Source organism: Tepidibacter aestuarii, assembly GCF_934924865.1.
Lineage (GTDB): Bacteria > Bacillota > Clostridia > Peptostreptococcales > Peptostreptococcaceae > Tepidibacter_A > Tepidibacter_A aestuarii.
Genome location: NZ_OW235315.1, coordinates 1268770 through 1499455, shown reverse-complemented (window position 1 = coordinate 1499455; position 230686 = coordinate 1268770). Strand labels below are relative to the sequence as shown.

Here is a 230686-nt window from a genome sequence, read left to right as displayed (position 1 = left end):
ATTCCCTTAAAATATTATTCATATTTTCTGGAATATTATATTCAATGTCCTCAGGCTCTCTTATATTTTGAACTAATTCTTTAAATTGAAGATTTCTTTTTATAGATTTCATATTAGATTCTTTTAAATATTCATCAATATATAATGCTTTGAATTTAGGAATGTTTATATCTTCTTTTCCTAAATCCTTTAAATCTAAATATTCAACTAATCTTCCTAAATTATTTAATTCATCAGTATTAAGAGGTAAAAATGAATCATTTTTCAATTTATAATATTTTTTCTTTTCCTTAATCAAATTAAATATATTATTTAATTCTGACTTAGTTATTCCTTCTATTTTAAATTTAAATTCCAATAAATTATTTTCAGTTTTTAACTTCACGCCTCCTGAAAATGAAGAAGCTTCATTTATTTTTATAGTTTTAAAACTTTCCGAATAATATATTTGAGCAATATCTTTTATTAAATAAATCTTATTATATATAAAATCAAATATCTTATCATCATCATCTAAATATATATATTTATTGCTTACTTTGAATTCTAAATCTTCAAAATGAGAAAGTATTTCAGTTTCTTTTTCTATATCCCTTAAAATTATCCTATCATCTTTTCGATTATCTTCATTTTCAATTTTAAAAGGATCTATTGTAATATCTCCATATACAAACTTTATATTGGCACTAATGCCTTCTTCTATTTTATTTAAATATATATTTGATTTTAACCCAGGATTGTATATACTATCCTCTACCCTCTCATTAACTTCAACATTTCCTATATTTTTAATTGTTGGATAAACATGTGAAATAAATCTTTCATTATATTTTTTAGGAATCTTAATAACATTTTTATTTTTAGTACCTAACATATCATAAAATGGCTTTATATTTTTCCTTTGATATTCTGATATTTTATGAATTTTATCATTAAAAAAAATATATTCTCTATCCTTTACAAGAGGTATTATATTATTTCCTGTGTTTATTTCTAATTTTAAATCACTCTTTTCTTTCGTTAATAAAAAGTTTATATCTAAGTCTTGGTTAACTATTTTCATATTATTATATTTTACATCATTAATATTAGCATTAAATGGTATTTGATTAACTATTTCAAAAAAATTTTTAATTATACTTTGAGGAAGATATACTTTTTTTCCTTTAAAAAGGCTTGTATTATTAAAAGAAAATGATATTTCATCTAATGCTTTTTCTGTATCATAAATTTCCCTTAATAAATCTATAATAAGATTATCCTCCTCTTTAAAATAGTGTATATTAGGATCAAAAGTAAAATTTTTACCAAAATTCAGTGTTTCTTCATTTATAATAGATTCTATAAATTGTTTTATATTTTTGACCACATATAATCTTTTATCTCCTACTTTTAAACTCAAATAAGTATCATTTAAAAATCCATGCTTTCCATGTATAAATTCATAATCTACTTCAAGATTTACTAAAACCTTGTTGTAAACCTCTTTATAAGTAAAAAAATCTAATACATCCTGTGTTATATATTCTTCTTTTAGGTCTATAAATTGATTTTTATTATTCATTTCATAAATTTTTAATAATGTAGCTACTATGTGTTTACAATAACCATCATATTGGTAATATGCCATACATTCACAAGTAGCATAATCAAGATATCCATTTTTATTAAATTTAATTTCAACATCATATTTATATTTACCTACAACGATAGCGTTAAATCCATAAGCTTTTTTGTTAAAATTTATTGTATTAACTTTGCCTTCATTATAATATTTTTTCCCTTTATTTACTGTAGACTCATTTGAAGAAATATTATAAATATCATTTAATGTTAAATGTAGCATATTTCACCTCTATTTCATTAAACTTTCTAAGTTTACTTTTTGATATATATAAATATTCAATATTTTATTATATCATAATACTAAGTTTTTATTATTTTAAGATGCCAAATAAGCTCAGAAATGGGTTCAATTAGTTCTTTCACTCTAGGACTATCCTTAACCTCTTTTATCTTTTCTATGAAACACCAAAAAAGGAGATAGAACCTCAGTGAGTCTATCTCCTTTCATCTATTAATTTACGCTTTACCATCCCATTACTAACTTCTACTTCTTCAATCTCTCCACAGTACCTTAAAGACAGTTTTCCTTCTTTAAAAATACGACCTATATTTGATGAGTATAAAGCTTTTTCAACATCTCTTTTATTTACTAGCTTATTTTCATTTAATGATTTTGAATATATTTCTAATGTATCCTTTTCTGTTATAAAAGCCTTGTAATCAAGAAGCCCTTCTATAGTGAACATAGCTTCATCTAATTGTTCTATACTTATAGCTAAGTCACTAATATTTATTTTATCCTCTATTCTTCCCGTTACATAACCCATTCTTGGAAGAACATCACTACATTTACAAGGTCCATTTATAAACCTTGCATAATCTCCAGTTCTATACCTTATAAGTGGCATACCTTCTCGTGTAAGAGTTGTAAATACAACCTCTCCATCTTCTCCTAATGGCATAACTTTACCAGATACGGGATCTATAATTTCAAAATAAAAATCAGCTTCTCTCATGTGATAGCCACAAAGATGTTCACATTCAACACCTCCGCCAAATCCCATCTCAGTCATTCCATAATGAGTAAATACTTTACAGTTAAAAGCTTTACTTGTAGCTTCTTTAATATTATTTGGAACATGATCTGCACTTAGTAGTATACTCTTTAAGCTTATCTTATCGTACTCTTTATTATCCATCTTAACTTTAGCAAGGTTTAAAACTTGTATTGGAATTCCTACAATACAGTCAATTTTTTTATTTTTCATTAATTCTAGTACCTTAAATGAATCATTCACAGGCCCTAAGACTATTCCCTTACAGCCTAATCTTTCAAGTGCCTTTTTAAGTAAATCACCTATACTACCATAACTTTGTCCAGGCATTAAAATCAAGACACAATCACCTTTTGAAACAAGATACTGCATTCCATTATAGAAAAAATCTATAGTTTTTTCTAAATCATTTTCAGTAAAAAAAACTCGTTTTTGCTTACCTGTAGTACCTGAGGTTTTTAAAGTAACTATTCTAGAAATCATATGTTGAGGTACGCATAAAAAATCTTGTGACCTAATCCTTAGATCTTCAGGTAAAGTAAATGGAATTTTTGAAAAATCATTAAAATTATTTATTTCATTTAGATTTATATTCTTTAGCAGATTCTTATAAAACAAACTATTTTTCTTTGCATAATCCATGGCCCTTCTTACCCTATCAAGCTGATATTTTCTCAAATCCTCTAATGTCATATTTTTATCAGCGTCTTCACCCAAAATACATTTTTCTATCCATTTTTCATATACAGTATTTTTCATTGTCTACGCTCCACAATTTTCTTTAGGTTTACTCCTTTTAATTTAAATTTCTCATCAACACTTAATACATTGATACATCCGTAATCCTGCTTTATATTAAAGATATACTTTATATCTATATCTAAAACATATGTAATTAAGGTTCTAAAAAATCCAGCATGGCCTACTATAGCAACATTCCCAGTTGTTTTAGATATTATATCTTTTACAGTCGATAATGCTCTTGTTTGACACTCTTTAAAAGATTCACCATCAGGAACAATAAAATCAGCTATATTATCTATTCTTTTTTCAAACATTTCAGGATATATAGTTTTTACATTTTTAAATGTTAATCCATCCCAAGTACCCATATTAATTTCTCTAAGCTCTCTCATATAATGTATTTTTGTATTTTCAAACAATATATTTGCACTCTGCTTTGCTCTTAATAAATCACTACAAAACACATGATTAATAGGAATATCTGAAAAAATATTTTTAAGTCTTTTCATTGTTTCAATTCCTTCATCTGAAAGTGAACAATCAGTATGACCTACATATCTTTTTTCTCCAGTAAACTTTGTTTGACCATGTCTTATAAAGTATATTAGCCTTTGGTTTGAAGCTTTTCTATTTGGCATCCTATAATCTCCTCAATCATATTTTTTATTTTTTTTGCAGTGTCAAACCTTCTGTTTATACTATCAACAGCATCTTTACAGTCTTTATATTTATCAATTGAATAACTATGTCTTTCGTCTATATCAACCAATTGAGTTTCTTTTATTAATTTGTCACAAATATGTATAATTTCTCTCTCTCCTATTTTTGTTATATTAGATATATCCATATGAGACTCTATTACTTCATAAAGGCAAGGATAACCTAATTTACCTATAGTAATAGCTCCTTGTTTAGCATGTTCTTTTTCACCTTTTTTAATATCATGTAATAGAGCACCTGTATATGTAAGATTTATATTTATATTGCACCCATTTTCATTAAGTTTTAAACCTATTATCCTCGCAAGTTGAGCTACACATTCCATATGAAGCTTAGTTCTTTCATCGACATTACAAATTCTCATAATTTCTTTACATTCAAGCTCATCAGGATATGGAAAGTATGAGATATAGTCTAATATAGCTTTATAATCTTCTTTATTATCCATATCAAGCAGAATACCTCTATCTGCAACCTGAACAGTTTTACTGTTCTCTTTGTAAAAAGATAATATATTTTTTAACCCTCCTGATCCATTGTAGTCTAGTATTTTTTTAGAAATAGAAGTTGAAATAAGAGGGGGGTGTCCTTTTATCTTAGAAAAGGTAGGGTGAATAACAATATAGTTTCCTTGTTCATATTCATTAATAATAGTTTTTAATGTACATTCCTTTATACAAGGAATATCTACCGGAAGTACAAAAAAAGCGTCTATATCATCTGATAATTGCGCTACCCCTGTTTTTACTGATTCTAGCATCCCCTTATCAAAGTTTTTATTATGTACTACCTTAGCATCAACCATATGTTGTATCAAATCATGTTTATGACCTGATACAACATATATATTGTCAATATCAGATTTTTTAAAAGTATTTATCACTCTATTTATCGCAGTTTGTCCGTGCAGGTCCATAACAGGCTTAAATTCTCCCATACGTGAAGAATATCCCGCTGATAATATTATGGCTGCATATTTTTTCATTTCATCAAGTCTCCTCTAACTTTTATAAGTTCTGCTGCGATGCTTACAGCAATTTCTTCAGGAGTTTCTGCATTTATTGAAAGTCCTATTGGATTATATACCCTATTAAAATCATCTCTAGAAAATCCATCTAATTCTAAAGCTTTATATGTATTTTTTCTTTTTCTCTTGCTTCCTATCATTCCAATGTAAGTAGCATCTGTTCTTAATGATTGTCTTAAAATGGTAAGATCATGTAAATGTCCTCTTGTAACTATTACTATATAACTATCCTTATTAATATCTAAATCATCAAAGCATGTATCAAAATCATTTATTACTTTTATTTCATCTGCCATTGGAAATCTTTCTTTATTAGCAAACTCTATACGATCATCAATAACGACTGTCTTAAAGTCAATTTTTGATGTTATATCTGCAAGCTTTTGAGAAACATGTCCTGCTCCAAATATATAAACTATTCCAGAATTACATATTGGCTCTATTATTCCTGTGCCGTCTTCTTCTTTTAAAACCTTAATATCTCTTGTCTTATTATTTTTTATTAACTCTTTCAATTCTTCCTTATTGTTATGCTCTGATATAATGTTATCCTCACCAACCAAATATCTATAAATGTTATTTGATTTATCGTTGAATCTTTTTACTAAAAAGCCTTTTTCTCCTTTATCAACATAATTAATAATTTCTTTGTATATATCTAGATTAATAGAATTGTTAGCATCTATATATTCAACTAAAACGCTAACATCTCCACCACAAACCATATCAATTCCATCTTTATCTTCACCGCTTAGCTTATAGTCCTTTTGAATAGCTTTTCTTGTTTTTAAAACTTCTCCTCCATCTTTTATAACAAGTGCTTCTAAGTATCCACCTCCGACAGTACCAATTATTGAATTATCATTTTTTACTATCATTCTAGCACCAGCAGTTCTTGGAGCAGATCCTTTACTATTATAAAGAGTTGCGAGTGCAAAGCTTTCCCCCTTGTTCAATAATTCATATCCCTCATTATATAATTCCTTCATTTATTAATCCCCCCTATAAAGACTCTTACCATCTTTATTTGTTAAATTGTATGCACAAAACGGTATTAGATTTCCCTCTTTTGACACCACATGTATACAACAATCCCTAAGTCTTTGAATATCAAGGTTCCATGCATCTTGAAAAGCCATTGCTGATATTGAAAAGAAATTTTCTTTGATTTTTCTAGCTAGTTCATCAAATGATTTATATTTTCCCTTGTTGTTTGATTTAGTTTTATTTATAGTCCAGTTTCTTTTAACAAAATCCTTAGCCTTTCTTGATCCTTCTTCTCCTTTTTCTTCTTTGCATCCACATCCGCTTCCACTTACAGGTATTAATTTATTATCTACTTCAATGTAGTTTGAATGAAAAGAACAAAATGCATTTTCACATCCCGGAGGATTGAAATCTTTAATATTTATTAACCCATCACTTTGTTTGCATAATTTGTTCATAACCTCTGGTAGAGTAATTCTGTCTTTATCCTTTGGTGTATTTGGAATTCTTCCAAAATAACTTACAGGCTGAAAGTGAACTCCTCTTACAGCTGGAATATTTTCTATTCCATATTTAACAATTTCATAAAGATTGTAATCATTAACAACTGGAACTACAGTACATACAAGTATAACTCCTATACCCATCTTTTTAAGATTTTCAACTGCAGCCATTTTATAGCTTAAAAGTTTTTTTCCTCTTAATGTTGAATAAATCTTATCGTCCATACCATCAAATTGTAAAAATACAGAATTTAAACCTGCTTCTTTAAGTTTTTTTACATATTCTAAATCCTTAAGCTTTAATCCATTAGTATTAAGCTGTATAAAGCTAAAGCCCATATCATGTCCTAACTTTATAATTTCGTCAAGATCATCCCTTAAGGTTGGCTCTCCACCTGATAATTGTATATTACAATTTCCTGATGCCTTCATAACCCTTTGATAGTAATATTTTATAGTTTCTATATCTGGCTCACTATTCTTTCCTGAGTTGGCAAAACAGAATTTACAATTTAAATTACACTTTTGTGTAACCTCAATAAGTGCAGTACAAGTATGTTGTCTATGATTACCACAAAGTCCACAGTCATGTGGGCATCCATTAGATGTTTCGGTAAAAGGACTTTCGGGATATGCAGCACTCTTAGGCCTTTTCCAAGAATTATAGCTTGGTGATTCTCTCCAAATTATAGTTTCAAATTTCCCATGTTCTTTACATTTTTTGTTAATATATATATCCTTGTTTTTCTTTATTTTGTATGCCTTTAATGTTTTAAAACATATAGGACATACACTTTTAGTAACCCCTATAATCTCTCCCATTTTTAATCTCCTATATATCCGTATTCTCTAAGTATACTCTTTACTTTTTTATAGGACTGTGTCATTAAATTCCCGCATTTTACAGGATACTTATTGTTATATGTTATCTCTTCAAGATTATCCGTTTGTATTATATCTTTACAATCACAGCTTCCATATTCATTTTCAAACCACTCTATATATTCAATAATCATCTTACTTAAATTTTCATCTTTTACATCAGTTGAATCTGCCTTGCCTGCATAAAAACCAAAAACACAAGCTCCTCCCGATATTACTCCACAAGTTTTTCCACTTCCACCTATTCCACCGCAAAATCCTGTCATAGATTTTACAAGTTCCTTATTTTCACATCCTCTTTTTTTAAGCTCCATCATAATAAGTATCTGGCTACAGCAAAATCCTTGAGAAGCTAGTTTGAACATATCAAATGCATCTTCCATTTTTTTAATCCCCCTTTTTTGCAATCATAAAAAAATATCCTGGTTTGCACAAAGATAATTTAGTTTTAAAATCTGAACAGTTTTCACATGTAGTAACGTTCCAAAATTTATCCATAGAATCATATTTAAATATTATATCTACCATTAGTTGCTTTAAAAGTGATGTCCAATCTTCTAAAGTTATTACTTCAAATCCTCTCTTTTCAATTTCTATTAAAAGCTTTCCAATATCAAGTAGCCCTCTTAGACAGGTTTGAACATTACTATTTTTTAATTCATCAATATAATCAGGTTCTTTTGCAAATACATCAGAAATAATTACAAATCCCCCGGGCTTTAAAACTCTGTATATTTCTTGTAGCGTATCTTCATATTTTTGCATAAGAGAAAGAGTGCATTCAGTAAATACAACATCAAAAGATTTATTATTATATGGTATACTTTCTCCAATTCCTTTTATAATAGGTAAATTCTTAACTTCTCTTCCGCGGTCAATAAGCTTCTGAGATGGGTCTATTCCATAGGCATCTATTTTGAACTCACTTTTAAGAAAATCTACCGTAGCTCCCATTCCGCATCCAACATCTAATACCTTTTGACCTTTTGAAATATCACATAATAATACTGCTCTATTAGTTAATAAAAAACCTCCAGGTCTTAGAGTATTTCCTGTAACACATCTTATATCATCACTTTCATACACATTATTCTTTTTCATTTATCCTCTAGTCCTTTTTCAACCTCAAGCATTTTGCCAATTGCTAAATCTTCAGTAACTAATACATTTTTACAGATGGGACATTTTAATAATTCAACTTCAAAATTACCAGATAGATAAATTGCTTTAACACTACCTTCCTCAACAGGACAATTGCACTTTTGACAAACCCACTCTTCATCATAGTTTTCTTTGTTTACATCCATAACTACTCCCCCTGTACATCCATTCTATGAGTATATGCTTTTATAATTTTATAATCATCACAAATCTTTTCATATTCAACCCAATATGTTACATTCACAATTCTTCTAAAGGCTAGATAATGGTTAGTTTTTGGATTGAAAAATATATCTTTATTTTCTTGTGCCATGCCTATTACCTTTTTAATGTCGCTTTCTAGTATTAATCTATCCTCCATAATATCTTTAACATTTTGATCTATTATAAGATTTATATCGCCGTGCTCTTCCTGTAAATCTAATTTTTCCCCCCACATATTTAGTATAGACATTTTAAGTTTCAATCTATTATCACGTCTTTGAGAAAGTGTTGGCCCCTTTTTACTTGATAATTCGTCTATGTTTTCTCCAAATATAAGGTCTAAAATATGAAGAGTATTCTTTCCTCTTGATACAAAAAGATCTCTACACATAGCACAATATGCAATATAATCTCCTTCATGCTCCTCAATACGTTTATCTGTTGCATAGTTGCTAAATTCTTTATTTGCAAAATATGAAAGCCCACCATAACCACAGCATTGTGTATTTTTTTTCGTATACTTTGGCTCAATAACTCCATAGCCAAGCTTTAATAAGATTTCTCTTACACTTTCATGAATATTGGGATAATCTCTTGCTGTACATGAATCATGCATAACTAAATTTTTTATTTTATGATTTTTTATCTCATCATTTACTCCCTTTTCATTGAAAACTTCCCATAGTGTAACTAATTCTATATGTGGAAGATATTTTTTTAATATGTAATAGCACGTTGAGCATGCAACTATAATAGTTGGCTTACCCATTGATTCCCATGATCTTGAAATATTTTTCATTGATTCTTCAAATAAATCTTCTCTTCCTGCCCATTCTCCAGGAGCTCCACAGCAACCAAGGTAAAGTCCTATGCCACCATCAAGGTTTTGTATTAAATAATCATATGATTTTTGTACATATTTTGGATATGATCCACAAAGCTGGCATCCTGGGAAAAATAAAAACTTACTTTCATTCATATTTGGTTGGTGCCTTAAAAGAGTAAAATAATCACTATTGTTAAATTCCATATCCTTTAGGGCAAAGTCATGAGCTGATAATGGCATCTTTTCTTTTTGAACCATGCTTTTTCTTGTTTCTCTTATTATCTCGCTCATATCAATATTGCTTGGACACTCAGTTTTACATAATCCACATAGCATACAAGAATTTATAGTCTTATTAGCGTAACGGTCTCCAAGTATAACTCTTTCATTTTGATTAATCTTTCTTATATATGCCTTTGGGTCTATTTTTTCATATTGAAGGTGTGAGCATGCCTTGTAACATTTATGACACTCACACGATATGCATCTTTTTGCTTCTAAAATAGCATCATCCTTTGTATTGATTTCTACTTGCTTATAATCATTAATATTTTTTGTATCAACCTTTAATTTTGTCTTATATGGGACTTCATTATCTCTAAGGGCCACAAGAGATTTTTTATTAATATATCTATCAATAGAAATAGCTGCTCTTCTTCCTGTTGAAACAGATAAAATTATAGATTCATTTCCTGTTACAATTCTTCCTCCACAAAATACTCCTTCAGTTTGAGTTTGAAAGGTTGTATTATCTACATCTAGTTTTTCATCCCAATCTCCTGTTCCTATATATATAGCCTTATAATCAGATTTTAATTTATCTATGTCAACGTTTGATATAATCATTCCTTTTTTTATTTGTACTCCTGATTTTTGTATATTATCAATTTCCTCTTTAAGAATACTACTTGGTATTATATCTTCATCTTTTTCTCTTAATCTTCCGCCTAATGTATTATCTTTTTCAAATATAGTTACTGAATAACCCTTGCTTCTAAGGTCTATTGCACATGTTAAACCACTAATTCCGCCACCTACAATTGCAACATTTTTATAATTATCACGAATTGGTAGCTTCTTTATTTTTGCATTTGCTCCATACTCTACAACAGCTTTTTCAAGGTCACTTATTAAAACTGATCCCCCTTTATTATTCCTAACACAAGAGTCATAGCATGGATGATCACAGACTCTAGCTATTATTTTAGCCATAGGCATCCTTTTTTGAAGAATCTTATATGCACTCTTAAAATCACCTTTTTGTATTTGCTCAATAAAACCCTTTACATCAACATGAATAGGACACGAGGCTATACATGGTGCTAAATTATCGTTTATACAGAGGTTCTCTGTTGCAAGCAGCTTTTCAAGATCCATAAGCTTATCCCCTTTTAAATATTTTTGAAAAGAACCTAAAGTAACATTACTTTAGGTTCTTAAAAAATCCTTATTTACTAAGTCCAGCCTTTACCTTCTCAGGAAGTGCAGGTAGCTTAGTTATTCTAACTCCACATGCATTGTATATTGCATTTATAATTGCAGCATGAGGTGCTGAAAGTGGCATTTCTCCTGCTCCAGATGCTCCATATGGACCGTATGGTCTCTCTGTTTCCATATAAATAAGCTCTATGTTATCTGTTACATCTTTTATATTAGGAATTCCGCACTTTGTAAGAGTTGTATGTTTCTTTAAATCCTCAAAATCTTCACTAAGCGCAAGACCGATTCCTTGTGCAAGACCTCCATAAATCTGTCCATCTACGACAAGCTTATTAACTATAGTACCTACATCCGAAATAATTGTAAGTTTTTCAACATTAACTTTTCCTGTTTGTATATCTACTTCAACCTCTGCTAATAAAAGGCCATACATATAACATGGGAATGGATTTCCTTGTCCTGTCTCAACATCACATGCAGTACAAGCTGCAGTCCATTTACCATCATGCTTTACAGATATGTTTTCTTCAATCATTTCTGAGTAAGTTCTATAAGTTCCATCATCCTTTTTCATTGCCTTTAATAAGTTCTCACATGCAACCTTAGTAGCATTTCCAGTAAGAACATTAGAACGGCTTCCTCCTGCTGGTCCACTGTTAGGAGTAAGGTTCATATCATTCATAACAAGCTTTATGTCATCAGGCTTTATTCCTATTGGCTTTAATGATTCATGGGCAATAGCAAGTGTTCCCATATCTGCTCCTTGACCATGATCCTCCCATGAGTTTCCGATTGTAACTCCATTAGGAATAAGCTCTGCCCAAGCTTCTGAGCTATCAGCTCCATCAAGTCCAGAACCGTAAATAAGAAGAGATACTCCTGTTCCATACTTTTTATCTTCTGACTTTAAATTTTTTTCTTTTGCTTTTTCTTTTGCTTCATTGTAGATAGGTCTCATTTTTTCTATCATTTCAGGGAAGCATATAATATCCGGCTTACAACCTGATGGAGTTGTACTTCCTTCTCTATATACATTCTTGTATCTAAATTCTAATGGGTCCATTCCAATTTTTTCTGCAAGTTCATCTATTAAAACCTCAGATGAGAATAATGATTGTGGTGATCCATATCCTCTAAAAGCTGAACCCCATGCATGATTTGTACAAACTGTTCTTCCTTCTCCTCGTATATTATCTATATTGTATCCAGCTCCTATAAACTGTGATCCTCTCATAGTAAGAAGATCTCCAAATTCTGAATATGGCCCATGGTCTACACTCCAGTCACTCTCAAGTGCTTTAATATTTCCATCTTTATCAGCACCCATCTTAACATTGATGAAGAAAGGAGATCTCTTTCCTGTATAAGTTATCTGTTGATACATGCTAAATTCAAGGTATACTGGTTTGTTAGTTGCCATGGCTGCAACTGCTAATAATGCTTCAATAGTCGGACTAAATTTATATCCAAATGTTCCTCCAGTAGGATTTTGAACAATAGCTATTTTATCAGGAGAAAGACCAATACCATCTGCTATCATAAGAGCATGAAAATGAAGGGCTACACTCTTTGAATGTATATTTAGCTTTCCATCGTCCCCAAAGAAAGCAAATCCTACATCAGGCTCTATTGGAAGATGTGGTTGTCTTCCTACATAAAAATCATCTTCAACTACATATTCACATTCTTCAAATACCTTATCAGTATCCTCACCCTTCACTACATTTGTTGTATAGTATATATTAGGTGTTCCTGGATGTATTTCAATAGCATCCTCTGTCATAGCTTCTGGAGCACTCATATAAGCCGGAAGTTCTTCAAGCTCAACCTTAACTTTTCTGCACGCCTCCTCAGCATGAGTTGGAGTATCTGCTAACACCATAGCTATAGCATCTCCAAATTGAAATACCTTTTCATCACAAAGTATAGGTCTATCAAGTCCATCTCCAAGATTAGATGGAAAAGCTAATCCATTTATTCTATTATTACCTTTAACATCTTTGTATGTAAGCACTTTGTATACACCTGGCATTTTTTCAGCTTCACCAGTATCTATCGAAATTATATTTGCATGTGACACCTGAGCTTGAACAAGTTTAATATGAAGAGTATCATCAGGAAGCGTAACTCCAAGGTCTGCTCCAAAATCCCAAGTTCCAGTAACCTTTGCACAAGCTGAAGGTCTTACGTAATCTGTTCCTAAAATACTAACTCCTTCTGGAAGTTTATACCATACATCTTCTTTTGTTATCTCACCTCTTATAAGTTTTGAAGCAGTTATTACAGCATCAACTAATGGCTTATATCCTGTACATCTACATACATTTCTAGTTTTTTGGAACCAATCTCTAACTTCTTCTCTTGTAGGATTATTATTTTCATCTAATAAAGCCTTTGCTGAAACTATGAATCCAGGTGTACAGAATCCACACTGAGCTGCTCCATGTATCATCCATCCAAGCTGAACTGGATGAAGATTATCTGGTGATCCTATACCTTCAATAGTTATAATTTCAGATTCATTTTCAACTCTTTTCATTCTAACAATACATGCTTTAGCAACCTTGCCATTTAGAATAACATTACAGGCTCCACATTCACCTTTTCCACAGCCTACTTTTGTACCTGTAAGTAATAACTGCTTTCTAAGTACATCAGCTAAAGTAGTATTTGGACTTACAACTATTGTTTTTAAAACCCCATTAATTTTTAAATTTTTCTTTAACACTAGTAACCCCCCTATAGATTTATTTACCATTTCCCAAAGCTGCAGTTTGGAAAATTACATACATCACAATTACAACATAGTCCACTATGACCCAGTCTTCTAATAGACTTTTTATCTATTTTTTCTCCTGCCATCACTCTAGGTAAAATAAGATCAAATATAGTCCTCTTACTGTACATAACGCAACCTGGAAGCCCCATAATAGGAATATCATTTATATATGCCATTAGAAACATAGCCCCTGGTAGAGTTGGCGCCCCATATGTAATTATATTTCCTCCAGCATTTTTTATTCCTGTTGGAGTAACATCATCTGGATCAACAGACATTCCTCCCGTTGCAAGTATCATATCAACCTTAAGTTTAAGAAGCTCATCTATTGCATCCTTAATCATATCTACGCTATCTGATACTAATATTTGCTTTTCAACACATCCTCCAAGTTCTTCAAGCTTGTCTATAATAACAGGTCCAAATTTGTCCTTTATTCTACCTGTATATATCTCACTTCCAGTTGTAATAACACCTACCTTCATAGGCTTCAATGGTAAAATTTCAACTACTGGACCTTCTTTTTTACATATTTCTTCTATCTGTACAACCTTGGTTTCTTCAGTAACAAGAGGAATAATTCTTGTACCTCCAACTACCATTTCGCTTTCTACTACAATATCAGTATGCAGAGTTGCAAACATTGTATCTTCTATGTCATTGATTTTATCAAGAGCTTTAACATTAATCTTTAATAAACCCTTTTGCTTTGCCTTTAAGCTAACCTTTCCTTCTTTTGGTAATGTAAGATCTATCCTATTACTTATAGCTGCTTTTGCCATTCTCATCGCAGCATCATTTTCATGTAAAAAACCCTCTTTAAGATCCCACACATAAATATTTCTCTTTCCAATATCTAAAAGCTTATCCACATCCTCACCTTGTATAACATGTCCCTTTTTAAATGCAACCCCTTTAAACTTGCCAGGGATGATCTGTGTAATATCATGGCATAACACCATACCTATAGCTTCACGAACAGGAACAACCTTCATAATTTCATCTCCCTAAGTACAATAAATATTATATTTTGAAACGCTAGTTAAACATTACATTATATGCTTTAGAAGCTATTTTAATTACAATTTAAGGAAATTCGTCTAGTCGCTTCGCACTGACTCATATCGCCAACGATGCCTACGGGCTTCGTTCTCAAAATTCACATGAGTTCATGACTCCAACAAGTCTAACGACTCTGTTGCTTAAAATAGTTGCAGGTGTAGATATTCAAACAATGGTATTCACATATTCAAAACTATATAATTTCCTATAGAATAAAAAATAGCTGTATCTAGAAATTATAATTTCTAGATACAGCTATTTTTTATATAGTTTATTTATTAAAGTTATATGATTTAAATTTATCCATATGAGAGTATAGTGAAGTAAATACCGCTTTATACATTCCTTGTTTATAAAATTCTAATACTAATGACTCTACGAAATACGTATTTCCACTATGTTGTATAACAATATTGTATATATCTTGCTCAAATTGATTATGATTTACTTCTTCATTTTTAGATATTAACACTTCATAATTGTTCATTAAATCCTTCAAATCATCATACTGCTTTCTTGTTATTTCATATTCAAATAAAACTCTATCTAACCCTGTATTTCTAAATAATAAATCTTGTCTAAATTCTATAAAATCAAACTTTCTCATTATGTCTATATCTATACCGCACATATTAATCCTCCCATTTAAATAATTTTATATAATTAACATATTCTTGGTAGTAATTCACCTGATGGCATACTTAATAATCTTGTTCCACCAATATCCGTTTTTAACGAAACAATTTTTTTATTATCTTCTAAAACTTCTCCAATTATCTGAGCATCTTTACCCATAGGATTATTTCTCATAACTTCTACCACTCTTTGAGCATCTTCTTTAGATACTATTAAAACAACTTTTCCTTCATTTGCAATGTATAAAGGATCAAGTCCTAATATTTCACACATGCTTCTAACTTCATCTTTTACAGGTATATCTTCTTCATTTATTGAAATGCTTCTTTTACTATGACTTGCAAATTCATTTAATGTAGTTGCTAATCCACCTCTTGTAGGATCTCTCAATACTTTTACATTATTGCTTGTGTCTAGTATTTCTTCAATAAGTTTATTTAAAAGATTACAATCACTTTTTACAGATACATCGAACTCTAAATTTTTTCTCTTAGACATTATGCATACACCATGATCTCCTAAACTTCCACTTATTATGATTTTGTCACCTGGTTTTGCATTTTCTCCGCTTAAGTATATGTCTTTATCAATTACTCCTATACCTGTTGTATTTATATAAATTTTATCTGCACTTCCTTTTTCAACAACCTTTGTATCGCCTGCGACAATCTTAACATTAGCATTTTTGGCTGTAATAGCAATTGACTCAACAATTTTTTCTAGATTCTCAATTTCAAATCCCTCTTCTATTATAAATCCAACTGTTATATATAATGGTTTAGCTCCACTCATAGCTAAGTCATTGACAGTTCCGCAAACAGACAGTTTTCCTATATCTCCTCCATTAAAAAATATAGGATTTATTACAAATGAATCAGTTGTAACAGCTATTTTACCTTCTAGTTTTGGTAAAATAGATGAATCATTCTTTTGAAGTAGAATATCATTATCAAAATATTTATAGAAAATATCTTCTATTAAATTATGTGTAAGTTTCCCTCCACTTCCATGTCCTAATGTAATAATACTCATATTTTCACTCCTTCATACTATCCTATATTTTTATATTTGTAATAAGCTGCACAAGTTCCTTCTTCAGAAACCATGCATGCTCCTATAGGATTAAGTGGATTACATACCTTTGAAAACAATTTACACTGTAGCGGATTCTTTTTCCCTTTTAGTATGTCTCCACATATACATCCTTTAATAGGTTTATCATTAAGTAGATTTATACCCAGTTTTACTTCAGCATTAAATGAATCATATTTTTGCTTTAATTTTAACCCTGTACCACTTATATTTCCAAGTCCACGCCAAACAGCATCTGACTCTTCAAATATCTCATATATACTAGATATAGCTTTTTCGCTTCCTTCATATTTTACAAATCTAGAATACACATTTTTAACTTCATTCGTATTATTTTTAATCATTTCTGTAAGAGTATACAGTCCAATCGCAATATCTCCTGATTCAAAACCTGCTATTACAGCAGGAACTCCAAATTCATTTGCAAGAAACTCATATGGTTTTGCTCCTATAATAGTGCTTACATGACCAGGGCATAAGAACCCATCTATTTTTATATCTTCATCTAAGACTAACTGCTTCATAGTTGCCGGCATAGTTTTTATTGATTGTAGTATTGAATAATTTTTTATATTTTCTTCATAAGCTATTTTTATACTCAATGCAATTGCGGGTGCAGTCGTTTCAAATCCTACTGCTAAAAAAATAACCTCTTTATCAGGATTTTCTTTTGCAATTTTTAAAGAATCTAGTGGAGAATACACCATTCTTATATCTCTTCCCAATGCTTTCTCATTTTGAAGAGAACTGTTATTTCCTGGTATTTTCAGCATATCTCCAAAAGTAGTAATTATGACATCATCTCTTTTAGTTAGTTCAATTGCTGTGTCTATATATGCCTGCGATGTGACACATACAGGGCATCCAGGACCTGAAATAAGTTTTATATTTGAAGGTATTAAATCTCTTATTCCGCTTTTAAAAATAGACATGGTATGAGTTCCACAAACTTCCATTATTGTTATTTCTCTTTCTATATCTGATCCTATTTTTTTAATCATATTTTTAACTAAAGATGGATTCCTAAACTCTTTTACATATCTCATTTATACATTCACCTCCACCCTAGTAATTTTCTGATAATATTTTAAATATCTCTAAAGTTTTTTCAGCTTCTTCTTTGTCTACCTTTTGCATTGCGCACCCTGCATGAAGTAACACATAATCTCCAATTTTTAAATCATCTACTAAATTTATATTTACAGCCTTCTTTACTCCACCAAAATTAACTAATGCTTCATTTTCTTTAATCTCAATAACCTCAGCTGGAACTGCTACACACATAAATTAATCCTCCCTTATTTTGTCTTATGGTTAGCAATTACTAATTGCCCTATTGATATTCCACCATCATTGCAAGGTATCTCACCATGAGTATAGACTTCAAAACCATTGTTTAGAAGTTCACTATATATACCTTTTAAAATTATTTCATTTTGGAATACTCCTCCACTTAATGCTACTGAATTTATACCTGATTTTTCTCGTATAATCTTGCACATGTCTACAGAAAAAGATATTACAGTATTATGAAATCTCTTTGATATAATGCTCGTACATATATTATTATGAATATCACTTAATATATTTTTTATTATATTATCTGTATTAACAATATAAGTATCATTTATATAATCAATATCATAGTTGTAAGTTCCTTTTTCTTCTTTATCTGCAATTGACTCTAAATTAATTGCTGCTTCTCCTTCATACGTAATTTGTCTCTTTAATCCAGTAAGGGCTGATACAGCATCAAATAATCTTCCCATACTCGATGTTTCTGGAGAGTTTAAATCATTTTTAATCATAGTAATTATATTTCTTATATTATTATTAGGTACATTTTTGAGTATATATTCATCCATATTTCCTTCATGTGTTTTATATAAAAAACTTACAGCCATTCGCCAAGGCTCTTTAACAGCTTTATCTCCTCCTGGCATTTTTACATAATTTAAATGACCAACTCTTTTAAAGTTTTTATAATCACATATAAGGAATTCTCCTCCCCATACTTTACCATCAGTTCCAATGCCCATACCATCAAAAGCTAGTCCTATAACTTCTTTATCAATATTATTATCTATCATACAACTTGCTATATGAGCATGATGATGCTGAACTGGAACTTTTTTACCTTCTTGATTTTTTGCAAATTCTACTGATAAAAAATCTGGGTGCATACCATACGATATAATTTCAGGTTTAATACTATAAATATCCTTAAAGTGATTAATATTTCGTTCAAAATTCTCATACGTTTCTAAATTATCCATATCACCTATATGCTGACTAATAAATGCGAATTCTCCTTTTGATATACAGAAAGTATTTTTTAAATGTGATCCACATGCTAAGGTTTCTTTTATATTATCAACATTAATAGGAACTGGTGCATATCCTCTTGAACGTCTTATAAGAGTTTCTTTATTTAACACAACCTTTGTAACCGAATCATCTACAGGTATATTTATTTCTCTGTTATGTAATAAAAAGTAATCTACAACATCGTTTAATTTATTTATAGCATCATCATTTTTATAAACTATTGGAAGACCGCTTACATTTGCACTAGTCATAACTAATGATTTAAGTTCCTCGTCGAATAAAAGATGATGTAGTGGTGTATATGGAAGCATAACACCAAGTTTATTATTGTTAGGAGCAATATCTTCAGGCAATATATTATTTTTCTTGTCTAATAACAATATAGGTCTTTTAATTCCATTAAGAATCGATTCTTCAGTTTTATTAACATAGCAATATTCTTTTACAGTATCTATATTATGCATCATAAGCGCAAAAGGCTTTGATGGTCTTAATTTTCTATTTCGTAAAGTCTTAATAGCTTCTTCATTACTTGCATCACACGCTAAATGAAATCCACCAAGACCTTTTATAGCTATAATTTTTCCTTCTTTCAATAAGGAAATTGTCTTTTTTACAGAATCTTTAGTTTCAATTTTATTACCATTTTTATCTGTAATCCAGACTTCAGGTCCACATTTTGGACAAGCATTAGGTTGAGCATGAAATCTTCTATCCATAGGATTTTGATACTCATTCTCACATTCATCACACATGTTAAAATCATTCATAGTTGTCATTGGTCTATCATAAGGTAATTTCTTTATTATCGAAAATCTCGGCCCACAATTTGTACAATTAGTAAATGGATATTTATATCTTTTATCCTTATTATTCTTTATTTCTCTTTCACAATCTTTGCAAGTTGCAACATCTGGAGATATTAATGTAATGGCATTTTCATTATCATGACTTTTTTGTATAGAAAAATCATCATAATTTTTTATACATCTATCTTCAATTATTATTTCGTTTATTTTTGAAAGTGGTGGAGCTTTATATTTTAATTCATCTAAAAATATATCTATATTTTCTTCTTTTCCTTCAATGTCTATATAAACACCCTCACTTGTGTTTTTAACCCATCCATTTAGGTTATTATTAACTGCTATGTTATAAACAAATGGTCTAAACCCTACTCCTTGAACTATGCCTTTGACCCAAACATACTTTCTAATAATCTTGTTCATCTTTTGCTCTCCTCTTGCCAATAATCTTATTATTTAAATACATTAATCCTAAACTCAATTCAAATAACACAACCAATGGTAATGAAACTGCTAACAGTGTAAATGCATCTGGAGTTGGCGTCAAAATTGCCGTTATAACTACTATAACAAGTAAAGCATACTTTCTTTTTTTAGCTAACATCTCATAATTTATAATTCCAAATTTAGAAAGCAAAAGCATAACTAGTGGTAATTCAAATATCAGTCCTATAGAAAGCGTCATCATTATTACAAAAGAAAAATACTTATTAACTGAGAGCATAGGCTGCATACTATCATTACTAAAACTCATAAGAAATCTTAATGTTGTTGGAAGTATAAATGAAAAACAAAAATATATCCCTCCAAAGAATAAACATATTATAAATGGTAAACTTAAAAACAAAAATATTTTTTCCTTTTTATACATAGCAGGTGAGATAAATAATAGTGTTTGTAAAAACATTACTGGAGATGCTAATACCATTCCTCCAAAAACAGCTACTTTTAATTTTGTTAAAAATCCTTCTATAGGTGTAATAAACACCAAATCTATATCTCCCAGCGGTAGCTTTAAGATATCAATTATAAAAGCTGATTTAACATATGCTACAGATGAAAAAATCAAAGTGAAAATAATACATATTATTATCCTCTTTCTCAATTCATCTAAATGTTCTATTATGGTCATTTCAAATTCATTAGACATTTATCTCACCCTTCTTATACTTTCTATTTGCTATTTTCTTCTTCATCTAATTCTTTCGTTATTTCTTTTGTTGCTTTTTTAAATTCTTTAATAGATGTTCCTAATGCTCTACCCATATCAGGTAATTTTTTAGGTCCGAAAACTAAAAGTGCTATGAAAAATATAACTACTAATTCAGGTAATCCAAGACTTGGCATTATAATTTCCTCCTTTTTTCTTCAATATTATCTTTTAAAAATTTAGATAACTCATCAATTCCTTTTCCTGTTGCACAAGACACTTCAAATATTTTCATATTCTCATTTAAAGACTTTATATCTTTATATAATTCATCCATTGAAAAATTAGTATGTTCTAATAAGTCTACTTTGTTAACTATAAGAACTTCTGATTTTTGAAACATTGAAGGATACTTTAATGGCTTATCATTTCCTTCTGTTATACTTAATACAGTTATCTTTATATCTTCACTTAAATCATACGATGCTGGGCATACTAGGTTTCCTACGTTTTCAATAATAAGAAAATCTAAGCCTTCAACACCTATATTATCCATGGCTTCTTTTACCATTGAAGCATCTAAGTGGCAAGCTCCACCTGTATTAACTTGAATAACATCAATACCATGGCTTTCTATCCTTTCGGCATCTTTAGCTGTATAAAGATCTCCTTCTATTACAGCCATATTGATTTCATTTTTCAAATTCTTAATAATTTGTTCTAATACTGATGTCTTACCTGCTCCAGGTGAACCTAACATGTTTATTGTAAAAATACCTTTTTTAGAAAGTATTTTTCTGTTTTCATTCGCAATATCTTCATTGCTTTGAAATATATTTTTTTTGACTAAAATTTGCTTCATTTTATTCACCTTCAATCTCATCTAATAATAGCTCATACCCAGTAATTATATTGTTGCTAAATGTATTACACTTAGGACAAACTTTATTTGTAAAGCTTACTTTAAAAGGTTCTTCACAATTATCACACTTTGCACTAGCTTCTATCTTATTTATTATAAAATCAGCTCCTTCAACCTTTGTGTCCTTTGAAAAAGCTTCAAAAGCAAACCTCAATGCACTTTCTTGTACACAAGTAAATTCTCCAATTTTTAGAACTATTTTATTTACTTTTTTAAGATTATGGTTATCTGCATTCTCTTTAATCACATCGAAAATTTCTCCCATAATTGAAACTTCATGCATTAATCTCACCTATTTCTTTATCTATCTCTTCTTTTACAACTTCAATAATTTTAGGAATTTGTTCTTTTATTGTATCCGATAAATTCAAGTCAAAAAATATTTCTTCAGGTTCTATCCCAATAATAATAACTTCTGGAGAGTGTCCCATTAAATTTGCACTTTTTAAAATATCTAATACTTGGACATCATGTAATGATGAATTTGCTTTTATATAATTTCCTAGTTCTTGGGGAGGGACTTTATAAATAGTCCCTGGCAAATGCCCTCCCTTTAAACTGTCTACTACTATAACTTTATTATTTTCTACAAATACACCTAATAAATCGAGTATACAGGTGCCTCCGTCTATTAATTCAACATTACTGTTTAAGTTTTGGTTTTGAAGTTCATTAATTATATGCACTCCTATACCATCATCTCTTAAAAGTATATTTCCAATCCCTAATACAGCTATCTTTTCCATTAAATTGCTCCGTTAGGATTTGGTGTTGATACTACAAATTTTGACTTAATATTTTTTTCTGAATCCATTACATGTATTGAACAACCTGTGCACGGGTCAAAAGAGTGAACGATTCTCAATAATTCAATTGGCTGAGTTGTATCTTGTATTGTTACACCGATTAATGCTTGCTCTAATGCTCCCATTTGATTAAAATCGTCTCTTGGCGAAACATTCCAGCAAGTAGGAGTTAGTACTTGATAATTAGTTAAGCTTTGATTATTAAAGTTTAGCCAGTGTCCTAACGCTCCTCTTGGTGCCTCTGTAAGTCCTACACCAGTTCCTGATGAAGGTAGTGATAATTGAGTATAATTACTTGATGAAGTTGATAGTGAATTAAGCCAATTAAGCATTTCTGATGCCAATTTCTTAGTTTCAAGTCCTCTAGCCATATGTCTATCCATTACGGAAATACCTCTAGTATATTCTCCATTCATGAACATTCTTGCAAGAGGTCCAACTTCAAATACTTCCCCATTGTATCTAGGAGATTTTAGCCATGAGTATGCCCCACTTTTACCATAACTTGGTTCTGTTTTTCCACTTGATGGATGTCTATTTCCAGAATCATTAGTGTACCAAGAATATTTTGCGTACTCTTTTATCTTTGAGATATCAATAGAACTATATACACCATTCTTGTATATTCCAGATTTGAATAACGTGTTTCCGTTAGTATCTATATCAAATACACCATATGTAAGTAAATTCCCACAACCTTTTCCTATGTTATAGTAATCACTATATCTATCCGCTAATAAATTTAAGTCATTCATGTATTCATTATCTATAAATGATTTTACTTCATTTAAATAAGTTTTAAATTTAGCTATATTAGTGCTTGTAAGTTTTTGAGTTACCCCACCTGGAGCTATTGACATAACATGAGGAATTTTTCCTGAGAATATAGCTGTCATTTCATGAGCTTTTCTTCTTATTTCTAGTGCCTTTATGTAGTTATTTATTAAAGCGCTATTTTCAGAATCAGTTAATCTATAATCAACATCATAGCCAGGAGTCCAAGGGCTTTGTTGAGGTCCTTTAGCATAGTCAAGTAATGTTAAATGATAAAATTGTAATATATGATCAGATAAATAATTCCCGCCTAGAATAAGGTTTCTCATTAACATTGCATTAACAGAAGGCTTATATCCAAAAGAGTCTTCTACTGCTTTTACTGAAGCTACACTATGACTTACAGGGCAAAGTCCGCATATTCTTTGTGTTATATGTATAGCATCTCTTGGGTCTCTTCCAACTAATATTTTTTCAAACCCTCTAAACATATTTCCTGTACTATGTGCATTTATTACTTTATTATTGCTATCTACTTCAACTTCAATTTTTAAGTGTCCTTCAAGCCTAGTTACAGGATCTAACTTTATTTTAGTTGCCATTGCTTGCATCTCTCCTTCCAAATTTACTAAATTTTATAACTAATTATCTAATCTAGTTAGTTATATTTATTCTAATCATCATATCCACCTGATCTTCCAAACTTATAAAATGCTCCACTTGCAAAATTTTCACCTGCACAACCTATACACATATGACCTGCTGCAATACACCAATTTACTTTATTATTCCATTTTCTACCAGGGCAATTATTATCCGTATCAGGCCCTTTACACCCTAAGTCTTCATAACAACCCGTCACTCCAAGAGTTTTCACTTCATCGTATTCTTTAAAAGGACATTTTTCATGTATTTCATATCCAAAAAATGCTCTTGGCCTACCCCTAGAATCTAAATTCGGCATACCATATAACAGAAGATCTATTATAGTTTTAGTTAGTGTATGTGGATGAACAGGACAACCCGGAAGATTAATTATCCTATTTTTTGTTTGTCCATATAATATATCTCTATCTAATCTCTTAATACCAGTAGGGTTTGGTCCTACCTTAGCCACTCCTCCGAAAGAAGCACATGTTCCCGCAGCTATAACATACTTAGCTTTAGGTCCTAATTCTTTAACTGCATCAAGCATTGTCCATGGTTGACCATTTTTTTCGGTTAAAACACAATGAATACCATTGTTAGCTGTAGGAACAGCCCCTTCAACAACTAATATGAATTGTCCATTATATTGTGAAACAGTCTGGTCTATAGCAGATATAGCTAAATCACCTGCTGCAGTCATTAAATTATGATGATACTTCATGCTTATTTTGTTAATTAATAAATCGTCTATTGTAGTTTCTTGTATTGTGTTCAGTAGTGATATAGAACAACCTGAACAACCTGATCCCTGAAGCCAAATAACTGGTGGTGCTGATTCTGCGGCAAAAACTACATCTTCTAATTTTTCTAATTCAACTTTAGTTAGCCCTATAGCTGCAGCTGATGCTGTACACCATTTTAGGAAATCTCTTCTTGATATTCTCATTTTTTGTCCCCCTTTATAAAAAATATAGTTAAGTTTTCCTATATTTCATTATAATTAAAGAATCAGTATAAAAAATGAAATTTATGTGTTGTTTGTGTTAAAGTTTTGTTAATACTTAAATTTAATGCTTACTTTATAATTTATTCAAATTTGTAAATTGGCTGTTCTCCAAAATCTTGTGATGCACAGGAAATACAAGGCTGTCCTGATTCAACGCACCAATTCACTTTATTATTCCACTTTCTAATTGGACAATTATTATTTGTTCTGGGTCCTTGGCATCCTAATCCTTTATAACATCCGGTCTCTCCTAATTGAGATGATTGACCTGTTCCTCTTCTTGGACATAATCCATGTATTTTTTCTCTATAATATGCTTCAGGTCTTCCTTCTCTATCTAAATTGGGCATACCATAAAGCAATAAATCTACTATTGTTTTCGTAAGTGTATATGGATGTGCAGGACAACCTGGAAGGTTTATTATTTTATTTTTAGTTAATCCATTTAAAATTTCTTTATCTAATCTCTTAATACCAGTAGGATTTGGTCCCACTTTTGGAACTCCCCCAAAAGAAGCACATGTCCCAGCAGCTATAACATACTTAGCTTTAGATCCTAATTCTTTAACTGCATCAAGCATGGTCCATGGCTGTCCATCTTTTTCAGTTAAAACACAATATGTACCATTATTAGCTGTAGGAACTGCGCCCTCAACAACTAATATAAATTTTCCATCATACTGTGAAACAGTCTGGTCTATAGCAGATATAGCTAGATCTCCTGCTGCAGTCATTAAATTATGATGATACTTCATGCTTATTTTGTTAATTAACAAATCGTCTATTGTAGTTTCTTGTATTGTGTTCAGTAGTGATATAGAACAACCTGAACAACCTGATCCCTGAAGCCAAATAACTGGTGGTGCTGATTCTGCGGCAAAAACTACATCTTCTAATTTTTCTAATTCAACTTTAGTTAGCCCTATAGCTGCAGCTGATGCTGTACACCATTTTAGGAAATCTCTTCTTGATATTCTCATTTTTTGTCCCCCTTTATAAAAAATATAGTTAAGTTTTCCTATATTTCATTATAATTAAAGAATCAGTATAAAAAATGAAATTTATGTGTTGTTTGTGTTAAAGTTTTGTTAATACTTAAATTTAATGCTTACTTTATAATTTATTCAAATTTGTAAATTGGCTGTTCTCCAAAATCTTGTGATGCACAGGAAATACAAGGCTGTCCTGATTCAACGCACCAATTCACTTTATTATTCCACTTTCTAATTGGACAATTATTATTTGTTCTGGGTCCTTGGCATCCTAATCCTTTATAACATCCGGTCTCTCCTAATTGAGATGATTGACCTGTTCCTCTTCTTGGACATAATCCATGTATTTTTTCTCTATAATATGCTTCAGGTCTTCCTTCTCTATCTAAATTGGGCATACCATAAAGCAATAAATCTACTATTGTTTTCGTAAGTGTATATGGATGTGCAGGACAACCTGGAAGGTTTATTATTTTATTTTTAGTTAATCCATTTAAAATTTCTTTATCTAATCTCTTAATACCAGTAGGATTTGGTCCCACTTTTGGAACTCCCCCAAAAGAAGCACATGTCCCAGCAGCTATAACATACTTAGCTTTAGATCCTAATTCTTTAACTGCATCAAGCATGGTCCATGGCTGTCCATCTTTTTCAGTTAAAACACAATATGTACCATTATTAGCTGTAGGAACTGCGCCCTCAACAACTAATATAAATTTTCCATCATACTGTGAAACAGTTTGATCTATAGCAGATATAGCTAGATCTCCTGCTGCAGTCATTAAATTATGATGATACTTCATGCTTATTTTGTTAATTAACAAATCATCTATTGTAGTTTCTTGTATTGTGTTCAGTAATGATATAGAACAACCTGAACAACCTGATCCTTGAAGCCAAACAACTGGTGGGGCTGATTCTGCAGCAAAAACTACATCTTCTAATTTTTCTAACTCTATCTTAGTTAGTCCTATTGCTGCAGCTGATGCTGTACACCATTTTAAGAAGTCCCTTCTTGATATTCTCATTTCACCTCTCCCTTCGATATTAAATATCATTCTAAACATTTTTTTGCTACTTTTGACTTTATTCATCAAATAACATTCTACATCAATAGATATTGATAGTCAATATCTATTGATCTTTTCCATATTTTTCATCTTTCTCCTATATAAATACGATTAATTTAAAATATTTAAGTACTATACTTGCATAAATTAATCCATTTTATTATATAAAATTTACTTGTTTTTAATTGTAAATAATTTCCTGTAATTAATATATTCATAAAGTTAATACTATTTTTGAGTCAATTTTAGGAGGTGTATTTATGAACCAAGGAAATACTCATATAGGTTGTGATGTAACAGAATGTAAACATCATGCTCAAGCTATTAATAACTGTACTCTTGATCATATTGAGGTTAAGAAGCATACGCCAAATGCTACTTCTGTAGAGTCAACAGATTGTGCAAGTTTTGAAATGGAATAGTATTAATAAAAATAAGAAATGCCTAGAATCATGATTCTAGGCATTTCTTATTTTTATTCTATTGACTCACAACTTCCTCAGCAAAAACAAGTGCATTATTTATATTTCTTCCAGGTAAGGTTATATACTTACCTTGATAATAAAGGCTAGATGAAGCTCCTCCATCCATACACATAGCTCCCTTAAGATTCATTTCTTTGCATATCTGAGCTAATTCCTTTAAATTTGCATTTGAAACAGTTCCCATAACAAATTTATTATCATAAGTATATCCTATAAAACTTCTTTGAGCACGAGACGTATTTATCTTACTTTCCCAAAATCCCTCTTGTGATCCATTTGCGGTTATTTCACCATCTATTATAAGGCTTGGTCCCGCTCCTATAGCACATGTAACATCTTCCCATTTAACATTACCTTCTACAGTCTGATCTATATTTTGTGACTCAAAATCACATTTATAAGATACTTTATCTCCTATTTTAAATCTATCTACTAAATATTTTACTTCTTCATTAAACAATATTATAAATCCATTTTGAGATACCCATAGATTATCTTGATTCTCAACTATGTACTTAACTACTCCATCTTCAATCATAACTGCCTTTGCACCTTTTGGAGAAATAGAGTCATTATATTCTTGTGTATATATAACTATTGCATCTTTTTCACTTCTTGGATGATTAAGTCCCCAAGCATAAAATTGTTTTTCACTATTTATATATCCATCTATATTTATATTAAGGTTATCTATAATCATCTTGTTATCACTAGTAAACCCTATAACAGAACCATAATTTCCTATATGAACTACTTTACCATCTTCTATAAGCGTTCCATAAGGGAGATTCGATCCATCATATGCACTAAAGTATGTTCCATTTATTCCTCCTATAATTCTATTAGTAGCAGTTTTTTTAATATCTGACATATTCTTTAAAGAATCAGCAGAAGCTATTTTCCCATGAGCCCTTCCTACCTTAGGCTTTATAGTTTGATTATTCACATCGATAAGTACAACCTTTGCAGTCTTATTTACACTTTTAAAATATTGATTATAGCTTACATATGGTGAGAATGCACATACCTGACTAACTGTAAAACATACTATAATAAATGCTAGTAAAAATATTTTTTTCATTCTTCCTCTCTCCTCCATTAGATTTTTTGTCATGTTTTCTTGTTATATTATATCAATTAACGATATTTTGAATCCATCTAAAATTTAAGAACCATACTTACAAAATAAAGGGTATTAAAATGTTAGCGAATGATTTAAATATTTTTGTATAAAACTAGCATTACAGCGTTTGAATATCCGTTAAGAAAGTTCGTTGTCTGACCGATAGAGAGTTTAGAACTTTCAGGATATTCAATAAGATGTAATTCTTAGTTTTATTAAAAATATTTAATACATTCGCGGTATTTTGATACCCTTTGTTTTGGGCTTAAGCAACGGTCCGCTTAAGCATTATATAATTGTGGTAATTATTTAGATTCCTTTATATCCTCCATAACCATCTGAGGACTAACTTTTCCATTGTATTCATTAATTTCCGGACTAAATACTACATCAACAGTGTTTTGATTATTTAAAGCTTCATATTTTTCAGCAAGTGAAAACCCTATTCCACTTAAGAATGTATTTCCCTTTTTTCCACTAAGCTTTAAATGGACATTATTCTTTCCACAACCCTTAGTCCAACTAGGATTTACCTGTATATCTTTAATCATAAATAGAGGTTTTGCATTAGCCATACCATATGGCTCAAGCTTTGATATCTCATTTATAAGTTCTACACTCAATTGTTCTGCATCAAGTTCTGTCATTACATTAAGCTTTGGAACAAATATATTTGAATCTATATCCTTTATTTTTTTAGCTCTTCTATCAAGCTTTTCTCTTAACTCATCTAGCTTATCTTCTTCTAGCGAGAATCCACATGCCATTTCGTGGCCTCCAAATCCCAAGAATAAATCTGAAACATTGACAAGTTCATCATATATATTAATACCCTTTATACTTCTTCCACTTCCCTTAAGATACCCTTCTTCACTTTTCGTTACTACTAAAGTCGGCTTATAGAATAAATCCTTTATTCTACCCGCAACAATTCCTATGACTCCTTCTGATACTCCATCTGCTCTTACTACTAAAAAGTCATGATTCATATAATTAGTTTCTACTAATAACCTACAGAATTCTTCTCCTTTTTCTTGAATAGCCTGTCTTTCAGAATTTAAATTGTGAAGTATGGCTGCTACTTTTTTTGCTTCATCTTCGTTTTTTTCCAAGAGAAGTTTTACTCCAAGCTTTGCATCTTCAATTCTTCCCGCAGCATTAAAACACGGTCCCAGCACATATCCTATTCTCCCAGCACTTATCTCTTTATCGTCAAGTCCAACTTCTTTTCTTAAAGAAGCTATACCTAATCTTTTATTTGAATTTATATTTTTTAAACCGTACTTAACTAAGGTTCTATTTTCATCTACTAATGGAACAAGGTCTGCTATTGTTCCAAGCGCTACAAGGTCAAGTGGAGCCGATAATGTACTCCTAGGTAAATCTAATTCTCTTTGAAGAGCCTGAGCTAACTTAAAGGCTACTCCACATCCACAAAGTTCTTTAAATGGATACTCATCATCATCTTGCTTTACATTTATTATTATACACTCTGGAAGCTTTTCAGGCGGATTATGGTGGTCTGTAACTATAATATCTAGACCTATTTCTTTAGCATAGTTGACTTCATCAAATGAACTAATTCCATTGTCTACAGTTATAATTAGGTCTGCTTCCATATCTTCTTTAATACTTTTTATAGCATCTTTATTAAGACCGTATCCTTCTGAGAATCTATTCGGTATATAATAATCTATATTGTAAGTTATATTTGAAAAAAACTCTACCAACAATGCAGATGATGTAACCCCATCTACATCGTAATCTCCAAATATAACTATTTTATTGCCGCTTTGTATATGACATTTTATCTTGTCTACAGCTTCCTTCATATTTTTTATAAGGAATGGGTCGTATGTTTTTTTGGGCTTATCACTTAAAAATTCTTCTATCTCTTTTTTATCTGTTATACCTTTATAGTGAAGTATACTTTCAACTACAGATAGCCCTTGTATTTTTTCTCCTTTTACATCCCAAATCTTGTTCATTACTGCCTCCTTAATATATCTAATCTTCAATAAGTTCAAATCTATATTTTTGATTCATAGGATTTACTTTTCCTTCAGGAACCTCTTCAAGAAACATTTCAAGCGGTCTTACAAAAAGCCCATAGTCCCCATATAAGGCTTTATATAGTACCATGTCTTCTTGTGTTTCAGAGTGCTTTACTGTATCTATTACTAGATATAATTTGTTCTTAAAATGTCTATATAGTCTTCCTTTTTTTAATTCTCTTTTCATTTTAAATTTCTCCCCAATTTCTAGCTAATATTTTTGAATTTCAAATAATTCTTCTAATCTGTCACTCATATATTTATATGAGTCACTCACTCCTTGATTATAAAACTCTGAGGCAAGTTCCTTAATAAAAAAATCCAAAATCATAGAAGATGCTAAATCCCCTAAATTCTCATCTCTTTCATCTTGAAAATATTTTTTTATTGACGAAATCATTTTTGCTTTTTTCTCTTTGCTTAAATTTATTTTATCCATACTTTCTCCTTTGTTTATAACATTAAATTTTTTATTTTTTAAATAAAATAACCTCTTTATACAAGTATATTATATCATTTACACTCAACTTTGTATAAAGAGGTTTAGTCAAATTCTAATCATGATTATCGTTAGAATTCCAATAATCATGGTTAAAGCTTAGATAATCACGATTGTTTGAAATTTAAATATTTTTTTTACTCAAAACCATGTTCAACATGCAAATTCTATGTTATAATTCAATTGCATTATTTTTATTGGATCTTTTAGATCTTTTAAATTCCTCTATTAAGCTGCAACTTAATGGAGGGTTTTTTTTGTATCTAATAACTATTTATACATACCTAAATCTAGAGGTAAATTTCCTTTATTTTTTATAAATGTTATTACAATATCTACCATAACTGCTAAATCTTCTGCATTAAAATAGTATTCTATATTGCTATCAAACAACACATTTGCAGAAGGATTAAATTCCTCATCACCTTCCCATACTACAAATGTAAAAAACACATTCTTTAAAAATTCGAACTTATAGGCTAGATCCCCCATATTTCTCTTTTCACATTCTATATTTTCAAAATCCTGCTCAAACCTTTTTAAGTTATTTCCATATATCTTTGCAAGTCTCGATATTGTTCTATTGTAAAAGTTTTTATAGTATACATGTCCTCCATTAATATCCTTGAACGTTATATCTTTTCCTGTTTGAGATATTCCTTTACCATTCACAAGATATCTTAGTATCATTATCTTTATAATATATGAACTTACTTCCTCACCATTTTCATTGTATGTATCACCACTTGGATATTTTACCTTATAAGTTTTATTTATAAGCTTTAGTGTAAATATATTATTATCTTCATCGTAATCATTTCCTGTAAGCTTAGCCATAATCTGTGGGTCTGTTTTTTGAAATATCCCCTTTATATACTCATATGGTACTCTTCCTTGTCTATCATCCATAGTCTGATAGCCTCCTTTTACAATGATAATTTAGTTAATTTTACCATATTATGTATATAAATAATATTCATTATTCCATAATCTCTATTTTGTCAGGAATAATTAAATCTGCATCTGTCTTTCTTATAACTTCTTCAACAGTTACATCAGGTGAAATTTCCTTAAGTACAAGACCTTCTTTTGTTACCTGCATAACTGCAAGCTCTGTTATTATCAAATCTACTACTCCTTGTGCAGATAATGGCAGCTTGCATTTTTTTAATATTTTAGATTCACCTTCTTTTGTTGTATGAACAGTAGTTGCTATAACCTTCTTTGCTCCAACTAAAAGGTCCATTGCCCCTCCCATACCAGGACTATATTTACCATTTTCATTTTCAAGTGCCCAGTTAGCTATATTTCCATACTGGTCTACTTCCAAAGCTCCTAATATAGTTATATCTACATGTCCACCTCTAATTATAGCAAATGATGTATCTAAATTAAATAAAGAACAACCAGTTAATGGAGTTATTGGCATTCCTGCTGCATTACAAAATGTATGATCTTCTTCTCCAAGCTTTGCAACTTCTCCAAAGTTTAGTATTCCATTTTCAGATTGTAAAGTCACATTTACTCCTTCTGGTATATAATTACTCGATAAAACAGGAATTCCAAATCCCAAGTTCACAACCATTCCATCGTTAAACTCTTTAGCAGCTCTCTTAGCTATTCTTTTTTTTGGATTCATAATTTTCCCTCCTTATTTATATATTCCAACACGTTTACACATATCTCTAGTTCTATCACGGTATGTATTTAAGTCATATCCCAAACAAATAGCATCTACAAATATTCCCTGTGTTCCTATTTCTGTAGGTTTTAATTCTCCTACTTCAACTATTTCTTCTACTTCTGCTATAGTTATATTTCCTGCCATGGCCATAATAGGATTTGCATTAGGAGTTCCTTTATAAACGATATTCCCCATTTTATCAGCCTTAAATCCTTTTATTATAGTTACATCTGAACCAAGTGGAGTTTCTAAAAGATATTCCTTATTATCTAGAGTCAACTTTTGTTTTCCTTCTTCCATTAATGTACCTACTCCTGTTGGTGTTAATACGCCTCCAAGACCTGCTCCTTTACATCTTATTTTTTCTATTAGTGTTCCCTGAGGAAAAAACTCAACATCAGTTTCACCGCTTTGATACTGTTTAACCACAGTTGGATTTGTTCCTATATGAGAACCTATAAATTTTTTTACCAGTTTCTTATTGAATAAAAGCCCTATATCACTGTCCACAAAAGAGTTAACAGTAGATATAACTGTCAAACCACCTATATCTTGATTTATAATTTCATCAACAGCTCTTAAAGGTGTATTGCAACCTAAAAAACCACCAAGCATAATGCTACAGCCCGGTTTTACATATTTTGAAATAGCTTCTCTTATATCCATTATCTTAGACATAAAACATCCCCCTTGACTTAAACTCTTTATTCATAATAAAGGTACAGTATATTATATTTAATGAATCTTTTCTTTATTACTCAATAAAAAAACAGTCTGAAAATATTAATCTTCAGACTGTTTTTTTATCATATATTTTTTTCCTTGTACTCTAAATTATCATTTATAATATTTCTTATGTTTTCTGTAAGAGATTTCGTATCCTTGTCCATGCCTTCCTCAATTTCTATTGCCTTAGAAATCATAACATCAACCTCAGCTGGGCTTATTATAAAGCTTCCTTTTTTCATAATATTATTAGACCCACTTATTGTAATAGGAACTATTCTAACTTTTGATTTAGTAGCAAGCTTTAATGCCCCAGGTTTAAATTCTCCTAATTTACCATCCTCACTTCTAGTTCCCTCTGGAAATATTACCATAGAGTATCCTTGCCTCAAATTATTAATACCTTGTTTAATCGCCTTTATAGATTCTCTATTATTAGATCTATTTAAGAATATACAATTCATATACTCCATCCACTTACTTATGAAAGGAAATTTTCTTAATTCTTCCTTTGCTACAAATGCCTTAGGTTTTTTTATAAAACCTAGCAGTATTGGAATATCAAAACTTCCCTGATGATTGCTAACAAATAATACAGCTTCATCTTTAGGTATATTCTCTTCTCCTATAATATTTACATTAGCTCCACTCAACTCGACTAGAGTTTTAGCCCAATTAGAGGCCTTTTCATACACTATTTGATCTTTTTGAGCTATATCTCCTTGCTCATCTAACTTCTTTACCTTTTTTACATCTGGTATTAGCGATATTAAACTATACCAAAAATAAATAAACCATCTTATAGTTCTAAACATACAATCACTCCATTTTCCTCAACCTAATTATGTACTTACTATATTTTAACATATTAAATCCAGCTTGTGATTGCTTAATATCCCTATAAAGTAAAACTCAATTTTTAGCTTTCAGATAGGCCAGATATTTTATCAAATACATCTTTTAAATTTTTACATTCTCCAACTAAGGTCTTATTTTTAAATAAAGATATATTAAAATCTAGATTCTCTATATATTTAGCCGCATTTATCTTTTCATATTTTAATGATCTTAATTTTTTTATTTCTTCTTTTAAAAAATCACAGTCATTGTATTGAATTTCTTTGCAGCTAGATACATTACCATTTGAATTTATATACCATCCACAATCTTCTGATAGAATTCCAAACTTTGATTTATTTGGATTTATATGCAGTATGAATTCTTTTAAATTTTTCTTATCATTTTCAAATGATAATGTATATTCTCTTGATTCTCCAAATAATTTTATAGTATATTTATTGTTTTTAGCTATTATACTTCTATCATATTCACTATCTATATAGAACTTATTTTTTTGAAATATCATAGAAAAATCATAAAAAATATTATCTATAAATAGTTTTTGCTTTGAATTAAAATCATAACCAAGCTGTTCATTTGCTGATACTAGTTGAACTATATTATTTAAGTCATTTATAGGTATTTCATAATTTATACTTTTATCGATATATTTGTAGTTATCAATATTCATAACTTCCTCCTTGTTTATTAATATCTACACTATATCCTTTAAATGTAAAATTTATACATACTTTTTCAATCATATTTTGTTAATGTTTTTTAATATATCATAATTTATAAAAATATCAGTTTTTCGTCCACATACACTAGGAGATATTATATTTGAAACCTCAGCTAGGTCTTTTATCTTTCCTTTATTGCTATATACAAGTATATTGTCCTTATTAGTTTCATAAGCGCTATAATTTTTTGAAACTTCTAACCAAAAATACTCTTTTTTTAAATCTTTTACTTCATATCCTATTTCTTGTAGCTCATGTATTAGCTTCGATTTATAAGGCTCAATATTTTCATTATTATCTATTTGCTCGAATTTATTTCTATCAATAACACATTTGCACAACTTGGACAGTACCAAATCTTCACTTCTTCTAAGTTCACTAAATAAATATAATAAAGTATAATCATCTGTTGATATATATTCTTCTAATGTATATTCCCTGTCTGTAAGTATAGGTATTATACCATTTGGAATCATATATTCATTTAGCTTACCAAATTTAAATAATTCTTTCATTCTAAAAAATATCTTTTTTATTACTCCTTCCATTTCACATTTAAAGCTATGGTTATATATTCCCTTATGCATTTGATATCTGGATAAAAGATAAGATTCTATATCTGGCAAATATTTTTCATATATACATAAAAAGTATTTATTCTCATTCTTTTTTATAGTCATAGATTTTATTATCCTAGATATATCAATTTTCCCATAGCTAACACCTGTATGAACAGAGTCTCTCATTATGTAGTCCATTCTATCAGCATCTATTTGGCTACTTACTAAAGATGACAGTATAAAGTTTAAATCTATTTTTTCATCTGAATAATTTTGTTTATATGCTGATTTATCTATAAGGCGTGCTACATCTTCTGGAAAATCTTCATCAAAATTTTCTACTAGTACTTTGTTCAAAGTAGTACTTTTGTCTGTTATTATTCTGATTGTCCACATCTCATGATTCATACTTTTATTTGAATATATCTCCTCAAATGTGTGTGAAAAAGGGCCATGGCCTATATCGTGAAGTAATGCAGCTGCTAATGCTACTTCCTTATCTCTACTATCAATGCTCATATTTATATTTTCAAACTCTTTTTCAAAATGTTCTATAATCCTTCTCATAATATGAAATGTTCCTAAGCAATGAGAAAACCTCGTATGTTCTGCACATGGAAATAATAAATTGACTATAGCAAGTTGACGAATTCTTCTAAGTCTTTGAAATTCAGGTGTATCTATTATTTTTAAAAAATTATCACTAAGAAATATATCTCCATGAATACAATCTCTAATAACCTTACCTTCTAAATTAGAATTCATTAAATCACCTCTTCACTTAAATATATTCTAAATAATTTATTAAAATTCTTATTAATAAAATTCATTAATTTATCATCATCTACCAGTATATCCACTTATTTTATTTACTGGTATTGAGGAAATCACTAAATTTATAAGATGGAGATTTAAATCATTTAAATGGATAAGAAATATGGTAAATGATAATGAATTAATATTAGAATAAAAAATACTTAGCATAAATATAATTTTATGCTAAGTATTTTTTCATTCTAAGAAAAGCTTCATCAGAAGAATTAGTCTTTATAAGCTTCCCTTCACTTAAGAATATAAAGTTATCACCGATTTCCTTACCTTCCCAAGGATCATGAGTAACATATATAGCTGGTATATTAAATTGCTTTAAAACACTTTTAAAATACGGTATTAGAGTTTGCTTTGAATATATATCTAAAGAACTCGTAGGCTCATCTAGAATCATAAGCTCAGGCTTTATAGCTAAGGCTCTAAGTAGTGAGGCCCTGCTTCTATAACCTCCGCTTAACTCTCTAGGCTTTAAATCAAGATATTTTCCCATTCCTAAAAATTCTACAGCTTCTTTTATCTCATCAGGTATTTCGGACTTTTTCTTTAAACCATACATAATGTTATCTCTTATGCTCATATGAGAAAATAAATAAGGTTGTTGTGGAACATAACCTATATTTCTTTTTTCTGGAGGAAGATCTGTTATATCCCTTCCTTTTAATAGTATTCTTCCGCTATCTACTTTTATTATTCCAGATATACTCTTCAATAAAGTAGACTTTCCAGTTCCATTAAGTCCGACTATAACATTAATTCCACTCTCTAGCCTTATGTTTATGTCATTTAGTACTATCTTATTATTATAGATTTTTTTTAGTCTCTTTATTTCAAGCATTTTCCGTATTTCTCCCTTCAATAAACTTCATTAAAAATATCAATATGAATGAAAATACCAATGAAAATATACTCGCAGTTATAGCCAACTCTATCTCACCTTCTTCAATTTTTGTAAAAACATAAGAAGATATAACTTGAGTTTTTCTAGGCATATTTCCTGCAAATATCATCAAAACAGCAAATTCACTTATTGTTCTTGAAAATGATAATAAAAACGCAGAAATCAAAGATTTTTTTATGTGAGGAATAACAATCTTAAAATATGCTTCCTGAGGTGAATCACCTAAGGTTCTAGCTACATTTATAATATTTTCATCTATAAGATCTATAGATGAAGATAAAGTTCTAGCTGCAAATGGATAAGATATAAACACCATACCTATAATCAAAGCACTAAAAGAAAAAGCAAGTCCTGTATTACTTATAAATCCCATTGTATTTCTTCCAAATGCCAAAAGCAGTGCAAGTCCAGCTACAGTGTGAGGCAGTACAACAGGAAGCTCATTTATTACATTTATGAATTTATAAGAAAGTGTATCTTTAAAAAATAAATGATAGTACCCAAATCCCAAAGCAAAAACTATTGATATAATAGATGCTATGGTACCTGCTATTAAGGTATTTCTTACGCTATACAAAAAGTATTGATCATTTAAAATTTCTGACACTCCATTAACATCTGTATTAATAATCAACATAAATATTGGGGAAAATATTAAAAAAAGTATGAATGGTATAAAAAATATTTTTATATAATCTCTTTTCATCTACTTTATAAATTCCAATCCGTACTTTTCAAACATATCGTAATTATTTTCTAGATATACTAAGAAAGCTTTAGCTAACTCTTCATTTTCTTCACTTAAAAGTGCTACGCCAAATACTATATCCCCAGAATATGAATTATCAATTTCATCAACTATAGATAAATCATTCATAACAGCAGTACTTTTATATAATAAAGTTGCATCTACTTGATTTTCTCTTATAAGCATCGCTGAGTTTGCAACATTAGATGGTCTGGCTTTAATATTTTCTTGTTCATTTAACTTATCTAACATTCCTAAATTATTAAGTGCTGTTTCAGAATACACCCCAACCGGAGCATTTTTATCCGTTATAGCTAAAGTAACATCTTCCTTAATTATATCTTGTATTGATTTAACCTTGTCCTTTGCATCCTCTGATACAACTAATACTAATTTTTCTTTAAAAATATTTTTTCCCATTTTTAATCTTTTGTCTTCTTTATCGATCTTATCTATATATTTATAATTAGCTGAGAAGAATATATCACAAGGTTGTCCTGTATGTATTTGAGAATAAAGACTTCCTGATGCTCCATAGCTTACATTTATTACTACACCTTTTTCTTTTTGATACTTCTCAATAAGTTCTCCCATGGGTTTTTTAAGACCTGCATTAACCATAATATCTAATTTTTTTTCAGTACTAGATTCACCACAACCTATTACCGAAAATCCAAGTAATAAAACTAACATAAAAGAGAAAAGCTTTTTAAAATTCATTTTTTTAATCCCCCTTAGATTATGATTTCTACTTCCTCACCCTTTTTAATTATAGTTTGGTCCTTATCTATTTTTATAAATCCATCTATATTTAGCATAACACTTATGGCAGATGACTTAACATTAATTACTTTAACCTCATTTCCCTCTATCTTAGCTGGCGCATAAAACTCCCTATTATATTTATTTATACAATCTTCTTTCATTATATATTTTAATTTAAATTCTTTATTACAAGTTCCATAAATCTGGTCTATAATTTTGCTTAAAATAAGTTTAAATGAGACAGCTGACGATAGAGGATTTCCTGGAAGACCTACTATATACTTATTATCAGATGTTTTAGCTACAAGAGTTGGTTTTCCTGGTTTTATAGCCACACCATGAAATAACACATCTGCATGTTTTTCAACTATCTCAGGTGTATAGTCCTTAGCTCCAACAGAGCTTGCCCCTGATAATATAACTATATCATTATACCTTAAGGCATCTTGAACATATCTTTCAAATTCTATTTTATCATCTTTTGCTATTCCATAATGCTTTGAGTTGCATCTAAGCGTTTTACATTGTGCATCTAAATAATATCCATTTATATCCCTTATTTGCGGTATAGTACACTCATCATAAGGAGATACTATCTCATCTCCCGTAGATATTATCCCTATGTTTATCTTATTTTTAACTTTTATATCTGTTATTCCAACCCCTGCTAATACCGCTATATGATATGGTTTTATAATTTGACCTTTTTTAACTAATATATCACCTTGCTTTAAGTCTTCATCTTCAAAGGTTATATTATCCCATGCATTTAAAGTTGTATTTATTCTTATATGATTTTCTTCTACATCACAATCTTCTACCATAACAACGGTATTAGCTCCATTTGGAAGCATAGCGCCTGTTGTTATATATGAACATTGGCCTGATTTAATTGTAAATTTAGGTTCTTTACCCATAGTCACGTTCCCAATTATCTCTAAGCTTTCAAGTTTAGAGATATCCTCACTCTTTACAGCATATCCATCAAACATAGATTTTTTAAATCCAGGAAGATTTTTATCTGAATAAATATTTTCCGATGCAATCCTATCTATAGATTCTTCTAAATTTACATACTCACTACTTCCTTCTTTCACACAAGCTAATCTATTGTGTGCTTCTTCTAAGGTAATTAAATTCCACATGGTATCATCCCCTAAGTTTGTATTCTTATTATTTTATCTATTTTTATGTTTAAAATTTCCACCCTTTTTAACCAGAATACTCACCGTTCCATACAATACTTCTATACTTATCAGGATCTGTATCTCCTTCTGTACTGAATAAAAGTATTTTTGAGCTTTCATCTAATTTAAGTTGCTTTTTTAAATCCTTCATATCATCTCTTGTCATTATTGCATGTACAAGACCTGCTGACACTGCTCCTGATTCTCCAGAAATTACTCTTTCATCGTCTCTAATTGGATTTCCTAAAATTCTCATTCCATTGGCAGCAACCCAATCAGGACAAGATACAAACATCGAAGTGTACGATTTTAAAACTTCCCATCCTATAGTGTTAGGTTCCCCACAAGCAAGACCTGCCATAATTGTTTGCATATCTCCACCTACAAACCTTGGCTTTCCATCCCCTGCTAAAGCAGATTTGTATAAGCAATCAGCTAAATCTGATTCTACAACAACTGTAATCGGACAATCTTCTTTATATACTGATGCAAAGTATCCTTGAACTGCGCCTGCTAAAGATCCAACTCCTGCCTGAACAAATACATGTGTTGGTCTTTCAACTCCGTATTCTTTAAGCTGCTCAGAAGCTTCGAGTGCCATAGTTCCATACCCTTGCATAATCCAAGTAGGGATTTCTTCATATCCCTCCCAAGCTGTATCTTGAACTACTACCCATCCATTTTTCTGAGCATCCTCAGATGCAAGACGAACAGCATCATCATAGTTCATATCAGTTATACTAGCATCTGATCCTTCTTTTCTTATATTTTCAAGTCTAGTTAAAGAAGACCCCTTTGGCATATATACTACTGATTTTTGCTTAAGTTGATTTGCAGTCCAAGCTACTCCTCTACCATGGTTGCCATCAGTAGCTGTTACATAAGTTATTTCTCCTAATTCTTTTCTTGTTTCTTCATCTGTTAACTTTTCAAAACTAAGCTCTGATATATTCTTGTCTAGTTTACCTGCAAGATATTTCCCCATTGCAAAAGATCCACCAAGTACTTTAAATGCATTAAGATCAAATCTGTAAGATTCATCCTTTACATATACTCCACCTAAATTTAAAGTTTTAGCTAAATTATCTAACTTAACTAAAGGTGTTCTTGTATATTGAGGAAAACTTTCGTGAAAGTTTTTAGCCTTTCTTATTTCTTCATCACATAAAAAATCAAGCGATCTTTTACGATCTAACATACCGTTTTTAGCATATTTTATTTTTTGATCCATCCCCAATTACCCCCTATGTTAATTTTATATTTTTTATAAAATCTCTTAAAAACAAAATACTTATAATTATTAATTTTATATTGATAGAATAATATTTACAAGTTATTACGGGATATATTAATTAATATTTTTACTAATTAGGTAAAAGATTTGAATTTATTTTTCTACTAGGAATTTCTAGATTGCATTATCATTAGTCCAATAATATATAGTTGAAATTAAAAACTCATTTATGAAAGAACAGATTTTATTTTTTTCATACTATATATAATGTATGTTATTTAGGTTAAAGAGTATATAATTTCCTAAATGGGCGAGAAGGCATTTTTTTAAATCTACTAGTTTTAGAAGTAGAAAATGGTGTTGTCATTACTGAATCAGAAAATGAAATTTGCGTAATTCCTCTTAGATTTATCGCTACAGTATTTTTAGCAAAATATCTAGCGAAAGAGTTTTTATAAAAAAAGCCATGGCACTTATGCCACAGCTTTAATCTTTGCCTTCAAAATCAATTCAAAGGTATATTAGTATTAAACTATTTCTTAAAAATCATCTTTAAAGCTTTTTTAGATCCTCTTTTAATATCTTTCTCTAATTTTCGTTCTTTATAACTTGTAAATAAACTATCTATATCGTATCCTTTTGGATATAATTGCTCAGCTTTTAAATTAGGTCTTATTCTTTTAACATTAACTTCTATAAATTCTCCATCATATAAAACTTGTACATTGTTAAATTTATCAACCTCTTTATAGATTATTCCAAAGTCATCTTTATCTAATAGCTTAACTCTATCCCCTACATCATAAATAGATATTTCACTTAATGTATCTTTTGTATCTGTTTCTTTAGAAGAAGATTTCTTACTTTTTTTGACTATATCTAAATTATAGTTTTTATCATTTATATACTCTTTAGCTCTTTTTAACACTTTATCCTTTATTCCCATCTTCTTAGATATAAAAAGTGCATTACTATCTTCAGATGTTCCTATAGTAAGCCTATATATTGGTTCTAGAGTATTTTTATCAAACATCATACCTGCATTTTCAAATTCAGGATGAAGTGATGCGAATTTTTTAATTTCACCATAATGAGTAGATGCTATTGTTATACATCCCGTTTTATAGAATTCTTCAAGAATAGCAATAGCAAGGCCAGATCCTTCATTAGGTTCTGTTCCACTTCCAATCTCATCACATAAAATCAAAGTAGATTTATTTGACAAATCCATTATTTGTGCAATATTTTTTATATGTGAGGAGAATGTACTAAGGGCATTTTCTATGCTCTGATTATCACCTATATCGACAAATATATTTTCAAAGACACTCATATGAGTATCTTCACTTGCACATATATCAAAACCACACTGAACCATTAATGTCAAAAGTCCTACTGTTTTTAATGTAATAGTTTTTCCTCCTGCATTAGGTCCTGTTATTATTAAGCTTCTACAATTTTTCCCTACTTCAAAATCAAGAGGTACAACATCTCCTTTTAAAAGAGGATGTTTTCCATTAATTATTTTTATATAACCTATATCATTTATTTTGGGTGTAACCCCATTTATATTTTGACTGTATTTAGTTTTTGCAAATACCATGTCATATTCAGCTATTATCTCAATATTTAATTTTATTTGTGTTATTTTTCCAAATATTAGTTCTGTTAAATAAGATAATATTTTATATTCTTCTACAGATTCTTCTGATTTTAAGCTAATAAGTTCCAAACTAAGTTTAGATACACTATTTGGTTCTACAAAAACTGTATTTCCTTTTGAAGATGTATCTAATACTATTCCGCTAATCTCATTTTTATATGATGATTTTACAGGTATAACATACCTATCATCTCTTTTACTTATTATAAATTCTTGAATATACTTTTTATTTGTTGATGATGTTAAGAATTTGTTTAATCTTTCTTTTATTTTACTTTCTGTTAATACTATATTTCTTCTTATTTTTTTAAGTTCCTTACTAGCTTGTGAGTCTACTTTATTTCCTTTTATGCAGTATTTTATTTCACTTTCTATATTTTCACACTCTGTTATATTTGAGGCGTATGAACTTAGTGTTGGTGAATAAAATTCTTTATCTATCATAAAACTTTTTATTTTTTTACAACCTCTACAAAAATCTTCCATGCGTATCAGTTCATCTGGGTATATAACCATTCCTTTTTCAATCTTATCTATAATTGAATTAACATTAGATAAACCTTCTAAAGGAATATGATTACTAGATTGTATTATACTCCTAGCTTCTTCATTTTCATTTAACCTTCTTTTTACTACATCAATATTTCCACTAGGATATAACTTATCTACAAGGTCTTTTCCAAGTGAAGTTGCACAATAAGTTTTTATTATTTCTTTTAACTCGTTTAGTTGTAATTTTTCAAATGTATCTTTATTCATTTATATTTCTCCTTTATTTATTAGTCTTTTATACTAATTGACTTAATAAATAAGGAATTATTATTTGTAGTTAAACTCCTTATTTATTAAGTTTAACTACCAGCTCATTATAATTATATTTTTTCATAAAACATGTCTCCTTTAATATTTTTATTCTTCAATATATTATTTCATATATATTGCTTTTATTCAATATACCTAATTACAACTCCATCCATTTTAAATATTTAATATATCCATTTTGTATGCCATGGATTTTCACTTATGAAATCACAACTTGATTATATCATTATTTCAATTTAATTCTAATTATGTGAGTTTTAGAGAATGGATAGTGGTCTTTTTTTGGTAGGATTATGTAAGTAAGTATTGATTTTATATTAATTATAAGCATAGTGTTAAACGACAATGCTTTAAAGTAGATGTGCACTGTCGCTTATTGTAATCTTCTATAATACTAATTGTTAATCAATCACTAAAACCGTATGATATTTATTATAAGTTTCCTCTAAATAATAATTAAGCATCGTTATAGCTTCACTTTCATTTAACTCACTCAATTCATTAAGTATATTAATATACTTATATTGATCATCTAAATAACAAAATGATAGTATTAAATCGTATCTATCTTCTATTACAACTCCATACTTTGCAAGAATATCTGATTCAGGATACTCGTCTTCTCTATATTCAGGAAATGTATGGACAGCCTCTCTTATAGCTATGTTAGAAAACACAGAATTGTTTATATCTAAATTAACTGAATCCATAATAGAATTTTCTATTAAGTCATATAGATAACAATTTTTATATACAAATGATTCTCTTTTTTTTATATCAACTTTTAAATTTAAAAATTCTTCTATATTCATATATTACCTCCACAATTTTTATTAGTAGACTTTTATTTTGACTATATACTACTTTGAATCCTTTTTTCATACATTTCATCATACTATTTTCACATGTTCAAATCAATAGTATATTTCATTGTAGCAAAGAAATATAACCGAAATATACTAATATCAAGGAGGTATTGTATATGTACAATCCATATTTTCATTTAATGAATCAAAAAAGATATATGAAACCAATGAAAAAAAATCGTACATCTAATATGCGTACTAAAAAAACTCTATACTATGATAAAGGCTTTAACTTAGGTGATCCTGCACCTGAATTCACTTTAAAGGGTATAGTGGATGGAGAACCTAAAGACGTTTCATTATCAGATTATAGAGGTAAATGGGTAGTAGTATTTTTTTATGGATCAGATTTCACATTCGTTTGACCTACTGAACTTGCAGCAGTTGCTGACTCGTATGATAAGTTTGAAAAGTTAAATACTGAAGTACTCGCTATTAGCACTGATAGTATTTATTCTCATAAAATTTTTATGCAGGAATCTCCTTCTGCTCAAAAAATAAACTACCCTTTATTATCTGATAGAACTCAAGAAGTTTCTAGAAAGTATGGAGTTTTAAACGGGAAAGAAGGATTCGCATACAGAGGAGCTTTTATAATAGATCCTGATGGAAATATTCAGGCTTATCTAGTTAATCCACAAGTTGTTGGAAGGAATATAAATGAAATTCTAAGAATAATACAAGGTCTACAATACAATTTAAAAACTGGCTTAGGGGCTCCAGCTAACTGGAAGCCAGGAGAAAAAGGAATTCCTATAGGTTGGGATTATGTAGGAAAATATTAGTTAATACAAATATTCAAAGAGCACCTGTTATTTTTTCAGGTGCTTTATTATTTAATCATCGAATTTTCATAAATTTCATTGCAAAATTCAGAAAGTCTTTTTCATTCTTTAAGTATCCTTGCTTAGATTTTCCCCTATGATTTATCGTTTCCCATCGTTCTATATTCTGAAATTTAATTAAAATATCTTGAAGTTCTTTATCACTTATATAAACTCGAAGATTTTCCAACTCGTTTTCTAATTCAGGACATTTCGTTACAATTCTATATAATAAGCATCCTCCATGAAAAAGAACTTCAGTATCTTTCTGTTCTTCCATTTTATTTACAATAACAGTCATAGAACTTCTTAACTTCTCTATATTTTTGGGTATACATCCAGTAGATTTAAAGATAGTTTGTACTTGAATAGAGTTTATAGATGCACTCGCAAGTTCTATCATCAAAGGAAAGAATTCTTCTTTTCTTAGTTTTTCTATCATCTTTATGCAAGTAATAAATTGAGATCCTTTTTTTCCTAATCCTTCTTTTGTTTTTTGTAAAAATTCTTCTATTGTAATGGGATTACCTATCATTCTATTATAAATTTTTAATGTCTTTTGATCTATTTTATCTGCTTCTTGAAATAAAACTTCCAACTCTTTTTGTAAAAACTCCTTTTCCACCTCTAATTCCCCCCATCATCCTTTTTTATCTTTAAATACCTTAAATCTATATTTTTATTTTTTATATAAAATAAATTCAGTTATATTTTACCATATAAAGGAATTAACAATCTATATGTTCAACAAAAATGAAATAACACTATATTTTAGCTGTTAATTCAATTTTTTGATAATAAATTAACTTAACAGACTTGAATCTGTTTTTTCCGACATACTTGTAAAGAATCCGGTAAGTCTGTAAGTAACCATCAATTCCATTCTTAAACAAAAAATATTTATTTAAGAAACTCTATAAAATTAACGTAAATATGTATTTATTTTCCAATTTTTATGATATGATTGATAATATATTAACTAAAGGGGTGGTTTAATGAATATATTATTTGAAAATCAAGAACATAAAAATTATAAAGAAAAGAAAAAAATGATGTATTTCATAATCGAGGACAATATAACAGGAGATTTAAGAGCTAAAAAAAGAAATTTTATGGATATGCAATCTAAATATAATCCTGATGGTTGGACTTACGAAGATATAACTGGCCCAAACGAAAAAATCATAGTCGAAACTATATATAAATCAGAAATAGATGAAAAATTAAAAAAACTTCGTCCAACACCTCTTGGATTTAAAGTAGATGAAGATATAAAAATAGGCCTTGAAGAAATTGCAAAAGAACAAAACCTTTCTCTTATACAAGTTACAAACATGGCTTTAAATGAATTTATAGAAAAACATAAGCAATTATTACAGAAATAAGATTGAACTACAGATATATAATTAAAAGTGTTTGATATTCTAAAAAGTAGTTATCTAGAATAAAAAAACACAGCTACATGATTATTAAAATTTTGATAATCATGTAGCTGTGCTAAAGTTATATAGTGATGCTCTATTACAAATTCAATTTACTTATATTTTATACAATTAATTTTTCATAAACATTTTTATATCATCTTCTACATTTGTAATTCCACCAATTCCAAAATTATCTACTAGCACGTTAGCAACATTTGGTGATAAAAATGCTGGTAATGTTGGACCTAAATGAATATTTTTAACGCCTAAGTGTAGTAATGATAATAATACTATTACTGCCTTTTGCTCATACCAAGCAATATTATAAGATATCGGTAATTCATTAACATCATCAAGTCCAAATACCTCTTTAAGTTTTAAAGCAATAACTACTAATGAATATGAATCATTACATTGTCCTGCATCTAATACTCTTGGTATTCCTCCTATATCACCTAGATCAAGCTTGTTGTATTTATATTTTGCACAACCAGCAGTTAAAATTACTGTATCTTTTGGTATAGCCTTAGCAAAATCTGTATAGTAATTTCTTGATTTTGCTCTACCATCACAACCAGCCATTACAAAGAATCTCTTTATAGCACCAGCTTTAACAGCATCAACAACTTTATCAGCAAGAGCTAGCACTTGATTATGAGCAAATCCACCAACTATTTCTCCTTTTTCTATTTCAGTTGGGGCTTTGCATTTTTTAGCCATTTTGATTATTTGTGAAAAATCTTTTTCTCCATTCTCATTTGCTTCTATATGTTTACATCCTGGTACACCTGAAGCTCCTGTTGTAAATAATCTATTCTTATATGAGTCTTTTGGAGGAACTACACAGTTTGTAGTCATTAGTATTGGTCCATTAAATTTATCAAATTCCTCTCCTTGTTTCCACCATGCATTTCCATAATTTCCTGCAAAATGAGAGTATTTTTTGAATTCTGGATAATACTGTCCTGCAAGCATTTCACTATGAGTATACACATCTACTCCTGTTCCTTTTGTTTGCTTCAATAGTAATTCTAAATCTTTTAAATCATGGCCTGAAATTAGTATACCTGGATTTTTTCTAACTCCAATATCAACTTTTGTTATTTCAGGATGTCCGTATGTTCCTGTATTTGCCTTGTCAAGTAATGCCATCCCATCAACACCATATTTTCCAGCTTCCATGGCAAGTGCTACTAAATCATCTGCTGTTAAACTGTCATCAAGTGTTGCTGCTAAAGCCTTAGCCATAAATCCATGAATTTCTTCATTATTATATTGTAAGTTCATAGCATGTTTCATATATGCTGATAAACCTTTTAATCCATAAACTATAAGCTCTCTTAAACTTCTTATATCTTCATTTTCTGTTGATAGTACTCCAACTTTTTCTGCTTTTTTATCAAAATCAGTTTTTGTGCTACCTGACCATTCAGCAGCATCAGGTATTATAACTTCCTGTGATGCCATTCCTAATAATTTCTTAAAGAATCCACCAGTAATTTTTACTTCTCCTACTTGACCGCCAGCTTTAGTAACTTTAACTTTTAATCCTTCTCTTAATCTTAAAGTTTCCCTTACTCTATCTAAAATCATATTTCTATCAAAGTTAGCATTTGTTATTGTTGTAAATAAGTTTTCCGTTATATACTTATCTACATTAGAATCAATAACTCCAACCTTTCTTCCTTCATTACTTACTATTGCTAATCCTTTAGTTACATAAACTAATAAATCTTGAGCTTTAGCTACATCTTCTGTTTTACCACACACACCTCTTACTGTACACCCTTTACATCCTGCTGCCTCTTGACATTGATAACAAAACATACCCATTATATTTCCTCCTTATTATTTCTCATTTTTTATATAAACATTTCAAGTAGTTTTCTTGTTTTGTGTTTCTATAAGTAAAGTTTACTATATTAGTCTAGTTTATTTTGTAACATAAGTTACAAATCAAGAAAAATATCAAAGTTATTTAAATAATAAGTATTTGATGGATTAATGTTAAATAATTATTATGTACTCAGGTAATATTATATTTGTACAACTTCAGAGAAATCACAGTAAAAGGTAATATTCCTTTTTTATTTAACTAAAAAAAGTATCACTTTTTAGTGACACTTTTTATTCTTGTAAAGCCTTAGCACGAACTCTATTTATATCCGTTCTGTTTATCTATTGCTTCTTCTTTAATTTCTCTTCTCATCCCAGTAAGAGCGTCTTCTCTTCTTTCATTTTTTGCTTCTAATGTTTTTTTCATTTTATCATCACTTGTTTTTTCAATCATTTCTTCAGCCATACGAAAGTTTTGTATAGTCTTATCAATATTATATTGAATCCTATCTACATTATCTCTTCTGTCATCTTTATTGTGTTTCATAGTTTTTCTCTCCTTTACTCAATTTATATTTTAAGTGTAATTTATTATATATAAACACCTTTTGTTTTATTATGTCTATAACTATATTTGTTATTCAAAAAAATAATCTGATATGAATAACTAATTGTGCCAAGTAATGTAAATAAAAAAACAAAAGATGACTATGGTTTATAGACATCTTTGCTTTATACTTTTTATTTAATTTTTTAACAATAAAAGAATTATGAATATATATCAGAAAACTCTATATTAATTTTTTCTACTTTACCTTCATCACTAGAAATTTTATCTGCTAAAATAGGTTCCTGTTTTATTTTTACATTAGCAGGTATTTCAATAATAAATTCACTTCCTTTACCATATTCACTATTTAAATATATCTTTCCTTTATGCTCTTCTACTATTGATTTTACCAATGAAAGCCCTATTCCGCTACCTTCTCTTTCCCTATTTAATAAAGGATGTACTTGTCTGAATCTCTCAAATATTGTTTCCTGTTCCTCTTTTGGAATACCTATTCCTGTATCTCTTACATAAATACGGACAACATCATTTTTATCATATATATTTACAAATATACTTCCATCTTTTTTTGTGAATTTAATAGAATTAGAAAGTAAATTAAGAATTACCCTTTCAATTTTATCAGCATCACAAATAATAATTTTTTCTTCTACATCTGTATCAAATATTATATTTATATCTTTACTCTTTATATATTCTACTACTGACATAGTTATATCTTCAACAACTTGAACGATATTATGATTTTCAAAATTCATTTTTAAAAATCCAGCATCTATTTTAGTCATATCTATTAGATTATTAATAAGTCTAAGTAATCTATATGAATTTTGCCTCATTATAGGCGAGTACTTTTTATAGTATTCACTTTGTTGATAAACATTATCATTAGGAACCTTGTCAATAAGCTGAATACTTCCTAATAAAATATTTAATGGAGTTCTGAGCTCATGTGATATATTTGAAAAAAATTCTGTTTTTAATCTCTCATATTTCAATTTTTCCATAAGAATATTTTGCTTTTCCTCTTCTCTTTCTTTCCTCTGAGAAATATCTCTTATAATTGTTAAAACTGCGCTCTTTCCTTTATAAGTTATTACATTCATTGCCATTTCAACATCAATTACTTCTCCATCACCCTTAACTAGCTTTTCTTCAAATCTCGGAGTAGTAATATTCAATTTTTCAACTCTATCAGTAAGGTCTTGAACATTTTTTTTACAATCATCTTGGATAAACTCTACAAAACTCTTATCCATTATATCTTTATAATTATCTTGTCCAAGTATTTTTACTGTAGCTTCTTTAATAAATACGATTCTGCCTTTTTGTTGAATAAATATTCCATCAGGACAGAGTTTTACAAGCTTTTTATAACTTTCTTCACTTTCTGAAAGTCTTTTAACGCCTTGTGTAATTCTACATTTTAAAAAGAGAGTATTTATTAGTAGAAAAATAATAACAACAATACTTGTTATTAAAATATAGTTCTTCACTTTTTCCTTAGTAAGATATATAGTTATATATTCCCACTTAGACTTTACACCTTCCATTTCAGCAACAGATATATTTTTTATTCCATCATTTATAAAAGTTAATAATTCCATTTCTCCTTTTTTAACTCCAACCCTTAGAGGCTGTGTATATATTGTTTGTAAAAGTTCAAAATCTTTCAACTCTGGATAGTAAAAAGATATATTTCTAATATTATTATGATAGTCCACACAAACAGCCTTTACTTCTCCTCTATCTACAGCTTCCATTACCTCATTAAGGTCTTTATATATTAATAAATTTATATCAGGATAATTTTTTTCTAGATAATTTTTAGCATAATTTTTTTCTGTAACACCAATTCCCAAGTCTTTAACATCACTAATATTAAAAGCTTCTACATCTTCTTGTACATATATTCCTGTCATAAGATCTATAATAGGACTTCCAAAGTCCATATATTCTGATCTATCATCCTTATAGAATAATCCTAAATGTATATTTTGCTCTCCATTTTTTATAAATTCTAACGATTCTGCCCAGCATGTTGAATCGTTGAATTCTACTTCAACATTATTAGCCTTCCCCCATGCCTTCCAAAAATCAATTAATATCCCCTTAGGATTGCCTTCTGAATCTAAATAACTAAAAGGCTTCCATTCACTTATAGCTGTTATTTTTATTTTTTTAGGTTTTTCAAATATTTCTTCTGTATTACTAATAGATGTAAAGCTGATCAATATTATTATAATAAGCATGCATTTTTTTAATGTATTTCTTATTTGTCTTTTCATATAAGTTTTGTTTCCTTCCAAATTTTTTAGTCATATATCAACATTATACAGCATTTCATCTATATTTTATAATACTTAACACTTGAATTAAAATATTATTTTAAATATTAAAAAATTCGTCTAGTTGCTACGCACTGACTCATTCCGCCAACGATCCCTACAGGCTCCGTTCTCAAAATTCACATGAGTTCATGACGCCAACAAGTCTAACGACTCTGTTGCTTAAAATAATTGCAAGTGTAGTTCTTCCATCAATGTTATCCACAATTTGAAAATCATATAATTTCCTCAAGTATAAAAAAACTATACTAATTAATTAGTATAGTCTTTTTTATACTTGTTTTTTATTGTTAATAATAAATTTATCTTTTAAAATGATTCAAAATATCCAGGATATAATGGGAATTTAGCTCCTAAATCACAAACCCTAATTTTAATTTTATCTAACACCTTGTAATCTTCAATATTTTCCGCTACTTCTGCAATTATATTTCCTATTTCCTCCATGTTAGTTTCCTTCATCCCTTTTATAGTCATTGCAGTAGTCCCTATTCTTATTCCACTAGTCGTTACTGAAGTTTCAGGGTCAAATGGAATCATATTTTTATTTACAGTTATTCCTACATATTCAAGTGCTTTTTCTAATTGAACTCCTGTTAAATCTTTAGGACGAAGATCTACTAACATTAAATGATTATCTGTTCCTCCTGATACGATTCTAAATCCTTTCTCTTGTAGAACCTCAGCTAGTTTTTGTGCATTTTTTACTACTTGTCTTGCATACTCCCTAAATTCTTCTGTCATGGCATGTTTAAAATTATACGTTTTTGCTGCCATTATATGAAGATGAGCTGATCCTTGTGCTCCTGGGAATGTAGCTTTATCTAACTTATTGGCAAACTTTTCTTTGCAAAGCACAAATCCACCTCTAGCTCCAGCAAGTGTTTTTGTTGTAGTACTTGTAACAAAATCAGCATGTGGCACTGGACTTGGAAGTACTTCTGCTGCAACTAATCCACCTATATGTGCCATATCCACCATAAAATATGCATCTACAGATTTAGCTATATTATATATTTTTTCGTAATCTATTTCTCTTGAGTAAGCACTTGCTCCTGCTACAATAAGCTTTGGCTTATGCTCATTTGCTAATCTTTCTATTTCATCATAATCAATTAACTCTGTCTCTCTATTTAACCCATATGGAATAAAATTAAAAAATCTACCTGAAAAATTTGCTTTATGCCCATGGGTTAAATGACCACCAGTATCTAAGCTCATTCCTAATACAGTATCTCCAGGTTTAAGTATAGATTGATAGACGCACATATTTGCATTTGAGCCAGAGTGAGGTTGGATATTTGCATGTTCTGCTTTAAATAAAGTTTTCGCTCTTTCATTTCCTAAAACCTCCATCTTGTCAATTACTCCGCATCCAGCATGATATCTTTTTCCAGGCACACCTTCTGTAGTTTTATTTGTTAATATACTTCCTTGAAGCTCTAAAATTGGTGTTGGTGCATAGCTCTCTGATGCTATCATTTCAATTCCTACTTCTTGACGTGCAAATTCTTCTTCAACAATTCTATACAGTTCAATATCTTTTTCTTTTACACTTTTTAATGTTTTCATTATGATCATCCCCCTTATTATATATATCCCTTGCACTTATTATTTCATAAAATTCAGTTGATTTATATTAACTAGATTGACCGTTTATTGAATAAAAATAAAAATCAGGCTCTTTTATAAAAAAACTCCATTTATTGAAAAATTTCAGTAACAAGATTTATCAACACATGTTTCACCTGTTGATGTGTTTATTAATAAAGAATATTAGAGCTGAAATAATCACGAAAAAAAATAATACTATTTTTTTTATAATAACCAATCAGATTAAATATATATCTTTAAAAATATAGTCAAAATCATTTATTAATATGTTACAAAATTAAATTTCAAATTATCTTTTTCAAATCAGGTAGTATATAATTTTCCAAAATACAAAAAATAAATATGATTTTAAAATTAAAAATCAATAGAAATTAATAAGTGAATAGAATTCTATATGTTTTAATAATTTTCACTAAATGGAGGAATTGCAATGAGAAATGGTGTAGTAAAATGGTTTAATCCAGAAAAAGGATATGGGTTTATTACTTTAGACGAAGGAGAAGATGTATTTGTTCATATATCTGCTGTGAAAGAAAAAGGATCTAGAAAAGATTTAGAAGAAGGACAAGATGTTTCACTAGATATAGTACAAGGAGATAAAGGGCTTCAGGCTTCAAATGTTACTAAAATATAAAAAAAGAATGAGTTGATTTTTAAACTACTTATTTTTCTTTTCTTGTATTAAAAAGAGCCATAGTGAAGTGCACCTCCAAATATTAGACTTTTGTCTAGCATTTGGGGTACATCTCATTATGGCTCTTTATCTATTTTAGGGTTGACCACCCCATCAAATCATATATAATTCAATACCCTAAAAAACCTTCAATAAACTGAGATAAAGCTATTATTATAGCAAGTATACCCCACCACCCATTTAATATATTACCATATACTAACATTATTGTTATTATCCCTATAGTTATTCTTATACCTCTATCTGTATTGCCTAAATTCCTCTTAAAATTTAATTCCAAATTCAACACCTCATTGTTTAGCATTCCCAGTTCATTCTTTTTATATTAAATAATATCTACAAGTAACAGTACGGATTTTGAAAAAGTACATTTCCATGCTATATAAAGTACATTTCCATGCTATATTTAGATATATTTGCAAGTGTAGATTATAAGCTTAGATTCTATTGGAATGCCTTTATCTTTTATCCCAAAGTAGACCTTACCATCTATATGTTCATGAGTATAATGAACACAATAACTTATTTTAGAAAAAAGAACATTTGATTTAATAGTACCTTTTCCGATTATAGGATGAGATTTCATTGTTTCGTATTCTTCATAATTTACCTTTTTTTGAAGGATATCTCGTTTCAATTGTATTAACTAAAGGCTACTATATTAAAACTTACTATAGTTTATATGAGTAAAAATATATTCTGGCAACCTGGCAATCATAGGATTGTTAATCCCTTAGACCCATAGCTTTGTGACTCTACCTTTCAATAGATGTGCCTTTTTCAAATCAAACTCCAATCATATATTTTTAAAAGCCCTATATTTTTTAAAATCCTTGTTCTTTTAACCATGCTTTTGCTTCTTGTAAAGTATTAACCATTTTAGGTTTTAAATTATTTTTAGCTTCTTCTAGGTGATCTCTTTTTTCTACATGCCCACCTACTATTAAAACTACTTTTGCTAAATTATTTTGTGCAAGCCATTCATTATGTTTTTTTATTTCTTCTTCTATTAAAGAAATTTTATAATAAATAGCATCATTACATATAGCAAAAGGTTCTCCTTTTAATAAAGGTATAACTCTTTCTTCATACAATTTATGAAAAAGCTTAAAATCATCTTTTTCCCATACACCAGAAGGCTTTTCATATACTATATTTCTTTTTGTATCTACCATTATATAACTATGTCCATTCAAAAAATCCAGATAAAATTCTTTTACATTATTTTCTTTGTTGTTCATTAATTATTCACCTTATACATTCTATAGTTTTTTTACTGTTCTATTTTATTATATTTTCTAAAATGTATAAACTATTTTTTTATGTATCATTTCATTTTCATAATACACTATATCTCCAATGACTCTATTTACAATAAGCTATAAAAGTAGAATACCTATTATATTTCTAAGACATATAGCTTCTGTATAACCTACATACAGGCCACATTTCTCTGTATCATTAAACATATTATTAATTCCTCTAATCTCTATTTATACAAGCTATTTTAATAACTGTATCTTCAAATTCCTTGATAAGAATAAATCCCTTTTCCCTCAAAAACTTTTCAACAATAAGCATAACATTTAAATTAATGGCCATAATCAAAATATATAATTGAGCCATGGAGGTTTTTATGTATACTGATAAACTCCAAATACTTATAAACTCTTTAGACTTTTCAATTGATAAACTAGAAAATCAGCTTAAATACAATTCTAATTATCTATCCATTGAACAAAAGAATTACATAAGATCTACTATCAAGGACTATAAAAATATCCAACTAGAAACAAAATCTATTTCAGCAAACAATAATTAAAAGGCAACTTTAAATATATTTTTTATTTATATAAAGGAGGAAAATTTATGAAAAAAGAACAATTAGAAAAAGTATTACAAGAAACTTTTAAAATTATTAACTTTTATACTGGGAAAGATATAACAGCTGATAATGAAGACGTTATTACATTCGAAGAAGAATGTATTGTTATATCTGATAATGGTAATAAAAAGAAGATATATATAGACATAGATTCAATTCAATGTGTAGAAATAGAAAAGACATCAAAAGAAAAAGAATTGGGAGTATTTTAATAAAAGCAAAGTTTAAAGTAATTACATACATTGAGATAACTTGAAAAAAGGTGATTTAATCAATCACCTTTTTTGATTTAAAGTTCAACTTATTATACTTAATTTGCATAAAAGATATCCAATAAAAAACAGATAGTGTTTAAAAGACTATGCTTTAGTATTTGATTTCCCTCCAGGATTAGTCATTCCATAAAGCCCAAAATTAGTTAAATTACTATAAACATGCTTTGTTGGTATAAGCCATACTTTTCCTGTTCCTCTAAATACATTCAATAATCCTTCTCCACTGGTTGCAGAACCTATTAATGATTTAGAAGATGTTTCAACTGTAAAATTAATATTTCCAGTTCTGAGTATAGCAAAGTTTCCATCTACTTTTAGTGTTTCATTATTTAATTCATGCTCTATTATTTCCTCTTTAGGCACAGGGACTTCAAGAACTACAAATCCGCTTCCACAAAGTTTAGTTTGAAAAAGTCCCTCTTGACCAAGCACTGCTGATGATACATTTTTTTGCATAGCTGCTCCAACTTCTACACTATCTTCACAAGCATAAAATACTCCATCATCAACAATAACCTCTTCATTTTCAAGCTCTATAATCACATAATGACCGAAACTAGGCTCTAAATAAATTTCTCCTGTTCCTGAATATTTTGGCTTAAATGTTGTTTCTCCTGTAACACTTCCTTTTAAGAACTTTTTACCAAGCCCCATAATTCCTCCAATTTTATTATTCATTTCTATATTACCTTTTAAGTAACTTAAAGCTCCTGCTTCTAATCTAATTTGAGTATTATTTAATGTTATTTTCACTTGTCTAAGTTTAATATTTGAATCTTTCATAAAAGATAGCATTATTGAACTTGATACATTACTTCCACCTCTTAATTCTTCAAATTCTAAAATTTCAATAGACACATTTTCATTATTCATTCTTTCTATTACTTTAATATTATTTTCATTATTATTAATATTAGCTTTCATAAACCTTCCCCCTTATTTTTAAATACTTCTACATAACATTTTATTTATTATAGCATAAAACATTAATACTATTATTTTTTCATATAATATTTATGTATAAAAACAACTCAATTGCTTTTAGTTCAAAAAATCAAAAAAGCAACTCACTTAAGAGTTACTTTTTTAATGTAAAATAAAATATCGAGTTTAAATTAGCTACTATAATTTTATGTAGTTTTAGCTGAATTATTCTATTTCATATGTTGTTATTTTTACCACTTTAATTTTTTTGATTATTACTAGGTTCTATACAATTTATATTTTTATAATTATGTCTATTTTCTTTTATCATACTCAAAGTTTCCAACAAACACTCCCCTTGTGTTTCATGGTTTTTTATATAATGATCTACCATTTGTTCTAAATACTCTAGTTCATCCTCATCTAAAGTATCAATATTATTTATTAGGTTAGAAACTCCACTAAATATTGAAAAATCTACTTCTTTATTTATATTTTTCATAAAAGTACCTCCTATATTTGTTGTATATATAAGTATTGACTTGCTCAAATTATTAATTCATTTAACTTTAAATTATATTTAGAAAATGATTAGAGTTAAAAGGAATGATCTCTGTTCAATATAGTCTTCAGTCCTCAAGAGCTATTTTGTATAATTTTTTTGAGTCAGTTCATTAGAGCCTAAATTATTTAATTTCATCCCTTCTCAATGCATATTTCTACATAAAGATATATTTTTCTTTTTTACTAAGATTAAATTAGACAATTCTTTTATTTTAATAGACAGAATATAACAACCTTACAACCTTTTCAATAGCTAATTATGTTAGATTAACTCATTTTTCTACGATATTATATTGCCATTGCTCGCTAAGAACTGTGGTAATTAATCCACCACCATTGTAGACTACCTATTCAACTTAATTATTCTTCTTTCATCCTCATAAGAACATCTAATTTCTTATCTATTCTATCTATCTTATTCTAAATTTCCAGGATCTTCTTTTCTAATATGTTTATCCTTCCAATTCTTATATATAGTTTCTTTCTAAGTTGCACAAAATATATTATATCTCGCGAAAATATTTTCCCAAGATATAGTATATTAAAGTTTCTATTCTCTATTATTTCCTGAGAAATATTTATTTTTTCTTAATTTTCTAAATATTCCTAATTATAGTCTGTTCTTATTTTTACATTGCACATCTAATACTTCAATATGATCAACTACTATTCCATTTTTTGATTTAACTTTTCCATGATAGTTGTTGTTATCTTTATTTTTCCCCTGGAAATATAGAAATTACTTATTCCTAAAATATTTTCCTTTTGTTAAACCCTTTTTAATTCTTTAATTATATTCATATATCTATATTTCTAAACACTTTATTCAATTGTATTTTTTTTACAGTTAATAACCAATATAACCTTGTAATAAAAAATTCACTCAATAGAATAATACGTGATATCTATATAACAATTCATAAATATATATTAAAATAATCTTATCGGTATATAAAAAATTTTATTTGTTGAAAGGAATGAAAGTTCATGATAGAAATCAAAGGGAAATACAATACTGCAAAGATTTTTATAGATACTATTGAACAAGAAACCATTAATCAAATAACTGACTTGCTAAATCAAGAATTTATAGATGGTAGTAGAGTAAGAATAATGCCAGATACTCATGCAGGAAAAGGATGTACAATAGGAACGACAATGACTATACAAGATAAAATTGTTCCAAATCTTGTTGGTGTAGATATTGGTTGTGGCATGATCTGTGTAGAGTTGGGAAATATTCATTTAGAGTTTTCTAAACTAGATGAATTTATTAGAACAAACATCCCTTTTGGATATGCTATTAATCAACATGCACAAACAGATTTTAAAAATAGTATATCTAATCTAATTTGCTTTAGAGATCTGCCAAAATCAGCAAAAGAATTTAACAGAGCTTTAGGAAGCCTTGGATCTGGAAATCATTTTATAGAGCTTAATGTTGATAAAAACGATGTAAAATATCTAGTGGTTCATAGTGGAAGTAGAAATTTAGGAAAACAAGTGGCAACATATTATCAAAACAAAGCATATGATTATCACAATGGATTAAATGAGAAATATGAAGATGAAAAATCTAAATTAATTAATAATTATAAAAAACAAGGTAAACGTAAAGAAATTCAAAATGCTTTAAAACAATTACAAAAAGAATATATCAAAGAAAGTGAAATTCCTAAAGATCTATGTTATTTAAAAGGAAAATTAATGAATGATTATTTACATGACATGAAAATTGTACAACAATATGCTAATCTAAACCGAGAACTAATGGCAAAAAGAATTATAGAAGAATGTTTAAATTTACAATATGAAAAATTAAGCAAGTTCCAAACTATTCATAATTACATTGACTTAGAAAATATGATTCTTAGAAAAGGAGCCATTTCAGCTAAAAAAAATGAAAAAGTAATTATTCCTATAAATATGAGAGATGGGTCTATTATTGCAACAGGAAAAGGAAATGAAGATTGGAACGAATCTGCACCTCATGGAGCTGGAAGATTAATGAGCCGAAGTAAAGCTAAACAATTGCTCAATATAAATGAATACAAAGAGTCTATGAAAGATGTGTGGACTACATCGGTTAGAGAATCTACTATAGATGAAGCACCTATGGCCTATAAGCCTATCGAAGAAATAGTAGAAAACACAAAAGACACTATAAATATTATAGATGTTATTAGACCGTTATATAATTTTAAATCTTAATCTTGCTTAAGTATATAATATAGCACAATAATAAAATAATAGAATGTATTTTTAGAAATAGAGAAATTTTTGAAATTTCACAAGAAAATATTATATTATATAGCAACAAAAATACGTCAGTTGATATGCTTATTTTAGAGATAACTATCAAGATTCAATTATGTTTTCTTTACTAAAAAGAAATTGAGATGAACAACATAAATGATAATCTATATAATAGAACACAAATCTAAACCAGTAAAGAAATTTTACACGAACTTCATCAGTATTGATTTTAAAAACAAAAACCTCAAGAATATAATTCTTGAGGTTTTATTTAATGTATCCTTGGCATTGGTGACCCCTAGGGGAATCGAACCCCTGTTACCGCCGTGAAAGGGCGGTGTCTTAACCGCTTGACCAAGGGGCCAAGATTATTTCGAACTGGTGATAAGAATCGAACCCTCTACCTCCAGCGTGACAGGCTGGCATTCTAATCAACTCAACTACCAGGTCATAATTGGTGGGCTCAACAGGGCTCGAACCTGTGACCCCCTGCTTGTAAGGCAGGTGCTCTCCCAGCTGAGCTATGAGCCCAATTATTGGCGGAGGAGGTGGGATTTGAACCCACGGCCCCTTTCGGAGTCACTGGTTTTCAAGACCAGCTCCTTAAGCCACTCGGACACCCCTCCACATTTGTTGACCCATCCTATACTAAAACTCAGAACACCCTGATTAAGAATTAGGGGCTCTACCGACTAATCTAATAGGTCTTATTTAGCTACTCACAAGTATATATATTACTAGGTTTTTCTCCATGAGTCAACATTTTTTTCATACTTTTTAATAGTTTTTATTCAGAATTTTAAAATACCTACTATTTATATTTCGTATCACTACCTTTCAATTGTATACTCATTTTATACTTACTGAAAGCTACAATTTTTTCTCATAAACCTATTCAAAATTTAATAATATTTATTTTAAACTTAAGCAAATGATTAAAGTTGTATAAACAAAGAAAGCTTATTAAAGTGCTTGTCTCAATCTGATTTATGTTAGTTTGATATTAATGTAACTGTAAATGAAACAACAATAGAATATAAAGGAATCACACATTACATATCTATATAATATAATGTAGATGTGATAAAAAAAAGTAGGAATAATCAGTGTAGTTGTGTTAATTTTTGGATCATTTTTTTGGATATATCCAATATAAAATAAAAATTATAAACATACTGTTTTAACTTTTGAAATTTTGTTAATTAGTGAAGGTTCAGAATGTGAAACAAGGGCTAATAAATATGTTTAAGTTTTGGGAAATGCTATAGATGATAATCTTAAAAAGTAAGGGAAGTAGATCGTAAACTTATAAATGAATATGAGCAATTAGAATTATTAGTTCATTAAGATAACTAAGTATAGATCATTCTATGCTTTTTTATTTTACAATTTAATACTGGATTGTTTTAATTGAATTGATAATAGGAAGCAAAGAAGCCCAAAAGATATTAAGTCAAAATATTTTAAATGCAAAATCTATTGGAAATTAAAATGTGTTCTATTTTATATTGATAGTTCATATATTTATTTTTATATTTATTTTTACATTTATAAGGAGGGTTTAAAATGGGAAAAATACTATTTTATAAAAAATACAATTTGAAAGAAACTTTAATTAAGTACGGATGTAAAACTATAAGAGAGTTAGAAGATAAATTAGCTGAAGAATTAAGAAAAAAGTACAAGATAGAAATTATAAATATATACATTAATAATAATGTCATGATTATTAAAGTTGAAGATGATATTTCTATATAAAAATGAAATTTATTGCATAAAAAAAGAGGTAGCTACCATAAAAATATCCCTGTCAAGTAGACAGTAAAAACAAACCCCTAAGCAACATGATTTCAATATTCAATCGGACTCATGCTGCTTTTTACTTATATTATCTCGTTGTTATAAAAGTATATATACTTATATTTCTGTGCTTGTATCAACCTCTCACCTCTTTCTATTTAAATTACTATTTAATATAATTACGTTTTTATTCGCTTGTTTTTTATTTCAATGAAAATCCATATAACAATAGGTATAATCACCTCAAAAGGAAAAGAATAATATCTCCATATTGCAGCCGTCCATTCCCCTAAATCCTTAATATTTTCGTGCATTAAATAGGATAAATTGAGCATAAATAATGCAATAGGAGTTACTATAAACCTATAAGTATTTTTTCTTCTACCTCTGCAATTTTATCAGTTACACTGAATTTTTCTCCATCCTCAACACCTTGTTCATAAACTTGGTTAAATCCTTTAAATTTTGTACTTGTATTCACGCTTCCCTTAAATTTCATATCGTTATATCTATCAATTACAGCTGGGTCTTTAACTAATACTAGATTCCATTGTTGATTAGATATTTTTTGCTTTTCAAATGCATTTTCTAATCCTGCTATGAATCCTAGAGCATAATCATTTTCTAATCCTTTAGTTGTATTATATTTTTTATAATATTGATACTTTAATTTTTTAACAGTATTATTTATGCAATCAATAGCATACTCTAAAACAATAGTACATACTGTTACATCTTCATCTTTTCCCATAAAAGCAACTGTATTATTTCTCCTTGTTTTAAAGTAACTATAGCATCCAAAGTTTTCTGCTATAACGTAAGCTAATCTGCCTTTCCATTTTGCTTTAGTAAAACTTACATTCGTCTTATTCTCTATTACATTTGTTTTTGTATCTTGATATTCCTTAATTTCTTTAATTGAAAGCTTATGCTTTGCCAAAAGCTCTTGCGCTTTAATTAGTGCTACTTTCGCTTCATTCTCATTCGAACTTTCACTTAAAGCAAATAATTTCTTAATTTTACTAATTATCTTATTTTCCATTTTCTCACCTCTATGCTATTCTATCATTTTATTTTTTGAGTGAGCGAGAATCTGATTTCAATCCTGTGTTTTTATAAACACAAAATAGCATTCTAAATATTCATATACTTAACATCTACTTACTTCTTAGTTCTTAGGAACCATTGTAATAATATGTATGTAAATGTTAAAATTGCTAATGTTGTTAAAATATAAGGAGGTATCCAAAAATGTCTGTGCTATTTATATTAATTGGTTTATACACAATTATAGCTACTGTTAAAAAACCTGCTTTTTTTTGGGAAAACAGGAAAGCTAAAGTTATGAGAAAAATAGTTGGAGATAAAATAGCGTCTGTATTCTACATGGCTATAGGTTGCTTTATTTCTGGTGTCGGTGTATATCTAACTTTTGCAGGGTAATTAACCCTGCATTTTTTATTGATTTCTAATTTTGCCATATCGCTTTAAAACCTTATTTAAACTCATTTTTTTCACCTACTCTTGTTTATATATTTTAAATTTTTGTCAATGATTTAGATAAGGTAATTCCTTAAAACCTTAATCTTAGAAGAAGTTACACGCCCCCATAAACTTCATGATTTCTTTCTCTCTACTTCCACCAGTTCAGATCAGTTTTGGTGGGAGTCTTAATTTCTATTTTGACTCAATAGAGCACAAGTTTAATCTAAAAAAAGCTTGAAATCAATCTATGAGTCTTTAGATTTAGATTATATATTTTCCAATTGATACTTAAATTTTTGATAACCGACTATCTTCAAAATTTAAAAGATAGAAAAAAATATCTCTGCAAAAAAACTGCTACAATTTTAGAAACTGGAAAAAGTACTTACAGTAGTTGAGAAAACGAAACTTATAGAGTAAGTATCGATTATTATAAGATTAATGTAGAAAACTTAGTTTAATTTTAAAATTAATATGCTTTTGTTAATTCTTTGTGAAATCTAAAAATAATTTAAAGGCTTTCGAGGTTTCGCGTCTAATTATGTGCTTTATGATATAAATATTTTCTGTGCAGAGAATCTTTATATCAACATCAAAAATACACTACTCACATTGTGAATAGTGTATTTTTATTTACACATGTATTTTTTAAAATTCTATCTATTATTAATCAAACATATCCAATTAAAAAAAGGATGTATTTTAGGTAATAATGAGATTGAAAATATTTCAGAAGAAAATAATTAAAATAATAAAGTAGTAACTCTAGTTCTACTTAATATAGATCATTCCTTATCATGCTTAGTTTTCTTAATAAGCACTCTCCTCGATGTCCATAGTTTTTTGTATAATAATTTTCTAAACTCTCTAATTGATTTAACTGTTCTCCATCTATATTATTAATATGCTCTATCATTTTAGATATTCCATTAAACATTATATAATCTGTTGCTATATTTCTTTCTCCCATAAAAATACCTCCTATAATCATCATAATATAGGATTATTGACTTGTTTAAGATATTAATTCATTAACTTTGAAATTATATTTAGAGAACAATTATAATTTTAAAAAACTACTTAATAAAGTGCATCATGTGAAGTTTAATGAATATATTAAAAGTGTATTTCTAATATAAACATCAGTCTAATTGGTGTTTGAATTGTTTTCTTGCAATAAAAAAGAGCCTATGGCTCTGGATAATTAATTATTTTTTATTTACCTATAAAGCCAATTAGCTTTTTAGGCTGTTCTGGATTTTTTCTTTTCATTGAAATTAACACAAAGCTAATTTGATTAACATGTTGAACTAACTGTATAGGTGATCCATCCTCTAGTTCTCCGTAAAAATATATTAAATATGGATCTTGATAACCTATATCAGTTATATGAAACTGTATTGTATTTCCATATGATACTAATCTAGCTCCCACTTCTTCATTTTTATCTATATCAGTTGTACCAAATAATTCTTTACCTCAATTTTTAATTACTCTAAGTTCTCCAAGCTATTTATTATTAAACATCTTTAAATTACTATTCATCTAATGCTTATAATTAGGATGGGCATATCACAACGCCCCATATTCTGCAGACTCTAACACGTTACATAAAAAAGACACCCTGAAAAGAGTGCATTATGAAAACATATTTATATTTATCTTTGAATATAAAAAAGAACCCTTTTATGCTCTTGTAATTTATGAGATCACTAATATAATCAAAAATACTATAAAATTAAATAAATATATCATTTTAATATCTTTATGATTCTTTATATCTTTAGTAGATATGTAATTACTTAACATATATGCAAATAATATAACTATTCTTTTTATAGTTTCTTCAGAATAATCTACGTACTTTTTTAATTTATCTATATCTAAATAATAAATTGAATATATTGCTAGAAATAAAGTATAAGGTAGCTTCATTACTACCTTATCTATCTTATTAAAACTTACTTTCTTTTTCTTTGTCATTGTATTTATCCTTACTTATATAAAATCTTAATATTAAACATAATGCTATTAGTCCTATTGAATATACCGTCATGTTTAACACCCCTTTCTGTCTTTTAACTATATTATGGAATATTCATACTTTTTATTCTCTCATTTATTGATTGTTCACTAAAATTCTAATTAGTGTTAGGCTAACTCCTTACTCCAAAAAACTTATATTCACATTTTTATCATATTTCTATTAATATAGCTTTAAATATGCTATATTTAATAAAAAAGTTTGGTGCTTAATATGATTCTGAAATTAATAGAAATTTTTGGTGGATTATCTATTATTTATTGTTCACTAGCTAAGCCTAATTTTCATTGTGAATGTCTTAGAACAAAAAAATTTGAGAGATATATTTGGCGATACATTAACAACTATTTTTAATATGGGCATTTGTATTTTCCTTTTAGTCCATGAACTTTATTTTTTAAATCAAAGATTAATTTTCTTAATTCACAATTTAAATATATTTTGAATAACTAAAAATCTTATTTTAATTACATTTCCTTTTGCTTGTTTTACGAATTAAAAACACCGTAAAATCCATTTCTGAATAATACGGTGTTTTAATTAATCATTTGATACACATGATAGATAATTTCAACTTACATACTTACAACATGTACACATCCAAATTCATCTACCCATAGACCAACCACTGTAACAGGAATGCCCCATGATTTTACTGTATATATCGATGCTACTATATCACAAAAATGTTTACAGTCACTAACAGGATTTGCAGCACAATCATAATGTCCTACTACAGCAGCTACATTAGATTTATGAGCTGTTATTGAAAGTATAACTTTATCTCTTAACTTTTGAATTTCAGCCCAATGTCCTTGAGATAATACCTTATCCATTCCAGGTTCTGTAATTAAATCTACATAATCAACACCAAAGTTTTCTTTCAACCACTTTATTATAGGAATTTGAACTCTACCATCAATACAGTTTAGAGCCGTTCCAAATCTTTTTTCATTTCACACCTTCAATCATTTCTTTACTAATAAAATATGAAGGTATGATAACATCTGTGACCAATTAATCTTTTATATGATTTAGGGGTATGCATTTCTAAATAATGTAAATAATATAATTAGAGTTAGAAATTAACGGTATAGTTATCATGTAGTCTATTGTACAAAGTTTATCTATCAATATTTATAAGAAATAAGTCTTAGTAAGCAAGGAGTGATATATGATTGAATATATCAGTATGGATTGCAATATACATGCCCATATTTATTTTATTATTTGTTATTTTACCACAGCAACGTATGATAATCAGGGCTTTAATTTCTAAACTAAAGAAAAGTAAGGGTGTAATAATTATGACAAACGAGTTAGTTAAAAAGTATTTAGGTAAGAATTGCCATATCTCTACAGGAACATTTGGTGTAAATGTAGTTGGAAAAATAATTAATATAAGTGAAAATTGGATTGAGATTGAAACTAAAAAAGGTAATGAACTTATAAATTCTGAGTTTATACAGAATATAAAATTAAAATCCAAATAAATGTTTTCTTTTTTTAATAGATTATCTTGTTTAATTTCTTTTTTCTTTTGTTCTTTATTAGTATCGTTACTTTTACCTTTTGGTAACGCTCTTTTTAGTTCATCATCCCTTTTGTCTTGGCTTTTCCATTTTCTAATTTGAGAATCTTCTAATCCTAATTTTTCTGCTATATCTTTTAAATTCACCAATCCTTTGGAATTAAGATATATTTCTTTAGCTTTATCTCTATTTGGACTTCTTACTCTTGCCATTACCACCACCTAGTGCTAATTGCTTTTATAGATTTTTATGTTTATTTTGCACAAATAAAGTGAACCCCAAATATTAGATTTATGTCTAACATTTGAGGTTCACTTCATTAATTAGCTATTAGTCTATACAATAACAGGTTCATCCTGTCCATAATATTCTTCATCATCTTGCTCTGTTTCTTTGACCGCTTTTAGTATTAATAATATATCTTCTAAATACTTAATATCATTTTTCAATGCATTTTCACTTATTTCAATAAGTCTTTTTGTTAATACTGAAGCTGGATATTTTTTTTCCATAAATATAATTGATTTCATAATCCATTTTTTATAATGTCTTCCATACCCAATAGGTCCATCTTCAGATATTTCTACTTTTTCATTTTTGATGTCTTCTCCCTCAATAACAAGTCTATATATATTCATAAATCCCACCCCTCTCTATATACATAATTCTATATATAGCTCTTCTTTCCTTTTTATACTATAATAGCTTCCTATATATTTTTTATCCAGCTATCTACCCGTTTGTACTTGTATCCTCATAACCATTTTTAGTTGCTTTTTTTAATCAAATTTATAAGTGGTATCTTTATCAATCCATTTACGATCAGCCGTGATATCCCCCTTCTAGTTTCTATAATTATACATAAAAATAGAATTTTCTTCATTTTTTTACTAAGTTAAGAAAAAAAGCTAGATGAATAATCACCTAGCCTTAACATAAAAAATATAATAATTTTCACTTTTTCAATAGCTAACTGTGTGAGATTAGCTCATTTCTCTATGATACAATAATATCATGGCTCCCCTAAGAAATGTGGAAGTTAAACGTAACTAAAACAGAAGTATCTCCAAATAACCCTATTTCCAATTTGCCTATTACCTCTTTTCTTTTTTCTCTGCACCATCTTTCACTGTATTTTGCCATACCAGCTACCTGTCACCATTGTAGACCATCTATGTATCTTAGTTTAATTATCCTTCTTTCATCCTCATTAAGATCATCTAATGCTCTGTCTATATCTTTTTACTTGCCATGGCGTACTATTTTTTGTATTAATGCTATTCTTCTGTTTTTATATCCTTCATTTAATTTTATTATTTCCTCTTCGAAGACCTTCCCGTTGTTAGCATTTTATAGTTCTTTCTATAGCTTGTATCTCTCAAGGTATCCCCCCCTATTGATAAATCTTTTCATTAATGGTATTATTCGGTTGTAAATCTTATATAAAGGAGACTTAATATAAATAACGAATTTTTAAAATTTAAGCCAGATACTGCACTTAATCTTTTTGAAAAGCTATTCCATACAGGAATTTTCTTATTAATAATCCCTAGCTTTTTTATTGGGAATTTTATTGCAATAGATAATCCTGTTATGGTCAGTATTAATTATAAAAGTCCAGTATGGTTTACTGGTACATCTGAACCTAATTTTGCATTTGGATTTATTTGTTCTTTAGTAGCTTTTTATTTCTTTTTAATGTTATGGAAAATCACTTGCCAACTTGTGTATATAATTTTTAGAGCTTTAGAAAAATATATAGAATCAAAAGATTAGATTTTTATTTAATATTTTTGCTACTAAAACATAATTCTAAAACTTTATCTCAAACTTCCCCGGTTTAACTTCTACTTATAAACCTTCAACTTCAAGTACTTCTCTAGTCACTTTATTAATTTATACTTTAGTCTTTGGAAATTTTTCTATTAATATAATTTAATTCCTTAGTTATATACAATATAATTGGTTAAATTAATAATAAAGTTTTTAAAAATACAGAGGAGGTACTTAACATGAATGATAAATTCCAAAAATCTCATAAACTAACATCAGATCAAGCAAATACAGCTGCAGCTTATAATGAAATGGATTTAAAATCTAGCGTTAACAGTAAAAAGATAAATAACACCACTGCAACTAATAAAAAATCTTTTAATGATCTAAGTGTAAAGTAATATTCATCTTAATACTCTAATAATAAGAGATATCTTACTATGATATCTCTTATCTTAGTTTTGATAAGTATATTTAACTTATATTAAATGTATTGTTATAAATCAGATAGTGCAATTAACAAAAACATAACTCCTACATAACCTACAAGATCCCCTTTCTTTCATATGTATTTTATTTTTAGTTCTATAGACTCTTTTCATGCAATTCCTAAATTTGGTATAATAATGCAGTATTTATATATTTTAAAACAAGGAGATGATATGATGCATAGATTTTTTTCTCTTAAAGGTCGTTTAAGTCGAGGTCTTTTTATCGGAAATATTTTTGCTGTTATTATATTTTTTACAGTACTAAGTACTTTATATCCGTATCATCTATTTGACTATAATCAGTTCAAACTAGTTGATAAAATAATAAACACATTTAACTTATTAAGTATAGTTTGTCTTATCATTCAGCGTTTACACGATTTAGATAAATCCTCAATATATGCATTATTATTGCTCGTTCCAATTTATAATATATTTCTAATTTTATGTATATTATTCAAGAGAGGAACTATTGGATCTAATCAATACGGAAATGATCCTCTAGATACAAAATCTCTAGCTTAGAAATTGCTTAATAGCAATTTTTTTTATTTTTAATAATCGTGTAACTATTACTATTCTTATGATACTTAATTAAATCTCATTAGCCAATTGCCTTACTCTCTTCCACACTGTTAAATGTAAATTTAAAATTATTTCATAAATCTAAACAATATGGATATACTATTAATCACAGCTAAATATAACTCAATTTAAGGAGTTGATTTTTTAATGTCAAGAAAAAAACTTGTAGTTCCTGAAGCAAGATCAGCTTTAGATCAATTTAAAATTGAAATGGGTAAAGAACTAGGTGTAACTAATTCTGATTCTATAGATTCTGACTATTTAGCTTCATATCATACTGGTCAGATCACTAGAAAATTAGTTGAAATGGCAGAAAAACAACTAATTGGTAAATAGACATTATCAAATGGGGATTGCTTATTTAGTAATCCTTATTTATTCTTGTTTTCTTTGAATAGGTATGTATTCTTTATAATATTCTTTTTCTACTTATATTCTTTCTTTGATTATAATTTTTATTTTCCATTTCATGAACTAAATTTTATTTAAACTAGTTTCTTTTTAATGTTCTATCACTTCAAGCCATGGCCTATGATTTTCCTCTTCAATCCTCTTTTGAATAATCTCAACTACTTCAAATAAAACTCCCATATCCACCACCTCTTTATACTTCATATTTTATGTAAAGCTGAGTATCATCTCTTTTATTTGCTTAATTTTGCCATACAATCACTACTTATATTCTTACCTTTGGCTAGATACTACGATTGGAGCACCTTTTAAGTATCTGTATTGCATATATAGCACCCCTATGCTCTTGCTCATTAAGTTATTAGCTATAGCAATAGATAAGTAGTCTTACCCGCTCCTACTTGACCTAGAAAAGCTATTGAGTTAGATATATTGTTTTGTAGTTGTGTACTCTGTTTGCAATACATAATAGCTGCTATCTTTGTTTTTTGAAGTTCACTGTTACCCTTATCTTGAAATGTATCAAAAGTCTTTTTTCTAAAGGCTTCGTATATCCCTGAGTTTCTTAAAATTATCTCATACGGTTTTCTTTCCCTGAATTCATAATACTCCATGGCATCAAGCTCTGGGTTATATACTAGCTCCTTATCCTTACACTTTGAGCATTTAAAAGAGTCCGTTTTCTAGCATCCACTCTTTAAGTTCCTCTTCAGATAACTGTTCAAGTCCGTATGTCTCTGGTGACTTTGGCGTGTATTCACTCTACTCTTTATCAGAGCTTGTACTCTCTGTTGTAGTACCTGTATATCTATTTGATTCATTTGGCTTTACCTCTTGATTTTTAGATTTAACCATATTAAATTGTTTCTCTTCACCTTGCTTTGATTGTCTATCTTGGTAATCCCTTATGTAATAAATTTAATATAAATTGATTATTATTTTACAATAAAACTACAAAAAAGCCCCTTAACTAATCCTAAAACAGTATTTTAGGTATAGTTGAAAATATTAAGTTAAGTAATAAACAAAAATTATATGGACAAATTTGTAACTTATGGTATAATTTAATTCGTGTGTATATAAGTACTAAAACGTTTATCTATCTTTAAAGTCGTAAAGTTTAAAAGGAGTGTTGATATGGAAATAATAAAAATAAAAAATGAAATTGAAGAAATGAGAAAAAAATTAGATACTATGACTTTAAATAATATAATATTATATCAGAATCAAGATTTAATAAAATTGAGTCAAGAGTTAGATATTTTAATAAACAAATACATATACATGACTACATCAATTTAGACCTTTTAGGTCTTTTTTTATATTAACCACACCCATCCATCGTGTAGCATTCGGTGTAATTTATTTAATACGCAATATAGTCGTTTTACGTATTAATATCTTTATTTTTCCAAATAATAAAGCCCATAATATAATTTTTCATTGTGATAGGAGTAATTTTTATGTTGATAGATTGGCTTTTGTTTTTTGTTCTCTTTTGGATATTTGGTTTATTTCTCTTTAAAAAAGATAAAAAATTGTTCTAATAATAGCTCCATTTTGAGCAATGCTAGCACATCTAGTTAATGAATTTGGCATATTTCTTGATTTTTGGGAGTTACACCTATAAAGCATGGATCTATATCTCATTTACCTGATGATATAGGTGTATATGCAGTTCTTTCAAGTTTTATGATTTATTTAATTCATTATAAGAAATTTAATCCTAATTTTCTTGTAATTTCTTTTGCATTAATCCGTACTATTTTAGAATTAACCTTACTATTCTTCATACTCTTTTTGTTATCATTTACAGATATTCGTATTTATGCATTATTAGAAGTTTTGAAAGTATATAAAAATAAATCCTCCTAATATGATTCCAAGAGGTTTTAAATTTTGTATATTATAGAAAATACAAACTCACCTATCCAATAAATATCTTTTTTAAAGAATAATATGTAAAATTTGTATACTTTTATGAAACTTTCTTTGTATTTTTACAGTCTAATTATTATATATAAAACAAGTAACCAAAATAATATAAGTGTTATTTCGAGGGGAAGGTAGAAATATGAATTTAACAAAGAAAAAGGAAGAAATTATTGAACTTAAAGAAAAGATATTTTCTATAATGCTAAATGAAGATATTTTGTGTAAAAATGAAGAATTAATAAATTTAGGTAAACAATTAGATGTTTTAATAAATGAGTATATGAATATGATTAGATAAAAAAAGACCTTTAAGATCTTTTTCAGGCTATAGTACCAGCAATAGGGGCAAGTCTATTTAAAAGTGGAAGTGCAGAATTTTATTATTATGCTATTATTTTTTCAATACTTTATCTTGCAACAATTGTATGAATATCTACATCATTGATATTGAAAGAGTTAAGAAAAAGATAGCATAAAAAATTAGAGGTAATGAGTCTTTAACAGACGCTAGATAACTAGCGTCTGTTTTATTACAATAGGCTGTTATATATAACTTGGCAACAGTGGATAGTCTTATTCTCACAGTTTCAATAATCTCTCTGAAATTAAATGCATATGTTGAATACGTTTAAAAGATATGAGTAATTTTATAGTTTTCCATTTTCTTAAATACCTTTTGTTACAGTAATCACTTTATCACCATTATTCATATCTGTACATGTATCTGAGACGTAATTTCCTTTTTTTAGTATTTATATACCAAGATCTTTCTCTAGCATCATAATCATCAGGTAACTGGGTATATGGTTCTAGATATATTCCTCCTGTTTCTTTTGCAAAATATATCATACATATTGATATTTAAATTATAATGTACAACAATAGTTTTATGTGCTATTGAATTCTCACCATAGTATATTCTTTGTTACATTCCATTGTCATCTTTCTTTTGAACTATATATTCATTTAATAACGCCTCAACTTTTTCATTATATTCTTCATAAACAATGAAATCTATTCTTTTTTATCTAACTTAAGTGAAATTTTATTCATTCCCCTTTTTTCAAACTTCCAAGATTTAATTTTATTCCATTAATATAATGCTGAATCTAGTACGACTCCTTTTTTTAAAATATAATATACTTTATAACTTTTTACTCCTACGTTTATAAACATTAATCCTAAAGACAAATCTCTTATTCCATAGGTTGAATCTTTTCCAAAAATACCCCCTATTCCTATAAATAATACTATACACCCATTTAATTTATTTCATTTATACATACACTATATGTAATTAATGTAGTATGTAATTTGATTATTATAAGTTAGTACGCATTTTAAGAATATTGTACATTAGCCTGTCTTTCTAATTAGATTAATTTCTAATATATTTTTCCATTTTATAATTAATCAGGAATTGACCTTTTCTTTCAATCTGTTGTTCTTTTATAACATGATATCCTTGTTTTTCAAAGAATGGTTTTGCTGTTATTGATGCTTGTGTTGTAATGATAGTTAGTCCAATATTTTTAGCATACATCTCTAATTCTTCAACAATTTCTTTCGCAATACCTTGTTTTTGGTAGTTTTTATGAACAAAAAGCCTATCAAGGTATCCACTAAGGCTTAAATCTCCAAATCCGACAATAGTATCATTTATAGCAAATACAATTGTATAATTCTTCAAAAACGACTTATCCCATAAATCTATATCTTTAGGAGCCCATACATTTAGTTGTTTTTCTGTATAGTCTTTAGAGTTTATTGAATGGACTGTTTCATAAAACAATTTAATTACTTCTTGGCAATCTTTTGATTCATAATTTCTAATGCTCATATTTCCTCCCTAAATAAGTTGTTCGTAATATTCTAAAACTGCGTACTTTACATTTTTTCATATAACTTTCATTTATTTCTACGTATATATTACCATAATATAACATTCATTTCATACTTATTGTTTATTTGTGCAAAAAAACAGTAGCTTTGGGTAGCTACTGTTTTAATTGTTTGTATTTATATAGCTTTCTTGTAATTAGTTCTTATAATAATTTTAAATTGAATACATTGATATTTCTATATATATTCAGTAACTAAATCAGTAAAAAGAATACCTTCTAAATGATCTATTTCATGACAAAAACATTTTGCTAAATCTCCTGTTCCTATCAATGTAATTTCCTCACCATTTTCGTTTAATGCTTGAACAGTTACCTTTGCAGGTCTTTTTAACTTTCCAAATGTATTGGGAATACTTAAACATCCTTCTATGACTTTTTGACTTCCTTCCTGACTAATTATAATTGGATTAACTAACTTTATAAGCCCCTGTCCCATATCTATTACAACCAATTTCTTTAATATACCTATTTGCGGAGCTGCTAACCCTCCCCCATTTTCTGTATTATACATAGTATCAGCCATATCATTTAGTATTTGTTTTATTCTATCATCTACTACTTCAACTACTTTGCTCTTTTTTCTTAATATTTTATCATCAAAGAGTCTAATTTGTCTTATTGCCATTTAAATTCCACCTCTACTTTGCTGTGCTCTTGATTTTCTTTTACTTTCTTCAAAATTAAAAACTTCCTCTATAGAGCAATGAAATATTTTAGAAATATCATAAGCCAACCATATTGAAGGTTCAAACTTCTCTGTTTCAATAGCATTAATTGCTTGCCTTGATACCCCTACAAGTTCTCCTAATTGTTCTTGAGTTAATTCAAGGGATTCACGCAATTCCTTTAATCGATTTTTCATAAATTATTCCTCCTGTAATGTTAACCTTACATCCAAAATATAACATCATTAAATTTCAATGTCAAGTTAACCTTACAATTATAAATTAATATAAAATTTTATATACTCATTCTCTATCTGTGTAAGAAGAAACAGTAGCTAAGGTTTATACATGTCTACACTGTTTTAGATAGACTATAGTGTATTTAAACATATAATAATTTCTTCACATGAATGGTAGCAGTACCTCAAGATGAATATTTTGTTGTATTGAAGTTAATTTTCTTTCTTTAGTTCAATAGTTTCTTTTTTGTCGTTCCATTCAATCGTTAGTATTACAATACTAGGTTCTGGTAAACTACTACCAGTACTTTCAGTACAGCCAAAGTGCAGTACCATTCTCATTTAATTCTACCCCTGTTCCACGTACCTTTCTATGTATACATAACTAACTTTGTTTTTGTAAAAAGGTAAATATGGAACATTGCAACTAATCCAAAATACATAAACCTATTATTGAATATATTGCAATTATTTATATTCTATATATAATTATTTACATACTAGTTTCTAAGCTTGCAACATATGCATAGTATACATTAGTATTCGTTTTAAAGTTCATATAAAGGAGATAACTGTATGCTAATTAGAAAAGCTCTTATTGAAGATTTAAATAATATTATGAATATTATTGCAAACGCTATAAATGATATGGAGTCAAAAGGAATATATCAGTGGGATAATACATATCCTAATGAAAAAATATTTTCTAACGATATTTTTAAAAATAATCTTTACTTATATGTTGATAAAAATATTATCCATGGCATTATAGTATTAAATGAACATCAAGAAGATGAATATGAATCATTAAAATGGAAGTATATTTCAGGTAACCATTTAATCGTTCATAGATTATGTGTTGATCCAAAGTATCAAGGCAAAGGCGTAGCTAAAGATTTAATGAAATTTGCAGAAAAATATGCAAAAGAAAATAATTATGAATCAATACGACTAGATGCCTTTTCTCAAAATGAGCGAGCTTGCAAATTATATGAAAACTTTGGATATAATAAAGTTGGAATAGTAACTTTTCGAAAAGGTGATTTCTACTGTTTCGAAAAAAGATTAATAAAATATGGCAGTTGATATATATAATTAATCTAATAACAGCATCCTTCATGTATGCTATTGAATATGATAGAGAATTAAATATTAGTTTATTATAAAAATAAAGCCTCTAATCATTTTGTAGAGGCTTATACTTTTCAGAATATAATTCATTAGTAAAAGAGGTAACTCTATGACAAGAAAATAAGAATCTTCTTCTTGGGTATCATTTCATCCTTTTCTAGAAACTCTTTTGCTTACAATATTTTGATCTATTCAATTTCAAAAGCCATATTAAATACTTCATCTTGATTTACTTTTCCTTCAAATCCAAATATAGCAATTTTTTTGTATTATCAGGTAGCCCCCTATAATATACATTACCTGTAACAGATTGTTGCGGTTCTAGGTACTCAATATCTTTTAAATTATCATCTAATTCTGATCGTTCTAAAAGTGACCCACCAGCAAAAAGGAAATAATCTCTAACATAAAGCCCTTTACTACCCTTAACCATATTATTCCTAAAAGTAAAATTAAATGTTGCTTTGTTTCCAGATACTTCATTCATCCCAAACAATTTTTTTACCTAATGCCTCTGAAATTACTCTTATAGATACATATGTCTCCCCATTATACAAAAAATTTTTTACATATATTATTTCTCCATTAATTCCTACATTTACTTTATTAATAATAACATCAATTTTAGTACTATTTGGCGTTGCATACACTATTCCTGTTACCATTACAATTAGTAAAATAGTAATAATGCCTTCGAAAAATTTTTCATATATCTATACTCATAAATATAAATCTATTCTTTATAATTAGTATTCTTTGTAACCCCCAGAATACCTCTTAATTTTCACATCCTACAATCAAAAGCATCTATGTTACTTTTTTGAGTGAAAATATCATTTAAATATTCATCGTTCTTAAATAAAAGTAAAATATCTACTACTCTTTCTGATGATAAATCGCAAGGATGTGAGGGTGAGAAACGATGTAATACACCTCAATAATTTTAAAATCATAATTTATCCTCTTTCTTTATTTTGCACTACTTATAGCGAATTTTAATATATGCAACTGCATATAATGAGCCTTGTTGGGTATATTTTAAAAGAAGAAAATTATCTTTATACATAATACTTTTAAAAAGGGGTGTTTCTTTATATGGACAATATAAAAGAAAAAATTATAGAAGCTAATTATTTCAGACATGCTTGTAAAGAATTTGATATTAATAAAAATATATCTGATGAAAATTTCAATTTTATACTTGAAACAGCTAGATTATCTCCTAGTTCTTTTGGATTTGAACCTTGGAAGTTCCTAGTTCTACAAAACTCAGATATGAGAGAAAAAATTAAACCTGTTTGCTGGGGTGCTCAAAAGCAACTACCTACTTGTAGTCATTTTGTTATTATTCTTGCTAGGAAGAATAAAGATATGATTTATAGCTCAGAATATATAGTTGATTTTATGGAAGAAGTTAAACAGCTTCCAGAAGATGTTATTAAATTAAGACGTGAATTCTATAAAAGCTTTCAAGAGAATGATTTTAAACTTACTAAAAGCAGTAGAGCTATGTTTGATTGGGCTTGTAAGCAAACATATATTCCACTTACTAACATGATGATTTCAGCAGCACAAATAGGAATTGATTCTTGCCCTATAGAAGGTTTTGATAGAGAAAAACTTGATCAAATTTTAAGTAATGAAGGAATAATCAATAAAGATGAATTTAGTGTATCTTGCATGGTTTCTTTTGGATATAGGAAGGAAGAACCAAGACCAAAAACTAGACAGACTATGGATAAAATAGTAGAGTGGATATAAAAAGTTCTATATTTATCTTTTAATGTTTTATTCTTATGTAGTTAATGTTGAAGAAACTGAGAAAAGAAAAAATGAAATAGAAAATCTTATGTATGAGTTCTTTAAATAATGAATATGATTATATCCTATCCATCTTTCTTATACTAAGTTACAAGGTTATTTATTTGTAACTTAGGTCCCCTATCTTCATGAAAATAATAAAATCTGCCATGTCAGTGTTCCAACCATGGCAGATTTTAATTAATCTTACTACTTCACTTTTTGCTAAAACCTCTTTTTCTTTAAAATCAATCCCCAGCTCTATTATATTACTTATTCGTCTATGTACTAATTCCTGTTTATAGTTTCTAACTCTTATTTTATATACCTGTAATTGGTTTCCCTATTATTTCTTCAATCTTTTGATGGAGTAATGTAGCCTCATTATCAAAAGTACTATTCATAAATACTTCTTTTAGAGCAGCACTTGAATCTTCCCACACATCATATTCTTCAACAATGCTATCGGATGAAGGCATTATAAACTCATAAAAAGAATGAATTGGTGCCGAAGTATATTCACTCTCTGAATACTGTATAAATTGTTGTTCTTTAAATCTATCAGTCATAATCTCTTTAAAACGCTCATACCTATTAGGGCTTTGTTCAAAATACTCAGCAAGGTCTAGCTCTATTTGTTCACCATAAAATTCTCCACCACGCATAATTGATCTAACTTCGACATTGTCACAATAGAAAAACATCTTCAACATATTATTATCAAATCCAAATCAACTTGTAATTTCATGAGTATAAATAAGTGCATAATCTGCATGCTAACTATCCCAATATGGAATCAAATAAGCACCGATTAAGTAAGCATCTTCAGGAAAGTTAAGTGCCAGTAAATATAATGCTTCAATACCAAACACACACAAATCATCTACCCACATATTACAAGTATCTTTGTAGCGTCTAGAATATGACACAATTTCTTTGGCTGTAGATATAACATCATCTTTAAGTTCTGGAAACTTTAAAGCATGAGAAAATAAAATCGTTTATGATGCATTCCCATTAAAGTGTATTGTATCAAAGCTCAAATAGCTTTTACCCCAGATACTAAGCTTATCTAGTCTCTCAAAGCAACCATCCGTTTTTTGTAATAGCTCAAATGGATATTCTAAATTTTTAATAAGTAACTATTCTATGAAACTTAAGCTATGGAGAAAAAAAGAAAACATTTCCATAAGCAAGGCTGCTAAATCATTAGGAATTGGAAAAATCACTTATGTAAGTTGGGAAAATGAAACTTATAGTGTAAGTAATGATTATTATTATAAGCTTATTGATTTTTTCAATGAAATATCCAAGATAGGTATATAACCACTATAAATATATACTCTTTTGTTAACTCTTTGTAAAATTTCAAAACCTCTTAAAGGTTTTTGAGTTTTTCTATCTAATTATAACTTTTAGATATAAATATTTTATGTGCAAAAAATCTTTATATCAACACCAAAATACCAACATCCAAAAATACACTGCTTACATTATAAGTAGTGTATTTTTATTTATATATGTCCTTTTTTTATTTTATCCATTATTAATACAAGCTATTTTAGTTACTACATCTTCAAATTCCTTCATAAGAGCAAATCCATTTTCTCTTAAAAACCTTTCAGCAATAAGCATAACTTTCAAATCTTTCTCTGTAATATTTTCTTCGAACTCTTTATCTATTTTATCAATTCTTATTCCCATATATACTCACCTCTGTTTTTGATTATACCAAAACATTAGTTCTTTAAACATATAAATTTTTATTATATTCTTTTGTATTGTTGTCTATAATCAAAATATGAAATGAAGCCATGGAAGTTTTTTATGTATACCAATGATCAACCTCAAGTAATATTTAAATCACTAGAATACTCGATTAGAGAATTATACATTTATCTAGGAAAATACTCAGAATACCTATCTATTGATAAGAAAAAATGTTTAAGGAACTCCAAAACTATAAAAATATACAAACAAAAAAAAGAGATTGGCACCGAATCGATACCAACCCCTTTGATTAAAAAATATCTATTTAGAAAGTTTTCCTTCTAACTCTATTTCTAAATCTCTACATTTAAACTTTAAATTAGCATTAAACAAAACACATAATATACAAAACCAAGATACTCCTAATCCAGTATACAGTAAAAAGTATGGTAATAGATGTATCATTTTATTTTTCCTCCTAAAAAATACAAAAAAAATTTTGTATTGAAATATAATATATATTGATTTTATAATTATGGCGAGAGACTTTAGGCCAAAAGTTAAATTTTATTTGTCGATTGAACGATTACGGTTGGACGAGATATTCTCTTCTTTTTTTCTGTCGATTTCAAAATCTAGATTTTTATATTTGATTTTAACTTTTAAATAACCTGTGGTCAATGCAAGGACTAGCATAACAAAGCATACCGTAAAAGATATTGCTATAATTTTTAAAGCTTGTATGTCCATTACATCACCTCTCTTATGTAACTTTTATAAACCTGAAGACTCTCACATTATTAAGAAGATGTTAGGCTATAAAAATTTTAGCTTGCTTCAACAAGTTAATTTTAATAAAAATGTTTCTATAAATTATAATATGCGGAAAATATATAAATGATACATTAAATATTAAAAAATACCTTAGTTTATTTTACGGTTTTTATAAAATGCGTGTTAAGTGAATATTCAATCATTAAAATCAAAGCCCTTTTAATAGTTAATAGTTTTCACAACATAGTCATTTTGATTGCAATATATGAATTTTTTATATACGTATATAAAAAATTCATATAAATGAAGTAGTCTTACATATACTATAAATAAGAGAAATTTCTTAATTAAAAGCCTATAAATTGAAATATTTTAACCATCCATGGCAATAATCAAAATATAAATAAAATCATGAAGGTTATTTATGTATACTAATGATCAACTTCAAATAATTATAAACTCTCTAGATTTTTCAATTGATAGGCTAGAAAATCATCTGAAATATAATTCTAATTATCTATCCACTGAAGAAAAGAAGGACATACGATCTGCTATTAAAGACTATAAAAGTATTCAATTAAAAACAGGATGTATTTATAGTACACTCTTCTACACTAGCATATGCTGACGATATTAAGATAGTACACATTAAAACCATTCCACTTAAAACTACAGATATCACATTTAGACAAATATATAATTGATAAAAATATTAGACTAATTTAAAATTAACTATTAAATATTTTAAGGAGGAACAAATATGAGTGAAGTTAAATTAATTCCTTATAAATTAGAAGATGTAACAAAGGAAAATATAGAAACAATGCCACAAGGCGTTGAAATGATTCATGCTCCTGAAATATGGGATAAAGCTAATAGAGGAAAGGATGTTGTTATTGCTATAATAGATACAGGATGCGATAGAGATCATCCTGACTTAAAAGATAGAATTATTGATGGAAGAAATTTCACAACCGATCATGGCAATGATTTAGAAAATTATGATGATAATGAAGGACATGGTACACATGTCGCGGGGACTATTGCTGCTAGTATGAACAATAACTTTGTAGTAGGAGTAGCACCAGAAGCAAAATTATTAATTTTAAAAGCATTATCAGGAGATGGCAGTGGAACATATGAATGGATTATAAATTCTATTAAATATGCAATTGATTGGCAAGGTCCAAATGGAGAAAAAGTAAAAGTAATAAATATGTCTCTTGGTGGAACCGAAGATAATCATAAGTTGTATAAAGTTATTAAAGAAGCTGTTGATAATAATATTTCTGTTGTTTGTGCAGCAGGAAATAGCGGAGATGGAAACTATCACACAAATGAATACGAGTATCCAGGTTCATACAATGAGGTTATTCAAGTAGGTGCAGTCAATTTCGAAGGAAATTTTACTAATTTTGCAAATTCCAATAATGAAGTTGACCTCGTAGCACCAGGTGTTGGTATTTTATCAACTTATCCAAATAACACAGTTACAAGACTTACAGGAACATCAATGGCAGCTCCACATGTAGCTGGCGCTATTGCTTTATTAAATAATTCATGTAAAGCCGAATTCGCTAGAGAATTATCAGAAGCAGAAATTTATGGTCAACTTATAAAACATACAGTTTCTTTAGGTCACAATAAAAAATTTGAAGGAAATGGACTTCTTTCTCTAAACTAACTTTTTTATGATCAGAGAAGTAAATGCAAATTCACTTACATTCAAAGGTATATGAAAAAAGTAGCACAATGCGTGCTTAAAGTTTTAAAGAATTTTTATTTTGTTATATTAAAAAGAGGATATCTCAAAAGGAGACATCCTCTAGATTAATAGAAAATTCATAATTAGTGTCTATATATTTTTATAAATTTTCTACCATTATAGACCCTAACAATTCTTTATCATTCAATAAATCCAACATTTCATCAACATCAGATGTTATAAAAGGATTTCTTATTCCATGTTTTTCATAAACCCATTCATTATATTCTAGCTCTATAAGGTTTGGAGGATCTATCTTGCACCAGTTTCTATATGCATTAATATGCTCTTGATATAATTCTTTTATTCCATATGTTAAGCACATATATAACATTGCTCTAGCAACGTTTCCTCTACTTATTTCTGGAATTACCCATTCTGATTCATGATCTATTCCCCATGGATCATAGTTTGACTCACAATAAATTTTAACCGTTCTTTTAACTTCATCTTCTTCTATATCAAAAGGAAGATGTCCCCTAAGTGAATTTATTTTTCTATGAGCAGCAGCAAAATTCAGAGGATTTGTTGTTGCTCCCTTTATTATTTCATCACTAATTTCTTTGTTTTTAAAATAATCTTTTATTAGCTTTTTAGGAAAAATATGCTCTATACTGTGTTCCTTTTTACTCCAAAGTTCATCAACCTCTATACCCCCATAAATAGATTTTATATAAGGATATTTGTCACTATTCAAATTAAAGAAATCCCAAAAATTCTCTTTTTTCTGTGATGAACCCCAGTTTTTATAATACTTATTATTTTTGAAAACTCCACCAGACTTGTTAATAAATTCTTGTCTCGTCATAAAACTGTTCCTCACTTTCTATTTATACTTTTTATTTCGTATAAAATTCTTTAATTACACTGTGTATTATTGTCTACCAACATTATTTTTAAACACAAGATTTGTTTTACTGTAAAAAGCAAAAGTCACACTCTATAAATCACTTTAATTTTTTAGCACTATTTTTTATAAGCTCCCTTACATATTCTACTTTATATATTTTATTGTTTAACCAATAATTAGGACTATTAATTACTCCTTTTTCTACTAATTTATTTACTGCAACTACAAACTCATTCTCAATAACAGTTATTGGATCTGCTGGATACCATCCGTTTCTTAATTGATCCATTGTAAATCCACCCATCCATTAAAAATGCGGCCTATCTTTAATACTTTTAAAATCACCTCCCCATTCAAGTCCTATAGATTTACCTATTGCTCCCATCTTTTCATATAAGTCTGTTCTACCCCACTGTGCTGTGTAATCTTATTTCCTGGAACTGTTCTCCCTTTAGCATAAAGCTTATTTTGTTCTTCTATACTTCTATATGTACAATATATTAATACTTCTATCCCATGGCCCTTACATCCTCCTATAAACTTCTCAGCTAAGTGCTTAACATATGGATGCAAATCATTCAAGTTTCTACTCATTCTTATCATCTAATCCATTTTCTAATTTGTGAATCTCTAACTCCTAATTCTGCTGCTATGTCTTTTAACTTTACTAACCCTTTAGAATCAAGATATATTTCTTTCGCTTTATCTCTATTTGGGCTTCTTGCTCTTGCCATATCACCACCTCATGCTAGTTGCTTTATGTATTTTGTGTTTGTTTTGTTTCTTTGCATTAAAAAAGAGCCTTGGTTGGCTCTTTTTAGACTATCACTAGTTATTGGTAACTGTTTCATCTGTAGTTGTTCCATCAGTAGTTGTTCCATCTGTAGTTGTTCCATCTGTAGTTGTTTCATCTGTAGTTGTTCCATCTGTAGTTGTTTCATCTGTAGTTGTTTCATCTGTAGTTGTTTCATCTGTAGTTGTTCCATCTGTAGTTGTTCCATCAGTAGCTGTTTCATCTGTAGTTGTTCCATCAGTAGCTGTTTCATCTGTAGTTGTTCCATCAGTAGTTGTTTCATCTGTAGTTGTTTCATCTGTAGTTGTTTCATCTGTAGTTGTTTCATCATCTGTATCTTCATTTCCTTCTTCAATTTCAATTGTTTCAGTATCCTCATCCCAATCTACTTTTAAACCTAAGTTCTCAGCAATAAATCTTAATGGTACAATAGTTCTATTATTCATTGTTTCAGCAGGAACATCAAGCTTAGTTTCAATTCCATCTATATAAGCTATATCACTTCCTAATTGAAGAACTATTTCTTTTCCCTCTTTTATTATCGTAACTTTTTTCTCTTCTTGATTCCAACTTACATCTGCTCCGAATCCTTCTGATATAGCTCTTACAGGAATTAATGTTCTACCTTCTTTAATAACAGGTGGTGTATCAAATTTCATATTCATTTTTTTAGATATTACATTATCCACAGGTAATGTTTTAATTCCAGGATATTTGCTACTAATTTCTTTTACTGTTTCTTGTATTTTCTGAAGTTCCTCTCGAGAATAAGCTTTCTTTGCTTCTTTTTTAAGTTTTTGTATTTCTCTTTTTATTTCATTTCTTTTTTTATTATCAATTTTTTTAGTTTCTGGTTTTGTAGTATCTTCCTTATTTTCTTCTGTATCTGTTGTAGATTTGTTACTTTCTATTTGTTTATTTTCTGAAATACTATTTTCCTTTACTTTTGAATCATTACTTTTCTTGCTATTTGAACTTTTTGAATCATTTGACTGACTGCTTTGAGTTTTTCCTTTGCTCTTTGACGATCCTGAACCTCTATTTCCTTTTGCAAAAGAGAGCATAGGTGTTACAACTATTAATGTCAATACTAGAACTAAAGATAATGTTTTTTTGACTTTTTTCATCTTGATTCCTCCCTGAATTTAAAATTTATTTATTTAATTCAATATTATTACATTTTTCGTAATTTTTAAATAGTCTGATATTACTATATAGTAATATCAGACTATTTAAAAATTATGCTACTGTAAATAAATTTTTATTGAGTTTCTCATAGGGGGAATTGTATTTTTCCTTTTCAATATCTGTATGAAACTGTCTCATTTAGTATTATATTATATAAATCAAACTGCAAAATCCCAACTTCGTCCCATTTTTATCTCATAAAAATTATAAAACTTAGCTATATCTTCTATTATTTCACCCCTTCTTCTTTCTGCTGTAGACTTACTGATATTTAACTTATCTGCTATTGTGTAAAAACTAGCTCCTTCTCCATATTTAAGATCTATAAAAAGTCTAGCTTCCTTGTTTGTAGCTTTAATCCTTAACTTTATAATCTTCTTATTTATATCTACACATTCTCTTTCTAAGTTATCTATCTCTTTCATCAAAGCTTTTTCAAAATAACTTTCTTTTCCTACACTTGTTTGTACTCTTTCTGATTCATAACTTATTCCTTTTATATCTCCATTCATACATTCTAAAGATGATATATGTGTACTTTTCAATATATATTCTAATTTATTCTTATTATTTTCAAGTACCAATATTTTATGCTGCATCATATTTATATCTCTTTTATCTTTAAAATACCTATATAGCATACCTTCTGTTTTCTTAAAAACTTCCTTCTTAATCATTCTATATCCCCTTCCTATTTCTATGTCTGAAATAAAAAAGGACACTCCTAGCCTGTATTAGACTTAAGAGTGTCCGCTGCTTATACAGTAGGACTACTATGCTTTTTTCCTATTTCTTAAAGTGTAATCCATTTGAAGATTTCCATTATGATTATTTATCTCTATATTAATATAATCTAACTTATTTTCATTATCTGCTGCATCCAGCACGCAATCTATAAACGATACCATCTGATACTTTAACATTTCTTTTTTACTTAGCTCTTTCAAATCTATTTGATTCCTCCTCTAAAATTATGTCTATTATTTCCTGAGAAATTTTTATTTTGCCAATCTTAATGTTTCAAACATATTTATCTGTCTGCCTGCTTTTCTAAGTTCATCTCATTGTATAAAATCATCATCTAGTATATTTTGTATAGATTCTTGTGTTGTAGCCCAATCTTTGCCTAAAGTAGCTACCATGTTACCCCAATCCTCTATATCATGGTTTATTAAATCCCCCTCTTTATCTATATGTCTAAGTTCATGATATAGTATTCCTACGATTTGACTTGTGTTCATTCTTTCTATGTAGTAATTTCTGGTCTCTAAAACGTATTCGTATCCAAGCATATATTGAATCTCTTTATTAGCCTTTTTAATTTTAACCATCCATGGCTGTTTAGAAGTTCCTGGTTCCCACTCCATATCTTCAATAAAAAGTATGCTCTTAGGTCTTACATGTTCTATAACTCCTTAAACTTTTCAACTAACTTATCTGCTATAGATCCTGGTATTAAGTATCTATTATTATACTTCTTCATATAGAAAAGTATAAAACTTGTCTCACCCATTTTCAGGGCATTCCTTATATATTCAATTTGATGTGGCTCTATATGTTTAAGAGGTAATCCTCTTTCATCTTCTGATTCCTTACAATCAAAACTTATTGAAAGTCCTGGTTTAACTGTTTCCCTAAAATTTAGAGTGGACTTTCCCACCAGAAATGGAGATACTATTTTCTTTCCCTGTCTTTTTACTTGCCATGGTGTACTAATCTTTTGTATTAAAGCTAGTCCTCTATTTTTATATCCTTCATTTGATTTTATTATCTCCTACTCAAAAATACTTCCTTTGTTGGCCATCTTGTAATTCTTTTTGTAACTTGAATCCGTCATAGTTTCTCCTCCCTCAAATTTAAAATATTTCAATCTTTCTTTTGTTATTAAACCCTACTATTCGACAACTTTGTATTATGATAAAATGTTTTTATTATGATAACCGGAGGTGTTAGTATGAGTAAATGTAATAAAGAAAATTGTACTTGTCCAAATACAGAGTGCGAAAGACACGGTAAATGTTGTCAATGTATTAATTTCCACCGTGAATTAAAATCGCCGGTTTACTGTATGAAAGAACTTGTTAAGAGTGAATAGTTAGTTGTAATAATGCTAAAATTCCAATACTTTTAGCATTATTACATTTTCACATATTCTAAGATACTATTAAAACTTAATCTCAAATATTCCAGGCTTTATTTCTACCTCTATCCCTTCAATTTCTAATACTTCTCCAGTAACTTTATTAATTATCTGTCCATCTTCTATTGCTAAATTCTTTTTCAAATCTCCCCAAGCTAGATCTTCTTTAACTTTTATGTACTCTTCATAACCCTCTATAGTTTTAATATTTTCAAGTACTACATCTTTATCAATCTTAAAATCTGACTTATCTTTTTTAATTACTATTTTTCCTGAAAGTAGAGAGTATGTTTTTTAAGTTTTAGTTTCTTTCATTTTCAAAGTCTCAACATATTCTCTTAGCTTACTTTCAAAGAAGCTTATTTCATTATCTGCTTTCTTTCGTTCCTGATCTAATACTAGTTTAATTTGCTCTATCTTAGCCATGGCTACCTTTTCAAATCTCTCCTATTCCTCTCTAGATTCTTTTATCTTATCTAGGGCCCAATCCGCAGTATTATCATTGTCTATCTTCCAAGTTTCTTTTTCTTCTTTATCAATATCTAAAAATATATCTGATAATCTATAATTTTCATTCATCTTTAATTCCTTCATTAATTTAAATTATTTTGTTTTATTTTATCAACACACAAATCTTCATTAATTTTAAATCCATATTTATTAGTTCTAGTTTTTATAAATATAAAATTACATTCTACATACTATGACATTTTACATATATTTTAAGTAAAGTCTTTATAATTTCACATTATTTTGTTGAAACATTTAAAGCTATTGGAAATATTTTTAGAAATATTTATTTTGCTGTATGTATTTTATTTTTAAAGCTTATCAATTTGCATTTTGAATTAATATATTTATTTTTTGAAATACTAATATTCATAATAAAATTTCATGGTATAGGAGTAGATCATATGTTAAAAAATTGGTTTTTATTTTTTATTCCCTTTTGGATATTTGGTTTATTTCTCTTTAAAAAAGATAAAAAAATAGTTTTAATAATAGCTCCATTCGGATCAGTATTATCTCACATAATTAATCAATTTGGTGTATTTCTTGATTTATGGAAAGTTACTCCCATAAAACACGGTCCAATGTCTCGTTTACCTGCTGATATTGGTGTATATGCTGTTCTTTCGAGTTTTATGATTTATTTAATTCATCAGAAAAAATTCAACCCTAATATACTTGTTCTTTTATTTACATCAATTACAACTCTCTTCGAGTTAATATTGGTCTTATTTGGAAAAGTCATATATTGTAAGGGTTGGAATATCCTCCTTACCTTTTTTTCATATTTAATAGCATATTTTTTAATATACTGTTTCTATTTATATTTAAAAAAGCTTGATACTTTCACCAGCAATTAATTCTTACTTTAATCCTGTTCAATATATCCTGATGCTTTTTTTCAGCTCCTTCCATTGAATAATCATCTTCCATATGTTAATTTACTGTTTATCAAAATACAAACTCTTTTTAGCTTATTTCCTAGCATTCATTCGAATAATCTATATTAAAAACATGAAATCCCTTTTAAATTTTATTTAAGACCATTCTTTATAAATATCTGATTAGATTCCAACTCTTCTTTAACTTCTTCAATAACTTCTTTCCATGGCCTATTATTTTCTTTCTCAATCTTTTTCTGTATTAATTCAACTGCATCCAGTAAAACTCCCATACTATACCTCCTTGAGTACCAGGAGGATGTCTATCCCCCTGTATTTTTTCAACTAATCCTATATCTAATTGATGTTCAACCGTAACACAATTACATACACTTTATATGTATATTGAATTTTTCATTTTTTGTTCCACCTTTTTATTTATTTAATTTTTCTACACATGTGCTGTATGCGTTCTTTCCTTCAAAGTGTTTTAGCTCTCTACCATCTCTACAGAATATACAGCTTGGTTCATATTTTTTAAGAACTACCATGTCTCCATCAACATATATTTCAAGTGAATCTTTAACATCTATATTTAAATTTCTTCTCAATTCTATTGGTAAAACTAATCTTCCTAATTGATCTACTGTTCTAACTACTCCTGTTGCTTTCATTTTCAACCTCCTCCAATTTGTTTTTTATATTTTTTATGCTTTTAATTAAGCTAATTTAATTTTCAATTCTTCTTTTGGTGTGTATTTACTAAAGCATTCTCTTAGTCCTGATAAATGCTCAAATACATATAGATTCTCAGTTTCGCATATGAATCTTAGCTTTTTCTTGTTTGATTTTCTTCCTCTTTTGTCTGTTAAGTCATAACAGCTAGATACTGTTATTTCTAATAGGTATATGTCTCCAGAGCTTAATTTAACCTTTGCTATTTCTCCGTCACTGTGTCGTTGCGAGCCGTCATCATGACTTTTTAAATCGTCATTTTGGCTTTGTGAATTGTCACTAGGAGTATTGCTATCGTCATTTTGTCCTTTGCTAACGTTTAAAGCTTCATAATAAAAATTAATGTCTACTTTTATAAATTTGTAATGTATAGCCTTTTTCAACTAAGCTATCTAATTTACGACTTATTGTTTTTTCTGAAGCTATATCCATTAATTCTTCTTTTAGTTCTGAAGCTTTTTTATAGATCCACCCATTGTTTAATTCTTGTATTGATTCACTTTTTTCATTATATTTTTGAACTCTTTCATTTTCTTCGTTTATGAATTTATCAAAATCTTGTACTTTTTCACTCCAGTAAATCATTTGATTTAATAAAATAGCTTCTAGCATTTCACCTTATTTTGTATAAAATTCATAAATTTAGTCTATAATTTAAATAAGATAATTTCTTAAAACCTTAATTTTTGGGGAGCTAATACTCCCTCTATTACAACTAAATATTTTTTTCTTCTACTCCCACCAATTCAACCCTATGTTGGTGGGAGTTTTAATTTCTATAAGGTTAGTACCTTCTATTTGTATCAACTCTACTCAGTCTTGGTAGGATTTTTATTTTATTTCTAATATATTTACTCTATTTTAATTAAAAGTTCTCTCTATGGCTCTTTTAGGGGCATACCCTTTTTTATTAATCAAAGCTTTTATCCTCGGAATGTAGTATTGTTTAAAGTTATCAATCTGAACTGAATTTGGATATCTTAAACATCTACTTTTATGCCACTCTTTATATACTTGAACTATTTGTTCTTCCATCTAACTCAGCTCCTTATTTATATTTTTTCTGACAATTCATACATAATTTTTTTCCGAATCTACCCTCTGAATAAGTCGATACAACTTCCTTTATCTTTTTACTACATTCACTACAGATCATTTCGCTTTCTCCAGTTTCTTGAACATCTGGTCCCACTGCTTCATCGTCTGTTCTATGTGTCTGAGTTTTGGAGAATTCTTTATCTCCTCCTCTAACTCTCTCTTTCGTTGGTTCTTCTTGATTACCCAATCATTGATCCTTATACTCTCCTCCGTTATCGATTGGAAAGGGTAACTCTTCATCTATCATATTTGCATCCATAAATCCGTCTGCAGTAATTTTTTTAACACATCTGTTGTATGCTCTAGTAGCTGCCATAACATCTAAAAATTCATGTATAGTTTTCATCTTGATGTTTTGGGGATCATGCCATTCTTATCATTCTTAAATTCTGTAGGTACAGTTTTGTTTGATATATCTAACCCTCCGTTATTTTATTTATATAAATTTTTCTAAGCGGAAACCTCTATGTTATTAACCTGTTCTTTTTCTAATCTGTTCTCTAGCTCCCTTATAGCTTGTAAGTTAAGATGTAAGACTCTATAATGTTTTATATCATCAACACTCATTCTTGCTTCTTCAAGCTCTATCTTTAATTCATTAAGAGTCATAACTTCCTCCTATGCTGCAAGCATTTTACTTTCAAGTTCATTTAATCTATTTACAAACCAATCTCTTGTACCCGATAAGTAATTCTTTAACTCTAGTTTTGTAACTTGGCTTATAGCTTTATCAAGTTCTTTTATCTCATGTTTACACTCATTTATTTCTTACAGTACTTCTAGTGCTATATATATCATCTTCATATCTCCTTTTTAATTTTTTTATAAACTTTGTAATTTTTTTTATAAAAATTATTGTTTGAGACATTTTTTTCGTGTTATAATTCAAATGCGTTTTTAATTCAATGTTCAACATTTTTTAAGACTTTTAAGTTGCCGCTTAAAGGTCTCTTTTTATTTCTGCTAACTTTTCATCTACTACTGAATCTATAGTATTTAAGACCTCTTCAAAATTATCAAAGTTTCCTTTTTCTTTAGATATTTTAAATAACACTTTTATAGATTTTATAGTTTGTGATTGATCTGCTAGATGCGAGTATTTCTCGTGATTAATCAGAAACTCTATATTTTTAATCATCTTAATGTCTTCCCCCTATTTGAGCATACGACTTAGAAATTACCTTTCTCGGAATTCGTTTATTTATACTTTTAATAGGAATTCCTATTTCTTCTTCAACTCCTACTAAGAGCATTCTTTTCCATCCAACTGGATCTGCTATTTGTTCCATCAAATCACTTATCTTTGTAATTTGCTCCTTGGTATATTGTTTGCCTGTCATGTTCTCCAATACTATATTAAATAGTTCCTTTTGTGCTTTAATTGATTCTTCTTCCTCTTCTATGTTCTTTGCTATAAGTCTTATTAGGTCGCTTTTAATTCCTGAATAATATGGTGTAACAATTAAATCTTTATCTACCTCATTTACAATTTCAAGTCTTAACCTACTGCTATCCAATATGTCAGGTATCTTCTTTTTTATATCTATTGGAATTTGCCTTTTACCTGACTCCCATTCTGATATATCTGACTGAGACACATTCAATAAAATTGATAGTTGCTCTTGGCTTAAGTGCTTTCTTTTTCTTTCTCTTTTCATTAGAATCCTATAGCACATTTCACACACCCTTTCTATTTAATTTTCAAATATCTGCTGACTAGAATATTTGTAATGTCCATATTCCTCTATAACTTTATTCCAAGTCATTTTGTTACAATTAAGTTAATAATAAATGTTTAATACTTTTAGCATCCTTCCTTTTAAGATTGCTTCTTCTAATTTAGAAGTTAAATCTCTGCCCTTAAATGTAAATACATATCTTCTTTAATATCCCCTCCTTCTGTCCTTTCTTAATTGTCATATGATCGTCCCCTTTCAGAGCTTGTACTACAATTGACTAAGAGTTTAGTCAGATTAAACCGACTAATTATTTTGTTTAAGCTCTTGTTCAAGTTTTTCAAATACTTGGTCTAAAACTTCATCAGGATATTTACTTCTTAATATTCTTATAAATGCTCGTGCTTTTCTTCTTTCAAATTCCTCCAGGTTTTCTTTAGCTGGCTGTACAACTGTTACTGTTTTTATCCTGCTCATATCTCCACCCACCTTTGTAAATCTTATGAATTCTAAATTTTGTCCTATTACTCTAGGTAGAACATATCTCCTAAGCTAACTTCAAAGAATTCACATATTTTTTTCATCAGCTTAGTTCCAGGAATAAAATGTTGTCTTTCAAGTTTTGATATGTAAGCTCTTGTTACTCCTAACTCTTTTGCTAGTTGATTTTGATTTAATCCTTTGTAGATTCTATACTTTTGCATGTTGTTTCTTATTGGTGCTAAAGTTTCTATTGTTCTCACCCTCTTCATGAATCTTTATTTCCCGAACACCTTTGCCCTTTTTCGTTGCATTTATTCCCAAAAAAATTTCTTCTACTTTCTTATTAAACACTTTTGCTATTTTTATTGCTAAATCTAAGGTTGTATTTCTACTTCCAGTCTCAATCATTCCATAGTAAGACCTTGATATACTTAGAATGTTAGCTATTTCTAATTGTGTCAATCCGGTTTCTTTTCTTAAATCGTATAATTTGTTTATCATAGAATATTTAACACCCCCTCTATATTTGCATCATTTCGTTGCATTTCTTAATTTAATTACAATGCCACATTTCGTTGCTATCAATATTTTTTGTGTTTTTAGCAACTTATAGTTGCATTTATTTTTTTCATGCCACTTTTTGTGGTATATTTTTAATATAACTACACTTAAAGGAGGGATATTTATGTCTCTTGGGAATAGATTAGTAGAATTAAGAAAAGTTCTAGGATTTACCCAAACAGAACTAGCTAAAAGACTAGGAATATCTAGAGGTTCTTTATCTATGTATGAAATCGATAAAAGAGAGCCTGATAATAATACCTTAAATAAAATTGCTGATTTTTTCGATGTTAGCACTGATTATTTATTATGTAGAACTGATATTTAAAAAATGAACAACCAGCAAAAAGATAAATCTAAAATAGAGACTTAAGCATACCATAATCTTGATGTAGGTGGATTATCAGAGGAGCCTATTAGACAAGTAGAAGAATATATCGAATTAATCAAATTAAAATATAATCCAAATGGAACATTAAAGAAAAAAGATTAAGAATCCTTATCTGTTTTAAGAGATTCTTAATCTTTTTCTATTTTAATATATCTATTTCTATTAGTAGTTGTTATATTTTTTGATTGAAATAACTAAAAAAGAAAAGTACCAATCACTATAATTTTATTGGTACTTTATTTTTATTCATTATTTATTTTATTGCTATCTAAAAGGACATTCCCTATTTTTACTTCATTATTTTGTTGATTTCTAATAATATTTTCTTTTATCACATCAGTTGAAGATCGTACTCTTACTTCATAGTTCCCAGGAACAAATATTATTCCTATCGGAAATAATAAACATAATATAAAACAAATATGTCTCTGTGTAATTTGACTTTTCACATCTAATATTATCTTGTTCATTGAAAACCCCCTTCTTTTTATTAAAATTATAAAACTGTATAAATAATAGAAAAACTAATTATCGTAAATAGTATTTCTAACCATAATATATATTTTAATAAAAAGTACTAAAAGTAATTTAATGTTAAGGAATAGTTATTTTTATATTAAATGTCTAGTTTTTATTAAACAACTTTATTTTTAAACAGATTCAATAGCATCCACTATAAAAATATATCTATTTTTCAATATTAATTTGTTCTTATTTAAATATTTTCTATTGTACTTTTTAAAATTTCCAATATATGCCATAACATGACAAAGAACAAATGTTCTGTATTTTTAAAGGAGGATTCTATGATCTCAACAGAAAAATTAGAAACTATTCTTACTAAATGTGAAATAATAAAGTCATTCGTTCCTCTTCATGAATCTATATTGAGTTATTATTATTGTAATGAAGATTATTATGTAATTTTAATAAATAAAAGTATTAAGAATGATGAAAGATTATATAGAATTGTACTAGCTGAGGAAATCGGACATTATAAAACTACTATAGGAGATATTACCCCTAGAAAATATATGTGCTATAGCAAACGCCTTGAGCTTGATAAAATGGAATTGCTAGCTTTGAAATGGGCTACTGATTTTTTAGTTCCTACTGATAAGCTTATAGAGGTGATTGAAAGTACTGTTGCTGTTACATTTGATGAACTGGTAGATTATTTCTATGTTACTGAAGAATTTATGATGCAGAAGTTTAAGTTTATGGCTAAGCAGAAAATTACTTGGGAGCTTGATGACAAGAGGTGTTTATGTTTACATAACTTTCCTACTATTAGTATTTTTGAGCGCATGTAAAAATAACCCCTCCTGATATAATTCAGGAGGAGGTTGGACTTTGTATATTATGGATACAATTGATTATTCTGTTTATCTAGAATCTAGATTTTATAAAATAAATGTTTTAAAACAATAAAAACAATTCTAAATAAATAAGATTTATACATGTCTACACTGTCTAAATAAACTATAGCTTAAATAAATAGATTGATCATGAAATCATTGATTTAGTATCCAATTAGAACTGAAATAGTTGGTGTAAATAGTTCTTATTTTTATATTCCCCAATACTCAATACTTACATATTGGTATTCATCTTCACTTATAATAAATCCGTAACTTAAATTTTCTTCTGCAACAATCAAATCATCAAATATATCATGTATAAGTATATATATAATATCTTTACATTCTTTAATTGTTGAACTTATAGCAATAGGAAAATCTAAATATAAATGATTACAGCTACGAAAATAAATTCCAAATGTTGAAGGATAAAATAGAATATTATTATTTTCATAGAGTTTAAATTTATTAAAAATCCACTCTAATTTTTCATTGGCATTATTATATTCATAGCAAAATTTCTCAATTTTTATGTCTTTTTCCCTAATCCTTTCATATACCTTTTTATGAATTGATTCTGATAAGTTATAGTTTATAAAAACTTTATTAGAAATATCTATATGATTTCTAGTATGCAACATTTTAATAAGCTGTTTCTTAGCAATTTTAAACTTATTTTGTTTTTTTAATTTTTCAAGCCTTTGTTTATCCTTAATATCCATAATAGTTTCCTTTCTATCTTAAATGTTAAAATAAATAGCCATTTTCACACAAATAATAACTATACTTTACAACTTAATAAAAAATTATTCAAATGTGTATTATGCAAACAACTTCGCATAATACTACAATATCAGATATGGATTTCATAAAAAAATAGACTCATCTCTAAGCCTATCCCATTTGATCTATATTTTATTTGTAATAAATTAACTATATTTTTTCTATTTTTACAATCATTTCACTATAAATTAATCAGTATTTTACAATAAAGCTATCAAAGAGAACCTCAATTAATCCTTAAAACAGTATTTAAGGATTAATTAACGGACTTTTAGGAACGTAATTTTATTTACATAATGTTATTTTTTTATATAATAAGTTGCACTTAAAAACAAAAAAGATGATCCAAATAATCACCTTTTACTTAATCTATATCAACGTATGTAGTTGTTTTAATGAGCGCAACAATATTGATTTTGTAGAACTCGTTTTGATTTATTTAATTCAACATATAAGAAAGTTGCGACACATATTATCTACAGAAAATGCTCATTTTCTTCGTCTTTGAATAAAAGTACCAACTAAATTTCCTATAAAAGATGAGATGCCGTAAATAAAAACATAGATTAATGCTGAATCATTATAGTGTATAAACGCTGATGGAATAAAGAGTATTGCTATAATAATTGAAAATACATAATTATAACCATTTTTAATCCCATAAAATAATGTTAAAATTTAGTAGTGGTGTATAGTATAAATATAAGATGTCTTTTGAGAATAATATCTAAGGAGTTTTTTAATAACAGTCTCAAAGGAGGTGAATTATTTTGGCAATATCTGAACATTTTTTGTACTTGCTCGCTGAATCGTGGGATATTGCTTTATGGACAGGAGCATGGTATGTTTTCCCTGTATGGATACTAATAGAATTTTCGATTTCAACTGCGACAATCTTTTTTAAGCATAAAAAAAGCAAAGAAGTCTCCTGTGATAATTGGGAAAAGGGATACTTCAAACGATTGGGGTCTATTGGTCTGTTCTTGCTTGCTGTGAGAACATTTTTAACTATGGTTATAATTTTTATTCCTACTTCGACTTCGATTGCTGTTTCGCTATTCTCCTTGGTAAAATTCTTACTTGTAGCAGCATTTTTAGCAAGTGCAGCTACAGTATGGATTTTGGTGAAGTTTCATCCAGTACAATCAGCAAGAGCGAAAGCATATTTAGCCCTACTGTCTATACCCATTGTGTTTTTCTATAGCGTAGCCATATCTATAATGTTATTTTAACCCCGTTTTTCAAAAGAGCTCTGATGGGAAAATATTGTTGAAATCCAGTGGTTGATACTATAACTGTTGGAAATGGGCCCCTTGGAATATCAATAACTCCAGCCAAACCTAAACTTCCTAAGGTAAGAATAACTAATAAAACTATTACTGCTATAGTTATTGATAAAGGTTGCAATTAAAGAAAAAATAAATCTCTTTAAAAAAGGTAGTTTATTACATGAATTTTGTAATGTACTACCTTTTTTTATTTAGTTTTTCACCACGCCCTTTACTTTTGATATATTCATTAAACTTCGCATAATGTACGTTATCATATAAACCCCAACTATATCTTGAATATGTATTGAAAAATTAATTAAGTACATTACTTATTCTACTTTATTTTTTTATTATGCCTGTTTTATATCTAATTCAGTATGTAATTTAATTATTATAAATTAATAAGTATTTTAAGAATATTGCTACTTACGGCTTATCAATAAAAAATCCTCTGTTAAATCAAAAGTTATAGGTGATCCTTTTTCTTTAGGATTCCATCCTTTATTAATGGCTTGAGAAATTATTAATTCTGCGTTTTTAGGTTTAATAATCTTCAGATTTAAATCTTTAATATCTGGGAAGCTTACCCAGAATTTATTAATATCAGAGTATATGTAAACTTCTAATCTTCTTCCTTTAGATTCCTCTTGTTCAGCGATAAAAACTATATAATCATTATTAGGTGAAATTGTCCACCTATAAGTTTCATTTCCTACAACTATCTTTCTTGAATTTTTATTAGGTATAGCCATTTGTTTCACCCCTTTTAATGACATTCATACTCTTTCCTAATTTTATACGATTACATACTTCACACTTTTTAATACAGCTTACCTCTTAGTATTTCTAGATGCATTATAAACGAGGTAAGTAGTTCACAATTATATATGATGCAAATGCACATGTGATTAAAGATATACACGAACCTACATTTAGTTTAAAGTTATATTGTTTATAAAAAATAAGAGTAGTCCAAATAAAATGTAAAATATATACCTTATGTTTTTTTTCACTTTAATTTTCCTCCTTACTTCACATAATGTACGTCATCATATATTTTCCATCCATTTCCACACATATTTTACCACAATATAGCATAACTTCATACTTACTTTATATTTATACAGTAAAAAACAGTAGCTTTGATTGGCTACTGTTTTGGTGAAAAGCACTTTTACACTTATATCTTGAAAAGCTCCCATTTACAATTTTCTAACACGTATCTTAATTCATATATTTTCTCAATTCCATTAATATTACTTTGACACTGAAAAATATATATTCTGTTACCTGCTCTTTTGTCTATATCCCTTGTAATAACTCTATCTACTTTTATATTTACCCAACTATCATCTTCACCTATAATGCTAAATTTTATAGGGTTAGGAATTCCTTCTTTAGTAAAATAACAAATCATTTCTGCGGGTTTTCTAATGATTTTCAACAATATCACTCTCTACAATATACTAGACATAATAGGATACTCTTCATCACTTATTACTTCACCTGTTAATGGTTTTATACCTGAATGTAAAAAGCTAGCTCTAACAACAGATTTAGAACCAAATTTTTGTCGTATACCATCCATTGCTTTATCAATTTGCTTATTCTTTTCTTTATTTTCTTCATCAAAAAAGGTCTTTTGATAATATATGTTTTGACTTATATCCGTAACTCTAACACCTAATTGCCTTATAGTTTCTCTTTTCCACATTTCATTAAAAATTTGTTTTACAACATTATATATTTCAGTAGTACTGTCTGTTGAGCTTAATAACTTCTTCTGGTGAGAATATCTTATAAAATCGCTATTTTTTAAGCTAACTGATATTACTCCACACAAAGAGCCTGCATCCCTAAGACGCATTGCTACAGTTTCTACAAGAGACAATAAGACCATAAAAGCATCTTGCTTATTTGTTACATCAAATGATCTTGTAGTTGAGTTAGATAATCCTTTCATATTACTATGATTGTCTGTTCTAACAGGAGAGTCGTCAATCCTATTAGCATATCTCCAAATTAATTCCCCATGGCTTTTAAACTTATATTTAATATATTCAAAATTATAATTAGCTAAATCCCCAATTGTATTAATTCCCATTTTTCTAAATTTAGGAGCTGTAGCTCTTCCTACTCCAAAGAGCTCCTCTATGGGTAAGGACCACATTTTTTCTCTTATTTCATATTTAAATAATGTATGTACTTTATCAGGCTTCTCAAATTCTGAAGCTTGCTTGCTTAGTAACTTTGAATTACCAATACCAATATTTATTGTAAATCCAAGTTCTGTTTTTATTCTCTCCTTAATTTCATATGCTGCTTTAATTGGATCTCCAAAGTGGATATCCATGCCAGTATAATCTAACCAACATTCGTCAATTGAAAACCGCTCAACTAAAGGGCTATATTCTTTTAATATGTTTACAAAAGCATTTGAACATTTCATATATAAACTATAATTTGGTGGAACTATAATCAATTCAGGACACTTCTTACATGCTAAATAGATACTTTCTCCTGTTTTTATTCCATGTTTTTTTGCTGGAATAGACTTCGCAAGTATTATTCCATGACGGGTTTTAGGGTCCCCACCTATCACAGAAGATACCTCTCTAAGGTCTAAGTTATCACCCCTTTGCAAACGATGAGCAGCCTCAAACGATAAATAAGCAGAATTCACGTCCAGATGAAATATTATTTTCTCTTTGATCATATAAAAACACCTCATTAAATAATAATTACTACTAAAATTATACAGAACATATATTCTTGTATAAAGTAAAAAAATCAGTCATAAAACTACAAAATTAAACACACTATAACTTACTATCCTTCATACTCTTTTTATTACTATTTACATATATTTTGTTTATTTGTGCAATAAAAAACAGTAGCTTTAGTCGTCTACTGTTTTGGTTATTTGTGTTTATGTAGTTTGACTGTAATTAGTACTTTTTATATTCTGAATGAATGTTGTGTAATTATTTATACCCTTTAGTACTAATTGTTAACTTGCAAAGTCATAACATTTACTATATGTGTTTTATTTGAAAAACCCATAGTGACTTCTTTTATTTTTGTATAACCTAAATCGAACCAAAATTTAATTCCCTTATGGTTATCTTCAATTACACCTATTCTTAGAGATTTTAATCCTAAATTAATTGTCCATTGTACTAGTGCTTTATGTACCATTCTACCTAATCCCTTACCTCTTTCTTCAGGATTAATAAGCATTAATCCAAGCATCCATTGTCCAATAACAGGGAAATCTTTTACTATATCAATAATTCCAATTAGTTCATTGCTGTAATTAAATATCCCTAAAACAAACTTATCGTCATAACTTTTATTAGGTGGTATAGCCGTAAATATTTCTTTTGCTTCTTCTGTGGATGGTAATATTCCATCATGTAATATGTAATAATCTGAACATTTTTTGCACAACGATTCAACAAGTTTAATATTTTCTACAGTAAGAGATTTAATCTTATAATCATTTTGTAAATTAAATTCTTCCATAATTATATTTCTCCAATCTAATTCATACTATTTTACAATTGTATACTTTACATTTTTCATATAACTTACCTTTAAGAAGCTCTGATTGTTTCTTTAGTCTCTTATTTTCATACTTCAATTCTCATGTACATATTACCATAATATAACATTCAATCATACTTATTGTATATTTGTACAGCAAAAAACAGTAGCTTTGGTTGGCTACTGTTTTGGTTAACGTCTATCTATTAATCAATTTGGCTGTACTATCTAATTTATCTTTTCCTATAATGACTTCAAAAATTAGCCAATTATCATCTTCCTCAACAATTTCTTTTTTATATTCAAATTTCTTATCATTTAACATTTCAAAATAATTCGTTTCTTCATTTAGCTCAAACACATTACACTCATTAAACATTACATCTCCAATATAGATTGCTCTCATTTTTATCACGTTTATTTCCTCCCTTGTTATAATCATCCATATGATAAATATCTATATTAAGTTCTTCTCCAATTTCCTCTAAATGCTCTATTAAGTTAAAGTAATTACTGTTTTGCTGGTTTGTGTTTATGATAAACTTATTTTTCATTTACTTTATTCAATAATTCTCTTATGCTCTATTTAAAGTATAAAAATACTTTTTTACTTATTATTACAGCTACTATGTAATGACTCTACAAAAGGAAATCTGCTATATCTATTCCTCTGCTACAACCTAAAAAGACTCTTAATCTAGAAGTCTTTTTATAAATAATACACATTCTAGTATATTACCTATGTCAATTTATTTTGAGTAAATTTTATACTATTACTAGTAATTTCTTTTTATTTTCATATTTGATTTTTCTTTCTTTATCATATTATCAAGTTTATCTATCATAAGTTTTTCTATCTCATTATGTGATTTAGAAGGGTTTTGCTCTTTTAATTCTTTTCTTATTTGTCCCTTAAGTTTTCCTGTTATTAAAGTTTCTTTATAAGATCTAATAATATCCTTGTCATTCCAAAATTCACTTTCTGTCATTCCTAAGCCTTCAATATAACTTTCAAATTGAGCCTTAGCTTCTTCATTATTATTTACAGCTTCTTTGTTTTTATCAATGAATTCTTTAACTTCATCATCAGTAGCAGTTATTCCTAAATCTTTAGCTATTTTCTGCGTAGCCATACGTTTAGTAATTACTTTCTCAACCTTCTTATTATCATCTGTATTAAGAGATATTTTCGCTATATTTAAGTCTCTCTTTGAAATTTTTCTATCATCTATTTCTAATACTATTTCATTAGATGTATTATTGTTTTTTTCGGCTTTAATATCCTTTCCCATTTTTTTAATAACTTTTGTATCTTGTATGTTTACAGTTGAATTATTAAAATCATCCGCATTTACTCCTATAGAAATAACTAATACGCATAAAGCTACAATTATCATAATAATTTTTTTATTCTTGCACATATGATCCCTCCTCACTAATTATATACATATTTTTACATCATTAAAAACTTATACTTAATGTTCTTGATTTAAAAGATGGAATACATTCATCTGGAGTATCCCAATAATATGTCGCTTTCATTGAATCTGGATATTCGAAAGTACTTCTGTCTTTACAAGCCACAAAATTAACATCATCATTTCCATCAAATATATATTCTAATGATGGTCCATCATTAAAGTCAATATCATAAAATGTTTTTATCGTGCTACCATCTAGTATTGCAACAGTTGTTTTAAGATCAAAAGTTTGTGAAATAGCAGCATTAGGGTCATCAATAATAGTATAATATACCTGCTCATTTGTTGTAAGACTTTGATATCCTGTAGTAGCTAATACATGGTAGCTATAACTTAACCCAACTCCAATAGGTATATTAGTTAGGTCATTATAATACCAAGTTACAAACTGGTATTCTGAATCATTTGATCTCCAAGAATCTGCTGCATATGATTTGTTAGGCGTAATTAAAACTAATAAAACTAAACTTAACATGAAAAGGCTTGATAATTTTTTCATAAGTACCTCCTTAATTTATAATTTTTGTTTATATTAAAAATAAATAATCTTGAGTTATTATTTACTTTTAATTACATTATATTTTTAACATTAATGTTATTATTTGTATTAATGTTAACATGAAATATTAATAATTTTGTCAAATTTGTGTATATAGCCATTTATATAGCGCGATTAGCCTTTTTTTTAGTACTAACCAACACAAAATTATAAAACATAAATCTAATTACCCGTTCTATTTTTCGTTTATGCTTAGGGTATAACCAAACAAAAGAAAAGATCATTCATTCTATATAGAATGAATAATCTTTTCTTTTATTTGCTCAAACTTATATCTACTCATAAACGATACCTTATCAGTATCTGCAAACTCAATTTCATAAGATCTGTTTCCTATATCTATAATTTTTATTGCTTTATCCATATTAGTTATAAAGGACTTATGAGTTCGTACGAAGTTATCACTTAATTTAGATTCTAATTCAGTAAGAGTTTGTTGAAAGTAATAAACATCTTTTTTTGTATGAATTAATACATTTTTATCTTGTTTTTCTAAAAATAATATGTTTTCAAATAGTATAAAAGATATTTCATTATTATTCTTTATAGTTAGCTTAGATATAATATTATTTTTCTCCTTTTTTATTATAGAAGCTAAATCATGAATAGTTGATTTTAACTTTACAATATTTATTGGTTTAAGAATATAGTCATAGGGATGTACGCTGAATGCATCTATAGCGTATTTTGAGTACCCTGTAATAAAAATAAATTTAGATTCAGGATTAATAGCATTAATTATTTTTGCAGTTTTTAATCCATTTGAATTGTCAGTAGCATCAAGTTCTATATCCATTAAAACAATATCTGGCTTATATTCAGTAGCTAAACTGATTGCTTCATCACTATTTGATGTATCATAAACTTTAGTCACTAATGGTTCTTCTAAAACTAATTTTTTTATGAATTTTCTTGTATAATCCTCATCTTCTAAAATTAAAATATTCGTCACTTTTCTTAAACCTTATTTATCTAAGCTTTCAGGCATATCTGGTTCATAATAAATCCAAACACTTCTAGTACTTACACCCGTAGATACTACTAAAGTTAGTATTGATGCTAAAGTTGATATCATTTTTCTTTTAGAAATTTTAAACATTTTTCATCCATCTCCTTTTATTTTTATCTATTATGTTATCAATGGTATCAAATACCCAATAACCCGTTGGAGTTATAAAAAAGAAACTATTTAATGCTCCTAAAACACAGCTAAAAGCATATGCTGTCAATTTATAATTGATTAATATAACTATAACTATTAACCATATAAATAACATAAAAAAGGTTTCCTGTTTTCGTTTTAATCTTTGGTTTTTATCAATAATTCTTTTCTTTTTAGTTCCTGCAGGAATATACTTCATAATACTGTATATACCAAATAAAAAAGTCCCTATTACAATTGTTATTAAGACATTTATTTGAATATTGATATATGCTAATTTACCCATAATCAAAAAGGTAATGACCCCTGCAGTTAAGCATCTATTATATGTAGATAAATGAACACCGCCGCCAAAGTGTCTAAATATAATAAAACTTATAAGACATGCTAATGTTGTTGGTAACAATCCTAATATAAATGATATTAATATAATTAGAGTTAACTTTAATATTGTTCCTATAATAATTTCTAATGCATAAGAATAAATATCTATTTTACTTTTATCATTTTGTAATTCTTTCCCTATTAAAGCAGCTATATATTGTGAAATTTTTTTAATCATTTATCATCCCATCCTTTACAGGAATATGTACTATAAATACAGTTTTTTCTTTAGATCTTACTTCTATTCTTCCATGATAGTAATCTACTATTTTTTTAACTAAAAACAACCCATACCCTCTAGATTCAAAGTTCTTTGTTGTATATCCAGGACTAAAAATATTTTTCATATTTTTTTTATTAATTTGAGGACCATTATTATATACATATATTAGATACCCATTATTTTCAAATTTTATTTCTAATCCTACTGTTTTATTGTAATTATTGAAAATAACAGCCTCAAAAGCATTATCAATAATATTACCTATTATGCTACATAAATCAGATGAATTAGTTATTATATTATTTAAATCACATTTTATAGCAAAATCGAATTCTATATTTTTAAGCTCTGCTACCTTTCTCTTAGAGTTTAAAAGAACTGTTAGAGCAGGATTACCTACATATACAATATCTGTTAGAGGGTTGTAATTTTGAGATATATTATCTATATATTCTTTAGCACTAGATATTTCTTCTAAGTAAAGCATAGCTTGTATTGTTTGAATGTGTCTTGTATGTTCATGTTTGTGTGATTGTATCGTATTAATTAAATCTTTCATTTGTTCAAGATATTCTTTTAAAACATTTACTTCTACTTTCTTTTTAATGTTTTCTCCAACCCCTTTTATTGAAAGTAGCACTAATATGGTTAATATAAGAACAATCATATTTGTAAACGGTAACATTTTTTTTATGTATTTAAGTTCTTGAGAAATAAAAATTATCTGATTGGTAATTACAATAAATAAGGATTGAAGAAGAATAGTAACTATTATTAAAATATTCTTATCTTTAAACAATGTTATCACAGTCTTTACTATCTAATTTTAAGTCTAAAAGATAAATTTTTTTCTTTTTAATTACTAAATAAATTATTAACATAATTATCCCACAGGGCAAAAAGAATAGTATGTTTAACCAAGGGTATAAATGTAAATCCTCTATATTTTTTTTCATAATGGTAAAAATAATAGGAGCTGTAACACTTTGAAGTACACCATCAAGTAAAGTACTCGTAAAAATGCTAATAAATGAATGAGATAGTGTCGTTTTTGTTTTTTTATGTACTAAAATAACTGTTGTTAATGTAATCAAAAGTGTATGAATACCAAACAATAAATTAGCTCCAACAATATATAGTATTTTTCTAATAAAATATGCTAATACAGAAATTACAGATGAAATTACTAAAATATCTTTTGTTTTTGTATCAATATTAAATATTTTTAATCCCAGCTTAATTAAAATAAATGTTTCTGGTAAAGTTTGAAATAATATAACATACCATGGTATTTCAAATATCATAATAAAATTCTCCTTTAATTAATTGTTTTAATTAATTTTTAAAATTATTTTTTAAACTTATTTAATATTTATAAAGCTAAATTACATACATAAAACAAATTAAGTCAATTTCTAGCATCAGTATACCACATAATATAGTATACTTCCAAAAACGACATATTTTGCCATAGTAATTTACGATTAACCTTTATGAACAATATAAATTAAAATCATTCATTATAAATGAGTTATTTGTTTAAACATTAGAAATAAATTACTATAAAAACACAGACTTATTGATTGCTACTTCAAAGAAATAGTAGCAATAAAAAAAGAAGCATTTAGCTTCTCTTCTGCACGAGTTTTGTTTTACTGATTTTCATTAATCTTTGTAATATAAAAATTAAGATATTTATATCCTTTAAATGTTAGCTCTCCAACATTACCGTCTAATATAACTGTATATTGATGAGGTAAAACTTTAAATTCTTTTTCTTCTCCATTTCCTAACTTGAATTTCATGTAGTTATGGGTGTACTTTTATGAATTCTATTCTATTTTAGATATAGTAAGTTGCACTCAAAACAGCAAACTGAAAAATTATTAATTAAATCAACTTTCAATTTTAAAATTTTATTTTTCTATAAAATTTTTAATTTCTTTTCGTAATTCCTGATTTTCTTTAATTAATATTTTATTTTCTTTTTGTATATCTTTTAAATCACTTTTAATTGCATCAATATTAAAAATAATAATTACAAAAAATATAAAAAAAACAATATTAAACATTTATACCCCCCTGTAATTTAAGTTATTATATATTCCCTATTTATTCCCATATATATTTTACTATAATATACCACAATTTCATACTTATTGGATATTTGTGTAAGAAAAAGCAGTAGCTTTGATTGACTACTGTTTTGGTGAACTCCTAGTTATATTAATTAATATTTTTGATTTGATGATAAATTTAAAAATTGACTTCAATTTTACAATAAAATAATAACAAACCCCCTAATTAATTACTAAAACTGATTTTAGGTATTTATATAATTTCACATAATGATTGAAAATATTAAGTTAAGTAATAAACAAAAATCATATGGACAAATTTGTAACTTATGGTATAATTTAATTTGTGTGTATATAAGTACTAAAACGTTTACCTATCTTTAAAGTCGTAAAGTTTAAAAGGAGTGTTTATATGGAAATAGTAAAATTTAAAAATGAAATTGAAAAAATGAGAAAAAAATTAGATGCTATGACTTTAAATAATGTACTATTATATCAAAATCAAGATTTAATAAAATTGAGTCAAGATTTAGATATTTTAATAAACAAATACATATACATGACTACATAAATTTAGACCTTTTAGGTCTTTTTTTATATTCACCACACCCATGCATCGTGTAGCACTCGATGCAATTTATTTAATACGCAATAAATTTTATTATTTTTCTTCAGATTTCCACTTTTTATAGTTATATATTGCTTGAATAATAAAAAGAATGCAACAAAATGCTATTACTGTGTTTGGGCATATAGGTACAAGCAAAAATAAAAAAGGCAAACACCATAATGTTCTAATAAACTTTCTTCTATAGCTTAAATTCCAATAACATAATTCAAACCCCGCATCTACTTTAGTAGAAATATTATCTTTTCTAGAACCTCCTTCATTTAAAACAATCACCACCTTTAAATCTAAAATGCAAACTACTTAATACTCAATAATAATTGTAATTTATAATGATATACAATAATATATATACCTAATGAATATGTATTTAAGAATTAATAAAGTATATTACTTACCGTACTTTATTTTTTTATGGTATTTATTTTATATCTAATGTAATATGTAATTTAATTATTATAAGGTAGTATGTATTTTAAGAAGATTGTACATTAACCTGTCTTTCTAATTAGATTAATTTTAAATATATTTTTCCATTTTATAATTAGTCAGGAATTAACCTTTTCTTTCAATCTGTTGTGCTTTTATAACACGATACCCTTGTTTTTCAAAGAATGGTTTTGCTGTTATTGATGCTTCTGTTTTAATGGTAGTTAGTCCAATATTTTTAGCATACTTCTCTAATTCTTCAACAATTTCTTTCGCAATACCTTGTTTTTGGTAGTTTTTATGAACAAAAAGTCTATCAAGTACCCACTAAGGCTTAAATCCCAAATCCAACAATTGTATAATTCTTCAAAAACGACTTATCCCATAAATCTAAATCTATATCTTTAGAAGCCCATACATTTAGTTGTTTTTCTGTATAGTCTTTAGAGTTTATTGAATGAACTGTTTCATAAAATAATTTAATTATTTCTTGGCAATCTTTTGATTCATAAGTTCTAGTGCTCATATTTCCTCCCTAAATAAGTGGTTCATAATGCTCTACGATTGCGTACCTTATATTTTTTCATATAACTTTCATTTATTTCTAGCTGTATTTTACATAATATAACATAATTTTATACTTATTGTTTATTTGTGCAAGAAAAAACAGTAGCTTTGATTGGCTACTGTTTTGTTGGTTTTATTTGTATAGTTTGGCTATGATTTATTTTTTAAGAGGACATGAAAAATTGAAAGATGAAAATTTCTTTATTATATCCTTTTGAAGATATACATAAGTAATCTACATTAATAAGATGTAATCATTACTTTTTATGCAACAAAACATACAAATTAATTACAATATCTTAAAAATACCGACATAGGAATTAATACATAATACCCATTTTACTCACATTTTACTTAACTTCATGAATACCCCATATAATTTTCTACATGATTTTTATCTTCTAAAGATTATTTAACTTTGTATAAAATGAATTAATAAACACAGTTTTAAATCCTAACTTTTCCATATTATTATGACTAATAGATCCAAATTCAACATCTGTATATAATTTTTCTAGTCCTAATTCTTTCGCCTTATTTATCCTATATTTCAATAACGCTGTTTGACCTCCCTTTCCTCTAAATCCTTTAAAAGTAAAATCATTAGCAATGTATCCTTCATTGTCACTAATAAAAAGCGAGCCTACTCCAGCAACTTCATTCCCAATATAAGAAATGTAATTATAAAAATTGTTCTGATAAAAATATTGTTTTTTAATACCTATTACCTTACTAGAAATATCCATTCCACCTTCAGATGAAATTATTATGTTCACAAATTCTTCCGCATTTTTTTCAGTTACTTTAACTATTTTTATACCTTTATTAATATCTGTATATGCCTCAGGAGTTAATTGCATAAATACTAATTGCTCAGAATTTGTAAAGCCATGTTTCAATAATGCTAATGAAACTGCTTCATTTATATTATTCGGTGTCATATCAAAACTTGGAATTATGCCTTGTTCACTATAAATACCCAATATGTTTTCTAATTTATCTAAGTCCTTCATTCCAAATCCTTTAACTCTATTATAATAAATAGAATCAGGGCTATTGATGTCAAAAAGTAAGCTACAATTTCCTATTGTCTTTGTCTCCAATTTTTTATCAATTTTTGAAAGTGCTCTCTTTGCATTGAATACGGTTAGTTTAAGTTCAATTTCCTCTATTTTACTAACTTGTTCTAACAAATCATTTTTACCCATTTATAATCCTCCATTTTAAGTTTACTTCACATTTTTAAATAGTTATTTATGTAAAACATATTTTAAATTTATTTCCAATATTTTCTAAGTATATCATAGCAAATAAATTAAAAGAAATTTTAATATCAAAAACCGCCGTTACTTATGATACGGTCCACCGTATCATATCCTAAATTTTAATAAATTTGCTCAATATCTCAACTTTCCATTATAGATATACTATGTACATATAGTATAATCAACCTAACGTTTTAAACATCATATTCTTTATTTATTCCCAGGTCTATTTTACCATAATTTATCACGCCTTCATATTTATTGTATATTTCTGTAATAAAAAACAGTACCTTTGGTTGGCTACTGTTTTTGTAGTTTGTGTTTATTTAGTTTGACTGTAATTAGTGTTTTTAATAAGGTAATAAATTTAATATAAATTAACTACAATTTTACAATAGAATAATAAAAAAGTCTCTAATTAGTTCCTAAAACGGTATTTAAGTATTAATTAATGGACTTTCTACGAACGAAATTTTATTTTTAGACAATATATAAGTACAATATATATTAATATTTAGATTAACAGCTATCTGATTTTGAAATTTATTTCAAATTTAATTGTTTTTGTTTTTACATATTTACGTTGTATTCTATTCATTGTATTAGTACTCAACAAGGCTTTTTAATAAATTTGGGTAATTGAGGAATAATATAAAATATGCTATTTAATATAAAATTTATAATAAATAAACTTGAAGGAGTAAGTAATGAATAAAGAAGTTATTTCAGATAAGCAAGGTATTGCAATCTTATTTTTGTTTCTAGTAGGCGGATCTTCCATATATGCACAAGGAATAGAGGCTAAACAAGATATATGGTTAGCCTTTATTCTAGGCATATTACTTGTATTTCCTATGACACTTATATTTGCAAGACTGCATCATATTTTTCCTGATAAAGATTTATTTGATATTGTTGAAATTTGCTTTGGAAAATTCATCGGCAAAATAATCATTATATTATATACTTGGTTCGCTTTCTTTTTAGCTAGCGATATATTAGTTACCTATGGTCAATTCATTAAAATAATCAGCTTTCCCGAAATGCCTCAAATTATTCCAGAGATAGTTTTAGCTATTTTATGTATTTGGGGAATAAAAGAAGGCATTGAGGTCTTAGGCAGATTTAGTGGATTTTTTCTTAATATACCGATTATAACTTTAGTCATTATCATAATACTATTAATTCCTAATATGGACATAAATAATTTCCGTCCTGTATTAAGTGATGGTATCCAACCAGTTTTAGAAGGTACTTTTACTGTTTTTACATTTCCGCTTGTTCAATTAGTCGTATTTACAATGATTTTTTCAAACTTTGAGACAAACGGATCTCCTTATAAAGTTTATACTACAGGTTTATTGACAGGAGGAACATATTTAGCGCTACTTTCTATCACAAATCTTTTAGTGTTAGGAATCCATACTGTAGTAAGTTCTTATTACCCTACTTATACTACTATATCAAGAATAAACATTGGTTTTGTCCTACAAAGAATAGAAATCATTATAACCATTACATTTATTTTAGGTGGTTTTATTAAGATATGTATATTCTTACTGAGCATGTGTAAAGGAATTACAAAATTATTCGGATTTATAGATTATCGTTTTATTATAACACCTGCTTCTTTACTTGTACTTAATTTATCCTATAATCAATATAAAAGCGTAATGTATTATTATGAATTTAGTATACATACATAGCCCTATTATCATTTTCCCTTTTATGTAATCTTTCCAATTACTACATGGATTACTGCTGAAATAAAGAATAAGTATTTGTATTGAAATGAAAAATTCAATCTATGTGGCCGGTTTTTACATATATTTCGTTGTCCACCTATATAGAATTGGGAGGTTTTTTATGAAAAGTGTTTATTTAGAGTTGTTTTTCTTGTTTTCAAACATGTGTTTTATAACATTTTGGTTTTATATAAACAAAATTTATATATTTTATGCATAAATAAAATTAAAAGCACAAAAAACTCCAAGATAAACAACAGATTTTTTTGTGCTAATGGGTTATATAATTTAGTATGTAACTATTTTATTTAGATTTTTCAAAATCAAAATTTATAGAAGTTACTTTTTTATTACTAGCATCTATTGTCATGTATACTACTTTATCATCTCCTGTTTTTTCATCTTTTCCATATGCAAAATCATATTCTGCATTATTTCCTACTCTTAAAAAGCTTATATCTTCAGCATTTTTTACAAATCCTTTTTCAAGTATAAAAGCTTTTCCTATTTTAATAGCTTCTTCTTTATTTGAATTTGCTTTTTCTATAGCTTGTTCAATTTCTCCCAACGATTTATTATCTCCTTCATATCCTATCTCTTTAACTTTTCCATCTTTCTCTAAAGTTACAAAATAAACCTTATTATTAGCATTATCTAGGTATACTGAAGTCCAAAAGCTATTAGTTTTTAAGAATTCAATATCATTAAAGTTTTTAATATCTACCTTAATCCCAAAATATTTATCATATGAATTAGCAACAATGTCTAAAGCTTCTTCTTTTGATATGTCACTTTTAACTTTTTCTAGACTTTGTAAATAAATTGCTTCTTGCTTTTTCATTCCAGAATCTGACAAATTATTAAAATCCTTAGCCGATGCATTAATGCCTACTGTCCCTCCTGCTAAAATTCCCATTATTAGAAAACCTGCTATTTTACTTTTTATTTTCATTTGAATCAACCTCCTGTTTTTTTGATAATTTATTTATTAATTTAATATAATAATAAACTATAAATATTATAAAACTTTCATATAGTTGTAAATTAGTTGTAATCTTTATATTATTTATTTCATATAGCCACTTAAATCTATGCTATCAATCACTTCATGTATTTCTTTTCCATCCATTACCATAAAAACACAGGTTATTAGTATTTACAATACTACAATAAAAGGTATTAGAGGTAGAGCCAGCAAACATGTCACCAGGCGCAAAGTATCTGGTTAAATTTTACATAACCTTATAATTTAGATAGAAACTATGCCCTAAACATAAATTTAGATATTTATTCAAAAAAGACTCCTGACTAGGAGTCTTTCTACTTCGCATAATGTACGTTATTATATCTTTTCCATTAATTACCACATACATTTTACCATAATATCGTATGCTTTTATATTTACTTTCTATTTGTGTTGTGCAAGAAAAAACAGTAGATTTGGTTGGCTACTGTTTTGGCTATTTGTGTTTATATAGTTTTCCTATGATTAGTATTATATTTTACCTATATGTCAAAAGCATATTTTAATACTTAACATTAAATTTTATCATTTTTCTTCAAATTTCCACTTTTTATAGTTATATATTGCTTGAATAGCAAAAAGAATACAACAGAATACCATTACTTTGTTTGAGCATATAGGTACAAGTAACAATAAAACAGGCGAACACCATAATGTTCTAATAAATTTTCTTCTATAGCTTAAGTTACAGTAAAATAATTCAAACCCCTCATCAACTTTAGTAGAACTAATACTTTTTCTAGAATCTTCTTCATTCAAAACAATCACCACCTTTAAATCTAAAATGTAAACTATTTAATACTCAATACTAATTGTAATTTATAATTATATACAATATATATCTAATGAATATATATTTAAGAATTAATAAAGCATATTGCTTATTATACTTTATTTTTTATGATATTAATTTTATGTCTAATGTAGCATTTAATTTAATTATTATAAGTTAGTATGCATTTTAAGAATATCCAATTATAAAAATACCGTAAAATTCAATTCTGAATAATACGGTATTTTATTATGATTTAGGACAAAAATTCCAAAACTAAATTTCTAAACTCTTCTTTGTTACTAAACATAGCAGGATGATTTCCATTCTCAAAAATAACCAATTTAGAATTTTTCATTTTTAAATTAATAGCTTTTAATGTACTTTGGACATTAGGTATTAAATCATCTTTGGAGCTTCCTGTAATTAAAACATTATTTTCTATGTTACTAAGTTCATAATAAAAAAAATTACCTATATTTCTTGAAAAATCAATAATTAAGCTTGTATTTTTGTCAATAACATTTTTCCAATCAAAGCCATGCATTATAAACCAAAACAATTTAGAACCTAACTTGTTTTTTGCTATTTTTCTATCATCTACAATTTTTTTTGCAAACTCAAAAGATAAATTTTCTCCTATAAAACTATCTACAATTATTCTGTTAAATAAATTAGGTTGTTTCAATACAGCATTTAAAGCTACAATAGCCCCACCGCTTGTCCCTAACAGGTTAACATCATTAATACCAATATGCTTACATAGTTCAATAATCATATTAGCATTAAAATCCCAATAATTTAATGGTAATTTATCTACTCTTTGAGATTTTCCTTGACCTACTAAATCTACTAAAATCACTTTAAAGTTTTTAGAATAGAATTTTAATTCTGGTATAAACATTTTTGAGGAAGCTGTATCTCCATGTATAATAACTAAAGGTCTCCCTTCAGCAGATACTCTATAATATATATTAATATTTTCATACTTAAAATAAGACATTTTTAACCTCCCAATAACAAACATTGTAAAATTTTTTAATAAATATTTGTTTTATATAATCTACATGAGAGAGTTAGTAGTTACTCTTACATATAGACTATTTTAGTTTATTGAAAATTTCCATTATGATACCTCCTTGTAGCTTGTTAATTCGCATTATTATACTATTCCGTACCTTATATTTTTTCATATATATCTTTCATTTGTTTCCACGTATATATTACCATAACATACCATTTTTTCATACTTCTTATATATTTGTACAAGAAAAAACAGTAGCTTTGAGTGGCTACTGATATGATTATTTGTGTTTGGATATTTTTCTAGGAATCAAATGCTGAAGATATGATAAATGATTTAGCTAATCAAGATTGGGCAAAAGTAAATGATAAATTATCAGCATTAGAAAAAGAATGGTCTACTTATGAACCTATATCTAAAGAAGAAAAATTTTCTGAGGACCACATCAATAATTTTACTACTGACTTAAATAATTTAAAACAACAAATTCAAGCTAAAAAACAATATGAAGCTTCATTAGCAGCTAACAAGGTGACTTTAGATACTGTCAATTTCATAGATTTATATAATCCAAAAGTTCCAGCAGATGTAGGAAAATTAGATTATTACGGAATACAAGTTATGCTTACTGCTGAACATGGAGATTGGAATCAAGCTGAAGCAGACAGCCAACCAGCTATAGATACTTGGAATAAAATAAAAGCTCAGGTTGAAAATATTAATGCCGATTATGCTAAAAACTTTTCTGATACTATTACAAAAATGTCTGAATCGGCACAAAAACAAGATGTCAAAATGACAAAGGAATTTTCACAAAAACTACTATATGAAGTTGATACGCTAGAATCAGACTTAAAAAAATAATTGCTATCGATTTCAAATACAATATAAACTCATTTTAAATTTAACTCCCAATTACTAACTATCGCCTAGTAATTGGGAGTTTTTTATTATCAAATTTACTTTTTTATAAATTTATATGTTATTAAATACGATAATATTAGACCTAAGATAATACCTGCTATAACATCTACAGGATAATGTACAAATAAATACACTCTAGAAAAAGCAATAAGTCCTGCTAAAATCATAGTAAGGACTTTATATTTTCTTATCATATTTCCTATAACTCCTGCAGCAGCAAACGAGGATGTTGCATGCCCTGAAGGAAAAGAATAAGATAAAGGTTTTTTTATTAATAAATTAATATTAGTAAATTCTATAAACGGTCTTGGTCTTTGCATTAAATTTTTTAATATTCCCTCTACCAGAATAGTACTTAATATTAATGCAAAAAAAGACAACATTCCTACTTTTCTATACTTTTTATTAGTTATCAATATCAATGATATTATAATCCATATAATTCCACCATTTCCCAGAAAGCTTATAATAGGCATAATTTTATCAAATATATCATTTTGAAAATAATTATGTACAAAATTGAGTAACGATATATCTATCATCTTAATAATTTCAATCATATAAATATTCTCCTTATCTATAGGCTTTTTACCATAAAGATTAAATTATTCATTAATTATATTACTGTTCATAGAGATTTTAAAAATAGATAAGTTAATATTTAACATAAAAACCCTATAGTATATTTTGATTCAAAATTATTTTTAAGATTTATTAATTCCGCTATAGTATAAGAACATAATGCAGTAACTTCTATTAATGATTTTTACATAATTAACACCTTCTTTCATAGCTTTATTATTGATACGCAAAGAAAATATTATTCAGTATAAGTTAATATTCAACTCAAAAACTCTATAAATACAGTTATATTAAAATTTGCTATTTGGTTTTGATATTTGTAATCGATAAATTTCTAACAAAAAAATATTAAAACTTAACCATACCCCTCCAAAAACATATCCAGCAACAACATCACTTGGATATTGCAATTGGAAATATATTCTATTTAATCCTATAGCTATCAGTAAAATAACTGTTATCAGTGAAAAGATCATTTTTAGAAATCTACTTTTAGCATGCCTAACGAATACAAATACTGTACATGCATAAATCACTAAAGACACGAGAGCTTGTTCACTGGGGAACGTATATATACTTTCACCATAGGAAGGTCCTAATCGATGAAAAACCTTCCGTAATCCTTCATCTAATATTTCTCCTCCTATAATTACAAACATATAAAAAGCTATTTCAAGCGCTTTATTCCTTCCTCTGCATATAATCCATAAAAATGTTAATAGTATTACCGGGAGTAATACTTTATAAGATGCTAGCCAGCCAAAACTTTTCATTAAATATATGAATTTATCAGTAAAAATCAACTGAATCAATAAAGTTATAACTTTATCAAATTGCTGAAATTCATTAGCCAATAAATCTTGAATCAGTCCCATCATAAAAATAAAAAGTCCAAGAAAAATAGTAGCTATACTAGCAATAAATATCTTTGCTTTTCCTAGAGAATTAAACTGTTCTGTTATATTTTCTAGTGTATTTAAGATGAAGTTACCTATATGCACTTTATAAGTATTATACGCAAGCACTAAGATCAAAATAAACGTTACAATTATACATCCAATGATTAAATATTTTTTTATTGAATGATGAAATACTTCCCACTTAGTTCCTAGAACTTTTCCTAAAGAAATAAAAGTACTTGTCCAAATAATAGCACCTGTATATGCATAAAAAGTAAATTTGCGGTATGGGATTTTCGTAATTCCAGAAAAATATCCTGTAATATGCCTTACTCCTGGAATAAAATATGCTATAGCCAATACTCTTACCCCATATTTGGTAAAAGAATTAGATGTTTTTTCTAATTTTTCTGGCCCCATATGCATATAATGCCCATATTTTTTGAAAAATGGTATTCCTAATCGAAATCCTAACCAGTATGAAAAAGTAATCCCAAGTATTGCCCCAAGACTAGCTACAATAATACTTTGACTCCATCCTAACTTCCCTTGAAATACTAAAAATCCACAATAGCTCATAAGAACTTCCCCTGGTATTGGAAGAGCTATCAACTCAAGTATCAATGCAAATAGCAATACAATATATCCATAATGTTCAAGCCATCCTTTAATTATTTCCATATATACCTCCAGTTTTTAACTGTGTTTATATTATTGCCGATTGTATTTACGCATAAAACAATTGTTACTTTAAAATAATTTTTTAATACCCTAATTCTAGAGTATTTCCTGTCAATATATCAGCAATTGAAAAAAAGCAATCGCCTTATTCAATTACTTTTTTTGTTAAATCTCTTAGATAAACTAAAAGTGTAACTAGTCCTCCAACTATAATACACGAATAATAACTTATTATTCTCCATAAAATCATAGCATATACTACCAATCCATTTGTAAATAAAAAGCTAAAGAACATATAAAAAGCTCCTTCTGATGCTCCAACATTTCCAACTTTACTTTCTATAACGATATCCTTCATAGTGTTCTATACTTCTCTATCGCTTCTTTTTTCTTTGTGTCTATTTATATATATTTGTGTCTTACCCCATTTTACAAGAAAATCTAACTTGCCAAATCCTGTATGTTAGCGTGTTGACGTAGGTATGGTATGCGAGGTAGATTTTTATTGATTTGGTGCATTTTCATCAACTTGCTTACTATTGATAGATTTGAAGGAGATTATGCTGTAGTTGAGCTTGATGATCTATAGTTAATATCCTTAAGATTCTAATTCCTAAACAATCTAAAGTTAGAGTTGATTTTGAAGAAACTGAGAAAAGAAGAAAAGAAATAGAAAATTTAATGAATGATTTATTTGAAGATTAAATATTATAACAAAAAACCTCCAACTACTACCCTTGGAGGTTTTTATAGACTCCCTTATATCTCTTAATTATAGATTTTTCAACTTTTCAATGTCATCTTTGCAATCTAATATATGCATTCTTTTATGACAGTTAGGACATAAAGCTACTGTATTATCTATAGAATCTTCTCCGCCTCTAGATAACCACTCTATATGATGAGTTTCTAAATAAGGCTCACCTTTCTTATTGTTAAAAGGAGCCTTTTGGCCACATAACTGACAAATCCCATTAGCTCTTCTTTTAGCTAACTCTGCTACATGTTCATCTCTGTCATATACAACCGTATTTACATTCCTGGTTCCTGATCTTTTTCTAGCTCTCTTTGCTTTTTCTAAAAGTTCTTTGTTAGATAATTTTTTAGCTTTTTTTTCTTTCTTGTCTTTATTTTTGTTATATGAATTATCTTTGATTACTACGTCTTGGTTTTCATTACATCTTTTTAAAGGGAATACCCAAACCTTTCTTATATCATTGTTCTTATCCGGTTGGTCTTCTTGGTATGGTTTATCACATAATTCAACTTCACCTTCAAAGATATATTTTCCTTCTTCAAAAACTTCAAATAAATATACTTTAATGTCTGTATCATTTGATTGATATAATACTTTGTTCTGAGCATAATCTAAACTTTGGTCGCCAACCTGTCCCATACCTGTATAATGAAATATCCCATCTATCCATCTATCATCATATAAAGATTTGGTATGATCAGAAATTATAGATAGTGTATTAGTTCTGTGAGCTCTTCTCATTCCTGATGAGTTGCTACATTTAAATAGATGCATTATCTGATTGTTTGCAAGTATATCTGACACTTCTAAATTTTTAATTCTGTTTTTAATCATTTTTTCTTCTGAAAGCTCAATATATTCTTTTAACTGCTTATTATTATTTAATTTAATAGGACCTCTAATAGATCCGTTTAAGCCATTCTCTCTCATTAATTCATAAGTCATTAAATTTTCTTTGTCTTGATCAAAATAATCAATCATTTTCAACCTTATATAATCTGCATTATTATCCACATTCATTCTATCTGAATTGATTACATAATCACTATCATCTATAAATTCTTCAGGATTTATCTCTACAACTTTAGTTTTGATTGCTATGCTTTGAATTCCATATCCAATATATATGTACACGCTATCATTAACATCAACATTACTCTTCATTCTCCAATCTACTTGACCTAACTCCTTAAATGCCCTTATTGCATCATAATAATTTGGATCTGCTGAATAAATCCAAGTATTTGTCATATTCTATATTCCTCCTATATTTAAATCATTCTATTCGCCATAGAGTATAAAATTTCTACATAAATACTATGCATCCCTTCTAAATTTAACCTTAACAGTAAGTTTTGACTAATAAATATTGCCTAATCCGTAGTCTTTACTGATGCATTTTTTCTGTATCCTATAACTAAAGCTATTTTTATTATATTTAACATTAAAAAAATCATTTGGATTGTTATAGTTCTTTACAACAATAAAATCTGCCATATCAGCATATAAATCATGGCAGATTTCAATTAATAATATCAATTCACTTGTTTTACTAAAACTTCTTTTCCTTCAAAAAAATTCTAAACTCTATTATATTACTTATTCTTCTATGTACTAATTCCTGTCTATCGTTTCTATCTCTTATTTTATATGCCTGTAAGTGGTTTCCCTATTATTTCTTCAATCTTTTGATGGAGTAATGTAGCCTCATTATTAAAAGTACTGTTCATAAATACTTCTTCTAGAGCATCACTTGAATCTTCCCACACATCATATTCTTCAACAATACTATCAGATGAAGCCATTATAGATTCATAAAAAGAATGAATTGGTTTCGAAGTATATTCACTCTCTGAATACTGTATAAATTCTTGTTCTTTAAATCTATCGATCATAATTTCTTTAAAACGCTCATACCTATCAGGGTTTTGTTCAAAATACTCAACGAGGTCTAGCTCTGTTTGTTCACCATAAAATTCTCCACCAAGCATAATTGTTCTAGCTTCGACATTGTCACAATAGCAAAACATCTTTAACATATTATCATCAAATCCAAATCGACTTGTAATTTCATAAGTATAAATAACTGCATAATCTGCATGCTCACTATCCCAATATGGAATCAAATAAGCACCGATTAAGTAAGCATATTCAGGAATGTTAAGTGCCAGTAAATATAATGCTTCAATACCAAACACACACAGATCATCTACCCACATATTACAAGTATCATTGTGACGTCTAGAATATGATACAATTTCTTTGGCTGTAGATATAACATTCTCTTTAAGTTCTGGAAACTTTAAAGCATGAGAAAATAAAATCGTTTCTGATGCATTCCCATTGAAGTCCATTGTATCAAAATTCAGATGGCTTTCACCCCAAATACTAAGCTTATCTAGTTGTTCAAAGCAACCATCCGTTTTTTGTAATGGCTCAATAGTATCTTCAACTTTTTTAACAAATTCTATCTGATAAACCTCATCTTCAACAACTTGATCTGATTTCAAAAGTTCCTGATACTCCTCTAATACATAATGAATACTGTTAATATCATTTAATACAAACGATAATTTTTTATTTTTATCAAATTGTCCCATAGTGTTTACTCCTTCTTAGTCATATTTTATACATATTATACAATAATTAAATAATATGTATAATTTTATCACTATAGATGATTTTTTCATATATTATTCTCATATATTTTAAGGTTATTATCTTAACTATAGCATAATTGGCAATTATCTATTTATACTTTTATGAGAATCGAGTAGGAGGTAAATAATTATTTTATTTACCGTCCTCTCACACCACCAAGCATACCGTTCGGTACTTGGCGGTTCATTAAGACAATCTGATTTTCTTGTACTGTGAAGATAAACTCTTAAAACCATGATTAATCAATCTTTGATTAGTTATGGTTTTATTTAATATTGGACTTCCAGATATTCTCCAATGTCCTTTTCGTGTATTCGCATATTCCAGTGCTTTGTGTTTTGGTATCCCTAGTTTGTTTAGGTTTTTAAATCGTGTTTTGGTTTTCTTCCACGTTTTCCATATACAGGCTCTAAGGCGTCTGCGTATCCACTTATCTATTTCTTCTAGTTTATTCCCCATATCTGCTAATTTGTAGTAGTTCACCCAACCGGTTGTAATTTCTTTTAGTTTCTTAAGTCTAAAATTAAAATTCATACTCACATTTCTATTTGTAATCTTTCTAATCTTTTCTTTAAGACGTTCATAACTTTTATTATGAACCCTAAACCTAGCACTACCTCTACAGTAGTAAAAGCTATATCCTAAGAATTTTCTTTTCATAGGAGACGACACTGCACTTTTCTCAACATTGACCTTCAGTCTTAACTTTTTCTCTAGAAATTTTGTAATGCTTTCTAGCACTCTTATTCCACTTCTTTTACTTTTAACGTAAATATTTGCATCATCTGCATAGCGACAAAATTTATGTCCCCTTTTTTCTAGTTCTTTATCAAGTTCATCAAGTAATATGTTACTTAATAATGGGCTAAGAGGTCCACCTTGGGGTGTTCCATCTTCTAATTTCACAATCACACCATTTAACATAATACCTGAGTTGAGATACTTTCGTATTAATTTTAATACGCGCTTATCTTTTACTTTTCGTGCTAGAAGTGACATTAATATATCATGATTAACAGTGTCAAAGAACTTCTCTAAATCCATGTCTACGACATATCTGTTGCCTTCATTAATATACATCTGAGCTTGTTTAAGTGCCATATGAGCACTTCTTTTTGGTCTAAATCCATAACTATTTTCTGAAAATTCCTTATCAAATACTTCATTTAATATTTGTGCTATAGCTTGTTGAATTAATCGATCTACTACTGTTGGTATTCCAAGTAATCTTACTCCACCATTTGGTTTTGGTATTTCTACTCGCCTAACGGGTTGTGGTTTATATTCTCCATTCAACAGATTTGAAATCAAAGAAGAGACATTTTCTTGTAGAAAGGGGAGAAGTTCATCCACTCTCATTCCATCAACACCATGACTCCCCTTATTTTTCTTTACTCGTTTATATGCTTCATATAAATTTCTTTTACTTACAATTCTTTCGAGTAAATTTTCAGTATCCATTTCAGATTTAGCTTTCGAATTTGATAACGCCGTTAAACCACTGGACGCATTCTGTTTACCTTGAGTTTCCAACTCTACTTCCACAGTCTTGCTCTCTTTTGAGATTTTCTGTCTTTTATTCGTGTTTCCCGAGTATATCAAACTTACTCACCTCCCTAATGTTCAGTCCTTCCCGCACTACGTGCACATAGTGTGGTATTATGACCTCTGCTGACTTCTTACCGTTCAGTCATGTATCACTACATGAGTTATTATCTAGAAATTCATCTTTTGATAATGTACCTGTAAGACCTCCCCAGGTAAGAGCACAAACTTTCCCTCCATATATCTGCTACATTTACTTTCCTTGTTTCGGATAGTTTTGGACTTTGATTTGTAATGCAATCTCATCCACAAGGTTAAGCCTCAAATGTAGTTCGTGTACCTCAGACCAGAGTTTTGCCGCCGACTTCCTTCAGATTCCACCTCACGATGGACACCCTTGTCTTAAGCTAACGGTTGGCACTATCAACCCCCGTATCGGACTTTCACCGACTAGTTTGTACCCATGCTGGGCGCACATTAAAAAAGACAATCCCTATAAAGAGATTGCCTTTTAAAGCTTTATATAAAACCAATCTAAGAAAGTTCTTATAATAGATTTAAATAAAGCTAGAAGTATCCATTTTATCCTACTGTATTTATTATTTTGTAGATTATAAATATTAACTTTTACATCAATATTAATATCTAAATAATAAATATGTATAAATAAAATGAATAGGGATACTAAAATACATTCCATAGATTTACCTCCCAAATAATTTTGTCAAATTATTTGTCGGGTGTTAATCAATTAAATTATCTTTTGTAATTTATGATTTTATCTAATGTATTAGCATCTTAATTATATTATGAGCTGTTTTAATATTTTTTATTCATACTTTTTTATTTTTTATATGAGTCTTAAATACAAATATAAAGTTCTATTTACTTGTTCAACTGCTAAGTCTATAAAATCATCATTTTGATTTATTGTATGTGCTTTATCAAGGTCATTATAATATTTTATTCTATTTTCATATCTATAGATATTTATTTAATTCTATTTTAAATTTTTAAAATTATATTATGAATTTTGTTTTTTTAGATTTATGATAGTGTTTTGTTACTTCTATATAGTAACAGAAACTAAAACGTTTGAATAATCTATTTAGTAGTGTCTAAAAAATAGTTAAGGAGGATATTGTATGCATTATAATTTATTGACCTATCCATATTTTTTTATATCATTATATCAATTAAGAAAAATTCCTTATTTATATGTACCTATATTCTATCCTGTATTTATTAATAATCCAGGTAATGAATTTTACTTTAATCATGCAGTAGGAGCTAAGCCTTATAATAATTCCAACCACGTTTTAGGAGTACAGTTTCCTAATATAAATTTATTTTCTGTACAATTTGGAAATTGTAATTCTAATAGCTGTACCATATTTGTGAAATATAGTAATAATGTAGTTACACAATTTAATATCAATCCTACGCAAACAACAGTATCTCAGCAAACATTTAGTTTACAATCAATAGAAGGTAGATTTAGAGCAAAATTGACACCAAATAAAAGTGGTAGTCGATTATGTGTAAATGTATGTATTGAGCAATATAATCAAAATATAAACAGGTGGGTTAAGATTGCTTCAGATAATTGCATCAACGAGTGTACAAACATTTAGAGATTACTATTATAAAAAAGAGTGTTCTATATTAATTATTTAAGGGAAGGAGTTTATTATGGGAATAGATGACCCAATTATATCAGATCAATATGTTGATATAATAGTACACTATGGCGGTGATTTAAATAAGTTGGATCATTATGTAGCATATCACACTGCACAATCTTATCAAATCGTAAATAATGATATTGCAATATTGCATATTAAAGAAGAATCAGAAGAAAATAGAATACAATTGCTAGGGAATTTAAAATACTCTCTTGTTCCTAATTTATATGGTCCATATGGTGTTACATATGAAGAAGAAGATCTTATAGATTACAAAAAGCATTTTTCAGAATATAATGGCATTAAAAAATATCATGATATGTTTGGAGGAAAGGATGTTATCATTGGAATTATTGATTCTGGAATCGATTATACGCATCCTGCCTTTATCTATGAAGATGATACTTCCAAAATTATTTCTATTTGGGATCAGACAATTCAGGGAAACCCTCCTGATGAATTTGAATATGGAACAGAGTTTACAAGAGAGGAAATTAATCAAGCCTTAAAATCTGAAAATCCATTTTCAATTGTTCCAACTAAAGATAAATCTGGACATGGAACATTTTTAGCAGGTGTTGCTGCAGGAAAAAAAATAATTGAAAAAGATGTAAATTTTATAGGTATTGCTCCAGATTCAGAACTTATCGTAGTAAAATTAAAAGAATCAAAAAAATATTTAAAGGATTTTTATTTAATTGATGATAGTTCAGTAACTGCTTATCAAAGTACCGATTTGATGATGGCTGTAAAATACTTAACTAAGCAAGCTCAAAAACATATAGGTAAACAATTAGTTATTTGTATTGGAATAGGTAGTAATCAGGGAGGTCATGATGGAAGTAGTACATCTGAAGTATATTTATCTCAGGTCGGTGCTAAAGAAGGAAATGTAGTAGTTGTAGCAGCGGGAAATGAAGCACTAACACAAAGGCACTACTCCGGAGAATTTTCTAAAGATGAACAAGAAGATGAACAAGAAAAAGTAATTGAAATAAATGTGGGTAAAGGCGTAAAAGGATTTACAATGAATATTTGGAATTCTTTCCCAGATCTTATGCCAATATCAATTCAGTCACCAACTGGTGAATTTATTTCTCAAATACCATTTAATATAAAATATAAACAAGAAGAAAAACATACATTGATACTTGAAGAAACTGAAATATATATAAAATATGAAATGTTCGAAATGTTATCTGGTAATCAACTATATTCAATCCGATTCAAAAATCCAACTGATGGGATATGGAACATTATTTTATATGGTGATTTAATTGTTAATAGAAAAGTTCATAGTTTCATTACTAGAAGTGGTTGGGTTGACAGTGTACATTTTTCAGAGCCTGAGCCTAATTCAACTATTACAGAACCATCAACTGCTAAAGGGGTTCTAACTGTTGGAGCATATAAATTAAAAGATAAAAGTTTAGTTAAATCTTCTGGGAGAGGAAATACTAGAAATGAAAATATCAAACCAGAAATCGTAGCACCTGGTTTTAATGTTAGTGGACCATCACCTAATAATGGTTTTAAAAAAATGACAGGAACCAGTGTTTCCGCTGCAATTACTGCAGGTGTTTCAGCGTTATTGCTTGAATGGGGAAAAAAAAATGATATGTATATGAATACTCAAACTATAAAGAACTTTTTTATAATGGGAGCTGAAAGAATAGATATACGAAAATACCCAGATAAGGAATGGGGATATGGACAGTTGAATTTAAAAGGTTTTTTTGATAAAATAGTAAAAATAATAATCAGAGATTAATAGTATAATTGAATATATATGATAACTATTATTAAAATATATTAAAAGCGATCAAAATTTTGATCGCTTTTCTACTTATAAAATTTTATTACCAAACTAATTCTATAACACTTGTATAAAATTAATTTATATGTATGTTTTTGAAAATTATATATATTGCTTTATATCATAATGTACAAATATACTTTTAGTAAACATATAGTTTGCTTATGCTATAATTTACATATAACAAATTAGAAAAGGGACTATTATAAAAGCTGTACTTTATTCTGGTAAATCTGTTTTTATTGGTAAAGATGACTCTATTGAAAACCAGACACAAATGTGTAACGAAAACTTTTCTATAGGTAATATAAATAGACCTAAATTCTAATAGCTTATAAATTTTTAAATAAAAAAGCCATGGCACCTAACCAATGCCACAGCTTCAATATTTTTAAATTAATCTTTCATCATATATATTCAAAAGCCCTACCTTGCTAATTCTTTCATACAATATATCCGGGTTCGTTGTATATAGATTTCTTTCCTTCATTCTTTCAAAAAATATAGATCCTGCAAATGTAAATCTAAGTTTATCTCCACCTTCTTTATTCATCATTTCATTTGCATAAGACACTATATCTCCAATAACTGTATTTATAGGAAGCTGCAAAAGTGGAATACCTATCATGTTTCTAACACTATTATGACCTGCTAAATAGCCGGTACATATAGCTTCCGTATGACCTACATAAAGGCCACATTTCTCTCCAGCTACAAATAAGTTATTAAGTCCGTTAACCTTTAGGTTATTATCTCTTGGAGCAATAGATAAATATCTTATAGAGTTACCTATACCAGCTGAATATGGATCTTCAAATTTTACATTTTCAAACCCTTTTATCCTTCTAAGCTTTTCTAGAGGATAAAAAGGAGCCATCAATTTTGCATGACCTGTATCAAGTAGTACTATATTTTTAGCAAATGCATCTAATGCATACTGCTGACATACCTTTATATCTAGTTTTTCTTCATTAATTTCTTCTTTAGGAAGTGGTATTATACAAACCCCATTTTTATTTAGTTCTTCCCTTATTTCATCGCTTAAAGATTCTTTATTAAGCTTTATAGATCCGCTAAAAGCACCATAAGTTCCGTCTTTTCTCTTTCCTATTATATCTTCTACACCACATTTTTTAGTAATACTAACTCTTCCACCAAACGAAGGACATCTTAAAACACACATAGAACAACCATTACCGTACTTCAAACAATTTCCCATAGGTCCTGTTGATCCTGTAGTCTCTATAAATGAATCTGCCGTAATATTAGTATCATTGTCGAGTTTTATATATTTAATAGTTTTATCTTCAACATATGCATCTACAACTCTTGTTTTAAAAATTATCTTTATTTCCATATCAATCAATTTATTTCTAACTGCACTTTCTATAAGTGTCACATTGTACAAGCTGGCATGATTATGTCCCGGAAAATTAATATCCTTATGTCTCGAATATTCATCAGTAAGTTCGAATAATTCTCTACCACCTAGAAGAATATTTTCTTCTGTAGCTGTATACCTTCCGTTGTTTCTCATAATCCCACCGACATTTCCAAGTCCAAGTAACATGTCAGTTCTTTCTATTAAAGTAACATCTGCTCCTGCTTTTTTAGCACTAATAGCAGCCGCACATCCTGCCCAACCTCCACCTATGACTACAACTTTTCTCATTTCAAAGCCTCCTTTAGATATACTCTTGGCTCTATTTGAGTCTTGCAAGTTTTTATTTTTTCACCTTTAATATTTATAATACAAGCACCACATACTCCCTCTCCGCAGCAAATTAAATTATTGTTAGTTATAGCTAAACTTATTTTATCGTCCACACTGTCGACTATATTCATACTGTTTTTATTAAAGCGATTAGATCCTGCACTAAATACCATATCTACACCTTTTTTTAATTCTTCTTTTATTAGATTTTCATTGTTTTTAAAATCAAAATGCTTCAACTCTAAATTTAATTCTTTTAGCTTTCTTTCTACCTCTTCAATTTTCTTACCCGTGTTATCAAAAAATACTTTTACTTCGTTATTATTCTTTAAAAGATTATTAACTGCATTTATCAATGTAACACTTGAGAGTCCCTTTGCTAAAATCAATACTTTTTTACTTTTTAATTTTTTAAAATACTTAATTCCAAATATACCATTAGTATATGGTCCTTTTATAAATACTGTATCACTATTTAATAAATCTTTTGTTTTAGGTCCTAAGATTTCTACAACTATATCGAGTGTATAGCTTTTTAAGTCTATATTCATTACAGAAATAGGACTATTAAACATATCATCTTTTCTATTTTTATCTTTCAAAAGTATATATGATCCTGGATGTATCAATTCATATGCTAGGCATTTTGGTATACTTATACTGAGTAAATATATATTAGTTTGTATTTCTTTTTTTTTCAGTACCTTGCATGATATACCTTCTCTAGGCTCACTTATTTTTTCGTTATTTTTTTTTAATTTTTGGTATATACATGTTCCTTTTAAATTGCACTCACACAAGTCCTTTCCTGATAGCAAAGAACAACTTATGCAATCTCCACTTTTAGCTAAGTGACAAGGGCAATACTCACTGCCTGCATCAACACATACTTTGTTATCCATAACAATCCCCCTTTCACACAATATAAATAACATTTTCTAAACTTCATATTACTTAATTTCAAACTATACTCATTAATATAATTTATTTACATTTACCTGTTTTGGTTACAAATAGGAAAAGCTGAAGGCAAGTTTTTGCCTTCAGCTTTAATTTTGTTGATTATTATTATTTTGTGAGTCATTATTTTGCTGCTTATTTTCATCTTGTTGTTTAGATTGATTGTTACTTTTACCTTTTCCAGAAAACATGCTTTGTATATTCTCCATAAGCTTAGGTGTTTTATTAAGTATATTATCTAGCATATTTGCATTTTGATCCACATACATAAGTTTTGTCTCTTCTTTTTCTACTACCATAAAAGCTACTGGTTGAACAGTTATACCTGCTCCAGTACCTCCTGCAAATGGATATGCATCACTCGAATCTTCATTTGATACACGTCCCTTGTTGTATTCTCCTCCTCCAGATGCAAATCCAAAAGAAACCTTTGATATAGGTATTAAAACTGACCCATTTGATGTTTCAACTGGATTTCCAACTATAGTGTCTACATCAATCATCTCTTTCATATTTTCCATAGTAGTTTTCATTAAACTCTCTATTGGATGCTGTTGTTCTGACATTATTTATGCACCACCTTTATATGTTTTTAAAATTTTATAATGCTTTAAAAGCTTCATAAAATTTATTATTCTTAAATTAAAATTTGTTATTATATATATTTTAAATGTATTTTCATTAAACCCAGGTTTTATATTTAATTTCAAATCATTAGTATCTACTTTATCGTATATGTATTTATATATTGCATTTACAAAATTAAACAAAAATATACTTAAAAACACATTTTCATTAGATACATATGCATCTATATTCATTTTTCTGACATCAGCTTTTTTAAAAAGATATTTAATTGATCCTTTTAGATTTTCAAAATCCTTTAATATTTCTTTATTACTAATCCTTTCTTTAAAACTATTAATTAACTCTCCTTTCTTAGAAGTATTTTGTTCAGTTTTTAAATTCACTCCCTTTTGATTAAAATACAAACCTAGAAGAGAATATTTTTTTTCATACTTTATAATTCCAAATAAACATTTCATTTTAAATGCTATTTCATCATTTTGTCCATTTTTAATTAATTGTATGCTTATTTTCACATTGGAACTTAATATAATTATTCCTAAAAATATCAAAGGCAAGAATATATAAACAATAATTTTCATATATATATTGTTTCCTAAAAAGTTAAATACATACTTTTTTTATCAAATCTATTGACTTTTTTTTATTTTGCTGTATATTTAATATTTGTAAACAAAAAGTTTACTTCTAGTAAATAATATATTTTTCTTATTATCTAATATAGATATATTATTCATTATGTATTATACTTATAAAGTGGCATGAACTCATAATCCATTCATAAAACATTTTTCCCTAACTTATAGGAGTGATTATTTTGAAAATCGGAGCAAAAATTAATAGATTGAGAATATTAAACCAATTGACCCAAGAGGAATTGGCTCAAAGATGTGACCTTACAAAAGGCTTTATATCTAAAATTGAAAGAGACTTAACCTCTCCATCCATAGCAACCTTAATGGATATCCTGGAAGCCTTAGGAACTGATTTAAATGCATTTTTTAATGAAGCTGTAGAAGAAAAGATCGTTTACGAAAAAAATGATATATACGAATCTGTTAACGAAGAATTAAAACATACAATCCACTGGCTTATTCCAAATTCTCAAAAAAATGAAATGGAGCCTATTTTAGTAGATATAGAACCCGGAGGTAAAACAGTAGTAGACAGACCTCATCAAGGAGAAGAATTCGGTTATATAGTAAAAGGTTCTGTAATAATTCATATAGGCAACAAAAAGTTTAGAATAAAAAAAGGAGAAAGTTTCTACTTTACTCCCGATAAAGAACATTATATTGTAAATAATACAAGCAAAAATGCTTCTATACTATGGGTTTCTACTCCTCCATCTTTCTAAAAAAATCGCATCATGCTATAGCATAATGCGATTTTTTTACATAACGAAATAAATTTTATTCTTGTGTTTCTTCTTCTTGAACAGGTGGTAAATCTTCTATTTTATCTAGCCCAAATAGCTTTAAAAATTCCTCAGTGGTTTTATATATTATAGGCTTTCCTATTTTATTAAGTCTTCCAGCTTCTTTTATAAAATCGTGTTCAACCAATGTAGATATGGCCTTATCACACTTAACCCCTCGTATTTCTTCTATTTCAACCTTGGTTATAGGTTGTTTATAAGCTATTATTGTCAATGTTTCAAGAGTAGCTTGTGTTAAACTTTTTTTCCTTTTAGGTTCAAATAACTTTCGTACATATTCTTCATACTCTTTGTTTGTTCCCATTTGATACTTGTTTTGAACCTTATATATTTGTATTCCCCTATTTTGATCTTCATATTCTTTTTGTAATTCTATTAATATATTTTCTATATCACGTGAACTCATATCTTCATTTACTATCTCTCTTATTTCCTTTACTGTTATAGCATCTGAATATGAGAATAATACAGATTCTATAATATTTTTTATTCTTTTGTTATCCATAAAATCACTCTACCTTTTTTACTATTATATCTGATAAGTAGTCTTCTTGTTTTACTACTATATTTTTTGTTTTTATAAGTTCAAGAACAGATAAAAAAGTAACTATAATTTCTTCCTTATCTGAAGTTTTTATTAGATTCTTAAATAGTAAGCTTCCTTTTTTATCCACTTGTTCTTTGACATAATAAATTTTTTCTTCTATTGAAATAGTAGGCTTTTTATATATTGTATCTAATTTATTTTCCGTCTTTTCTTTTCTTATTTCCTTAACAACACTTGGCAAAAACTTTATAAGCATATCTATATTTAAATTCGATAAATCCATTTTTTCTTCTATATAGATTTCTTCTTTTTTTCTATAAAATACACCTTCTCCTAAATACATTCTATCTTTTAAATAATTCGATGCATTTTTAAAGTTTTTATATTCTATAAGCTGATGCATAAGCTCTGTTCTAGGATCTTCTTCTTCTTCATTTTTTTTATAAAGCAAGTATTTAGATTTAATTTCAAGAAGCCTACACGCCATTATTATAAAGTCGCTAGTTATCTCAAGGTCCATTTTCCCCAATTCATCTAAGTAATCTAAATACTGCTTGGTTATTTCAAAAATAGATATATCGTATATATCTATTTTATTTTTTACTATTAGATCATATAAAAGATCCATCGGGCCTTCATAAAAATTTAAAGCTACATTATATCCCATCTCAATCACCTTAAAGTATAATATTTATTAATTTTTTTATAACACTGTATATAGGATTTGCCACTATACCTATATTATCGGTAAGCATTAACATTACTAATATAATACTTCCTATATGCTCGTATTTAAAATAATAATAATGTAATTTATTTGGAAGAATAGATAATATAATTTTTGAACCATCTAAAGGAGGTATAGGCAATAAATTAAATACAGCAAATCCAATATTTATACTTATAGCACTTAAAATTATACTATTTAGTGCATACATATTCACATATCTAAGCTCATACTTGTATACGTATATACATATTATAGCAAGTATTATATTACATACAACTCCTGCTATTGAAACTAAAAAAAGTCCAATCCTTTCATTCTTAAATTTATTAGAATTAATAGGAACGGGTTTTGCCCATCCAAAATGCGCAATAATTAGCATTAAAAATCCTATAGGATCTATATGCTTTAAAGGGTTTAAAGAAAGCCTCCCACTTTTTTTTGCTGTGTCATCTCCTAATATATATGCTACATATCCATGTCCAAATTCATGTATAGATATGGCCATTAATATACCAGGAAGAGTTATTAAAAAATCAATCATATTTTTCATTCTCCATTCTTATTCTACGGTACTACTTATTATAACAAACCCAGATATTTTTTTAAAGAAATTTAATTATATAGATACACTTTATCCAAAAGCTAAGAATTCAGCAAAATTAAAAACTCCATCTAAATTAAGTTCAGTTTTATACCTAAGTATCATAAAATATATATAGTTCATATTATAAAAAGAAGAGTGTTTTTTATTTGCGAATTTTTATTTTACATATAATGTAGAAAGGAGATTTTTTATGAAGGGTTTTTGTAGTGAATTAGCATGTCTACTAGAAAGCGAAGCATTCCAATGTTTTCTAAATTCAGATAAAATCAAATTAGCACAAGTAAATGCGCTAATTTCCCTACTTATAAAAAACAATATAGACTTTGACACAGAATTCACCTCAAAATCTCCTAGATTACCAGCTACACTTATAATAACAGTAGTTATAAATCCAGCTACAAGAATAACTAGAATCTTTACGTTCTCTGATTAATTTTGAATTTTTTTCATATCTTGCTAATTATCTAACATTATAAAATTCCTCCAAAAAGAGAAACTATTTATAGGAGGTGTATTTATGAAAAAAAATTCAAAGCCATTAATTTATACTGCCGTAACAGTACTAGGATTGTCTACGTTTATGATAGGCTGTACTAATCAACAAGCTAGAAGAAATCCAAACGTAAATCCAAATGTAGGAATGGTATCACCTAATTATCAAACAACGTATCCTAATACTGCAAATAACTTTAGAGGAATACCTTATACTGGTTATGTAGGAAATCCAAATTCTCCAAATTATAACCCTAATCAGTTTACTGGGTATGTAGGAACTAATAAGGTTCCAAACTACAATGCTAATCAATATGTAGGAGATACTAGAAATCCAAATTATACCTATCGAAACAATATGAATATAAAAAATGCTGGCTTAAATAACACAATCAGAGATAAATGTAACAATCTAAAAGGAGTTGAAGATACTTCAGTAGCTGTAAACGGAGATACTTGTGTTGTTGCTGTAGATCCAAAAACGACCTTAAATAAGTCATTAAAAAATCAAATAGAATCTATTTGTAAAAATTCAGATAGAAATATAGACAAAGTAGTTATAACTCAAGACAATGATGTATACAATCGTTTACAACGATTAGGACAAGATATACAAGCAGGAACACCTATAACAGATCTTAACACTGAGCTTCAAAATATATTCAACAGATTAGCACCTAATAGATAAATAAAAAAACAGTCTAAGTAAAAACTTAGACTGTTTTTTATTTACAAGTAAATTATATAATTTTTGACTCATATATAATATTGATGATTGAACTTAAGTAGCATCTATTTTTAAGCGACAGAGTTGTAAAACTCGTTGGCGACATGACCTATGCGTTAACATAAAGCGAATTTTTTAATTTAATATTGAGTTTAATACTTTATTTAACATTTTTAAATAACCAGCTTTTTTAACATCTTTATTTGATACTAAATTTGATTTCATAACGACTTTTTTGTCTTTATATATTTGAACTTCTCCTATTTTTTGACCTTTCTTAATAGGGAATTTTAGATTTTCATCTACAACTATTTTTTCTTTAAAATCTTTTTTATCTCCCTTTTTATTTAAATAATAAAGTGGTTCTTCACATGTAAGTTCTATATTCTCAGGGTCTGCTTTTTCTAATTTTATTTTCTTTACCACTTGATCTTGATCGTATATTTTTATAGTTTCATAGTTAGCAAATCCGTAATTTAGCAATGATGATGCTTCATTAAATCTTTCTTTAGATGAAGGTGCACCTAAGACAACAGCTATTAATGTTAAATCATCTCTAGTTGCTGATGCTGATAGGCAAAATTTAGCTTCATTGGTGAATCCAGTTTTTATGCCGTTAGCACCTTTATAAAATCTTACAAGCTTATTAGTGTTTACAAGACCTATTTTCTTTTGTTTTTTACCAACTATAATTTCATCCATCCATATTTTCAAATATTTATGAATGTCCTTATACTTTATAAGCTCTTTTGACATCAATGAGATGTCATAAGCACTTGTGTAATGATCTTCTACAGGTAATCCGTTAGTATTTACAAAATGTGTATCCTTCATTCCTAATTCTTGTGCTTTTTCATTCATTTTCTTTACGAATGCTTCTTCACTTCCATAGATGTGTTCTGCCATGGCTACACATCCATCATTAGCAGAAGCAACAGCTATACCTTTGAGTAATTCATCAACCGTTTTGACTTCTCCAGGCTCTAGATATAATTGACTCCCTCCCATACTGGATGCTTTTTCACTTATAGTCACCTTATCATCTAATTTTATTCTTCCCTCACTCAAAGCTTCCATCGTAAGCAGCATACTCATTATCTTTGTCACACTAGCTGGAGGTAATTTTTCATGGGAATTTTTTTCAAATAGAATTGTTCCGCTATTTGCATCTATCAATATAGCAGATTTTGAACTTAAATTCATATCTTCATTTGCAAATGAAGTAAATGAAGATATAATCAGTATCATAGTTAAAATTAAACTTAACTTTTTTTTCATTTTTTCACCTCACCTCATTTTAGTTATATTTTGACACTTTGAAGCCTTTATTATACAATTTGAGATTTGGTAAAAAAAGCATAAAAAAAAGGATGCGATTAACATTAATTGCATCCTTTTTTAATCATTTATTAAACTTCCATAATTATAGGTAATATCATAGGATTTCTCTTAGTTTTTTCATATAGATAATTCTTAAGTTCATCTTTTATAGTATTTTTTAAATATGCCCACTCTCTTATTTGCTTACTTTCACATTGAATTAAAGCTTCTCTTACTACAATCTTTGCTTTTTCTATTAAATCCTCTGACTCTCTAACATATACAAAACCTCTTGAAATTATATCTGGGCCTGCTATAACTTTTCCATTTTCTTTTGATATAGTTACAACAACCACCATAAGTCCATCTTCTGATAGGTGTTTTCTGTCTCTTAAAACTATATTTCCAACATCTCCAACACCAAGCCCATCTACAAGTATATTTCCAGAAGGAACATATCCAGCCAGTCTTGCATGGCTTTTGCCAAATTCAACAACAGATCCTGTATTGATTGTAAATATATTTTCACTTGGCATTCCTAATGATCTTGCAAGTTCAGCATGCTGCTTTAAGTGTCTATATTCACCATGAACAGGTATGAAGTATTTAGGATTAACCAATCTATGCATAAGTTTTAATTCTTCTTTGCAAGCATGACCAGAAACATGTATATCAGCTAAATCATCGTATATAACGTCTGCTCCCTTTTCAAATAACTGATTTATAACTCTTGAAACTGTTTTTTCATTTCCAGGTATAGCATGAGCAGATATTACTACTAAATCGCCTTTTTCAATTTCCATTTTTTTATGTTCTGATGCTGCCATTCTAGAAAGTGCTGACATAGGCTCTCCTTGAGATCCTGTAGTTATTATAACCAATTCATTGTGAGCATAATTGTTAATTTCATTAAGATCTATTAATATATCTTCTGGAAGAGTTAAATATCCTAATTCCTTAGCTACATTAACTACATTCACCATAGATCTTCCAGATACAGCTACTTTTTTATTATATTTGTAAGCAGAGTTTATTATTTGCTGCACTCTATGTATATTAGAAGCAAAAGTTGCAACTATTATTCTCTTCTTAGCTCCTTTGAATATATCATCAAAAGATAAACCAACTGTGCTTTCTGACATTGTAGAACCCGATCTTTCAGCATTAGTTGAGTCCGCCAACATAACTAGAACTCCTTTTTTGCCAAGCTCTGCTATTCTATGAAAGTCCATTACATCTCCGTCAATAGGAGTATAATCTATTTTAAAATCTCCCGTATGGAATATAACTCCTAATTCTGTATGAATAGCTATTGAGCACGCATCCGGTATACTATGAGTTGCTTTTATAAATTCAACTTCCATTAAATTAGTCTTTATTTTATCTTTAGGCTTAACTATATTAAGGTTTACATTGTTAAGTCTATGCTCCTTTAATTTCACATCAACAAGTCCTATAGTCAACTTTGTTCCATATACAGGTACATTTATTTTTTTTAATACATAAGGAAGCGCGCCTATATGGTCCTCATGTCCGTGAGTTAAAAATATCCCCTTTACCCTGTCTTTATTCTTTAAAAGGTAACTAATATCAGGTATAACTATATCTATACCTAGCATCTCATCTTCAGGAAAGCTAAGACCGCAATCTATAACTATTATTTCATCCTTATACTCAATAGCGGTCATATTTTTTCCTATCTCACTTAATCCCCCCAGAGGAATTATTTTTAGCTTGTTCGATTTTCTCATCAATAAATTCATCTCCTTTTATATTTAAATTGTCCGTTTTACCCGTTCATTGTTTTAAATAGGTAATAATAAAAAACGTCCAACTATTACCATAGTACTTATACATTTTATCATACATCCACATATATTTAATAGAATAATTTTTTGACAAATTTATTTTATTCTGATATTCTCAAATTAAATCTTATCTAAACCAAGGAGGTTACCCATGAGAGGCGTAAGTCACTTTGCAATAGGAGTATTAGCAGTCGTGGAAACTTCGATATTAATCGACAAACCACTTTCTCCATTAACATTCATGATTTCGTCATTTTGTTCCTTACTTCCAGACATAGATGAATCTCATTCTACAGTTTCTAATTTATTGATAAAAAGTTCATTTTCTAAGGCTATTTATAGATATACGCTTTACTTAATTAATATGATTACTTTTTTTATATTAATATATATAAATAAAAATCTAACTTTTAATTTTATACTAAGTTTTATATTGATAATACTCATAGAAAATAAATTAAAGCATACTACGCTTCGGAAATCGTTATTTTCCGCTTTATCATTTATACTATGCTTATCTTTGTATTATATAAAAGCCCCATTCGCTTTTATTTCATTAGCTATATTCATAGGAGTAGCTCCATGGCTAAAGCATAGAGGCTTTACTCATAGTTTAATAGGTATTATACTTTTATATTTTTTATTGAAAGAAATAGAAATATTAATAAACTGCCCACAACTTGCACTATTTAGCTCAATTAGCTATGCTTCCCACATATTATTAGGTGATATATTCACTAAAATGGGAATACCTATATTTTATCCAATATCTAATAAAAAAATTTCTCTAGCACCATTTAAAGTAGGTAGCTTATCTGGTAACATATTTGAATTAGTATATACATTTGTATTCTTTTTGATAGTCATATTTACATTTAAATATAAACTTTGATTTTTAAAAACCCCATGGCAAATGCCACGGGGTTTATTTACAGCTATTACACATACCAAAAAACTTCACATCGTGATCAAATATTTTAAATCCATAATTTTTTTCTATTTGCTCTTCTAATGTCTCAAGCAAATCTTCTTCAACTTCCATTATTTTATTGCACTTTTTACATATAAGATGGTGATGATTATGTGTTTCGTCATTTAAATTAATTTCATATCTACAGCAACCATCGTCTAAGTTAAGCTTTGATACAGCTCCTATATCATCTAATAACTGAAGTGTTCTATACACAGTCGCAAGTCCAATTTCCGGACACGCTATCTTAACTAAATCATATATTTCTTCACTGTTTAAATGTTTTCCTTCATTTTTTATCATTATGTCAACTATAGATCTTCTCTGTGGAGTTAATTTATAACCTTCTTCTTTTAACTTAAGCTTTACTGTTTCTATATAACTTTCCATATAATCACCTACATTTTCAAATAATAATTCTTTTCATTTAATATTTTATCTAAATATCATGCTTATGTCAAGTTTTATCAATTGATATTTTTTCAATTGATAATAAAATCAAATAAATATTACTTTTTACATTCGTTCTTTAAGTTGCATTTTTTACAAGCTCCACTACACTTAAAAAACTCCACTAAGCTAGCGTTACACCTTGGACATTTTAAATTTTTATTATCTTTTATAGTATACCCACATGTCGGACATTTAATCTCCATAACAACTCCACCTTTCTATATAAAAATTCATTTTATGCTAATAAATCGCTCTTATAAATATTATATTCAAATTAAATGTATTAAAGTTCACTTATATAGAAAAATTCTTGAGCTATTGTGCTCAAGAATTTTTTGTCTATTCTAATTATTATATTATAAACTGTGCTAATATCCCTCCCACTAAGAAAGATATAACAAAACTTCCTATCCATATAGCAGCAGATTCTTTCCAACTTCTTTCCTTAAATATAACCATAATCGCAGCTATACAAGGAACGAATAAAGTTATAACTACTAAAGAAACTAGCAGCTGAGGTGAATTTAAAACTCCTTGAGACGCTAAATCTGTAAGCCCAGCTGCTCCAAAATCTCTTCTTATAATACCCATTATAAAAGTTTGAGCAACCCTTGGGTCAAGTTTTAATAATCCTTGTGTTATAGGAGCACATAAATCTATTATAGCATCTAAAGCTCCTGTATCTTGAAGAACAGTTATTATAGCAGCCCCTAGTACAAATAGAGGTCCGGCTTCTATTATAAACATTTTAGATTTTAAATATGTCTTTTTCATAACATTTGAAAACTTTGGCATTCTAAGGGGTGGTAAATCTATCAATAAGTCAGTAGATTCACCCTGCATAAATTTATTTAATAAAACTCCTACAATACCAAATACAAGTACTATTGTTATTATATAAATAAATGTATATTTAGCTCCCATAGAAGCAATAAGGCCTGCTATAACTCCTAATTGTGCTGAACATGGTATTGCAAGACCTAAAAGCATAGTAGCAATGAATCTTTCTCTTTTTGATCCTAGTATTCTCGTAGTTACAGTTGCCATTGTTACACAACCAAACCCTAGTATTATAGGTATTATTGCTCTACCATTAAGTCCTATAAAAGTTAACATTCTATCAACTAATGTAGCTATTCTTGGAAGATATCCTGTATCTTCTAGTAATGATAAGAAGAAATAAAAACCTACAACAAGTGGTAGTAATAACCCTAATAGGTATATAGGAGCCATAGTTAAAACTCCAAACTCTCCTATCAATAAGTGACCTATAAATGAAGTATCAGATACAAATTTTCCAACAGTATTCATTATTATATTGTAATAATATTGTCCCATTATAACTTCTTCAGTTACACCAACAACAGTTTGTGCAACAAACACACCAACAGCTTGATATATCATATATAATGTTATAAGTAATATAGGTATTCCTGTTAAAGGTTCAACCATCCATCTCCCTAATTTGGTTCTAAATGATGCTCCTTCATTAGTTTCTTTTATTATGCTAGATATAATAAAATCTATCCTAGTTCTTCTTTGCTTGTATATTTCTTCTCTTAATTTAGGAACATTACTAACATCATGTCTCTTTAACAAATTCTCATCTTGTTCAAGTATTAATAGTCTTTCTGAGTCAAAATCTGCAATTTCTTGTATTTCACTAGTTTTATCTTTTACTATATCTATTCTGTTACCTACACTAGCTTCATCTAAGCTGTTTTTAACTTCTTCAAGACCTTGCCCCTTTATAGCACTAGTAGGTATTACTTTTACCCCTAGTTCTTTTGACAATTTATCTATATCTATTTCTATTCCATTTCTCTTTATATCGTCCATCATATTAAGAGCTACTATTACAGGCTTTCCTGTATCTATTAATTGCTGAGTTAAAAATAAATCTCTTTCTAGGTGAAGAGCATCTACAACATTTAATATAACATCTGCATATAATATTACATCTCTTGCTACTCTCTCCTCATCGTTAAACGAAGATATTCCGTAAACTCCCGGAGTATCCATTACAACATAATTTTCAAATCTTCCAGAGCTTATATCTACCGTAGTACCTGGGAAATTCGATACATCAACATAAATACCTGTTAAGTAATTGAAAAACACAGATTTACCTACATTTGGATTTCCTGCTAAGACTAATTTTATATCCCCATCTTTTATTGCTACGCTTGGATTATAAGTATGACATGTAGACATTTAATTTCCTCCTATACTGCTTTTACTTTTATCGTTTGAGCTAATTTTCTTCCTATAGCTATTTCTTGAAATCTATTTTGTAGTACTATAGGACCAGCAAATACCTTCTGAGAACAAACTAAATTAGCACCTTCATAAAGACCTAATCTTATAGCCTGTACTCTAATCTTTTCGTTTGGTATATGTAATATTTCTATTTTTTGTCCTCTATCTATTTTATCTAAAGTCATTTCGATTCCTCCTATACTTAATTTAAAATCGTTCTCATTTCATAAATACATTATATTTCATATGATAATGAATGTCAATATTGTATTTTGATAAAAAAAATTCATACTATTTCTAGTATGAATTTAAAAAACTATATTATTCTAATCCTTCTTCTTCCATTAAAGTATGATATACAGCTACTACATTTTCATACTCTTCATCATCTTCTATAGGAACAATAGCATATTCTCCATCTACTTCTTCTTCCATTCTGAATATGTATGCTTCTTCATCGTCATTTTCTTCTAAAGGCATAAGGATTGCATATTCTCTTTCTTGAGCTTCTAAAGTCATTATAACTTCAAATTGAATTTCTAATCCATCTTCATCTACTAATGTTACTATATTTTCTTCCATTAAAGTCACCTCATTAATTTTATATTTACTATTATTATATACTAAAGTTATAATATTTAATATATAAATATTATATATTTCTTTTCATATCTAGGTATCCCTGTAAAATAAGTACAGCAGCTAGCATATCTATTACTTTTTTTCTTTTTTGTCTACTTACATCCGCTTGAATTAAAGATTTTTCAGCTGCAACAGTTGTAAGTCTTTCGTCCCAAAATTTTATTTCAAGGTCAGTTATAGTCTTTAATTTTTCAGTAAATTTAACTACTTTTTCACTTTGAGGTCCTAATGTTCCGTTCATATTTTTTGGAAGACCTACAACTATTTCTCCAACTTCTTTTTCTTTTATTATTTTATTAAGTTCTTCCAAATCTGTTTTTATTCCTTTTCTTCTTACTGTTGTAATCCCTTGAGCTGTAAGTCCCATTAAATCACTAACTGCTACTCCTATTGTTTTGTTCCCAACATCAAGTCCCATTATTCTTTTCATAAATTCCTCCTAAATTATCTTTATACAAAAATCTTTACAGTATTTTGAACAATATCCGCATAGTACACATTTATTTTTATCTATAACTACCTTGTCATCTATTATAGATAATGCCCTGTGTTGACACTTTGATACACAAGCACCACATCTTTCACACCAATTAGCTATTTTAAGCTCTCTTTTTTTATTGTTTAGCTTTTCTTTTATATCTTGAGGTATATCTTTTCCTTCAAATTTGCAAATATTAGCTATTACCTCTTCCTTTGACTGCATCCCTATAGCTATTGAATCTAATATATCTAAATTAAGCGAAAAATCCAATGCTTCATCATATGAGTGTATCAAGTTTCCTCCACCAAGAGGTTTCATAGCGTATATTCCTACATTATTTTTTTTCGCTTCTTTTATAGCTGCTAGCATATCTTCTATACTTCCATCGTGTATTCCGATTCCTGCCTTATTTACTATTGGATGAATAATATCTATTTCATTAATTTTAGAAGCAGCTTTTACTGCAGACACTGTATGGGTAGATATTCCCACTGATCTTATGTATCCTTTTTCCTTCATTTTGATGAAATATTCCATAGCCTCCCAGTGACCTCTTAATGTATGTTCACTTTCTTGTTCATGAAGCAAGAATCCATCTATGTAATCAGTATTCATCTCTTTTATTGCTTTTTTAAGGCTTTGCTCAGCTGTCTCTTTTGAATAAGAATACGATTTTGTTATAAGTATTATCTTATCTCTTTTATAACTTTTAAATGCCTCATTTACATGCTTATATGTACCATACAGTTCTGCTGTATCTATAAAATTAACACCTCTTTCAAAGGCCTCAATTATAACTTTTGCTCCATCGTGTGCACTAAAGTTTCGTTGAAGCGGTCCTATTGTTAAGGCTCCAAAACACATTTTAGAAACTTCAAATCCAGTTTTCCCTAATATATTGTAATCCATATTTTTCACATCCTCTACATCTACTTAATTTCTCAAAATAAGTCCCTGATTAACAGGGACTTAAAATTATTTTGATCTATCAAGTTCTTTTGCGAGCAATACAAGAACAGGTATTATAACATAAGCTATACTAGTTGCAGCTGCCACTACACCTGAATCATTAACTAAAAATCCTACTATACTTGCAACTATAATACTAGTCCATCCTTTAGTAAGGTATTGATATTTATCACATACTTTTTTAAGTATTCCAACAGGCTTTTGAAATAGTACAACTACTATTAAAAGTCCTAGTATTAAAACCTTACTCCATATAGATACTCCTATCAAGGTCATATTCATCTCAATTTTTCTAGTTATTATCTGAAGTATTACCAAAGGTCCTCCAGACGTTATCTTCTTTATAGCTCCTGCTAAATGAGATTGACTTCCTATAAAGTAGATATCTATTATAGCCATAGTAGATACTACACCAACCACAGCAACTCCTATAAGAATTATCTTCTTCAGATCTATTTTTATATCATAAAGTCTCATTATTAAATATAAGAATGAAAATACTGATGTTATAGTCCCACCTACATTAGCTCCCATCTTAGGATGTCCAAGTATTGCTATTGACACTATAAGTATCACAGATGCTATCTTTTTATTTATTATATTCTTTTCTAAAAGACCTACAACAAAGAATATTAATGAGCCTATTAAAACTCCCATATATTCATTTCCTACACCGTAGTATCTAGCTCCAATTATAGGATCGTACCCAAGTAATGAGCTTTTTATCATATTTTGGCCTGTAGCAGCATCTATCAATACTCCCACTGCAACCAATGCACTAAGAAGTATCAATTTATTCAAGTCATCTTTTACAAATTTGTAAACTAATGAATAAACAATTATTAATAATCCTACTATACATATTATTATGGACGCCTCTGTTGAATAATTAAATAATGGTGCTATTAATAATACAAACGGTATAGATATTGTAAATTTTAATATAGCACAAAGTACTTTAAATGTATTTTTAGGTGTCTTATGTCTAAAGAATATTGCAGCGAGCATTATCATCCACATTATCATCTCAAATGCAGCATAAGTATAAAGTACAGGTATTCTTATTTTCATATTAGACACTATTTTATCGTAATCCTTTGATAAAAACTCCATATTGTTGTCGTATGGAATTTTCTGTATAGTTTTTCCTACTATGACATCTGACTTTATTCCAAAATATTCAAATATATCTGCTGCTATATCTAAATTTGATAAAACACCTTTTCTTCTAGTTGTTCCTGATGTTAATAGTCCTTTTTCATCTTTCTCAAATATAACTATAGGCGATAGTCTATATCCATCTATATAGTCCTGCTTTTCAGGATAAGCACTAGTAATATATATTCTATCGTTTTCATTCGCCATTTCGAATACTTCTTTTAAATAATCACTTATATTAAAGTATATTTCTGTTTTCATTTTTTCATAAGAAGCTTCATTTAAATTTTCTTTATATAAATCTAATCTATACGTATCTCCAAGTTCTACTATAAGTAGATCACTTTCATCATAGTATTTTTGTGTTTCTTTTTTTAATTTATCATAATCTGTTCTTATTCCAAATGGCATAGTTTGATCTTTAATATTAATATTATCTATATTTCCATTTTGTACTTGTCCATTTTGGTCCATTCCTATAAGAGCTATTTCTCTATGTTTTGCTTCGTCTGTATCTGAATTCCCCAAAATAGCTAGATCAAGATTGTTATTATTAAATTCATATCCAATAGCACCTAAAAAAGCCCCATATTCTCCTTTTTCATTAGATGCATTAGTTTTATTAATATCTAAATTATTTATATATCCAGGATTTATTCCAGTTCTTCTTAGATATACTTCTTTGTTATTTTCATTTGAAGTTTCAAAATCTATGTCTGAAGGATTTATATAAGTTCTAGTTCCAGCACCTATGGCTGCATAAGACCTTATATCAGAGGTCCCCTTTGAACCTCTGATATTCATAAGTCCTACATATCCTTTTTTATCCATCTGATTTTTTAGATATTCTATATTTTTCAAATCATTTATACTAGTTCTATTTATATTTACTAATATAACTTTTCCTTTTTCATTTGCAAAACTCATATCTGGAACAGAATTAATTAGTACGACTATTAGTAAGAATAATACTAAAAACTTCTTTTTCAAATTCGTCTACCTACTTTCCTTCTAAATATTTTTTTAGAATTTCTTCTAATATCTCATCTCTTTCATATTTTTTTATTAAGCTTCTGGCATTGTTATGACTAGTTATATATGTAGGGTCTCCAGACAAGAAATAACCTATTAATTGATTTATAGGGTTATATCCTTTTTCAACTAAAGCTGCATAAACACTCTCTATTATTTCGTCGACGCTTAAATTCTCTTCTTTTGGTGCTTCGAACTTCATAGTATAATCCATATTTTCCATAATTAACACCTCTTTTGTATATTTTTGTTGACTTAATTTCTTCATAATAAACTATTATAACATAAAACAGGAGCATTAGCTTGCTCCTGTTTTATAACAAATATAAAATTATATAATTTTGAATCTAAGGAATTTTACAATTATTCCTTAATTTGATTTTCTAATACTTCTTTTGCTTTTAATAAAGCTTCTGGTAGCTTAGAAGAATCCTTACCTCCAGCTTGCGCCATGTCAGGTCTTCCTCCTCCGTTTCCACCAGCAACCTTAGCAACTTCTCTTATTATATTACCAGAATGTACTCCTTTTTCAACTACATCTTTAGTAGCAGTAACTATAAAATTAACCTTATCACCAGATTTATTTGCTATTACTACAACGCCTGATTTGAATCTATCTTTTAAATTATCTCCCATATTTCTTAGAGCATTCATATCCATGTTTTCAAATTTCGCTGTTATTAAATTCACACCCTTGATCTCTTTTTTAATTACAGCATCATCAACTGAAGCCATAGCTAATTTATTCTTTATACTTTCTAATTCCTTATTAGAATCCTTAAGTTCTTCTATAATCGACTTAGCTTTATTTATAACATTATCTTCTTTGACCTTTAAAGTAGCGCATACTTCGCTTATAACATCTTCCTTTTTGTTTAAATACTCATAAACACTAATTCCAGTTATAGCTTCAATTCTTCTAACTCCTGATGCTACCCCTGATTCTGAAAGTATTTTAAACATTCCTATTTGAGAAGTATTATTTAAGTGTGTTCCTCCACAAAGCTCAACAGAGTATCCTCCCATAGAAACAACTCTTACAACGTCTCCATATTTTTCTCCGAATAAAGCTGTAGCTCCCATTTTTTTAGCATCATCTATAGACATTTCAGTTGCACTAATATCTAATGAATTCATAATTTGACTGTTTACTATTAATTCTATTTTTGAAAGTTCTTCACTTGAAATACCTTCAAAGTGAGTAAAGTCAAATCTAAGTCTCTCAGCAGTTACAAGTGATCCAGCTTGTTGTATATGATCTCCTAAAACTTCTTTTAATGCCTTATGAAGAATATGAGTTGCAGAGTGGTTTCTAGCACTATTCATTCTTATATTCTTTTCTACTAAAGCACATACCTTATCATTAACCTTTACGCTTCCTGCTTTTATTGTAACTTCATGATGTATTCTATTATTTATACCTTTTTTAGTATCTAATACATCACACTCAAAGTTGTCGTTTGATAATATACCTTTATCTCCTGCTTGTCCTCCACTTTCTGCATAAAAAGGAGTTTTATCAAGTATTACAGTTACACGCTCACCATTATGAGCCTCAGTTACTATTTCATTTCCTTTTACCATAGCCTCAACTATACACTCATCCTCTAAAGATGTATAACCTACAAACTCACTAACTATATCCTTATCAAGCTTTGAGAATATATCTTCTTTCCATCCTTCTGATTCTCCATTTTGTCTTGCATTTCTAGCTCTTTCTCTTTGCTTTTGCATTTCTTTTTCAAAAGAATTTTCATCAACCTCAAGATTTTCCTCTTCAAGTATTTCCTTAGTTAGATCTATAGGGAATCCATAAGTATCATATAATTTGAATGCATTTTCTCCAGATAAAACTTTTTTATTGTTGTCTTTTAATTCATCTACATAAGATTTTAATATTTCTATACCTTGATCTATAGTCTCTTCAAATCTTTCTTCTTCTATTTTAAGAACCTTTTTAACGTAGTCTTTTTTCTCAACAAGTTCTGGATACGCTTCTCCACTTACATCTACAACCTTATCCATTAATTCATGTAAAAACGCTCCCTTTATACCAAGTAATTTACCATGTCTTGCAGCTCTTCTTAAAAGTCTTCTAAGCACATATCCTCTTCCTTCATTAGAAGGTAATACTCCATCTGCAATTAAGAAAGATGTAGCTCTTATATGATCAGTTATTATTCTTATAGATGTATCTGTTTTATTGTCTTTTCCATACTCAACATTTGATAATTTAACTATTGAATCTAGTATATATTTTATAGTATCAACTTCAAATATATTATCTACATCCTGCATTATACAAGCCATTCTTTCAAGTCCCATACCTGTATCTATATTTTTACTTGCAAGTTCGTTATAATTTCCTTGTTCATCCTTATCAAATTGTGTAAATACATGGTTCCAAAATTCTATATATCTATCACAGTCACATCCTGGTTTACAATCAGGATTGTCACATCCATATTTTTCACCTCTATCATAGTACAGTTCTGAACATGGTCCACAAGGTCCAGTTCCTATTTCCCAAAAGTTATCGTCCTTTCCAAGTCTAACCATTCTTTCTTCTGGAAATCCCATTTCCTTACTCCATATATCGTAAGCATCATCATCATTTTCATATACAGAAACCCACACCTTATCTTGAGGTATTTCTAAATGTTCTGTTATAAACTCCCATCCCCATTTTATAGATTCTCTTTTAAAATAATCTCCAAATGAAAAGTTACCTAACATTTCAAAGAAAGTACCATGTCTTGCTGTCTTACCTACATTTTCTATATCTCCAGTTCTTATACACTTTTGACAAGTAGCCATTCTTTTATTAGGTGGTACTTCTTTTCCCATAAAATACGGCTTAAGAGGAGCCATTCCTGCATTTATAAGAAGTAAACTCTTATCACTCTGTGGAACTAGCGGAAAACTTCCCTTTGCTAAATGGTCTTTTGCTTCAAAAAACTCTAAAAATCTACTTCTTATTTCATTTAACCCTAATTTTTTCATTTTTATTCCTCCTAATTTTATATTCATGATTATGTACAAAAATCAGTTTCATAATAAGTAACTGTTCAAAAAAAATAAAATCCTCGCCTCTATGAAAGAAACATAGGGGCGAGGATTGATCTCGCGGTACCACCCTACTTCAACTGCAATGCAGTCTCAGGATAAAGCCTTAGTTTTAACGGAGTCACATCCGACGCTTTCTACTTACTTGTTTCAAAAACGCTACTCCGAGACAGCTTCGATAGACCTATCTAGAAATCTTCCAGCCTAGGATTTCCTCTCTATAAGAATCAATCAATCTACTAATTCTCTTCACAGTATTTAAATATAAAATTTTACATAACTAGATTTTATATTCAAAATCAAATTATGTCAATAATTAAAAGAAATTTCTATCCATTCTATTCATTACTTGGTTTGCAACCTTAGCTACATTTCTTCCTGTTCTATACATTCTTCTTCTTTGTCCCATATTCATTCTAGATACCGCATACATAGAAGCTGCTGCTCCTATAACTCCACCTATAACCATAGGATTCGTCATAATGTTGTTATTATTATTTCTCAATGTCATTCACCCCTTTCTAAAATTATTTTTTACAAAGGAGAAAAATATATACTGAGTAAATTTTTCATGTTTATATTCTTTTTTCTATTATGCCTCCACCTATTACAATGTCTCCATTATACATAACTACAGATTGCCCAGCAGTTATTGCTCTTTGATTTTCATCAAATACTATTTTTATTTTATCTTTTCCTTCTTTATAAACTGTAGCATTTTCTGGTTTGCCAGAATATCTAACTTTAGCTTGAACTTTAATAGGTTCATCTATATCATCAAACGGTATGAAGTTTACATCAGTAGCTATTAATCCTTTACTAAATACATCATCATGATCTCCTAAAACTACTGCATTCTTCTTTGGTAATATATCTACTACAAACATAGGCTTTCCAAGAGCTATTCCAAGTCCTTTTCTTTGACCTATAGTGTAGTGTATTATTCCTTTGTGTTTTCCTAATATATTTCCTTCTTTGTCTATAAAGTATCCTTCTTTTATTTTTTTATTCGTATGACTTTTTACATATCCTGCATAATCATTGTCTTTTACGAAACATATTTCTTGGCTATCAGGCTTGTTTGCAACTATAAGCCCTACTTCAGCTGCTATCTCTCTTATTTTATCTTTTGTATAATATCCAAGTGGAAATAAAGTATGCTTAAGCTCATGTTGAGTCATATTATATAAAGCATAAGTTTGATCTTTTGCATCAGTTATAGACTTTTTTAGTAAATATCTATTTGTTGATTCATCATATTCTATCTTAGCATAATGACCCGTAGCTATATAATCGCAGTCTAACTGTTTAGCTTTTTCAAAAAATTCTCCAGATTTGATATACTTATTACATGCTATACAAGGATTAGGAGTTCTTCCTTTTGTATACTCATCTATGAAATAATCTATTACCTTTTCCTTAAAAACTTGTTTAAAGTTCATAACATAAAAAGGAATACCTATTTTATTCGCAACTCTTCTAGCATCTTCAACAGCTGATAGAGAACAGCATCCTCCTTCTCTTTCCATTATTTCCTCATCTTCGTCTTGCCAAAGCTTCATAGTTACTCCGATTACATCGTAACCTTGCTCCTTTAGTAAATATGCTGCAACAGAACTATCTACTCCTCCGCTCATACCTATCATTACTCTTTTTTTCAAAACAACCACCTCTATCTATTCTTATGATTAATCTTTGAGACTAAATTATTCGTATTTTCGATTTTAAAATTCGCTTCATGCTAACGCATGTCTCATGTCGCCAACGAGTCTTCACAGACTCCGTTGCTTAAAAATGAATTATAATTTACTTCTTCAATCAATATTATCTAAAGATTAAAAATTATACAAGTATATTATATGCTATTTTAATATAATATTTTAAAAAAAATTAAACCCGAGAATTTTCCCGGGCAATTTTTTTATTCCTCTTCTTCTATATCATGGTGATGATCATGGTCATCATCTATTTCTATATCGTCAAGTCCATCTATATGAACATTGTTCTTGTTAGCATAATCTATTATAGCTGACTTTATAGCTTGCTCTGCTAAAACTGAACAGTGCATTTTAACCGGTGGAAGTCCGTCTAAAGCTTCAGCAACTGCTTTATTTGTAAGAGTTAAAGCCTCTTGAAGACTCTTTCCTATTACCATTTCTGTTGCCATACTTGAAGTTGCTATTGCAGAACCACATCCAAATGTTTTAAACTTAACATCCTTTATGATATTGTCCTCTACTTTTAAGTAAATTTTCATTATATCTCCACACTTAGCATTTCCAACTTCTCCTACACCATCTGCATTTTCTATCTCCCCAACATTTCTAGGGTTCATAAAATGGTCCATTACTTTTTCTGAATACATTATTAGTTTCCTCCTTTAGCTACCTTTTCATATAATGGTGACATCTGTCTTAATCTATCTACTATTTTTGGAAGAGTTTCTAAAACGTAGTCTACATCTTCCTCTGTATTTTTGTATCCTAATGATAATCTTAAAGATCCATGTGCTATTTCATGTGTAAGTCCTATAGCCATTAACACATGAGATGGGTCTAATGATCCTGATGTACAAGCTGATCCACTAGATCCTGCTATTCCCATCATATCAAGACTTAATAAAAGTGATTCACCTTCTATAAATTCAAAACAGAAGCTTGTATTTCCAGGTAATCTATGTTCTAAACTTCCATTAACTCTTGTATAAGGTATTTTTTCTAAAACACCATTTATAAGCATTTCTTTAAGCTCAGTTAATCTCTTTATATTCTCATCTAAATTAATTCTTGCAAGCTCAGCCGCTTTACCAAAACCTACTATCCCAGCCATATTTTCAGTTCCAGCTCTTCTTCTTTTTTCTTGTGCTCCACCATGAACTATTGAATGTAGTTTTACGCCTTTTCTTATATATAAAGCTCCTACTCCTTTTGGTCCATATATTTTATGAGCTGACATAGCCATTAAATCTACATTTAAATCTTTAACATCTATGTGTACGTTTCCTAGAGCTTGAACTCCATCAGTATGGAATAATACGCCTCTTTCTTTAGCTATTTGTCCTATTTCTTTTATAGGTTGTATTGTTCCTATTTCATTATTAGCAAACATAATTGATATAAGTATAGTTTTGTCTGTGATACTATTTTTAAGTTCCTCTAAATCTATTCTTCCTTCAGAATCAACATTAAGATAAGTTATTTCAAATCCATGATGTTTTTCTAAGTATTCACAAGTATGAAGTACAGCATGATGCTCTATCTTAGTAGTTATAATATGATTTCCTTTTTCTTTATTAGCAAATGCAACCCCTTTAATAGCCCAGTTGTCTGATTCTGATCCACCACCAGTAAAGTATATTTCTGAAGATTGTGCATTTATAAGCTTAGCTACTTGATCTCTAGCTTCATCTAGACATCCCTTAACTTCTCTTCCGAAAGCATGTACACTAGATGCATTTCCAAATAAATCATTATAGTACGGCAGCATAGCATCAAGAACTTCTTTCTTCATAGGTGTTGTAGCTGCATAATCCATATAAACTCTTCTTTTTTCCATTTTGGCATCCTCCTACTTCATTTCATCTTTATTTTTGTTTTTTATGGTCATCTATCATATTTTGTAATGTAATTGAGTCTATAACACTGTCTACACTTTCTTTAATCTTTTCCCATACAACTTGAGTTACACAATGCCCCGATCTTTTGCATTCTGTCTCTTTCTCAAGAACACAATCCGATGGAGCTATAGGACCATCTAATATTCTTATTATATTTCCTACAGTTATATCATCAGCTTCTCTAGCTAATAAATAACCTCCCTGCGCTCCTCTTATACTTTTTATAAGTCCAGCCTTTCTAAGCTTTGCAAATATCTGTTCTAAGTACTGTTCTGATAAATTTTGATTTTGTGCTATATGTTTAAGTGGAACTGGTCCATCGTCTTGATTTAAAGCTAGTTCAAACATAGCTTTTAAGCCATATCTTCCTTTAGTTGATAGTTTCAATATATCACCTCTTTTAATTCCTAGTGTTTAACTATGAATTCTGACTTCAGTATATTATACCCAAGTAATTTTGTCAACATTCAATTTTATAAATTTTTTTAGGAAAATTTCACTAAATTTCGCATTATGTTAAGGTATAATCCCTATTTTTATCAAAAAATTTAATACATTCATGATATTTTAATTCCCTTTATTTTGGATTAAAGAGAGATTTTTTAGAATCTAAATATCCCAGATTTCCCAATTGATAATAATAATTATTATGTATTATAATAGTTAACAGCAATACTTTACAATTTTTTTATAAAAGGAGATATAGATATATGCAAATTTTATTTTTTTCAACAGCTCATAATAGTTTAAGTCAAAGAGCTTTTATTGAATTAACAGATCTTGGTCATAAAGTTTATGTTCAAATTGCTAGTGATGAACATTCAATGATAAATGCAGCAAATCATTACAAACCTGACCTGATTGTTGCGCCATTTTTAAAAAAATATATTCCTCAAACCATTTGGAGTCATTATACATGTATTATTATTCATCCAGGTATCAAAGGAGACCGAGGCCCTTCTTCTCTTGATTGGGCAATTCTTAACGAAGAAACAGAATGGGGTGTTACACTCCTTCAAGCAAATGATAAACTTGATGGTGGAGATATTTGGGCATCTCATAACTTTACAATGAATTCTGTAAGCAAAAGCTACTTGTATCGACACGAAGTAACTGAAGCTGCTATTAAATGTCTGTTAGAAACTATCTCAAAATACGAAAGTGGTGAATTTGTTCCCGAAAAGCTGAATTACAATCAAAATGATATTAAAGGTAGAGAGCATAAACCTATGAAGCAAAAATATCGTTCTATTGATTGGTTGGAATCAACTGCAATGATTTCCAAAAAAATTCGTTCTGCAGACAGCCAACCTGGGCTATTAGATACTATTTATGGAGAAAATTTTTATCTTTATGGTGTTCATGAAGAGAATAATTTAAAAGGAACCCCTGGTGAAATCATAGCAAAAAGAAATGGTGCAATATGTCGTGCTACTGGAGATGGAGCCGTTTGGATTACACACCTTAAAAGAAAAGATCAAGGAAATAGTATATACTTCAAACTTCCTGCTACACAAGTTCTTGGTGATAAAATAAGAAATATCCCAGAATTACCAGTCGATAATAGTGTTAAAGATGACACTTTCAAAGAAATATGGTATGAAGAAAAAAATAAGGTTGGATATCTCCATTTTGAATTTTATAATGGAGCGATGAGTACGAAACAGTGTCTTCGATTAAAAGAGGCATTTTTAAAAGCAAGAAAACGTAATACAAAAGTTATAGTGTTAATGGGAGGTTCTGACTTTTGGTCAAATGGAATTCATCTTAATGTGATTGAAGCCGCTGATAACCCATCTGATGAATCCTGGAAAAATATTAATGCTATTAATAATCTTATCAAAGAAATTATTTTAACAGATACCCATATTGTTATTTCAGCAATGCAAGGTAATGCTGCAGCTGGAGGTGTTATTTTAGCATTAGCTGCTGACAAAGTGTTTGCAAGAAACGGAATAGTTCTAAATCCTCATTATAAGAAAATGGGTTTATATGGTTCTGAATATTGGACATATCTTCTTCCTAAACGTATAGGAGAGCAAAAATCTATTGAAATAACAAATAACTGCCTTCCTATGAGTACAAAAACAGCAAAAAAAATAGGTTTAATAGATGATATGTTTGACAGTATACTTTTTAAAAATAAAATAGTGAAAACAGCTGAAAGCTTAGCTATAAGTCCTCTTTATAAAAAATTTTTAAAAGATAAGCAGTACAAAAGAAAAGAAGGCGAAAAAATAAAACCTTTAGAAACTTATCGTAAAGAAGAGTTATCTCAAATGTGGGACAATTTTTATGGTCCTGACAAAAGCTATCATATAAAGCGCAAACAATTTGTTTACAAGTTATCATGTACGAATACGTAATTTATGATAATTAAAAGAAAGAGATCTAGAAGTTTTACCTTCTAGATCTCTTTCTTTTGATTATTTCTTTTATATCATTTACTTCTTGCATATTTAAAATATTAGCAACTGCAAAGAACACTCCCGCTCCAATTAACGTATCAAGTGTTACTTGAATTATCTGCATCGTCTTATTATTAACATCAAAGTATTTATTGAATATTACATTTAATATAACTATAACAACCCCCATAACAATAGATGCAATTGTAGATTTGAAGAATGAAGTAGCTATTTCTTTTGAGTTTATTCCATCCATTTTTTTGCCTAAGGATTTAAATAACATACTCATATTTATAAAGCTTGTTATAGAATATGCAAGCGCCAGTCCATTTACCTTTAAAGGCGTCCAATAAGCCAAAACCAAACTTAATACTATATTTCCAAACATAGCCATAAAACTTATTTTGACTGGGGTTTTAGTATCATGATTTGCATAAAACCCTCTTGTTAAAAGCTGAACCCCGCCTTGAAATGCAAGTCCCAGTGTATAAAAAACAAGTATTGTAGCAGTTACCATTGCATCTTCTTCCTTAAAAGCCCCTCTTACAAATAATAATCTTATCAAAGGTACTCCTAAAGTCATAAGTCCTATAGCTGATGGTATAGTAACGAAGAATATATTTCTCATACCCATGGCAAAAGTTTCTCTAAAGTCTTCTATTTCTCCCTTTGCTATTTGAGCAGTTATAGTTGGGAATATCACTGTTGCTATGCTAACAGAAAAAATTCCTAAAGGAAGCTGCATTATTCTATTAGCAAGTCTTAATGCCGTTATACTTCCTTCATCAAAAGCAGATGCTATATTTTGGTTTACTACAAGGTTTATTTGAGTAACAGATAAACCTATCATAGCAGGAACTATTAGCTTAAATATTTTCTTAACACCAGGATGCTTTAAATCAAATGTGAATCTATAGTATTTAGCTCTTTTAGATACAAATATAAATTGATATAAGGCATTTGATACAGCACCTATAACAACTCCTATAGCCATACCTTTTATTCCAAATGTAGATGATAAGAATATAGTTCCAAATATAATACCCAAATTATACAGTATAGGTCCTATTGAAGGAGCATTGAATATCTTATAAGAGTTTAAAACTCCCGTTTCAAGACCAGCAAGAGCAGTAAAGGTTACAGCCGGAAACATGAATCTTGTAAGTTGTATAGTAAGATCTAGCTGTTCTCCTTTGAAATTATAAGCTACAAGCGGAACTAAATATTCAGCAAATGTCATCCCCAAAATAGATAACACCATTAAAAGCAGGACAGTTATATTTATGAAAGTAGAAGCAACCTTCCACGCTTCCTCTTCATCTCCCTTTGACAAGTAACTCGTAAATACAGGTATAAATGCTGAACTTAAAGCTCCCCCTATTAAAAGATAATACATCATATCAGGAATAGTAAAAGCCGCAAAGAACGCATCAGTTTCTAACCCTCTACCAAATTTATTGGTCATTATAACTTCACGTACAAATCCAAGTAGTCTACTAAGTATCATTATCAGCATTACAAATACTACTGTTTTTGTTGTCTTCTTTTGATTTTTCATATAATACTCCTTTTTAATTGTATGTAATTTCACTATGTAATTATAATTTGATATCATGTAGTGTGTCAACTACAGTATTTGTGTAGTTGTATAGAAAGAAAGGATAACTTAGAGCTATCCTTTTCTTTTTCTTCCTTTAGATTTATTTTTTCTATTATTTTTATTATCAAATTTACCACTACTATTTTTACTCGATCTATCATCTGATTTATCATTAAACTTGCCTTTGGATCTATCATTAAATTTACCTTTTGATTTATCATTTGATCTTTTGTTGTTTTTATTGTTAGTTTTACCACTAGATTTCTTATTAAATTTACTATAATCTTCTTTTCCTCTAGCACCTCTAGGCTTTATCAAACACTTAGGCCCAAATCCTATAAGATCTTCTCTTCCAGATTTCATTAGAGCTTCATAAACTAAATCGTAGTTTCTAGGATTTCTATATTGAAGCAAAGCTCTTTGCATAGCTTTTTCACTCTTAGTCTTTGGTATATATACATCTTTCATAGTTAATGGGTCAAGGCCTGTATAAAACATTGTAGTAGATAATGTTCCAGGTGTTGGATAAAAATCTTGAACCTGCTCTGGTTGGTATCTAATGTCTCTTAAATACTCTGCAAGCTCAATTGCAGTATCCAGTGTACTTCCTGGATGACTTGACATTAAATAAGGGATTATAAATTGTTTCTTTCCTAACTGATCATTTATCTTATAGAATTTTTCCCTAAATTTATCATAAGTTTTTCCTGCTGGTTTTCCCATATACTTAAGAACCTTAGGAGATATATGTTCAGGAGCTACTTTTAACTGTCCACTAACATGATGTTCTACAAGTTCCCTAAAGAATTTATCACTTTTATCAGCCATTATATAATCATATCTAAGGCCTGATCTTACAAATACTTTTTTGATATTAGGTAATTTTCTAAGTTTTCTAAGAACACCTAAATATTCACTATGATCAACATTCATTTGCTTACATGGATTTGGAGATAAGCACTGTTTATTCTTACAAGCCCCTGATTTTAACTGTTTTTCACACGCAGGCTTTCTAAAGTTTGCAGTAGGTCCACCAACATCGTGAATATATCCTTTAAAGTCTGGATACTTAGTTATTTCTTTAGCTTCTTTTATTATAGATTCTTCACTTCTACTTTGAACTATTCTTCCTTGATGGAATGTTATAGCACAAAAAGAACAACTTCCAAAACAACCTCTAGAACTTACTATACTAAATTTAACCTCTTCAATCGCAGCGATTCCACCTTGCTTTTCATATATTGGGTGGTAATTTTTCTGATAAGGTAAATTGTATACCTTATCAAGTTCTTCTCTTGATAACGGCATTTGAGGTTTATTTTGAACAAGATACTTATTAGCATGTTTTTGTACTAGCATACTTCCTATTACAGGGTCCTGAGCTTGATATTGAAGCTTAAATGCTTTTGCATATTCTATTTTATCTTTAAATACATCTTTAAAAGATGGTACCTCTATATAATCTTCATACAGTTCTTCCTTATCATCTACCATGTAGCAAGTTCCATCTATATGTCTTATATACTTTATGTCAAATCCATCATTTAAGCTGTTTGCAAGTTCAACAACTGGTCTCTCTCCCATACCGTATATAAGCATATCTGCTCCACTATCCACGAGCATTGATTTTCTAACTTTATTTTCCCAATAATCATAATGAGCAAATCTTCTAAGACTTGCCTCAACCCCACCTATAATTATAGGTATGTCCTTATATACTTCTCTTATTTTATTACAATAGACGATAGTTGCTCTATCAGGTCTAAGACCCATCTTTCCACCGGGAGAATAAAAATCTTTTTCTCTCACTCTCTTACTAACTGTATAGTGGTTTACCATAGAGTCCATGTTTCCTGCGTTAACTAAAAATCCCAGACGTGGTCTTCCAAGTTTTTCAAAATCACTAGTACTCTTCCAATCAGGCTGAGCTATTATTCCAACCTTATACCCTGCATCTTCTAAAACTCTAGATATTATAGCCGTACCAAAACTATGGTGATCAACATACGCATCACCTGTTACTATTATAAAATCTAATTGTTCCCATCCTCTATCTATCATATCTTGTTTATTAATAGGTAAAAATTTATTTTGTGTCATATCAATCACCTGCCAATTTTCATTCTATAGGAATTACAATATTTTTGTTTTATGAATAACTTATTAAGAAAGCTATACTTACAGCTATTTTTAAGCAACAGATCCCAGAGGGATCGTTGGCGACATGAGTCAGTGCGTAGCAACTAGACGAATTTTATCTAAACATTATTTTGTATGCCTGCATTTCTCTAATAGGAGCTAATTCTTCATCTTCATTTGCATATTCAAGAAGTTTCTCACTAAGCTCTATAGCCTTTATCAAATCCTTAAGAGCTAATTCATTCATTCCAAGCCTAACATAAAAGCACGCTCTATTATAATATAGCACTGATGTTTGTGGGCTATTTTTTATTCCTTCACTTATAATTTCACAAGCCTTTTTATATTTTTTTTGTCCCTTATATATAATGCTTAAATTTAAGTATGAATAAGGGTTTTCTTTATCTCTTTTTATACTCATTTCATAATATTTTACAGATTCACTTTCTCTCCCTAACTTTTTAAGTATCACTGCCATATTAAAAAGTGCTGTAAAATGATTAGAAATAATGCCTAAAGCTTCTCTAGTCATATCATAAGCCAATTCATTTTCGTTCATTTCTTCATATAATGACCCTAAATTTGTATATGCCCAAAAATCATTTGGATTAAGTTCTATAGCTTTCTTATAATTTTTTATAGCATTCTCACTATCTCCTATCTCATCATAGGCAGTAGCCAAGAAAAAGTAAGCTCTGTCATATTTATCATCAATCTCAACAGCTTTTTCATAGTATTTAATAGAAGTTGTATACTCCTGTTTATTATCGTATAAAGCTCCAAGTCCAAAATACGCTCTAGCTTCATTTTCATCTATGTTTAAAACTTCTTCATACTTTTGATATGCAAAATCATAGTTTTCCATATCATCGTATGCAAGAGCCATATCTAAAAGCAGATCTATATCCTCGCTTCCACCTTCTAAATCATAAGCTTTATTGTAGAAATTTATAGCTCTAATAAAGTTTCCATCTTCACAGAATTTATTAGCAATATTTTTGTAGTTATTTATCATATAAGTATTTTTCATATCTTGTACCTCTCCAATGTATTGTATTACCCATTAATTATATCAATAGTTGGATATTTTACAACATTTTTAGAGTTTTAATCTAATTTTTTCTTAAATTTAACAGAAGATATACATAATAATACAGTACCAAATATAAATAAAATAACTACATCTTTAATTAAATAACTAAGTCCTACCCCTTTTAATATGATGCCCCTTAATATATTCAAAAAATACGTAAGCGGTATTAAATAACCCGAAATATTTATTACAAAAGGCATGGACTCCCTCGGAAACATAAATCCAGATAAAAGTACACTAGGCAATATGAATAATATAGTAAGTTGCATTGCATGAGCTTGATTCTTTGCAACAGTTGATATTAACATTCCTATAGCCAGTGAGCATATAACAAACCCAAGTCCTAATAATATGAGTAATAGCATATTGCCTTTGATAGGAACACCAAACCATAAGGTTCCAAAGAACAACGATATTATAAAATCTATGCTTCCAATTAAAACATAAGGAATCATCTTCCCTATTATAAGTTCTGATGATTTTATAGGTGTTACTATCAGTAACTCTAAAGTTCCTTTTTCCCTTTCCCTGACAAGAGAAAAAGCAGTAAGCATAACAGTTATATTTTGCATGATAAGTCCAATAAGCCCAGGAATTATAAATTTTGAACTTTCAAGGTTCGGATTATACCAAACTCTAGTCCTCATATCTATTCCAGGTGTGTTCAATGCATTTTTGCCAGTTTTTTGCATAAAATCTTTAGATATCTCTAAAGAATGCATATTAGTAGTAAGTACTCCACTTTGAAGTGCAGTTCTAGCTATAGTTGGGTCTGTTCCATCTATAATTAGTTTTACTTGTGCTTTTTCATTTCTTTTTAAATGCTTTGAAAATCCAGAAGGTATTATAATAGCAGATTTAACCGTTCCTGTATCTATTAACTTTTGAATACTCTGCATATTATCTACATATCTATTTGGATTGAAATAGTTTGAATTTTTAAGAGAATTTATATACTCCCTACTCTCTAAAGTGTTGTCATTATCAAATACAGCCATACTTATGTTATCTACATCAGTATTTACAGCATATCCAAATATAAATACGAATACTATAGGCATTAGTAAAGCTATAACAAGACTTGCTTTATCTCGTTTTATATGAATAAATTCTTTTTTCATTATAGTAAGAAGTCTTTTTAAGCTCATACTATTCACCTTCTCTTTTTTGGATAAATTTCATTTCTTCAAATGACGAACGTATTTTTTCTCCAGTTTGTTCTTCAACATAACTTATAAATACAGATTCTAAATTGTTGCAATTTCTTTCTTTTACTAATTCTGCTGGTGCACCCTTTGCTATTATTTTTCCAGAAAACATAAACGCTATCTCATCACAGCTTTGTGCTTCATCCATATAGTGGGTTGTAACTATAATTGTTATACCTTGATTAGATAATTTGTGAATAAGTTCCCAAAATATTCTTCTAGATACAGGATCCACTGCTGAAGTAGGTTCATCTAGTATTAAAAGCTTTGGTTTGTGTATTAATGAACATCCAAGAGCTAATCTTTGCTTCCATCCTCCTGATAAATTTTTTGTAATAACTTTTTCTTTGCCTTCAAGACCTGCCATTTTTATGAGTTCATCAATTCTTTTATTTTTAACATTGCTAGATATTGTATAAATACTCGCATAAAAATCTAAATTTTCATATACAGTTAAATCCTCATATAAACTAAACTTCTGCGACATATATCCTATATGTTGCTTTATTTTTTCAGATTCATTTACCACATTAAATCCTAATACACTTCCACCTCCATCCGATGGAGTTATTACACCACATAACATCCTTATAGTTGTGGACTTCCCCGATCCATTAGGGCCTAAAAGACCATATATTTTTCCTTTTTCTATTTGAAGGCTTATATTATCTACCGCTTTAAAATCTTTAAATGATTTTGAAATATTTTTGACATCAATAACTAAATTATTTTCCATTTAAATCACCTTCTAAATCTACATCTATTAACATACCAGGCTTTAATAAGTTTGACTCATCATCGATCTTAACCTTTACCTCAAATACCATCTCCTCCTTACTTTCCTTTGACTCTACATTTTTAGGAGTGAATTCTGCTTCAGATGATATATATATAATTTTGCCTTTTAATTTTTTATTGCTTAAATAATCTGCTTTTATACTTACCTCTTCATTTAAACTTACTTTATCTAGATATTTTTGAGGAATGTATATTTTAACCCATCTATCACTTAAATTTATTATATTAGCTATATTAGCACCATTTAATACAAGTTCTCCTACATCGTAATTAATATTTTGAACAATACCATCAATAGGAGAATATATAGTAGCTTTTGACAACTGGTAGTTTAATAAGTCCACATTCGCCTTCATAGAGTCAACTTGAGCTTTTGCCTTTTTAATTCTTTCATTAGTAGACCCACTCATCACAAGATCGAGACTTGATTTTGCTGATTCATACTGTTTTTGTACATTTTGAAAGTTAGAATATGCTTTATCCATAGAAGTTTTAGCACCATCTAAGTCTTTTTTGCTTACAGCATCTTGTTCATATAGGCTTTTTAAATCATTGTAATTACCTACTAAATATTCATATTCACTTTTAGATCCACTTAAAAGCACTTCTACGCTTTCTACGTTTGCTTGAGCTTTTTTTATTTCCTCACTTCTTGACCCACTCGATACTTCGTCAAAATCTGCTTTAGCAGCATTAAGTTGTGCATTTGCTTGATTTAACTTAATCAAAATAGAGGTATCCTCAATTTGAAGTATTTTATCACCTTTTTTTACACTACTTCCTTCAGTAACAAATACATTTTTTACAGTTGATGATACTTCACTGTTAAGATCAACCTCAGTCGCTTCTAGAGTTCCTGTATACACTAAACTGATATCTTTAGAACATCCAGTTATGCTGAATGCTATTAATAATATAATCAAAAACTTTAATCTACTCAATTTAATCCCTCCCCAATATTTTATTTGTCCAAAATCCCATTTAAAAATATATCTACAACAATATCTATCTCTTGCTCTAAATCATTGACCTTATTCTCACTAGGTATAAAATATCTTTGCATGATCATCATAAAAGCCATACCTATAAAAGACCTCATCAATATAAACGACTCTATATTTTTGATTTTTTCTCTTTCTCTTATTTCACTGAATAGTTCATTAAATAATATGCTTATCTTCTTAGCTATTTTTTCTAGATAAATTATTCTAACTTCTTCATCAAATTGCATCTCTTGAAAAATAACCTTTATATACGAAAAATACTCATTAAGAAAATTTTTTCTATCTAAAATTATAAGCTTGAGTATCTCCTTTATAGGCTTATGTTTATTATTATCTACTATTGACTTTAAACTATTAAAAGCAAAATTTTCTGTAAATACATCGACAAAATCTAAAACTGCAAAGTGTAATATATCTCTTTTCTTAGGAAAATGTCTAAACAGAGTAACCTCTGCCACCTGTGCCTTTTGAGCTATTTCTAAAGTTGTTGTAGATGAAAAACCCTTTTCAGCAAATACCTCAATTGCAGCTTGCAATATTTTTTTTCTCGTTCTAGATATTCTGCTATCCATAATACCCCTCCATCAGTTTTGTAAGTTAGTACTTACATTTATTATATGCAAAATAAAAAGAACCTTCAACCGAAGATTCTTAAAAATCACACATTATTTCTTCTTTAGGTATTAACACCCCACAAAACCCATTATAATTATTTACTAAGTACTTATACTCCTCTGGTAGTTGTTTTCTATTATTTAAAATTTCAAGAACTTTTTCAACCTGCTCTTTTATATCTTTAATATTCTTTATTCCTTCATATTCATTATCTAACAAATATCTAAGTATATAAGCATATCCATAAGAATACAATCCTATTTCTTTTAAGTACATCATATCTTTATAACTTAATCTGTGCATGATAATCCCCCCTTAACCTAATGCTTACTTATTAAAATTTTACTACAATCATATTCTGCCACTATTTCTACCTCTCCACCTATAGGGAATGTTATATGAGGAGTTGTATGCCCAAAATCTACATCTGCAATTACAGGTATATTATTTAATTCTTTCTTTGTCTTTATTATTTTTATTATCTTTTCTTTTGTAATTTTCGATCCTACTTGGAATCTCCCAATTACTATTCCTTTTACTTTATCAAAATCAGGTTGATGAATTAATGATTGTAAATCTCTATCAAATTCTTCAGCGAAACTTGAAGATGTGTCTTCTATAAACACAATTTTATCTTTCAAATCAGGCATATATTTAGTTCCTTGAAGTAAATTGAGGGTACAAAGATTGCCTCCTATAGCCTCTCCTTTAGCACTTCCTTTGTTTACAGTTATATATCCATTATTTTCATAAAACATTCTATTATTTTGATCTAAAAACCACATATCGTCACTCCATTTTTCAGAAGGTGTTAATTCAAATACTTCCTCACTCATCAAGCACTTTTTGAAATAGTCTATAGTATAATCTATCCCTTTTTCCATTCCAAAAGTTGAATAATGTGGTCCTGAGTATGTTACTAAGCCTGTTATTTTATAAATTGCATTAGATAAAATAGTTATATCTGAATACCCACAAATTATTTTAGGATTGTTTTTTATAATATCATAATCTATATAATCCAATAATTGATTTGAATTAAATCCTCCTATAACAGTAAGTATACATTTTACATTATCATCTAAAAAAGCTTCATGTAAATCATTTACTCTAGATTGTATTGAAGAAGAACTAAATTCATCAATTTTCTCACAGTTTTTAGAAAATGTAACCTTAAGCCCCATCTTTTCTAAACATTTATTAGCTATATTTCTTGTACTTTCATCTATTATTCCTAGACTTCTAGCTGGTGCTATAACTCTTATTTCATCTCCTGCTTTCAATTTATTTGCAATCATATTAGCCCTCCTTTTTTGTTTATATAATACTTCTCAATTGTATATCCAGTCAAAATTCCAGCGCTATAACAAACTAAATCTGACCACAAAAATCCAAACCCTAAAACCAATCCTCCAAGTGTAGTTGTTCTTATGCTATCTATCAACGGTGAATGATACAGTTGACTTATTTCTATACAGTAGCTAAATACCAAAGAATATATAGCTACCTTTAATATGCTAGATTTATTAAATATAAATCCCATTACGAAAAACACCATTAGACCCCATAATGTATCAGGCAAATAGCTTTTAATAAACTCTGGCATATTACTTAATTTTCTAGATACTAATCCCATTATTATTACTATAATTATAAAAATAAAATATATATATCTATTTCTCTTATTCATTCTATACCACCTTTATTTTTTCTATAATATATTTAACAGGCTTATACATAAAATTTATAATCATGAATAATTGTATTTTATTTTTTTAAGTGTTTTCAAAACCTCTCCTACTTTCAGGTAAAGTAATTGAAAATCCTGACTTTTCACTACTAAACCTCAAATTGTCCAAATTCTTTTTCAAAGATGCACAACTAATAAATAAAATAAGTATTATTGCTAGTAAAATAAAAACATTTCTTTTAAGTTTCATAATATCCCCCTCCTTTATTCTCTAATCCCCATCCCTAATTTTAACATTATTTTTATATTTTTCAATCCATTTATCACGAATATGATACTTAAGATTTATTAATTTTTTATTTTAATATATAAAAAGCACATTCTGATCCAAATTTCATAGTATATAGATTAGAGGAAAAAATTTATTCTTAAAATAATTTTTATAAAAAAGGGGACTATAGATATGGCAAAACCATTAAATCCAAAATGCATACCTAAATATGTCAATCAATTACCTATTCCTCCTGTATTCAAGCCCACTATTGTGAAAGATCCAATTACAGGAGAAGACATAAGTCATAATTATACAGTTACTATGACTGAATTTATGCAACAAATCCTTCCTCCTATGTTCCCTCAGACAACTGTTTGGGGATATGAAGGTAATGTTGAAGATCTATGTACAGGTGAAGTTTCTTGTTTTCGTAGTTCTCCAGGTGCTACCTTTGAAACTATTCGAGGAATACCTGCCAATGTACAGTGGATAAATAATATTACGGAACCAAATTTATTTGCAGTAGATCCTACATTACATTGGGCAAATCCTAATAATATACCAACACCAACACCACCATTTCTGCCATTTCCTCCAGGATATACTTTAGCACAGAATCCAGTTCCCCTTGTTACACATTTGCATGGTGCAGAGGTTAGATCTGATTCTGATGGTGGTCCAGATGCGTGGTTTACGGCTGGAGAGGAAAACAAGGGGTCAGCATTTTTAAAGTCTCGTTATACCTACCCCAACACACAAGAGCCAACTACCCTTTGGTATCACGACCATGCGCTGGGAACCACACGTCTTGGAGTATACGCAGGCCTTGCTGGATTCTATTTGATAAAGGATCCAAATAATAAAATATCTCCACTTCTTCCAAGTGGTCTATATGAAATTCCTATAGTTATTCAAGATCGTTCATTCAATAAAGATGGCTCATTATTCTTTCCTAGCAATGGTGTCAATCCTGATGTTCACCCTTATTGGAGACCTGCATTTGTAGGTAATGCTATTACGGTCAATGGAAAGGTATGGCCTAATTTGAACGTTGAGCGTAGACAGTACAGATTTAGACTTCTTAACGGATCAAATACTAGAACATATAACTTAAAACTTTCAAATGAACAGCCATTTATTCAGATTGGTTCTGACGGGGGCTTTCTACCTTTCCCTGTAACATTGAATGAACTACTAATTGCACCAGGAGAGCGTGCTGACATCTTGATTGATTTTTCAATATTAGATCCAGAAACAACTATTATTATGACTAATGATGCTAATGCACCTTTCCCAAATGGTAGAGCTCCTGATCCAGATACGGTTGGACAAATTATGCAGTTCACTATACTCGATACACCTGTAGTCCCACCAACTAAACTTCCTGCAAAGTTGAATAAAATCCCTGTGCTAACTCCAGATGAACAAAAGAAGATTTTAACTTTAAATGTAGTACGAGGACCTAACGGTGCCCTTGAATTGCTGTTAGATGGTCAAACGTGGGGGGCTCCAATTTCAGAATTACCTATAGTAGGATCAACGGTTGAGTGGGAAATTGTGAATCTTACCAATGGTGCACATCCAATCCACATACACTTGATACAGTTCCAAGTTGCAAACCGCCAGAACTTTGATAATGTAGCATACCGTGAAGAATGGATCAAACTCAATGGTGAACCTCCTCTTAATCATCCAACCGTACCATTGCCAGTTGACCCATTCCTAGAAGGTAGTCCTATTGACCCACCTTTAAATGAACGTGGGTGGAAAGATACTGTTATAATGCTACCAGGAGAAGTAACTAGACTTAAACTTAGATTTGCACCACAGGATGCTGATCCTAAAAAAGTTAATCCAGGAGTGAATTTATTTCCATTTGACCCTACATTTGGTCCTGGTTATGTATGGCATTGTCATATTCTAGATCATGAAGACAATGAAATGATGAGACCACTTAAAGTTACGTCTTGTCCTATACCTGTAGCTAATCCGCAATCTTGCTGTCAAGTTATGGTTGAGGGAAGTACTCAATTAGTTCCACCAGCTCTAAAAGATTCACTTATTGTTCATAAAAACACAGTCTATGCTGAAATTGAAAGAGTCTGCCCTGAGAATGTTCTTATCACTGGTTTTATCCGAAGAACTATTAGCTATACTGCCGCTTTAGATAATGGAATTGAGCAAGAGAAAGAAATTGTAGATGATACTCCTTTCCAATGTGTAATCGATAGAGACGATGCTAATGAAGGTGATGAGTTTAGAATTGTAGGTTCAACCATATTATGTGAAGTTTTTGCTCATACCCAAAACTTTGGAACACAACCTATTACAAATGAACCTTTAGCTTATAAATTTGTGGAAAAGGATATTGTTAAGGTTTGCATAAGAAAAGGTTGTGTAGAGATACCAACAAAATAGTAGATCTCTTGTAATAAACCTTATAGTAAGATTAAAAAAAGAATCCTCATAATTGAGGATTCTTTTTTATTTATTTCATAGATATTAATAACTCTCTATCAGAAACCACATCGGCTTCCTTTACATAAACCTTATCTATAACCCCATTACTTCTAGACACTATAGTCGTCTCCATCTTCATAGCTTCTATTATTATAACAGGTTGATTTTCTTTAACTTCATCTCCCTCTTTAACTAATACCTTTACAACCTTTCCAGGAATACTAGCTCCAACTTCAAGTTTGTTGTTCAGGTCAGCTTTAAGAACTGTTTTTACATTCATTGAGAAGTTCTTATCTTCTATTTCAACTTCTCTTCTCATACCATTTAATTCAAATGTTAGTGTTCTTTTTCCATCTTCTTTAACATCTGCTATTTCTACCAATTTTATAGTTAAAACCTTACCAGGTTCTATTTCAACTTCACACTCTTCGCCTTTATTAAGTCCATGGAAGAACACATCACTTTCAAGCTTTGATACATCATTGTACTCCTTAAGATGAGATAAATACTCTTCATATACTTTAGGATATAAGCAATAACTTATTATATTTCTGATATTAGTCTCCATATGGAATTTTTCGTCTAACATTTTCTTGATTTCATCAAAGTTTACATCTTCTAAAAGTTCCCCAGGTCTTACATCAATAGGCTCTTCTCCTTTTAAAACGATTTTTTGTAAATCTTTAGGGAATCCTCCTTCTGGTTGCCCTATCATTCCTCTAAAGTAATCTACTACCGAATCTGGGAATGAAACTTCTGCTCCTTTTGTAACTATATTCTCTTTATTAAGATCATTCTTAGTCATGAATATAGATAAGTCTCCAACTACTTTTGATGAAGGTGTAACTTTTATTATATCTCCTAATATCTCATTAGCTTCTTTATAATTGTCTTTTACTTCTTTAAACTTATTTCCAAGTCCTAAGCTTTCAACTTGAGGTTTTAGGTTAGTATATTGTCCACCAGGTATCTCATATTTGTATATTTCTGCTGATGATGTCTTTAAGTCACTTTCAAATTTAGAATATACGCTTCTAAGTTCTCTATAATATTCTCCTATTTCATGTATTCCTTCAAGGTCTATTTTAGTATCTCTTCCCGTATTTCTTAATGCTTCTACTAAGCTGTTCATAGATGGTTGACTTGTAAGTCCTGCCATAGATTCAACCGCAGTATCTACTATATCAACTCCAGCTTGTGATGCCATAAGAAGTGTTGATAGTCCATTTCCACTAGTATCATGAGTATGAAGGTGAATTGGAACTCCTACTTCTTCTTTTAATGCCTTCACAAGTTCATATGCTGCATAAGGCTTTAGAAGACCTGCCATATCTTTTATAGCTATCATATGAACTCCCATTTTTTCAAGTTCTTTAGCCATATTTATATAATATTTAGTAGTGTATTTAGTTTTAGTAGAATCTAATATATCTCCACTATAACATATTGTACCTTCTACTAAACTTCCTGTATTTAAAGCTTCGTATATAGGAAGTCTCATGTTATCAATCCAGTTTAAGCTATCGAATATTCTAAATATATCTATTCCTTTGCTTGATGATTCTTTAATAAATTCTTTTAATACGTTATCTGGATAGTTTTTATATCCAACTGCATTAGAAGCTCTAAGAAGCATTTGGAACATTACATTAGGTATATTTTCTCTAAGTTTTTCAAGTCTTAGCCATGGCGACTCCTTAAGGAATCTATATGCAACATCATAAGTTGCTCCTCCCCACATCTCAAGAGAGAATAAATCATTCATATTATGACTTACTGCTTTTGAAACTTTTAAAAGGTCGTTAGTTCTAACTCTAGTAGCAAATAATGATTGATGTGCATCTCTCATAGTGGTATCAGTTATGAATAGTTTCTTCTCATCTTTAACATACTCCATAAACTTTTTAGTACCAAGCTTTTTAAGTAAGTCTCTAGAACCTTCCATTATTATAGATTCATCTATCTTAGGTGGTTTTGGCATATCAAAGTCTTTCTTAGTTTCTTTAGCTTCATTAATTGTTACATTACCTATGAATTGTAAAAGCTTTGTACCTCTATTTTTACCTTCTCTTATATCAAATAATTCTTCTGTTTCATCAACAAACTTAGTATCACACTTACCATCTACAAAATCAGGGTGATTTAATACATTTACCAAAAATCCTATATTAGTCTTAACCCCTCTTATTCTAATTTCCTTTATAGATCTTAGCATCTTTCTTATAGAATTTTTAAACGTTCTATCCCAAGATATAGTCTTAACCAATAAACTATCGTAGTGAGGTGTTATTTCAGATCCTGTAAATCCATTTCCTCCATCAAGTCTTATACCAAAACCAGATCCTGTTCTATAAACATGTATTTTACCTGTATCTGGCATAAAGTTGTTCTTAGGATCTTCTGTAGTTATTCTACACTGTATTGAATATCCATTTAACTTTATATCATCTTGAGACTTTATATTTATTTCTTCACTATCTAATTTATAACCTTGAGCTACAAGTATTTGACTTTGAACTATATCAATTCCAGTTACCATTTCAGATACAGTATGTTCAACCTGTATTCTAGGATTCATCTCTATAAAATAATAGTTCTCATCAGCATCAACTAAAAACTCAAGAGTTCCTGCACTATGATATCCTACATGATTTGCAAGCTTTAAAGCATCCTCACATATTCTATCTCTAACATCTTCACTTAGTCCAAATGCTGGAGCAAATTCTATTATTTTTTGATGTCTTCTTTGAACAGAACAGTCTCTTTCATAAAGATGAACTATATTTCCATGCTTATCTCCAAGTATTTGAACCTCTATATGCTTTGGCTTTTTCAAGTATTTTTCTATAAATATGCAAGCCTTTCCAAAGGCTTTTTTAGATTCACTAACAGCTCTGTCAAACTCTAAAACTAAATCTTCTTCTCTTTCTATTACTCTCATACCTCTTCCGCCACCGCCATTAGACGCTTTAAGCATAATAGGGTATCCTATTTGTTTTGCTATTACTTTAGCTTCTTCTGCTGTTTCAATAGAATGATCAACACCAGGTATTGTAGGTACATTTGCTTCTTTAGCAACCTTTTTAGAGTTTATTTTATCTCCCATTCTGTCCATAACCTCAGGAGATGGGCCTATAAACTCAATACCATTTTCTCTACACATTCTAGCAAACTCTGCATTTTCTGATAAAAATCCATAGCCAGGATGTATAGCATCTATATTCTTCTTTTTAGCTATATGAATTATAGATTCCATATCTAGATAAGCTTCAATAGGCCCCTTATCTTCTCCTACCAGGTATGATTCATCTGATTTACTTCTGAAAAGACTGTACTTGTCTTCCTTTGAATATATCCCTACAGTTCTAATACCAAGCTCTGAACAAGCTCTAAATATTCTTATCGCTATTTCTCCTCTATTAGCTACCAATACTTTTTTAAATTTTTTAACCATATCTACGCCCTCTTTCTTCGAATTATATTTCTATTTTAACATATATTGTTCGTGTTTTTCTATAGTTTTAGTATTTTTTTAATTTTATTCCATATTACTATAGTATTAAATTATGCTAAAACTGTTTTTTTAATCTTTATTATCTTTTTCACATATCCATTCTTTATTTTATTAATTTTTTAGTTATTTACACTTTATTTTATTAATTCATTTCATTATATTCTTAATTAAATAAATTGTCAATCTTTTAGTACATTCTTATTTTGCAATTTATTCATCCAATTATTCATTCACCTTTAATTTAAAATGGACATAAGATAATTGTAAATACTGATTTTTTAAAGTAGGTGAATAGTTTAATGTTTAATAAATATAGATTTTTAATATCTGGAGTTAATACTAAGGTCCCACTTGAAAACAAAAAAATGGTTACTTATATAAACTTTGATAATGCTGCTACAACTCCACCTTTTATATCTGTACTTAAAGAAATACTTTCTTTTTCAAACTGGTATTCATCAATCCATAGAGGTAAGGGATATAAATCTCAGCTTTCTTCCGACTTATACGATGAATCCAGAGAGGTAGTTGCTAATTTCGTAGGTGCAGATATAAATAATAAGGAAATTATTTATGTCAAAAATGCAACAGAAGCTATAAATATGCTTTGTAATATACTTTATAAAGAGGACAGTAATTCTGTTGTTTTATCTACTTGTATGGAGCATCATTCTAATGATTTGCCGTGGAGAAAGGGTAATATTGATTATGTAAAAATAGATAGTTTAGGAAGACTCGATTTAAATGATCTAGAAGAAAAATTGATTAAATACAATGGAGATGTTAAACTTGTAACAGTTACAGGAGTGTCAAATGTAACAGGATACAAAAACCCAATACACAAAATAGCTAAAATAGCTCACAAGTATAATTCAAAAATACTAGTAGATGGAGCTCAACTAGTTCCTCATACAAAAGTAAATATGAAAAACATCAACGCGCCAGATCATATAGATTATTTGGTTTTTTCTGCTCATAAAATGTATGCACCTTTTGGAAGTGGGGTATTGATAGGACCTAAACCTACATTCAAAAAGAGTAACCCTGACTACGTAGGAGGTGGAACAGTAGACATTGTCACTCATGAAACCGTACTTTGGGCAGATCCTCCAGATAAAAATGAATCAGGTACCCCTAATTTAATGGGTGTAATAGCCCTTACAAGAGCAATCAAAACTTTGTCACTACTAAATATGAAAAACCTAGAAAAGCATGAGGATAACCTGTTACATTATGCTATGAGAAGTATGAAAAATATACCTGATATTAAAATCTATGGTGACACTTACAATATACAAGATAGAACCAGCATTATTCCATTTAATATAGAAGGTATTTCTCATGAATCAGTAGCAAAAATACTATCTTTAGAATATGGAATAGGTGTTAGAAATGGATGTTTCTGTGCTCAACCTTATATTCAAAACCTTCTTAATGTACCAAAGGAAGTAATAAAAGAAAAAATGCTAATGCCTAACTCTCCAAAGCCTGGAATGGTTAGAATAAGTTTTGGTATATATAACGATTTTAATGAAATAGATGTCTTGATAAAAGCCTTATATAGAATAGTTAATAATAAGCAACATTATATAGATAAATACGAAGACAAAAATACTGTTCACAGATGTTAATTTAAAAAAGGGTTTTGTATATGTTCAAACACATACAAAACCCTTTTAATTTTCTCTTATAAACTTTAAATAGTTCTCTATATTTCTCTCCATTTTATTATCACCAGGTTCATAATATATAGAATTCTTTATATTATCAGGTAAGTATTGTTGCTCTACGTAATTGTTCTTATAACCATGAGGATATTTATACTGCACACCTCTGCCTAAGCTCTTAGCTCCACTGTAATGGGCATCTTTAATATGATTAGGTATCTGGCCAACATCTATTGTATCTAGCTCATAAAGAGCCTTATCTATAGCTTTATAAGCAGAATTTGACTTAGGAGAAGTTGCAAGTAGTAAAGTTGCTTGAGCAAGTGGCATTCTAGCTTCTGGGAACCCTATTTGATTAGCACTGTCTACGCACGCCTTTACTATGGTAATAGCATTTGGATAAGCCATCCCTATATCCTCGCTAGCAATAACTAGTAACCTTCTACATATACTTATAAGATCTCCTGCCTTTATAAGCCTTGCCAAATAATGTATGCTTGCATCAGGATTACTTCCTCTAATAGACTTTTGAAATGCGCTTAATATATCATAGTGACTATCTCCTGATTTATCATAATTTAAAACACTTTTTTGAGTACATTCCTTAGCCTTCTCTATGTTTACATTTATTTCACCATCTTCATTTGGATTAGTTGAATAAATACAAAGTTCGACACTGTTAATAGCTCTCCTTAAATCTCCACCACTTACACTTGCCACATAATCTATTGCATTTTCATCAAATACTATATTTATATCGAATAAATCTTTTTTTATAATCAATATAGCTCTTTTAATTCCTTTTATTATATCGCTTTTTTGTATACTCTTAAATTCAAATATAGTAGATCTACTTAATATAGCTTTATAAATATAGTGATATGGATTTTCTGTAGTACTTGCAATCAATGTTATTTTTCCATTTTCCATAAACTCTAAAAGTGATTGTTGCTGCTTTTTATTAAAGTTTTGGATCTCATCTAAGTAAAGTAAAATACCATTTATACATTCTAAGCTATCTAAATCTCTTATAATCTTTTTAATATCTTCTAAAGATGAATTAGTAGCATTTATTTTGTAAAACTTTTTATTAGTTTTATTGGCCACTATATTAGCAACAGTAGTTTTTCCTACTCCAGGCGGTCCATAAAATATCATATTAGTTATATATCCAGATTCTAATATTCGACTTAATATTTTATTTTTCCCTATCAAATGACCTTGTCCTACTATATCATCTATTTCTTTAGGCCTTATTCTATCAGCTAATGGTTTCATATACCCCACCAATCTTTACCTTAATATAAAAAATTCGCTTAATGCTAACGCATAGCTCATATCGCCAACGAGTCCTACCGGGCTCCTTGTTTAAAAATAGTTGCAGTTCAGTTCTCGAATCAATATTATATGAAAATTGGAGCTTATATAATCTCCTTAAAGATTAAAAAGTCCTAATATTATTTATGACATTTTTGTTATAAATAATATAGGACTTTAAATAAATACTATTTTTTAATTTTATTTAACTCATCTAGTAATTTAGGGTTAAGTATTCTTATGTGAGTTCCCTTCATACCTAATGATCTAGACTCTATAACTCCTGCACTCTCGAACTTTCTTAATGCATTAACTATAACAGATCTAGTTATTCCTACTCTGTCTGCTATTTTACTAGCAACAAGTAGTCCTTCCATTCCATCAAGCTCATTGAATATATGCTCAACAGCTTCAAGCTCTGAATAAGAAAGAGTTCCTATGGCCATTTGAACTACAGCCTTCTTTCTCATTTCTTCTTCCATCTCTTCAGATTTAGCTCTAAGAATTTCTAAGCATACAACTGTCGCACTATACTCAGCAAGTACTATATCTTCATCCGTAAACTCACTATCAAATCTAGCAAGTAATAAGCTTCCTACTCTTTGTCCACTACCCATAATAGGAACTATAGTTGTAAACTTGCCAGACCCCTCAACATCATGCTTAAATATTTCTAAGAATTTATCTCCAGTTATATTCTCAACAGTATCCGTCACCTTCATTATATTGCTTGTATATTCCTCTGGTAATTTTTCTTCTCCAGTATCTTCATCAGATACAATAAGGCTTCCTTTAATATCTGTTAGATGCACTCCTAAGATTTTACCTTTTCCACTTATTATATAAGTGTTAGTATTTAAAACTTCACTTAATATTTCACATAATTGTGGGAAAGAAACAGGTTCTGTACCTGATTTTTGTAATATTTTATTTATTTTTCTAGTTTTTTGAAGTAGTTCGCTAGCCATAATATCCTCCTCTTTACACTGTATATCTTAATCTAGGAAAATAAGAAATTTTTAGAATCTTTATAATCTTCCACACTATATACACTACACATTTGAAATGTTATCACAATTATTTAAATTAATCAACATATTTTAGCTAATTTTCGACTTTTTTTCATAATCACATTCTTTATTCGAGCATATTATTTTTTTCTCTTTTTTCGTTTCTTTATGAACTAAATATTCGCCACATTTTTCACAATTTTCTCCAGTAGGTTTATTCCATGAAATAAAGTCACATTCTGGATATTTATCACACCCATAAAATATTCTTCCTTTTTTACTCTTTCTAATTATTATTTCTCCTTCTTTACACTTAGGGCATTTGACACCAGCTTTATTAAGAAGAGGTTTTGTAGTTTTACAATCGGGATAATTTTTACAAGCCAGGAATTTTCCAAATCTACCATATTTTATAACCATATTAGATCCACATTTTTCACATATTTCATCAGTTTCTTGTTCTATAGTTATTTTTTCTATCTTTTCTTGCGCTATTTCTATAGCTTCTTCTAATGGTTTATATACATGTTTTACTACATCTTTCCAAGGCATATCTCCTTCTTCAACTGAATCAAGCATATTCTCCATATCTGCGGTAAAATCTAAATCTATAAATTTTTGAAAATTTTCTTCCATTATTTCATTTACTAAAAGCCCCAGTTCAGTTAAGTATAAACTATTTCCTTTTTTCTCCACATATTCTCTAGCAAGTATAGTACCTATTGTAGGAGCGTACGTACTAGGTCTTCCTATACCCAACTCTTCTAAAGTTTTAACAAGACTTGCCTCTGTATATCTTGCTGGCGGTTGTGTGAAGTGTTGCTTTGGAATTATATTATCTGCCTTAACTTTCATACCCTCTTCTATTTTAGGAATTAACTTGTCTTCTTTATTTGAAAATGTATATACTTTTAAGAAACCATCAAACTTAAGCTTATGACCTGTTGTTTTAAATACATAATCCCCAACTTTAGCTTTTACATTATAATTTTCATATACTGCATCTTTCATCAAGCTCGCTACAAACCTTGTCCATATAAGATTGTATAGCTTATATTGTTCATCACTTAAAGAGTCTTTAATAAGTTCAGGTGTTCTATCTATACCTGTAGGTCTTATTGCTTCATGAGCATCTTGTACTTTTTTACCTTTTTTCTGCTTGTTTTCAAAACCCTTGTAATAGTTTTCTCCTAAGTTTTCTAATATATAATCTTTACCTTTTCCCAATGCTTCATCTGATATTCTAGATGAATCAGTTCTTATATAAGATATAAGACCTACTGTTCCTTGACCTTTAATCTCAATACCTTCATACAGTTGCTGCGCCACTATCATAGTTTTCTTTGTAGAGAAACCTAATTTATTAGCTGCTTCTTGTTGTAAAATACTTGTTGTAAATGGTTTAGGACCAGATTTACGTCTTTCTTTAACTTCTATATTTTCTATAGTTAAATCTTTATCAGATATTTCATTTAATATAGCATCTACTTGATCTTTATTTTTCAAGTCTATTTTTCCATCTGATTTTCCATAAAATTTAAATTCAACTTGCTTTTTTTCTATTTCAGATATTACATCTATTGACCAGTATTCTTCAGGTTCAAACTTATTTATTTCTCTTTCCCTATCAGATATTATTTTAGTGGCAACAGATTGTACTCTTCCGGCACTAAGACCTTTTCTTATTTTTTGCCATAAAAGAGGACTTATCTTATATCCTAACAATCTATCAAGTACTCTTCTAGCTTGTTGAGCATCTACAACCTTTTCATCTATCTCCCTTGGATTCTTTATAGCTTTTTTTATAGCTTCCTTTGTTATTTCATTAAATTCTATTCTACAATTAGAAGATTCCTCTAATTTTAAAATATGAGCCAAGTGCCAAGATATTGCTTCACCTTCTCTATCGGGGTCAGTAGCCAGAAAAACTTTTTCAGCTTTTTTAGCTTCCTTCTTTAATTCATTAATAACAGGTCCTTTTCCCCTTATATTAATGTAATATGGTTCAAAATCATTTTCTATATCTACCCCTAATTTACTTTTAGGTAAGTCCCTCACATGTCCAACGGATGCTTTAACTGTATAATTTCTACCTAAAAATTTGCCTATAGTTTTAGCTTTAGCTGGTGATTCAACTATAACTAGGTTCTTTGCCATTAAGTGCACCCCCAAAATTTATTTTATACTATATATTTTATTTCCTAACTCCGTTACTATACCCTTTATTTCTAGAATATTTAAAATTCCTAATATATCTTTTATATTAAGCCTAGTATGCTCACAAATAAAATCTACATGCAACGATCCGTTATTTTTTAATATTGTAACTATTTGTCCCTCATCATTAGATAAATCTATCTGCTGCTCATTTTCTTTCTTCAAATTTAGATTATAAGGTATATCATATTCCTCCAATATATCATCTACACTCGAAACAAGTTTGGCACCTTCTTTTATTATTTTGTTACTTCCTTTACTCATATGAGAATTAATGTTTCCAGGAATAGCAAAAACATTTTTTCCATGATCTAAAGCGTAGTTCATTGTTATTAATGATCCGCTTCTCTCACTTGCCTCAACTATTAAAACTCCATCAGATATACCACTAATTATCCTGTTTCTCATAGGAAAGTATCCTGGTCTAGCTTCTGTTCCAGGTGGATATTCACTCAATATAATTCCGCCACTTTCAATTATATTGTTCATAAGATGTATATTCTGCTTTGGATATGGCTTATCTATGGAAGATCCTAATACTGCTATAGTTTTTGAATTTCCATTTAAACAGCCTAAATGGCTGTAATAATCTATCCCTACTGCCATACCACTTATTATATTAATTCCAAGTGATGATAGTTCCTTACTGATTTTATTTGCACAAAACACTCCATAATTAGTAGGCTTTCTAGATCCTATCATAGCTATACAAAACTCATTTAATAATTCCTTATTTCCCTTAAAGTAAAGTATATGTGGTGGGTCATATATATGTTTTAACCTTTTAGGATAATTAGAATTATTTATTGTTATGTAGTTTATTTCATGTTTTTTTAGATTTTCCTTTATCTGGTCTAAATAAGTCGAACTTCTATAGTTTACTATATTTTTCTTTATTTTTAAACTTATATTTGGTATTTTATATATTTCTTCATCAGATATAATATTAAAATCTTGAATATCAGCAAAATAATCATCTATTTTTTGTATAGTTTTATATCCTATACCTTTTATATTAGATAACAAAAGGTACATATCATCCATATTCATAAATAAACTCCTCGACATTTTATAATTTATTGGATATTATGCACATTTTACATACCATTATACATTAAATAAATTAAAATGCAAAATAAAGAAGTCTTTTCTAAAGATTTCAAATAAAAAATTCGTCTAGTTGCTACACACTGACTCATGTCGCCAACTATCCCTATGGACTCCGTTATCAAAATTCACATGCGTTCATGACGCCAACATGTCTAACGACTCTGTTGCTTAAAATAGTTGCAATTGTAGTTCTTTCATCAATGTTACCCACAGAACGAAAATTTTATAATCTCTTAGTGTATAAAAAAATGTCTTCGCTTTATAAAGCGAAGACATTTTCTCTATTTTTTTCCCATATTAAAAAATCATCTAATTCACATTTTATATTACTCAATACAAAGTATACTACTATCATATCATCTATATAGCCTACGTTCTTCATTGAATCGGGTATAAAATCAACTGGACTTATAAAATAGTTAATCGCTACTATAGCCCATACTATAGACTCTATATTTATACATTTATATTCTTCTTCATAATACGCTTTAACCAGTTTATATAAGTTTCTCATATTGCTAATAAATTCAACTACTTTTTCTTCATTTTCATCAAACTTTATATTATTCAATTTATAATCTACTTGTAAAAGTATCTCTTCTATTTTATTAATATCATTTGAATAAATCTGAGCATTTTGTCTAGCGTTTTTAAAGTACTCAGAACTCAATATATCTTTAGCTACTTGACTTGGATTTATCATTAAATAAACCACCCTTTCTGTATTGCTTTATATAATATTATATCAAAATACTATACATTTATATATATATTTAATAAATCCTTAATATTTTAGTTAAATTATTACTTAATATCCAATAAAAAACTAATTATTATTTTAAAAATTGAAAATAATAATAGTAAGTATAAAAAAAAGGATGTGATTTTGTGGATAGAAAAGATAATGGTATTAACAGACATGATGACGCAATTAATAATAATGACAAAACAGAATACGCACCAGAATTGACAGCAGGCAATAGATATAATGTTAAAGAAAACAGAAAAGATAATACCAGTTCAAGTATTATGGGATATTTAGCTATTCTCGCTTCTATAGTATCTTTATTTACTTATCCCGTAACATTTGGAGTTATTGGTATAATACTTGGTATAATATCTATATATTCAGGTGCTAAGACACTTGGATACTGGGCAGTCGGTATAGGAATTGTGACAGCTGTTGGAAGTTTATTCTTCAGAGTAGCTCTATTCTCTTATATCTTCTCTATGTTCTATTAGTTCAAATAAAAAGCTGTCTCAAAATAACTTTGAGGCAGCTTTTTTATTTAATTATATATCATTATAAATAGATTCCATGTAGCATGAATTGAAAATACTATCCAAAAGCTATATTTAGTTTTATCTTTATAAACTAAATATGAATAAGCAAATATCATGCCTCCAGAAAAAAATGTCTCTACCGCATACTGAGGACTATATGTATGGTTTAATGAAAATATAAAAGATGATATTATAACTATTAAATATTTTCTTTTTCTAAGTTCAGACCATGTACAACATAATGATATTAGCACTTTTTGATAAATTAAAGTTTCAAAAAAAGGCGCTATAATTACACTTTCTAAAAATTGATTATATTTAGATATAAATACATGTCTAGCTCCATTATTATCCGGTAAAAAAACAAATAAATTCATTCGAGCTATGCAATAATTTATAATAAACATAGTTATTATGAACAATATAATAGGTAAATTTTTTAGGAAGTTGTCTAATTTTTTTAACACACAATTTCCTCCTAAATAAAAAAGTCTTTATTCTAAATGCTTCTAATGTAGACTTTTTTAAAATTCGTAACGGAAATTATACTTATCCACAATTCAAATAGGAATATAATTTCCTACTCATAAAAAAAAGATTACGTGGCTACGTCCTACTCTCCCAGGGAGCTGCCCCCCAAGTACCATCGGCGCTAAAGAGCTTAACTTCTGTGTTCGGAATGGGAACAGGTGTATCCTCTTTGCTATAGTAACCACATAATCTTTATTGTTTTGTTTGATTCTTTATGGATCATGTAGCTATGTCCTACTCTCCCAGGAGGCTGCCCTCCAAGTACCATCGGCGCTAAGGAGCTTAACTTCTGTGTTCGGAATGGGAACAGGTGTATCCTCCTTGCTATAATAACTACATATTTGGAGCGGGTGAAGGGAGTCGAACCCTCGCAGCCGGCTTGGAAGGCCGGAACTCTACCACTGAGCTACACCCGCATACTAAGTATTAATATTAATACTTTCAAAATTGACCAGATTTTAAATTTGGTTAAGTCCTCGATCTATTAGTATTCATCAGCTGAACTCATTACTGAGCTTACACCTTGAACCTATCAACCAGGTAGTCTTCCTGGGATCTTACTCATAAAGATGGGAAATCTTATCTTGAGGTTGGCTTCGCGCTTAGATGCTTTCAGCGCTTATCCATTCCATACATAGCTACCCAGCTATGCCACTGGCGTGACAACTGGTGCACCAGAGGTATGTGTCCCTTAATGCTTGGACCTACATATCCAATAGTAGGATAGCCTATCCTTCTGCGTCACCCCATTCTTCAAACGATTATCGGTAGTACAGGAATCTCAACCTGTTGTCCATCACCTACGCCTTTCGGCCTCGGCTTAGGTCCCGACTAACCCTGAGCGGACGAACCTTCCTCAGGAAACCTTGGGTTTTCGGCCCGTAGGATTCTCACCTACGTCTCGCTACTCATGCCAACATTCTCTCTTCACTGCAGTCCACTAGTCCTTCCGGTCTAGCTTCAACCCGCAGTGAATGCTCCCCTACCCATTGACAAAGTCAATGCCGTAGCTAAAGCTACTAACTCGTTGGCCCGTCCTCTACAACGAAATTTTACTTTCGCTTCATCATGGGTAGGTCGCTCGGTTTCGGGTCTACGACAAGTAAAATCGCCCAGTTAAGACTCGCTTTCGCTACGGCTCCAGACCCTAAGTCCTTAACCTTGCTACTTATCGTAACTCGTTGGCCCGTTCTACAAAAAGTACGCGGTCACACTAAAAATGTGCTCCCACAGCTTGTAGGCATAGGGTTTCAGGTTCTATTTCACTCCCCTTCCGGGGTTCTTTTCACCTTTCCCTCACGGTACTATACGCTATCGGTCACCAAGAAGTATTTAGCCTTGGGGGTGGTCCCCCCAGCTTCCCACAGGGTTTCACGTGTCCCGTGGTACTCTGGAGTATGCTCGAAAGTCTTCTTGTTTAATCTACAGGACTATTACCTTCTATGGTGGGTCTTTCCAAACCTCTTCGACTACAATACCTCTTTCTTATGAGCATATCCGCAACCCCTATGAAGAAAACTTCATAGGTTTGGGCTCTTCCCCTTTCGCTCGCCGCTACTTAGGGAATCGATTTTTCTTTCTCTTCCTCGAGGTACTTAGATGTTTCAGTTCCCTCGGTTCCCCTCCTCAGACTATGTATTCATCTAAGGATACCTAGACATTACTCTAGGTGGGTTTCCCCATTCGGAAATCTCCGGATCAAAGATTGCTTGCATCCCTTCCGATACGGCTACCTTGTTACGACTTCACCCCAGTCATTGATTTCACCTTCGGCAGATTCCTCCTTGCGGTTGGATATCTGACTTCGGGCGCCCCCAACTTCCGTGGTGTGACGGGCGGTGTGTACAAGACCCGGGAACGCATTCACCGCGACATTCTGATTCGCGATTACTAGTAACTCCAGCTTCATGCAGGCGAGTTTCAGCCTGCAATCCGAACTGAGACTAGCTTTAAGAGATTAGCTTGACCTCGCGGTTTCGCAACTCTCTGTACTAGCCATTGTAGCACGTGTGTAGCCCTAAGCATAAGGGGCATGATGATTTGACGTCATCCCCACCTTCCTCCGAGTTATCCTCGGCAGTCTCTCTAGAGTGCCCACCTAAAATGCTGGCAACTAAAGATAAGGGTTGCGCTCGTTGCGGGACTTAACCCAACATCTCACGACACGAGCTGACGACAACCATGCACCACCTGTCACCTCAGTCCCCGAAGGGAAAGCTTCGATTAAGAAGCGGTCTGAGGGATGTCAAGCTTAGGTAAGGTTCTTCGCGTTGCTTCGAATTAAACCACATGCTCCGCTACTTGTGCGGGTCCCCGTCAATTCCTTTGAGTTTCACTCTTGCGAGCGTACTCCCCAGGCGGAGTGCTTAATGCGTTAGCTGCGGCACCGAGGGGGGTAACCCCCGACACCTAGCACTCATCGTTTACGGCGTGGACTACCAGGGTATCTAATCCTGTTCGCTCCCCACGCTTTCGTGCCTCAGCGTCAGTTACAGTCCAGAGAGCCGCCTTCGCAACTATTTCACCGCTACACTAGGAATTCTACTCTCCTCTCCTGCACTCAAGCCCTGCAGTTTCAAAAGCTTACTACGGTTGAGCCGTAGCCTTTCACTTCTGACTTACAAGGCCGCCTACGCACCCTTTACGCCCAGTAATTCCGGATAACGCTTGCCCCCTACGTATTACCGCGGCTGCTGGCACGTAGTTAGCCGGGGCTTCCTCCTAAGGTACCGTCATTATCTTCCCTTAGGACAGAGCTTTACGACCCGAAGGCCTTCATCGCTCACGCGGCGTTGCTGCATCAGGGTTTCCCCCATTGTGCAATATTCCCCACTGCTGCCTCCCGTAGGAGTCTGGACCGTGTCTCAGTTCCAGTGTGGCCGATCACCCTCTCAGGTCGGCTACCCATCGTCGCCTTGGTAAGCTTTTACCTCACCAACTAGCTAATGGGACGCGGGTCCATCCTATACCGCTAACGCTTTGACATTTCTAAGATGCCTTAAAAATGTGTTATCTCGTATTAGCATATCTTTCGATATGTTATCCGTGTGTATAGGGCAGGTTACCCACGCGTTACTCACCCGTCCGCCGCTAAGATTAAAAAGCAAGCTTTTTAATCTCCGCTCGACTTGCATGTGTTAGGCACGCCGCCAGCGTTCATCCTGAGCCAGGATCAAACTCTTAAATAAAAGTTTGTCAGTACTCAGTAAACTGACTTTATGTGTTGTTTCCGAAAATCACTGATGTGATTTATTTATAACCTACTGTTTAATTTTCAAAGTTCATTTTGCGTTTCTTGTTTGCCTCGTTTTCGAGGACAAGTAATACTATATCATCTTTAAAATAATCCGTCAACACTTTTTTTCATTTTTAAAATGTTTTCTTTTTTTATTTTTATTGTCTTTTTGAAAAGGTTTTTGTAATTATTAGTCGAATATTTGTTCTATAGGATTTATTTTCAACTATTATATAACAAGGAAAGGAAGTTGAATATTTTGAAGAAAAATTTAAACATACAAGCGCTTATGTGCTTTATAACAGCTATGCTACTTTTAAATGGATGTAGTAATACTGATGAGAATATTGTTTTAGATGAAGAACAAGTAAAAAGCGAAGAAGTATTGATAACAGAAGATTCACTTGAAGGAAATAAATTAATCGAAGTTGATGGTGGGAATCAATCAGGCCATAGAGAGCCTAACGTTGTTGTAGATATAGGATATGGTGATAGAGAATATTATTCTTATACGAATGAGTATAGTCAGTTGGTTAAAGTAACATCTAAGAAAATTACTTTGCAGGATGAATCTACTGAGCCTGTTCTATCAACTGGAAGATATTATTACGATGAAGCAAAAGTACCTGGAGTAGAAAGTCCAACTTTGGATGAAGGTCATGTTATAGCTGATTCTCTTGGTGGTGTTTCAAATGCATATAATATAACACCCCAAGAAAGCACACTTAACAGACATGGCGATCAAGCTTATATGGAAAAAGTTATCAGAGAGGCTGGTGGTTGTACAGATTTTGTTGCTGTTATAACTTACCCAAATACAAACACTCAGATACCAAATCATTATAGTTACACATACACAATTAATGGAAATGTTGTCCATGATGAATTTGACAATGTGAATCCAGATGAAGTCAATGCAAAATTAGAAACAAATGTATCAACTGAGAACCAAACAAATACGACGAGTAAAGAACTAATGATTACTGCTCTGGATAAAAAAGCTGAATATATTGTAATTACAAATTCAGGAAGTAAGCCAGTGGATCTTACAGGGTGGAAGATTGTATCAGTAAGAGGTAATCAGTCTTTTACATTTCCGAAATTCACTTTAGATTCAAATTCATCTGTAAAGGTTGGCGACTCTGCTAAAAACTCAGATGTAGAACTTCATTGGCTTGATGACAAAGGTACTTGGAGCAATAGCAAAAGCGATCCTGCAGAGTTATATAACACTAAAGGCAAACTTGTTGATAGATTCGATGATTAATAGATTAAATGAAAGAAGCATCTGCTTTTGTGGGTTTTGTGATTATTTAAGGATATTGTATCACCTACATATGCCGTAATATTATATGATGACTTAAACAATTATTCGTTAGTATTAAAGATTAGTTATAAAAATAATTCATTTTTATTTACTGGAGATTGTGAGGATGTTTCTGAAGAATAGATGAAAAATATTATAGCAAAGATTGTAGTTATTTAAAAATACTCCAATTCCTATAGATTTGCAAGAAGCGCAAGAATCCTATACACCTTGTTCTAAATGTAATGTTAAATTAAATTAATATTTTTAAAGGATTTTAGTTTTTTTTGTCTAATTATATATACACAGGATGAAACACCTCACAATTAGTACTTTCGTACTTTTTAATACCAACATTTTGTTTTTATACACTTCCCTCCAAGAAGTGTATATTTTTTTATATAAATCTTAAACATATATAAAACCCCAACCCAATAAATAAACTCATTAAGAATACCTTCTTTCTTTTTCTATACAACCTTTTTTTATTTTTTATTTTTTTATATACTCTACTCATATTGAATCCCCCCTTTTACCTATTTTAAAAATTCTACATAAACTTTTTTTATCCTTCTATCTTGCAGGTGGATGATTTTTTATAATGTGTAACTCCTTCCACCTTCAAATACAGCATCAATTTTTTTGACTTTGTTTTTCATTTGCTTCATCCCCTTTTATGATTTCTATACAGATATATACAAAATCTTTCAAAACAATTAAAAGTATACTCTATTTTAAAATCTTCAATAATAATTATATAGTTATATAATTTAATTATTGGGTATAATCTTTAAATAATATGAATTCTAGTGGAGTGATATAAATGTCAAATATACAATCATTTTTTCCTATAATAGACTCTAAGTCCAAAATCTTAATACTAGGTTCTATTCCTGGAAAAGAATCGTTAAGACAACATCAATATTATGCATATCGCCAAAATCAATTTTGGAAAATAATTTACACATTATTCGATACCCCTATTGATGATGATTATGAGAATAGAATATTATTTTTGAAAAAAAATAATATAGCTTTGTGGGATGTTATAGAATCATGCTATCGAGAGGGAAGTCTTGATTCAAATATTAAAATGGAACAAGCTAATGATTTTGAATCTCTGTTTAAGAATTATCCAAACATAAAATATGTATTTTTCAATGGATTAAAGGCATATAACGTATTCAAGAAGAAAGTAGGATTTGATTTTGAAAAGATTGAGTTTCAAAGATTAGAATCTACGAGCCCTGCTAATACTAAAAAATTTGAATACAAGTTAGATAATTGGAGTGTAATTAAAAATGTTAAATAAAAAATGAGAATCGTATACGATTCTCATTTTTTATTTGTATATTTCTATTTATTCACGCTCTCTTATTTGTTCTAATATATTATTCATTTTATCATACGTCATCATACCTTGAACTGCGCCTAATAAAATACCATTTTTATCTACGAAATATGATGTAGGAAAAGCACTAACTAAGTAAGTGATGGACGTTTCTCCCTTTTCATCAAGCAAAACTGGAAAATCATAGTTTCCTTTATCAATATATGATTTAACCTTTTCTTTGCTTTCTCTAACATCTACACCAAGAACAACCAAATCTTCATTTTCCTTATGTAGCTTTTGTAAATCAGGCATTTCCTTATCACAGTATCCACACCATGTAGCCCAAAAATTTATAAGAACTATTTTTCCTTCATAATCAGATAATGACACTTCTTCTCCATTCAGATCCTTAAGTGTAAAACTAGGTGCAATCTTTCCAACAGCTAATTCTTGAGATTGCTCATCTATGTTTTCTTTATCAGTATTTTCTTTATCAGTATTTTCTTGAACTGTATTATTACTTACATCCTGTTTAATATTATTTTGCCTATTAAAAGTATAAATACCTCCAACAAACAAAGCTATACCCAAAATTATAACAATCAACTTTTTATTCATACCAATCCTCCTTATATCAACAACCTACTTATATCAACAACCTTATTTAAAATTATTAATATCCCAAATACAACCATAATAAACCCGCTTATTTTAGGTATATATATCATAAACTTTTTTGTACTATTAAAAAACTTACTAAACATATCTATAAACAAAGCAGTCAATATAAACGGTATAGCCATTCCTATAGAATAAACTAATAATAAATATACTCCTTTAGAAATAGTATTACTATTTCCTGCGTATATAAGTATAGATGCAAGCACAGGGCCAAAGCATGGTGTCCATCCAGCTGCAAATGCTATTCCCATTAATATAGATCCAAACCAACTAGTCGCTTTCATACTAGTCTTTAATTTTTTTTGCATATCTAGGAAATTTAAGTTTAAAATCCCCATCATTTTAAGTCCAAATAATACTATCAATCCACCACTTATTTTTGAGAAAATCTCTTTATTTCTTATGAATATTTTCCCTAAGAAACTAGCAGATGTTCCCATTATCATAAATACAATTGTAAATCCAATTATAAACCCTAGCGTTCTTGTTAAAACGAGTACTTTATTGTTACCAAGCTCATCTCTAGCACTAATACCTGTTATGTACATAATATATGCCGGTATAAGTGGTAATATACAAGGCGAAAAAAAAGACACAAAACCTGCTCCAAATGCTATAGATAAAGAAACATTTTCAACTCCCATAAACACCTCCAAAATATATACTTTGCTACTTATTATTATATGTTAATTACTTGATTCTAATATACACTACTTTGCACCTAATTGAAAACCATTTTCTTTTAAAAAGTAAATTATATATCTTAATTTCTAAAATATCAATAGTATAGTTAGCTAAAATCTCAATTTTTAAAACAGTAAAAACATATTTACAAAAATATATGAATTTTTTCTTTTATTTATGAATATTTATATAAGTAAAACGTCTAAGGAGAATATGCATGAGTACTCTCTCTCAGATAAAAGATATGGTTCAGCAGTTATCAGAAGCTGTAAGTACTGCTTTTAGAGTTGATGTTGAAATTATAGATGATAATTTTTGCCGAATAAGCGGCACTGGAAGTGTACAAAAATATTTAGGTGAAACAACAAAAAAAACAAAAGCTTGTAAATAAACTCCTATTTAAAAATGTGTCACTTATTAGTTGTACACGATGTTAATACAAAAAATAGTTACATCTCAATCTGATATGTAACTATTAAAAAAAACTATTATTTTATTATTTTTTGTGAATTTTCAATATAAAAATAGAACATATCAAATTGATACTTAACATCTCAATTTGATATGTTCTATTTTTTTCTATTTTTATTTATAAAAATATTCACCATTTATTATTTTGTATAAACTATTCTTCTTACTTTTGAAAGGTCTTGAATTAAAAAACAAGCAATTTTCAATATTATTTACACCTTCCAATGCTTTTTTAGCTGCTATATTACTTAGATTACTAGGCTTTATTGTCTTAAACGATGCCTTATGAGCTGGAGGAAATTGTCCTCGTTGATACACAACATCCTTTATATTATTTGGAAATCTATCACTCTTAACTCTATTAAGAACTACATTAGCTACTCCTAATCGTCCTTCTAGCTTTGTATTTCCCGACTCTACCTGTATAATTTTTGCAAGTAATCTCATTTCTTCATCGGTGTACGGTCTTTGTTCAAATTTGCCTTCAGAAACTACTAGATTTTCTTTTTTTATATCCACAGTAAAAGTCTCATGTACCCAATTAATATCACAGTTTAGATTTTCAGAAATAAATCTAACCGGTATGTACATTCTTCCTCCTCTTAAAAAGGGCTTTGAATCCATTTTATATTCTTTTGAATCTATGTATGCCACATCACTGTCTGCTGTTAATTTCATTTTCTTTCCTTCATAATCAATTATCATACTTTTAGTCTCTTCATCCCATGTAACTTGTCCATTTAAAGCTTCTGCAACAAATCTTCCAAGCACAAACACTCTATCGTTAATCAGTACATTTTTTTGATCACTCTTAACGAAATTATCATTTATCTTCACACTAACTTCTACTTCAAGCGCGAAGCATGAACTTATATACAAAGACATGATAATCATCGTACAAAGTATTATCCTTAGCTTTTTTTTCATTAAACAACCTACTTTCTTATTTTTATCTTGATGTTAAAATCTGAAATTCCCAATGATCGCTCATATTATTGTCTTTTTTTGTCTAACATTATCATATTATAATATTTTTTGCTTCTCTGTCAAATTTAAAACACTCTACTTATATAATATGCCTATCTATTCAATATTATTCTATTTTTGTAATAATTTTAATTTTAAAAAATAAACCTGTACTAGGCTTTAACTTCTAGTACAGGCTCATTTTCTTTTTTATATTTCTTATCTATTCTTGCATTATATACAAGGCCTATAAGAAATAGTATACCACCTATTATTTTTCCTTTAGAAAAAATATCTAAGTATATATAATCTATAATAGCACTTGTAAGTATCTGTCCTATAAACGGAAGTATAACTACGTACACAGCAGGAATTTGAGGCACTATAGTATTGAATAAATAAATTATTGAAACACCTACAAATCCCCCTAAAAAATAATGTATAGGAACGTACCCTATACTACTTAACGATGGAATCGAATTTCTCATTACAAAACACACTATAATAGAAGCTATTGTACCCATCAAATAATTTATAATAACTCCATTTACCATTCCTTCTCTTTGAGCAAGCTTTCCATTTATAATTGTATTAATCACTATTGATATACCAGTTAAAAATGCAAATAATATATACATTTAATCACCTCACTATATTATTATCATAGCTATTATTCCAAGGGAAATAATAGAGAAACCTGTTATTTTTTCTTTTTTAAATTTATTTATAGGCATTCCAAACATCCCAAAATGATCTACTATATTAGACATAATCAGTTGACCAAACAAGCTAATTCCTACAACAAGGGTTATCCCTATTTGAGGAATACAAATGTTATTCAAACCTATAGTTAAAACACTGAGCACTCCAGGTAATAAAAATAACGCAGGTATTTTTCTTAAATCAGATACTTTATTCTTTGTTACAATTGAAATTATCATAATAATTATAAGTCCTATAATATGAAATATAAGAGTACTCATATAAGGTCCCGTTATGCTGGCTAAAATTCCATTAAAAAAGAGCATTATCGCTAATATAATCCCCGTTATAATTCCTAAATTTTTATACATATAAACCCCTCCATACTTTACAATGCTTTATAAATAACTTATCATATTTATATAAATATCAATATGACATATGTCATACAAGGAGGCTTTAATGAAAAAAATATCGAACGACACTCTTTTAAATAAATATATAGTTAAACACAATGTAAAAAATATATTCGATGATAATACATTAAAATACGCCCAAATTCACTACTATGAAAAAAACGAAGATATACTTCAAGCAGACTGTGAACTGAATTATTATTATTTATTTGTAGATGGAAAAATAAAAATATCATATCTTTTAGAAAACGGTAAATCTATATTACTCAAATTTTGCACAGATTTTGAGTCATTAGGAGATTTAGAACTTTTAAACGATATACCTATTCGTTGTAATGTAGAAGCAATTGAAAATACATACCTAATAGCACTTCCTGCTAAAATATTAAGAGATAGTTACTGTGATAACCCTAAGTTTTTAAAGCATATAATAAATTCTCTAAGCAATAAACTAGACGCAACATGTAACAATAGTTCCTATAATCTTGTGTATCCTCTTATAAACAGATTATCCAGTTATATAGTAGAACATATAACAGATAAAGGTTATATACAACTTAATTCGTCATTTAAAGAAATTGCTCAGTTTTTAGGTACAACTTACAGACATCTAAATAGAACATTTAATACACTTGAATCAAAAGGAATTATAAAATGTGATGACAAAACAATATATATACTACAAGAAGAAGAATTAAAAAAATTATCTAAAAATTTATATATATAAAATTCGCTTCATACTAGAGATAGCTTTTGAAAAAATATAATAAAAGAAGCTATCTCAAATCATTAAAAATCACTTTGAGACAGCTTCTTTTTATCTACAATATTTCAAGTTTAAATTCTCCATTAATTACATCAATCATACATCTTCCACCTTTGCTTAAATCTCCAAATAAAATCTCATCTACAAGCAACGGTTTTAATTTTGAATCTATAAGCCTTATAATTTCTCTAGCTCCAAACTCCTTTGATACTCCTTTTTTAGATATATATTCTACACAAGAGTTTGCAAAATCAATTGATATATTCTTTTTATTTAACTTTTCTTTAAACTCTTCAAGTTCTTTTTTAGCTATATTAACTGCCATATCATCATCTACATGATTGAATTTAACTATTTTATTAAGTCTATTTCTAAACTCTGGGCTGAATACTTTCTTTACTTCATCATCTATTGCCTTTGAATTCATGCATCTATCGCCAAATCCCACAAAGTTTTTCCCGATATTTTTAGCACCTGCATTCGAAGTCATTATTATTATTACATTTTTAAAGTCAGCTTTTCTCCCTTGATTGTCAGTAAGAGTTGCATTATCCATAACTTGAAGCAATACATTCAATATATCCGTATGAGCTTTCTCTATTTCATCTAAAAGTAAAACACAATGAGGATTTTTTCTAATAGAGTCCGTAAGCAATCCTCCCTCTTCATAACCTACATATCCTGGAGGTGAGCCTATTAATTTAGAAGCAGAATGCTTTTCTGTATATTCACTCATATCAAACCTTATAAGCTCTATACCTAAAGTTTTAGCTATATTTTTAGCTATTTCAGTTTTTCCAACTCCTGTAGGCCCTACAAATAACATAGATCCAACTGGTTTATTGTCTTCATTAAGCCCAGCCCTTGACATCTTAATACATCTTGTAACTTCTTTAATAGCCTCATCTTGTCCAAATATATTGTTTTTTAGAACTTTTTCTAAATTTTTGAGAGAACTTATTTCATTTGCTTCTACAGTTTCTTTAGGTACATTACATACTTTTGCTAGTATTTTCTCAATTATCTCCTCATTAATAACTATTTCTTCTTCATTACAAGCACTTATTCTAACATAAGCCCCTGCTTCATCTATTATATCTATAGCCTTATCAGGTAAAAACTTATCATTTATATATTTATCACTTAATATAACAGCACTTTTTATAGATTCGTCTGTATATCTTACATTATGATAATTTTCATAATTTTCTTTTAGACCATTCAATATTTCTATACTTTCTGTTATAGATGGTTCCTTAATTTCTATCTTTTGAAATCTTCTATTTAATGCTTTATCCTTTTCAAAGTATTTCTTATATTCGTCAAAAGTACTCGCACCTATAAACTTAATTTTTCCTTCTAGTAAATATGGTTTTAATAAATTAGATGCATCGAGTGAAGATCCACTTAATGCTCCAGCCCCTACTATGTTGTGAATCTCATCTATATATACAATAGGATTTTCATGATCTTTTATATTGTCTAAAACTTTTTTTATTCTTTCTTCAAAATCTCCTCTATACTTTGTTCCAGATAACATAGATCCTATATCCAAAGAGAATATTTGAGCTTTTTTCAGCTTATTAGGAACCTTTCCATCAAGAATCAACTTTGCAAGTCCAAGCGTAATAGATGTCTTTCCAACTCCAGGCTCCCCTATATGAATAGGGTTATTCTTACTTCTTCTGCAAAGTATTTGAATAGTTCTATCTAGTATATCTTCTCTACCTATAAGAGGATCACTTTTTTCATTATTTGCAATTTCAGTAAGATTTAGAGCATATTTGTTTATAACAGATTCATTTTTCGTTTCTTCTTCATATTCTTCATATTCTTCATATTCTTCATCCATTATTTCATACTCTTCTTCAATGCTATTGTCTAAATTATATACTAAATCTCTCTTTGTAACCCCTTGATCTAATAAGTAGTATTTAGCATAACTGTCGTCTAAATTGTATATAGCTGACAACAAATGGTCTATATCAATAACATCTTTACCACAGCTTTTAACTTGAGCATTGGCCATTATGATTACTTGCTGAAATGCTACACTTTCTAAAGGTTCAAAATCGTCTACCTTATTTATGTATTCGTCTATATAAACCCTCAAATTATTTTTTAGTTCCTCTACGTCTGCCCCACATTCTCTAAAAGCATCTATAACTTTATAGTAATATAAAGACACATAAAGCAAGTGTTCTGCTGTAACGTATTCACAATTGTTGGTTTTTGCTTCTTCATACGCCTTTAATATCACTTCATTTACTATGTTTGTTATATTCATATTTTTACTCCTCTTCAATAGTAAGTTTAAAAGGAAATCCTTCTTCTTTTGCCATATTCATGGCTATAGAAATCTTAGTTGCTGCAATATCATAAGGATATACTCCAGCAATCCCCATTCCCTTTTTGTGTACATCAATCATTATTTTATTTGCAACCTCAATTTTTTTATTAAATATATTCATAAGTACATATACTACAAATTCCATTGTAGTATAATCATCATTGTGCATAATTACTTTATAATGCTTTGGCTTTTTTATCTTAATTTTATCTTTTTGTTTAGTTATAATGTTAGTTTCCATATTTGTCCTCCAATTTTAATAAGTACTCCTCTTTTTTTTAATTTTTATAGATACTTCTGTTAAATACTCTTCTTCACTCTTTACTGCAAAAAAATCTAACAATGTATTTTCATAAGAACCACCTTCAATTTCATATCCACATTCATTTATATACTGTAATAATTTTTCATATGATTCATAAGTTGTTTCATAACTTCCTTTATGAATAATACACCCATATAAACCTTCTTTTTTTATATGAATATCACAACCTTCTAATTTACGGTCACTTTTCAAAACCAACTTAGAAATTTTTGTATATTTCTTATTTTCTATAGATTCTTGACTTATCATAGCACCCATAGGATACCCATTATCCATATCGTTTAAATTGCAATAATTTAGAAACTTTATTATATCAATCATAAACACTTCTTGTGAACTATTACATAAATCAGATACAATAAGATATTCTTCATCAAGTTTTTTAATATATGGTCCCTCATACTTTGTAGCATTAATACCACTATATGTTACTTTTATTTTGTTTTCAATATTATTACTTATTCTTTTTAATTTAGCAATTCTTTTTTTTATTTTGTGATTTTCTTGCTTTAGCATACTTAAGTAATTTACAGGACTTTTTTCATTTAAATAATCTTTTATGTCATTCAAAGACATCCCAATATCTCTAAGGTCTGTAAGTATACTAAAAGTATCAAACTGATTTAGTGTATAATATCTATAATTCTTTTCGTTCTTATATGCTGGAGAAAAAACTCCTATATTATCATAAAATATGAGCGTCTTTCTAGGAACTCCACATAATTTACTAAATTCTCCTATACTAAGATATCCATTCATTAATATATTTTCCAAATTCATCACCTTTTTAAAATTTAAAGTATTGACTGTATAGTTACTATACACATTATTATACTATATATTGGTATTAATTATAGGAGGTTATTATGGATTATTTATTTTCTAAAAAGTTTACATTCAAAGAATTTTTAAAATTTGTAGCTCCAGCAGTTATATCTATGGTTTTTATATCTCTTTACACAATTATAGATGGAGTATTTGTTTCAAACCTTGCTGGTCCTGATGCTTTAGCTAGTATTAACATAGTTTTGCCTATCTATAATATTATTTTTGGATTTAGCATAATGATGGGCTCAGGGGGCAGTGCTATAATATCAAAAATGCTTGGAGAAAAAAATAATACAGGGGCTAATGAAGCGCTATCTTTAATTGTTTACTCAGGAATTATAATAGGAATAATATTAGCTATTGTAGGCATGATATTTTCTACTAATATTTTCAAGTTTCTAGGTGCAACCGACATACTTTTACCATACTGTATTTCTTATGGTAATGTAATTATACTGTCCACGCCTATATTTATAGTCAAAGCTATGTTTGAGTTTTTTGTTAGAGCTGATGGTGATTTTAATTTTAGTTTATTTTTATCTATAATAGGAGGAGTTGTAAATATTGTCTTCGACTATGTATTTATAAAAATATTTAACCTTGGAATCTTAGGCGCGGGTCTTGCTACTGGTCTTGGAGTATTAGTATCTTCTATATATGGCTTTTGGTATTTCTTTTCGCCCAAATCAAAATTAGATTTTTGTATTACAAAATTTGATTTTAAATTATTAAAAGATTCTATGTATAATGGTTCATCTGAAATGGTATCAGAATTATCAACTGGAATAACTACATTTTTATTTAATATACTAGCCCTAAAATATGCTGGAGAAAGCGGTGTGGCAGCACTGAGTATAATACTATATATACATTTTTTATTAGTATCAACATACTTAGGATTTTCTTCTGGTATAGCTCCTTTAATCAGTTTTAATTACGGTGCTAAGAATTCGGATAAGCTAAAAGAAACATTTAAATATTCTAAAAGATTTATTTTAATCTCTTCTTTAATAATTTTTACTACATCATTAGTTTTTGCTCCATTTTTAGTAAATGTATTCGTAAGTTCGAATAACAATATATATAATTTAACTTTGATAGGCCTTAGAATATTTTCATTTAGCTTTTTATTTGTAGGATTAAATATATTTACATCAGCTTTCTTCACAGCATTTTCTAACGGTAAAATTTCTTCTATAACTTCATTTTCAAGAACATTTGTTTTTGTTTTGCTGGGAGCTTATATATTCCCTCCTTTATTTGAAATAAACGGACTTTGGTTAATAGTTCCTTTTGCCGAACTCGTAACTATATTTCTTTCGATAGTGTTTATAAAAAAATATAAAAATACTTACATGTATTAAGATAGATAGGAGGCAATAATATGCCTCCTATCTATCTTAGAATGTCAAAATTTTCAGGTACATCAATATCTATTTTTTTATTAAAATAGATTATTCTTATAGGTTTTGTACATTTTTTAATAAAAATATTTTTTATAAAAAATATTTTATCCCGTTTTATAGGTTCTATATAATAAGAATCGAACTTAAAAGATTCTGTTTTTAGATTTTCTTTAAATGGAGAAAAAGATACTCCCTCCTCATCAAATCTTAAAATTCCAAATGTAGGACCATCGTATTTTTGCAAATTACAAACTACCTCAATACCCTGGTTTAATATATTTATACTCTTGTAGTATTTATCTACGTAATCTTTAGTTTCTTTATAAAGAAGTTGTTTTCCTGTAAAATAATATATAATTGTAAAAGTTAAAATGATAAATATTATCAACATATCTAAGCTTGAATCTAAGTAAGCTATTATTGAAAATACAACTAAATTAAATATGCAACTTTTAAATCTTAAATACTTAAAATAACTTTCCAAAAACATATATACTTCTTCTTTACTCACAAGTTCACTTCCTTTTTTTGTAATTAACATTTGTATTGTACCATATTTAGCATTGTAAATAATACTATACTCTCAATATTTAATGTATAATATTTATGTATACGTATTTTTCACTGTATATAGTGAAAAACTAAAATCAACTCTATATAGTTAGGAGTAATTACCATGAACTACATAATATATGACTTAGAATTCAATCAACCAAGATCTAGTAAATCCTCATCAAGAGAAGAAACTAAAAAATGCCCCTTTGAAATAATTCAAATAGGTGCAATTAAACTAGATGATAATTTTAATGCAATAGGTACTTTTGATAGACTTGTAAAACCTACAATATATACATCCATACACCCTTATATACAAGATCTCACTAATATAGATATGGATCAATTAAGTAAAGCAGATTACTTTCCAAAAGTTTATAGCGACTTTTTAAAATTCATAGATGACTCGAGTATTTTTTGTGTATGGGGAAAAGTAGATCTTAAAGAGCTATTTAGAAATATTCGTTACCACAAATTAGAGTTACCTACCACTAATCAATATATAGATGTTCAAAATCATACTACCAAACATCTTAAATTTACCAAAGGATTTAGCGTTGGGCTTGAAAAAGCAGTAGACACTTTCAAAATACCACTTGATAAAGAGTTTCATAATGCTTTTAATGATGCTTATTACACAAGTAAAATATTCAAAACTATATATAACGAAAATATAGTTCCCCAAGCATATGATATGAATAGAACAGCGAGGTCTAATAGTTCAAAGCCAAAAGTTGATATGAATGCTTTATTTAGACAATTTGAAAAAATGTATTGCAGGAAAATGTCTAGACATGAAAAAAAGATTATAAAACTTGCTTATATGATGGGAAAAACAAATCAATTTACTGTAGATAACAAAAAAAAGACTCATGATTAAATCATGAGTCTTTTTAATTATGCTGATATTTTATTTTCTTTTGATTTTACATTTTTTTCATATCTAGAATATATAGCTAGTGCTGCTCCAGAGAATACTAGAGGCCCTGCTATACTCCAAGCAGTCGTAATCATGTCTCCATTCATAGCAGGCTGTATTATACAGAATAAGTTAGCAAATCCAATAGTAAATATTACTACTATCATACTTATTAAAGAAGCTTTTTCACTCTTGTATACTTCAAAAGGTTTTGCAATTTCTTTCTTTTTCTTAAATGAATAGAATGCTCCTGCTACAAACATGTACGGTACAGTCATCGCAACATTAGTCATAGCTACTAATATTACAAAGAATTTAGAAACCGTATCTCCACCAAAAGATACAAGAAGTATTATTACACTAACTATAACACATTGAATCCACATAGCATTAACAGGCATTGAGTCCTTTGTTTCAGTTATTTTTTCCGGCCATAACTCTTTAGGAGTACCTTCTATTAACTGCTTAAGTGGAGAATATGTTAATGTGAAGAATGCTCCAGTTAATGCAAGAAGCATAGAAATACCAACAAATCTAGCCATCCAATTTCCCATTTGAACAGATATACCTTGACTAACTCCAAAAGCTTGTCCTAATTGGTATCCAAGATTATTCATAACAACATAACCTACATTACCCATATGAACAGCATCAGTAGATAAGATATCATTCCAATTAGTAAATATACCTACAAAGAATATACCTATAGCATATCCTACAGCAATAATAATAGCTGATATTGCAACACCCTTAGGGAATGTTTTTTCCGCATTTTCAGTTTGATCTACAAGTCCACCAATTGCCTCTATACCTCCATATGCAAATATAGCAAATACAAGGAATGAAAGAACAGATATAGGAGTTGAATATGCTACATTTGGTGATTTTACAAATGCACTTGCATTATTTATAGGTTGAGCTAATTCTCCACCATTTCCTATTAAAACAAGTATACCTCCTATTATTAAAACTACATTAAGTAGAGCAACAGCAGTTCCACCTATAGAAGTTATTTTCTTTATTTTATCAAGTCCTTTACTAGATACAACTGTTACAAATATCATCCATACAACAGCTAGTATACCTAGTGTTTGAGTTGCTGAAAGTCCAAATAAAGACCATCCAGCTGTAGTATCCGTTCCAAATATAGCATTTGAGAATACTACCCATATTCCAGATGCAACGTTTACCATCCAAATTACATAAGATGCATACCACATAAATGTTCCAATAAATGCATATTTTGGTCCAACAGATATTGACATCCAAGAATATATTCCACCTTTTTCATTTTTAAATGCAGCTCCATATTCAGCCATCATAAATGCATAAGGTATAAAAAACGTTATAGCTGATAGTATATACCACGGAATAGCACCGTATCCCATTAGATAAAATGATCTTGGAATATTATTAAATCCAAATACAGATGTGAAGATCATCAATATCAAAGATATCAAAGTTAATTTTTGAGTATTTTTAGCATTAGAAGCCATTTTTCTCCTCCTTATAATTCTTATTTTAATTTTTTCACATGTTTATTATATAACAATCTACAAAAAAATCAATATTTTTATATTGTTTTTTTTATTCGTATAATTTTTTTTATATATCTATTATTTGCCAATATGTTAAATATCAATTGACAGTTTCACAATAAAGTTATAACATCATAATGTTAGGCTTTTATGTAAATATAAATTAAAATTTATAATAGAGGAGTTTTAAAATGTCACAACAAAATTTAAGCTTTATCGATGAGGTTAGAAGAAGAAGAACTTTTGCAATCATTTCCCATCCCGATGCCGGAAAGACTACATTAACTGAGAAATTCTTATTATACGGAGGAGCAATTCACCAAGCTGGATCTGTTAAATCTAGAAGATCTCAAAAACATGCTGTATCTGACTGGATGGAAATTGAAAAGCAAAGAGGTATATCTGTTACATCAAGTGTACTTCAATTTGAGTACAACAATTTCTGCATTAATATACTAGATACGCCTGGACACCAGGACTTCAGTGAGGATACTTATAGAACTCTTATGGCAGCAGATAGTGCAGTAATGGTTATAGACTCTGCAAAAGGTGTCGAGGCACAAACAAAGAAACTATTCCAAGTTTGTAAAATGAGAGGAATTCCAATATTTACTTTCATAAACAAAATGGACAGACAAGGAAAAGATCCATTTGAGTTAATGGAGGATCTTGAAAATGTATTGGGAATTCGTTCTTGTCCTGTCAACTGGCCAATAGGATCAGGTAAAGAGTTTAAGGGAGTATTTAACCGCCAAAAAGATCAGATAGAATTATTTAATGATGGAAATCATGGACAATCTATAGCTAAATCTGTAGTCGGAAAAGTAGATGATGAAAAATTTGCGGAGCTATTAGGTGATTCACTTCACGAACAACTATTAAACGATATAGAGTTATTAGATGTAGCTGGAGATGCTTTTGATTTAGATCAAATATCAAAAGGTGAACTAACACCAGTATTTTTCGGAAGTGCTCTTACAAACTTTGGTGTTGAGCCATTTCTTGAGTCATTCCTAGATATAACTACTCCTCCAACACCTCGTGATAGTAATATGGGAGTTGTAGATACTGAATCTGATAATTTCTCTGGATTTATATTCAAAATTCAAGCTAATATGGATAAAGCTCATAGAGATAGAATAGCTTTTTTAAGAATATGTTCTGGTAAATTCGAAAAAGGTATGACAGTAAACCATGTTCAAAGAGGTAAAAAAGTTAAACTTGCTCAACCTCAACAGTTCGTAGCACAAGATCGTGTTATTGTAGATTCTGCTTATCCAGGAGATATTATAGGTATACATGACCCTGGAATATTTAACATTGGAGATACTTTATCTCAAAAACAATCAAAATTACAATACAAGGGTATTCCTCAGTTTGCTCCCGAGCACTTTGCAAGAATTTCTACTTTAAATTCTTTAAAAAGAAAGCAATTCTTAAAAGGAATTACTCAGATATCAGAAGAAGGCGCTATACAAGTTTATAAGCGTCCTAATATAGGTATGGAAGAGCTTATAGTAGGAGTTGTCGGAGTTCTTCAATTAGAAGTATTAGAATATAGATTAAAAAATGAATACAGTGTAGATATAACAATGCAAAGACTTCCTTACCGCTTTATACGTTGGGCAGAAGTTGGAAGCTTTGATGCTCATAGTATGTCTATGACAATGGATACCATCCTTGTTGAAGATAAGGATAAAAACCCTGCATTCTTATTCCAAAGCGAATGGTCCCCTAATCAATTAGTAAGTAGAAATGAAGGATTAGTTTTAAGCGAAACTTCTATATATTAGTTATACAATATAAAAAAGAGTTGCCTAGATATATCTAGGCAACTCTTTTTTTATCTAACACTCAATTCCCTCTCTGGCCATCACTCCTTCATTATAGTAATGTTTAACTTCTTTCATTTCTGTAACAAGGTCTGCAATTTCAATAAGCTCTTCTTTTGCAAATCTTCCAGTGCATATAACTTCTATATTTTCAGGTCTATTTCTTAGAATTTCTAATACTTCATCAATATCAAACAACTTATAGTAAAGAGCTATATTAACTTCATCTAATACTACCACATCATATTCTGACGAATTTATTATGTCCTTTATTTTTTGTAGACCTTTTCTTGCAGCCTCTATATCCTCTTCATTAGGTTCATTGTATATAAAACAATTTAGTCCAAATTGCTCCATTTCAAAATCCGGTAAATATTCTAAAGCTTTAACTTCACTGTACTTCATACCTTTTACAAATTGTCCAAAAAACACTTTTTTCCCGGCGCATACTGCTCTAAGCGAAAGACCTAAAGCAGCAGTTGTCTTTCCCTTACCATTACCAGTATAAACATGTATGTACCCTTTTTCTTCCACAAAAATCATCCCCCTTCTAATTTTAATTATACTGGAAAACAACTACAAAAGTACAAAAAAGTAGCTACCTAGATTTTATACAAATCAAATCTAGATAACTACTTTTTAGAGATATCAAATAAATTTTTTACATATTTTCTATAACAGCTTGTGCGAATTCTTTTGTTCCAAGTGATCCCCCTAAATCCTTAGTCAATTTATCCTTTTGCTTAAATACCTTTTCAAGTGCTGATTCAATCTTTAAAGCAGCATCATTCTCACCTATATATTTAAGCATCATAACACCTGTTAGTATACAAGATATCGGATTGGCTAAATTTTTACCTGCTATATCCGGTGCTGATCCATGAACCGGCTCAAATACAGCTATATCATCTCCAATATTTGCACCAGGAGCCATGCCCAATCCTCCTATTAATCCAGAACTCATATCAGACAAAACGTCTCCGTATAAATTAGGTGCCACTACTACATCGTAGTTCTGTGGATTCATAACAAGTTTCATACTCATAGCATCTACTATAACATCTTCAAAATCTATATCATAATTTTTTGCTACATCCTTTGCACACTTTAAAAACAAACCATCTGAAAGCTTCATTATATTTGCTTTATGAGTTGCAGTTACTTTTTTTCTATTTTCTTTTTTTGCAAGTTCAAATGCAAATTTTGCTATTCTATCAGATGCTTTCTTAGTTATTATTTTTATACTCTCACATGCTTCATCTCCAACTTTATGCTCTATACCCGCATAAAGCCCTTCCGTGTTTTCTCTTACAATTACGAAGTCTACATTTTTGTGAAGCGTGTCTATACCTTCATAAGATTTAATAGGTCTTATATTTGCATATAAATCAAGTTTTTGTCTCAACGCTACGTTTACACTTCTAAATCCCGTTCCTACAGGAGTGGTTATAGGTCCCTTTAATGCTACTTTGTTCTTTTTTATACTATCTATAACCTCATCTGGCAAAGGCGTATTATGTTCATCCATTACACAAATGCCTGCATTTAATATCTCCCATTCAATGTCTGCTCCACTTTTATCTATAATATCCTTTGTAGCATATGCTACCTCAGGTCCTATTCCATCTCCTGGAATTAAAGTTATTTTATTTGACATATTCAGTTCCCCCTATATTGTTATTTTCTTTTATTAAGTTTAAAAGTCCGCCTGATAATATCATTTTCTTTTGTCTATCTGTTATATCTAAATTTACTTTATATGATTTATTTTTAGTTAAGTTTTTTAATGTAAATATGCCCACGTCTATATTTTTTAAATTATCATCAATCAATATCTCATCCATCAAATCTATATCATCATAGTCTTTATCATTTTCAAAAGTTAGAGGAAGTATTCCATTATTTATAAGGTTTTGCTTGTGTATTCTTGCAAAAGATTTAGCAATTACAGCTTTAATTCCAAGATATAAAGGAGCTAATGCTGCATGTTCACGGCTAGACCCTTGGCCGTAATTCAATCCTCCTAATATAAACCCACCTTTAAACTCTTTTGCTCTACTAGGAAAATCAGGATCACACGGTTTGAAGCAGTATTCAGATAAATAAGGAATATTTGATCTATATGGAAGTAATTTTGCATTTGACGGCATAATATGATCAGTAGTTATATTGTCATCTACCTTTATCAATATTTTTCCTTTTAATGTATCTTTTAAAGGCTCTGTTTTAGGGAAACCTTTGATATTAGGACCTTTGATTATCTCAACCTCTTCTCCTTCCTTAGCAGGAGGTATAATTAAGTTATCGTTTATCAAAAATTTATCCGGCATACAAATTCCTACGTTATCTATTTCATCAGGACTTGTTAGGTATCCTGTTATAGCAGATACAGCAGCAACCTCTGGACTTACTATATATATATCAGCAGATGTTGTTCCAGATCTTCCCTTAAAGTTTCTATTAAAAGTTCTAAGTGATACCCCTCCAGTACTTGGAGCTTGACCCATTCCTATACAAGGTCCACATGCAGATTCAAGTATTCTGGCACCAGCAGATACCATCTTCGCCAAAGCTCCATTTGCAGCTAACATATTTAACACTTGTTTAGATCCTGGAGCTATAACAAGTGATACATGCTCTGCAATAGTCTTTTTATCTAAAATTTCAGCTACCTGCATCATATCTACATAAGATGAGTTGGTACAACTTCCTATTGCAACTTGATTCACCTTTATATTTTTAAGTTCATTAACGGGTACTACATTGTCTGGACTATGAGGGCACGCAGCCAAAGGTTTAAGTTTAGCTAAATCTATAACTATAGATTCATCATATATCGCCTCATCGTCAGCTAATATCTCAACATAATCGTTCTCTCTTCCCTGAGCTTTTAAGAATTCATAAGTTACATCATCAGATGGGAATATAGATGTTGTAGCACCAAGTTCTGCTCCCATATTAGTTATAGTCGCTCTTTGAGGAACGCTTAAATATTTTAATGCTTCACCACAGTATTCAAATATCTTGTTAACTCCACCTTTTACTGTGTATCTATTTAAAACCTCTAGTATTATGTCTTTTGCAGATACTCCTCTGTCTAGTCTACCTATTAATTCAACCTTTACTATGTCGGGATTCTTAATGTAATACTGACCACCTGCCATGGCAACCGCTACATCAAGCCCTCCAGCTCCAATAGCGAGCATACCAAGTCCTCCACAAGTAGGAGTATGACTATCCGATCCTAGAAGAGTTTGTCCTGGAACCCCAAATCTTTCAAGATGAACCTGATGACATATTCCATTTCCAGGCTTTGAGAAATATATTCCATACTTTTTAGCAACCGTTTGAATATACAAATGATCATCTGCATTCTCAGGTCCTGCTTGAATTGTATTATGATCTATATAGGCTACCGATTTTTTAGTTTTAACTTTATCTATACCCATGTTTTCAAGTTGAAGATATGCCATAGTTCCTGTAGAGTCCTGTGTCAAAGTTTGATCTATTCTTATTCCAATCTCGCATCCTTTTTTAAATTCCCCACTGACAATATGACTATTAATAATTTTTTGAGCTACTGTAAGATTCATATTACCCCTCCTTAAACTGCTTGTGTTTTTTCTATTTTTTCTATATGCGGTAAATACATATAAGTTATTTTCTTTAACTCTTCATTTCTTATAACTGTAGTTCTTCCACCTGCATACTGATCTTCCACCCATCTTTTAATAGGATATATTCTTTCATCAGTCTTAGATATTTTTTGACCTTCACTCAGTCTAAAATAAGTATTAATCCAAGCTGCAATACCAGCTACTCCTGAGTATTGATTAACAGATACTACTATCGGTCTATTTAGTATTTTCTCAGTATCAAAAGAGTTGTATATTTCTACATCCTTTAATATACCATCAGCATGTATACCAGCCTTTGTTACATTAAATTCACTTCCTACAAATGGAGTTTGTGGATGGATATCATAATCCATCTCTTTTTGAAAATACTCACTAACTTCAGATAAAAGTTTAAGATTCATATTCTTAATATCACCCTTTAATTGTCCATAAGTTATCAGCATAGCTTCAATCGGGCAATTACCTGTTCTTTCTCCTATACCGAATAAGGTAGTATTTACAGAAGATGCTCCATACATCCAGGCTGATACAGAGTTTGTTACAACAGAGTAAAAATCATTATGCCCGTGCCATTCTATAGATTTAGACGGAACATTGCATTCATTTCTAAGTCCATGTATAATTGCAGGTACACTTCTTGGAAGAGATGTTCCTGTATAAGAAACTCCAAGACCTAATGTGTCGCAAGCTCTTATCTTTACCTCAACTCCAGATTCTTTTGATAAATCCATCAAAGATCTAACTAGAGGAACTACAAATCCATAAAAATCAGCTCTAGTTATATCCTCAAGATGGCATCTTGGTACTATTCCATTTTCAATAGCCTCTCTTGCAATATCTAGGTACATATTAAGAGCCTTTTCTCTTGTTGTTTTTAATTTTTTAAATATATGATAATCAGAGCAAGACATAAGCATACCTGTTTCTTTAATTTCCATTTCTTTAACTAATTTCAAATCTTCTTTCTTGGCTCTAATCCAAGAAGTAATTTCAGGGAAGCTATATCCTCTTTCCATACACTTTAAAACTGCTTTTCTATCCTTCTTTGAATAAAGAAAAAATTCAGATTGTCTAATAATTCCTGATTCATTATCTATCTTATGAAGATAATCATATAATCTAACTATTTGATCAACACTAAAAGAAGACATAGACTGCTGACCATCTCTAAAAGTTGTATCAGTCACCCATATATCATTTGGAAGTTCCATAGGAAGTAAAATATTATTAAACTCTACTCTAGGAATTTTTGAATACGGAAATACATTTTTAAAATAATTTGAATTAGATAAATTTACAATAGAACTCTTCATAACAACACAACCCCCTCAAAAGCATTTTTATATTTTTGAAATTTATATTTTAAGATATTTCATTTAGTTTATTTTTACATTCATCTTTTTTTATATAATTCTAATTCTATATTTATAACAATTCCTCATTTTTCAACATTTATGAGTGATTTTTCTTTTTTATTTGCAAATTATAAAATAATATAATCTATTTCAATTTTTCTTATTTATGATTTAATTCCCATGTCATATTTCATATTTTAACATGCTAACTCCATATTTACAAGTTAAAATGCAATTTTATTATATATAAATTTCATTTTATGTAAAAAAAAGATGTAAATAAAGTTATTTTCAACCTTATTTACATCTTGCAACCAACCAAATTTCATATATAAATTCTAAAGCAAATTACTCTGTCCTATAGCTATCACCAAAAACTCATCCTTTTAAGAATAAGTCTTTCAATAAATTTTTTCTTATAAAAGTCCTTCACTAAAATATCTCTCTGCTCTATCAGGAAGAATAGTCACTATTTTCTTATCCGGATATTGTTTTCCTATATTCATAGATGCCCACACATTAGCCCCTGCCGATATTCCGACCAAGCATCCACATACCTTTGCTAATTGTCTAGAAATTGAAATAGCATCTTCATCACTAACCTCTATAATTTTATCCATCATAGATGCATCTAATACATCTGGTATAAATCCATCACCTATACCCTGTATCTTATGAATTCCTGCACTATGCCCTTTTAGCGCAGATACTCCTTTAGGCTCAACTGCTACAACCATACAATTAGGATTTTTTTCTTTTAAATACCTTCCTATTCCTTGCAAAGTTCCTCCGCTTCCAAGCCCTGAAACAAATACATCCACATCTTCATTCATGTCTTTAAATATTTCAACCGCGGTTGTATTGTAATGTATCAATGGGTTGTTAATATTGCTAAATTGATTAGGAACGAATATATCATCATTAGCCTGTATTTGTCTTTTGACCTCATTTAAAGCACCTTCTACACTTTCCTCTTTAGGCGTTAGTATAAGTTCTGCTCCAAATGACTTTATAATTCTTTTTCTCTCCTCACTCATATTCTCAGGCATAACAATCTTTACCTTATATCCTTTTTGAACTCCAACCAAAGCTATACCTATACCTGTATTTCCAGATGTAGGCTCCATTATAGTCATACCTTTTCTTAATACTCCATCTCTTTCAGCTTGTTCTATCATAAACTTACCTATCCTATCTTTTATACTTCCTCCAGGATTTAAAAACTCAGCTTTAGCGTATATATTACTTTCAGTTAATTTGCTCAAATTTATAATCGGTGTATTTCCTATTGACTCTATAATATTATTTAATATCATATAAATCCCTCCAAATCTAATAACATTATATATATTTATTTAAATTAAGTTACATTATCTCATTATAACCATTTTACATTTTATACCATTCATTACTCTTATTCTATCATTATCATTTTGATAATTCAAGAATTATTTTTTAATCAATGTTATGCATAGATTGAAAGTTATATAATTTCCTTAAAAATAAAAAGGCGACTAATAGCTAATCTTAGCTATTAGTCGCCTTTTTTATAACAAATAGAAAACTATATAATTTTTAAATTGTTGATAATACTGATAGAAAAACTGCAATTACAACTATTTTTGAGCAACGGAGCCCATTAGGACTCGTTGGCGATATGAGCTATGCGATAGCATGAAGCGAATTTTATTAATCACATAAGTCATAAAATGCTTGTGATACTTTATTGAACTCACCGTCCTCTTCTATTTGTGCTAATTCTGGTCCTTCTTCAGTTTCTTTGTATTTATATATATACACATCTTCTGAGTTTTCAGGTAATAAAGATATGTATTCATTACCTTCTACTTCGAATATAGTCAATACTTTACAAGCTATTTCTTCTTCATCATCTAATGTTAAGTATATCATCTGAGCTTCTTCATGATCATGTTCATGATGTCCACCACATCCACACTCATGATTTTCTCCATGATCGTGTCCATGTCCGCCGCACCCACACTCGTGATTTTCTCCATGTTCGTGTCCATGTCCACCGCATCCACAACCGTGTTTTTTCTCATTACTCATATTAATTCACCCTCTATTCCATATATTTTTTACTATTACAGTATCTCACATTTGATTATGATTATCAAGTGAAAATTTACTATATATATTTTCTCACTTGATTTAGCAGATATTTTTTAGTGTTGAATTCTGGATGTTCTAGTATCAACTCATTCAACTCATTTAATATCTTACCTATTTTTTTGCCAGGCTTTATACCTAACTCAATTATATCATTGCCATTAATAGCTAAATCATTTACACATAACGGCTCTTTATGATCTATAATTTCTTTAATTTTATCTTTAAGTTCCAAAATAGCACCTATATCATCAGAATTTGCGCTAGATTTTCTATCAGCTATTTTTAAATCTATAAGATCAAATACATTGTCTGTTTTCGACCTGTTTATAAGCTTTTTTACAGATTTTTTATTTTCAATATTCGGCATGTTCATATGTTCTTTAACTAGTATACAAACATCCTCTATAGTTTTATTGTCAAACTTAAGCCTTTTTAATATTTTTTTAGTAAATCTTTCACCTTTTATATTGTGTCCATAAAAATGACCTACATCATTTTCATCCATACTAAAGCATGCCGGCTTTGCAATATCGTGAAATAAAGCAGCAAGCCTAGTTTTCATATTGCAAGGTGCATAATCTACAACAGACATAATATGATCAAATACGTCTTTGTCATGATAAAAATTTCTTTGGTCAAATCCAACACACTCATCAAGCTCCGGAAGAATGTATTTTAACAAATCTAATTCTTTGAGTATATTAAATCCTAATGAAGGTTTATCGGTAAGTAATATTTTGCACAGTTCTTCCCTTATTCTCTCATAACTAATATTTAAAAGTAGATGTCCTTTATCAGACATAGCATTCTTTGTATTTTCATCTAGTTTAAAGTTTAATCTAGTTGCAAATCTTATTCCTCTTAATATTCTAAGTGCATCTTCTTCGAATCTATTTGAAGGATCTCCAACACACTTTACGATTTCTTTGTTTAAGTCCTGTTGCCCTAAAAATGGATCACATAAACCATACTTATGATTGTATGCTATAGAATTGATAGTAAAGTCACGTCTTGACAAATCTTTTTCTATTTTATTAGTAAATTCTACATTTTCAGGACGTCTATTATTTTTATATTCTCCATCTATTCTATAGGTTGTAATCTCATAGTAATTATCATCTATCACCGCTGTTACAGTTCCATGCTTAAGTCCTGTTGGAATAGATTTTATGCAATTATCATGTAATATTTTCATAAGTTTTTCAGGCAGACAGTTCGTGGTTATATCCCAATCTTTTGGTGTATCATTTAGAAGAGTATCTCTTACACAACCGCCTACTATAAACCCTTCATAATTATTTTGATTTAATACATCTAATATTTTCTCAACTTCTACTGGTATATCTATATTCATAATCCTCACCTTTCTTATCCACTTATACCAGTTTAATACAAAATCTAAACTTCTTCAAATGCCATTTTAGGTTGATTACAAGTAGGGCACTTCCAATCATCAGGCAAATTCTCAAAACTAGTATTTTTTTCTATATCATGAGTCCAATCTCCTTTTTCAGGTTTATAGATATATCCACATACACTACATTTATAATTTTTCATAAGCATCCCTCCACTTGAGTTATACCCAATTATAAATTTTCAAAACCTCATTATACATTTTCTATAAATTGCTTATTTTATAAAATTAGTTTAACCAAAAAAGACTTATTGATAAATCAAATTTATCAATAAGTCTTTTTAGACCTTTTCTATCAAATCTTTTTTTATCCATCCGTACTCACTATTTAATCTAGCAAGTGCATAATCACCATATATACTTACAACATATATTATTTGTCCTCTATGAACAGTAAGATAATACTCTTGATAATCTTGGTTGCAGTAATATCCCTCATATCCCAGTTTTATTAGTTCGTTCTTTATATTAATAATTTCTCCTGTATCCATTCTTTTACACACGGAAAATTCTTTTTTTTGTTCTATAATCTCAATTCTATTATCAGGCCATCCTATTTTTCTAGGAATTTCCTTTGTTCCAAGCAAATCCTCTTTTACTATATATTTCTGAAATTCATCAGCACTTTCATTATAAATATCGTATTTATCATTTCTTTTTTCAATTATAAGAGCATTAATTTGAGCAATCTCTTTTACATTGTACCCACCATCAATACATATAATTTTTTTCTCAGTATCTATTATAGGATCGCAGTTAATAGTATAATCCTTATAATTAGATGCTGGCCAATGTCCTACAACTACAGTTTTACCACTCCTATTATCTTTTTTATAGAACTGTTCACAATATAAAAACGTCTTAAGACTTGATTTTTTCCAATTTTCCTTATCGCTTATACCTGCATGAACGAATATAAAATCATCAAACTCTAAAACAACATTTAACGACCCTAAAAACTCTATATCATCCTTATAATTTTGAAGTAATATGTCTTGCAAATCTTTTCCATCAATTTTATCAATATCTATATTTAATTCTTTAAGCCACTCATCAAATATACTTTTATGAGGCTTATACTTTATATATCTAATTAACTTTTGAGAATTATATTTTTGTAAAATCAGACTAGCTATGAACGCTTCACAGTTTCCGGCTAATATTATGACATTATCTTTTTTAGATAATTCTCTTATATATGAAAGAGTTTCTTTATTAAACTTACCTTTTTCGATAAAGTCTCCTATTATAACCAAATAATCATTCGATTTAAAATCTACTTTTTCAATTAATTTCTTGAATAAATCCAAACCACCGTGAATATCACTTACACTTATCAATCTAAAGTCTTTTTCTTCATTCAAACTTATTATTCTACTATTTAATGACATATCCCCCTCCTTAATCTGTAAATTTTAATTCCTTAACCATAAGTTCTTCGCCTATTGCAGAGTTTTGAAAAATATTTTTAGCTACATCTAAGAACTCATATGGATTTTGAAGTGCCGGACTAAAATGAGTAAGCCACAACTCTTTAACTTCTCCTTCTTTAGAAAGATTCGCCGCTTCTGAAAACAACATATGATTTGTATCTTCTATCTTTTTAGTATAAGTCTCATCTCCATGCATACCTTCACAAATAAATAAATCTGACCCTTTTATAAAATCCACAATTTCAGGAAGAGGCCTTGTATCAGTACAATAGCAAACTTTAAGTCCTTTCCTTCTATCTGAAAGTACCATATCAGGAGTATATATAATTCCATTATCCTCTATTATCTCTTCTTTTTGAAGTCTATTCCAGTATTTCATAGGGACATTCTGAATTTCAGCCCTATCTTTATCAAACTTTCTTCTCCTCATAACTTCAACACTGTACATCATACAATCAATACTATGCTTTACAGGCAATGAATTTATTACAAAATCCTTATGTTTATATTCAATTAATTTATCAGAAGTCTCAATAAGTTTTATATCATATGGAAGTTCAGGAGTTATAACCAAAAGGCCCTCTACAACTTTTTTTAGCCCTTGAGGTCCAATTAATATAAGTTCATCTTCTCTACCCGAATTCCCTATCGTGCTTAAGAGTCCAGGAAGACCAGCTATATGATCTGCATGATAGTGGGTAAAGCAAATTATATCTATATTTTTTAAACCCCACTTTAACTTTTTCAAAAGAATCTGAGTTCCTTCTCCACAATCCACAAGCACCATACTTCCGTTGCAACTTGCAATCATAGATGTAAGAAATCTATTGTAAAACGGCATAACACCGCCAGGTGCTAATAAACAAACATTCAACATTTAACCACGTCCTCATATTTATAATATATAGTTTTCCTATTTATATTATAATATATAAAAAAGTCTTTATTCTAAGAATTTAAAATAATACTCATTTAATTCCTTACATATAAAAAAGCACTTGTTTTGTAATTTACAAAACAAGTGCTTTTCTTATTAAGCGTTAGCTTTATTCATATTTCCAACTCTACCTATATGTGTTGCTAAATCTATAACTCTATTAGAATATCCCCACTCGTTATCATACCATGATACAATCTTTAACATATTTTTCCCAATCATCATAGTAGATAATCCATCAACTATAGATGATCTATAATCTTTCTTATAGTCAATTGACACTAATGGTTTGTCGCTATATCCTAGTATTCCTTTAAGTTCACCTTCAGAAGCTTCTTTTAATTTATTATTAACCATTTCAACCGTAACATCTTTTTCAAGCTCTATAACTAAATCCACAACTGAAACTACTGGCACTGGTACTCTCATAGCCATTCCATTTAATTTTCCACTTAACTCTGGTATAACTTTGCTTATTGCTTTAGCAGCTCCTGTAGAAGTAGGTATAATAGATTCCGCTGCCGCTCTAGCTCTTCTTAAATCCTTATGAGGAAGATCAAGTATTTTTTGATCATTAGTATAAGAATGTACAGTAGTCATAAGTCCTTTTACTATCTTAAATTCATCATTAATAACCTTAGCAACAGGTCCTAAGCAATTTGTAGTACAAGATGCATTGGATATTATATCATGCTTCTCTGGATCATAATCATTGTGATTCACTCCCATAACTACAGTTATATCTTCATCTACTCCCGGAGCCGAAATTATAACCTTCTTAGCTCCAGCTTTTATATGTTTATTACATCCCTCTCTATCTCTAAATATTCCAGTTGATTCTACAACAATATCAACTCCTAATTCTTTCCAAGGAATTTGTTCAGGATCTCTATGTGCTGTAAATTTAATTTCTCTATCACCTATTATGATTGAATCTTTAGTAGCTGTAACTTCTTCATCTAAAATTCCATATAAAGAGTCATATTTAAATATATGTGCATGTTTTTCAGGTCCACTAGTACTGTTTATAGCCACTATCTCTATGTCAGATTTTCTTTCTAACCATGCCTTTAAAACATTCTTTCCTATTCTTCCAAATCCATTAATTCCTACTTTAATACTCATTGCAAAACCCTCCATTTATGTAATAGTTAATAATATATGTTTTTCGGAATAACACATTCAACTTGCACAATCTCGATTAGTATGTATCTTTGCTTTATATGTGTTATACTTTTTACAGTTTACCATATTTATCTTACTTTGTATATACATAAATTTATTTTTTTTAATGAAAAATTATATTTTTTGTAACATTTGTTCTCTAATCAACTTAAAACATAGTGTATAATATACCTATAACGACATCATATTAAAGGAGGATTTGAAAATGAAAAGACAAATAATTGAAATAAATCAAGAAAAATGTATAGGATGCGGGTTATGCGCAAATGCATGTCACCAAGGTGCTATACAAATAGTAGATGGCAAAGCAAAGTTAATGAGTGATTCTTATTGCGACGGACTTGGAATGTGTTTACCAGCTTGTCCAGTCGATGCAATAAAATTAACAGAAAAGGAAACTGTAGAATTTGATCAGTCTAGAAAAGGATATGCAATTGCTAAGAAAAAACCCTCTGGAGGATGTCCTGGATCTGCAAGCAAAATATTAAAAAGTAATTCAGGATGTGGATGTAGCGGATCATCTCCTAAAGAAATAAATACTACTGAGTCTCAATTAAGACAATGGCCTGTACAATTAAATCTTGTAAGTCCTGCAGCTGATTTTTGGGATAATGCAGATATATTAATAGCTGCAGACTGTTGTGCATATTCTTATTCAAACTTTCACAATGATTTTATGAAGAATAAAGTTACTGTTATAGGATGTCCAAAGCTTGATGATAACCAACATTATATAGATAAGCTTACAGAGATATTTAGAACAAAAGATATAAATAGTATAACAGTTACAAGAATGTCAGTCCCTTGTTGTGGAGGATTAGTTCGTGCAGTAAAAGAGGCTATCTTAAATTCTAACACAAAAGCTTCATACAATGAATTTATAATATCAACAGATGGAAATATAATAAAATAATATAAAATAAAAGGTACTGGAATTTTGCCAGTACCTTTATATTTTAACTAATTCATTAATATTTATATTTTCTTCATTTTTTTCTCTTGTACTCATAACCTTCAATTCTTTAATCAGAAACACTAATGTAATTAGAGAAGATGAAAAATCTGATATAGGATATGCCATCCAAACTCCCTTAAGCCCAAAAAACTTAGGTAGTAATATAAGCATCGGTATTAATATAAGTACTTGTCTTGAAAGGCTAAGTACAATAGAAATTTTAGCTTTACCAATTGCTTGGAAAAAGTTCGATGTTACTATTTGGAATCCTATAACAGGAAGCATACATAAAAATATCTTAAGTCCATGAGTACCTATTCTAAGTATATTTTCATCTTTGCTAAATATGGATATCATAAGATTTGGGAAAAACTCTATAAATATAAATCCTGTTATACAAAGTGTAGATGCAGCACTTATTGCAAGTATCAAGCATTTCTTAACCCTATCCATTTTAACAGCTCCATAATTATATCCTATTATAGGCTGAGCACCTTGAGTTATGCCAAATACAGGCATTAAGAATATCATAGCTATACTTATAAGTATACTCATAGCACCTATAGCATAATCTCCACCATTCGCTTTTAGTGTATTATTTGCAAGCACATTCACAACACTTGCTGCAATTTGTATTAAAAATGGAGACATTCCTATCGCAAATATTCCTTTAACTATATTAATATCCATCTTCATATTCTTAACCTTGAGTTTCATAGAAGAGCTACCACTAAACATGAAGTATCTAAGAACCCATATAGTATTAAAACTTTGACCTATAACAGTAGCTATAGCTGCTCCTTTTATCCCCATATTCATCTTCATTATGAATACATAATCAAGTATTATATTAGTTATAGCTCCTATTAAATTTGTAATCATAGCAGTCTTTGGACTTCCATCAGAACGAATAGATGCGTTAAGACCAAATCCAACTGCATTAAATACTGCACCTGCAAGTATTATAAATATATAGTCTTTAGCATAATCAAATGTTACATCACTTGCCCCAAATAATCTTAGTAAAGGATCTAAAAAACCAATACCAACAATAGTTACCAAAATAGAAATAATACTTAAAAGTATAAATGTATTTCCAAGTATTTTCTCAGCTTCATCATGCTTTCTTTCCCCGAGTCTGATAGATATTAAGGCCGATCCACCAATACCTGCAAGCATTCCAAATGCCATTATTATTGTAGTAAATGGTAAAGTTAAACCTACTGCTGATATCGCAATAGCCCCTACCCCTTTTCCTATAAAAATCCTGTCTACAATATTGTATAATATGTTAATTAACATACCTATAATTGCAGGAAGTGAAAATTCCATAAGTAATTTGCCTATATTTTCAGTTCCAAGTCTTTTCTGTTTTTCCATAAATACACCCCCTATTTAGTTGTACGCACATTTTTTCATAATAAGTATTATATATAATATTAGTTGCTTTTGCAACTATCACGCAAAAAAACTATACTCATCATTATATGAGTATAGCCTTAAACGTTCTACCCTATATGTTTAATACAGATCGCAATGATAAGGATACGCTAATTACCCCTCCACTTTGGTATGGAATATGTAAAAACTTATACATTTCATCATCATGAGCTCTTTTTCTAATAGGAGTTGCTGCGTATCCTTCCTTTAGTTTTGAAGCCTTATACGATACAGGGTCTATCTCAAAAGAATCAAGTCCTACTCCACCGTCATCAGAACACTGCTTTATTATTCCCGAAGAATCTACTATGTATATATCATCTATATTAAGATTGTTAGAAAGCTTTTTGAGATCTACATTTTCATATTTATCAATATGCTTTTTTATATCTAAAGCTTTATTGTACATATATACGTCCATTGTATTTTGAGCAAAATTTTGTTGGAGATTATTTGCACAATCCTTTAAAGAATTTATATTCTCAACTATTTCTCCAAATGAACTATTCATTTCTTCTACAATAGCGTTAAACTGTTGACACTCAGATGCATTTTCCTCAGATATACCCTGAATAGTTTCAACCGACTCTATAACTTTTCCAGTATATAAACCTATTTCTTCCATATTATCGTCAATTGTCTTTATTTGATCCTTTGTTTTAACTGTACTATTAGATATTTGCTCGAATGACTGCTCAGCTTTTTGTGCTACAATTATACCTTCATCTATCTTATTTATTCCATATGACATCTCCTGTGTTAATTCATACATTCTATGTTTTATTTCTTCAATAACCTCACTTATTTTCTCAGAAGCATTCTGTGATTGGTTTGATAGTTTCCCAATTTCAGTAGCTACAACCGCAAAACCTTTTCCATGTTCCCCAGCTCTTGCTGCTTCTATAGATGAATTTAGTGCAAGTAAATTTGTATGCTCAGTAATTCCCTTTATTATATCCGAAAACTTTTCTATTTCAGAAAAACTCTCTATAAAATTATTTAAGTTATTATTATACTCAATCATAATATTTCTTAAAGTGTCAATAGACTGTTTTGTTTTTCCAATGTTCTCATTTCCTTCTTCAGTGAGTTTTACAGATACATCAGTTTGATAACCTATATTTTTCAGCTCACTTCTTATTCCATCTATATTACTTCCAACACCCTCTATATTACTAAAAATACTGTTTATAGATTCCATTTGTGTTAAAGAACCAGATGCTATTTCTTCACTTGTTTCTGCTATATGATCAGTTGATTCTTGCATATTTCCAACCATATCTGCAACTTTATCAGATTCAAGTGCAAGTTCTACTGATAATTTAAGTCCTGATTTAGAAGTCTCTTTAGTATTATTAAAAAACGTTTGAAAAGCTGATGTAATTTCTTCATCAGAATCATTACCAAATTGATAATCATAACGTCCTTCATTTATAATTCCTATCATATTTTTAATTTTTTCTATTTTCTCTTTATAAATTACTTTAAATATTATACATGAATATGATAAAGTAAATATAATATTTACGCTTACTCCGAATAAAAAATTGTCTTTGTTCAAAATTACTGTGTTGATTAATAAAATAAAAATTAAATAAATTAGCGAAATAATACTACTTATTAGTCTGTTCTTCATTTTAGTCCCCCTCTTTATTTCACCTTAAGTTTTATAAATAATTATATCAATTTTCGTTATGATTTTCAAACATATTCATGCTAATTTTGTATTTATAACCAGTATACGCACATATGTTGTCTTTCCTTGTCATTCCAAATAAAAAAAACGTAGCTATTTAAATAGCTACGTTTTTTTTAACCTTGCATAAACATTTTCACATCATCTTCTACGTTAGTAATTCCAGCTATTCCAAAGTTATCTACTAATACCTTAGCAACATTTGGAGATAAGAATGCAGGTAGTGTTGGTCCTAAGTGAATATTTTTAACTCCTAGATATAATAGTGATAATAAAACTATTACAGCCTTTTGCTCATACCAAGCTATATTATAAGATATAGGTAAGTCATTTACATCATCAAGTCCAAATACTTCTTTAAGTTTTAGAGCAATTACTACTAATGAATATGAATCATTACATTGTCCTGCATCTAATACTCTTGGTATTCCTCCTATATCACCTAAATCAAGCTTATTATATTTATATTTTGCACATCCAGCAGTTAATATAACTGTATCATTTGGTATAGCCTTAGCAAAATCTGTATAGTAGTTTCTTGATTTTGCTCTACCATCACAACCAGCCATTACAAAGAATCTCTTTATAGCTCCAGATTTAACAGCGTCTACAACCTTATCAGCAAGAGCTAATACTTGGTTATGAGCAAATCCTCCAACTATTTCTCCTGTTTCTATCTCGGTTGGAGCATCACACGTTTTAGCCATCTCTATTATCTCACTAAAATCCTTATGTCCATTTCCATCAGCATCTACATGCTTGCATCCAGGTACTCCTGAAGCTCCTGTTGTAAATAATCTTTCCTTATACGAATCTTTTGGAGGAACTACACAGTTTGTAGTCATTAATATAGGTCCATTGAATTTCTCAAACTCATCAGTTTGCTTCCACCATGCATTTCCGTAGTTTCCTGCAAAATGAGAGTACTTTTTAAACTCTGGATAATACTGTCCAGCAAGCATTTCACTATGAGTATAAACTTCTACTCCAGTTCCCTCTGTTTGTTTAAGTAGCATTTCTAAATCTTTCAAGTCATGTCCTGATATTAATATACCCGGTTTATTTCTAACACCAATATCAACCTTAGTTATCTCTGGATGTCCGTATGTTCCTGTATTAGCTTTGTCTAATAATGCCATTCCATCAACACCATATTTTCCAGCTTCCATAGCAAGTGCTACTAAATCATCAGCAGTTAAGCTATCATCAAGCGTTGATGCTAAAGCCTTAGCCATAAAACCATGAACGTCTTCATTATTGTATCCTAAATTCATAGCATGCTTCATATAAGCTGATAAACCTTTTAATCCATAAATAATAAGCTCTCTTAAACTTCTCATATCTTCATTTTCTGTTGCTAATACACCAACAGTTTCTGCCTTTTTATCAAACTCTTCTTCTGTAACTGCAGACCAATCAGTTGCATCACCAGTTATATTACCGCCAGCCGCTTCAACCTTAGCCTTTAATTCTTCTCTTAATCTTAAAGTTTCTTTAACTCTATCTAAAATAGTTTTTCTATCAAAGTTAGCGTTAGTTATTGTAGTAAATAAGTTTTCAGTTATATACTTATCTACTTTAGGATCAATAACTCCTACCTTTCTTCCCTCATTACTTACTATCGCAAGTCCCTTACTTACATAAACTAATAAATCTTGTGCCTTTGCCACTGATTCATTCTTACCACATACACCTCTTACTGTACACCCTTTACATCCTGCTGCCTCTTGGCATTGATAACAAAACATACTCATTATTATTCCTCCTTATTTTTTCATTTATATAATCTTTAAGTAATTTTCTTATGTTGTGTTTCTATGAGTAAAGTTTACTACATTAGTATAGTTTGTTCCGTAACATAAGTTACAAACCAAGAAATTTTAGAATACTTTTTTTAAATTCTAATTTTGAGCCTCTATTTATCATATTTTCTTTATTCTACCTACATAAAAATTAAATCCTTACCTATTGCACCAATAGGTAAGGATTTAGTTTAATGTTTGAACTTATATAATCTTATGTTATATAGTTAATTTATATTCTTTTTTATGAAAATATCCTCATTCTATAAGCTTGAACAGCAGTTTTACTAAGCTTATCTATTAGTTTAGAATTAACATATGCTCCTACAAAAGCTCCAATTCCCGGAACCATCTGTAAAAGCTTTGCTAAATCTATATAATCTCTATACTCTTGTTGAAAAGTTCTCCAATCAAAAGAATCAATATCATCTGGTAAAGAATACATATACTGTTCAAAGTTCTCCATTTCAGCAAATACTTCATTTACTTTACTTTTACTTGAAAAAGTAATGTGGAATATATTTAATATATAAATTCTTTCTTTATAATCATTCACATCAAAACCATATATAGCAGCAATATCATAAAGCAACTTAATTTTAATACTTAAAAGCAAAGGCAAATCAGCAAGACCTAACATTATTCCACCTGCTCCAGTTCCCGCACCTTCTATCAAAGCAGTAGTTTTATATGTCTTCGTTTTTTGAGCAACTAATCTTTCTCTTTGTCGAAGCGATAAATTTGTATATGGCTTTTTAGTAATATATTTCGAACTAAACAAAACTGCTCTAGTCATGTTTTTTATAGCAGAAGTTACAATTTCATGATATTTTTCAGGTAACAACCCATTAAACTTATTTTGAACATGCTTTGACGTTTTTTGAACTAGTGATGGCTTTTTTCTCATTTTTTTCTTCCAGTCATTAAGTTCTTTTATAGCAATTTTATTGTAAAAATCTATTATAATCACCCACCTATATTGTCTTTTGTATTTAACTCAACTTTTTCTTCATAACAACAGCTGGTAAAACCTTTCCCGTCCAATTAAGCTCTATCTGTTCAACTTCAGCAAATCCATTTTTATGCCAAAACTCAATCACCGAATCATCATAACCTGTAACTACATCTATTCTTATACAACTGCTTTTTAGAGATACTATATATTTTTCCAAAGCATTATATGTTAGTCTTCCCAAACCCTTATTTTTATAAGCATTATGTATCATAAGTAAAGATAAATATGTCTGCTCATCTACCTTAAAATCTACTATTCCAACTATTTTTCCCGAATTTATATCCACTATCTTACAACATAAAAATCCCATTTGTTTCATTGAATTTAACTCTTCATTTATCCAATCAGTTGTTACTTCTTCCTTATCCATATGGCTAATCAAAAAGTTTTTATTAGAATTATAAACATCAACAATTTCATTTAAATCTTTATTTGCAACTAACTCTACTCTAAATCTATTCAATTTAAATAACATTTTATCCATCTCCAATACATACTATTTTTTAATACTTCGCATCCTATTACTTCGAAAGCAATTTCTTTATATCTTCATTATTCAGTATTAATTGCTCTTGTTCATGTTCAATAACGTCAAACATAACTTCTTCTTGATTCTTTATATGACTAAAGGAAGCATCTTTTGCAACTATCACATTGAAATCTCTTTCATATGCATCAACTGCTGTTCTTCCTACACATCCATGAGTAAAAACTCCGCATAAAATCAAAGTATCTATATTATTTTCTCTTAATTTATCTTCAAAGTTGGTTCTTATAAAAGCACTTTGTCTTGTCTTTATAATAACTTCTTGTGATTTATCAAATTTTATTTCTGATAATAACTCTGCTTCCTTACTTCCTTCTATTAATGCAGCAAAATTATATTTCTTCATAACAATATTCCAAGTTGATCTATCATCTTTATGTACAGTTAAAACCTGATATATTGGAATATTTTTATCTTTAGCACAATCTATAAGTTCATTTATCGCTGAAATAAGTTCTCTTAATTTTATTCTTCTTTCCTCACTTCTAAAGAAATACTGTTGCATATCAATAATGACTAATGCTAGCCTCAATCCAATCCCCCCTGGTTTATACCTAAATTTTTTCACATAATTATACAATATTTTTTTTGATTTCTATTCATATAGATTTGTTATATTAACATTTTAACTTAAAAGTAGCAAATTAAAAATATAAAAAGACAACTCTCATGTTATTCAATTCGAGAGTTGTCTTTTTACTCAATATTAAAATTTCAGCCTTATTTAATGTCCTTATTCATTAATATCTACTTTATTATCCTCTAAACCATCAATTTTCTTTTCATCTGAATTATTTTTGAATTCTTCAATTTTATTCTGACATAATTTATTTTCTTCTTCTAAATTTTTAATTTTCTTTAACTGTTCTTTTATTTTAAGCTTTAATTTAATCTGTTTTATAAATCCTAGCAACATAACAATTATTGCCCCTAAAGCTGCAGAAATTAAAATTATAAGTGCTTGAGAAATATTAAATTCAGCAAATAAAAAACTTATGGCTACACTACTAGAATTTTGTATCGCAAATAACGCTACCAAAATTGCAGATATTAAAGAAATGATAAATCCAAATTGCATAAACACCCTCCTTATTTATGAAAAATTTCATTCCAAGTCTTAATTATTTCTAATAATAGGATATAACTAAGGTTTATAAGTTTTTAATATTGGATAAATAAATACTCCATTTATTTCAAACTCATTTACATGTTTTAGAATTACCCGTCCGAATTATATTTAAAACAAATTATAGTAAAAATTTTTCCAATCTTGTCCATATAATTAATTTAATTATATATTAAACTTTCTATAAATAACAGTAATACTTTCAGTTAAATTAGTATACACATAAAAAAACTCACCAAAATGATGAGTTTCTTAATATTAACTGATCTTACTTTTGAAGTAATGATAAAAACTTCCCTTTGGTACTTCTGCTTTATTTAATATTGTTGATAAACCTGCACTGCTATATCCATATTGATGAAATAAATCAGCAGATATTTTTATTATCTTTTCACGCTTATCCATAATTCCTCCTGTATTAGACCGGTCGTCCATAGATATATGATTTTTTTATTTCAAAGTCAATATTTGGATAAACATAATAATTTTCAAGAGGATCATATATATGCAATTCCTTCCGCTACAATATTTACAACACCTTTAAGATAGATACTATTTATTTTATTTTCATTCCAGTCTGTGAATATTTCAAGTTGTCCACCAGGCTGTTTTACTACCATATCTATACTTTTTTTGAGTCGATGAGAAAATACTATACCTAAAGCTGCAGTCCCTGAACCGCATCCTCTTTCCCAAATAAGACTTTCTGTTAACTTAACATATACTAAAGGTTCCATGTATGAATTTTCTTCATTAAAAAACATTATTCCAAGTGCATCATAATTTAAATCATTAAATTTTTCTTTTATTATTTCAAAAAAGTCCTCTTTTTCATCTATTCCTTGACTATTAACAATCAAATGAACTATGCCTGGAAACTCTACTAATGTTCCTTTATGAACAGTATCCTTATATTCTATGGAAATATCTTTTATAGATTTGTGTAAAGGCATTTTTGCAGTTGAAATAAAGCTATTTATATCATTATGTTCTACTTCGCAATTTATGATTTCATTAGTACCAGAAACCTCTAAAGGTACAATAAATTTACTTTCTTCCCTTTGGATTTTACAGTGCTTTCTTTGAACTAAAATAGCTGCCAATGCTCTAGCCGCATTTCCACAAAATTCACCACCCATCATATGAACTCTTACACAAGCTTCACTATCTTCTGAAGAAATATTTTCTAAAAACCCTACCTGTTCTGCATAAACATTACTATAATCCATTATTTTTGTTGCTATATCCATATACATGGAGCGAGGTATTTGATCTAGAACAAACACAGTCATATTTTCTGTTGGATTTACCTTAATAAAATTTAACTTCATACTTTTCCTCCTTTTACATATTTTTGTACTAAAGGTTTTAATTTATGATTATAGTAAATGCAAATACTAATAAAAGTATGATACTTTTTATTCAAATTATTATATTTAATTATAGATATGATTTCCTTATCATTATAAAAAAGACTTAACGAGTAATATTTAACTCATTAAGTCTTTTAAATTGATATTATTTAATTTCAAATACCTTATCTAGTCTTGTTAATTCAAAAATCCTCATAACCTTTGGATTTACTGAATTAAGTGTTAAACTTCCATTTAGCTCAACGCACTTTTTATATATTCCTACTAATACTCCAAGTCCTGTACTATCAATAAATGTACAACTGTTAAAGTTAAGTACAAAGTTCTTATTACCTTCAGTTATTAAATTATTCATATTTTGTCTAAATTCTGCTGCTTCATCTACTGCAAAATTTTCAGGTATTGATATTCTTACCTCATTCATTTATATTCACCTCAAATCTTAAATTTTTCTACTAGACTATTTAAGCTAACCGCCATTGCGCTAGTTTCTTCTGAACTAGCAGCTAAATTTTGAGTTATAGCCGACTGCTCCTGAGCTGCCGCTGCAACTTGTTCACTGCTTTCTGATGTAGCCTCAGTAGTAGTTGCTACAGAGTCAATAAGCTGTATTATTTGATCGGAACTTGCAACTTCATCCTTTGTAACATCTACAACTTGATCAACATCATTACTTATTTGCTCTACTGCATCTATAATATTTATAAATGATTTATCTGTTTCTTTTGCTACAGCCACTCCATTTTCTACTACATGTTTAGCAATATTCATTGAACTAACTGCTTTTTCTATTTGAATTACCATTTCATTTACCAGTGAAGATATTTCATTTGATTCAATATTTGTTTGTTCTGCAAGCTTACGAACTTCATCAGCTACTACACTGAATCCTTTCCCATGTTCTCCAGCTCTCGCTGCTTCTATAGAAGCATTTAACGCCAATAAATTTGTTTGACTTGAAATATTATTAATAGTGCTAATAATTCCACTAACTTTTTTAGAAAGATTATCTAAAACTTTAAGCATATCTTGTGTTTCATTTGATACTTTACTAATATTTTCAATTGCTTCAACTGTTTCTTCAACTTTTATTCTTCCTTGTTTAGCTGCATTCATAGTATTATCAGAATTTTCTTTAGCTGTAAGCACTTTATTCTTTGCTATTTGAATTAAACTTGAAAGTTGAACTAAAACCTCAGATGTTTCAATTATTGATTTATTTTGGTTTTGTGCATTATATGCAACACGTTGTATATTATCAGTTACATGTTCCGTTGATGCACTTATTTCTTCTGCTGATGCTGCTAACTCCTCTGATGATGCTGTTAACTCTTCTGATCCACTTCTAACATGTTTTATTATATTTAATTGATGACCAATCATATCATTAAAATATTCTCCTAATACCTGTATTTCATCATTTGTATTTATATTCGCTCTAACTGTTAAATCTCCTTCTCCTGCTTTAATCATTAGTTCTTCTAATTTTTTAATAGGATTAATAATGTTTTTAGTTGTTATAAAATAAGCTAAAGATATTGCAATTACCAGAGATAATATAATTGTTATTATTGTAATTTTTCTAATAGATAATGCTGAAGCCATATATTCTTTATAATCAGCTGTTACTGCTAAAATCCAACCATTTACAGGAACAAACTTTGTAAATTTATATACCCCTTCGTATGTATAATATCCTTCACCTGATTTGCCAGATTTCATTTTATCTACTAAAGCTTTTAATTCTTTATTATCTGTACTACCTATATTTTCATTAAATATCTTTTCTTCTTTAGGATGAGATATAAAAGTTCCATTTTTGTCAAGCATGTAAGCATATCCATTTTCGCCTACTTTTACTTTTGATACACGACTTGAAATATTATCAAAATTAATGCTTGCACATATTGTACCTACAACTTTACTATCAATTACTAAAGGATAAGCAATAGCTATTATAGGTTTATTATTATCTTTAGATAGTATAACATCACTTTGAGAGAAAGATCCATTTAATGCCTTTTGAATATATTCTCTATTACTTAAATCAACATCAGATTTTTCTTTTCTGCTACTCATAATTTCCTTACCAAATTCATCTGTAATATATAAAGACTCTATTCTATCTTTGTTTTCTTCTTTTAATTTTAATAAATATGTATATACCTCATGATTATTTTCATTATATCCAGCTGCAGTCCTAGCTATATCTAGATCATAGGTCAAAACTTGAACATACTTACTTACAGAATCTATACTCTGTTCTATAAACTCTGCTGTTTGTTCAGTAAGTTTTCTTAGATCTTCTTCAGTTACACTCTGCATTGAACGCGAAGTCATAAAACTAGAAGTAACCCCCAAAATAAGAAGTGGAATTAATATAAATATAAAAAACATAGAAATTAATTTAGTTTTTAAACTTGTTTTCATTATTATCCTCCATTTACTAATTAGTATCATTTTTTAGTTATATAACACTTAAATATTTTTGTATAACTAATCTATTACCTTTAAATTCAATTTTATCTGCAATACAATTTATAAGAAATAAGCCTCTTCCACAATCACTCAATAAGTTTTCATATGATAATTCATTTGGAATGCTTAAGCTTTTGAAGTCATTCCCACAGTCCTCTATTTCAAATTGTATATTTATATCATTGCAAATATATCTTAAATATATAGGTTTATCATTATCACTATTATTTCCGTGCTTAAAAGCATTTGTTAAAGCTTCTGTAAGTAGTAATTTAATGTCAAAACAATCATTTAAAATATCTAGGTCATTAATAACATTATCAATAACCTGTTTATAATTATCTAATCCATATAAAATGAATTCATTTTGTTTTATTCTCACACTAAATCTCACCTCACTCTATTTTATTTCTAATGCAAGTAATGTACAATCATCTTTTATTCCATCTACATCAGTTAACATATTTTTCAAATCACTTTCAATTCGCTTCTTTAATTCAGTTATTGTACTACTTTTAAAATATCGCTCTTTTATTTCATCATTATCAAATATAAAGTCCAAACCATCTGTAAAAAAATAAAATTTATTACCTGATTTAAAATTAATTATCTTTTCATCAAATTCACTATCTTCAAACATACCTAGAAATGGACCTCTAACAATTCTGTTTTTAATATTACATTTATCATCATGATATATAAATTGATTAATTCCAGCACCTACTATCTTCGCTTCCTTCTTTTTAAAATCAAAACTAAAACAGCATACTGCTATGTACCTTTCACCTAAATACTTAGCTACCTTTTTATTTAAACTCTTTACTATTTTAGAAGGATCATCATTAATCAATACTTCTTCATTAAACAACACATTAAATGCAGATATGTTAAGAGCAGCTGTAACTCCTTTGCCACTTACATCTCCAATTATTCCAACAATTAAATCTTCATTTACTTTGTGGGTATAAAAAAAATCTCCACTAACTGTTTTTGATGGTATATAAAGAGTCTCCATATGTGCTTTATCCATAAGAGGAAATGGCTTTTTTAAAAGCTCCTTTTGTATCTTGGCAGCAGAATTTAATTCTCTTTTTCTTTCTGTAATATCTCTAATAATAGAAAGAATAGCTGGTTTACCTTTATATACTAAATAGCTCGAACATATTTCTACATCTATTTTTTTATTATCGCTAAGAACAATTTTATAATCAAATGTAGTCTTTTTTATTTTATTTTTTAATATTTGATTCATTCTTGTATACATAGTTTTTGCAAAATCAGGAGAATATTTATATATACTTTTTCCAATAAGATTATTATGGTATTTCAAAGCCTCTTTATTTGCTAAAACAAGCTCTCCATCTACCGTAATAATTATAGCATCTGGAGATATATCAACAATTTGTCTATATCTTTCTTCACTTTCTTTAAGTATATTCTCAAGACTTTTTTCCTCGGTAACATCCCTTAATTGTTCAACAATAAATATCACTTTTCCTGAATTATCTAATACAGGATTGTATCTATATTCTATGTATTTATTGATTTCTGGAATATATTTTTCTCCCTGTGTTATTCGCTTAGTTTTAATTGCTTCTTCACAAAGACAATTAGTACATTTTTTATTTCTATTACGCATCACATAACATTTTTTACCCTTAACTTCTTTATAACTTTTTTTAAAGAAATCACACCCCGCTTCATTATAAAACAAAATTGTATTATCAGGCTTATATACACCTATAATATCTTCGATTCCATTTAATACTCTTTCTAAATTCAAATCATTTTCAGCTATAATATCTCTAATACCATTTAACACTCTTTCTAAATTCAAACTATGCTCATCTCCTATATAAATTAAACAGTTTATGTCTTATCTTTTCTAAAAAATACCATCATTTTGTATTATAGCATAATTCTTCATATTTTTTTATAATTCGCGTGAATAATCAAAAAAATATGCAGTATTCACTTTATTTCAATTTCAATTAAAGTACAATCATCTACTATAAACCTATTATCAGCTTGTATAGATTCTAAGTTATCCTTTAAAAAGTTTATTCGGTCACTACTATTAACCATTTCAATTAAATCTTTGTTTATTTTTTCATTGTCTACTATAAAATCCAAACCATCTGTGAAAAAATAAAATTTATCACCTGACTTAAACTGAATTATATCTTGATCAAATTTACTGTCTTCAAACATTCCTAAAAATGGACCTTTAACTATTTTTTGTTGACAATATTCTTTATCTGAAGCATACATAAATTGACTTATCCCCGCTCCAGCTATATTTGCTATATTATTTTTAAAGTCCAAACTAAAGCAACAAGCTGCAATATATGTTTGTTCAAAAAATTCATCTACTCTTTTGTTTAAATCATTTAGTATATCAATAGGATTTTGATTATCTAATATAGCTTCGTGAAATAAAACATTAAAAGCGGATGTACTAAGTGCTGCACTAACACCTTTTCCACTTACATCACACATTACCCCTACAACAAAATCATCATCTATAACTTCTATATGATAAAAATCACCACTAACTGTTTTCGCTGGAACATATAGTACACCCATATTAGCTTTATTATAGAGTGGAAATTCTTTTTGTAAATATCTCATCTGAACTCTAGCAGCTTTATGAACACCTGTTTCTTTTAATATTTTTCTCATATTAAATACTTCTTTTGCCATTACACCTATTTCATCTTTATTTTCAATTAAATTGTTTAAACAAGTATCATCATCAAAATTAAAATTAGATGTGTTTTTAATTAAATATGTTATTTTTAAAATAGGTTTTGAAATTGTTTTTCCTATATATAACGCTATCAAAATAACCATACAAATTGATAAAAATACTATTATGATAGTCAAAATTATTTGTATATTCATTGATGAATAAACTTCACTCGTTGGTACTACAAAGGCTAAAATCCAATTATTATTCAAATAAGAATAACCTAATATTTCACCTTTTTTATTTCGTTTATATTCTATAACACCTGAATCTTCTTTGTTTATTTCTTCTGATAAAAATTTCATTTTCCCTTTATGTACTAATTTCAAGTTATCATTTATATCAAAATTAGAATGAATTAAAAAATTATGATTTTCATTCATCAAAAAAGCATATCCACTATCGTATATTTTTATGTTTTTGATAGTATTTCTCATTTGATTTGTATTAATATCTATACCTACAACCCCAAGTAAAATATTGTCTTTAAATATTGCTTTTGTATAGGAAATTATATTTATTCCTAAATCAGTTTCATCATAAGGCTCGATCCATATACCTTTTTTCTTCTTTATAGGATCATAGTACCAATTCATTTCTTTGTTTTCAGGGTAAAACCATTCTATATATGGGTCATTTGGATCTGAATCTGAATCTAATTTTTCTAAAACTCCATTTCCTTCTTTATCAGCATACCAAATCTCATGTACATCTTCTGTAAGTTCTGGATTAAAAGTAAAATAAATCGCTTCTATTCCACTCTTTATATTTATCCCTTCATCTTTATTTGAAATCTGTGCAACTTTTTTTATTATCAAGTTCATATTTTGTTCATATTCGTTTATATAATAATCATGCTTTTTATTAAATTCATCCATGTCAAACGTTGCACTAATATACTGGCTAATTATATCTACAGAGTTTTCAATCGATTTCAGATCACTATTAAAATCATTAGAATGACTTTGTGAAAGTAATGTTAATTTTTCATAAATTTCTCTTTTGGTGAATTTATAATTAATGAATACACTTATGCTACTTATCAATAATGCAGTAATTAAAGAACACAAAATCATAGCAAATGTTATTTTCACTCTGACTTTACTAGTAAATTTTATTTTTTTCATATATGATCACCTATCTATGTGTCAATTATATATATTTCTACCTTAATTTAGCTATTTATCTATATTTATATAAATTTCGACATTTTAAAAATAAATCCTTTTTCAATACGCAACATGTGCTTTTATAGATATACAATTTTTATTTTTTAACAATCAAACCATTTCATACATAATAGAAATAAAATCCTTACCTATTTATTAGATAGGCAAAGATTTTATTTTTCAATATAGTCTTTAATTTAACTTATCCTTAATATTTTTTAAATCCTCTTCAATCGCACTCATTCTTTGTGACATACTTTTAATTTTTTTAGGCAGTCTAAAAATAAAGTAAAAAATCAAAAACAAAATACCAATTAAAAATATTGTGTTTATAAGTTGAAATATGAAATCAATATCAACACTAACAAATGATTCATTCATTTTTTTGTCCCCCTGTATAATGAATTTATTCTAATAAATTAAATATTTCTCTCTTTCCACCTTAAACATATTCAAATCCTCTTGATAAGAATTAACTATCTTCTCAGGAGTATATCCTAATTCAAGCATCTCACCGTATCTTGAAGTTCCCATTATTTTTTCAAACATAATTATGTACTTACCGCTCTTTGGAACTTTAAAATTCGTTAGATCATGTGCATATGTTAAAGCATATGTACCAACCTTACAAGGGTTAAATTTACGATAATCCGTTACATTTAGTCTTACTCCACCCTTGTCCCCTTTATTCTCAGGTATAAACTCTATGCCTTCAAGGTTTGAATTATTTAAGAGTTCAGCAAACTTATTACTATCTATCCCTTTTCCACCTATCCAAGTAAACTTATCTCCTTGACCTATTCCTGTTCCTTCACCAATACCAGTTGCCATATATCCAAAAGCAGATTCTATAGTAGGTATATTAGGAGAAGTCATAACCCATGGCAAATTAGTATCCTGATATATCATATCTCTACTGTAATTTAGCATAGGTATAACAGTTAAATTAGCTCCAATATTTCTATTAAAAAACTTAGCTAGTTCTCCAGCAGTCATTCCATGTGACATAGGAAGATTATCTATTCCAACAAATGATTTATACTTATCCTCAAGAACAAACCCTTCAACCTTATTAGCCCCTATAGGATTTGGTCTATCAAGAACTATTATTTGTTTGTTGTACTTTTGAGCTGCTATCATGCAGTAATTCAAAGTAGAAATATATGTATAGGTTCTAGATCCTATATCTTGTATATCAAAAACTAAAACATCTACACCTTTAAGCATGTCCTCACTTGGCATTCTAGTTTTCCCATACAAACTGTATACAGGAATATTCATATTCGGATCTGTATATGATTTTACATATTTACCAGCTGGAGTTAATCCATCTAGTCCATGCTCCGGAGTATAAATTCCTACTAGATTAGTATTTTCATAATTATAGAGCTTCTCATAAGTTTTTTGACCAAGACTATCAACCCCAGTTTGATTAGTTATAACCCCTATATTTTTTGAATCTATTAACTGACTGTATTCACTTGTTAACCTTTCATTCCCTAAAACAACCTTATTATCTTTTGGTTGCTCTACCGGATTTGAGAAAGCCATAGATAGTGAAATTAAAAAAGCAAAAAAAGTCTTCATAATCCCCCCCAATTTTATATTCATTTAAAGTTTATCATGATTTAACCTTATTTGTAAGACATTAAAATACCCCGTACAACAATTTTGTACAGGGTATTTTAATATATTACACACTCTTGGTATATTCTCTTAACCATTTTCTTTCGTCATCATCTAAATAATCCGATAAAGTGTTGTACACTAATTCGTGATATTTATTTAAATAATCTCTCTCACTTTTATTTAACTGTTCTACATCTATAGCATCTAAATCTATAGGTGCAAATGTAGCTACTTCAAACTCCATAAATTGTCCAGACTCATTCTTCTCTGCCTTTTTAACTATAAGCTCATTTTCTATCCTAATTCCATGTGAGCCTTCTATGTATATACCAGGTTCATTAGTTGTCAACATTCCTTCTTCAAGTACTGCACTGTCAAATATATGAGGAGCTATATACCATCTAAATCCATTAGGAGACTCATGTATATTCAGTAAATATCCTACTCCATGTCCTGTTCCACATTTATAATCTATGCCTAAATTCCATATAGGAGTTCTAGCTAATATATCTAGATTATATCCCCTAACACCATATAAAAACTTTGCCATAGATAAATTTATCATACCTCTTAAAACAGCAGTAAAATGTGTTTTTAATTCATCACTTAAATCACCTAACGCTATAGTCCTAGTTATATCTGTAGTTCCATCAATATAATGTCCACCTGAATCTATCAAGAACAAATGCTCTTTTTGAAGTTTATAATCCGTATCCTTTGTAGCACTATAGTGCATCATAGCTGCATGTTCTTTATAACCTGCTATAGTACTAAAGCTTGGCTGTATAAATCCATCCTGCTGTCTTCTTAATTCTTCTATTTTCTCAGTTGCACTCATTTCTGTTATATCTATTTTCCCAATATTATTTTTCAGCCAATACATAAATTTTGTAAAAGCTACTCCATCTTTAATGTGGCTATTTTTGATATTCTTTAATTCTATATCATTTTTTTTAGCTTTAAAGAACATGATTGGGTTGAAATCATTTATAATTTTTATACCTTTAGGTATGCTATTTAAAATTGCATAATTAATATTTGCTTTATCTAGTAATACACGTTCATTCTCATCTATATTCTTTATGAACTCATAAACAGCATTATATGGTAATATATTTATATTTACATCATTTAACTCTTTTAATATCTCATCATTTAATTTATTCTCATCAACAAATAAAAACGCTTCATCCAATCTAACTATACAATAAGAAAGTACTACGGGATTGTACTTTACATCATCGCCTCTTATATTCAATAGCCACGCTATATCCTCTAATGTAGCTATAATGTGAGTAGTTACATCCTTTTGTTTCATATTTTCTCTTAATCTAGATAATTTAGAACTACTGCTCTCTCCTGCATACTTCATATCTAGTAAAAATGCCTTTTTATCTGATAATTTTGGTCTATCATCCCATACCTTATCAATCAAATCATATTCATAAGATATTT

At 29.0% G+C, this 230686-nt stretch carries 252 protein-coding genes, 4 tRNA genes, 2 rRNA genes, 3 pseudogenes, 1 riboswitch and 2 other annotated features (2 of these 264 running past the window's edge); of the genes and pseudogenes, 46 read left to right on the top strand and 215 right to left on the bottom strand.

Features of this window, described 5'->3' with window-relative positions; all coding sequences use genetic code 11:
* The 26 genes from M2214_RS07420 to M2214_RS07295 form a co-directional block, all read right to left on the bottom strand.
* A protein-coding gene (locus M2214_RS07420) for a DEAD/DEAH box helicase (protein ID WP_248484275.1) crosses the window boundary here: on the bottom strand, positions 1-1846 show its 5' portion. 1385 nt of this gene lie to the left of the window's left edge; only the first 1846 of its 3231 coding nucleotides appear in the window; it begins with the start codon at positions 1844-1846; its stop codon lies beyond the left edge, outside the window.
* A 214-nt stretch (positions 1847-2060) separates the two neighbouring features.
* On the bottom strand, positions 2061-3380 hold the full coding sequence (locus M2214_RS07415; RefSeq protein ID WP_248484274.1) for a DVU_1553 family AMP-dependent CoA ligase: 1320 nt from the start codon (positions 3378-3380) through the stop codon (positions 2061-2063).
* Entirely contained in the window at positions 3377-4003 is a 627-nt protein-coding gene (locus M2214_RS07410) for a histidine phosphatase family protein (RefSeq protein WP_248484273.1), read from the bottom strand. Before M2214_RS07410 ends, M2214_RS07415 begins: the two co-directional genes overlap by 4 nt.
* Entirely contained in the window at positions 3970-5070 is a 1101-nt protein-coding gene (locus M2214_RS07405; RefSeq protein ID WP_248484272.1) for a DVU_1551 family NTP transferase, read from the bottom strand. The genes M2214_RS07410 and M2214_RS07405 overlap by 34 nt, the downstream gene beginning before the upstream one ends.
* Positions 5067-6101, bottom strand: coding sequence for an XdhC family aldehyde oxidoreductase maturation factor (locus M2214_RS07400; protein ID WP_248484270.1), 1035 nt, complete (start codon positions 6099-6101; stop codon positions 5067-5069). Before M2214_RS07400 ends, M2214_RS07405 begins: the two co-directional genes overlap by 4 nt.
* Before the next feature lie 3 nt (positions 6102-6104).
* Entirely contained in the window at positions 6105-7424 is a 1320-nt protein-coding gene (gene trsS / locus M2214_RS07395) for a radical SAM (seleno)protein TrsS (RefSeq protein ID WP_248484268.1), read from the bottom strand.
* A 2-nt stretch (positions 7425-7426) separates the two neighbouring features.
* On the bottom strand, positions 7427-7867 hold the full coding sequence (locus tag M2214_RS07390; protein ID WP_248484266.1) for a DVU_1555 family C-GCAxxG-C-C protein: 441 nt from the start codon (positions 7865-7867) through the stop codon (positions 7427-7429).
* Between the two features lie 4 nt (positions 7868-7871).
* On the bottom strand, positions 7872-8585 hold the full coding sequence (trsM, locus tag M2214_RS07385; RefSeq protein WP_248484264.1) for a DVU_1556 family methyltransferase: 714 nt from the start codon (positions 8583-8585) through the stop codon (positions 7872-7874).
* A complete protein-coding gene (locus M2214_RS07380; RefSeq protein WP_248484262.1) occupies positions 8582-8791 on the bottom strand; it encodes a DVU_1557 family redox protein in 210 nt (69 codons plus the stop codon). Before M2214_RS07380 ends, trsM begins: the two co-directional genes overlap by 4 nt.
* A 2-nt stretch (positions 8792-8793) precedes the next feature.
* Complete coding sequence (locus M2214_RS07375) at positions 8794-11052, bottom strand: pyridine nucleotide-disulfide oxidoreductase/dicluster-binding protein (RefSeq protein WP_248484260.1); 2259 nt, start codon at positions 11050-11052, stop codon at positions 8794-8796.
* A gap of 70 nt (positions 11053-11122) precedes the next feature.
* Positions 11123-13843, bottom strand: a complete 2721-nt coding sequence (locus tag M2214_RS07370) for a molybdopterin-dependent aldehyde oxidoreductase (protein WP_248484259.1) — start codon at positions 13841-13843, stop codon at positions 11123-11125.
* A 23-nt stretch (positions 13844-13866) separates the two neighbouring features.
* Positions 13867-14889 (bottom strand): molybdopterin-binding protein, encoded by a 1023-nt coding sequence (locus M2214_RS07365; RefSeq protein ID WP_248484257.1) that lies wholly within the window; start codon positions 14887-14889, stop codon positions 13867-13869.
* Positions 14890-15227: 338 nt separating this feature from the next.
* Complete coding sequence (locus M2214_RS07360; RefSeq protein WP_248484255.1) at positions 15228-15587, bottom strand: DUF1878 domain-containing protein; 360 nt, start codon at positions 15585-15587, stop codon at positions 15228-15230.
* A 32-nt stretch (positions 15588-15619) separates the two neighbouring features.
* Positions 15620-16624, bottom strand: coding sequence for a hydrogenase expression/formation protein HypE (gene hypE / locus M2214_RS07355; protein WP_248484254.1), 1005 nt, complete (start codon positions 16622-16624; stop codon positions 15620-15622).
* A 17-nt stretch (positions 16625-16641) separates the two neighbouring features.
* A complete protein-coding gene (gene hypD / locus M2214_RS07350) occupies positions 16642-17730 on the bottom strand; it encodes a hydrogenase formation protein HypD (protein ID WP_248484253.1) in 1089 nt (362 codons plus the stop codon).
* 19 nt (positions 17731-17749) lie between these two features.
* Positions 17750-17968 (bottom strand): HypC/HybG/HupF family hydrogenase formation chaperone, encoded by a 219-nt coding sequence (locus M2214_RS07345; protein ID WP_248484252.1) that lies wholly within the window; start codon positions 17966-17968, stop codon positions 17750-17752.
* A gap of 14 nt (positions 17969-17982) precedes the next feature.
* Positions 17983-20241: a carbamoyltransferase HypF gene (gene hypF / locus M2214_RS07340; protein ID WP_248484251.1), complete on the bottom strand. Its 2259-nt coding sequence runs from the start codon at positions 20239-20241 to the stop codon at positions 17983-17985.
* Complete coding sequence (tatC, locus tag M2214_RS07335; RefSeq protein WP_248484250.1) at positions 20225-20968, bottom strand: twin-arginine translocase subunit TatC; 744 nt, start codon at positions 20966-20968, stop codon at positions 20225-20227. The genes hypF and tatC overlap by 17 nt, the downstream gene beginning before the upstream one ends.
* A gap of 23 nt (positions 20969-20991) precedes the next feature.
* A complete protein-coding gene (locus M2214_RS07330) occupies positions 20992-21165 on the bottom strand; it encodes a Sec-independent protein translocase subunit TatA/TatB (RefSeq protein WP_248484249.1) in 174 nt (57 codons plus the stop codon).
* Positions 21165-21830: a hydrogenase nickel incorporation protein HypB gene (gene hypB / locus M2214_RS07325; protein WP_248484248.1), complete on the bottom strand. Its 666-nt coding sequence runs from the start codon at positions 21828-21830 to the stop codon at positions 21165-21167. The genes M2214_RS07330 and hypB overlap by 1 nt, the downstream gene beginning before the upstream one ends.
* 1 nt (position 21831) lies before the next feature.
* Positions 21832-22155 carry a hydrogenase maturation nickel metallochaperone HypA gene (gene hypA, locus M2214_RS07320; RefSeq protein WP_248484247.1) on the bottom strand — a complete coding sequence of 108 codons (324 nt, stop codon included), beginning with the start codon at positions 22153-22155 and terminating at the stop codon, positions 21832-21834.
* A 10-nt stretch (positions 22156-22165) separates the two neighbouring features.
* Complete coding sequence (locus M2214_RS07315; RefSeq protein ID WP_248484246.1) at positions 22166-22636, bottom strand: hydrogenase maturation protease; 471 nt, start codon at positions 22634-22636, stop codon at positions 22166-22168.
* Positions 22636-24072, bottom strand: a complete 1437-nt coding sequence (locus M2214_RS07310) for a nickel-dependent hydrogenase large subunit (RefSeq protein WP_248484245.1) — start codon at positions 24070-24072, stop codon at positions 22636-22638. The genes M2214_RS07315 and M2214_RS07310 overlap by 1 nt, the downstream gene beginning before the upstream one ends.
* Positions 24073-24143: 71 nt before the next feature.
* Positions 24144-25064, bottom strand: a complete 921-nt coding sequence (locus tag M2214_RS07305) for a hydrogenase small subunit (protein WP_248484244.1) — start codon at positions 25062-25064, stop codon at positions 24144-24146.
* A 140-nt stretch (positions 25065-25204) separates the two neighbouring features.
* On the bottom strand, positions 25205-26104 hold the full coding sequence (locus M2214_RS07300; protein WP_248484243.1) for a hydrogenase small subunit: 900 nt from the start codon (positions 26102-26104) through the stop codon (positions 25205-25207).
* Positions 26105-26244: 140 nt separating this feature from the next.
* Complete coding sequence (locus M2214_RS07295; RefSeq protein ID WP_248484242.1) at positions 26245-27144, bottom strand: hydrogenase small subunit; 900 nt, start codon at positions 27142-27144, stop codon at positions 26245-26247.
* Positions 27145-27446: 302 nt separating this feature from the next.
* Between M2214_RS07295 and M2214_RS07290 the strand changes: the two genes are divergently transcribed.
* Entirely contained in the window at positions 27447-27608 is a 162-nt protein-coding gene (locus tag M2214_RS07290; RefSeq protein ID WP_248484241.1) for a DUF1540 domain-containing protein, read from the top strand.
* A gap of 58 nt (positions 27609-27666) precedes the next feature.
* On the opposite strand, the gene M2214_RS07285 is transcribed toward M2214_RS07290, so the two are convergent.
* From M2214_RS07285 to M2214_RS07205, 17 genes are all read right to left on the bottom strand, one after another.
* Positions 27667-28752, bottom strand: a complete 1086-nt coding sequence (locus M2214_RS07285) for a phosphodiester glycosidase family protein (protein WP_248484240.1) — start codon at positions 28750-28752, stop codon at positions 27667-27669.
* A gap of 347 nt (positions 28753-29099) precedes the next feature.
* Complete coding sequence (recJ, locus tag M2214_RS07280) at positions 29100-30782, bottom strand: single-stranded-DNA-specific exonuclease RecJ (protein WP_248484239.1); 1683 nt, start codon at positions 30780-30782, stop codon at positions 29100-29102.
* Positions 30783-30801: 19 nt separating this feature from the next.
* The gene (locus M2214_RS07275) at positions 30802-31035 is read right to left on the bottom strand and encodes a DUF1653 domain-containing protein (protein ID WP_248484237.1); all 234 of its coding nucleotides are present in this window, start codon (positions 31033-31035) and stop codon (positions 30802-30804) included.
* A 24-nt stretch (positions 31036-31059) separates the two neighbouring features.
* Positions 31060-31287 carry a DUF2164 domain-containing protein gene (locus tag M2214_RS07270; protein WP_248484235.1) on the bottom strand — a complete coding sequence of 76 codons (228 nt, stop codon included), beginning with the start codon at positions 31285-31287 and terminating at the stop codon, positions 31060-31062.
* A gap of 330 nt (positions 31288-31617) precedes the next feature.
* Complete coding sequence (locus M2214_RS07265; protein WP_248484233.1) at positions 31618-32256, bottom strand: DUF3786 domain-containing protein; 639 nt, start codon at positions 32254-32256, stop codon at positions 31618-31620.
* A 70-nt stretch (positions 32257-32326) separates the two neighbouring features.
* Positions 32327-32986 carry a 3-oxoacid CoA-transferase subunit B gene (locus M2214_RS07260; protein WP_248484231.1) on the bottom strand — a complete coding sequence of 220 codons (660 nt, stop codon included), beginning with the start codon at positions 32984-32986 and terminating at the stop codon, positions 32327-32329.
* 12 nt (positions 32987-32998) lie between these two features.
* Positions 32999-33709 (bottom strand): CoA transferase subunit A, encoded by a 711-nt coding sequence (locus tag M2214_RS07255; RefSeq protein WP_248484229.1) that lies wholly within the window; start codon positions 33707-33709, stop codon positions 32999-33001.
* Between the two features lie 128 nt (positions 33710-33837).
* On the bottom strand, positions 33838-34572 hold the full coding sequence (locus M2214_RS07250) for a lysophospholipid acyltransferase family protein (RefSeq protein ID WP_248484227.1): 735 nt from the start codon (positions 34570-34572) through the stop codon (positions 33838-33840).
* A gap of 104 nt (positions 34573-34676) precedes the next feature.
* On the bottom strand, positions 34677-35288 hold the full coding sequence (locus M2214_RS07245) for a hypothetical protein (RefSeq protein WP_248484226.1): 612 nt from the start codon (positions 35286-35288) through the stop codon (positions 34677-34679).
* A 69-nt stretch (positions 35289-35357) separates the two neighbouring features.
* Complete coding sequence (locus M2214_RS07240; RefSeq protein WP_248484224.1) at positions 35358-36665, bottom strand: HD domain-containing protein; 1308 nt, start codon at positions 36663-36665, stop codon at positions 35358-35360.
* A gap of 229 nt (positions 36666-36894) precedes the next feature.
* Entirely contained in the window at positions 36895-37566 is a 672-nt protein-coding gene (locus M2214_RS07235; protein WP_248484222.1) for an ATP-binding cassette domain-containing protein, read from the bottom strand.
* Positions 37559-38266, bottom strand: a complete 708-nt coding sequence (locus M2214_RS07230) for an ABC transporter permease (protein WP_248484220.1) — start codon at positions 38264-38266, stop codon at positions 37559-37561. The genes M2214_RS07235 and M2214_RS07230 overlap by 8 nt, the downstream gene beginning before the upstream one ends.
* Before the next feature lie 69 nt (positions 38267-38335).
* The gene (modA, locus tag M2214_RS07225; RefSeq protein ID WP_248484218.1) at positions 38336-39097 is read right to left on the bottom strand and encodes a molybdate ABC transporter substrate-binding protein; all 762 of its coding nucleotides are present in this window, start codon (positions 39095-39097) and stop codon (positions 38336-38338) included.
* 14 nt (positions 39098-39111) lie between these two features.
* Positions 39112-40287 carry a molybdopterin molybdotransferase MoeA gene (locus M2214_RS07220; protein ID WP_248484217.1) on the bottom strand — a complete coding sequence of 392 codons (1176 nt, stop codon included), beginning with the start codon at positions 40285-40287 and terminating at the stop codon, positions 39112-39114.
* 67 nt (positions 40288-40354) lie between these two features.
* Entirely contained in the window at positions 40355-41560 is a 1206-nt protein-coding gene (gene dpaL / locus M2214_RS07215) for a diaminopropionate ammonia-lyase (protein ID WP_248484215.1), read from the bottom strand.
* A 535-nt stretch (positions 41561-42095) separates the two neighbouring features.
* The gene (locus M2214_RS07210; protein ID WP_248484213.1) at positions 42096-43985 is read right to left on the bottom strand and encodes an endonuclease MutS2; all 1890 of its coding nucleotides are present in this window, start codon (positions 43983-43985) and stop codon (positions 42096-42098) included.
* A gap of 464 nt (positions 43986-44449) precedes the next feature.
* Positions 44450-44860 carry a hypothetical protein gene (locus M2214_RS07205; protein ID WP_248484211.1) on the bottom strand — a complete coding sequence of 137 codons (411 nt, stop codon included), beginning with the start codon at positions 44858-44860 and terminating at the stop codon, positions 44450-44452.
* 245 nt (positions 44861-45105) lie between these two features.
* Here M2214_RS07205 and M2214_RS07200 point away from each other — a divergent pair, with 245 nt between their 5' ends.
* Complete coding sequence (locus M2214_RS07200; RefSeq protein WP_248484797.1) at positions 45106-45699, top strand: peroxiredoxin; 594 nt, start codon at positions 45106-45108, stop codon at positions 45697-45699.
* Positions 45700-45754: 55 nt separating this feature from the next.
* Here the strand turns inward: M2214_RS07200 and M2214_RS07195 are convergent, their stop codons facing one another.
* Positions 45755-46363: a hypothetical protein gene (locus M2214_RS07195; protein ID WP_248484209.1), complete on the bottom strand. Its 609-nt coding sequence runs from the start codon at positions 46361-46363 to the stop codon at positions 45755-45757.
* A gap of 370 nt (positions 46364-46733) precedes the next feature.
* Here M2214_RS07195 and M2214_RS07190 point away from each other — a divergent pair, with 370 nt between their 5' ends.
* Entirely contained in the window at positions 46734-47123 is a 390-nt protein-coding gene (locus M2214_RS07190) for a hypothetical protein (protein WP_248484207.1), read from the top strand.
* Between the two features lie 168 nt (positions 47124-47291).
* Here M2214_RS07190 and hcp (M2214_RS07185) read toward each other — a convergent pair whose 3' ends face one another.
* The 4 genes from hcp (M2214_RS07185) to M2214_RS07170 form a co-directional block, all read right to left on the bottom strand.
* Positions 47292-48995 carry a hydroxylamine reductase gene (gene hcp, locus M2214_RS07185; protein ID WP_248484205.1) on the bottom strand — a complete coding sequence of 568 codons (1704 nt, stop codon included), beginning with the start codon at positions 48993-48995 and terminating at the stop codon, positions 47292-47294.
* A gap of 322 nt (positions 48996-49317) precedes the next feature.
* On the bottom strand, positions 49318-49545 hold the full coding sequence (gene tlp, locus M2214_RS07180) for a small acid-soluble spore protein Tlp (protein WP_248484203.1): 228 nt from the start codon (positions 49543-49545) through the stop codon (positions 49318-49320).
* A gap of 221 nt (positions 49546-49766) precedes the next feature.
* Entirely contained in the window at positions 49767-51857 is a 2091-nt protein-coding gene (locus tag M2214_RS07175) for a sensor histidine kinase (RefSeq protein ID WP_248484201.1), read from the bottom strand.
* A gap of 369 nt (positions 51858-52226) precedes the next feature.
* Complete coding sequence (locus tag M2214_RS07170) at positions 52227-53489, bottom strand: serine hydroxymethyltransferase (protein ID WP_305879810.1); 1263 nt, start codon at positions 53487-53489, stop codon at positions 52227-52229.
* A 472-nt stretch (positions 53490-53961) separates the two neighbouring features.
* Between M2214_RS07170 and M2214_RS07165 the strand changes: the two genes are divergently transcribed.
* Complete coding sequence (locus M2214_RS07165; RefSeq protein ID WP_248484197.1) at positions 53962-54165, top strand: cold-shock protein; 204 nt, start codon at positions 53962-53964, stop codon at positions 54163-54165.
* A gap of 169 nt (positions 54166-54334) precedes the next feature.
* Here M2214_RS07165 and M2214_RS07160 read toward each other — a convergent pair whose 3' ends face one another.
* The 3 genes from M2214_RS07160 to M2214_RS07150 all read right to left on the bottom strand — a co-directional run bounded on the left by M2214_RS07160 (position 54335) and on the right by M2214_RS07150 (position 55466).
* A complete protein-coding gene (locus M2214_RS07160) occupies positions 54335-54505 on the bottom strand; it encodes a YgaP-like transmembrane domain (protein ID WP_248484195.1) in 171 nt (56 codons plus the stop codon).
* Positions 54506-54631: 126 nt separating this feature from the next.
* Positions 54632-54862 carry an HD-GYP domain-containing protein gene (locus tag M2214_RS07155; RefSeq protein WP_248484193.1) on the bottom strand — a complete coding sequence of 77 codons (231 nt, stop codon included), beginning with the start codon at positions 54860-54862 and terminating at the stop codon, positions 54632-54634.
* Positions 54863-54923: 61 nt separating this feature from the next.
* Positions 54924-55011: riboswitch (cyclic di-GMP riboswitch) on the bottom strand.
* A gap of 38 nt (positions 55012-55049) precedes the next feature.
* Positions 55050-55466, bottom strand: coding sequence for a hypothetical protein (locus M2214_RS07150; RefSeq protein ID WP_248484191.1), 417 nt, complete (start codon positions 55464-55466; stop codon positions 55050-55052).
* A gap of 395 nt (positions 55467-55861) precedes the next feature.
* Here M2214_RS07150 and M2214_RS07145 point away from each other — a divergent pair, with 395 nt between their 5' ends.
* Positions 55862-56047, top strand: coding sequence for a hypothetical protein (locus M2214_RS07145; protein WP_248484189.1), 186 nt, complete (start codon positions 55862-55864; stop codon positions 56045-56047).
* 47 nt (positions 56048-56094) lie between these two features.
* The gene (locus M2214_RS07140; protein ID WP_248484188.1) at positions 56095-56322 is read left to right on the top strand and encodes a hypothetical protein; all 228 of its coding nucleotides are present in this window, start codon (positions 56095-56097) and stop codon (positions 56320-56322) included.
* A gap of 147 nt (positions 56323-56469) precedes the next feature.
* On the opposite strand, the gene M2214_RS07135 is transcribed toward M2214_RS07140, so the two are convergent.
* Both M2214_RS07135 and M2214_RS07130 read right to left on the bottom strand, forming a co-directional pair.
* A complete protein-coding gene (locus M2214_RS07135) occupies positions 56470-57309 on the bottom strand; it encodes an AIM24 family protein (RefSeq protein ID WP_248484186.1) in 840 nt (279 codons plus the stop codon).
* Between the two features lie 259 nt (positions 57310-57568).
* Positions 57569-57811: a hypothetical protein gene (locus tag M2214_RS07130; protein ID WP_248484184.1), complete on the bottom strand. Its 243-nt coding sequence runs from the start codon at positions 57809-57811 to the stop codon at positions 57569-57571.
* Positions 57812-58860: 1049 nt separating this feature from the next.
* Here M2214_RS07130 and M2214_RS07125 point away from each other — a divergent pair.
* On the top strand, positions 58861-60084 hold the full coding sequence (locus M2214_RS07125) for an RtcB family protein (protein ID WP_248484183.1): 1224 nt from the start codon (positions 58861-58863) through the stop codon (positions 60082-60084).
* Positions 60085-60418: 334 nt separating this feature from the next.
* Here the strand turns inward: M2214_RS07125 and M2214_RS07120 are convergent.
* The 3 genes from M2214_RS07120 to M2214_RS07110 form a co-directional block, all read right to left on the bottom strand.
* Positions 60419-60493 (bottom strand) — tRNA-Glu (locus M2214_RS07120).
* Positions 60494-60584: 91 nt separating this feature from the next.
* Positions 60585-60660: transfer RNA gene (locus M2214_RS07115), tRNA-Val, on the bottom strand.
* Between the two features lie 6 nt (positions 60661-60666).
* Positions 60667-60755, bottom strand: a tRNA-Ser gene (locus M2214_RS07110).
* Between the two features lie 940 nt (positions 60756-61695).
* Between M2214_RS07110 and M2214_RS07105 the strand changes: the two genes are divergently transcribed.
* Positions 61696-61887, top strand: coding sequence for a hypothetical protein (locus M2214_RS07105; protein WP_248484181.1), 192 nt, complete (start codon positions 61696-61698; stop codon positions 61885-61887).
* A gap of 397 nt (positions 61888-62284) precedes the next feature.
* Here the strand turns inward: M2214_RS07105 and M2214_RS07100 are convergent, their stop codons facing one another.
* A complete protein-coding gene (locus M2214_RS07100) occupies positions 62285-62971 on the bottom strand; it encodes a DUF2786 domain-containing protein (protein WP_248484179.1) in 687 nt (228 codons plus the stop codon).
* Positions 62972-63180: 209 nt separating this feature from the next.
* On the opposite strand from M2214_RS07100, the gene M2214_RS07095 reads away from it, so the two are divergent.
* A complete protein-coding gene (locus tag M2214_RS07095; RefSeq protein ID WP_248484177.1) occupies positions 63181-63372 on the top strand; it encodes a hypothetical protein in 192 nt (63 codons plus the stop codon).
* Between the two features lie 817 nt (positions 63373-64189).
* On the opposite strand, the gene M2214_RS07090 is transcribed toward M2214_RS07095, so the two are convergent.
* The 6 genes and pseudogenes from M2214_RS07090 to M2214_RS07065 all read right to left on the bottom strand — a co-directional run bounded on the left by M2214_RS07090 (position 64190) and on the right by M2214_RS07065 (position 67628).
* Positions 64190-64384, bottom strand: a complete 195-nt coding sequence (locus M2214_RS07090) for a hypothetical protein (protein WP_248484176.1) — start codon at positions 64382-64384, stop codon at positions 64190-64192.
* Positions 64385-64629: 245 nt separating this feature from the next.
* Entirely contained in the window at positions 64630-64866 is a 237-nt protein-coding gene (locus M2214_RS07085) for a DUF6173 family protein (RefSeq protein WP_256466725.1), read from the bottom strand.
* A 249-nt stretch (positions 64867-65115) separates the two neighbouring features.
* Positions 65116-65397: a hypothetical protein gene (locus M2214_RS07080; protein ID WP_248484172.1), complete on the bottom strand. Its 282-nt coding sequence runs from the start codon at positions 65395-65397 to the stop codon at positions 65116-65118.
* A 636-nt stretch (positions 65398-66033) separates the two neighbouring features.
* A pseudogene (locus M2214_RS07075) lies at positions 66034-66399 on the bottom strand (carbonic anhydrase); the annotation flags it as partial.
* Between the two features lie 212 nt (positions 66400-66611).
* Positions 66612-67202 carry a phage terminase small subunit-related protein gene (locus tag M2214_RS07070; RefSeq protein WP_248484169.1) on the bottom strand — a complete coding sequence of 197 codons (591 nt, stop codon included), beginning with the start codon at positions 67200-67202 and terminating at the stop codon, positions 66612-66614.
* Positions 67203-67325: 123 nt separating this feature from the next.
* On the bottom strand, positions 67326-67628 hold the full coding sequence (locus M2214_RS07065) for a hypothetical protein (RefSeq protein ID WP_248484167.1): 303 nt from the start codon (positions 67626-67628) through the stop codon (positions 67326-67328).
* Between the two features lie 955 nt (positions 67629-68583).
* Here M2214_RS07065 and M2214_RS07060 point away from each other — a divergent pair.
* The 4 genes from M2214_RS07060 to M2214_RS07050 all read left to right on the top strand — a co-directional run bounded on the left by M2214_RS07060 (position 68584) and on the right by M2214_RS07050 (position 70175).
* Entirely contained in the window at positions 68584-68766 is a 183-nt protein-coding gene (locus M2214_RS07060) for a hypothetical protein (RefSeq protein WP_248484165.1), read from the top strand.
* Positions 68767-69002: 236 nt separating this feature from the next.
* Positions 69003-69164 carry a hypothetical protein gene (locus tag M2214_RS07055; protein ID WP_248484163.1) on the top strand — a complete coding sequence of 54 codons (162 nt, stop codon included), beginning with the start codon at positions 69003-69005 and terminating at the stop codon, positions 69162-69164.
* Positions 69165-69329: 165 nt separating this feature from the next.
* Complete coding sequence (locus M2214_RS18400) at positions 69330-69779, top strand: DUF805 domain-containing protein (protein ID WP_408648313.1); 450 nt, start codon at positions 69330-69332, stop codon at positions 69777-69779.
* A gap of 207 nt (positions 69780-69986) precedes the next feature.
* The gene (locus M2214_RS07050; protein ID WP_248484161.1) at positions 69987-70175 is read left to right on the top strand and encodes an alpha/beta-type small acid-soluble spore protein; all 189 of its coding nucleotides are present in this window, start codon (positions 69987-69989) and stop codon (positions 70173-70175) included.
* A gap of 440 nt (positions 70176-70615) precedes the next feature.
* Here the strand turns inward: M2214_RS07050 and M2214_RS07045 are convergent, their stop codons facing one another.
* Positions 70616-70864: a hypothetical protein gene (locus M2214_RS07045; protein ID WP_248484159.1), complete on the bottom strand. Its 249-nt coding sequence runs from the start codon at positions 70862-70864 to the stop codon at positions 70616-70618.
* Between the two features lie 523 nt (positions 70865-71387).
* Here M2214_RS07045 and M2214_RS07040 point away from each other — a divergent pair.
* Complete coding sequence (locus M2214_RS07040) at positions 71388-71552, top strand: aspartyl-phosphate phosphatase Spo0E family protein (RefSeq protein ID WP_248484157.1); 165 nt, start codon at positions 71388-71390, stop codon at positions 71550-71552.
* Positions 71553-72324: 772 nt separating this feature from the next.
* Positions 72325-72483, top strand: coding sequence for an aspartyl-phosphate phosphatase Spo0E family protein (locus tag M2214_RS07035; RefSeq protein WP_248484156.1), 159 nt, complete (start codon positions 72325-72327; stop codon positions 72481-72483).
* Between the two features lie 1080 nt (positions 72484-73563).
* Here M2214_RS07035 and M2214_RS07030 read toward each other — a convergent pair.
* The 4 genes from M2214_RS07030 to M2214_RS18145 all read right to left on the bottom strand — a co-directional run bounded on the left by M2214_RS07030 (position 73564) and on the right by M2214_RS18145 (position 75335).
* Positions 73564-74025: a GNAT family N-acetyltransferase gene (locus M2214_RS07030; RefSeq protein ID WP_248484154.1), complete on the bottom strand. Its 462-nt coding sequence runs from the start codon at positions 74023-74025 to the stop codon at positions 73564-73566.
* A 239-nt stretch (positions 74026-74264) separates the two neighbouring features.
* Positions 74265-74714, bottom strand: a complete 450-nt coding sequence (gene def / locus M2214_RS07025) for a peptide deformylase (protein WP_248484152.1) — start codon at positions 74712-74714, stop codon at positions 74265-74267.
* A complete protein-coding gene (locus M2214_RS07020; RefSeq protein ID WP_248484150.1) occupies positions 74715-74951 on the bottom strand; it encodes a helix-turn-helix transcriptional regulator in 237 nt (78 codons plus the stop codon). It abuts the gene before it with no gap.
* A 255-nt stretch (positions 74952-75206) separates the two neighbouring features.
* Positions 75207-75335, bottom strand: coding sequence for a hypothetical protein (locus M2214_RS18145; protein ID WP_256466711.1), 129 nt, complete (start codon positions 75333-75335; stop codon positions 75207-75209).
* A 234-nt stretch (positions 75336-75569) separates the two neighbouring features.
* Here M2214_RS18145 and M2214_RS07015 point away from each other — a divergent pair, with 234 nt between their 5' ends.
* Positions 75570-76079 (top strand): GNAT family N-acetyltransferase, encoded by a 510-nt coding sequence (locus tag M2214_RS07015; RefSeq protein WP_248484148.1) that lies wholly within the window; start codon positions 75570-75572, stop codon positions 76077-76079.
* A gap of 274 nt (positions 76080-76353) precedes the next feature.
* Here M2214_RS07015 and M2214_RS07010 read toward each other — a convergent pair whose 3' ends face one another.
* Complete coding sequence (locus M2214_RS07010; protein WP_248484146.1) at positions 76354-76611, bottom strand: hypothetical protein; 258 nt, start codon at positions 76609-76611, stop codon at positions 76354-76356.
* Entirely contained in the window at positions 76604-76789 is a 186-nt protein-coding gene (locus tag M2214_RS07005; protein WP_248484144.1) for a stalk domain-containing protein, read from the bottom strand. Before M2214_RS07005 ends, M2214_RS07010 begins: the two co-directional genes overlap by 8 nt.
* Positions 76790-77219: 430 nt before the next feature.
* Between M2214_RS07005 and M2214_RS07000 the strand changes: the two genes are divergently transcribed.
* Positions 77220-77885, top strand: a complete 666-nt coding sequence (locus tag M2214_RS07000) for an NAD(P)H-dependent oxidoreductase (RefSeq protein WP_248484142.1) — start codon at positions 77220-77222, stop codon at positions 77883-77885.
* 359 nt (positions 77886-78244) lie between these two features.
* On the opposite strand, the gene M2214_RS06995 is transcribed toward M2214_RS07000, so the two are convergent.
* Positions 78245-78637 (bottom strand): hypothetical protein, encoded by a 393-nt coding sequence (locus M2214_RS06995; RefSeq protein ID WP_248484140.1) that lies wholly within the window; start codon positions 78635-78637, stop codon positions 78245-78247.
* A gap of 63 nt (positions 78638-78700) precedes the next feature.
* The gene (locus tag M2214_RS06990; RefSeq protein WP_248484138.1) at positions 78701-78853 is read right to left on the bottom strand and encodes a hypothetical protein; all 153 of its coding nucleotides are present in this window, start codon (positions 78851-78853) and stop codon (positions 78701-78703) included.
* A 220-nt stretch (positions 78854-79073) separates the two neighbouring features.
* Between M2214_RS06990 and M2214_RS06985 the strand changes: the two genes are divergently transcribed.
* The gene (locus M2214_RS06985; RefSeq protein WP_248484136.1) at positions 79074-79250 is read left to right on the top strand and encodes a helix-turn-helix domain-containing protein; all 177 of its coding nucleotides are present in this window, start codon (positions 79074-79076) and stop codon (positions 79248-79250) included.
* A gap of 210 nt (positions 79251-79460) precedes the next feature.
* On the opposite strand, the gene M2214_RS06980 is transcribed toward M2214_RS06985, so the two are convergent.
* From M2214_RS06980 to M2214_RS06970, 3 genes are all read right to left on the bottom strand, one after another.
* Positions 79461-79628: a hypothetical protein gene (locus M2214_RS06980; RefSeq protein ID WP_248484134.1), complete on the bottom strand. Its 168-nt coding sequence runs from the start codon at positions 79626-79628 to the stop codon at positions 79461-79463.
* Positions 79629-79955: 327 nt separating this feature from the next.
* Positions 79956-80099: a hypothetical protein gene (locus M2214_RS06975; RefSeq protein ID WP_248484132.1), complete on the bottom strand. Its 144-nt coding sequence runs from the start codon at positions 80097-80099 to the stop codon at positions 79956-79958.
* A gap of 102 nt (positions 80100-80201) precedes the next feature.
* The gene (locus M2214_RS06970; protein ID WP_248484130.1) at positions 80202-80384 is read right to left on the bottom strand and encodes a hypothetical protein; all 183 of its coding nucleotides are present in this window, start codon (positions 80382-80384) and stop codon (positions 80202-80204) included.
* 784 nt (positions 80385-81168) lie between these two features.
* Here M2214_RS06970 and M2214_RS06965 point away from each other — a divergent pair.
* Positions 81169-82092 (top strand): S8 family peptidase, encoded by a 924-nt coding sequence (locus M2214_RS06965; protein ID WP_248484128.1) that lies wholly within the window; start codon positions 81169-81171, stop codon positions 82090-82092.
* A gap of 181 nt (positions 82093-82273) precedes the next feature.
* On the opposite strand, the gene M2214_RS06960 is transcribed toward M2214_RS06965, so the two are convergent.
* The 10 genes from M2214_RS06960 to M2214_RS06920 form a co-directional block, all read right to left on the bottom strand.
* On the bottom strand, positions 82274-82981 hold the full coding sequence (locus M2214_RS06960; RefSeq protein WP_248484126.1) for an endonuclease: 708 nt from the start codon (positions 82979-82981) through the stop codon (positions 82274-82276).
* 139 nt (positions 82982-83120) lie between these two features.
* A complete protein-coding gene (locus M2214_RS06955; RefSeq protein ID WP_248484124.1) occupies positions 83121-83312 on the bottom strand; it encodes a hypothetical protein in 192 nt (63 codons plus the stop codon).
* Between the two features lie 18 nt (positions 83313-83330).
* Positions 83331-83408, bottom strand: a complete 78-nt coding sequence (locus M2214_RS18395) for a M15 family metallopeptidase (RefSeq protein ID WP_408648322.1) — start codon at positions 83406-83408, stop codon at positions 83331-83333.
* Entirely contained in the window at positions 83396-83617 is a 222-nt protein-coding gene (locus M2214_RS06950; RefSeq protein ID WP_248484122.1) for a M15 family metallopeptidase domain-containing protein, read from the bottom strand. The genes M2214_RS18395 and M2214_RS06950 overlap by 13 nt, the downstream gene beginning before the upstream one ends.
* 5 nt (positions 83618-83622) lie before the next feature.
* Positions 83623-83757, bottom strand: a complete 135-nt coding sequence (locus M2214_RS06945) for a phage terminase small subunit-related protein (protein ID WP_330651568.1) — start codon at positions 83755-83757, stop codon at positions 83623-83625.
* A 94-nt stretch (positions 83758-83851) separates the two neighbouring features.
* A complete protein-coding gene (locus tag M2214_RS06940; RefSeq protein WP_248484120.1) occupies positions 83852-84943 on the bottom strand; it encodes a copper amine oxidase N-terminal domain-containing protein in 1092 nt (363 codons plus the stop codon).
* A 219-nt stretch (positions 84944-85162) separates the two neighbouring features.
* Entirely contained in the window at positions 85163-85681 is a 519-nt protein-coding gene (locus M2214_RS06935; RefSeq protein WP_248484118.1) for a hypothetical protein, read from the bottom strand.
* Between the two features lie 96 nt (positions 85682-85777).
* Entirely contained in the window at positions 85778-85951 is a 174-nt protein-coding gene (locus M2214_RS06930) for a hypothetical protein (protein WP_248484116.1), read from the bottom strand.
* A 114-nt stretch (positions 85952-86065) separates the two neighbouring features.
* Entirely contained in the window at positions 86066-86413 is a 348-nt protein-coding gene (locus M2214_RS06925; protein ID WP_256466724.1) for a putative metallopeptidase, read from the bottom strand.
* The gene (locus M2214_RS06920) at positions 86410-86772 is read right to left on the bottom strand and encodes a Holliday junction resolvase RecU (protein ID WP_256466723.1); all 363 of its coding nucleotides are present in this window, start codon (positions 86770-86772) and stop codon (positions 86410-86412) included. Before M2214_RS06920 ends, M2214_RS06925 begins: the two co-directional genes overlap by 4 nt.
* A gap of 186 nt (positions 86773-86958) precedes the next feature.
* On the opposite strand from M2214_RS06920, the gene M2214_RS06915 reads away from it, so the two are divergent.
* Positions 86959-87099 (top strand): hypothetical protein, encoded by a 141-nt coding sequence (locus M2214_RS06915; protein WP_248484112.1) that lies wholly within the window; start codon positions 86959-86961, stop codon positions 87097-87099.
* 69 nt (positions 87100-87168) lie between these two features.
* On the opposite strand, the pseudogene M2214_RS18255 reads toward M2214_RS06915, so the two are convergent.
* From M2214_RS18255 to M2214_RS06905, 3 genes and pseudogenes are all read right to left on the bottom strand, one after another.
* Positions 87169-87426: pseudogene (locus tag M2214_RS18255) on the bottom strand (hypothetical protein); the annotation flags it as partial.
* 12 nt (positions 87427-87438) lie between these two features.
* Entirely contained in the window at positions 87439-87570 is a 132-nt protein-coding gene (locus tag M2214_RS18250) for a hypothetical protein (protein ID WP_256466710.1), read from the bottom strand.
* Between the two features lie 21 nt (positions 87571-87591).
* Complete coding sequence (locus M2214_RS06905) at positions 87592-87738, bottom strand: hypothetical protein (RefSeq protein ID WP_248484110.1); 147 nt, start codon at positions 87736-87738, stop codon at positions 87592-87594.
* Positions 87739-88058: 320 nt separating this feature from the next.
* Here M2214_RS06905 and M2214_RS06900 point away from each other — a divergent pair, with 320 nt between their 5' ends.
* Positions 88059-88514, top strand: coding sequence for a CBO0543 family protein (locus M2214_RS06900; protein WP_248484108.1), 456 nt, complete (start codon positions 88059-88061; stop codon positions 88512-88514).
* A gap of 173 nt (positions 88515-88687) precedes the next feature.
* Here M2214_RS06900 and M2214_RS06895 read toward each other — a convergent pair whose 3' ends face one another.
* The 13 genes from M2214_RS06895 to M2214_RS06835 all read right to left on the bottom strand — a co-directional run bounded on the left by M2214_RS06895 (position 88688) and on the right by M2214_RS06835 (position 93028).
* Positions 88688-88828 (bottom strand): hypothetical protein, encoded by a 141-nt coding sequence (locus tag M2214_RS06895; RefSeq protein WP_248484106.1) that lies wholly within the window; start codon positions 88826-88828, stop codon positions 88688-88690.
* A gap of 141 nt (positions 88829-88969) precedes the next feature.
* The gene (locus tag M2214_RS06890) at positions 88970-89209 is read right to left on the bottom strand and encodes an AbrB/MazE/SpoVT family DNA-binding domain-containing protein (protein ID WP_248484104.1); all 240 of its coding nucleotides are present in this window, start codon (positions 89207-89209) and stop codon (positions 88970-88972) included.
* Positions 89210-89254: 45 nt separating this feature from the next.
* Positions 89255-89653, bottom strand: a complete 399-nt coding sequence (locus M2214_RS06885) for a hypothetical protein (RefSeq protein WP_248484102.1) — start codon at positions 89651-89653, stop codon at positions 89255-89257.
* Positions 89610-89882, bottom strand: coding sequence for a hypothetical protein (locus M2214_RS06880; protein ID WP_248484100.1), 273 nt, complete (start codon positions 89880-89882; stop codon positions 89610-89612). Before M2214_RS06880 ends, M2214_RS06885 begins: the two co-directional genes overlap by 44 nt.
* 249 nt (positions 89883-90131) lie before the next feature.
* The gene (locus M2214_RS06875; protein WP_248484098.1) at positions 90132-90305 is read right to left on the bottom strand and encodes a hypothetical protein; all 174 of its coding nucleotides are present in this window, start codon (positions 90303-90305) and stop codon (positions 90132-90134) included.
* Positions 90306-90318: 13 nt separating this feature from the next.
* Positions 90319-90555, bottom strand: coding sequence for a hypothetical protein (locus M2214_RS06870; RefSeq protein WP_248484096.1), 237 nt, complete (start codon positions 90553-90555; stop codon positions 90319-90321).
* A complete protein-coding gene (locus tag M2214_RS06865; protein WP_248484094.1) occupies positions 90556-90714 on the bottom strand; it encodes a hypothetical protein in 159 nt (52 codons plus the stop codon). It lies immediately after the preceding gene.
* Between the two features lie 104 nt (positions 90715-90818).
* Positions 90819-90977, bottom strand: a complete 159-nt coding sequence (locus tag M2214_RS06860; RefSeq protein ID WP_248484092.1) for a hypothetical protein — start codon at positions 90975-90977, stop codon at positions 90819-90821.
* Between the two features lie 331 nt (positions 90978-91308).
* Complete coding sequence (locus M2214_RS06855; RefSeq protein ID WP_248484090.1) at positions 91309-91506, bottom strand: hypothetical protein; 198 nt, start codon at positions 91504-91506, stop codon at positions 91309-91311.
* Between the two features lies 1 nt (position 91507).
* Positions 91508-92026: a helix-turn-helix domain-containing protein gene (locus M2214_RS06850; protein WP_248484088.1), complete on the bottom strand. Its 519-nt coding sequence runs from the start codon at positions 92024-92026 to the stop codon at positions 91508-91510.
* Between the two features lie 324 nt (positions 92027-92350).
* Entirely contained in the window at positions 92351-92521 is a 171-nt protein-coding gene (locus tag M2214_RS06845) for a hypothetical protein (RefSeq protein WP_248484086.1), read from the bottom strand.
* Positions 92522-92568: 47 nt separating this feature from the next.
* Entirely contained in the window at positions 92569-92748 is a 180-nt protein-coding gene (locus M2214_RS06840; protein ID WP_248484084.1) for a helix-turn-helix transcriptional regulator, read from the bottom strand.
* A complete protein-coding gene (locus M2214_RS06835; RefSeq protein ID WP_248484082.1) occupies positions 92735-93028 on the bottom strand; it encodes a helix-turn-helix transcriptional regulator in 294 nt (97 codons plus the stop codon). The genes M2214_RS06840 and M2214_RS06835 overlap by 14 nt, the downstream gene beginning before the upstream one ends.
* Before the next feature lie 184 nt (positions 93029-93212).
* Between M2214_RS06835 and M2214_RS06830 the strand changes: the two genes are divergently transcribed.
* The gene (locus tag M2214_RS06830) at positions 93213-93416 is read left to right on the top strand and encodes a helix-turn-helix domain-containing protein (RefSeq protein WP_248484080.1); all 204 of its coding nucleotides are present in this window, start codon (positions 93213-93215) and stop codon (positions 93414-93416) included.
* A gap of 305 nt (positions 93417-93721) precedes the next feature.
* Here the strand turns inward: M2214_RS06830 and M2214_RS06825 are convergent, their stop codons facing one another.
* Positions 93722-93949, bottom strand: coding sequence for a hypothetical protein (locus M2214_RS06825; protein ID WP_248484078.1), 228 nt, complete (start codon positions 93947-93949; stop codon positions 93722-93724).
* Positions 93950-94285: 336 nt separating this feature from the next.
* On the opposite strand from M2214_RS06825, the gene M2214_RS06820 reads away from it, so the two are divergent.
* A complete protein-coding gene (locus M2214_RS06820) occupies positions 94286-94792 on the top strand; it encodes an ImmA/IrrE family metallo-endopeptidase (protein ID WP_248484076.1) in 507 nt (168 codons plus the stop codon).
* Positions 94793-95049: 257 nt separating this feature from the next.
* Here M2214_RS06820 and M2214_RS06815 read toward each other — a convergent pair whose 3' ends face one another.
* Entirely contained in the window at positions 95050-95562 is a 513-nt protein-coding gene (locus tag M2214_RS06815) for a hypothetical protein (protein ID WP_248484074.1), read from the bottom strand.
* An 831-nt stretch (positions 95563-96393) separates the two neighbouring features.
* On the opposite strand from M2214_RS06815, the gene M2214_RS06810 reads away from it, so the two are divergent.
* Complete coding sequence (locus tag M2214_RS06810) at positions 96394-96855, top strand: hypothetical protein (protein ID WP_248484072.1); 462 nt, start codon at positions 96394-96396, stop codon at positions 96853-96855.
* Positions 96856-96902: 47 nt separating this feature from the next.
* On the top strand, positions 96903-97034 hold the full coding sequence (locus M2214_RS18135; protein WP_256466709.1) for a hypothetical protein: 132 nt from the start codon (positions 96903-96905) through the stop codon (positions 97032-97034).
* A 282-nt stretch (positions 97035-97316) separates the two neighbouring features.
* Here M2214_RS18135 and M2214_RS06805 read toward each other — a convergent pair whose 3' ends face one another.
* The 15 genes from M2214_RS06805 to M2214_RS06735 form a co-directional block, all read right to left on the bottom strand.
* Positions 97317-97646: a hypothetical protein gene (locus M2214_RS06805; RefSeq protein ID WP_248484070.1), complete on the bottom strand. Its 330-nt coding sequence runs from the start codon at positions 97644-97646 to the stop codon at positions 97317-97319.
* Positions 97647-98074: 428 nt separating this feature from the next.
* A complete protein-coding gene (locus M2214_RS06800; protein WP_248484069.1) occupies positions 98075-98311 on the bottom strand; it encodes a hypothetical protein in 237 nt (78 codons plus the stop codon).
* 39 nt (positions 98312-98350) lie between these two features.
* A complete protein-coding gene (locus tag M2214_RS06795; RefSeq protein WP_330651567.1) occupies positions 98351-99610 on the bottom strand; it encodes a Y-family DNA polymerase in 1260 nt (419 codons plus the stop codon).
* Between the two features lie 287 nt (positions 99611-99897).
* Entirely contained in the window at positions 99898-100419 is a 522-nt protein-coding gene (locus M2214_RS06790; protein WP_248484067.1) for a GNAT family N-acetyltransferase, read from the bottom strand.
* 220 nt (positions 100420-100639) lie between these two features.
* Positions 100640-100855, bottom strand: coding sequence for a hypothetical protein (locus tag M2214_RS06785; protein WP_248484065.1), 216 nt, complete (start codon positions 100853-100855; stop codon positions 100640-100642).
* Complete coding sequence (locus M2214_RS06780; RefSeq protein WP_248484063.1) at positions 100812-100994, bottom strand: hypothetical protein; 183 nt, start codon at positions 100992-100994, stop codon at positions 100812-100814. Before M2214_RS06780 ends, M2214_RS06785 begins: the two co-directional genes overlap by 44 nt.
* A 222-nt stretch (positions 100995-101216) precedes the next feature.
* Positions 101217-101861 carry a SurA N-terminal domain-containing protein gene (locus M2214_RS06775; RefSeq protein WP_248484061.1) on the bottom strand — a complete coding sequence of 215 codons (645 nt, stop codon included), beginning with the start codon at positions 101859-101861 and terminating at the stop codon, positions 101217-101219.
* A gap of 40 nt (positions 101862-101901) precedes the next feature.
* The gene (locus M2214_RS06770; RefSeq protein ID WP_248484059.1) at positions 101902-102420 is read right to left on the bottom strand and encodes a hypothetical protein; all 519 of its coding nucleotides are present in this window, start codon (positions 102418-102420) and stop codon (positions 101902-101904) included.
* Positions 102421-102709: 289 nt separating this feature from the next.
* Positions 102710-103432, bottom strand: a complete 723-nt coding sequence (locus tag M2214_RS06765) for a LytR/AlgR family response regulator transcription factor (RefSeq protein ID WP_248484057.1) — start codon at positions 103430-103432, stop codon at positions 102710-102712.
* Positions 103433-103444: 12 nt separating this feature from the next.
* Positions 103445-103579, bottom strand: coding sequence for a cyclic lactone autoinducer peptide (locus M2214_RS06760; protein ID WP_248484055.1), 135 nt, complete (start codon positions 103577-103579; stop codon positions 103445-103447).
* The gene (locus M2214_RS06755) at positions 103572-104204 is read right to left on the bottom strand and encodes an accessory gene regulator ArgB-like protein (RefSeq protein WP_248484053.1); all 633 of its coding nucleotides are present in this window, start codon (positions 104202-104204) and stop codon (positions 103572-103574) included. The genes M2214_RS06760 and M2214_RS06755 overlap by 8 nt, the downstream gene beginning before the upstream one ends.
* Positions 104197-105057, bottom strand: coding sequence for a sensor histidine kinase (locus M2214_RS06750; protein ID WP_248484051.1), 861 nt, complete (start codon positions 105055-105057; stop codon positions 104197-104199). Before M2214_RS06750 ends, M2214_RS06755 begins: the two co-directional genes overlap by 8 nt.
* Complete coding sequence (locus M2214_RS06745; RefSeq protein WP_248484049.1) at positions 105041-105553, bottom strand: hypothetical protein; 513 nt, start codon at positions 105551-105553, stop codon at positions 105041-105043. The genes M2214_RS06750 and M2214_RS06745 overlap by 17 nt, the downstream gene beginning before the upstream one ends.
* A 348-nt stretch (positions 105554-105901) precedes the next feature.
* On the bottom strand, positions 105902-106054 hold the full coding sequence (locus M2214_RS06740; protein WP_248484048.1) for a DUF2500 domain-containing protein: 153 nt from the start codon (positions 106052-106054) through the stop codon (positions 105902-105904).
* Between the two features lie 111 nt (positions 106055-106165).
* Entirely contained in the window at positions 106166-106321 is a 156-nt protein-coding gene (locus M2214_RS06735) for a hypothetical protein (RefSeq protein WP_248484046.1), read from the bottom strand.
* Between the two features lie 418 nt (positions 106322-106739).
* Here M2214_RS06735 and M2214_RS06730 point away from each other — a divergent pair, with 418 nt between their 5' ends.
* Positions 106740-106898: an aspartyl-phosphate phosphatase Spo0E family protein gene (locus M2214_RS06730; RefSeq protein WP_248484044.1), complete on the top strand. Its 159-nt coding sequence runs from the start codon at positions 106740-106742 to the stop codon at positions 106896-106898.
* Positions 106899-106988: 90 nt separating this feature from the next.
* Here M2214_RS06730 and M2214_RS06725 read toward each other — a convergent pair whose 3' ends face one another.
* The 4 genes and pseudogenes from M2214_RS06725 to M2214_RS06715 form a co-directional block, all read right to left on the bottom strand.
* Positions 106989-107234, bottom strand: coding sequence for a hypothetical protein (locus M2214_RS06725; protein WP_248484042.1), 246 nt, complete (start codon positions 107232-107234; stop codon positions 106989-106991).
* A 276-nt stretch (positions 107235-107510) separates the two neighbouring features.
* Positions 107511-107696, bottom strand: a pseudogene (locus M2214_RS18300) (GNAT family N-acetyltransferase); the annotation flags it as partial.
* Positions 107697-107718: 22 nt separating this feature from the next.
* Positions 107719-107910: a GNAT family protein gene (locus M2214_RS18295; protein ID WP_330651566.1), complete on the bottom strand. Its 192-nt coding sequence runs from the start codon at positions 107908-107910 to the stop codon at positions 107719-107721.
* 442 nt (positions 107911-108352) lie between these two features.
* Positions 108353-109159: a GNAT family N-acetyltransferase gene (locus M2214_RS06715; RefSeq protein ID WP_248484040.1), complete on the bottom strand. Its 807-nt coding sequence runs from the start codon at positions 109157-109159 to the stop codon at positions 108353-108355.
* A 764-nt stretch (positions 109160-109923) separates the two neighbouring features.
* Here M2214_RS06715 and M2214_RS06710 point away from each other — a divergent pair.
* On the top strand, positions 109924-110922 hold the full coding sequence (locus tag M2214_RS06710) for a GerAB/ArcD/ProY family transporter (RefSeq protein WP_248484038.1): 999 nt from the start codon (positions 109924-109926) through the stop codon (positions 110920-110922).
* Positions 110923-111265: 343 nt separating this feature from the next.
* On the opposite strand, the gene M2214_RS06705 is transcribed toward M2214_RS06710, so the two are convergent.
* From M2214_RS06705 to M2214_RS06695, 3 genes are all read right to left on the bottom strand, one after another.
* Positions 111266-111913, bottom strand: a complete 648-nt coding sequence (locus tag M2214_RS06705; protein ID WP_248484036.1) for a hypothetical protein — start codon at positions 111911-111913, stop codon at positions 111266-111268.
* Positions 111914-112510: 597 nt separating this feature from the next.
* On the bottom strand, positions 112511-112744 hold the full coding sequence (locus tag M2214_RS06700; protein ID WP_248484034.1) for a hypothetical protein: 234 nt from the start codon (positions 112742-112744) through the stop codon (positions 112511-112513).
* Positions 112745-113013: 269 nt separating this feature from the next.
* Positions 113014-113760 carry an alpha/beta fold hydrolase gene (locus M2214_RS06695; RefSeq protein WP_248484033.1) on the bottom strand — a complete coding sequence of 249 codons (747 nt, stop codon included), beginning with the start codon at positions 113758-113760 and terminating at the stop codon, positions 113014-113016.
* Positions 113761-114105: 345 nt separating this feature from the next.
* On the opposite strand from M2214_RS06695, the gene M2214_RS06690 reads away from it, so the two are divergent.
* Entirely contained in the window at positions 114106-114645 is a 540-nt protein-coding gene (locus M2214_RS06690; RefSeq protein ID WP_248484031.1) for a hypothetical protein, read from the top strand.
* A 95-nt stretch (positions 114646-114740) separates the two neighbouring features.
* On the opposite strand, the gene M2214_RS06685 is transcribed toward M2214_RS06690, so the two are convergent.
* The 7 genes from M2214_RS06685 to M2214_RS06650 form a co-directional block, all read right to left on the bottom strand.
* Positions 114741-115265 (bottom strand): phosphatase PAP2 family protein, encoded by a 525-nt coding sequence (locus M2214_RS06685; RefSeq protein WP_330651565.1) that lies wholly within the window; start codon positions 115263-115265, stop codon positions 114741-114743.
* Between the two features lie 312 nt (positions 115266-115577).
* A complete protein-coding gene (locus M2214_RS06680) occupies positions 115578-116867 on the bottom strand; it encodes a VTT domain-containing protein (RefSeq protein ID WP_248484029.1) in 1290 nt (429 codons plus the stop codon).
* A 145-nt stretch (positions 116868-117012) separates the two neighbouring features.
* Positions 117013-117225 carry a hypothetical protein gene (locus tag M2214_RS06675; RefSeq protein WP_248484027.1) on the bottom strand — a complete coding sequence of 71 codons (213 nt, stop codon included), beginning with the start codon at positions 117223-117225 and terminating at the stop codon, positions 117013-117015.
* A gap of 414 nt (positions 117226-117639) precedes the next feature.
* Positions 117640-118875: an HNH endonuclease gene (locus M2214_RS06665; protein ID WP_248484025.1), complete on the bottom strand. Its 1236-nt coding sequence runs from the start codon at positions 118873-118875 to the stop codon at positions 117640-117642.
* 395 nt (positions 118876-119270) lie between these two features.
* Complete coding sequence (locus tag M2214_RS06660) at positions 119271-120224, bottom strand: hypothetical protein (protein WP_248484023.1); 954 nt, start codon at positions 120222-120224, stop codon at positions 119271-119273.
* A 247-nt stretch (positions 120225-120471) separates the two neighbouring features.
* Positions 120472-121887, bottom strand: a complete 1416-nt coding sequence (gene ltrA / locus M2214_RS06655) for a group II intron reverse transcriptase/maturase (RefSeq protein ID WP_248484022.1) — start codon at positions 121885-121887, stop codon at positions 120472-120474.
* A 454-nt stretch (positions 121888-122341) separates the two neighbouring features.
* Positions 122342-122530, bottom strand: coding sequence for a hypothetical protein (locus tag M2214_RS06650; protein ID WP_248484020.1), 189 nt, complete (start codon positions 122528-122530; stop codon positions 122342-122344).
* A 445-nt stretch (positions 122531-122975) separates the two neighbouring features.
* Between M2214_RS06650 and M2214_RS06645 the strand changes: the two genes are divergently transcribed.
* Entirely contained in the window at positions 122976-123464 is a 489-nt protein-coding gene (locus tag M2214_RS06645) for a hypothetical protein (protein WP_248484018.1), read from the top strand.
* A 58-nt stretch (positions 123465-123522) separates the two neighbouring features.
* Positions 123523-125286 (top strand): S8 family peptidase, encoded by a 1764-nt coding sequence (locus tag M2214_RS06640; RefSeq protein ID WP_248484016.1) that lies wholly within the window; start codon positions 123523-123525, stop codon positions 125284-125286.
* A gap of 436 nt (positions 125287-125722) precedes the next feature.
* On the opposite strand, the gene M2214_RS06635 is transcribed toward M2214_RS06640, so the two are convergent.
* The 4 genes from M2214_RS06635 to M2214_RS06620 form a co-directional block, all read right to left on the bottom strand.
* Positions 125723-127003 carry an FAD-dependent oxidoreductase gene (locus M2214_RS06635; protein ID WP_248484014.1) on the bottom strand — a complete coding sequence of 427 codons (1281 nt, stop codon included), beginning with the start codon at positions 127001-127003 and terminating at the stop codon, positions 125723-125725.
* On the bottom strand, positions 127000-127947 hold the full coding sequence (locus M2214_RS06630) for a hypothetical protein (RefSeq protein WP_248484012.1): 948 nt from the start codon (positions 127945-127947) through the stop codon (positions 127000-127002). The genes M2214_RS06635 and M2214_RS06630 overlap by 4 nt, the downstream gene beginning before the upstream one ends.
* A gap of 147 nt (positions 127948-128094) precedes the next feature.
* Positions 128095-128571 (bottom strand): GerW family sporulation protein, encoded by a 477-nt coding sequence (gene ytfJ, locus M2214_RS06625; protein ID WP_248484010.1) that lies wholly within the window; start codon positions 128569-128571, stop codon positions 128095-128097.
* A gap of 3 nt (positions 128572-128574) precedes the next feature.
* Positions 128575-129174, bottom strand: a complete 600-nt coding sequence (locus M2214_RS06620; RefSeq protein WP_248484008.1) for a hypothetical protein — start codon at positions 129172-129174, stop codon at positions 128575-128577.
* Between the two features lie 236 nt (positions 129175-129410).
* Here M2214_RS06620 and M2214_RS06615 point away from each other — a divergent pair, with 236 nt between their 5' ends.
* Positions 129411-129950: a helix-turn-helix domain-containing protein gene (locus M2214_RS06615; RefSeq protein ID WP_248484006.1), complete on the top strand. Its 540-nt coding sequence runs from the start codon at positions 129411-129413 to the stop codon at positions 129948-129950.
* A 55-nt stretch (positions 129951-130005) separates the two neighbouring features.
* Here the strand turns inward: M2214_RS06615 and scpB are convergent, their stop codons facing one another.
* Genes scpB through M2214_RS06600 form a run of 3 tightly spaced genes read right to left on the bottom strand, consistent with a single transcriptional unit; the run spans position 130006 to position 131849 of the window.
* Positions 130006-130536, bottom strand: coding sequence for an SMC-Scp complex subunit ScpB (gene scpB, locus M2214_RS06610; RefSeq protein WP_248484004.1), 531 nt, complete (start codon positions 130534-130536; stop codon positions 130006-130008).
* Between the two features lie 4 nt (positions 130537-130540).
* Positions 130541-131245 (bottom strand): segregation and condensation protein A, encoded by a 705-nt coding sequence (locus M2214_RS06605; protein WP_248484002.1) that lies wholly within the window; start codon positions 131243-131245, stop codon positions 130541-130543.
* Between the two features lie 10 nt (positions 131246-131255).
* Positions 131256-131849 (bottom strand): site-2 protease family protein, encoded by a 594-nt coding sequence (locus M2214_RS06600; protein WP_248484000.1) that lies wholly within the window; start codon positions 131847-131849, stop codon positions 131256-131258.
* A 253-nt stretch (positions 131850-132102) separates the two neighbouring features.
* Between M2214_RS06600 and M2214_RS06595 the strand changes: the two genes are divergently transcribed.
* Positions 132103-132345, top strand: coding sequence for a hypothetical protein (locus M2214_RS06595; protein ID WP_248483998.1), 243 nt, complete (start codon positions 132103-132105; stop codon positions 132343-132345).
* Between the two features lie 84 nt (positions 132346-132429).
* Entirely contained in the window at positions 132430-133092 is a 663-nt protein-coding gene (locus tag M2214_RS06590) for a YhcN/YlaJ family sporulation lipoprotein (RefSeq protein ID WP_248483996.1), read from the top strand.
* Positions 133093-133266: 174 nt separating this feature from the next.
* On the opposite strand, the gene M2214_RS06585 is transcribed toward M2214_RS06590, so the two are convergent.
* Positions 133267-134409: a D-alanyl-D-alanine carboxypeptidase family protein gene (locus tag M2214_RS06585; protein ID WP_248483994.1), complete on the bottom strand. Its 1143-nt coding sequence runs from the start codon at positions 134407-134409 to the stop codon at positions 133267-133269.
* 131 nt (positions 134410-134540) lie between these two features.
* Positions 134541-136202, bottom strand: coding sequence for a ribonuclease J (locus M2214_RS06580; RefSeq protein WP_305879809.1), 1662 nt, complete (start codon positions 136200-136202; stop codon positions 134541-134543).
* A gap of 208 nt (positions 136203-136410) precedes the next feature.
* On the opposite strand from M2214_RS06580, the gene M2214_RS06575 reads away from it, so the two are divergent.
* The gene (locus M2214_RS06575) at positions 136411-137151 is read left to right on the top strand and encodes a metal-dependent hydrolase (RefSeq protein ID WP_248483991.1); all 741 of its coding nucleotides are present in this window, start codon (positions 136411-136413) and stop codon (positions 137149-137151) included.
* 33 nt (positions 137152-137184) lie between these two features.
* Here the strand turns inward: M2214_RS06575 and M2214_RS06570 are convergent, their stop codons facing one another.
* From M2214_RS06570 to M2214_RS06500, 15 genes are all read right to left on the bottom strand, one after another.
* Positions 137185-137619, bottom strand: a complete 435-nt coding sequence (locus tag M2214_RS06570; RefSeq protein ID WP_248483989.1) for a Fur family transcriptional regulator — start codon at positions 137617-137619, stop codon at positions 137185-137187.
* A 119-nt stretch (positions 137620-137738) separates the two neighbouring features.
* Complete coding sequence (locus tag M2214_RS06565) at positions 137739-137885, bottom strand: hypothetical protein (RefSeq protein ID WP_248483987.1); 147 nt, start codon at positions 137883-137885, stop codon at positions 137739-137741.
* Positions 137886-138033: 148 nt separating this feature from the next.
* Complete coding sequence (feoB, locus tag M2214_RS06560) at positions 138034-139896, bottom strand: ferrous iron transport protein B (protein WP_248483985.1); 1863 nt, start codon at positions 139894-139896, stop codon at positions 138034-138036.
* A gap of 11 nt (positions 139897-139907) precedes the next feature.
* Positions 139908-140126 (bottom strand): FeoA family protein, encoded by a 219-nt coding sequence (locus tag M2214_RS06555; protein WP_248483983.1) that lies wholly within the window; start codon positions 140124-140126, stop codon positions 139908-139910.
* A gap of 136 nt (positions 140127-140262) precedes the next feature.
* Complete coding sequence (locus M2214_RS06550; protein ID WP_248483981.1) at positions 140263-140523, bottom strand: DUF1292 domain-containing protein; 261 nt, start codon at positions 140521-140523, stop codon at positions 140263-140265.
* A 70-nt stretch (positions 140524-140593) separates the two neighbouring features.
* Positions 140594-141013, bottom strand: a complete 420-nt coding sequence (gene ruvX, locus M2214_RS06545; protein ID WP_248483979.1) for a Holliday junction resolvase RuvX — start codon at positions 141011-141013, stop codon at positions 140594-140596.
* A 9-nt stretch (positions 141014-141022) separates the two neighbouring features.
* Entirely contained in the window at positions 141023-141973 is a 951-nt protein-coding gene (locus M2214_RS06540) for an aldo/keto reductase (RefSeq protein WP_248483977.1), read from the bottom strand.
* Positions 141974-142039: 66 nt separating this feature from the next.
* A complete protein-coding gene (locus tag M2214_RS06535) occupies positions 142040-144181 on the bottom strand; it encodes a hypothetical protein (RefSeq protein ID WP_248483975.1) in 2142 nt (713 codons plus the stop codon).
* Positions 144182-144191: 10 nt separating this feature from the next.
* A complete protein-coding gene (locus M2214_RS06530; RefSeq protein ID WP_305879818.1) occupies positions 144192-144449 on the bottom strand; it encodes an IreB family regulatory phosphoprotein in 258 nt (85 codons plus the stop codon).
* Between the two features lie 137 nt (positions 144450-144586).
* Positions 144587-147226 (bottom strand): alanine--tRNA ligase, encoded by a 2640-nt coding sequence (alaS, locus tag M2214_RS06525; protein ID WP_248483973.1) that lies wholly within the window; start codon positions 147224-147226, stop codon positions 144587-144589.
* A gap of 101 nt (positions 147227-147327) precedes the next feature.
* Positions 147328-147551: a binding site (T-box leader), on the bottom strand.
* A 54-nt stretch (positions 147552-147605) separates the two neighbouring features.
* The gene (locus M2214_RS06520; protein WP_248483971.1) at positions 147606-147794 is read right to left on the bottom strand and encodes a hypothetical protein; all 189 of its coding nucleotides are present in this window, start codon (positions 147792-147794) and stop codon (positions 147606-147608) included.
* Between the two features lie 70 nt (positions 147795-147864).
* Positions 147865-148950 (bottom strand): tRNA 2-thiouridine(34) synthase MnmA, encoded by a 1086-nt coding sequence (gene mnmA / locus M2214_RS06515; protein ID WP_330651564.1) that lies wholly within the window; start codon positions 148948-148950, stop codon positions 147865-147867.
* Between the two features lie 260 nt (positions 148951-149210).
* Complete coding sequence (gene nifU / locus M2214_RS06510) at positions 149211-149657, bottom strand: Fe-S cluster assembly scaffold protein NifU (RefSeq protein ID WP_256466722.1); 447 nt, start codon at positions 149655-149657, stop codon at positions 149211-149213.
* On the bottom strand, positions 149657-150844 hold the full coding sequence (gene nifS, locus M2214_RS06505) for a cysteine desulfurase NifS (RefSeq protein WP_248483967.1): 1188 nt from the start codon (positions 150842-150844) through the stop codon (positions 149657-149659). The genes nifU and nifS overlap by 1 nt, the downstream gene beginning before the upstream one ends.
* A gap of 28 nt (positions 150845-150872) precedes the next feature.
* The gene (locus tag M2214_RS06500) at positions 150873-151292 is read right to left on the bottom strand and encodes an RrF2 family transcriptional regulator (protein WP_248483965.1); all 420 of its coding nucleotides are present in this window, start codon (positions 151290-151292) and stop codon (positions 150873-150875) included.
* A gap of 323 nt (positions 151293-151615) precedes the next feature.
* On the opposite strand from M2214_RS06500, the gene M2214_RS06495 reads away from it, so the two are divergent.
* The gene (locus tag M2214_RS06495) at positions 151616-153271 is read left to right on the top strand and encodes a hydrogenase maturation protein (RefSeq protein WP_248483963.1); all 1656 of its coding nucleotides are present in this window, start codon (positions 151616-151618) and stop codon (positions 153269-153271) included.
* Positions 153272-153305: 34 nt separating this feature from the next.
* Here M2214_RS06495 and murJ read toward each other — a convergent pair whose 3' ends face one another.
* From murJ to M2214_RS06440, 11 genes are all read right to left on the bottom strand, one after another.
* Positions 153306-154871, bottom strand: a complete 1566-nt coding sequence (gene murJ / locus M2214_RS06490) for a murein biosynthesis integral membrane protein MurJ (protein ID WP_248483961.1) — start codon at positions 154869-154871, stop codon at positions 153306-153308.
* 114 nt (positions 154872-154985) lie between these two features.
* A complete protein-coding gene (locus M2214_RS06485) occupies positions 154986-157013 on the bottom strand; it encodes a YgiQ family radical SAM protein (protein ID WP_248483960.1) in 2028 nt (675 codons plus the stop codon).
* A 154-nt stretch (positions 157014-157167) separates the two neighbouring features.
* Complete coding sequence (locus M2214_RS06480) at positions 157168-158082, bottom strand: tetratricopeptide repeat protein (protein ID WP_248483958.1); 915 nt, start codon at positions 158080-158082, stop codon at positions 157168-157170.
* 77 nt (positions 158083-158159) lie between these two features.
* Complete coding sequence (locus M2214_RS06475) at positions 158160-159293, bottom strand: ABC transporter permease (RefSeq protein ID WP_248483956.1); 1134 nt, start codon at positions 159291-159293, stop codon at positions 158160-158162.
* A 1-nt stretch (position 159294) separates the two neighbouring features.
* A complete protein-coding gene (locus M2214_RS06470; protein WP_248483954.1) occupies positions 159295-160089 on the bottom strand; it encodes an ABC transporter ATP-binding protein in 795 nt (264 codons plus the stop codon).
* The gene (locus M2214_RS06465; protein WP_248483952.1) at positions 160079-161092 is read right to left on the bottom strand and encodes an HlyD family secretion protein; all 1014 of its coding nucleotides are present in this window, start codon (positions 161090-161092) and stop codon (positions 160079-160081) included. The genes M2214_RS06470 and M2214_RS06465 overlap by 11 nt, the downstream gene beginning before the upstream one ends.
* 20 nt (positions 161093-161112) lie before the next feature.
* Positions 161113-161727 (bottom strand): TetR/AcrR family transcriptional regulator, encoded by a 615-nt coding sequence (locus M2214_RS06460; RefSeq protein ID WP_248483950.1) that lies wholly within the window; start codon positions 161725-161727, stop codon positions 161113-161115.
* 79 nt (positions 161728-161806) lie between these two features.
* Complete coding sequence (locus M2214_RS06455; RefSeq protein ID WP_248483948.1) at positions 161807-162073, bottom strand: hypothetical protein; 267 nt, start codon at positions 162071-162073, stop codon at positions 161807-161809.
* A gap of 17 nt (positions 162074-162090) precedes the next feature.
* Entirely contained in the window at positions 162091-163068 is a 978-nt protein-coding gene (locus M2214_RS06450; RefSeq protein ID WP_248483946.1) for a S66 family peptidase, read from the bottom strand.
* Positions 163065-163460, bottom strand: a complete 396-nt coding sequence (locus M2214_RS06445; protein ID WP_248483944.1) for a ribosomal maturation YjgA family protein — start codon at positions 163458-163460, stop codon at positions 163065-163067. The genes M2214_RS06450 and M2214_RS06445 overlap by 4 nt, the downstream gene beginning before the upstream one ends.
* A gap of 85 nt (positions 163461-163545) precedes the next feature.
* Positions 163546-163710, bottom strand: coding sequence for a hypothetical protein (locus M2214_RS06440; protein WP_248483942.1), 165 nt, complete (start codon positions 163708-163710; stop codon positions 163546-163548).
* Between the two features lie 213 nt (positions 163711-163923).
* On the opposite strand from M2214_RS06440, the gene M2214_RS06435 reads away from it, so the two are divergent.
* Positions 163924-166152 carry a multicopper oxidase family protein gene (locus M2214_RS06435; protein ID WP_326521608.1) on the top strand — a complete coding sequence of 743 codons (2229 nt, stop codon included), beginning with the start codon at positions 163924-163926 and terminating at the stop codon, positions 166150-166152.
* A 70-nt stretch (positions 166153-166222) separates the two neighbouring features.
* Here the strand turns inward: M2214_RS06435 and M2214_RS06430 are convergent, their stop codons facing one another.
* A complete protein-coding gene (locus M2214_RS06430; RefSeq protein WP_248483940.1) occupies positions 166223-169648 on the bottom strand; it encodes a pyruvate carboxylase in 3426 nt (1141 codons plus the stop codon).
* 359 nt (positions 169649-170007) lie between these two features.
* On the opposite strand from M2214_RS06430, the gene M2214_RS06425 reads away from it, so the two are divergent.
* Entirely contained in the window at positions 170008-171339 is a 1332-nt protein-coding gene (locus M2214_RS06425) for an aminotransferase class V-fold PLP-dependent enzyme (RefSeq protein WP_248483938.1), read from the top strand.
* Positions 171340-171384: 45 nt separating this feature from the next.
* Here the strand turns inward: M2214_RS06425 and M2214_RS06420 are convergent, their stop codons facing one another.
* The 5 genes from M2214_RS06420 to M2214_RS06400 form a co-directional block, all read right to left on the bottom strand.
* Entirely contained in the window at positions 171385-172653 is a 1269-nt protein-coding gene (locus M2214_RS06420; RefSeq protein ID WP_248483937.1) for a replication-associated recombination protein A, read from the bottom strand.
* A gap of 227 nt (positions 172654-172880) precedes the next feature.
* Positions 172881-173660 (bottom strand): GTP-sensing pleiotropic transcriptional regulator CodY, encoded by a 780-nt coding sequence (gene codY / locus M2214_RS06415; RefSeq protein ID WP_248483935.1) that lies wholly within the window; start codon positions 173658-173660, stop codon positions 172881-172883.
* A gap of 132 nt (positions 173661-173792) precedes the next feature.
* Entirely contained in the window at positions 173793-175859 is a 2067-nt protein-coding gene (gene topA / locus M2214_RS06410; RefSeq protein ID WP_248483933.1) for a type I DNA topoisomerase, read from the bottom strand.
* Between the two features lie 18 nt (positions 175860-175877).
* The gene (gene dprA / locus M2214_RS06405; RefSeq protein WP_248483931.1) at positions 175878-176969 is read right to left on the bottom strand and encodes a DNA-processing protein DprA; all 1092 of its coding nucleotides are present in this window, start codon (positions 176967-176969) and stop codon (positions 175878-175880) included.
* 319 nt (positions 176970-177288) lie between these two features.
* The gene (locus tag M2214_RS06400) at positions 177289-177732 is read right to left on the bottom strand and encodes a YkvA family protein (protein WP_248483929.1); all 444 of its coding nucleotides are present in this window, start codon (positions 177730-177732) and stop codon (positions 177289-177291) included.
* Between the two features lie 185 nt (positions 177733-177917).
* On the opposite strand from M2214_RS06400, the gene M2214_RS06395 reads away from it, so the two are divergent.
* Positions 177918-178271, top strand: coding sequence for a hypothetical protein (locus M2214_RS06395; RefSeq protein WP_248483927.1), 354 nt, complete (start codon positions 177918-177920; stop codon positions 178269-178271).
* Between the two features lie 47 nt (positions 178272-178318).
* On the opposite strand, the gene M2214_RS06390 is transcribed toward M2214_RS06395, so the two are convergent.
* The 4 genes from M2214_RS06390 to M2214_RS06375 form a co-directional block, all read right to left on the bottom strand.
* On the bottom strand, positions 178319-178780 hold the full coding sequence (locus tag M2214_RS06390) for a CPBP family intramembrane glutamic endopeptidase (protein ID WP_248483925.1): 462 nt from the start codon (positions 178778-178780) through the stop codon (positions 178319-178321).
* Between the two features lie 133 nt (positions 178781-178913).
* Positions 178914-179030, bottom strand: a 5S ribosomal RNA gene (gene rrf / locus M2214_RS06385).
* A 35-nt stretch (positions 179031-179065) separates the two neighbouring features.
* Positions 179066-179182, bottom strand: a 5S ribosomal RNA gene (rrf, locus tag M2214_RS06380).
* A 4-nt stretch (positions 179183-179186) separates the two neighbouring features.
* A tRNA-Gly gene (locus M2214_RS06375) sits at positions 179187-179260 on the bottom strand.
* Positions 179261-179308: 48 nt separating this feature from the next.
* Positions 179309-182032: a sequence feature (most likely nonfunctional fraction of RNA operon), on the bottom strand.
* Between the two features lie 306 nt (positions 182033-182338).
* Here M2214_RS06375 and M2214_RS06370 point away from each other — a divergent pair.
* Both M2214_RS06370 and M2214_RS06360 read left to right on the top strand, forming a co-directional pair.
* Complete coding sequence (locus M2214_RS06370) at positions 182339-183346, top strand: lamin tail domain-containing protein (RefSeq protein ID WP_248483923.1); 1008 nt, start codon at positions 182339-182341, stop codon at positions 183344-183346.
* A gap of 862 nt (positions 183347-184208) precedes the next feature.
* Positions 184209-184697 carry a DNA-deoxyinosine glycosylase gene (locus M2214_RS06360; protein ID WP_248483921.1) on the top strand — a complete coding sequence of 163 codons (489 nt, stop codon included), beginning with the start codon at positions 184209-184211 and terminating at the stop codon, positions 184695-184697.
* Between the two features lie 48 nt (positions 184698-184745).
* Here the strand turns inward: M2214_RS06360 and M2214_RS06355 are convergent, their stop codons facing one another.
* Together M2214_RS06355 and M2214_RS06350 are read right to left on the bottom strand one after the other, a co-directional pair.
* Positions 184746-185336 carry a TlpA family protein disulfide reductase gene (locus M2214_RS06355; RefSeq protein WP_248483919.1) on the bottom strand — a complete coding sequence of 197 codons (591 nt, stop codon included), beginning with the start codon at positions 185334-185336 and terminating at the stop codon, positions 184746-184748.
* An 11-nt stretch (positions 185337-185347) separates the two neighbouring features.
* The gene (locus M2214_RS06350; RefSeq protein ID WP_248483917.1) at positions 185348-186043 is read right to left on the bottom strand and encodes a cytochrome c biogenesis CcdA family protein; all 696 of its coding nucleotides are present in this window, start codon (positions 186041-186043) and stop codon (positions 185348-185350) included.
* Between the two features lie 257 nt (positions 186044-186300).
* On the opposite strand from M2214_RS06350, the gene M2214_RS06345 reads away from it, so the two are divergent.
* Positions 186301-186474, top strand: a complete 174-nt coding sequence (locus M2214_RS06345; protein WP_248483915.1) for a hypothetical protein — start codon at positions 186301-186303, stop codon at positions 186472-186474.
* A gap of 194 nt (positions 186475-186668) precedes the next feature.
* On the opposite strand, the gene M2214_RS06340 is transcribed toward M2214_RS06345, so the two are convergent.
* From M2214_RS06340 to M2214_RS06330, 3 genes are all read right to left on the bottom strand, one after another.
* The gene (locus tag M2214_RS06340) at positions 186669-187481 is read right to left on the bottom strand and encodes a stalk domain-containing protein (protein WP_248483913.1); all 813 of its coding nucleotides are present in this window, start codon (positions 187479-187481) and stop codon (positions 186669-186671) included.
* A gap of 212 nt (positions 187482-187693) precedes the next feature.
* The gene (locus M2214_RS06335) at positions 187694-188158 is read right to left on the bottom strand and encodes a DMT family transporter (protein WP_248483911.1); all 465 of its coding nucleotides are present in this window, start codon (positions 188156-188158) and stop codon (positions 187694-187696) included.
* A 12-nt stretch (positions 188159-188170) separates the two neighbouring features.
* Entirely contained in the window at positions 188171-188593 is a 423-nt protein-coding gene (locus M2214_RS06330; RefSeq protein WP_248483908.1) for a DMT family transporter, read from the bottom strand.
* A 91-nt stretch (positions 188594-188684) separates the two neighbouring features.
* Here M2214_RS06330 and M2214_RS06325 point away from each other — a divergent pair, with 91 nt between their 5' ends.
* The gene (locus tag M2214_RS06325) at positions 188685-189365 is read left to right on the top strand and encodes a Crp/Fnr family transcriptional regulator (protein ID WP_248483906.1); all 681 of its coding nucleotides are present in this window, start codon (positions 188685-188687) and stop codon (positions 189363-189365) included.
* A gap of 94 nt (positions 189366-189459) precedes the next feature.
* Here M2214_RS06325 and clpA read toward each other — a convergent pair whose 3' ends face one another.
* The 3 genes from clpA to M2214_RS06310 are packed head-to-tail and all read right to left on the bottom strand — an operon-like array spanning position 189460 to position 192853.
* Positions 189460-191691, bottom strand: coding sequence for an ATP-dependent Clp protease ATP-binding subunit ClpA (clpA, locus tag M2214_RS06320; RefSeq protein ID WP_248483904.1), 2232 nt, complete (start codon positions 191689-191691; stop codon positions 189460-189462).
* A 4-nt stretch (positions 191692-191695) separates the two neighbouring features.
* On the bottom strand, positions 191696-191995 hold the full coding sequence (locus M2214_RS06315) for an ATP-dependent Clp protease adaptor ClpS (protein WP_248483902.1): 300 nt from the start codon (positions 191993-191995) through the stop codon (positions 191696-191698).
* Positions 191996-192010: 15 nt separating this feature from the next.
* A complete protein-coding gene (locus M2214_RS06310; protein ID WP_248483900.1) occupies positions 192011-192853 on the bottom strand; it encodes a MerR family transcriptional regulator in 843 nt (280 codons plus the stop codon).
* 92 nt (positions 192854-192945) lie between these two features.
* On the opposite strand from M2214_RS06310, the gene M2214_RS06305 reads away from it, so the two are divergent.
* Positions 192946-194271: an MATE family efflux transporter gene (locus M2214_RS06305; protein WP_248483898.1), complete on the top strand. Its 1326-nt coding sequence runs from the start codon at positions 192946-192948 to the stop codon at positions 194269-194271.
* 31 nt (positions 194272-194302) lie between these two features.
* Here the strand turns inward: M2214_RS06305 and M2214_RS06300 are convergent, their stop codons facing one another.
* A complete protein-coding gene (locus tag M2214_RS06300) occupies positions 194303-194824 on the bottom strand; it encodes a hypothetical protein (protein WP_248483896.1) in 522 nt (173 codons plus the stop codon).
* Between the two features lie 165 nt (positions 194825-194989).
* On the opposite strand from M2214_RS06300, the gene M2214_RS06295 reads away from it, so the two are divergent.
* Positions 194990-195748 (top strand): 3'-5' exonuclease, encoded by a 759-nt coding sequence (locus M2214_RS06295; RefSeq protein WP_248483894.1) that lies wholly within the window; start codon positions 194990-194992, stop codon positions 195746-195748.
* Positions 195749-195765: 17 nt separating this feature from the next.
* Here M2214_RS06295 and yjeM read toward each other — a convergent pair whose 3' ends face one another.
* A complete protein-coding gene (gene yjeM, locus M2214_RS06290; RefSeq protein WP_248483892.1) occupies positions 195766-197283 on the bottom strand; it encodes a glutamate/gamma-aminobutyrate family transporter YjeM in 1518 nt (505 codons plus the stop codon).
* 233 nt (positions 197284-197516) lie between these two features.
* Between yjeM and M2214_RS06285 the strand changes: the two genes are divergently transcribed.
* On the top strand, positions 197517-199118 hold the full coding sequence (locus M2214_RS06285; protein WP_248483890.1) for a peptide chain release factor 3: 1602 nt from the start codon (positions 197517-197519) through the stop codon (positions 199116-199118).
* Between the two features lie 54 nt (positions 199119-199172).
* Here the strand turns inward: M2214_RS06285 and cobO are convergent, their stop codons facing one another.
* The 11 genes from cobO to gap all read right to left on the bottom strand — a co-directional run bounded on the left by cobO (position 199173) and on the right by gap (position 211192).
* Positions 199173-199691 (bottom strand): cob(I)yrinic acid a,c-diamide adenosyltransferase, encoded by a 519-nt coding sequence (gene cobO / locus M2214_RS06280; protein ID WP_330651563.1) that lies wholly within the window; start codon positions 199689-199691, stop codon positions 199173-199175.
* Between the two features lie 127 nt (positions 199692-199818).
* The gene (locus M2214_RS06275) at positions 199819-200814 is read right to left on the bottom strand and encodes an isocitrate/isopropylmalate dehydrogenase family protein (protein ID WP_248483886.1); all 996 of its coding nucleotides are present in this window, start codon (positions 200812-200814) and stop codon (positions 199819-199821) included.
* The gene (locus tag M2214_RS06270) at positions 200804-202750 is read right to left on the bottom strand and encodes an aconitate hydratase (protein WP_248483884.1); all 1947 of its coding nucleotides are present in this window, start codon (positions 202748-202750) and stop codon (positions 200804-200806) included. The genes M2214_RS06275 and M2214_RS06270 overlap by 11 nt, the downstream gene beginning before the upstream one ends.
* An 11-nt stretch (positions 202751-202761) precedes the next feature.
* Entirely contained in the window at positions 202762-204108 is a 1347-nt protein-coding gene (locus M2214_RS06265; protein ID WP_248483883.1) for a beta/alpha barrel domain-containing protein, read from the bottom strand.
* A gap of 458 nt (positions 204109-204566) precedes the next feature.
* Positions 204567-205466: a cysteine synthase A gene (cysK, locus tag M2214_RS06260; RefSeq protein ID WP_248483881.1), complete on the bottom strand. Its 900-nt coding sequence runs from the start codon at positions 205464-205466 to the stop codon at positions 204567-204569.
* A gap of 373 nt (positions 205467-205839) precedes the next feature.
* Complete coding sequence (locus M2214_RS06255) at positions 205840-206220, bottom strand: DUF1292 domain-containing protein (protein ID WP_248483879.1); 381 nt, start codon at positions 206218-206220, stop codon at positions 205840-205842.
* Positions 206221-206299: 79 nt separating this feature from the next.
* On the bottom strand, positions 206300-207637 hold the full coding sequence (locus M2214_RS06250) for a CCA tRNA nucleotidyltransferase (RefSeq protein ID WP_248483877.1): 1338 nt from the start codon (positions 207635-207637) through the stop codon (positions 206300-206302).
* A 44-nt stretch (positions 207638-207681) separates the two neighbouring features.
* On the bottom strand, positions 207682-207840 hold the full coding sequence (locus tag M2214_RS06245) for a rubredoxin (protein WP_248483875.1): 159 nt from the start codon (positions 207838-207840) through the stop codon (positions 207682-207684).
* 138 nt (positions 207841-207978) lie between these two features.
* Positions 207979-209088 (bottom strand): metallophosphoesterase, encoded by a 1110-nt coding sequence (locus tag M2214_RS06240; protein ID WP_248483873.1) that lies wholly within the window; start codon positions 209086-209088, stop codon positions 207979-207981.
* A 10-nt stretch (positions 209089-209098) separates the two neighbouring features.
* On the bottom strand, positions 209099-210007 hold the full coding sequence (locus M2214_RS06235; protein ID WP_248483871.1) for a ribonuclease Z: 909 nt from the start codon (positions 210005-210007) through the stop codon (positions 209099-209101).
* A gap of 156 nt (positions 210008-210163) precedes the next feature.
* Complete coding sequence (gap, locus tag M2214_RS06230) at positions 210164-211192, bottom strand: type I glyceraldehyde-3-phosphate dehydrogenase (protein WP_248483869.1); 1029 nt, start codon at positions 211190-211192, stop codon at positions 210164-210166.
* Between the two features lie 265 nt (positions 211193-211457).
* On the opposite strand from gap, the gene M2214_RS06225 reads away from it, so the two are divergent.
* Positions 211458-212165 carry an ATP-binding protein gene (locus M2214_RS06225; RefSeq protein ID WP_248483867.1) on the top strand — a complete coding sequence of 236 codons (708 nt, stop codon included), beginning with the start codon at positions 211458-211460 and terminating at the stop codon, positions 212163-212165.
* Between the two features lie 36 nt (positions 212166-212201).
* Here M2214_RS06225 and M2214_RS06220 read toward each other — a convergent pair whose 3' ends face one another.
* The 17 genes from M2214_RS06220 to M2214_RS06140 all read right to left on the bottom strand — a co-directional run.
* The gene (locus tag M2214_RS06220; RefSeq protein ID WP_248483865.1) at positions 212202-213587 is read right to left on the bottom strand and encodes an MATE family efflux transporter; all 1386 of its coding nucleotides are present in this window, start codon (positions 213585-213587) and stop codon (positions 212202-212204) included.
* 133 nt (positions 213588-213720) lie between these two features.
* Positions 213721-215283, bottom strand: coding sequence for a methyl-accepting chemotaxis protein (locus tag M2214_RS06215; RefSeq protein WP_248483863.1), 1563 nt, complete (start codon positions 215281-215283; stop codon positions 213721-213723).
* A 176-nt stretch (positions 215284-215459) separates the two neighbouring features.
* On the bottom strand, positions 215460-217097 hold the full coding sequence (hcp, locus tag M2214_RS06210) for a hydroxylamine reductase (RefSeq protein WP_248483861.1): 1638 nt from the start codon (positions 217095-217097) through the stop codon (positions 215460-215462).
* A gap of 292 nt (positions 217098-217389) precedes the next feature.
* Positions 217390-218115, bottom strand: coding sequence for an EcsC family protein (locus M2214_RS06205; RefSeq protein WP_330651562.1), 726 nt, complete (start codon positions 218113-218115; stop codon positions 217390-217392).
* A 22-nt stretch (positions 218116-218137) separates the two neighbouring features.
* Positions 218138-218635, bottom strand: coding sequence for a GNAT family N-acetyltransferase (locus M2214_RS06200; RefSeq protein ID WP_248483859.1), 498 nt, complete (start codon positions 218633-218635; stop codon positions 218138-218140).
* A gap of 46 nt (positions 218636-218681) precedes the next feature.
* Positions 218682-219239, bottom strand: coding sequence for a cysteine hydrolase family protein (locus M2214_RS06195; protein WP_248483857.1), 558 nt, complete (start codon positions 219237-219239; stop codon positions 218682-218684).
* A 201-nt stretch (positions 219240-219440) separates the two neighbouring features.
* Positions 219441-219785, bottom strand: coding sequence for a LapA family protein (locus tag M2214_RS06190; RefSeq protein ID WP_248483855.1), 345 nt, complete (start codon positions 219783-219785; stop codon positions 219441-219443).
* Between the two features lie 306 nt (positions 219786-220091).
* On the bottom strand, positions 220092-220238 hold the full coding sequence (locus tag M2214_RS06185) for a TetR/AcrR family transcriptional regulator (protein WP_305879808.1): 147 nt from the start codon (positions 220236-220238) through the stop codon (positions 220092-220094).
* 92 nt (positions 220239-220330) lie between these two features.
* Positions 220331-221164, bottom strand: coding sequence for a diaminopimelate epimerase (locus M2214_RS06180; RefSeq protein WP_248483853.1), 834 nt, complete (start codon positions 221162-221164; stop codon positions 220331-220333).
* Positions 221165-221351: 187 nt separating this feature from the next.
* Positions 221352-221630 carry an STAS domain-containing protein gene (locus tag M2214_RS06175; protein ID WP_248483851.1) on the bottom strand — a complete coding sequence of 93 codons (279 nt, stop codon included), beginning with the start codon at positions 221628-221630 and terminating at the stop codon, positions 221352-221354.
* An 11-nt stretch (positions 221631-221641) separates the two neighbouring features.
* Positions 221642-223636, bottom strand: coding sequence for a methyl-accepting chemotaxis protein (locus tag M2214_RS06170; RefSeq protein ID WP_248483850.1), 1995 nt, complete (start codon positions 223634-223636; stop codon positions 221642-221644).
* Positions 223637-223673: 37 nt separating this feature from the next.
* The gene (locus M2214_RS06165) at positions 223674-224066 is read right to left on the bottom strand and encodes an ATP-binding protein (RefSeq protein ID WP_248483848.1); all 393 of its coding nucleotides are present in this window, start codon (positions 224064-224066) and stop codon (positions 223674-223676) included.
* Positions 224067-224084: 18 nt separating this feature from the next.
* Positions 224085-225521, bottom strand: coding sequence for a SpoIIE family protein phosphatase (locus M2214_RS06160; protein WP_248483846.1), 1437 nt, complete (start codon positions 225519-225521; stop codon positions 224085-224087).
* Between the two features lie 134 nt (positions 225522-225655).
* Entirely contained in the window at positions 225656-227560 is a 1905-nt protein-coding gene (locus M2214_RS06155) for a SpoIIE family protein phosphatase (protein WP_248483844.1), read from the bottom strand.
* Positions 227561-227794: 234 nt separating this feature from the next.
* Positions 227795-227983, bottom strand: coding sequence for a hypothetical protein (locus M2214_RS06150; RefSeq protein WP_248483842.1), 189 nt, complete (start codon positions 227981-227983; stop codon positions 227795-227797).
* A gap of 30 nt (positions 227984-228013) precedes the next feature.
* Positions 228014-229189 (bottom strand): DUF1343 domain-containing protein, encoded by a 1176-nt coding sequence (locus M2214_RS06145; protein WP_248483840.1) that lies wholly within the window; start codon positions 229187-229189, stop codon positions 228014-228016.
* A gap of 106 nt (positions 229190-229295) precedes the next feature.
* Positions 229296-230686, bottom strand: partial view of an aminopeptidase P family protein gene (locus M2214_RS06140; protein ID WP_248483838.1) — the 3' portion only. It continues 403 nt past the right edge of the window; only the last 1391 of its 1794 coding nucleotides appear in the window; the start codon falls outside the window, past its right edge; the stop codon is at positions 229296-229298.

Excerpts from the sequence above, each read along its gene's own strand:
- M2214_RS07415 (WP_248484274.1), bottom strand. The coding sequence starts at position 3,380 with ATGAAAAATACTGTATATGAAAAATGGATAGAAAAATGTATTTTGGGT.
- M2214_RS07410 (WP_248484273.1), bottom strand. The coding sequence starts at position 4,003 with ATGCCAAATAGAAAAGCTTCAAACCAAAGGCTAATATACTTTATAAGA.
- M2214_RS07405 (WP_248484272.1), bottom strand. The coding sequence starts at position 5,070 with ATGAAAAAATATGCAGCCATAATATTATCAGCGGGATATTCTTCACGT.
- M2214_RS07400 (WP_248484270.1), bottom strand. The coding sequence starts at position 6,101 with ATGAAGGAATTATATAATGAGGGATATGAATTATTGAACAAGGGGGAA.
- trsS (WP_248484268.1), bottom strand. The coding sequence starts at position 7,424 with ATGGGAGAGATTATAGGGGTTACTAAAAGTGTATGTCCTATATGTTTT.
- M2214_RS07390 (WP_248484266.1), bottom strand. The coding sequence starts at position 7,867 with ATGGAAGATGCATTTGATATGTTCAAACTAGCTTCTCAAGGATTTTGC.
- trsM (WP_248484264.1), bottom strand. The coding sequence starts at position 8,585 with ATGAAAAAGAATAATGTGTATGAAAGTGATGATATAAGATGTGTTACA.
- M2214_RS07380 (WP_248484262.1), bottom strand. The coding sequence starts at position 8,791 with ATGGATGTAAACAAAGAAAACTATGATGAAGAGTGGGTTTGTCAAAAG.
- M2214_RS07375 (WP_248484260.1), bottom strand. The coding sequence starts at position 11,052 with ATGGATCTTGAAAAGCTGCTTGCAACAGAGAACCTCTGTATAAACGAT.
- M2214_RS07365 (WP_248484257.1), bottom strand. The coding sequence starts at position 14,889 with ATGAAGGTTGTTCCTGTTCGTGAAGCTATAGGTATGGTGTTATGCCAT.
- M2214_RS07360 (WP_248484255.1), bottom strand. The coding sequence starts at position 15,587 with ATGTGCGGTATAGATATAGACATAATGAGAAAGTTTGATTTTATAGAA.
- hypE (WP_248484254.1), bottom strand. The coding sequence starts at position 16,624 with ATGAGTATTATTACATTAGGACATGGAAGTGGAGGGAAACTTACACAT.
- hypD (WP_248484253.1), bottom strand. The coding sequence starts at position 17,730 with ATGAGATATGTAAAAGAGTTTAGGAATCCATCTTTAGTTAAAAATATG.
- M2214_RS07345 (WP_248484252.1), bottom strand. The coding sequence starts at position 17,968 with ATGTGTGTAGCAGTTCCAGCTGAGGTTATTGAGATTAAAGAAAATGAA.
- hypF (WP_248484251.1), bottom strand. The coding sequence starts at position 20,241 with ATGAACAAGATTATTAGAAAGTATGTTTGGGTCAAAGGCATAGTTCAA.
- tatC (WP_248484250.1), bottom strand. The coding sequence starts at position 20,968 with ATGTCTAATGAATTTGAAATGACCATAATAGAACATTTAGATGAATTG.
- M2214_RS07330 (WP_248484249.1), bottom strand. The coding sequence starts at position 21,165 with ATGCCAAGTCTTGGATTACCTGAATTAGTAGTTATATTTTTCATAGCA.
- hypB (WP_248484248.1), bottom strand. The coding sequence starts at position 21,830 with ATGAAGCAAATTTTAGTCAAAAAAAATATATTTCAAAGCAATGAAGAT.
- hypA (WP_248484247.1), bottom strand. The coding sequence starts at position 22,155 with ATGGGAGAAATTTTCGATGTGATTAAAGAGAATGCAGATAACCATAAT.
- M2214_RS07315 (WP_248484246.1), bottom strand. The coding sequence starts at position 22,636 with ATGGAAAAGATAGCTGTATTAGGGATTGGAAATATACTTTTAAGAGAT.
- M2214_RS07310 (WP_248484245.1), bottom strand. The coding sequence starts at position 24,072 with ATGGCAACTAAAATAAAGTTAGATCCTGTAACTAGGCTTGAAGGACAC.
- M2214_RS07305 (WP_248484244.1), bottom strand. The coding sequence starts at position 25,064 with ATGAGAATATCAAGAAGAGATTTCCTAAAATGGTGTACAGCATCAGCT.
- M2214_RS07300 (WP_248484243.1), bottom strand. The coding sequence starts at position 26,104 with ATGAGAATATCAAGAAGAGATTTCCTAAAATGGTGTACAGCATCAGCT.
- M2214_RS07295 (WP_248484242.1), bottom strand. The coding sequence starts at position 27,144 with ATGAGAATATCAAGAAGGGACTTCTTAAAATGGTGTACAGCATCAGCT.
- M2214_RS07290 (WP_248484241.1), top strand. The coding sequence starts at position 27,447 with ATGAACCAAGGAAATACTCATATAGGTTGTGATGTAACAGAATGTAAA.
- M2214_RS07285 (WP_248484240.1), bottom strand. The coding sequence starts at position 28,752 with ATGAAAAAAATATTTTTACTAGCATTTATTATAGTATGTTTTACAGTT.
- recJ (WP_248484239.1), bottom strand. The coding sequence starts at position 30,782 with ATGAACAAGATTTGGGATGTAAAAGGAGAAAAAATACAAGGGCTATCT.
- M2214_RS07275 (WP_248484237.1), bottom strand. The coding sequence starts at position 31,035 with ATGAAAAGAGAATTAAAAAAAGGAAGACTATATAGACATTTTAAGAAC.
- M2214_RS07270 (WP_248484235.1), bottom strand. The coding sequence starts at position 31,287 with ATGGATAAAATAAATTTAAGCAAAGAGAAAAAAGCAAAAATGATTTCG.
- M2214_RS07265 (WP_248484233.1), bottom strand. The coding sequence starts at position 32,256 with ATGGATGATAGACAAGGAAGAGTACCATATGAGTATATAAAGGGGATA.
- M2214_RS07260 (WP_248484231.1), bottom strand. The coding sequence starts at position 32,986 with ATGAATCCAAAAAAAAGAATAGCTAAGAGAGCTGCTAAAGAGTTTAAC.
- M2214_RS07255 (WP_248484229.1), bottom strand. The coding sequence starts at position 33,709 with ATGTCTAAGATAATGGATATAAGAGAAGCTATTTCAAAATATGTAAAA.
- M2214_RS07250 (WP_248484227.1), bottom strand. The coding sequence starts at position 34,572 with ATGTTTAGAACTATAAGATGGTTTATTTATTTTTGGTATAGTTTAATA.
- M2214_RS07245 (WP_248484226.1), bottom strand. The coding sequence starts at position 35,288 with ATGAATATTGATAACTACAAATATATCGATAAAAGTATAAATTATGAA.
- M2214_RS07240 (WP_248484224.1), bottom strand. The coding sequence starts at position 36,665 with ATGAATTCTAATTTAGAAGGTAAGGTTATTAGAGATTGTATTCATGGA.
- M2214_RS07235 (WP_248484222.1), bottom strand. The coding sequence starts at position 37,566 with ATGCTTGAAATAAAGAGACTAAAAAAAATCTATAATAATAAGATAGTA.
- M2214_RS07230 (WP_248484220.1), bottom strand. The coding sequence starts at position 38,266 with ATGTTGATTATTAATACAGATGTTAATGGAGTGTCAGAAATTTTAAAT.
- modA (WP_248484218.1), bottom strand. The coding sequence starts at position 39,097 with ATGAATTTTAAAAAGCTTTTCTCTTTTATGTTAGTTTTATTACTTGGA.
- M2214_RS07220 (WP_248484217.1), bottom strand. The coding sequence starts at position 40,287 with ATGTGGAATTTAATTACCTTAGAAGAAGCACACAATAGATTAGCTTGT.
- dpaL (WP_248484215.1), bottom strand. The coding sequence starts at position 41,560 with ATGGATCAAAAAATAAAATATGCTAAAAACGGTATGTTAGATCGTAAA.
- M2214_RS07210 (WP_248484213.1), bottom strand. The coding sequence starts at position 43,985 with ATGAATAAAGATACATTTGAAAAATTACAACTAAACGAGTTAAAAGAA.
- M2214_RS07205 (WP_248484211.1), bottom strand. The coding sequence starts at position 44,860 with ATGAATATAGAAGAATTTTTAAATTTAAAAGTTGATATAAAAAAAAGA.
- M2214_RS07190 (WP_248484207.1), top strand. The coding sequence starts at position 46,734 with ATGAATATATTATTTGAAAATCAAGAACATAAAAATTATAAAGAAAAG.
- hcp (WP_248484205.1), bottom strand. The coding sequence starts at position 48,995 with ATGGGTATGTTTTGTTATCAATGTCAAGAGGCAGCAGGATGTAAAGGG.
- tlp (WP_248484203.1), bottom strand. The coding sequence starts at position 49,545 with ATGAAACACAATAAAGATGACAGAAGAGATAATGTAGATAGGATTCAA.
- M2214_RS07175 (WP_248484201.1), bottom strand. The coding sequence starts at position 51,857 with ATGAAAAGACAAATAAGAAATACATTAAAAAAATGCATGCTTATTATA.
- M2214_RS07170 (WP_305879810.1), bottom strand. The coding sequence starts at position 53,489 with ATGAAAACATTAAAAAGTGTAAAAGAAAAAGATATTGAACTGTATAGA.
- M2214_RS07165 (WP_248484197.1), top strand. The coding sequence starts at position 53,962 with ATGAGAAATGGTGTAGTAAAATGGTTTAATCCAGAAAAAGGATATGGG.
- M2214_RS07150 (WP_248484191.1), bottom strand. The coding sequence starts at position 55,466 with ATGAACAACAAAGAAAATAATGTAAAAGAATTTTATCTGGATTTTTTG.
- M2214_RS07145 (WP_248484189.1), top strand. The coding sequence starts at position 55,862 with ATGTATACTGATAAACTCCAAATACTTATAAACTCTTTAGACTTTTCA.
- M2214_RS07140 (WP_248484188.1), top strand. The coding sequence starts at position 56,095 with ATGAAAAAAGAACAATTAGAAAAAGTATTACAAGAAACTTTTAAAATT.
- M2214_RS07135 (WP_248484186.1), bottom strand. The coding sequence starts at position 57,309 with ATGAAAGCTAATATTAATAATAATGAAAATAATATTAAAGTAATAGAA.
- M2214_RS07130 (WP_248484184.1), bottom strand. The coding sequence starts at position 57,811 with ATGAAAAATATAAATAAAGAAGTAGATTTTTCAATATTTAGTGGAGTT.
- M2214_RS07125 (WP_248484183.1), top strand. The coding sequence starts at position 58,861 with ATGATAGAAATCAAAGGGAAATACAATACTGCAAAGATTTTTATAGAT.
- M2214_RS07105 (WP_248484181.1), top strand. The coding sequence starts at position 61,696 with ATGGGAAAAATACTATTTTATAAAAAATACAATTTGAAAGAAACTTTA.
- M2214_RS07100 (WP_248484179.1), bottom strand. The coding sequence starts at position 62,971 with ATGGAAAATAAGATAATTAGTAAAATTAAGAAATTATTTGCTTTAAGT.
- M2214_RS07095 (WP_248484177.1), top strand. The coding sequence starts at position 63,181 with ATGTCTGTGCTATTTATATTAATTGGTTTATACACAATTATAGCTACT.
- M2214_RS07090 (WP_248484176.1), bottom strand. The coding sequence starts at position 64,384 with ATGGGAGAAAGAAATATAGCAACAGATTATATAATGTTTAATGGAATA.
- M2214_RS07080 (WP_248484172.1), bottom strand. The coding sequence starts at position 65,397 with ATGACAAAGAAAAAGAAAGTAAGTTTTAATAAGATAGATAAGGTAGTA.
- M2214_RS07070 (WP_248484169.1), bottom strand. The coding sequence starts at position 67,202 with ATGGCAAGAGTAAGAAGTCCAAATAGAGATAAAGCTAAAGAAATATAT.
- M2214_RS07065 (WP_248484167.1), bottom strand. The coding sequence starts at position 67,628 with ATGAATATATATAGACTTGTTATTGAGGGAGAAGACATCAAAAATGAA.
- M2214_RS07060 (WP_248484165.1), top strand. The coding sequence starts at position 68,584 with ATGGTCAGTATTAATTATAAAAGTCCAGTATGGTTTACTGGTACATCT.
- M2214_RS07055 (WP_248484163.1), top strand. The coding sequence starts at position 69,003 with ATGAATGATAAATTCCAAAAATCTCATAAACTAACATCAGATCAAGCA.
- M2214_RS18400 (WP_408648313.1), top strand. The coding sequence starts at position 69,330 with ATGTATTTTATTTTTAGTTCTATAGACTCTTTTCATGCAATTCCTAAA.
- M2214_RS07050 (WP_248484161.1), top strand. The coding sequence starts at position 69,987 with ATGTCAAGAAAAAAACTTGTAGTTCCTGAAGCAAGATCAGCTTTAGAT.
- M2214_RS07045 (WP_248484159.1), bottom strand. The coding sequence starts at position 70,864 with ATGGAGTATTATGAATTCAGGGAAAGAAAACCGTATGAGATAATTTTA.
- M2214_RS07040 (WP_248484157.1), top strand. The coding sequence starts at position 71,388 with ATGGAAATAATAAAAATAAAAAATGAAATTGAAGAAATGAGAAAAAAA.
- M2214_RS07035 (WP_248484156.1), top strand. The coding sequence starts at position 72,325 with ATGAATTTAACAAAGAAAAAGGAAGAAATTATTGAACTTAAAGAAAAG.
- M2214_RS07030 (WP_248484154.1), bottom strand. The coding sequence starts at position 74,025 with ATGAGCATTAGAAATTATGAATCAAAAGATTGCCAAGAAGTAATTAAA.
- def (WP_248484152.1), bottom strand. The coding sequence starts at position 74,714 with ATGGCAATAAGACAAATTAGACTCTTTGATGATAAAATATTAAGAAAA.
- M2214_RS07020 (WP_248484150.1), bottom strand. The coding sequence starts at position 74,951 with ATGAAAAATCGATTAAAGGAATTGCGTGAATCCCTTGAATTAACTCAA.
- M2214_RS18145 (WP_256466711.1), bottom strand. The coding sequence starts at position 75,335 with ATGAGAATGGTACTGCACTTTGGCTGTACTGAAAGTACTGGTAGTAGT.
- M2214_RS07015 (WP_248484148.1), top strand. The coding sequence starts at position 75,570 with ATGCTAATTAGAAAAGCTCTTATTGAAGATTTAAATAATATTATGAAT.
- M2214_RS07010 (WP_248484146.1), bottom strand. The coding sequence starts at position 76,611 with ATGAATGAAGTATCTGGAAACAAAGCAACATTTAATTTTACTTTTAGG.
- M2214_RS07005 (WP_248484144.1), bottom strand. The coding sequence starts at position 76,789 with ATGGTAACAGGAATAGTGTATGCAACGCCAAATAGTACTAAAATTGAT.
- M2214_RS07000 (WP_248484142.1), top strand. The coding sequence starts at position 77,220 with ATGGACAATATAAAAGAAAAAATTATAGAAGCTAATTATTTCAGACAT.
- M2214_RS06995 (WP_248484140.1), bottom strand. The coding sequence starts at position 78,637 with ATGTTGAAGATGTTTTTCTATTGTGACAATGTCGAAGTTAGATCAATT.
- M2214_RS06985 (WP_248484136.1), top strand. The coding sequence starts at position 79,074 with ATGAAACTTAAGCTATGGAGAAAAAAAGAAAACATTTCCATAAGCAAG.
- M2214_RS06980 (WP_248484134.1), bottom strand. The coding sequence starts at position 79,628 with ATGGGAATAAGAATTGATAAAATAGATAAAGAGTTCGAAGAAAATATT.
- M2214_RS06975 (WP_248484132.1), bottom strand. The coding sequence starts at position 80,099 with ATGATACATCTATTACCATACTTTTTACTGTATACTGGATTAGGAGTA.
- M2214_RS06970 (WP_248484130.1), bottom strand. The coding sequence starts at position 80,384 with ATGGACATACAAGCTTTAAAAATTATAGCAATATCTTTTACGGTATGC.
- M2214_RS06965 (WP_248484128.1), top strand. The coding sequence starts at position 81,169 with ATGAGTGAAGTTAAATTAATTCCTTATAAATTAGAAGATGTAACAAAG.
- M2214_RS06960 (WP_248484126.1), bottom strand. The coding sequence starts at position 82,981 with ATGACGAGACAAGAATTTATTAACAAGTCTGGTGGAGTTTTCAAAAAT.
- M2214_RS06955 (WP_248484124.1), bottom strand. The coding sequence starts at position 83,312 with ATGGATCAATTAAGAAACGGATGGTATCCAGCAGATCCAATAACTGTT.
- M2214_RS18395 (WP_408648322.1), bottom strand. The coding sequence starts at position 83,408 with ATGGGAGCAATAGGTAAATCTATAGGACTTGAATGGGGAGGTGATTTT.
- M2214_RS06950 (WP_248484122.1), bottom strand. The coding sequence starts at position 83,617 with ATGAGTAGAAACTTGAATGATTTGCATCCATATGTTAAGCACTTAGCT.
- M2214_RS06945 (WP_330651568.1), bottom strand. The coding sequence starts at position 83,757 with ATGGCAAGAGCAAGAAGCCCAAATAGAGATAAAGCGAAAGAAATATAT.
- M2214_RS06940 (WP_248484120.1), bottom strand. The coding sequence starts at position 84,943 with ATGAAAAAAGTCAAAAAAACATTATCTTTAGTTCTAGTATTGACATTA.
- M2214_RS06935 (WP_248484118.1), bottom strand. The coding sequence starts at position 85,681 with ATGATTAAGAAGGAAGTTTTTAAGAAAACAGAAGGTATGCTATATAGG.
- M2214_RS06915 (WP_248484112.1), top strand. The coding sequence starts at position 86,959 with ATGAGTAAATGTAATAAAGAAAATTGTACTTGTCCAAATACAGAGTGC.
- M2214_RS18250 (WP_256466710.1), bottom strand. The coding sequence starts at position 87,570 with ATGGCTAAGATAGAGCAAATTAAACTAGTATTAGATCAGGAACGAAAG.
- M2214_RS06905 (WP_248484110.1), bottom strand. The coding sequence starts at position 87,738 with ATGAAGGAATTAAAGATGAATGAAAATTATAGATTATCAGATATATTT.
- M2214_RS06900 (WP_248484108.1), top strand. The coding sequence starts at position 88,059 with ATGTTAAAAAATTGGTTTTTATTTTTTATTCCCTTTTGGATATTTGGT.
- M2214_RS06895 (WP_248484106.1), bottom strand. The coding sequence starts at position 88,828 with ATGGGAGTTTTACTGGATGCAGTTGAATTAATACAGAAAAAGATTGAG.
- M2214_RS06890 (WP_248484104.1), bottom strand. The coding sequence starts at position 89,209 with ATGAAAGCAACAGGAGTAGTTAGAACAGTAGATCAATTAGGAAGATTA.
- M2214_RS06880 (WP_248484100.1), bottom strand. The coding sequence starts at position 89,882 with ATGCTAGAAGCTATTTTATTAAATCAAATGATTTACTGGAGTGAAAAA.
- M2214_RS06875 (WP_248484098.1), bottom strand. The coding sequence starts at position 90,305 with ATGGAAGAACAAATAGTTCAAGTATATAAAGAGTGGCATAAAAGTAGA.
- M2214_RS06865 (WP_248484094.1), bottom strand. The coding sequence starts at position 90,714 with ATGAAAACTATACATGAATTTTTAGATGTTATGGCAGCTACTAGAGCA.
- M2214_RS06860 (WP_248484092.1), bottom strand. The coding sequence starts at position 90,977 with ATGACTCTTAATGAATTAAAGATAGAGCTTGAAGAAGCAAGAATGAGT.
- M2214_RS06855 (WP_248484090.1), bottom strand. The coding sequence starts at position 91,506 with ATGATTAAAAATATAGAGTTTCTGATTAATCACGAGAAATACTCGCAT.
- M2214_RS06850 (WP_248484088.1), bottom strand. The coding sequence starts at position 92,026 with ATGAAAAGAGAAAGAAAAAGAAAGCACTTAAGCCAAGAGCAACTATCA.
- M2214_RS06845 (WP_248484086.1), bottom strand. The coding sequence starts at position 92,521 with ATGAGCAGGATAAAAACAGTAACAGTTGTACAGCCAGCTAAAGAAAAC.
- M2214_RS06840 (WP_248484084.1), bottom strand. The coding sequence starts at position 92,748 with ATGCAAAAGTATAGAATCTACAAAGGATTAAATCAAAATCAACTAGCA.
- M2214_RS06835 (WP_248484082.1), bottom strand. The coding sequence starts at position 93,028 with ATGATAAACAAATTATACGATTTAAGAAAAGAAACCGGATTGACACAA.
- M2214_RS06830 (WP_248484080.1), top strand. The coding sequence starts at position 93,213 with ATGTCTCTTGGGAATAGATTAGTAGAATTAAGAAAAGTTCTAGGATTT.
- M2214_RS06825 (WP_248484078.1), bottom strand. The coding sequence starts at position 93,949 with ATGAACAAGATAATATTAGATGTGAAAAGTCAAATTACACAGAGACAT.
- M2214_RS06820 (WP_248484076.1), top strand. The coding sequence starts at position 94,286 with ATGATCTCAACAGAAAAATTAGAAACTATTCTTACTAAATGTGAAATA.
- M2214_RS06815 (WP_248484074.1), bottom strand. The coding sequence starts at position 95,562 with ATGGATATTAAGGATAAACAAAGGCTTGAAAAATTAAAAAAACAAAAT.
- M2214_RS06805 (WP_248484070.1), bottom strand. The coding sequence starts at position 97,646 with ATGGCTATACCTAATAAAAATTCAAGAAAGATAGTTGTAGGAAATGAA.
- M2214_RS06800 (WP_248484069.1), bottom strand. The coding sequence starts at position 98,311 with ATGATTTGTTATTTTACTAAAGAAGGAATTCCTAACCCTATAAAATTT.
- M2214_RS06795 (WP_330651567.1), bottom strand. The coding sequence starts at position 99,610 with ATGATCAAAGAGAAAATAATATTTCATCTGGACGTGAATTCTGCTTAT.
- M2214_RS06790 (WP_248484067.1), bottom strand. The coding sequence starts at position 100,419 with ATGGAAGAATTTAATTTACAAAATGATTATAAGATTAAATCTCTTACT.
- M2214_RS06780 (WP_248484063.1), bottom strand. The coding sequence starts at position 100,994 with ATGAAAAATAAGTTTATCATAAACACAAACCAGCAAAACAGTAATTAC.
- M2214_RS06775 (WP_248484061.1), bottom strand. The coding sequence starts at position 101,861 with ATGTGCAAGAATAAAAAAATTATTATGATAATTGTAGCTTTATGCGTA.
- M2214_RS06770 (WP_248484059.1), bottom strand. The coding sequence starts at position 102,420 with ATGAAAAAATTATCAAGCCTTTTCATGTTAAGTTTAGTTTTATTAGTT.
- M2214_RS06760 (WP_248484055.1), bottom strand. The coding sequence starts at position 103,579 with ATGTTTAAAATTTCTAAAAGAAAAATGATATCAACTTTAGCATCAATA.
- M2214_RS06755 (WP_248484053.1), bottom strand. The coding sequence starts at position 104,204 with ATGATTAAAAAAATTTCACAATATATAGCTGCTTTAATAGGGAAAGAA.
- M2214_RS06745 (WP_248484049.1), bottom strand. The coding sequence starts at position 105,553 with ATGATATTTGAAATACCATGGTATGTTATATTATTTCAAACTTTACCA.
- M2214_RS06740 (WP_248484048.1), bottom strand. The coding sequence starts at position 106,054 with ATGAAATTCAAGTTAGGAAATGGAGAAGAAAAAGAATTTAAAGTTTTA.
- M2214_RS06735 (WP_248484046.1), bottom strand. The coding sequence starts at position 106,321 with ATGTTTAATATTGTTTTTTTTATATTTTTTGTAATTATTATTTTTAAT.
- M2214_RS06730 (WP_248484044.1), top strand. The coding sequence starts at position 106,740 with ATGGAAATAGTAAAATTTAAAAATGAAATTGAAAAAATGAGAAAAAAA.
- M2214_RS18295 (WP_330651566.1), bottom strand. The coding sequence starts at position 107,910 with ATGAGCACTAGAACTTATGAATCAAAAGATTGCCAAGAAATAATTAAA.
- M2214_RS06715 (WP_248484040.1), bottom strand. The coding sequence starts at position 109,159 with ATGGGTAAAAATGATTTGTTAGAACAAGTTAGTAAAATAGAGGAAATT.
- M2214_RS06710 (WP_248484038.1), top strand. The coding sequence starts at position 109,924 with ATGAATAAAGAAGTTATTTCAGATAAGCAAGGTATTGCAATCTTATTT.
- M2214_RS06705 (WP_248484036.1), bottom strand. The coding sequence starts at position 111,913 with ATGAAAATAAAAAGTAAAATAGCAGGTTTTCTAATAATGGGAATTTTA.
- M2214_RS06695 (WP_248484033.1), bottom strand. The coding sequence starts at position 113,760 with ATGTCTTATTTTAAGTATGAAAATATTAATATATATTATAGAGTATCT.
- M2214_RS06690 (WP_248484031.1), top strand. The coding sequence starts at position 114,106 with ATGATAAATGATTTAGCTAATCAAGATTGGGCAAAAGTAAATGATAAA.
- M2214_RS06685 (WP_330651565.1), bottom strand. The coding sequence starts at position 115,265 with ATGATTGAAATTATTAAGATGATAGATATATCGTTACTCAATTTTGTA.
- M2214_RS06680 (WP_248484029.1), bottom strand. The coding sequence starts at position 116,867 with ATGGAAATAATTAAAGGATGGCTTGAACATTATGGATATATTGTATTG.
- M2214_RS06675 (WP_248484027.1), bottom strand. The coding sequence starts at position 117,225 with ATGAAGGATATCGTTATAGAAAGTAAAGTTGGAAATGTTGGAGCATCA.
- M2214_RS06665 (WP_248484025.1), bottom strand. The coding sequence starts at position 118,875 with ATGACAAATACTTGGATTTATTCAGCAGATCCAAATTATTATGATGCA.
- M2214_RS06660 (WP_248484023.1), bottom strand. The coding sequence starts at position 120,224 with ATGGGACAATTTGATAAAAATAAAAAATTATCGTTTGTATTAAATGAT.
- M2214_RS06650 (WP_248484020.1), bottom strand. The coding sequence starts at position 122,530 with ATGGAATGTATTTTAGTATCCCTATTCATTTTATTTATACATATTTAT.
- M2214_RS06645 (WP_248484018.1), top strand. The coding sequence starts at position 122,976 with ATGCATTATAATTTATTGACCTATCCATATTTTTTTATATCATTATAT.
- M2214_RS06640 (WP_248484016.1), top strand. The coding sequence starts at position 123,523 with ATGGGAATAGATGACCCAATTATATCAGATCAATATGTTGATATAATA.
- M2214_RS06635 (WP_248484014.1), bottom strand. The coding sequence starts at position 127,003 with ATGAGAAAAGTTGTAGTCATAGGTGGAGGTTGGGCAGGATGTGCGGCT.
- M2214_RS06630 (WP_248484012.1), bottom strand. The coding sequence starts at position 127,947 with ATGGATAACAAAGTATGTGTTGATGCAGGCAGTGAGTATTGCCCTTGT.
- ytfJ (WP_248484010.1), bottom strand. The coding sequence starts at position 128,571 with ATGTCAGAACAACAGCATCCAATAGAGAGTTTAATGAAAACTACTATG.
- M2214_RS06620 (WP_248484008.1), bottom strand. The coding sequence starts at position 129,174 with ATGAAAATTATTGTTTATATATTCTTGCCTTTGATATTTTTAGGAATA.
- scpB (WP_248484004.1), bottom strand. The coding sequence starts at position 130,536 with ATGGATAACAAAAGAATAAAAAATATTATAGAATCTGTATTATTCTCA.
- M2214_RS06605 (WP_248484002.1), bottom strand. The coding sequence starts at position 131,245 with ATGGGATATAATGTAGCTTTAAATTTTTATGAAGGCCCGATGGATCTT.
- M2214_RS06600 (WP_248484000.1), bottom strand. The coding sequence starts at position 131,849 with ATGATTGATTTTTTAATAACTCTTCCTGGTATATTAATGGCCATATCT.
- M2214_RS06595 (WP_248483998.1), top strand. The coding sequence starts at position 132,103 with ATGAAGGGTTTTTGTAGTGAATTAGCATGTCTACTAGAAAGCGAAGCA.
- M2214_RS06590 (WP_248483996.1), top strand. The coding sequence starts at position 132,430 with ATGAAAAAAAATTCAAAGCCATTAATTTATACTGCCGTAACAGTACTA.
- M2214_RS06585 (WP_248483994.1), bottom strand. The coding sequence starts at position 134,409 with ATGAAAAAAAAGTTAAGTTTAATTTTAACTATGATACTGATTATATCT.
- M2214_RS06580 (WP_305879809.1), bottom strand. The coding sequence starts at position 136,202 with ATGAGAAAATCGAACAAGCTAAAAATAATTCCTCTGGGGGGATTAAGT.
- M2214_RS06575 (WP_248483991.1), top strand. The coding sequence starts at position 136,411 with ATGAGAGGCGTAAGTCACTTTGCAATAGGAGTATTAGCAGTCGTGGAA.
- M2214_RS06570 (WP_248483989.1), bottom strand. The coding sequence starts at position 137,619 with ATGGAAAGTTATATAGAAACAGTAAAGCTTAAGTTAAAAGAAGAAGGT.
- M2214_RS06565 (WP_248483987.1), bottom strand. The coding sequence starts at position 137,885 with ATGGAGATTAAATGTCCGACATGTGGGTATACTATAAAAGATAATAAA.
- feoB (WP_248483985.1), bottom strand. The coding sequence starts at position 139,896 with ATGTCTACATGTCATACTTATAATCCAAGCGTAGCAATAAAAGATGGG.
- M2214_RS06555 (WP_248483983.1), bottom strand. The coding sequence starts at position 140,126 with ATGACTTTAGATAAAATAGATAGAGGACAAAAAATAGAAATATTACAT.
- M2214_RS06550 (WP_248483981.1), bottom strand. The coding sequence starts at position 140,523 with ATGGAAGAAAATATAGTAACATTAGTAGATGAAGATGGATTAGAAATT.
- ruvX (WP_248483979.1), bottom strand. The coding sequence starts at position 141,013 with ATGAAAAGAATAATGGGACTTGATGTTGGGAACAAAACAATAGGAGTA.
- M2214_RS06540 (WP_248483977.1), bottom strand. The coding sequence starts at position 141,973 with ATGGATTACAATATATTAGGGAAAACTGGATTTGAAGTTTCTAAAATG.
- alaS (WP_248483973.1), bottom strand. The coding sequence starts at position 147,226 with ATGAAAAAATTAGGGTTAAATGAAATAAGAAGTAGATTTTTAGAGTTT.
- nifS (WP_248483967.1), bottom strand. The coding sequence starts at position 150,844 with ATGGAAAAAAGAAGAGTTTATATGGATTATGCAGCTACAACACCTATG.
- M2214_RS06495 (WP_248483963.1), top strand. The coding sequence starts at position 151,616 with ATGCAAATTTTATTTTTTTCAACAGCTCATAATAGTTTAAGTCAAAGA.
- murJ (WP_248483961.1), bottom strand. The coding sequence starts at position 154,871 with ATGAAAAATCAAAAGAAGACAACAAAAACAGTAGTATTTGTAATGCTG.
- M2214_RS06485 (WP_248483960.1), bottom strand. The coding sequence starts at position 157,013 with ATGACACAAAATAAATTTTTACCTATTAATAAACAAGATATGATAGAT.
- M2214_RS06480 (WP_248483958.1), bottom strand. The coding sequence starts at position 158,082 with ATGAAAAATACTTATATGATAAATAACTACAAAAATATTGCTAATAAA.
- M2214_RS06475 (WP_248483956.1), bottom strand. The coding sequence starts at position 159,293 with ATGAGCTTAAAAAGACTTCTTACTATAATGAAAAAAGAATTTATTCAT.
- M2214_RS06470 (WP_248483954.1), bottom strand. The coding sequence starts at position 160,089 with ATGGAAAATAATTTAGTTATTGATGTCAAAAATATTTCAAAATCATTT.
- M2214_RS06460 (WP_248483950.1), bottom strand. The coding sequence starts at position 161,727 with ATGGATAGCAGAATATCTAGAACGAGAAAAAAAATATTGCAAGCTGCA.
- M2214_RS06455 (WP_248483948.1), bottom strand. The coding sequence starts at position 162,073 with ATGCACAGATTAAGTTATAAAGATATGATGTACTTAAAAGAAATAGGA.
- M2214_RS06450 (WP_248483946.1), bottom strand. The coding sequence starts at position 163,068 with ATGATTGCAAATAAATTGAAAGCAGGAGATGAAATAAGAGTTATAGCA.
- M2214_RS06445 (WP_248483944.1), bottom strand. The coding sequence starts at position 163,460 with ATGAATAAGAGAAATAGATATATATATTTTATTTTTATAATTATAGTA.
- M2214_RS06440 (WP_248483942.1), bottom strand. The coding sequence starts at position 163,710 with ATGAAACTTAAAAGAAATGTTTTTATTTTACTAGCAATAATACTTATT.
- M2214_RS06435 (WP_326521608.1), top strand. The coding sequence starts at position 163,924 with ATGGCAAAACCATTAAATCCAAAATGCATACCTAAATATGTCAATCAA.
- M2214_RS06430 (WP_248483940.1), bottom strand. The coding sequence starts at position 169,648 with ATGGTTAAAAAATTTAAAAAAGTATTGGTAGCTAATAGAGGAGAAATA.
- M2214_RS06425 (WP_248483938.1), top strand. The coding sequence starts at position 170,008 with ATGTTTAATAAATATAGATTTTTAATATCTGGAGTTAATACTAAGGTC.
- M2214_RS06420 (WP_248483937.1), bottom strand. The coding sequence starts at position 172,653 with ATGAAACCATTAGCTGATAGAATAAGGCCTAAAGAAATAGATGATATA.
- codY (WP_248483935.1), bottom strand. The coding sequence starts at position 173,660 with ATGGCTAGCGAACTACTTCAAAAAACTAGAAAAATAAATAAAATATTA.
- topA (WP_248483933.1), bottom strand. The coding sequence starts at position 175,859 with ATGGCAAAGAACCTAGTTATAGTTGAATCACCAGCTAAAGCTAAAACT.
- dprA (WP_248483931.1), bottom strand. The coding sequence starts at position 176,969 with ATGAATATGGATGATATGTACCTTTTGTTATCTAATATAAAAGGTATA.
- M2214_RS06400 (WP_248483929.1), bottom strand. The coding sequence starts at position 177,732 with ATGATAAATCCAAGTCAAGTAGCTAAAGATATATTGAGTTCTGAGTAC.
- M2214_RS06360 (WP_248483921.1), top strand. The coding sequence starts at position 184,209 with ATGTCAAATATACAATCATTTTTTCCTATAATAGACTCTAAGTCCAAA.
- M2214_RS06355 (WP_248483919.1), bottom strand. The coding sequence starts at position 185,336 with ATGAATAAAAAGTTGATTGTTATAATTTTGGGTATAGCTTTGTTTGTT.
- M2214_RS06350 (WP_248483917.1), bottom strand. The coding sequence starts at position 186,043 with ATGGGAGTTGAAAATGTTTCTTTATCTATAGCATTTGGAGCAGGTTTT.
- M2214_RS06345 (WP_248483915.1), top strand. The coding sequence starts at position 186,301 with ATGAGTACTCTCTCTCAGATAAAAGATATGGTTCAGCAGTTATCAGAA.
- M2214_RS06340 (WP_248483913.1), bottom strand. The coding sequence starts at position 187,481 with ATGAAAAAAAAGCTAAGGATAATACTTTGTACGATGATTATCATGTCT.
- M2214_RS06335 (WP_248483911.1), bottom strand. The coding sequence starts at position 188,158 with ATGTATATATTATTTGCATTTTTAACTGGTATATCAATAGTGATTAAT.
- M2214_RS06330 (WP_248483908.1), bottom strand. The coding sequence starts at position 188,593 with ATGTATAAAAATTTAGGAATTATAACGGGGATTATATTAGCGATAATG.
- M2214_RS06325 (WP_248483906.1), top strand. The coding sequence starts at position 188,685 with ATGAAAAAAATATCGAACGACACTCTTTTAAATAAATATATAGTTAAA.
- clpA (WP_248483904.1), bottom strand. The coding sequence starts at position 191,691 with ATGAATATAACAAACATAGTAAATGAAGTGATATTAAAGGCGTATGAA.
- M2214_RS06315 (WP_248483902.1), bottom strand. The coding sequence starts at position 191,995 with ATGGAAACTAACATTATAACTAAACAAAAAGATAAAATTAAGATAAAA.
- M2214_RS06305 (WP_248483898.1), top strand. The coding sequence starts at position 192,946 with ATGGATTATTTATTTTCTAAAAAGTTTACATTCAAAGAATTTTTAAAA.
- M2214_RS06295 (WP_248483894.1), top strand. The coding sequence starts at position 194,990 with ATGAACTACATAATATATGACTTAGAATTCAATCAACCAAGATCTAGT.
- yjeM (WP_248483892.1), bottom strand. The coding sequence starts at position 197,283 with ATGGCTTCTAATGCTAAAAATACTCAAAAATTAACTTTGATATCTTTG.
- M2214_RS06285 (WP_248483890.1), top strand. The coding sequence starts at position 197,517 with ATGTCACAACAAAATTTAAGCTTTATCGATGAGGTTAGAAGAAGAAGA.
- M2214_RS06275 (WP_248483886.1), bottom strand. The coding sequence starts at position 200,814 with ATGTCAAATAAAATAACTTTAATTCCAGGAGATGGAATAGGACCTGAG.
- M2214_RS06270 (WP_248483884.1), bottom strand. The coding sequence starts at position 202,750 with ATGAATCTTACAGTAGCTCAAAAAATTATTAATAGTCATATTGTCAGT.
- M2214_RS06265 (WP_248483883.1), bottom strand. The coding sequence starts at position 204,108 with ATGAAGAGTTCTATTGTAAATTTATCTAATTCAAATTATTTTAAAAAT.
- cysK (WP_248483881.1), bottom strand. The coding sequence starts at position 205,466 with ATGATATTAAATAATATTATAGAGTCAATAGGAAATACACCGATTATA.
- M2214_RS06255 (WP_248483879.1), bottom strand. The coding sequence starts at position 206,220 with ATGAGTAATGAGAAAAAACACGGTTGTGGATGCGGTGGACATGGACAC.
- M2214_RS06250 (WP_248483877.1), bottom strand. The coding sequence starts at position 207,637 with ATGAATATAGATATACCAGTAGAAGTTGAGAAAATATTAGATGTATTA.
- M2214_RS06245 (WP_248483875.1), bottom strand. The coding sequence starts at position 207,840 with ATGAAAAATTATAAATGTAGTGTATGTGGATATATCTATAAACCTGAA.
- M2214_RS06240 (WP_248483873.1), bottom strand. The coding sequence starts at position 209,088 with ATGTCATTAAATAGTAGAATAATAAGTTTGAATGAAGAAAAAGACTTT.
- M2214_RS06235 (WP_248483871.1), bottom strand. The coding sequence starts at position 210,007 with ATGTTGAATGTTTGTTTATTAGCACCTGGCGGTGTTATGCCGTTTTAC.
- gap (WP_248483869.1), bottom strand. The coding sequence starts at position 211,192 with ATGAGTATTAAAGTAGGAATTAATGGATTTGGAAGAATAGGAAAGAAT.
- M2214_RS06225 (WP_248483867.1), top strand. The coding sequence starts at position 211,458 with ATGAAAAGACAAATAATTGAAATAAATCAAGAAAAATGTATAGGATGC.
- M2214_RS06220 (WP_248483865.1), bottom strand. The coding sequence starts at position 213,587 with ATGGAAAAACAGAAAAGACTTGGAACTGAAAATATAGGCAAATTACTT.
- M2214_RS06215 (WP_248483863.1), bottom strand. The coding sequence starts at position 215,283 with ATGAAGAACAGACTAATAAGTAGTATTATTTCGCTAATTTATTTAATT.
- hcp (WP_248483861.1), bottom strand. The coding sequence starts at position 217,097 with ATGAGTATGTTTTGTTATCAATGCCAAGAGGCAGCAGGATGTAAAGGG.
- M2214_RS06200 (WP_248483859.1), bottom strand. The coding sequence starts at position 218,635 with ATGTTATTTAAATTGAATAGATTTAGAGTAGAGTTAGTTGCAAATAAA.
- M2214_RS06190 (WP_248483855.1), bottom strand. The coding sequence starts at position 219,785 with ATGCAATTTGGATTTATCATTTCTTTAATATCTGCAATTTTGGTAGCG.
- M2214_RS06185 (WP_305879808.1), bottom strand. The coding sequence starts at position 220,238 with ATGGATAAGCGTGAAAAGATAATAAAAATATCTGCTGATTTATTTCAT.
- M2214_RS06180 (WP_248483853.1), bottom strand. The coding sequence starts at position 221,164 with ATGAAGTTAAATTTTATTAAGGTAAATCCAACAGAAAATATGACTGTG.
- M2214_RS06175 (WP_248483851.1), bottom strand. The coding sequence starts at position 221,630 with ATGAATGAGGTAAGAATATCAATACCTGAAAATTTTGCAGTAGATGAA.
- M2214_RS06170 (WP_248483850.1), bottom strand. The coding sequence starts at position 223,636 with ATGAAAACAAGTTTAAAAACTAAATTAATTTCTATGTTTTTTATATTT.
- M2214_RS06155 (WP_248483844.1), bottom strand. The coding sequence starts at position 227,560 with ATGAAAAAAATAAAATTTACTAGTAAAGTCAGAGTGAAAATAACATTT.
- M2214_RS06150 (WP_248483842.1), bottom strand. The coding sequence starts at position 227,983 with ATGAATGAATCATTTGTTAGTGTTGATATTGATTTCATATTTCAACTT.
- M2214_RS06145 (WP_248483840.1), bottom strand. The coding sequence starts at position 229,189 with ATGAAGACTTTTTTTGCTTTTTTAATTTCACTATCTATGGCTTTCTCA.